This window comes from Malaciobacter mytili LMG 24559 (genome assembly GCF_003346775.1).
Classification (GTDB): domain Bacteria; phylum Campylobacterota; class Campylobacteria; order Campylobacterales; family Arcobacteraceae; genus Malaciobacter; species Malaciobacter mytili.
Genome location: NZ_CP031219.1, coordinates 692,058 through 922,743 on the forward strand (window position 1 = coordinate 692,058; position 230,686 = coordinate 922,743).

The window sequence follows — 230,686 nt, forward strand, 5'->3', positions numbered from 1 at the left end:
CTAATAAAAGAAAATGTTGGTAGTCAAGATCAAACTTTTGCAGCTTATGGAGGATTTAATTTAATTAATTTTTTACAAAATGGAGAAATTAGTGTAAATCCTATTATTTTAAATAAACAAAGAGTTGCAACTTTTCAAAACAATATAATGTTATTTTTTAGTGGATTATCAAGAACTGCATCTGAAGTTGTAGAAGAACAAATAAAAAATACACAAATAAATGTTCCAAATTTAAATAAAATTAAAACTCTTGTAGATGATGCTTATAGAATTTTAATTGATGAAAAAAGAGATTTAAGAGAATTTGGTGAGTTACTAAATTATACTTGGCAACTTAAAAAAAAGCTTTCTAGTAAAATATCAAATGATGAAATTGATAATATGTATGATAAAGCTTTAAAAGCTGGTGCGATTGGTGGAAAACTACTTGGTGCTGGAGGTGGCGGTTTTATGGTTTTTTACGTGGAACAAAAAAATCAGCAAAAAGTGTTAAATGCATTAAATGGTTATTTGCATATACCATTTAATTTTGATTTTGATGGATCAAAAATCATAGTATATGAGCCAAATTATAAGGAAAAATAAAATGAATTATGAATTAGCGTATTCAACATTTGATGAAAAAGAAAGAAATGCTATGTACAAGATAATCCAAAGTGATATGTTTACAATGGGTAAAAATGTAAAAGCTTTTGAAGAAGAATTTGCATTATTTTTTGGTAAAAAATATGCAGTAATGGTAAATTCAGGTAGTTCTGCAAATTTAGTAGGTGTAGCTTCTTTATTTTATAAAAAAGAAAATCCTTTAAATAGAGGTGATGAGGTGATTGTTCCTTGTATTTCATGGGCCACTACATATCACCCTTTACAGCAATATGGATTAAAGTTAAAATTTGTAGATATTGATTTAGAAACACTAAATTATGATATAGAGGAATTAAAAAAAGCAATTACTCCTAATACAAAGATGATAGTTACTGTTTCTATATTAGGAAATCCAAATTATTATGATGAAATAGAAAAAGTTTGCGAAGAAAATAATATTATACTATTTGATGATAATTGTGAAGCAATGGGTGCTAAATATAATGGAAAATTTACTGGTACAAGTGGATTAATTAATACTTATTCTACTTTCTTTTCACATCATATTTCTACTATGGAAGGTGGATTGATTTTAACAGATGATTATGAAATATATTGTTTATGTAAATCTTTAAGAAATCATGGATGGACAAGAGATCAAGAACCTGATAGTCCTATTTACGAAAAAAAAGGCGATGATTTTTTTGAAGCATACAGATTTATATTACCTGGATATAATGTAAGACCAGGTGAGCTTCAAGGAGCCATAGGCTTGGAGCAAATAAAAAAGTTACCAGATATGCTTATACAAAGAAGAAAAAATGCCCAATATTTTGTATCTAAGTTTAAAGATGATAAAAGATTTATTATTCAAAAAGAAGTTGGAGAAAGTAGTTGGTTTGCATTTACTCTAATTATTAGTCCAAATAGTAATCTAAAGAGAGATAGTGTTTTTATGGCTCTTAAAAAAGCTGAAATTGGTTATAGAATAATTACAGGTGGAAATTTCTTAGAGCATGATGTTATAAAATATTTTGATTATGAAGTTACAAAATCAGAAAATGCAAGTTATGCACATAATTATGGATTTTTTGTAGGAAATTCACCACAAGATATGACAAAAGAAATAGATTTACTATACAAAACATTGAAGGATTTATAAAATGAATTATAATATTTTAGTTACAGGAGGAGCTGGATATTTAGGTTCAATACTAGTTCCTGAATTATTAAAACTTGGTCATAAAGTTACAGTATTAGATACATTTATATTTGGTCAAAACTCTTTGGCAGATGTTTGTTTTATGGATAATTTTAATGTTGTAAGAGGAGATGCTAGAGATGTTAATCTTTTAAAAAAGCTTACAAAAGATATTGATATTGTAATACCTTTAGCAGCATTAGTTGGAGCTCCATTATGTAATAGAGATGAAATTGGAACAATAACAATTAACAGAGATGCTATTGAAACATTATGTAAAGTATTATCAAAAGAGCAAAGAATACTTATGCCTGTAACAAATAGTGGATATGGTATAGGACAAGATGGCGTGTATTGTACAGAAGAGACACCTTTAAATCCTATTTCAACTTATGGAAAGACAAAAGTTGAAGCTGAAGAAATAATTTTGCAAAGAGAAAATTCTATTAGTTTTAGATTAGCAACTGTATTTGGTATGAGTCCAAGAATGAGATTAGATTTACTTGTAAATGATTTTACTTATAGAGCGGTAAAAGATGGGTTTATAGTTATATTTGAAGGTCACTTTAAAAGAAATTATATACATATTAGAGATGTAGCAAGAGCTTTTATTCATGGTATTGATAATTTTGATAAAATGAAAGGAGAGGCTTATAATGTTGGTCTTTCTGATGCAAATCTTTCAAAATTAGAACTTTGTGCAAAAATAAAAGAACATATTCCAAACTTTACAATTATGGAAGCTGAAATTGGAAAAGATCCTGACCAAAGAAATTACATTGTTTCAAATGACAAAATAGAAGCAACAGGATTTTACCCACAATTTAGTCTTGATATGGGTATAAAAGAACTTATTAAAGGCTATACGATTATTAATAATAGTAAATTTAGTAATGTTTAATACTGAAAGTAACATATATGTAGCAGGACATACGGGTCTTTTAGGTTCTGCAATAGTTAAAAAATTAAAAGAAAATGGATATAAAAATATTATTACTAAAACACATAAAGAATTAGAATTAACAGATAAATTAGCTGTTAATCACTTCTTTAGTGAAAATAAAATTGAATATATTTTTTTATGTGCAGGAAAAGTAGGTGGTATAATAGGTAATAAAACCAATCCTGCTTTATATTTACATCAAAACCTTATTATACAAGATACTATATTTGAAATGGCAGTAAAATATAATGTTAAGAATGTAGTTTTTTATGGTTCTTCTTGTACTTATCCTAAAATTTGTCCTCAGCCTATAAAAGAAGAATATTGGCTTACCGGAGCTATTGAAGAGACAAGTATGGGATATGCAGCAGCAAAAATCGCTGGAATAATTGCTTGTAAATCATACAATATACAATATAATACAAATAGATTTATTTGTGTTATCCCAAATTCAATGTATGGACCAAATGATAATTTTGATTTAGAAAATTCTCATGTTTTTTCAGCACTTATTCGAAAATTCCATGAAGCTAAACAAAGAGATGATAAATCAATTACACTATGGGGAAGTGGTACTCCAAAACGTGAGTTTATTTTTAGTGAAGATGTTGCTGATGCTTCTATTTTTTTAGTAAAAAATTCTAATAATTTAGAAAATAATTTTTATAATCTTGGAACAGGTGTAGATTATTCTATAAAAGAACTTGCAAAGAATATTGCAAAAATTGTTGAATTTGATGGTGAAATACTTTGGGATACAACTAAACCAGATGGAACACCTAGAAAACTTTTGGATAGTTCAAGATTTTTATCTTTAGGATGGAAGCCTAAAATAAATTTTGAAGAAGGTTTAAAAATTACTTACAATTGGTACAAGGATACTTATGCAAATACTTGAAACTTTAAAAGAAAAATCTAAATTTATAAGAATTGAAACTTTAAAAATTCATAAATTAGCTCCTGAAACAAGAGTCTCTTCTTCTTTATCTCCTATTGAAATCTTTGTTTGTTTATATTATGGAAATATTATAAACTTTAATGCAAAAAATCCTGAAGATGAAAATAGAGATAGATTTATTATTTCAAAAGGTCATGGCTCAATTTCAATGTATCCTTTACTTGCTGATTTAGGTTTTTTTGATAAAGATGAGTTAAAAAATGTTTGTAAAGACAATACTTTTTTAGGAGCTATTCCTGATCCTATAATACCAGGTTATGAAACAATAAATGGTTCTTTAGGACATGGTTTGGGAGTTGGTTGTGGTATGGCTTTGGGTTTAAAATTAAAACAAAAAGAAAAAAATGTAATAGTTTTAACAGGTGATGGAGAACTTAATGAAGGTTCTAATTGGGAAGCCATAATGTTTGCACCACAACATAATTTAGATAATCTTACTTTAATCATAGATTATAATAAAGTTTCAATGTTAGATTTTAGTAAAAATATTATTGATTTGAACTCTTTAAATAAAAAATTTGAAGCTTTTAATTGGGATGTATATGAAATAGAAGATGGTCATAATGTAAAAGAAGTATATACTACTTTAAATAGTGCCATAAAAAAAAGAAATGCTAAACCAAAAGTAGTAATAGTAAATACTATAAAAGGTAAAGGTGTGCCTTTTCTTGAAACTCACTCTTTAAGTCATATATTATCTATAAAACCTGAAGATATTGATAATCTTATTATGGAGATAGAAAATGCAAAATAAAGCAATGAGAGATGTTTTTTTAGAAACTTTATATAAAGAAATGAAAACTAATAAAAAGATTTTTTTTGTAGCTGCAGATTTTGGCTCTCCTGTATTAGATAAAATACGAGAAGATTATCCTAATAGATTTATAAATGTTGGAATTGCAGAACAAAATTTAGTAAATGTATCTACAGGTCTAGCTTTAGAAGGATTTATTGTTTATGCATATGCAATTGCACCTTTTATTACAATGAGATGTTTTGAACAAATAAGAGTTAATATTGCTATTCTTTCTCAATTAAAACCAATGAATATAAATTTTATAGGTGTTGGTGCAGGAGTGAGTTATACTATGAGTGGACCAACTCATCATTGTTTAGAAGATTTATCAATTATGAATACTTTACCTAATATGGAAGTTTTTTCTCCTGCTGATTATATAACTGCTGAAGCTTATGTAAAAAGGTCTTTAAATATTAAAAAACCCAAATATATAAGATTAGATGCTAAACCAATGATAGCAATAGAGAAAAAAATAAATAATTTTGATAAAGGTTTTAGAGTTTTAAAAGAGGGTAATCATATAGCTATTATCTCCACTGGATATATGACTCAAAAAGTTATTGAAATTGTAGAAAAATATAATATAAAAGTTATTGATTTATATATAATTAATAATTATGATAAAGTATCTCTTAAAAAAGAGTTAGAAGAAGTAGCAACAATTATAACTATTGAAGAAGGTTTTAAAAATAGTGGTGGAGTTGATGCTGAAATAAATTTTAACTTTAAAGATGATAAAAAGATTATAAATTTAGGTTTTGAAAAAAAATATACTTTTGAAATAGGGGATAGAGAATTTGTACACTCTAAAAATGGGATTGGAAAAGAAGATTTAATTAATATAATTAATAAAATTGTAGAATGAAAAAATCAATAGTTAAAATAACATTTGTACAATTATTATTACTATTAATACCAATAACAGTAAATATATATTTATTAAGAATAATATCTTTAGATGTATATGGGCAATTTATATTTTATCAATCTGTATTTAATTTTTTATCAATTTTAATTAATTCAGGGTTAGCAAATGACTCTTTAAGAGATTTGTCGTTTCATTATGGTAAAGAGAAATTTATAATAAAATTAAATGAATATATTAGTGCAAAACTCTTTTATTTAGGACTTTCTATAATATTTTGTCTAATAGTGTCTTTAAATAATAATTTTAATAATATTTTATTTTACGTATCCTTTACTTATCTTTTTTATTTTTTCTTTGACTTTATGATTTTATATCAAGTAATGGATAAAATAGGTACGAATTTAAATATAAATTTAGTATCTTTTTTATTTACAGTTTGTGGTTTATTTCTTTTTGTACAAAATGATAGTGATATTATATATGTTCCTTTAATTGCAACTATTCCTTTTATAATAATTAATTTTCTAGTATTAAGTCTTATTTTAAAAAAGAATTCTTTTTTCTTTAAATTTAATATTTCTTTATTAATTTGTAAAATAAAAAACAATTTAAAAATTATGGTATCAAATATAATTAGTGCTATTGTAACAAAAGGTATTTTTATATTTATTGGGATATTTTTAGATATGAGAGCTGTGGCTGTCTATTCTGTATTAGACCAAATAGTAAGAGCTCCTTTGATATTTATAAATAGGTATAGTTCATTATTTACGCCAAAAATTACATCTAAGATATTATTAAATGATTTAGTTGGGGTTAAACTTTTATTTTCTAAGATATTTATGAGTGTTTTATTATTATCAATATCTACAATAATAATATTAATGCAATTATCTGATTTTATATTACCTTTCTTTTTAAAAGAAAACTATAATGAAACTATTAAAACACTTTTTTTTATAATGCTTTTATGCATACCTTTAATATCTCTAAGTTCATTGTGTTCAGTGCAATATCATATTAATTTACACAATGAATATTTAATTTTTAGATATTCATTATTTTTATTGTTTTTAGGTTTTCCTTTAATTTTACTATTTATGTATCTATTTCAAATTTATGGTTTAATTATATGTTATATAACTATCGAATTTTTAGTAACATTGTATTTTTTTATAAAATTAGAATTTAATCCAATAAGAGTATTTTATGAGTATATCCATGTTAAATAAAAAATATAATATTCTTCTTCTTTTTTTTATGTTTTCAAGTATATTTATACAAATTCCTATAATTGTATTAGCAAATGGTATTTCTAGTATAAAGTCATATCATATTGTTATACCTATTTTATTTTTAATTATTTTAATTAGATTAAAAATAGTATTTTTTAAAAATGATGTTTTTTTATTTTTTTTATTTTCTTTAATGTCAGCTATTATCAATGGTTTTATCTTTGGTTTTAATATGCTAGCTGCTCAAGCTTTATTTTGTATATTGACATATTATATGGCTATAAATATAGCCTATTATATAAAATTAACTGATTATTATAAAATTTTAAAAATTATTACAATAGTTTTTGTTTTAGCTGTTATTATAAAAAGTTTTTATTATTATGAAGCTTTATCTATGGTATATGATACTAGGCAAGCTACACTTTCTATTCCCTTTTGGTTAGTTGGAGGGGGACATAATTTAGAAGTAACATATATTGCTTTTTTAGCAATATTTTTTATAAAAAGAAAAGCTATATTTTATATATTACTTACTATTGTTGCATTTTTTTCTATAATATATTTATCAAGAATTGGTATGATAGAAGCAGTTATGCTACTATTTTTTAGATTAACTCTTAATATGTCTAAAAAAAAGATATTTATAGTTATTTGTTGTATTTTTCTTGTTTTTTTACTTTTAATACTTAATATTAATTTTGAAAATTCAAGCTTATTAGATAGATTTATTAATATATCTAAGGAATTACAAAATACAAAAGAAGGTAGAGGAATGTTATGGTTTGCTGCTTTTGAATTATTACAATCTAATTTAAATGGATATGGAATTGGTAATTCTATTTTAATGGCAGAAGATATTCTAAATAGAAATTTTATAGAAAATAACTTTCATAATTTATATTTACAATACCTTTTGGATTTAGGTATATTACCACTTTTAGTCTATTTATACCTAATATTAAAAAGAGCTATTTCTTCTAAAATAAAAGAATTTAAAATATTTTTTATACTATTTATTATGATATCTTTTGTTCAATTTACAGGTTATGATGTAGTCTTTTGGTTTTTCTTAGGATTACATGATGCAATAAATAGAAAACTTTATTTACAAAAAAACCAAAAGGAGGTTTTAACTTGAAAACTATACCTGTTAGTGTTATTATATCAACATACAAAGGAAATAAGGCATTATATTTAAAAGAATCATTAGATAGTTTAAATAATCAAAGTGTAATTGCAAGTGAGATTATATTAATTATAGATGGACCAATAGATAGTGAACAGATGAATATAATAAAAGATTTTAAGTATGCTGGAAACTTTCGATATTATCAACTAGAAGAAAATAAAGGATTAGCCTATTGTATGAATTTAGCCTTAACTTATAGTACAAATGAAATAGTAGCTAGGATGGATGCTGATGATATATGTTTTTTTAATAGATTTGAAAAAGAGTATAATAAATTAAAAGGTAATAAGAATTTGGTTTGTTGTTCTTGGCATGCAGAGTTCACAACTAGTATAAATAATATTACAGCTTTAAAAAAAACACCAGAATTTGATAAAGATATTAGGAAATCTATAAAAATTAGAAATATTATATCTCATCCTACTATTATGTTATATAAAGATATTTTTATAAAAAATGGTGGCTATAATGAAAAAGTAGGTATGCTAGAAGATTATGAGTTACATTTAAGATTACTTAACAATGAAGTAAACTATTATTGTATTCAAGAGCCTTTAGTATATGTAAGAACAGATGAAAATCAATACTCAAGACGAGGTGGCCTAAAATACTTAATAAATGAGTATAAATTTAGATATATGTGTTATAAAGAAAAATATATTTCATTGAAAAATCTTTTTATAACTATAATAATATATACCTTTCTTAGGATGTTTCCAGCTAAGCATAAACATCTTCTTTATAGATTTGTTAGAACTAATAAATAAAAATAATAAAATTTTGTATTATGACACTTTTATACACAGAAGAAAAGAGATAATAAATGCTACAAATCAGCTAATAGAAATTTCTTCTTCTATTTCTATATTAAAAAGCTTAAGACCCTGTACATTAAGCTTTTTTAATACTCCATATAACTTGTACTAAGATTTTTATATTCATAAGATTGAGCCGGTATAAGTTTTTGCATATGTATAGTTTCCCAAATACCTTTTTCTTCATAAGTGATTTCAAATCCCATCTTTTTCCAAAAACTAAAACCTCCATCTAAAAAATAATGAGTATGTAAATAAAGCTTTTGGTAGTTCTTTTTTAAAGCAAATAGAGTTGCTAAATTAAAAAGTTTTGAAGCAATTTTGTATCTTCTATATTTTTTTAAAATATAACATCTTCCAATTTCTGCAAGATTTTCATTTTTATAATACTTTTTTAAAACTTCTATTCTATTATCATATGCAGATATACTAATGGAACCAACTATTTCATCTTTTTCATTTAATGCTACAAAAAAAGCATTATTTTTATCTTTTATCAGTTTATCTAGTTTTAAAGCTAAAACTTTATATTGTTTAGTTGTAATACGGGTAGAATAATTACTATAGCACTCTTGCATAATAAAAGTTTTTGCTTTTAATGTTAAAGCCTTATCAACTTGTTTAAAAGTTATATTTTCTATCATTTTTTTCCTTTATATGTGAATAACAGCTTGTATCAAAGCTTTTGTATAAAAATGTTTTGCATTTTTAAGATTATTTATATTTAAAGTCTCAACAATATTTCCTTTATATAAAACTGCAATTTCTTCACATAAAGCACTTGCACTCTCTAAATCATGGGTAATAAAAAAGTATGTAAGATTTTTTTCTTTTTGTAATTTTTTAAGAAGTTTTATAATTTGAGTTTGAGTATAAATATCTAAAGCATTTAATGCTTCATCTAAAATCAAGATTTGAGGGTTTGAAAGTAAAGCTCTTGCTATACATACTCTTTGCACTTGACCTCCACTTAATTCATGTATATAGGAGTTAAGTACCCAACTAGGTAGCTCGACTTGTGTTAAAAGTTCTTCTATTTGTTTTAAAGTTATTTGCTGTTTTTTTTGCCAATAAGGCTCTTGTAAAGCTTCTATTATTTTAAAGTTAGGATTTATTGAGCTTCTATAGTCTTGAAAAACTATACTAATTGCACTTTTATTCTCTTTTAGCCAACTTTTTAGTTTTTTATTTTCTATATAAATTTCTCCAAAACTAGCTTCTTCAAGGGCCAAAATAAGCCTACCTAAAGTACTTTTCCCACTACCACTTTCTCCTACAAGTGCTAATGCTATACCTTTTTTTACTTCCAAATTAATATTTTTCAAAACCTCTTTTTGCTTATAATTTTTAGAAAGATTAGTTATTTTAAGCATGATAAAAACCTTTGTGAAAGTTCTTTTCTTGTTTTTATTAGATGTTTTGTGTATTCGCTTTGGGGATTATTGAAAATAGTCTCACATTGATTGTATTCTATACTTTTTCCTTTCTTTATTACTAAAATTTTATTTGCAAGTTTTGAAACTAAAGCTAAATCATGTGAAATAAAAATAAGAGTTTTATTTTTTAGATTTTTAAAGATTTCAAGGAGTTTTCTTTGCGTAATTACATCTAAAGAAGAAGTGGGTTCATCTGCAATTATTAAAGGAGTGTCTTGTGCCAAAGCTATGGCTATCATTACTCTTTGCAATTGTCCTCCACTTAACTCATTTGGATAACTTTCAAATACTTTTTTACTATCTTTTATATCCATTTTTTCTAACCAACTAAGAGCAATTTCTTTAGCTTTTTTTTTATTTTTTTCTTCTAGGCTTTCTAATATTTGTGCACCTATTTTATACATAGGATCAAAGGCATTTATTGCTTCTTGTAATATAACAGCTATTTTTTTACCTCTTATATTGCAAGAGCTATTTAAAATCTCTTGCTTTTCTAGAAGAATATTTCCTTTTGCATTTAAATTTGAAGGTGTTAAATTTAAAATAGTTTTACAAAGTAAAGATTTTCCACTTCCACTTTCTCCTATTATTCCTAAAACTTCTCCTTTTTTTAATTCGAAATTTATATTTTCTAATAATAAGAGTTTTTTATTTGTGATATTTAGATTTTTTATTACTAAAAAACTCATACTCGTTCCTTTTTGTAAAATTTAGGGTCTAAAGTATCTCTTATACTATCTCCTAAAAAATTAAATATTACAACAATTATAAGAATAGTAAGACCTGGAGCTACCATTTGTAAAGGGGCAATACTCATTACATTTTTAGCTTCATTTAGCATCATTCCCCATTCCGGTGTTGGAGCTTGAATACCAAGCCCTAAAAAAGATAAAGCTGAAATACTTAAAATTACTCCACCTATATTTAGTGTTGCAAGAAGTGCAATATCACATAAAATTAAAGGTAAAAGATGGTTTTTTAGTATTAAATAAGATGGTGTTCCCAAAACTTTTGAATATAAAATAAAATTTTCATTTTTATATTTTAAACAAAAAGTATAAATCATACGAGTATGCCAAGGAACTTTTGAAATAATATTAGCAATAATAATATTTTCTATTCCTGCTCCTAGTATTCCTACAATAGCTAACATCATAAGCTCACTTGGAAAAGAAAGCATTAGGTCGCATAGCCTCAAAATAGGTGTTTCTAATCTTTTAAAAAAGCTTGCTAGAAGTCCACAAACTAAACCTAATAATATAGTAATAAACATAGCAAAAATAGCTAGAAAAAAAGTTGTTCTTATAGCAAAAATGAGTCTTGAAGCAATACATCTTCCCAGATGGTCACTACCTAAAGGATAATTAGTACTCCAAGGTGCAAATTTCTCATTTAAATTTGGTAAAAGTGGGTCATGTGGTGCAAAATAGGGTGCAAAAAGTCCCAAAATAATGATAAATAATATTATAAAAATACATACTAAAGAGATAGGGTCTTTAATTATTTTATAAAAAAAATTTCTCATCTAACTTCTTTTAATCTTGGATCTGTTAGTTTTATATATGCATCTGTAATAAAGTTAAAAAATATAAATAAAACAGCCATAAAAAGTACATAAGCTTGAATTATTGGGTAATCCCTATTAAAAATAGCTTCAATACAAAGCCTTCCTAAGCCAGGTAACCCAAAAATATTTTCAACAATTACTGTTCCTGCTAAAAGTTTAGGAATACTCATTGCTAAAGCCACCAAAAAAGTAGGTAAAGCATTTTTAATTTGATGTTTTAAAATAAGAACTTTTTTTAAACCTCTTGCTTTTGCATAGTAAATAAACATAGTTTCTCTATTTTCTATTAAACTATTTCTTATCAATCGAACAAAAGTAGCTGTATTATGAAAAGCTAAAGTAATAGAGGGCAAGATAATGCTACTAAATGATTCAAAACCTCCTGTTGGAAATAAATTAAAATGCAAAGCAAAAATCCATATAAGTAGTAGTCCCAACCAAAAACTTGGAGTTGCCATAGAAACAAAAGTTATTGCTCTTAAGATTTTATCAAATAAACTTCCTTCAAATATAGCACATAAGATACCAAAGCTTAAACCTAAACTAATTATTAAAAAAAGTGAAAATAAACTTAAATAAAAAGTAGTAGGAAGAGCTTTTAGAAGCTCTTCATTTACAGAAGTTTTAGTAATATAACTTATTCCAAAATCTGCTTTTGATATATCTTTTAACCAATCAAAATATCTAATAAAAAGAGGTTTATCTAGTCCTAACTCTTCTCTCATTTGCTTTATTGCTTCATTTGTTGGTACTACATCATTTACTCTTAAAGCAACTTCAGCAGGATCATTTGGACTTAAATTTACCAAAATAAAACAAACTAATGAAATGGCAATTAAAAATATAAAAAAAAGAAAAAGTTGTTTTAAAAAGCTCATTTAACTACTTTTTAAAATACATTTTTTCAAAAGCTATTTCATATTGAGAAGGATTAAATGTTACACCTTCTAATGTAGTTTTATGTACTGCTTTTGTTCTTGAGTAACTTAAAGGAATATATACACTTTGATTATGAATATACTCTAAAATTTCTTTATATTTTTTTTGTCTTACTTGTTTATTTTCTTCTATTAAAATAGCTTTTATTTCTTTATCTAACCAAGCTTTTTTTTCTAAACCATATTGTGCTTGATAGTCTCCATGTGTTGGAAGCCTCCATGATGAAACAAAAGATTGTGGGTCATAAGGTAATCCCCAAGATAAAGAATATTGTAAATCAAAATCACCACTTTTTTGTCTATTTAAAAAAGCTTGTTTCTCTTCTCCAATTATTTTTAAATCAACCCCAAGAGTTTTTAAATTACTTTGTATATATTCACTAATCATTTTTTCTTGTGCATTGCTTATATTATAATAAAGTTTTAAACTTAGTGTTTTTCCATCTTTTTGTAAAAAATTTGTTTTTTCATTTAATTGCCAACCGATATTCTTTAATATCTCTTTTGCTTTAGTTATATTAAATTCTTTATTTTCTAAGTTTATATTACAATATGGAATAGAAGTAGAAAAAAGTCTAGTTGCAACAGTTTCTGTATTATTTAAAATACCTGATACAATAGCTTGCTTATCTATTGCATATTGAAGTGCTTCTCGAATTTTTAAATCTTTTGTAAACTCTTTATTTGTATTTAATAATATTGCCCTTGAAGCTATTGGATTACTTAATTTTGTAGCAAATTTATTTTGCTTTTCAAGCATTGAAAAAGCATTTATATCTATCATATCTCCATCAGCACCAAAAATTAGGTCTATTTCTCCTTTTTGAAGGGCTAGTAATATTGCTTGATGGTCGGGCATAACTCTCCATTTAACTGATGAAATTTTAGTTTTCTCATTCCAATATTTTAGATTTCTTTCAAATCTTGCAAAAGCATTTTTCTTATGTTCTTTAAGTACCCAAGGTCCTGTTCCCACATAGCAAGAAATAGAGTTTTTTGTTTCATTATTTATAAAACATTGAGGTGCAAGAAATCTAAAAGGTCTAGTCATAGAAAGTTCTGTTAAAGTTGGATAATAAGCATTTTTAAGATTTAATTTAAAAGTAAAAGTATCTATAACTTCTGTTGAGTCTATAACATTTATAAGTTCTAACCAAGCATGTCTAGTTTTATTTCTTAAAATTGCATCAATATTTTCTTTAACTACTTGTGCATTAAAAACTTCTCCATTACTAAAAAGTACATCTTCTCTTAGATAAAAAGTGTAAGTTTTACCATTATTGCTTATTTGCCACTCTTTTGCCAACCAAGGCTGTATTCCTTTATTTGTATTTAAAACTAAAGGTTCAAATACCATATTTTGTGCTGCCATTTCTCCACTATATAAGTGAGGGTTTATATTTCTTATATCTTTAGTACTTGCATATACTAATTCATCTTTTTTTATATCTTGATTTGTACAACCACTAAAAAATAAAATAGATATTATTAAAACTATGATATTTATAAAAAATATACTTTTTTTCATTTGTTTCCTTTTTATAAGTGCTTATTTTTTGTATTATAATTTCATTAGTTTTATACAAGTATTAGTTTTTTAGCTTCTTATGTATTTTTAGAACAAATAAAAAATTTTAGCTTTTTAAATTTACTTGTCTTGACAAGTAAATTTAAAAAGAGTATAGTTTTACTTTAAGGAGGAAAGATGAACTTTGATATGAATAGTTCTTTAGGTTTTATTTTAAATAAAACAGCATTAGCTTCAAAAATGCAGTTTAATGAAAGAATAAAAGAGTTTAATATTTCACCCGAACAATGGTCTTTAATTTTTCGTGTAGTGGAAAATGAAGGCCTAACACAAAAAATGTTGTCTGATTCTACATATAAAGATCAAGCAAATATTACAAGAAGTATTGATAGGTTGGAAAAAAAAGGTTTTTTATTAAGAGTTTCAAATGATGAAGATAGAAGAGTAATAAATATTTTTCCAACACAAAAATCAAAAGAGTTAGTTAAAAAAGTAGTACCTATTTCTACTGAATATAATAAATTTTTATCAAAAGGTTTAACAGATAGTGAATATAACTTGCTACTTGAATTATTAAATAAAGTATATTTAAATATACAAAGGAGATAAGTATGAAATTAGAAGATAAAGTTGCCTTTATTACTGGTGCAAATGGTGGTTTAGGAAGAGCATTTGTAAAAGAGTTATTAAATCAAAATGTAAAAAAAATATATTGTGCTGTAAGAGATACAAAAAGCTTAGATGAGATAAATAAGCTTTCTTCAAAAATAGAAGTAATTGCTTTGGATATTACAAATAAACAAGAAGTTCAAAAAGTAGCTTCAACAGTTGAAAATATAGATATTTTAATAAATAATGCAGGAGTAAATAGTGGTAAAAGAGTCTTTGATGAGACTAAAATAGATTTTGAAGTAAATTTATTTGGTACTTTAAACTCTTGCCAAATTTTAGGTAATAAAGTAAATACTTTAGGAGCAATTGTAAATATTAGTTCAATTTTAGCTTTAATAAACTTACCTGTGATGGGACTTTATTGTGCTTCAAAAAGTGCTTTACATTCACTTACACAAGCCCTAAGAGTAGAATTTAATAAAAAACAAGTTGAGGTATATGAAGTTTTACCTGGGCCTATTGATACAAATATGACAAAAGGACAAGATTTACCTAAAACACAACCAAGTGATATTGTAAATGAAGTAATAAACGCCCTTGAAAATTCTCAATATGAAATATATCCTGATGGTTTTTCTAAAATGGTAAAAGAGAGATTAATTAGTGATAAAGAGCTATTAGAAAAAGAGTTTGCTCAATCAATAAATTATTAATTGTAACTAAACTTCATATCTAAACTTAAATTATACAAAAATTTTAATATTAAAATCCCTATATAATAAAAGATTGGTTATTATTTATACTTATTAACGTTTAGTCTTTTATTTGAGGGATTATTTTTTGTTTAAAAATTCACTTTTTGTAAAAATATTGCTAATTTTCACACTTCCAGCATTAGGTATTTTATATTTTAGTACACTATTAGTTTATGATAAAATTAATACTTTAAGTGATATAACTAATATTCAAAAAGATATTAGATATATACTTTATACAGAAAGACTAATTAACTCTCTTCAAAAAGAAAGAGGCTTAGCAGTAATTTATCTTACATCAAAAAAAGATAAAGAAAAATATATATTGCAAAAGAAAAAAACTGATAGTTATTATAAAGAGTTTTTAGAAGAGATAGAAAATATCAATAAAAATATAAAACAACTAACTTTTAGTGTACCAAAAATACAAAAGATTTTCTCAAATTTTTCATTTTTAAGACAGCAAATTGATACTCAACAATTAGATGCTTATAGTGTAATTTTAGAGTATAGTTATATAAATGAATCTTTACTAGATACTATTTATGCAATAAAACCTATTAATAGTGCAACAAAATTTAATACAAAATTTTCATATATAGTAAATATTTTATTAGCAAAGGAGAGTGCAGGTGTTGAAAGGGCATTAACTTCAATAAATATAGTTTTAAAATCAATACCAGAAGATAATTATAAAAAGTTACTTCATACATATTCTACGCAAAAGATAAATTTAAAAGAATTTTTATTAAAAGCAGATATAGAAGAAATAGAGTTTTATAATAAATTACAAAATACTTTGTACACAAAAAAAGTTTATGAAATTCGAAATAACTTAAAAGAATTAATTTTAAATAATAAGTTAGATATTCAAACTTGGTGGGAAATATCTACTTTAAGAATAGAAGATTTAGGTAAACTTCATAAGTTTGTAAGTTCTGATATTTTAAAACTTTCGCAAAAAATACAAAAAGAGGCTACAACTTCGCAAATCTTAAGTTTATCTTTTCTTTTTATCTGTTTTGCAACACTAATTAGTCTTTTATTTGTTTTAAAAGCTATTGTTTTTAATCAACAAAAAAATTTTAATAAGTTAGAAAAACAACAAAATATATATAAAATTTTAAGCAGAGTAAATAAACTGATTTTAAAAGTAAAAAATAGAAAAAAACTTTTTATAAAAGTTTTAAATAGTATAGATAATATTGAGCCCGATATTAAACTAAGTATGATTTACAAAGTTAAGAAAACTCAAAAAAGATTACTTATAGCAAAAGGTGAAAACTCTTTAAAACTTGAATTTGTAGAAGATGAAAATACAAAAAACTGTGTAGTTAAAAGGGCTATTGTTTCAGGAAAAAATATTATATTAAACTCAAAAATAGAAAAAGTATGTACTTTAACACCTAAATTTATCAATGAAAATCACTTAGAATCAGTAGCTGTATTTCCTATAAAGAAGTTTGATAAAATTGTAGCTTTATTAGTTCTTTTTTCAAATAATAAAAACTTTTTTGATAATGAAGTACAAATACTTTTTAATAAGATGATTATTGATATTGAGTATGCACTAGAAAAAATTGATTATGAAAAAAATAAAGCAAAACAAGAAGAAGAGCTAAGAATAGCTTCATATGCTTTTGAATCAAATGAACCAATGATTATTACAAATCATGAAGCAAAAATAATCAATGCAAATCAAGCCTTTTGCAAAGTTATGGGATATGAAAAAAATGAAATAAAAGGTAATAATCCAAAGATTTTCAAATCAGAGGAACATTCTGATGAGTTTTATCATAATATGTGGAATTCTATTTTGACAAAAGGAACTTGGAGTGGGGAAGTATATAATAAGAAGAAAAATGGTGAGAATATTATTTTAAAAGCAACAATTACTGCAATAAAAGATAAACAAGGAAATATAAAACATTATTTATCACAATATAATGATATAAGTGAACAAAAACTAAAACAACAATATTTAGAATATCAAGCAACCCATGATAGCTTAACTGCACTTCCTAATAGATTGCTTTTATTTGATAGAATTAAGCACTCAATCAATAAAATAACTAGACACAAAACTTATGGAGGGATAATTTTTATTGACTTGGATAATTTTAAAACTATAAATGATACTATGGGGCATGAAACAGGTGATATATTATTAAAAGAAGTTTCAAAAAAACTTCAAGAAACAGTTAGAAAAGAAGATACTATTGCAAGAATTGGTGGTGATGAATTTATTGTTTTAGCTGATTTTATAGGCACTGACAAGGCAAGTGCAAGAAATAATATGCAAATTTTAGCTTCAAAAATAAAAGGTGCTTTAAATAATATTCACACTATTAATGGCTATGCAAATATCTCTACTCCTAGTATAGGAATAACACTATTTAATAATGATTCTTTTAATGAAAATGAATTAATTAAGCAAGCTGATACAGCAATGTATCTAGCAAAAAGAGCAGGAAAAAATACAATTAAGTTCTTCGAATAATTTTCTTAAATTTACATAAAAAAATAAAAATAATTTAAAAAACTAAGGAAAAGTCACTTTTAAGTCTCTTTAGGTAGTTAGCATTTATCATGAAAAAATGTTGAACAAAAGGATAACAAATGGGGACATATAGTTTAAAAACAAAATTATTAGTTTTGATTTTTATTAGTGTGGGTATCTCTTTTGGGATATTAGGGTATCAAAATGCATCAAATTCTTATGAATCAAAATCTACTTTAGTAAAAAACAAAGAGATTAATACTTCTAGGAATATTGCTGAATATCTAGATATTTATTTTAACTCAAAAATTACTATAGTTAATACTATTGCAAAAGAGTTAGAAAAAGAAGAGATGAGTGTTCACAATAAAGGTATTTTCAAAATATTAGAACTTGGAAATAGTGCAGGCGAGTTTGGTCTGTTTTTTCTTGGTTTTTCAAATAATGGAAATGAAGTTGAATCAGGTGGAAAAACTTTAACATTGGAAAAAGACAATTTTGATGCTAGAAAAAGACCATGGTTTAAGCAAGCAGTAGAAAAAAAAGCTTTAGGAGTTACAAAACCTTATTGGGGTAAAACTTTAAATACTTATGTTGTAACTTTATATAAGCCTATTTTTAAAAATAATGAAATTGTTGCAGTATTAGGTGCAGATATTGCTTTAGATGTTTTAATAAATAAACTATCTTCTTCTGATATTACTGATGGTGGATATGCTTATGTAGTTGATAATGATGGAGAAATTTTAATACATAAAAATAAAGAGTTTATGGGAAAAACTACTAAATTTTTAGAAAAGATTAAAACAAATGAAGAGGGATATATTGTTGAAGATGAAGATGGCGTAGAACAACATATTTTCTTTGAAAAAATAAAAAGTTTAAATTGGTATATTTTTATTAAAGTTGCAGAAGAACATATCTTTGGTCAAATAAATAAAGAAATTCAAAAAACAGTTATTTTATTTGTTATTTTACTATCAATAATTCTTTCTATTTTATATTTATTTTTAAATAAAGCCTTAAGTGCTTTAGGTAAATTTGAAAGTGGACTTTATTCATTTTTTAGCTATTTAAAAGGTGAAAAAGATAATGTGGAGAGATTAAATATTACTTCAAATGATGAATTTGGAAAAATGGGAAAAATCATTGATGAACAGATGATATTAGTTGAAAAATCAAAGCAAGAAGAAGAAAAACTAATTCAAAATGTTAAAGAAATAGTTACTTTAATAAAAGAAGGAAACCTTTCAAAAGATGTAACTAGAAGTAGTTCAAATAAATCTTTAAATGAGTTAAAAGATATTTTAAATGAGATGATTTTAACAATTAGAAGAGATGTAAACTCTAATATAAATGAAATAAGAGATATTTTAGAAAACTATTCAAAACTTGATTTTACTAAACATATAGAAAATCCAACTGGATCAATTGCAATAAAAGTAAATCAACTTTGTAATATTATTACTAAAATGTTACAAGTAAATAAACAAAATGGAGAGTTTTTAAATGAAAATTCACAAAATTTACTTGAAAATGTAAGAATATTAAATAAATCATCAAATGATACAGCAGTATCTTTAGAAGAGAGTGCTTCTGCTTTAGAAGAAGTAACAAATACTGTAAAAGCAAATACTCAAGATATTCAAGCAATGACAGAGTTCTCAAATGAATTAACATTTGCAATTTCAACAGGTGAAGATTTAGCAAATAAAACAGTTAGTGCTATGGATGAGATTAATGAAGAGACAAAATTAATTGAAGAAGCAATATTAGTAATAGATCAAATAGCTTTTCAAACAAATATTTTATCACTTAATGCCGCAGTTGAAGCAGCCACAGCAGGTGAATCTGGAAAAGGTTTTGCAGTAGTTGCACAAGAAGTGCGAAATCTTGCAAATAGAAGTGCTGAAGCTGCTAAACAAATAAAAGAGCTTGTAGAAAAAGCTTCTACAAAAACTAATAATGGAAAAATCATCGCTGATAATATGATAGATGGATATAGAAAATTAAGTATAAATGCAGAAAAAGTTACAAAAATTATTGCTAGTATTTCAACAGCTTCAAAAGAGCAAAAGATAAGTATAGAACAGGTAAATGATATGATAAATAGAATTGACCAACAAACTCAACAAAATGCTTCAGTAGCAAGTGAGGCTCAAAATATAGCAATTGCAACTTCTCAAATGGCTCAAGAGATTTTAAATGCTGCCAATGAGAAAAAATTTCATGAACAATAAGATACAAGTTTAAAACTTGTATCTTAACTTACTCTCTAAACTTCTTTTGATTAACTGTATCTAAAATTTGTTGAGCAATATTTGAAGTGCTTATTGCAATTTCATGTGTTTGAGCTGCAACAGAAGCATTGTTTTGTGTTTGTTGATCTAGTTTTGTAATAACATCATTGATTTGTTCGATGCTAATTTTTTGCTCTTTAGAAGCTTCAGAAATATCTTTTATTACCTGAGTTGTTTTTATAATATTCTCATTTAATTTAGTATATCCTTGAATCATACTATCTGCTATTTGTTTACCGTTATCTGTTTTAAGTGTAGCACTCTCAACCAACTCTTTTATCTCTTTAGCAGCTTCAGCACTTCTACTTGCAAGATTTCGCACTTCTTGTGCAACTACTGCAAAACCTTTTCCAGCCTCTCCTGCTGTGGCTGCTTCAACTGCGGCATTAAGTGATAAAATATTTGTTTGAAATGCTATTTGATCTATTACAGTAATTGCTTCAGCAATTGCCTGTGTTTGTTCATTTATTTCATCCATAGATTTAACAGTTGATGTTGCAAGCTTATGCCCTTGTGTAATTGAAGAAGATAACTCTTTTGAATGCTCAGACATATCAGTAATTCTATTTGTATTATTGATAATTGTACTAGTGATTTCTTCTACTGCTGCAGCTGTTTCTTCAAGTGAAACAGCAGTTTGATTTGAAGCTTTATTTAAAATATTAACATTATGTAATAAAGTTTTAGAGTTTTTATCTAAATTTAAACCATTTATTTTATTTTCTCTTAACATAGCATTTATAATATTACATAAGTTATTTAATCCTTCTGACACTTTTCCATCTGGATTATCTATTAAATTTACAAAGTTTAGTTTTGCATACTCTTCTAATACTTTTAAAATAGGATTAATATCACTATTAACATTTGCATTAATAGTTGTAATCATCTCATTTAAAATATTTTTTAAATCATTTAAAGCTTTATTTGAAGTAGAAGCTTTTACTAAAATATCTAATTTTCCATTATTGATATGATTTACAACATTTTTAACTTCTTCAATTAGTTGTCTATCTTCATCAAAACTTTTTGCAATAAGTTTCATCTCCTTATCAATAACAGCAGACATATTTCCAAACTCATCTTTTGTTTTAATATTTAATTCTTTTATCTCTTTTTCTTCGCCTTTTAAATATTTAAAGAAAAAGTTAAGCCCTTCTTCAACCTCTTTTAATGGAGAAAGAAGTTTTACCATTGTATAAAATAAAATTGCTAAAATAATAACTAATAGTACAATATATAAAATCACTTCTTTAATTATATTGCTATTTATTTCATCAAAAATCTCTTTTTTATCAAGTTGAACTTGTAAATACCAACCTGTAATAGGTATTTGCTTATAAGCAACTAATAGTTCTTTACCTTCATATTGTGCTTCACCAAAACCTGATTTTTCATCATTTTTTACTTGTTTAAAGATACTGTTTTCTTTTTCAAGAAGTTCTTTTTCTTTATGAATTAAAGTATTACCTTTTTCATCAAGTAAGTAAGCAAATCCTGTAGTTTTTAATTGTACATTTAATACAGTATCAACAATTGTATCAATAAAAATATCAGAAGCAACAACTCCTAGTAATTTACCATCTTTTTTTAGTGGACTAAATACAGTTACAACTAATTTTTTAGTTGAATAATCCACATAAGGTGCAGTAATTCCAGATGAATTCATTTGTACTGCTTGTTTATACCAAGGTCTTTTTCTTGGGTCATAATCAGTTGTTGAAGTTGTTCTTATTGTTCCATCAGACATTAAATAATCTCCATTGCTTTCAAAACCTATATATAAATCAACAAACTTACCTGATAATGACCCCAATAGTAGTTTTTGAAGAATATTTTGATTATTTACATTTAATTCACTCTCTTCTGCTGGCATTTGATTTGTAACTGCTTCAACAATATCTATTTTTGATTGTAAATAGCTATTAATAAATTTCGCACTATCAAATGCTAAATCTAACTCTTTTTGTTTTATTGCATTATATTGAGATTTATATTCTCCTTGAGCATTATAAAATCCCAAAACAATAAAAGACAAAGAAATACTTATAAATATAAGTAATAGAACCTTTGATTTAATACTATTAGTTTTCATACTAATCCTTTACTATTTCCTTTGATATTGTAATATACATTAATTACATTTTAGTGTCATAAAGTGTATAAAAAGTAGTATAGTATAAAAAATTGATTTTTTGTAGAGTTTAATTTTAATTTTGCATAAAAAAAGGCCGGAAGCCTAAACTTCCGACCTTTTAGAGTTTATAAAATCTGTAATTTTATAAATTACCCTAAGAATGGGTTTGCATATAATGCGATCATCGCAATAACTAATGCATAAATAACTTGAGCTTCGATCATCGCTAATGCAATGAACATAGTAGTCATTAATTTTGAACCTAAACCTGGGTTTCTAGCAGTACCAGCAATAGTTGCAGCAGCAGTGTTACCCATACCAATAGCACCACCTAATGCAGCAAGACCAAGACCAATACCTGCAGCAACTACAGAGTAAGCTTTTAAAGTTTCATTTGCAACTGCACCATCAGCAGCGAATGCAAAACCAGCAATAGCTAGCATTAAAAGAACGATTTTTTTCATTCTATATTCCTTATTTAAATTTTTACTTTCAAAGTCTGTTCGGCTTGCGTATCCCTACTTATCACTTTGATTGGGCAGATTATACAAAACTTAAATTTAAAATTACTTTATAAAAAGAAAAAAAATAGTTTAAAATTACATTTTGTAACATTATTTTTTCTCTAATTTTATTTTTGATAAAAGTTTTGTATAATCAAATAAAGTTTCAAACAAAAGGATCCAAATGAAAAAAGTTTTTCTTTTTTTTATTGCTTCAATATTTATATTTTTAGGTTTATTATATGCACTATTATTTACGCCTATTGGGAATTCAACTGTTGCTTCATTAATTCAAAATAGTGTAAATAGCAAAATAGATGGTAAATTTGAAGTAAAAGAGTTTTTACTTACAACTTCTAATATAAAATTTATAGCTACTATTGATGATAATTCACAAATAGATATTATTGGCAAGTTAGCATTACTTAAAAAAAGAGTTGATTTAAATTATGAAGTAAATATTAAAGATTTAGCAAAACTTGAAAAGTATACAAAACAAAAGTTAAATGGTAAATTTTTTACAAAAGGTACTGTTTTGGGAGATGAAAAACTAACTATTGTTAAAGGTATAAGTGATATTTTTGGAAGTAAAACTACATATGATGTTAAACTTGTAGATTTTAAACCTTCAAATATTGATTTTTTTGTTGATAATGCAAAAATACAAACACTATTATATACTTTAAACCAGCCTGTTTTTGCCAATGGTGATTTATCTATTAATGGTAAAATAAAAAATGCAAATATCTTAACATTAGATGGGATAATTGCAACAGTAATTACAAATGGTAAAGTAAATAATGCAATTGTAAATCAAGCATTTAATCAAAATTTAAAAGCACCTTTAGAATTTAAAGGGGATATTGTTACAACTTTACAGCCAAGTAAAGCAGTTACAAAAGTTGATTTTTTTACAACAATGGCTAATCTTATAGTAAAAGAAGCAACTGTAAATCTTTCTAATATGAATATTAATAGTGATTATTTACTAAGTATTGCAGATTTATCAAAGCTTTATGATGTAACTCAAACTAAAATGAGAGGTATTTTAAATATTGCGGGTAACCTTGAAAAAACTCCAACTTCTACAAAAGTTACAGGTAATTCAAAACTTCTTGATGGAACTTTAGATTTTGAGTTATTAAATGATAATTTTAAAGCAAATATCAAACAAATTGATATTAAAAAACTTACATATATGATGTATTATCCAGAGTTTTTCACTTCAAAAGCTGATGTAAATCTTGCATATGATTTAAAAGAGCAAAAAGGTGAAGTATTAGGGAATCTAACAAATGGACAGTTCTTACCAAATGAATATTCAAAACTAATTAATACTTTTGCAAAATTTGATATTACAAAAGAGATTTATGAAAAAATAGATCTAAAAAGTAATATTGATAAAAAAGTTATCTCTTCAACTATAAATATGAAAAGTAATTTAACTTCTATTGATGTAACAAAAAGTATAGTAAATTTAGATAAATCAACTATTGATGCACTTATTAAAACAGAATTAAAAGGTATAAAATTTGATACTGCGGTTACAGGAAATTTAAATTCTCCAAAAGTTTCTGTTGATACTACTGAGTTATTAAAAATGAAACTAAAAGAAGAGAGTGAAAGAGCTATTAAAAAACATTCTAAAAAATTAGAAGAAAAACTAAAAGAGAAGCTAGGTGAGGAAGCAGGTTCTCAAACTACACAAGATATTATTAAAGGATTTAGAGAATTCTTTGGTAATGGAGAGAGATAAAATTCTCTCTTTGTCTTTAAATTTCAATCCATTTTGATAATCATTGTCATTTTTAAGTTATATTTAATTATATTTTTGTTTTAATTTCATATTGATAATAAATATTAAAATTAAAAAAGGAAATATAAATGGCATTTTCTAAATCGAAAATCTTTGTAGCATCTTTATCTATTGCTGCGACTATCGCACTTACAGGTTGTACAGCTTCTCAAGTGCATACAAATGAAGCTAATAAAGTTACAGCAAGTCAATTATTAAACTCTTATGCAAATATTGCTTATGCAAATTATAATGATGCATTAAAAGATGCAAAACAATTAGATAAAGCAATTAATAACTTTGCAAATAATCCAACTTCTAGAAATTTAGAATTAGCAAAAGCTGCTTGGTTAAAATCAAGAGAGTCTTATGGTCAAACAGAAATTTTTAGATTATCAAATGGACCAATTGATGCTGAAGAAGGATGGGTAGCTGAAGCTTATGGTTCTTTAGAAGGTCAAATCAATGCTTGGCCACTTGATGAAAATATGATTGATTATACAATTGATGCAAATGGTAAAAAAACATCTGGTAATATTATTGATACTAAAGGTAATTTTAACCCAGGGGGAGAAGAAAGTACAGTTGTTGATGTAACAAATATTTCAGTTGATGCTTTAACTGCTTTAAATGAAAATGGTGGAGAAGCAAATGTTAGTACAGGTTACCATGCAATTGAATTCTTATTATGGGGACAAGACCAAGATTATTCAAACTTTATTAAAGATTCGATAACTAAAGGAGCTTTAGTTGCTGGACAAAGACCACTTAGTGATTTTACATCTGATGTAGATGCACCTAGAAGATTAACTTATTTAAAAGCTGCAAGTTCAAAAATTGTTTCTGATTTACAAACTGTAAAATCTGCTTGGGAAAAAGAAGTAAATGGAAATAATGGATTATATAGAGCTGCATTATTAAATACTTTAACAGGAAAAGATTCTTCTAAAAATATCTCTGAAAAAGATGCCTTAAGACAAATTTTTGCGGGAATGGGTGTATTTATTAAATCTGAACTTGCAAATGAAAGAATTGCAGTTGCTGTATTAACTCCAAGTGAAGAAGATGAACACTCTTGCTTCTCTGATAATACTCATAGAGATATTGTTACAAATTACCAAGGTTTTAAAAATGTTTTAATGGGAACTTATAATGGTAGAGTTTTTGGTAAAGCTGCAATTGATATGCTTGATGCACAGTCAAAAGAAAGAATTTTAAATTTAATGGCATCTATTGAAGATAAAATTTCAGATATTGATGTAATTGCAAAAACATCAAGACACTTTGACTATCAAATTCAACCAAATGACCCTCAGTCAAAAGTTATTGTTAAGCTTAAAAATGAGCTAAGAAAACTTGGAGATGAAATGGTAAATGTTGCAAAAGCAAATGGAATTGAGTTATCAACAGATGATGTTACAGATCCAGAAGAAACAAAAATCTAATTTATTGTTAAAACGAATACTATTTTTTAAAAGTCTTGTAGCAGTTTTTGCTACAGGACTTTTTGCCGTTAATAGTAATAAAGAAGTTTTTACAAATAAAATAGAAAAAAACAGTATATTTAAATCAATAAAAGGTTTAAATAATGAGCAAATAGATAGATTTATATTAGGTAAAAGTTTTTTTAGAATTCCTTGGGTTGAATCTCCAAGTGCTACAACTGCAAGGGATGGTTTAGGTCCTTTATTTAATGCAAATACCTGTATTTCCTGTCATCCCGCAAATGGAAGAGGAGTTTTATATTCAAAAAATAATGAACTTTCAAGAGATTTAGTTGTTAGACTTTCAATTCCTTCTAATAATTCAAAAATGCATCAAGAAGAATTATATAAAAATGGATTTGTAAAAGAGCCAATATATGGGGCACAATTATCTATAAATGGTGTTCATGGGGTAAAATATGAGGGAAAACCTACTTTAGAATTTAGTGAAGTAAAAGTAACTTTTCCAGATAAAGAAGTAGTAACACTTTTAAAACCTAAATACTCTTTAAAAGAGTTAAATTATGGAAAAATGCAAGATGATGTTATTGTCTCTTATCGAATAGCTCCAACTCTTATGGGGATGGGTTTAATTGAATTAATTTCTAATGAAGCAATTTTAGCAAATGAAGATATTGAAGATAAAAATAATGATGGAATATCAGGAAAAGCAAATAGAGTTTATTCTGTATTAACAAAAAAAATTGAACTTGGACGATATACTTGGAAAGCAAGTACAGCAACTGTTTTAGAGCAAATTGCAGGAGCAATGCACAATGATATGGGACTTACAACACCTTTACATCCTTATGAAAATTGTACTAAGGCACAAAAAGAGTGTAATGAAGCAATAATAGCTGACAAATATGAATTTGATGTTACAGAAGATAGATTAAAATCTATTGAATATTATCTTACTCATTTGCAAGTTTATAAACCCAAAGAAGATGAAAATTTTAAAAAAGGTTTAAATTTATTTAAAAATATTGGTTGTGCTTCTTGCCATATAACTAGCTTTGAGACAAAAATTGGAGAAATTAGACCATATTCTGATTTTTTATTGCATGATATGGGTGAAGAGTTAGCAGATGGAAGAGTAGAATTTAAAGCAACAGGTAGTGAATTTAGAACTGCACCTTTATGGGGTTTAGCTTTACATGAAAAAATAAATAATGAAAAACCAAGACTTTTACATGATGGAAGAGCAAGAAACTTTCAAGAGGCAATTTTATGGCATGGTGGTGAGGCAACTAATGCCAAACTTAACTATATGAATCTATCAAAAGAAAAAAGAGAAGAGTTAATTAAATTTTTAGGAACACTATAATGAAAAAGATTTTTATAATATTAGCTTTAGCTTTTGGTTTTAGTTATGCAAATACATTTTCAAATATTTTAACTAATGTATCACTTCCAAATGTTAATAAAGCAATAAAAAATGCACAAGATTTAAAAAGCAATTTTAAAAAAGAAGATTTTGAAAAATTTGTAATTTCTTGGAAAAAAGTTCAGGCTTTGTATCTTGCAGGTGATATAAATGAAGATTATATTGATACTCCAAGATATGTGGATATTTTCCATCATGGAAATGAAGATATTACCAAACAATTAAATAGAGCAATAGCTTCAAATGAAGAAGCAAGTCTTGCTTTATTTAAAAATTCAAATAAAAGTATTAATGCAGTTGAGTATATTTTATATAAAGATGAAACTTTAACAAAAAGAGAAAAAGAGCTATTAACTGTAATGCTTGATGCAATTATTTCTCATTTAAATGATATTAAAACAGTTTATACTACATATTTACAAGGTAAACAAAAAGATGAAAAATGGGGAAATGCAGTAATTATTAATGCTTTAATTGATGGAACATATAAACTAAAAGAGTGGAGAGTAGGAGACCCTGCTGGACTTTCAAGAAAATATAGAAATAACCCTGATAATAGTAGAGGTGAGTATTATTTATCAAAGCAAAGTTTTGCTGCAATAAGAGCTATTTTAGATGTACATGAAGAAGTAATGGGTGAAAAAAATTTCCCAAATTTTGCTAGTATGGCAATAGATGGTGGAGCTAAAAAACAAGTTGAAGAAGTTAGAATTGCTTTAAAAAATTCTATATATGAACTTAATAAACTACAAAAAGAGGATTTTTCAAAAGCTCAAAAACTATTTGAAGCTTTAAGTATTTTTCACAATACTTATTATTTATCATTAGTTGAACAATTATCAGTAACTGCAAAAATTTTAGATGCGGATGGTGACTAGTGGATTTTTTTGCACTTGAGTATTTTGTAAACCCTAATAAAAGAGTATATTGGGGATTTTTATTAAGTTCATTATTTATTGCAATAATCTATTTTTATTTTTCAAAAGATAAAAATTCAAAACTTTTATACTCAAAAAAATATTGGTTTCACCCAAGTGCAAAACTTGATTATAGTTATTTTATTCTTTCTTATTTTATTAAGTTATTTATGATTTATCCAATAGTTGTAAGTGCAAAAACTGTTGCACTTGCAATTAATAAACTACTTATGAATGAGTTTGGATTTTTTTATACAAACTTATTTTCTTATGAAACTATTATAGTTTTATATACGATTTGTCTATTTTTAGTAAGTGATTTTACTAGATATTGGACACATAGATTTTTACATACTATTCCTTTTTTATGGCATTTTCATAAGGTACATCATAGTGCAAAAGTTTTAAACCCTCTTACTTTTTACAGAGTTCATCCAATTGAAAATATACTTTTTGGATTTAGATACTCTTTAAGTATAGGCTTTGTAACGGGAATTTTTATTTATTTTTTTGGTGCAAAACTTGATATTTATTCTATTTTTGGAGTAAATATTTTTGTTTTTATTTTTTCATTTTTAGGCTCAAATCTTAGACACTCTCATGTGAAATTAAGATATTTTGCCTTTTTAGAAAAATGGTTAATCTCTCCTTATATGCACCAAATACATCATAGTAAAAAACATTTTGATAGGAATTATGGTGGCTATTTAGCTATTTGGGATAGGATGTTTAATACTTTAACCCTTTCAAATGAGGTTAAAACATTGAAATTTGGATTAAGAAAGGAGCAAATGAGTCAATATACATCTATATTTAAATTACTTATTACTCCTTTTATTACTTTTACTCAAAGGAACAAAATATGAAATATATAAAATTAATAAGTGCACTATGTATAAGTGTATTTATTTTAACTGGTTGTAAAGAGCAAATACAACCTTCAAAAGAAGAACTTGCTAAGCTTCAAGCAAAAAAAGAAGTTTTAGGAAAAGTTCTATATTTTGACAAAAACCTATCAAAAAATAGAACACAAAGCTGTGCGACTTGTCATAATCCAGAAGTTGGATTTGTTGATAATAGAGATAATACAGTAAATTCTATGGCTTCACTTGGAGATGATGGGAAATCTCTTGGGGATAGACAAGCTCCAACTGCCTCTTATGCAAAGTTTTCTCCAAAATTTCATTATGATAAAAATAAGAAAAAATATATTGGTGGACAGTTTTGGGATGGTAGAGAGGCAACTTTAGCTGGACAAGCAGGTGGACCACCATTAAATCCACTTGAAATGGGAATGCCAAATAAAAAAGCAGTAGTTGAAAGATTAAAAGAAAATGAGTTTTATAAAGAGCAATTTAAAGAGATTTTTGGTTTAGAGATATTTAATTCAAATGATGAAGCTTATAGTGCTATGACTCAAGCTATTGAAGCTTTTGAGATGACAAAAGAGTTTGCTCCTTTTGACTCTAAATATGATAGGTATTTAAAAGGTGAGTATGATTTAACACCTTTAGAAGATTTAGGAAAATCAATCTTTTTTTCAAATAATAATAACTCTTGTGCAAATTGTCATGTTTTAAAAGGTGAAGATAAAGAGGGAGAAACTTTTACAAATTATGAGTATCATAATATAGGAACACCAATAAATCACCAATTAAGAGCTAAAAATGGTGTAACTGCAATAGATAATGGTTTATTAAATAATCCAGCTGTAAAAGATGAATCACATAAAGGAAAATATAAAGTTCCAACTTTAAGAAATGTGGCAATTACTGCACCTTATATGCATAATGGAGTATTTAAAGATTTAAAAACTGTTGTTGAGTTTTATGATAAATATAACAATAAAAATAGAAATATTAATCCAGAAACAAATAAAGCTTGGGATAAAGCAGAAGTTGAAGAGACAATTTCACTTGAAGAGTTAAAAGCTAAAAAACTAAGTGATAGAAAAGTAGAAGCTTTAGTTGCTTTTATGAAATTACTTACTGATAAAAGATATGAACATCTACTAGAAGAGAATAAATAAAAAGCGAAATTTTTCGCTTTTTATAATATAAATATAAAATCTAAAATATATTATTTTTTTAAGAATTTTAAAACCATCTGCCATATATACTTTAAATATATAAAAAATGGAGAAGATTATGAGTAAAAAAAGAGTGCTAATAACAGGAGGAAATAAAGGAATAGGTCTTGCAGTTTCACGAGCAATGTTAGAACTAGGACATGAGATTATTGTTATTGCAAGAGATTTTTCTGATTTTCCTCTTGGTGGTTTACCAGATGTTACAGAAATTGAGTGTGATTTATCAAAATTAGAGACTTTACCAGCACTTGTAAAAGAGGTTGGAGAAGTTGATATTTTAATTAATAATGCAGGATATATGCAACCAAAATATACATATGACAACTATCCTGTGGAAGCTAGGGAACATATTATGAATGTGGACTTATATGCTCCTGTTGAGCTTATAAATCTATTTAGTGAAGCAATGAAAAGAAAGAAATATGGAAGAATAGTAAATACAGCTTCTATTGCTGGACAAATAGGTCATCCTGATGTTTGGTATGGAATAGCTAAAGCTGGACTTATAAATGCCACTAAAATTTATGCAAAATTATTGGGAGCAGATGGAATAACTGTAAATTGTGTTGCTCCAAGTCCAACTGAAACAGATATGCAAAAAGATAACTCGGAAGAAAGAAAAAAAGAGTTTAAAAAGACAGTAGTAAGCGGTAGATTTGCCCAAGCAGAAGAGGTTGCTAAAGCTATTGTTTGGTTAGCTACTGATTGTCCAGAATATATAACAGGTATATGTTTAGATATTAATAATTGCTCTTATCCAAGATAAGTTATTTTTATTGAAAAGAAGTTTTTTGCTTATGTACTATTTGTACATTTTGCAAAAAATCTTTTCATCTTAAATTTGTAAAAACTATTTTTAAATCTTACCTATCTTAAAAAAGTTAGAAAACTAAAAATAATTCTTAGTTGATTTTCTCAAATTTAGCATTTACACCAATTACTTTATATTTAAAACCATATCCATAATCAACATCTGTATTTACTGTTCCAATTACTTTTACTTTATCACCAATAGCAACTTTTTCATCTTCATTAGGTGATCTAAAAATAACTGCATCTTTCCCATTACTAATTTTTATCCAAGTATTTCCAAGAACTTTATTTGAAACTTGTAATACTTCACCTTCAATTTCCACATTTTTATTTTTAAATTCATCTTTTTTTGTATATAGTTCAGCAATATTTGTTTTTAAAGCTTCCCCTTTTGCAATAATAATATCATCAAATTTTGGAGTAGGTTTTTCTTTTATCATTTGCCCATGAATTCCATGTACATTTGAAGGTTTTTGATTTGGCAATTCAGCAAACATTATTTTATCAAAAGTTTTATCTAAAGATTTACTTTTAAAATTTTCCATCCACATTTGTTCTCTAATTGAAATTTTATCACCTACTTTTAATTGTGTTTGTGGAATAGCAGCCCAATAGCTGTCTTTTTCATCTTTAATTTTTACATATGTATATCCACCGCTATTTTCAAATTCTAAAACTTCGCCATTTCTTACTTTTGAATCTGCTAGAGCACTATTTAGTGATAATAAAACTCCAATACAACCAACTGTTATTTTTTTTAGCATTCTTTTCATCCTTAAATAATATTTGTTAAAAAAATTAGGTTAAATATTTTATATTAATTTAACTTTATGCAAACTTTTTATTGTAACTTTATAATATTTGTCTTATAATATTAGAGTAATAAAAGCACATAAAATAAGACATTTTGGGACTATTTTACCACTAAAAAGGCTATTTGTGAAAAATTTTGTAATATTTTTTTTAATTTTTTCTTTTTTTTCAAATCTTTATGCCCAAAAAGTTTTAACAATTGAAGATTTATATAATAATATAATAAAAACAAAGCATAATATAAAAATTTTAGATGATTACTTAAATGTGGATAATAAAAACTATAAAATAGAAAAAGCTTATTCTTCAAATCTAAATGGTCTTTATTCACAAAACAATTATAACTTCTCAATAGTAATAAGACAACTTTTAAATACAAATCAAGTTTTATCACCAAAACAGACTTCAAAACTTTTAGAAGAAGAAGAAAAGTTTATACAAGAGGATTTAAATGAAGCTTTGTTTTATCATAGTTCAATATTATATTTTAAAATATTAACTTTACAAAAAAGCCTAAATATTGCAAAATCAAGAAAAAATCTAATTTTAGAAGTACATAAATTAATTTCAAAAAGGGAAAAGTTAGGTATTTCTATTGAAAAAGATTTAGATAAACTAGAAAATGAACTAACAGGAGTAAATCTTGATATGCTTAGGTATCAAGAAGAGATTAATTTAAAAATAAATGAATTAAAAACTATTTTAAAAATAGAAGAAGAGATTACTTTAAGAGATTATGCTTTTGATGAAGAGTTTTTTAAAATAGATGAAAAATTAGTTTCTTCTTATTTATTAACAAATACTTCTTTTAATAAATTTTCAAATTTTTTAGCAAAGAATTTTATTGATAACTCCACACAATTAGAGATCTTAATTGAACTTATAAAAGCAAAAGAAGAAATAGTATCTAAAAAAATCACAAACCAAAGCTCTTTATTGAAGAGTTCTACTTCTTTTGATAGTTCTAAAAAAGAGTATAAACCTTGGGAAGATAATGAGTTTGAAAAAATAGTTAATGAAAAGCTTTCTTTATATAAAGATGCAAAAGTTACTATAAAAAGTGAACAAAATAAAGCAGAATTACAAAATCTTATTTTTACTTCAAATAATACAAAAACTAAAATACTTAAAAATATTAGATTAACATTAGAAAAGGTTTTATCTTATTATAAAACAATTCAATATACAAATATCTCAAATCAAAATGCCACAAATAATTATTATAAAATAAGAGCTTTATATGAAAATGGAACTACTAATATACAAGCTGTTTTAAATGCCCAAAATAGTATGTTAATTGCTTTAATAAATAAATATAGTGCAAACTATGATTATTTACTTTATATAATTACTACTTTTTATGATAGTAAAAATATAGAGCTTTTAATAGATAAAAAGAAAAAAGAGATATTTGTTTCAAATTTAAAAGCTACTTTTTAAAAACTTTTATATTATTTAAAATTTTAACTGCATAAATAGTCATAACTGTTCCTAAAATTATCGATAAACTAATATGCTCTTTTAAAAAAATTACACTAAATAAAATTGCAAAAAATGGAACTAAAAATACAAAAGAACTAACTTCATTTGCTCCAAGTTTTTCAATTCCTACAAAATATACTGTTGTTGCAAAAGTAGTAGAAATAACTGATAATATCAAGATATTTACCCAAAAAATCCAATCAAAACTTTGGTAATTTATTGCTTTAAAATCTAAGAAAAAAATCACTACTAAAATAGTAGTTATCACATACATATAAAAAGTAAAAACCATTGGTGAAGTTTTTGTACTTCTTGAACTAATTATAGTTAATATTGCCCAAAGTAGTGAACCTGCTAAAAAATAAGCATTGTAAATTGTAAATATTTGTTCAAAATTAAAGCTCCAAACTTGAAGAATAGTTAAAACTCCAATAGCTCCCACACCTAAAGCTAAAAAATCTTTTTTTTGAATTTTTTTATTAAAAAAAATCGCCATAATTAAAAAAGTATTTATTGGTATTAGTGTAGTTACCAATGCTCCACCTAAACTTGCAGTTCCAAATTTTGTTCCTAAAAAATAACATTTCATATATGCTATCATAACAAGTGAGGCTAAAAAAGCCAAAAATAGACTTTTTTTATTTATATAAAAATATTTTTTTGCAAAAATTAAAATAGGTGTTAAAGTAAGTAAAGTAAAAATATTTCTAAAAAATATTAATTCATATTCATTTATATAAGAACTTAGCACTTTTGCATTTACCCAAGAAGCTCCCCATCCTGCCATAGCAAAAATCATCATAATGTAAAATATATTTTTATTTGTTTGTGTCATTTATTTACTTTTTATTTTTATCTTATAAAAAAAGAAAAATTATTTATAGAACAATATTGCTATTTTTTACAAAAGCAGGAGTATATCCATAAAGCTTTTTAAAGTTTCTTGTAAAGTGAGATTGATCACTAAAACCAGCTTGCATACTAGCTTGAGAAAGACTAACTCCATTTTTGATAAGTTTTATAGCCTTATTAACTCTTTCATTTATTATAAAATTATGTGGAGTTATACCAAGTTCATTTTTAAATACTCTTAAAAAGTGAAATTTACTCATATTTGCATTTGATGCTAAAATATCTAAATCAAATTCATAGTCAATACAATCTTGGATAAATTCATAGCTTCTTTTTACAACTTTTTTATTATCAAAAATATGAAAATCTTTTTTTGTTTGAGAAGTATAATTTATAATTAAATATGATAAGGCATCTATTAAAAGAGTTTGTGTTTGTAAAAAATCTTCATTTTTATAAAAACTAAGAAAAAATTTATGCAATTTAAAAAATAGAAATTTATCATTTATTATATGTTTTTCAAAAAGTGGAACTTTTTTTTCAAAATATATATCTTCATATAAAGAACTTAACATTTCCACGCTAGGATAAAAGTTAGCATGAGACCACGAAGTTGCAACTCCTCCATGGACTTCTCCTGGATTATTTACCCTTGAAGTAAACTCATATGAATCATAAGTTTGATTTGAGTTAAAAGTTTTTAGCATTCCTTCATAAGTTATACCAATAGTATAAGTATCATGAAAGTGCTTGCTAAAGTTATCATTTGATAATCTAACACTTTCAAAAGTAGTATTTAAAAGTAATTTTTTCATCTTTTAATTTTATCATTTAATATGGGAAAATATAGAATAATATTGCTATTTTTCTAGACATAAAGGACAGATTCCTTTAATTATAATATTATCAATTTCATGTTTTGGAAGTTTTAATTCAAGTTCTTGTGGAATACACTCAATACTTGAGCATTTTGAACAAATAAAGTGAGCATGAGGATTATTTTGTATTTCATAATATCTTTTTTTATCATTTGATTCAAAGCTACTAATAATATGCTCTTCTTCAAATTTTGTGATATTTCTATAAAAAGTAGCTTTATCCATTGATAAACTATTTTTTACTTCTTCATAGCATAAAGGTCTATTTGAATTTATAAATATTTCTAATATTGCTTTTCTAGCAGTCGTAAGTTTTAAATTTTTTTTGTTTATTAATTTTTCTGCATTCATAAAAAAGATTATATCAACTTTTATTTAAAATAGGGTTATAAATTTGCGACTAAGTTGCGTTAAAGTTTTTATATATTAATATTCGCTAAATGCAACTCGATTGCAAAAAGGAGAATTGATGAAAAAATTATTTTTACTTTTTCTAGCTTTAAATTTTTCACTATTTGCTAAAGAAGTAACAGTTAGTATACTTCCTCAAAAATATTTTGTTGAAAAAATTGCTAAAGATAAAATATCTGTAAATGTTATGGTGCAACCAGGTTTTTCCCCTGCTACTTATGAACCAAAAACTTCTCAAATGAGAAAACTTGCAAATTCAAAAGTATATTTTTCTATTGGTGTACCTTTTGAAAAAGCTTGGCTTGAAAAGTTTAAAAATGCAAATAAAAATTTATTAGTAGTTGATACAACTGAAGGTATTGAAAAACTTCCTATGGCTAAACACTCACATGAAGAAGAACACGATGAGCATAAACACGATGAACACAATCATAATAGTGACCATAAGCATGAGCAAGACCATGAAGATGAACATGAACATGAAGGCTTAGACCCACATGTATGGTTAGACCCTATATTAGTAAAAATTCAAGCTAAAAATATCTATAAAACTTTAGTAAAAATAGATGAAGCAAATAGTGAGTTTTATCAAACAAATTATGAAAATTTTATTAAAGAATTAGATAGTTTATATTTACAATTAAAAGAGATTTTAACACCTGTAAAAGATAGAGCTTTTATGGTATTTCATCCTTCTTGGGGATATTTTGCTAAAAGATTTACTTTAGAACAAATTGCAGTTGAGGTTCAAGGAAAAGAGCCTAAGCCAAATCAATTAGTAGAATTAATAAATGAAGCAAAAGAGCATAATATAAAAATAGTTTTTGTAGCACCTCAATTTTCACAAAAAAGTGCAAAAGTTATTGCAAATAGTATAAAAGGTGATGCAGTTATTATGGATCCCTTAGTAGAAAACTGGAAAGAAGGACTTATAAAGACTTCAAAACAAATAGTAGATTCTTATAAATAATGTTAAGATATTTATATATTCTTTTTATAACACAAAGCATAGTTTTTTCTTGTGCTTTGTGTACAATTTATTCTCCTGAAACAAAAGTTTCATTAAAAGTTAATTCAACAGATACAAAAATTACTTCAATGGATGTAACTTGGATATTAACTCCTGAATTTACCAATCAACTAAAAGAGATATATGATACAAATCTAGATAATACTCTAAATAAAAATGAATTAGAACTTATTCAAAAAGCATTTGTAGATTATGCAACCTTAAAAAACTTTATGACACATATTTCTTATGGTCAAACTATCAATAAAGAAGTTTCTGATAAAGTCGAAGTTTATAAATATGAAACAAAGATTATTAATGGAATTTTACATTTTTTTTATTCTATAAAACTTGATTATAATATACAAAATGATTATAGTTTTTATGTAAGTATAAATGATGATGAAAACTATTTTGTTTTACTTTTACAAAAAGATTATTTAGTATTTAAAAATAAAGCAAAAATCGCAAAAATTGTAGATAATCAAAGTGTAGTTTTCTTAATCTCAAATGCTAATATAACAAAAAATGAAGAAAAAAAAGAGATAAAAAGTGAACAAAAACTAAAAGAAAAAAAAGAACCAACTCTTTTAGATAAATTTATTTTAGAAGTAAAAAAATATCTTTTAGAGGTTCAAAAGGGAAATACATTAGCTTTATTTACTTTATTATTTGTTTCTTTTATCTATGGAATTATTCATGCTTTAGGTCCAGGTCATGGAAAGACTTTAGCTTTTTCTTATTTTACTTCAAATAAAAGTAGTTATAAAAAGGCTTTTATTATCTCTTTATCTTCAGCTTTTATACATATTTTAACAGCTTTGATTTTAGTTTTTATTTCTGTTTTTATTTTAGAAAGCCTTTTAAGTAATTTTGTAAATGATAGTATAAAAGCTCTTACTCAAATTTCAGCAGTTTTAATAATGCTATTGGCCTTTTATATTCTATTACAAAAGTTAAATAATAAAGGTTGTTCTTGTAGTAGTTGTTCAAATAAAGGTATTTCTTGGAGTATTAAGCCTTCAAATAACCTAAAAGCAAATAATAATATTAGCTTTCAAAAATCAAATAAAAAAAGTGATTTATATTTTATTTTAACAGCAGGTCTTATCCCTTGTCCTGGTACAGTGATTTTATTTATTTATGCTTTTGTACTAAAAACATATTTTGCTGTAATTCTAGCTTCTTTTTCAATTAGTTTAGGTATGGGCTTGGTAATTTTTGCAAGTTCTTTTTTGGGAGTGAGTTTACATAAACTAAGTGATAAATCCCATAAACTAACAAATCTTTTAGAATTAATCTCTCCTATAATTATGTTTATTTTAGGACTTTTATTACTATTTTCTGCAAAATAGATTAGAAGAAAATCTTCTTCTAATCTATATAAAACCAATAAAAAAGTTTATATATTTTAAATATTTAAAAATCTATAAAGTAAATCTTTATCTTTTTTTTAATAATATTAAAAATTATTTATATATAATTGGAGTTTAAATTGATTAAAAAAGAAAATATTGCTAATGTAAAAAAAAAGAATTTAAATGAAATAAAAAGTAAAATTCATAGTTTAAATCTTTGTTTAAAAGAGTTAGTAAAAGATATTAAAACTTGTGAAGAAGATTTAAAAAATATTGATACTAAAGAATTGAAGAATATACTATTTTATAAATCAAAACGACAATTGCAAAAAGAATATATTAAAAAATGTTTGGAAGAAAAACTAATAAAAAATAAAGAAATAAAAGAAAAGAGAGTAAATTTTAATGATATATTTTTATTTACTTCCCTTCTTTTACCTATTTTGATATTTTTAATATTATTTTTAAGTTGAAAAATATTTTTCAACTCTTTTAAACTCATTTATAATCTCATCTAAGTTCTCAATTCCAACAGAGATTCTAAGTAGGTCTATTGGTAAACCAATTTGTTTTAGAAATTCTCTTCCTTTTGTTGTTTGAATATAATCATAATGAGCTAAATATACATAAGGCATAAGTAGTGTAAATTCTGTACCTAAACTAGGACCTTTTGCAAAATTTAAATTATCATATATAGTTTTAAAATCTTTATTAAAAGTAACAGAAATAAGCCCTGAATATGACTCCTCATCTATCATAGCTACTTTATAATTTTTTTCATTTTCACTGCTTAAGCAGTAGTAAATTTTATCAATATAAGAACAAGTTTTAAAAAACTCTACAAGTTTTTTAGTATTTGCACTTATTTTTTTTACTCTACTTTTATAGTCTTTAATCTCATAAGCTAGTCTTTGAATATCTTTTATATAAACCATTTCTAGGTGCTTAAAAAACTCCCCTTGCATATGAGAAATTTTAAAGTTTTCATTTAATATAACTGCTCCCATTAAAACATCAGCATTTCCACAGGCAAATTTTGTAAGTGATTCTACAAAAATATCCCCATAAGGTTTAAGGTTTAAATTATAAGGAGTTGCCAATGTGGCATCTATTACAAGTGGAATATTATATTTATCACATAAGCTTCTAAGTTTTACTAAATCTACACTTTGAAGTAGGGGATTAGTTGGTATTTCAGTAATTATGGCTGAAACATTTAATCCATACTCTTCTAAATAGTTTTCAAGTTTATCCAAATTAGAAATATCCAAAAACTTTTTTGTTCTATTATAGTGATGTTCCACTATATTCATAGTATCAAGATATAACCAACCAAGTTGAACTAAAATAGTTCTATTGTTTTTTTCTTGTATTTTTTTTAGCCCTCTAATCACTGAATAAATAGCATTCATTCCAGAAGGGGCAAGTCCTACATTTGATATAGGTTGATTATAAGCTTGTGCTAAAGTCTTTTTTATAATCTCTAAGGATATTTCTTCTTTTTCTAGTTCTTCTTGATGTTTATGTTTTAAAACTCCTACTTCAAATAGATAGTCTTGAGCAAATCTTGAAGAGAGATTGCAACCCACATGTTGAATAAAAGTAAGAACTTTTTGAAGTTGTGTAGTACCTCTTAAAACTAAAATTACTCCAAACGGTTCTTCAATATCTATTTTATTATGAATAAAATATTTACTACTAACTATTTTTACAGCTTCTTGTGAAGAAAGCAATACTACTTCATAATTATTGCTTACTTTGTACTTTTCTTTTATATAATTTGCTAGTAGTTTTAAATATGGATGAAGTACAAATCTAGGATAAGCACTTTTTATCTTTTCTAAAATTTCAGGAGTTTGTTCTTCATAATCAATAACATCTTGCAAGCTTGGCATACTAACTGAAACTGCATGGATATTATTTATAGGAAGAGTCTCCCCACAAGGAATATGTGTAAAAACCGAATCTTTCATTTTTCTACTTTTGTACTGCTTGTTTTATATCTTCAATTAAATCTTGAACATTTTCTAAACCAATAGAAAATCTAACTGTACTATCACTAATACCAATTGCAGCTAATTCCTCTTTTGAAAAGCTTGCATGAGAGATTTTTGCTGGAATTTCAACTCTTGAATCAGAACTTCCAAAAGAGCATTTTTCACCAAAAATTTTACTATTTTCTATAAACTTTTCAGCAAGTTCAACACTTGTAAAATCTACACAAAATACTCCTGGAATATAGCTCATTTGTTTCTTTGCCAATTCATATTGTGGATGCTCTTTTAATGCAGGGAAAGTTACACTTTTTATATAATCTTGAGTTTTTAAAAATTCTGCAATTTCTAAAGCATTTTTTTCATGTTCTTGCATTCTTATTTTTAAAGTTGGAATACCAAGTGAAATTAAAAATACATCCATTGGATTTTGGCTTCTTCCATGTGCGTTTGCATAGTAATGAATTTGTTCACTTAACTCTTTTGTTTTAGCTACTATTGCACCTGCTACTACACTTCCATGCCCAGAAATATATTTAGTAGTTGAAAATAAAGAAAAATCAGCACCAAATTCAAGTGGTCTTTGAGAAATAAATGTAGCAAGTGAGTTATCAACTGCAAAAAGTGCATTGTATTTATGGCTAAGTGTTGATACTTTTTCTAAATCTATTATTTTAAGACCTGGATTTGTAGGACTTTCACATAAAACCAATTCTATTTTATTGTTTTTTAATATCTCTTCTAATTGTTCAAAATCTAAAAAATTTGCAAAGTGAACTGTAATATTATATTTTTCTTTAAATACTTTTAATAATCTAAATGTTCCCCCATAGCAATCAGCTTCTACTAAGATATGAGAGTTTGCTTTTAAAACTGTTTCAAATAAAAGTGCAATAGTTGCTATTCCTGTATGTGTACATACACATCCAGCTGCACCTTCCACATGTGTAAAAAGGTTTTCTAGCATCTCTCTTGTTGGATTATCACTTCTTGTATAATCGTAAATTTTATCACCATTTTGTTTTTTTAAATCAAAGGTTGCGGTATTATATATTGGAAAGTGTGAAGCACCACTTTTATCTTCAATTGGTGCAAATTTTGCTATATGACTTAAGGCTGTTTCTATATTCTTGTACATTTATTCCCCATCTTTGTTACTTTAATAATCTATAATATTTTACAATAAAAATAATTATATTTCATTATATATTTTAAACTCATTTTTTATTTAAGGTTTTTAATTATTTAAAATCTGTTTTTCTCTATATACTAAATAAGGGTCTTTGTAAACATCTTCTTTATATAGTTTTTCTCCATGTTTTACTATTAAAGCTTTTATATCTGTTTTTTCTATAAAAAACTCTTCATATGTAAACTTTGCTAAACAAAAAGCAGCTTTTACTTTATGATAGGTATTTGTACAGATTATTATGCCTTCCTTTTCTAATAGATTTTTTAATAAACATATAAAATCAATACTTAATAAAGAGGGGTTAAGATTGTGTAAAAAAGCATCTAAAAATATAATATCAAACTTTTTATTTAGGCTTTTAATTGTATGCCTTGCATCTCCTAAAATTAGATTTAATTCGTTTTTTTCATCTTTATAAAAAGAGGTTTTGTAAATAGTATTTAAGATATTTTTTTCATCTTCATTTTCATTTAAATTTGCACTAGCTTTAATAATTTGTCTATTTAAATCCAAAGCAGTGATTTTTAAGAAGTTCTCTTTTTTCTGTTTTATACATAAAAGTGAGTTATATCCCATACCAAAGCCAATATCTAATAACTCAACATCTTTTTTTTCAAGTTTTTGTATTAATTTTGATTGTTTAATAAAAAGTTCTTTTGCTTGAACATATGCTCCACTTTTAGGATGATAATAATCTTTATAAATTTTATCCCAAATTGTTTTGCTTTTATCTTCTAAAGAAAAGATATTTTGTTTTGGTAAAACTAAATTTTGTTTATTGATAAATTCGCCTTGATAATAGTCTCTATATAACATACTTTGAGTTACATATTCTACAAATTGTCCTTTTTGCATATGCCAAAGGGGAGCTATAAGTTCTTCTTTTAAAGTATCAGTTGAAATTCTAATTATTGGTATATGGTTTGGTATATGTCTAATTAGATTTATAAGTTCTTCTGCATATTCATATTCATTTAAAGTTTTAAAAGGCTTTTTAATATATTCTTGATGTAATTGAGTATTTTTTATAATATGTAAATTGTGTATTTTTATACCGTCAATATCCATTTTTACCAGTTGTTTTATACAACTTTCCCAATCTTGTCTTGTTTCATTTGGAAGACCTATTATAATATGTGCAAAAACTTTTAATCCCGCTTTTTTAATATTTTTAATTGCATCAAGACTACATTTACTATCGTGTCCTCTATTTATTCTTTTTAAAGTATTATCATTTAAAGTTTGAATTCCTAAATCAATATATACATCAATTTCTTGATTTAATTCTTCTAAATACTCAAGAGTTTTTTTACTTAAACAATCAGGTCTTGTCCCTATACTAATTGCACTAAAGTTTTCTTTTGATAAAAGTTGAGAATAGGTTTTTTTTTGATTTATTACAGAAGTAAAAGTTCCTGTATATGCTTGAATATATAGCATAAATTTTTTAGCTTTATATCTTTGTTTTGCAAAAGAAATCCCATAAGTTATCTGTTCTTGAATATTTTGTGCATTTAAAGTTTGCACAGCTCTTGCTGCATTTGAGGGACAAAAAGTACAGCCACCTTTCCCTTCTTCATCTCTATTTGGGCAACCTAACTCTAAGTCTATTGGAATAGAGTGTAAAGTTGTACCATATTTTTTACTCATATATGTTTTAAAACTATAATAAGGTAGGTTTTGACTCATAGTTATCCTTTGAAAAAAGGATTATATAAAAATAGTATTGAAATTTTTAAAATTATTTATGAATTAAAAAAAATATATAATAGAAATAATATAAGATAAATTTTGTCTTGTTTTGTTATTTTACAAATAAAAAGAGTTTTTATGAAGTTAGATGAATTAGTATTACAAACAAATTATTTAAATAGTGTAGATGAAGATTTATACCAACTACTTAAACCAACTCCTTTAAATAAAGCTTTTTTAATCTCATACAATAAAAAAATGTGTGATGAAATAGGTCTTGATTATAGTGAGTGTGAAAGTAAAGATTTTGTAGATTTTATTAATGGAAAAAAAGTTTTAAAAGGTTCTATTCCATACTCTATGGTATATGCTGGGCATCAATTTGGCTATTTTGTTCCACAATTAGGAGATGGAAGAGCTATAAATCTTGGAAGCATAAACTCTTGGCATTTGCAAACTAAAGGTTCAGGTTTAACTAAATATTCAAGACAAGGAGATGGAAGAGCAGTTTTAAGGTCTTCTATTAGAGAATATATTATAAGTGAAGCTATGTATGCACTTGATATTCCCACAACAAGAGCTTTAGCTTTAATTGGCTCACAACATGATGTATATAGAAATATGTGGGAAGCAGAAAAAGGTGCAATTGTATTAAGAGTATCTCCTTCTTGGATAAGAATTGGAACTTTTGAATTTTTCGCAAGAACTAAAAATTCTAAAGAAAATTTATTAAATTTAGCAGATTTTGTAATAAAAGAAAATTATGCTCATTTATTAAATGAAGAAAATAAATATCAAAAAATGTTTTATGAACTAGTTGATAAGACAGCAGTTTTATTGGCAAAATGGCAAGTATATGGGTTTATGCATGGGGTTATGAATACAGATAATATGAGTATTGCTGGAGTTACTATTGATTATGGTCCTTTTAGTTTTATGGACTATTTTGAAAAACATTGTATTTGTAATCATACAGATGTGGAGGGAAGATATTCTTATAATAATCAACCTTTTATTGCAAAATGGAATTTAAAAGTATTAGCCTATGCTTTAAAACAAATAGCTAATTTAGATGAAATGTTAGAATATTTAGAAAGCTTTTTTTCTCAGCATGAAAAGGCATATTTGGAGTTAATTTGCGAAAGATTGGGGCTTGATTCAACTTTAAGTGGTGATAGATACCTTGATTTAATATTAAAACTTTTAGATACTTTAGAAAAAACAAAAATTGATTATAATGTGTTTTTTTACTTGCTAACTCAATTAAAAGATTATGAAGATATTAGTTTAATTTTAGATAATTGTATTTATCCTGCTTTTATGAAAGAGTGGTTTAATGAATATAAAAAAGCGATTTTAATAGACCCAAGAAGTTATAATCAAAGAGTTGAAGCTATGAAAAAAGTAAATCCTAAATATATTATTAAAAATTATATGCTTCAAGAGGCAATACAAAAGGCACAAGAAGGAGATTTTACTTTAGTAAATGAGTTATTAAATATTGCTCAAAACCCTTTTGATGAACATCCAGCTTTTGAACGATATTCAAAACCTACACCTATAAATTTAGCAAATATTAGACTTTCTTGTTCTTCGTAGGATTAAAAATTAATCCTACTTTTGTCTAATTCTAATATGACAACTTACACATTCATTAAGTAAAAAGAAGTAAGTATTTGTGTCATTATATATTTAACTAGTGTGTTATAATAAATAATAAATTATTGATATAAATTTAACCACAATTTAGTTATATTTTCAAAAATTAATTTAAGAGGTTATTTTGATAAATAAAAAATATAGAAGATTGCTATTTTCTTTTTTGATGGCACTTTTTATGACATTTATTATGAGTTTTGCTATTACTTTTTTAAATCTAGGATTTATTGATACTTTTATATATATGTGGATTACTGCATTTTACAAAGCATTTTTTATTGCTTTTCCAATTGTATTTTTTGTGGCACCCTTTGTAACTAAACTTGTTGATTTTTTAATAAAAAAAGATTAAAATAATAGTTATTTAAAGAATTTTTATGAATCCAAAGTCACAAAATTTAGAGCCAATAATTTTTGAAAAACTCACAACAAATCCAATTTTTACTCTTGCTTCAAAAATATATCAGATAAATGACATCTTAAAAAAAGAAATTGAAAAAATTTTAAAAAAACATCAATTAACTTTTTATGAATTGGAGATTTTAGTTGTTTTACATGAAAATGAAAATGATTTTTTAAAGCCAAGTGATTTATATAAAAAGTTGCTTTTTTCAACAGGTGGAATTACAAAGCTTATTCAAAGATTGGAAAAAAAGAACTATATAACAAAAGAGATATTTTTAGATGATTTAAGAACAAAGCCTATTAGTATTACTACTAAAGGTGAACAAGTAGTTTTAGAAGTCTTTCCTAAAATATTAAAAATTGAAAAAGATGTTTTTTCTAAATTAAATAAAGAAGAAATTAGTAATATAAGTAATAGTTTGGAAAAGTTGATTACTCTTTCAAAGTAAAAGAATTCTTCTTTTACTTTGAATCAAATGCTATTTTACCTGGCCCTAAAAATAGGATAGCAATACAACTAAATATGTAAAAATAGATAGTTTCTAAAACAGGTGCACCAAACTTATTTAAAAGGAAAATATCATTTGGATGTACTAAATAAATTGCTGTTAGCATTGTGCAAAGTATAGTAAAGGCACTTAATCTTGTCATATATCCAAAGATTAAAAATATAGGGGCTAAAACTTCACCAATATAAACTCCATATGCTAAAATTTCGGGTAAATTTTTTTCAACTAACATATTTTCAACAAAACTAACCCCATGGATAATTTTTGCATAACCATGAAAAAGCATTAAAATAGCTACTGTTAGCCTTAGTATTAGTTTCCCAATATCAGAATCAGTTGTTCTATTCATAATATATACCTTTATAAATCATCAATTTTAAATTATGCACTAGATGAACTTAAAACTTTCTAATAATCATTCTTAAAAACAAGTAATATTCATAATTATTCAGAAAAATTTAATATTTACTAAATAAATATTTATTTTTATTACTATAATTTGTAGACTTACTAAATATTGATACTTCACTATTAATGTAAGGTAGTGTATAAAAAGTAAGTGCCATTCCAAAGGCAATTTTTTAACAAACCTACCATTTTATAGGAGTTGTAGCATTTTTTACTTTATGTTGTAAAAAAGTAAGTGTTCAAAAACAACTATATATTGTTCAATAAGTGTTCAAAAAATTAATCTATCTTTTAAGCTTCGATTATATCAATTATCTTTCGAATATTATGTATGAATATTAAAAAGTGTTTTAAGTTGTAAAATCGTGGTAATGTAATGTAGTAATGTAACTAATGTAACTAGTACATATTTGCTTTTAAAAAGTGTTAAGTGTTACATTATCAAAATATAATAAGTAACTCTATCCACTTTTTAAATGCAAATATTATTTAGATTATATTATTCATAATTGAAAGCGTTTAGATGAAGTGTGTGATCATAACCAGCTGCTAATGAGTTAGCTGCACTAAAAAAATGTTGTTCTAAAGTAGAGTAAGGGTCATCAAAATCATAAACAGCTTTTGAAACACCTAGTCTATTATAGCTTTTTAGTTGACAATCCAGAGTAAAGTCTTGGCCTCTCTTGATTACTTTAATGGTGTAATTGTGAATATATTTTTCAGATATTCTTGGCAATCCACATAGTTGAAGTATATCTTCATACTCAAGGATTTGTGAAATTACATATTCTTCATCTTTGTCTACATGAATAATTAAGTTGCAAATACCGTAGTTTGACATAATGAGTTTCCTAAAATGGTCTTATTTTTGCTCTTACTATACCTATAATAGAAAGTGCATCCATCTCTTCTTGGTTCTCTAACAGTATATCTCCTGAAAATTCATTTTCACTTTTTAATTTAATCCATTTAAAGAAGGGATCTGCTTCATATCTTTTTATATATACTTGTCCATTTATATTTGCAACTACTACATCATTGTTCTGAGCTTCGTTTTTTCTTTCAAGTATTACCATCTCACCATTTTGAATAAATGGTTCCATTGAGTCACCAGTTACTTTTATCATATCAAGGTTTTTAAACTGTTTTAATCCTAATGATTCTAAGAAGCCTTTATCGAATAACATTGGCACTACATTTGAGTGTCCATTTATTGCACCACCTCCAGCAGCTGCATATACATTTGGATAATAGTTAACGGTAATAGCTTCAGTTGATACTTCTTTTACAGATGTATTGTTGAACATTTCTCCATTTCCTGTTAATAACCAATTGATATTTATATTTTCACCATCACATATTTCTGCAAATTTTTCTGTCATAGTTTTTTGTGATGTCATAAAATTGTTTACATTTTGTCTTGATACTGAATATTTTTTTACAATATCAGCATTTTTAATACCAATAAATTCTATCGCGTCACTAAATCGTTTACTTAATTTTGTCATTTAAAGCCCTTAAAATAGGTATTTGAATAATTATGGAAATAAATTATTTACAAAATGCTTGACAAATGTAAATAATTTGTTTATAATTTCGATATGATTTCTTACACATACGAAAGAAATTATATCACAAATTAAAGCAAATTTATAAATATATATTATAAATTCGATGTTCTTTAACATTTCAACCAGTAGCAACGCAAACGATGACTGGCTAAAAATTCTAACTAATGTGAGGTAGGACTGTTGTGTAACATTAGGAGTAAGTGTATTTATATTTGAGTCACTATTTGGTGGTTCAATAGTGAATATAAAGGAGTTGATATGAAAAAATTTAATAAGTTAACTGAGTTGTGTAAAAGTAGATGTTTTAATCTTAGTTTAACTTGGCAAAAAATGACAGATTGGTCTGTTGAGATTTATGTAGGTTACAGTAGTGGAAGTTATGAAAAAAAGTTTTATACTGATGGACATTCAAAGAAAAAAGATGCAATAAAAGAAGCAATAAAATATATGAACGAACTTGATAAAAAAGGAGCTATTACTATAGCTCCTCAGTTTTAGTCTTGTTTTATGTAATAGCCTAAAGGAAACTCTCCTGGACTAATGTTTCTTTTTAAAAACTCATCTGATAAGGCATTGTCATACTCTTGCCAAATACTTGGATGAGTTTTTTCTAAAACTTTTAGAAGAGCTGCTATTTTTGCATCGGTAATGCACTCTTCACTTTTAAGATATTCTTCTGAGCTGTTCATATTTAAGTCCTTTTTGTTGTGTTTTGTTGCGAATTTATCATAGCAAACAAGGGCTTAACTGTGAATATTGATAAGAGATAATAGTTTGTTATAAATGTTTTAAAGTAAGTTAAAGGAAAATAATGAAAAAAAGTTTAAAAGATATGAATTTACGTGAACGATTTGATTCACGTGGTTTTTCTCCCATGGCCTATGCAAAAGCTTTTGGAGTAGATAGAAGTACTTTATATGATGTATTTAAAGGTAATTCAACTGGAACAAAGCAAAGCAATAAAAAAAGTGGTGATGTACGTAAGATTATTGCACAGCTTAAAAAAGATAAGGTTTGGATAGGACCACTTCCATGGGAGAAAAAAGAGGAGCAATAAAATGGAATTTACAAGTAAAAAGTTACAAGACTTATTAGAATTATCTCATGTAGCTTTAGTTAATGCATTGAAAAATATTCCTTGCAAATCTAAAAAAATTGAAAGTTCTACAAGACCTGTCAAACATTATCAGTTTGAGGATTTACCTAAGCGTTATCAAAAGAAGCTTGAGAAACATGGATATAAACTAGAGACAAAAGAAGAGACTATTAATATTGGCTTTACAAGTGTTTATTTGACTGCAAGTAAACACAAAAGAGAAAAGGCAATTTTAAAATGTCAGTTTATTGAAAAGTATTTTAAACGTGATGACAATATGAACCAAGAGCAGTGGTTGAGACATATACTAAGAGTAAGTATTGATTTTGATGTGCTTGGAAAGGTATCAACTAAACAGCTGAATGATTGGATAGCCAAATATAAAGCTGCTAAACAAGCTGGTACAAATGTTGTTGAAGCTTTTATTGATAGACGAGGTGCAAAAGCTGGAGCTGGTGTTAAGAGTTTAAGTGAAGAGATGAAAAAGGTTGCAGAAGCTTACTTTATCAAAGATACATTTATTCAGATAACTGATGTGCATTTGAATATGCTTGATAAGTTTGGTGAAACATTACCATCATATGATGTTTTATTGAATTATTACAAAGAGTGGAAGCGAGATAATCCATTACTTTATGCATTTGCACAATCACCTGATGGTGCAAAGAATAAGTTTAAACCAGCAGTTGGAAATATGAGTGCGAAAGCCAAGCATAAAAACCATTATTGGGAACTTGACTCGACACCTGCAGATATTATATGTGAAGATGGAAAGCGTTATGCTATTATGGCTGCAATGGATGTTTATTCAAGAAGAGTGGTTTTTCATGTAGCTGAAACATCTAACTCTTATAGTATTGCACAGCTTTTAAGAAAAGCCATACTTACACTTGGTATTCCACAAAATGTTATTATTGATAATGGTAAGGATTATACATCAAATCACTTTATGAGTGTTTGTTATAACTTAAAAATTAATCCTATCATTGTACCACCATTTAGTGGAGAGAAAAAGCCACATATTGAGAGAGTTTTTGGAACATTATCAAGACAGCTTTTTATGCAAGTAGCTGGATTTGTAGGAAGTAATGTATCTCAAAGAGAAAAGATACAAGCAAGACAATCTTTTGCACAAAAGGTTAACTCTATTGAGGCATGGAGAGCTTTACAGAGTAAAAAGACACCTGATGAGAGAAAGCAAATAAGAGATGCTTGGAAGATTAAAAAAGAGAACTTAGGTTTAGAGCTGAATGTTTTAAAAACAGCAAACGAACTGCAAGATATGTGTGATAAATGGGTTCATAGAATTTATGAGCGAAAAGTTCATAAAAGTATTGAGATGACACCTGTTGCAAAGTGGCAACAATGTGTGATTCCTGCTGAGAGTATTTCCGATCCAAATATGTTGAATTTATTACTTGGTGAAAGTGTTATTAGAAAAGTAGGAAAAAAGGGAATTAGTTTTGATAAGTGCAATTATGCACATGAGAAACTAATTGAGCATTTAGGAAAAAGTGTTTTTATCTTGGCTCCTGATGATATGGGATATATCTTTGTTCATGATATGAATATGAATTTCATTTGTATAGCTGAAGATTTAGAACATACTGGACAAAGTAGAGCAGTGTCTAAAAAAATTGAGAGTAAATGGAATGCACTTACACGGCATCTTGACAAAATGTTAAAAGAAGCTAAGAACTTAGCTGATGTAACAATTGAAACAAGAATAGAAAATATCAAAGATGAAGTTGATACTTATACAATAACAGTTCCAAAGCAAAGTGAGATGATTGATGCATTGAAAAGAAATGCACTAATTATTGAAACTGAAGATTTGAAAGCTTTAGAAAAATCAAACAAATTTGACTTTAAAAATAAAGATGAAAGTGGAAAGCCAACTAAAGTATTGCCAAGCGGAAGACCACCTTTTAAATCTAAAGTTGAAAGATTTGTTTGGGTTCTTGAACACCAAGACAAAATGAATGATAGAGACAAAGTATTGATGGATAAACATCCTGATTTAGTAGAGATTGCAAAACAACAATTAAAAATATCATAAGGAGATATATATGCAGCATAAATTTATTACAACAGATAATTATATTATGTGCTTAGAAGCACTTAAAGAGTTAAAAGATTTACCAAGAGATATGGAAAAAATGGGCTTATTTTTTGGAAATGCGGGAAGAGGTAAAAGTTTAATTATTGAAAGATTATCAGCAGAACTAGATGCTGCTTTAGTTAGAACTCTTGGTGGATGGACAGCTAAAAGTATGCTTATAGATATATGTTTTGAGTTAGGTTTGGATGATAAAGGATCGACTGCAACTTTACAAAATAGAGTAATTGATGAATTAACTGAGCATCCAAGAATTTTGATAATTGATGAAATAGATACTTTATTTGAAAACAATAAAAGGATTTTACTTGTAATGCTAAGAGATATACATGATGTTGCAAAGACACCTATTGTTTTTACAGGAATGGAACAATGTGAAAAGAAGTTTAAAAAAGATGCACATTATTATGATCGATTTGCAAGAAAAATTAAGATGATTCCTACTACTTTAAATGATATACGAAGATTATGTGATAGTTCAACAATTAAAATTGAAAATGATTTAGTTGAATATTTACATAATAAGTATAGAAATTTTAGACCAATAAAAGTTCTAATTACTGCCCTTGAAAACTATTGTGAACTTAATGATTATGATAGTGTTGATTTAAAAACTTTTAAAGCAAGTGAAGTGGAGAAAATAAATGAACATTGAAAAAATAGAGGTAAAAATTTGGAAGTATATAAGACGAAAAAAGTTTTTTGTATTTTCTGATGCAATGCTTGTTACAGGTGCAACTATTGAGTACTTATTAAATGTATTAGCACAGTATGAATCAAAAGGCTTTATTCGACTTGATAATAATCCTAAAACTATTACAAATAGAATGTATAGTGTATTAAAAAGACTAGATTTAAATATAGGGAATATTACTAAAACTTCAAAAAGTGGAAGTAAATCATTAACTCCTTTTCTTAAAGTTTTTTCATTACTTGATATATCACAAGAAGAGGTTTCTTATACTTTTTTATTTTCAAAGAGTAAGTTATTAGGTAGTACTTTTAAACAGGCAATTAAAAAGCTTGAAAAAATTGAATTATTAATAAAAAAAGAGAAAGAGGGATATGTTCCTAGAAACTATAAAGGTTCTTTTGAAATAAATAAAAATATTTATATTCAAATTAAAAACTTAATAGCAAAAAAAGAGTATCAACAAATAAATTCTTTAATAGAAAAGGGAGTGGTTTTAAAGGTTATAAAACCCAAAAAAGAAGAGTTTGAAAATGATAAATATAAAAGAGCTTCTAAAAAATTTGAATATACATTGAAAAATAAAGGAGAAACAGAAAAAAGTAAGCTAGAAGATACTTATAAAAAATCAAGTGATTATAAAAATAAAATGTCAGTTATAAAAGAAACTGATAAGAACTTGGGACGAGCAGAATTAGTTAAATTAGTAAATGTTTCAAAAGCTACTATTAGTTTAATTATAAGAGAAAAATACCCTAATCCAAAAAAAATGATTGATAATATTTATAGAAAAATTAATAGTACAAAAATTATTGGTGTTGAAGCTAAAACAACAAATTTAAAAGAACTTGCAAAGGAGATTGAAGAACTATGAATACAGGAATAATATTAGTGATAAGTATATTATGCTTTATTGTTGGTTTTATATTAAATGAGGTGCTACGAAGTAGAAAAGAAGATAAAGAAAAAATACCATTCAAGGAGTAATTATATGAATGATACAAAAGTATATACAAGTGAAGATGGAAGTATTGCTATCCAAAGTGAAGGGCAAGAGATAAATGTATCCTATGAAGCTAGTAAGGATATACTAATAAGACTTTGCAGCCTTCATGGATGGAAAATAAAAACTGATTGTAATTTCAGATATGGTTATTTGGGTATTGCAAATAGTAACTTAGAAGATGGATTGATACCTACTAAATAAAATCAAAAAAGAAATTTAAATGTTAAAAATTCATAGAGGGCTTAACTGCCTTAGATAAAGCATTGTCTAAAAAAGCCCTTTATTGAGTTTTACTCACATTTTAAAAGCAAAAAAGAAAGGAAAAAAAATGAATAGAGAAAAGTTTGAAAGAGCAAAAAAAATTGATGATGAGTTAAAAAAGATAAAGAAGTTGTATGAACTACTTTATAAGTATAAAAGCTTTAAAGATAATCACTCTTGTCATGGTGTACAGCTAGTTTCAGCAAGTGAAAATAGAGGTATAGGGTTTGAAGCAGAAGGAAATATTTTTTCAAAAGAAGATATAGACAAAATTGTAAATACAGTTGACCACATTTTAATAGCAAAAAAAGTAAAGCTAGAAAAAGAATTTAAAGAAATTTAAGGAGTAAAAATGGCAGTAATTGTGAATGGGAAATGGCAAGACAAGGAGGGGAACTTTAAACACCCTGATATGGTTAGAGTTGACAAGCAAATAGAAGATGAGCTTGTTGAAGGGTTAGTAGAGTCTGCATTGGTTCTGCACAAACAAATGAAAGATTTTAAAATTAAAGCTTTTGCTGAGTGCTATGCATTTGTTGACTTACTTAGAAAAGAATATGAGATGGAACGAATTACTAGCACTGTAGGAGCTGTAACTTTAAAAAGTTTCAATGGAATAAAAGAGGTGCAAATCCAAGTTGCAAAGTTGATTACTTTTGATCAAAAGCTAACTCTTGCAAAAGAAAAGATAGATGAGTACTTAACTCATAAAACAGAGAACTTAGACTCAGAAATCCAAACACTAATTACAAGAGCTTTTGATGTGAAGAATGGAAAGGTTGATGCAAAGCAGATTATAGGTCTTAAGTCATATAACATCACTCATCCAAAATGGAAAGAAGCAATGAGTATGATTGATGAAGCTACAGAGATTGCAGGAACTAAATCATACATTAGATTTAAGCAAAGAGCAGGACTTAAAATAGATGGTGGAATGGAAACTATTGTTTTAGATTTAGCAGCACTTCCAGTTGAAGAAAGTGAAATTCAAACAGTTAAAAAAGAGCTTGTAAAAGAAAAGCAAGGAGATAATCAATGAAAGTAGCAGTAATAATTGGACATAGTGAAACATCAAAAGGAGCTAGAAATAGCTCTTATGATGTAAGTGAGTTTGATTTTAATCAGAAGTTAGCTCATGATATAGAGCATAATTTTTGGAAGTTAAATCCTGAAGATGAGATTATCGTTGTATATAGAGAAAATGGCTATAAAAATCTTCCACAAGAGATAAATGAATTAAATCCTGATTTGATTGTAAGTTTACATTGTAATGCATTTGATACTGAAGCTTTTGGTTGTGAGATGCTTTATTACTATAAGAGTGAAAAAAGTAAAGAAGTTGCAAGACTTTTTCAAAATCATTTAGTCCAAAGATTAGACAATAGAGATAGAGGTATTAAATCAAGAACAGTAGAAGATAGAGGAGGATATTTACTTAGATATACAAAAGCTCCTTGCATTATATGTGAACCTTTTTTTATAGATAATGATGATGATTTTTTAAGAGCAGACGAGTGCTTCTTAAATGGTGATTTAACTAGATGGTTTTGTGAAGCAATTGACTTGAGTTTGAAGTATTTAAAAGGTCATAGAATGATAACTATTAACTTTAATGTAAGGAAAGAAAATGAGTAAAAAAATAGAAGTGACAGTTACTTATATAGATGTTGTAGATATAAAAATTGTTTTTGATGATACTCCAGAAACGCAAAAAAAATGTCATGAAATTAATAACTTTTGGGGTGGTAGTAAAAATAGATTAGAGGATGTTGATAATTGTATTTATAAGTGTGTATCAAGATTAATAGGAAATGAAATTATTAGGTTACATATGAAGAGTTCATTTTATTGTGGTGTGAATGCAGCAATAAAAGCTTTTAATGAAGGAATTGAAGGTTTTCCATCAATTGATGGACAATATGGAATTAAGCTTGAATATTGTGATGATTTTGAGCTTAGTGATTTAGATGTTGATTTTAGTGTTAAAGAAAAATAGTTTTCAAGAAATGGAGTTTTAGCATTATTTGAAGATTTAAATCAACACTCAAAAGAGGACAATGTTGATATATATAATCAAACATTGGAACAAATTAAAAAAGGCATAGACCAAATGGAGTACTTATAAAATGACAGTTAAAGAGTTAAAAGAGTTACTAAAAAATGCAAAAGATGAAGATATTGTAAGAGTAAGAGAAACTGATGATAAATGGGAACATCCTGTTACTGAAGTACAGGAAGAGATAGGAGATTTTATCCTTGTTTATGAGGATAATGAATAATAGTAATTTTTGAGAGCTTACTTTTTGAAGTAGGCTCTATTGAGATTATATAAAGGAGAAAATATGGATTTTGATGATCAACTTCAAATATTAAATGGAATAATTGAAGAATGCCAAATGACTATAAAAAAAAATAAAGAAGTTATTGAAAAAGCAAATAATGTTATAAAAAAAATCCAATCAAAATGTAAACATGACTATGAAATCATTGGTTCTTATTCTGTAATAGTTGTAGAGTGTAAAAAATGTGGCTTTATAGGAGGTGCTTAATGTTTACTCCAAATACAGGAAATGATAAGTTAGATAGAGCTTACAATAATTTAAGTATGCATATTAGTGCTTATAATAACTTTGAAGAGTTTTATAACTACTTTCAAAGGATAGTAAAAACAGATGATAAAGATGTATTAAATAAGTGGCTATTAAAAGTTTTATTTGTGCAGATGAAATATAACAAGCATCCATTTGATGAGTTGACAGAACTGGTCAACAATGAGAATGCAGCCAAGTTAAAAGATTGGCTTGATAATGAATTAAAGAAAGTGAGGCAAACAAAATGATTGATTTCTTAGATGGCATTGCTCTAACTTCTGACAGATTGTATAGAGAAACAGAGTTTTTAATACCTGATTTTCTACCCAAAAGAATGATTACAATGTATTATGCAGATGGTGGTAATGCTAAGACATGGTTAAGTTATGGAGTCGCTGCATATATTTGTCAACACAACTTGGCAAAGAGAGTTTACTATATCGACTTAGATAATCCACTTGATACTCTTAAAGATAGAGGTGTATCAGAATTACTTATGAATAGATTTGCAAATTTTAAATATATCCATAGAAGTGATTTAGAAGAGTCACCTATTGAATTACTTGAAAAATTAGCTCATAAAGATAACTCAAAACATCATGCTTATGAAGATATGGTTTTAATCATTGATAGCTGGAGAAATGTAACTAATATTAAGAACGATGAAAAAGCTATGTATATGATGAACTTACTTATGGATATAAGGGAAGCTGGTATGACTGTTGTAGGTATTGCACACTCAAATAAAGATGGTAAGAACTATGAAGGAAGTAACAATATCAAGAACTCACTTGATGTTATGTTTAAACAAACACTTCTTAAATCTGTAATGGGTGAGTATATTGTTGTAAACTTAGACCCTAAAAAAGAGAGGTCTGGAGTAAGAGCGTGTGATTGGAAAATCAATACTAATACTTTAGAGATGACCAAAGCTGATGCAGTGACTTCAAGAATGGATTCACAAGAGACGGAGTTTGTAAATAATGTAAAAGCACTGTTGGCTAAGCATCCAAAAGGTTTAAATAAAACAGATGTTTTAGAGGGTATTGGAACACGTAAAGATAATAAGACTGCTATTAACTTACTTAAGAAGTTTGAGGGTGAGTTTTACAAGATGGAACAAGATGGTAAGAAGCATATTTATTCTTTACTATAAAAACAAACAACATAAACAACAACTACAACATACCGTAAAATCGCTATGTTGTAGTTGTTGTAATAGTTGTAAAACAAAGGGAAGTAATGACTGGGAAACAACAACAATATAAAAAGTCACTCATTCAAAAGATACAAATCAATAAAAAGAATGTGTTTCCAGACGATGAGTCAAGGCGAGATTTTATGAAAAGTAGATTTAATTGTGTTAGTACAAAACACATGAGTATTGACCAGCTAAATCAAATGCTTAACTTTTGCCTTAGAAAAGTAAGTGATATACCTTTGGTAGCTCCTATCACATCAGCACAAAAACAGAAGATTAAAACTACTTGGGAAGATAAAGCTAAGAAGAAAAGTACAAGTGCTATGAATGCATTTATTGAAAGAATCACTCAAAGAAGTAGTATTGAAGTTCTTACTAAGGCTGAGGCTACAAAGGTAATTATTGCTATTGATAAAATGCAATAGGAGGGATTATGTGGTGTCCTAAGTGTTGTGGTAAGACAAAGGTTGTAGGAACTACGACTGGAACACAAAATGAGAGGTTTAGAACTTGTTTAGTGTGTAACTATTCATTTTCTACAATTGAAGCAATAAAGTTTGATGATTACTGGAGAGATTATGCAAAAGAAACTTTTGAAAGCCCTTTTGAAAGCCAAGAGCCAAGAGCAAAAGAAAATAAGTGAGATAATAGATGAGTTTGTAAAGACTCAATCTATTAATGCTAAAGAGCAGCTGGAAGAGTTCTTGTCTGATATGGTAGTTTATATTAATAGAAACTATAGCAATACAGACAAAGATGCACTTCTTACAATAGTAGGAGGTAAGTTAAAAGACCTAAACATATCTTTTGATACAAAAGGGCTAGATGATATTTATAAGAAACTATCTGTTGTAAATGGTCCTAGTACAAAATTTGAGTTTGACGAGATAGATTTAAAAGCAATAAAGGTTATGAGAGATAGTTTTTATTGGTCAGCAGATAAATATAATATTGAAACACAAAACATTCTAAAAGATACTATATCAGATACTTTTAAAGGTGAGATTACTAGAGCAGAAGTTAGCTCTGTTTTAAAAGAGAAATTTGATGGTGTTATAAATAAAAGTGAATCATATTTTGAATTAGTAGCTGATAGTAATATATCACAAGCACAAGCAATAAGTAGAGTTAATCAAGGCTTGAAATATGGTGTTAAGCATTTTAAAGTAAGTGCAAAGATAGACAATAAAACAAGTGATTTTTGTAGATGGTTAAATGGAAAGATAATAACAGCTAATCATCTAAAAACACAAATAGATAAACTTTTGTCTTCAAGTAGTATAGATGATAAAAAACAAGCTGCTCCTTGGCAAAATAAACCAATTTATGGAAAGCTCCCTCCTAATGTTGGATTAGCTCCCTATCATGGACATTGTAGAACTGAAAACCTTCCTGTATGGATAAATGAAGATGATAGGCTAGATACTAAAACAGGAAAGCTGTATAAGGTTAAGAGTACAAAAAATGATAAGAAGTATAAGTTAAGGCATATTGATAAAACTGGAATTGAAACAAAGGTTAAACCTCATATCTATGAAAAGATAGTTGGTGGTAAACATGGCTTAACAGAGAAGCAGTTAGTTGGTGCTTTGAATGACATAAAATATAAGTCTCCTCACAAAGTAAGTGGAGTACATCCTAATGAGCATGTAAAAGCAGTAGCTTTAACAAATAGTGGTTATACTTTGATTTATGAATCTGATGAACTTATAAGTTGTTTTGTTCCCACAAGGAATGCAAACAAGTATTTTAATGATAATGCAATAGAAAATAAAATAATAAATATAGATACTGGGCAAACTATGCAAAGGGTAAAAAAATGGTACGAACATTTAATATAGAAATAAATAAAAGTTATGGCTGGGAAATCGATATAACTGATTTTAAAGGAAGTTATGAAGATTATCAAGATGTAGCAGATGCACCATCTTCTATAGGAATATGTAAAGAAGAAAATGGAAAGTTAATAGCTTTGTATGATCCTTTTGTACCTAAAGATGAAGCTATAAAAGATGCTAATGAAATAGAGATATTTACAGAAGAATGCAAGTTCGTTCACAAAGATAATAGCTTTAAAGGTTCTTTTGTTGATGCTTTAATATATATTCAAAATTGGTATAAAGAGGAGTTTGCAGATGAATGATATGAAAGCTGTTAAAAACTTACTTTATAGAATAGGTGCTGAAGCAGTAAATGAAGTAAAAGAGTTAGCACCTATTGGTAAAGGTGATGGAAAATCTTATCGAGGTGGAAACCTTAAAAAAGATATTCAAGTATTTGATGACAATATAGATAATTTAGAAGTATCCATAGGAAACTCAAAACTAGCTCCCTATGCTAAGTTTGTTCATTGTGGTACAAAACCACATAAGATTCAAGCTAAAAATAAAAGAGCTTTAAAAACTCCTTTTGGAGTTAGAAAAAGTGTAAAACACCCAGGAACAAAAGCACAACCTTACTTAGAAGATGGGCTTAAAAAATATATGTCAAGTGGTGGACTTGATAGAGCCTTGAATGACACAGCTCATGAAATAAAAGATGAGTTTATTGATGCTTTAAAAAAGTCTTTAAAAAATGCCACTATAAAATAATAGCTCCACCTTTACTCTCTCCACTCTCTCCTCTGTCTAAGAAGTCTAACTTCTTAGCAGCTAATGCTAAAGACCAGAATCTATCTGCGTGTCCATTTTTATTTTCATTTGAATAATAGATCATCTTTTGTGCTCCAGCTTTCTTTTTAATACTATGTATATCAGCAATAAGATATGGATCATTTGGAATAACTATCATCTTATCTTCAAACATCTTTTTTAAGTTTAAAGCCATAAATTCTTTAGAACTTGCAGTAAATGATATACCTTCTACTCTACTTGGATATTTTCTTTCCATACCCTCTGCTAAATCCATACCAATACCAGTTTTATCTATTCTCATATTAGCTTTAAGATATAAGTTTAAATGTTCTCTTAATACAGTCTTTTGAGCTTCAAAAGAAGCATTTTTAAACATATCTTGAATAGCAAGAACATATTTCCCTTCTAGTTTATCAAGAGCTGATAAGACAGATAAGTGTTTTACTCTACCTACATCATAACCAGACCATAATACGTTTTGGTAAGGTGGTGTGTAATACATATAATCTTTAACACAAGACTTAATAAGTTTGATTGGGAATAAACTACTATCATCATCTGCAAATACACACTCATACATCATAGCCCAAGAATCTGCATCAAATAAATCTTTTAATACAGCTACATCAACATCAAGACCATCTTTTACAGCATCGTAGATTGTTGTATGATGTCTTGAGAACATATAATATTTTTCTGTGTCAACACAAAGCTTATGGAATAAACTATCTTGCTCAAACGGAGTTGATAAAATAGTAATTCTTGCTTTTGTTTCTCCAGCTTTAACTGATGTAATAGATGGAATAAATGCTTCCCATATTCTTTTAGGATTTAAATACCATGCGAACTCATCCATCCAAACAGAACCAGAGAACCCTTGAATAGTTCTAAAGTTATTAGCAAAGATATAAATAGTAGCTCCACTTGGAACTTTTATTTCACTTTTAGAACCATCAAGTAATATACCGAGCTTCTCTGCATGTTTGTGTATTTCTTCATACCATTTTAAAGCTTGAGTTTCTGAAGCTGAAAGGATAAGCTGATCCATACCAGACATCGCATCTACTAAACACTCTCCAGAACATCCATAAGTTGCACCAATTTGTCTTGACTTTAGCCATACTCTAAATCTACTGTTATCCTCAATGAACTTTCTTTGATACTCATATAGTCCATAATCTGGATGTAGCATTTTGTCTCTAAATACTTTTACATCTTCAGAATAGATAATCTCCTGATTAGCTTTTTTCTTTCTATCAATCTTCTTAGATTGCTTTTCTAATCTCTCAAGAGATTTTGTAAGCATTGCAAGTTTTCTTGAGTTAGCTTCTGTTGGTGCTCTTTTTGAGATAGTCTCAATTTGCTTTTTAATATTCTCAATAGAGCTATCATTTGTCTGTTTATCTTTAGACTTTTTAATCCAGTTGTTAAGTGTTCCTCTGTTGATATTTAAATCTCGTGATACTTCTATGATAGGAACACCAGCTTTGATAAGATTTAATGCTTTTTCTTTATCTTCTTTAGAATACGCCATATTTTGATTTTATTCCTTTTTCGAGTATTTATATGAATAAATCGTTTCTTTGATTTTTAAACGGGTTTTAAACGCTTTTAAACACACATTTACTTATTTGTTAAAACCTAAAATCTCTTTAGCTTCAAGAGTTGTCAAAATTTGTCTATCAACTAAGTTTGAAACCAAGTCACTATCATCTTTAAAATTTGTTACATCTATAAGCTCTGGCTCATGTGTAATTCCAATGTGAGCAAATGAATCTTTAATAACTTTTGTTTTAGGTTTGATAGTTACTTCATTAAATGCATGAAGTTGATCTATTAACTCTCTTCCTCCACCTAATCCACCAGCACTCATAACACCTACTAATCTTGGAGGTACTCCATGAGCTGCAATAATCTCATCTCTTGTTACATTTTTAAGCTTCTCAAAACTCATATCTTCTACACCACTTAATTTCTCAAGTCTTACTTTTGCTGGGTTTGCTCCATCTGATGTTTTACCAGTATGTAGAACTAAACTCTTATGAGCATTACTGTAGCCTTTGAAGTTAGAGCCAAAGAACTGTTTAAAAGAGTTTACTTGCTCTTGATTTGGTGAGCTGTTCTCAAATACAATACCGAAGCCCGGTCTAGCTCCATTTTTAAAAAATGAGCTGTTATATTGGTCTGCTTGTTTTGTGGTGTTGATTTGTTCTAGTGTTGTAAGATAATCTGGCTCTCCATAATATTTAGATGATGGGGAGTGATATTTAAAATGAAAACCATCTAATTTAACTGGCTCTTCATTATTCTCTGGAATTTGATATATCTCTTTGTTCTTATTAACTCTACCTTGAAAGCCTAAGACATGATATAAGTAAAAATCACTTTTAGTTCCAGCTTGTTCTAAAAAAGCATTTCCATATATTTCCATATCCATAGTAAGAGCATATAAGAAATAGTTTGCAATCTCATTATCTGGAATAAACTTCTCTAAGTCACTATTAGTATATTGAGATAGTAGTGCTGCTTTTAATCTAATACTTCTTTGATGATATACATTGAAGTAATAAAACTTTAATAATAAATCAAAGTTTATATGTGGATCAATAGTTCCATTTGAATTTTGACTATCTTTCCCAACTGTTTGCCTAGATTCTTTTGCACCTTTTAAAATTAAATCACTCATTAAAACCCTTTTTTCTTACAACTATTACAACATAAACAAAATAGCCTATCTATAGGCTTTCTATGTTGTCGTATCAATAACCAGCCATATTAATATAAAAAAAAATATAAATCATTCCAGATGTATGTATATGGAGTGTTTTTCATTTTGAAAGCTATTAAAATTGCTGCATCGAAACTTTAATCAGTTACCAAATCCAAAAAAGGAGATAGAGTGCCAAAGTTATCAAATATTGCTATTACTCATATTTCACTTGTAAAAGCTGGAGCAAACAAGAAGTCGATTATTTATAAATCTTCTGATGGTGAGCCACCTTATGCAAGAAATATTGAGATTAAGAAAAGTGATGATGAGCAAGGGATTATTTATGGGATTGTATATGCACCAAATGAAGTTGATACAGACGGTGATTATACAGATGTAGATGAAATTTTAAAAGCTTCATATGCATTTATGAAATCAAGGTTTACAAATAATGTTGATAAAGACCATTCATTTGAAGTTGAGAAAGCTTTTGTAGCAGAGAGTTGGATTGTAAAAGAGAATGACTCTATTTTCCCAGATGAGCCAGTAGGTTCTTGGGCTGTTGGAATCAAGCTTGAAGATGAAGAGTTAAAAAAAGGTGTAAAAGATGGAGATATTGCTGGTATCTCTATGGCTGGAACTGCAACTAAAACAGAGGAAGAAAATCCAACTGTAAAAAAAGCAGATGAGAAAAGCTTTTCTTTAAATGATGTTTTAACAATGTTTAAAAAAATGTTCTCTTCTACATCTTTTGAAGTTAGAGGCCATCATTACAACGATAATGTTGATAAATCTCAAAAACAACAAGGAGAAAATAACGAAATGCAAAAAGAAGATTTTGAAGATGCTTTAAATAAAGCAATGGAACCAATGACTAAGACTATCAAAGATTTAAAGTCTAAGGTTGAATCTTTAGAAAAGAGTGACAAAGAGACAAAAGAAGCTCTTAAAAAGAGTAGACAAAATGGTGATGTAGAAATCAAAAAAGAAGAAAAAGAAGATCCATCGAAAGGAATTTTATAATGGAAGAAAATGCATTAAGTGAAATTTTAAAGACAGGTGGATTAACACCTCAAGAAGCCACTTTAAATGGAGAACTAACTCCAAAGCAGGGTAGAGTTTTTGTAAGCACTATTGTTGCATCTGATGCTTTACTTGGAAAAGTTACTACTGATATTACAGGAAAACTTACTAAAGAGAGAAGTGGTTTAGATGTTGCAAAAGGAATGCTAACAAGACACGTGTCTGGTGAAACTCCTCCAGATGAGAATATGAAAAAGCTTGGAAAGATTGGTTGTACTCTTGATATGACTAAAGGTGTTGAGTTAAATGCAAAAATTAACGATGATACTTTAGAAGATGCAAAAGATAATCCAAACTTTGACAAAGAGCAATTTAATGCATTTGGTCAAATTTTCTCAAATGACTTACTATATTTAGGAGTTGTTGGAAAAGCTGATAATCCAGCAGTAGATGCTCCTTTTGATGAACTTGCAAAAGGTTGGATTACTGTAGCAAAAGAGAGTGATACAACTAATAAACCAACATCTTCAAATGAATCTATTCTTTATAGATTAAAGCATTTAGTTAAAAATGCTCATGATGATGTTAAAGGTTCTGCTGCAATTTTAATGAGTGCAAGTGACTATATGGATTATCAGTTTGAAATTGCTGAGAAGTTTAAAAGTCTTGCAACGCTATTAAAAGCAAAAGAAAAAGAGTTTATGGGGTTTGAAATTGAGACTAGACCAGATGTTCCAAATGGTACTTATCTTTTAACACCTCTTAAAAACATGGTCTTTGGTATATCATCAAAAGTTAAGAGAAAAAGATGGTACGACAATGAAAAAGATTGTCTTAGATATAAGTTTGTAGTTTATCCAGACTATGAGTTTGATATTCATAAGTATGTAACTTACATGACAATTGTTTCTTTAACTGTTACTTCTTATGAAGTATCTGTTGCAGTTGGTGCATCGAGTCAAAGAACTGTATCAAGTGCAGCTGGAAATGGACTTGCTGGTGTTACTGCAATCTCTAGAGATGAAACAGTTGCAACTGCTACTTATGATAGCTCAAATGGAAAAATTACTGTAACTGGTGTAGCTGAAGGGTCAACAACTGTTGTAGTTGATGATGGTACTTCGTACAAAGAAATTAAAGTAACAGTAACAGCAGCTTAAGAAGTAGAAAATGGAAGCAGTTAATATTGAAGATTTAAAGGGATTATTCCCTTTAAGTTTAGAAGCTAAAGCAATTACTCCTCACTTAAATAGAGCAATTTGGGATTATAACCATGTTGAGTTCGAAGATGAGATTCAACAGGTAGAAGTTATTGGATCAAAAGCTTTTTATTATCTTGCTCCATTACTTTGGGTTGATATGCAAGATAGAGTTAATGAGTATGAGGAGTCACTAGAGACATTCAAGGATGTTAAGACTTTTCAATCTTATTGGTTAGATCGTTCAAACTCTGCTTTGAATAAAACTAATAATGATGAAACGGACGAGGTATCGTATTTATGCATTTAAATGAAACTGAAGCAAAAACAGCAATTGAAACTCTAATAAAAGAACATGCTGGAACTGACTTTGAAGTAGTAATTTTAAGAAGAAAGCCTAAAGACCTAATTTCTAAATACGTGTTTTTTGGTTTAAAAGTTGCTTCTAAAAATAGTGAAGTTTTTTTTAATGATTTAATGATAGCTACTGCTAGTACCGATTCATTGGAAGTTATTGAAAGTGAAATTGTAGAAGAGAACAAAAAGATAAAAGACATCTTTTTGATTAGAGCTGAAGTAGAAGTTGTAAAAATTGAAGAACAAGACAAAAAGGTATTGTAATGGAAAAGTTACCTTTTTATGCCCCAAAACAATGGTGGGAAAATAGAGACAAAGCAATTAAAGAAGATTGTAATGGCTGTGGAAGTGAACTTGATCTAAGTGGAAAGCTAGTGCCTAATACTCTATATGGTTTAGATATTAGCAAAGAGTGTTGTTGCCCGCATGATTGGGGTTATAAGTATGGAAAAACATGGTTGGACAAAATGTTTACTGATGTGATGTTTTTATACAACATGACAGCAAAGATTATTAATACTGGTGGATGGCTAGTTATTCCAAGGCTTTTAAGAGCTACGAAGTATTTTATTGCTGTTGTAAAGTATGGTGATAAATCTTTTGCTGATGGTAAAGAGTTTATTTCAAGGGAAAAAGAAATTACTTTTAAAGGAGAATTTCGATGAAAAGATTATTAATCTTATTTGCTGGTTTATTGGCTATTGGTTTGTTTGCTGGATGTGAGAGTATTAAAAACCTTACTCCTGAACAAAAACAAAAGATTGTTGAAACTGGATACAAAGTGGGTAAAAAAGGTGTGCAAACTTTTGTCTCTGAAGAAAAAAGAGAGAAGTATCATACTAAAGAATTTGATAATGCAGTGACAACTGGCTATGACATCTATAAAGATGTAAAGAATAAAGAAAAAAAGTAAATTGTTCTATAAGTGTACGAAACAAGATGTTTTCATGCACTTATAGGTTTTAGGAGTTTTTATGGGTGAAATAAGTAGTTTATGGGGTATTGCTTGGGGTGTTGGAACTATCATCGCAATAATTGCAATTACAGTTTATATGACTCGAAGAAACACCTCTGTTATTGACTCTTTAAAACAGAATGAAATTGCAGAATTGTATAACATAGTTAATAGAAAAATGGATGAAGATAAAGCTCGTAATACTTTTGTAACTAAAGAAGTAAATACAGAGCAAATGAAACATATTGATACTTCTATTAGTGAGATAAAAGAGTATCAAAAAGAGATATTAGGATATTTAAGAAAATGATTTCCTTGTCAGAACTAAAAAGGCGATTAGAAAATATTGTTCAAATTGGTAGTGTACATGAAGCTAAGATTATAGAGGGACATCATTTAGCCAGAGTTGTTTTAGATGACGATGGAATTAATAAAAGAGTAAGTCCATTCTTACCTATTAAGAGTTTAGCTAATTCTTTTGGAAAAGCTTTCTTTCCAGTTCGTTCAGGAGAACAGGTCATAGTAATAAGTCCATTTGGCAATATTAATGGTGGATTTATTATTAGATCTATTTTTCATAATAAGTGTAAGGTTCCAACTGGAGCTAATGAGCACACAACAGTGATTGAGTTTGAAGATGGAACTAAAATGTTTTATGATTCAAAGGCTTCAAAATTAGAAGTAGATGCAGTAAAAACTATTAATATTTATTGTGTTGATGTAAATGTAGAAGCTTCAAAACAAGCTTATGTAAAAGCACCTAATACGATTATTGAAAGTAAAACTTTAGTTAAAGGTACTTTAACTGTTGAGGGATTAACTTCTTTGCTTGGAGGAATGAAAGTAATTCCATCTGAAGGAGTAACAATTGGTGCAGAGTTTGATTGTGATATTAAAACTACAAAAAATATTAGTGCAGATGGAGAGATAAGTGATAAAAAGGGTTCACTTACAAACCATACAAATAATGGATACTTAAGGGATTAAATGAAAACAGTAAAAGTTATTTCAAGTATTACAACATCTGTTTTTTGTGTATCTATGCAAAAGAGTTTTACTCGAATGACTACAACTCCATTAAAGAGTAGAACTTTAAGGCCTAATTTTGGAAGTAGAATGCATGAACTTATTGATAAGGTTATGGATGAGAGGTGGAAATTGTTATTTAAAAAATACTTATTTGAGTGTTTTTTTGATGAAAATAATGAGCCATGGGATAAAAGGTTTAAAGTAAGAAGTGTTGATATAGTGAGTATTGACATATTAACTGGAAGTGTTAGAGCACGTATTAATTTTGAAGGTTTTGAAATTGAAACTCAAATGGGAGGATTTTGATGAGCAGTTTAAAAGAGAAGATTAATAAATTACCTAATCTTAAAATTTTTGTGGAACAAAGTGCAGAATTAATCTTAAGTGAACTTAAAGAGGAGTTCTCAATCAGACATCCTGAAGTGAACTTGATTGAATCTGATTCTATTTTAATGCAGCTTGAAAATATTGCATATAGAAAGGCTTTTCATAATGTGGCTTTAAATAATAAGATTAAGCTTATGCTCCCTCACTATTGTCAAGATGAGGATTTAGACAATTTTATTTTTGGTTTTTATGGAGGTGAGCTAAGACACCTTGGTGAAGAACCAATATGTAATTACGAGTTTAAATTAGATGAAGCATTGAGCAATAATATAACAGTTCCTAAAGGATTTATTCTAGGAGACAAAGGAACCGTACAATCATATTTAATGGAAAATGTTGTAATTGTAGCTGGTGAGATAAGTGCTCAAGGAAAAGTAAAACTTGATATGAAAACTAAGGATAGTGATATTAAAACAGAAACACCTATTTCTACTTTCCCTCATGTGATTACTGTTAAGGCTCTTGGTAAGTTTACAGGTGGAAGTAATCCTGAAACTGATGAAGAGTTTTTTGAAAGGGCTATTTTAAGTTTAAATAAATACTCAACTGCTGGAGGGAAAAAAGCGTATGAGTATTTTTGTAAGTTAGCTGATGAGAGAGTATTTGATGTGAAAGTTATTTCTCCTTCTCCATTACTTATAGATTTATATATTTTAAGCTCTGATGAGAATGTAATTGATGATGTAATTACAAATGTTGAAGCTGTACAAGGTAATGATAGAGTGCAAGCTTTTTGTGATGTAGTAACAGTAAAAAAAGCTATTAAAAAAGAGGTAATATTAACTCCCACAGTACACTTACTTGATCTATTACAAACTAATCAAGTAAATGAAGATATTCAAGAGAATTTTAATAGCAAATTTAAAATAGGTCAAACATTACCTTACTCAAAAGCTATTAAAGCTTTAGAAGTAGCAAATGTATATGAAGTAGAGCTTGAGAATATTGACTTAAGTGTACACTCAAATGAATACCTGAGCATTACAGTTAATCCAACTTTTGTGGAGGCATCTTATGAATGATTTTAAATCAATCTTACCTTCGAATGAAAATTTGATTGAAAGAACCATTGAAGAGTTAGGTGCAAGAATATTTAACTTTGAAGAACTTGATTATATTACACTTGATCCAATGAAGTGTGATGCATCACTACTCCCTCATTTAGCTTTTGATTTAGATGTAAGTATTTTAGGACTAGATGAAGATGAGGCTAGGGTATATTTAGTGAATGCTAGAGAAATTAAAAGACTTACGGGGAGTGTATGGGCTGTTAATAAAGCTGCATTTTCTGTTTTTGGAGAAAATATTAAGGTTCAACCATGGAACAAAGTTGGAACAGTTCCTGGTACTTTTAAAATTGAAGTAGATGTTACACCTCAAAAGAGTGTAACAGATGAAAACCTAAATAAAACAATTAGATTAATTGATACAGCTAAACCTGAGAGTAGACACTTATCAGGAATAACTATAAATATGAAAAATAATGGTGCATATAAAACAAATGCAGTTACTACATCAAGTGAGGTTGGTTATGTATTTCCAAAAACAATTGAAGATATAGAAACAAGTATAAATCATAAAAGTGCAATTAGTGTTTATATGATAGAAAAAATAGTAATAAAACCCTAGGAGTTTAGAAATATGGAATATTTTACATTATTAACAAAAAAAGGAAAAGAAAAGATAGCTGCTGCAACTGTAGCAAATTCAACAATAGCATTAACTCATATAGCACTTGGAGATGGGAATGGAACAGTTCCTATGCCAGATGCATCTAAAACAGCTTTAGCAAATGAAAAGTTTAGAGCACCTCTTAATGATTTAAGAGTAGATGAAAAAAATTCAAGTTGGTTTATTGCAGAAGGATATATCCCTTCAAATCAAGGTAATTTTTGGGTTAGAGAAGTTGGAGTATTTGATACGGATGGAGATTTAATAGCTATTGGAAATTACCCAGAAACTTTTAAGCCAATAATAACAGCTGGAGTTGCAAAAGATTTATATATAAAAGTAATCTTTGAAGTCTCTAGCTCTGATACAGTTACTTTACAAGTAGATCCATCTATTGTAATGGCTAGTCAAGAGTATGTAAATTCTAGGCTTATTAAAAAAGCAGATATTAGTTATGTTGATGCAAAACCTACTGGCTTCAAGAATTTTATTATAAATGGAGGGTTTGATATTTGGGATAAAGGTCTTTCTTTTCAAACTTCAAATAAATATACAGCAAATAGAGCACATACTCTTGTAGGTATTGTAGAAGCTGTTCCTTCTGAAATAAATAGAACGTATGATTATCAAGTAACTTTAAATGATGGAGTATCAGGAAATGGAATTTATGCACAAGCAATTTTAAAAGAAGATATACAGCACTTACAGAATAAACAGATTACTTTTTCTATGAAGAGAAAAGGTTTAATAGGTTCTTTTGATGTGTATTTTATTTGGAGAGATAGTTTATTAGCTGAAATAAATCAAGTTGCTAAATCTATTACTTTTATAAAAACAAATACTGATTGGGAAAAATTTGAAGGAACCTTGACATTACCTGAAGCAAATCCAACAAATAAATATTTAGTTGTAATTATAACTGCAGGTGCAGATTTTAATTCGACTTTTAGATTAAATGAACTTCAACTTGAAGAGGGTGAAAAAGCTACTAATTTTGAAAACCGTCCTTTATGGCTAGAAAAAGAGTTGTGTTCATATTTTTATGAGAAAAGAACTCTAAATATAATTGGACAAACAGATAGTGGAACTGGAGTAAGAGGTTTAATTGAATATAAAAATAAAAGAATTGAACCACAAATTTTTGCTTCAAATCTTGGTTCTTTTAATGACAATATTATTTCAGTAGATATTTCAAGTGTTGCTTTTTCAGAGATTAAAAAAAATCAATGTAGATTTGATGCAACAGTTGTTTCTAATTCTTTATTAAATTTTTATCCTTGTTATGGGCAGTTAGATATTTCAATAGATGCAGAGGTATATTAAATGAAAACAATACAAAAAGTTAAATATATAGATGATAAAAATGATGGTGTGATTATAACTTTTGATGATGGTTCTAAAGTACAAATTCCAACGCAAAAGTATAGATATGAATATACGGATTTATTAAAGAATTGGTTAGATGAGAATAGCAATAAAATTGAACCTTGGAAAACTTTAAAAGAATTAGAAGATGAAGCTTATCAAAACGAAAAGCAACAGGCAAAAAGAGACAAAGAAAAAGAGCTCAATTCTCTTGTGATTGACTATAACACGGTTTTATATGATGCAAATGGAGAAGCTTTAGGAAATATGTCAACAGTTATATCAATTGCAAATGCTACTTTCAATAAGGCTATTTCAATAGGTATTGATGGGACTGTTATGAGTTTAGAAAATGCATATAACTATGTGTATAAAGAGCAAACTGTAAATTGGAAAGGTGCTGACAATAAAGCACATACAGTTCAGATTGAAAGTTTAGTTGAAGCTAGTCAAAAAGCAATGATTAAAAAAGCAGAAATTTTATTTAAATATTAAATCTTAAAAAGGAGAAAAGAATGGCAAATAATAGAGGAATCGTAACAGAGCGTTCAAGTGATAGTGCAAGGCCTATAAAAGTTAATTCTACACTTCCAATTGCATTAGTAGTAACATCAAATATTGCAGCTGGTATTTATGGTTTTGATAGTCCCGAAGATGCAATTAATGATGATGTAATCAAAACTCATACTACTGGAAATATGATGAAATATCTACAATTAGGAGTTGATGAATTTCCTGTAATAGTGCCAACTATTATAGTTGTATGTAATGAAGGTGTAGATGATACAGAAACAAAGTCCAATATTATTACTGGAGTTAATTCTATTAAGAAAGCAGCTTCAACAGTAAATCTTGCAAGTTCTAAAGGAAGTATTATTGGATATAACCCTGACATTATAGCTGTTGCAGATTATGCGATTGGTGATATGGATGTTGCTAATGCAATGATTAGTGTATGTACTGCAATTAAAGCTCGTACATTTATTGATTTAGATGCAGATTCGAATGGTGATGCTATTTCACAAAGAGATTTATTTGGAAGCGATAGAGTTACGCTTTCTAAGACTTCACTTGGTAAGTGGAATACTAAAACTAATAGTACAGATTACTATGATAGTGGTATTGTGTTAGCTTGGCTTAGAGCTTATGTAGATGGTATTGATGAAATTGGTTGGTCAAAATCTATTTCTAATCAGGTTTTACCTTTCAGTTCAATCAAAGAACCTTCAGATTTTGTAGCTGGTGTATTAGATGAAACTGATCCATTAACAGAAGCTCAAATTATGAGTTATATTACTTATATGGGTATTAGAACATGGAACTACCAAACAACAGATGCAGACCCAATTTGGCAAGATGCAAGAAGGGTAAGAATAGTTGACTTAGCATCGGCTGCTGTTTTAAAAGGTATTTTCTTTGCAGTTGATGAGCCTATTGTTAAATTAAGAGAAGCAAAAAAATCTCTTAGAGAGTTTATGAATACTCTTGTTGGTAAAAATATAATGTTGGCTCATGAAGTTAAACTTGATATGAAAAGAACTACACCTTCAGAGATTACTGCTGGTAGATTCTATTTTATTATTGATTTCCAAGAGATGCCAGTAGCAGTTAGAATTTGTGTAACGTTTAATCAAACAGATAGATTTGCACCACTTGTATATGAAATGCTAAATGTAGCATAATAAATTATAAAGGATAAAGTGATGAAACATAGAAGTACTATTACAGGTGTAAATGTAATTGTTGATGGTATTGGAAATATTGGTTCTTGTGAGTTTAAACAAGCTGATGTTTCTTTCTTGGAACTAGATCAAGAAACTGGTATTGGAAAGAGAACTGTAACTACACCTCTATTTGAAAGCTTGGACGTAGAGTATAAGTTTCAATCTATACCAGCAAATATCTATAAAGAGATGGCTAAATTAGATGAAGCAAAAGTTACAGTTAAAAGAACTATGAAAACTGGAGTTAGCAATGATGTAGAGGAGTGGCAATGTAGAGGTGGTATGTCAATTAAATATGGCAATTCTAAACCTGGAGAGTTTTTAGATGTAACTGTTACTCAAAAAGGTTTAAGCACATATTATCATGAGTTAAATGATGAAGTTATTACTAATATTGATCATGACAAAGGTATTGGTGAGCATGGAGGAGTTGATCATGCTAAACATATGAGACAATCATTACAATAAGGAAAAATAGATGAGCAACACAGTTAAATTAAAAGCAAAATTAGATGATGTAATTATTGAGCTTGAGGGTGAGCTTAAAGTTGGTGGTAAGCCAGTATCAAAAATCATTATGAGACAACCATTAATCAAAGATATTAAATTGGTTAATCATATTGAAGATGAGATTGAAAATAATGCTACATTAATTGCAAATCTTACAGGTCATACAGTTGAAGAAATCGAATCTTTACCAACTCATATTTTTGAGGCGTTAATTGAGGGTTTGCAAAGTTTCCAATCTTCGAAAGAAGTGATGTCTTAGAACATATGGCCTTTTTAGGTCATGTGTGTCATTTTTCCATAGAAGATATGGAAAATTTAAAGGTTTCTGAGTTTGAGTTTCTTGTAGAACAAGCCAATGATCTATTTAAAAGATTGAATACACAATAGTAAAGGAGGATATTTTGAAAACAATCGGCTTAGGAATCGTTATTCAAGGTGCAATATCTTCCTCTTTTAGTTCCTCAATTAAAAAAACAAACTTTAGTTTAGTAGGTATTGATAAAAGTATCAAGCGCATGAGTAAAACTAAGTTTGAAATGAAAGAGTTTAACAAGTTATCCAAAGATGCAACCAAGAATAAAGATAAATTAAATGGTTTATCAAAATCTCTTAAAAGAGCTGGTATTGATACACGTAATTTAGAGCAAGATAGTAGGCTTTTACGTCTTAGTTTAGTGAACTTAAAAAAGGCTTCTAAGATTGATATTAAAATCAAAGGAGCAAAAGAGCAGTTCTCTCAACAAAAAGCACATATCCTTGGAATTGGTGCTGCTATTTATGGATTAAAAAAGACTTCAGATGTAGCAAGTGATGTTTTAAAAGCACAAGGTGAGATTAGATCACTTGATATTAGTAAAAGAGGTATTGATGATATAACTAAAGCTGGTCATAGGATGAGTTTACAATTTGGACAAATAACTGCTCCTCAATTTATTCGAGCCAGTTATGATATTAAAAGTGGTATTGCATCATTAAGTGAAAGAGGTGTAAGAGACTTTACTAAAATGGCAGCAACTACAGCTGTTGCAACAAAAGCTCAAATTGCAGATATGACAAAGCTTTATGCTTTAGGTTACGGAATCTTTAGAAAAGATTTTAGCTCTGATATGAACTTTGGTAAAAGTTTCAGTGGTGCAATAGCAGCTTCAGTTCAAGCCTTTAGAACTGATGGAGCAGATTTAGCAGCTGGTATTTCAAATGTTGGGGCTAGTGCAAAAGCTATGGGAGTATCACTAGAAGAAGAGTTAGCCATTATTGGACTTTCTAAAAGTGCTTTTGATAGTGCAAGTGAAGCTGGTAGTGGATATAGAGGTTTTTTAAGTGGTGTAGGTAAAGCTCAAAAGAAATTAGGACTAGAGTTTACCGATAGCCATGGAAAAATGCTACCAATGGTTGAAATTCTTGGAAAAATTAAAGATAAGTATGGTGATTTAGATTTAGCTGAGAATGATGAGTTAAAAGAAGCATTTGGAAGTGAAGAGGCTATTAAAACTATCTCTGCGTTATTGCCTAAAATGAATGAACTTGAAGCAGCTCAAAAAAATATCTCAAAAGCTATGGAAGGTGGACTAGAAAAGTCTGAGAAAATGGCTTTAGCTATGGATAGTGGTTATGGCTGGGAGAAAATGGGTAATGCTGTGTCATATGCAAGTTTTACTTTTGGAAAAGTTTTAACTCCAGTAGTAAATTTTGCAGCAACTACTTTAGGTGGATTCGCAAAAAGCATAGCTTGGGTAGATGAAAGAGTATCTTGGTTTATACCTCTTATAAGTGGAGTGACTTTTGGAATTATTGGGTTATATACAGTAATAAAAGTGGCCACTTTAACTAAGCTTGGATTTGCATTAGCAACCAATACTGTAAGAAAAGCAATGTTTTTAGGAATGGCTCAAAACTATATGAGTGCAACTTCTTTAAATGCATTGAATTTAAGAATGAAAGCTTACTCTTTGTGGACAACAGTAGTTACTGCTAAACAGTGGCTTTTTAATGTTGCACTTAATGCTAATCCTATTGGGTTAATGATTACTGGTGTTAGTGCATTAATTGGTCTTGGAGTTATTTTATATAAAAAATTTGAACCTGTAAGAAATCTGTTTAATGGCTTATATGAAGGTGGAAAGAAACTACTTAGTTTTATAGGTTTTGGTGGAGAGGATGAAGAGAGTAATCCAACTAAGAAAAGTGATACTACTAAAAAGTTAGCAGCAACAGCAATTACTACAACTGCATTAGCTACTAATCCAATTAAAACTGGAGAAGTAAAACCTCAAGCAGCTGTAACTCAACATAATGCATATACTTTAAAAGTAGATGCATCAAATGCAAGTAGTAATGTCGATGTAACAAGAGCTATTGAAGAGGCTATTGAAAATGCAGAGCGAAGAAAAAGAAATAGAAGTTTTGAGGATTAATGATGTTAGGAATGATAGATGAATATGAATTTAGAATGACAAAAACTCAGTTAGATTCTATTACTGAAGAAATTGACTTTGGTATTGTAAGCTCATTTAGAATAGGTAATTATCCTAAACATCAAGCCTCTTCAAAGGGTAAAGAGAGTTTTACTTTATCAGGTACTTTACTTATGCAAAGTATTAAAGAACTTGAAGTTTTAAAAGAACTTGGAAGAAAACAAGAACCAGTGGTTCTATCTCTTCCAAGTTTACCAACTATTCAAGTTAAGATGATGAATTTATCAATATCTAAATCTAATTTCTTAAATACAGGGGAACAATTGGAACAAGGATTTACATTAAAGCTTGAGAGGTATGAAAAATGATTGTATTAATCAAACAAGAAAATCAAACTCTTAATGATGTGGTTTTAGAACATTATGGAGACTTAACTCATTTAGATAATGTAATTGCTTTGAATCCTAAACTTCTTTCAAAGGTGGTTTTGGATTTAGGTGATACGGTTGAGCTTCCACAGTTTGAAGAAACAATTATAGAGAAAACAGTAAAAGCACTTTGGAGTTAAAATGCAACCAATCTATAAAATAGAAGCTAATGGTGTTGATGTAACAAAACAGCTAAATAGTGAAACTTCAGAGATTACTTTTAATGATGAAGCTGGAATTGTTTCTGATGAGATTACTTTAAGAGTGGAAGGACTACATAAAAGACCTAAAAGAGATGATGAACTAAAGTTGTGGTTAGGAACTAAAAAGACAAGTCTTTTTTATTGTGGATTATTTAAGGTTTCAAGAACACCAGTAAGTTATGGAGAAGAGAATTTTTTACATATTACTGCAACTGCGGTTGATTTTTCTAAAAATTTAAAGGTTAAAAGAAGTCAAACTTTTGAAAAATGTTCAATTAAGCAAGTATGTCAAATTATAGCTACTAGGCATGGACTTACTTTAAAAAGTGATTTTGATGAGATATTTATTTTACATCTCGAGCAGACTATGGAAAGTGATTTACATTTTTTAAAAAGAATATCACAAGAATATAATGCACTATTCTCTATAAAAAATAATACACTTATATTCGTTAAAAGAGTGAAAGAAGGTCAAAAGTCTAATGACTTACCAAGATTTTATTTAAGTAAAACAGATATAAATAATATAAGAATAGAACCAACTAATAAAACCTCATATAATAGTTGTAAAGCTGTATGGCGTGATATTAAATCTAATAGTCAAAAGAGTCTTATTGTTGGAGATGGTGAGCCTATTTATATGTTAAGAGATGCATTTGAAAGTGAATCAGATGCAAGAGCAAAAGCTGAAGCTGCTTTACAAAAGGCAAACTCAGGAACTAAAGAAGGATCTATTAAATGTGATGGATTTGAAATTTATGCTGGAGCTATTTTAGTATTAAATGGAACCTTAGAAGATGATGATGAATATCATATCAAAAGAGTAGATCATATAGTCAATAAAAGTGGATGGCATATTACCATCAAAATAGAAAATTAACTACAAACCACAGCCATCTTCCCCAAGCTGACTGCATACGAATATTAACGAAAAAAGTTGCGAGCATTTAAATATGTGACTTTTTGGAACGGAGAAAAAAGAATGCAGACTACAAAACTAAAAGCACCCTTTGCATGGGTAGGTGGTAAATCAAAACTAGCCAAAGATATTGTTGAGAAAATACCAGAGAAACATACTACTTATATTGAAGTTTTTGGAGGAGCTTTAAGCGTTCTATATGCTAAAGAAAAATCAAGACTTGAAGTTGTTAATGATATAAATGGTGAGCTTATCAATTTACATAGATCTATAAGAACTAATCCTGAGACATTAAACTTTTATTTAAATCAACTGTTGTGTTCAAGAGAGCTATTTTTTGCTATTAGAGATGGACATATGAAACCACGTAATAAAATAGAATCTGCGGCTTTTTATTTATATAAATTAAATCAATCATTTGGAGCTAAAGGTGATAGCTTTGCAATGAATGCTAAAAGTGGTCGTAAACCAAAAGATATATATAAATCATATCAAAAGTGGAGTAAACGTCTAAAAGGTGTTACTATTGAGAATATGAGCTTTAATAAGTTAATACCTTTATATGATAAAGAAGAGGTATTCTTTTATGTAGATCCTCCTTATGTATCAACAGAGAGCTATTACAAAAATACTGGTAGATTTGGAAGAAAAGAGCATGAGGAATTAGCAACACTATTATCTCAAGTAAAAGGTAAGTTTTTACTATCTTATAATGATTGTGAACTTGTAAGAGAGCTGTACAAAGACTTTAATATAATAACCACAAAAGAGATTAATTATACACTTGGAGCGAATATGCACAAAAAGAAAAAGAGTGTTAGGGAAGTTTTTATTATGAATTATTGATATAATACTCCAAGTTTAATACTTGGAGATATTATGAATGAACAAAGATATGATATAGTGGATATGGCTGAAAATGCTAGTGCATTTGGTTTTTCTTTAGGGAAAGGTGCATTAAAGTATATTTATAAAGTCAGTTCATTAGAAGCTTTAAAAGATAGCTTTAATGCTTTTGATTTTGAACGTTTACTTCAGCGTTGTGAATACTTTGTATATGAGCACGATAAGATAAGTGAAAATACAAAGAAAGAATTTTATGCAGACTTAAAGCATAATACACAAAACCAAAACTTTATATATGAATTTGTTGAGAAACTAAGAACTACACCTTTTGATTTAAATGCTCGTATAGTTGCTAGATTATCTTCTGAACTAGTAAAAAATAAATCTTTAAACTATTATGAAAGTATTATTTTAACAAATATACATATGTTTAATAATATTGACTGGCATAAAATCTACAATCATTTAAAGGATATATATAGTGGTTCTTTGCAATCACATAGTATTTCTTTAAAGACTCAAGCTAAAACTTTTCCAGTGAATGACTATAAAGACCATGTAATATTTAATAAACTAACTTTACTGGGGGTTATTCTTCCATCAACTGTTGTTCAGCAACCAGCTCAAGTAATGGAACCTAAAAATACGTTTCAATTTGAAAGTCCAACATATTATATTACTGATTGCACGGATGCTTTTTATAAAATTCTTGGGGATGTTATAGAATATGATACAAAGCTTCAATGATATTATAGAGAGACTCAAGGATATTTTATCAAATGAGATAAAGAATAAAAAGATGTATGATAAAGATGTTGCACAAGCTCTTGGAATAGAAGCTTCAAACTTCAGAAAACTAAAACATAGAAATAGTGTGCCATATTTTGAGATTATGACTTTTTTAGCCAAAAGAAATATATCTATCAACTGGTTTTTCTTTCTTCAGCTTCCTGAGTCTTTAATTGAACCTACATCTAACTATATAATATTAAAGTATCAAAGAACAGTTACAGCTTCAGCTGGAGGTGGTGCAATTAACTATGAAGTAAATCCATCTCCTTTAATAATTGATAAGCAGCTATTAGATTATATAAATAGTAACTATAAATATACTGAAGTCTTACAGGCATTAGGAGAGTCCATGGAGCCTGATATAAAAGATGGTAGTTTATTGTTTATAGATAAGAGTCAAAGAGATATTAATAGTAAAGGTGTCTATCTTATAAATACTAATGATGGCTTATATATTAAGCGTATAGAGATTAAAGATAATAAAGTAGTATTAATGTCTACCAATAAATCATATGAAGATATTACATTAAATATAGATGATGTTAGTATCATTGGAAAAGTAAGTGGAGTATTAATAAAAATATAGTTTAAAACATTTGCTTTTAAAATGTTAGTAAATGTTTGATATAGAAAAAGATAAAAGATATATATTTGGTTATAAAAAGTAAGTAAGAGTTATGTAAACAAAAGCGTAATTTAAGGGTTAAATCTTAACTTATTAATATGTACACACATTTCATAAGCAAATAATTCACATTTCATAAGCCGTTTTACAATTAAGAATAATAAAATAATATAACAACTAATTTAGTTATTTATGAAAAAATAATGAGTTTTAAATTAAAAAATATTTTTTTGACTAATAGTCAATAAAAAGTTTTATTTAAGAAAAAAGTTCTATAATTTCATCTTGACCGACAGTCAGTCATAAAAGATTTAAGATTTCACTATGGAGAATTGATGCCAAAAATAGTAAATAAAGAAGAAAAAAGAAGAGAGATTGCTTTAGCTTGTAGTGACCTTATCCATGATGTAGGAATTAAAAAAATAACTGTTTCACAAGTTGCAAAAACTGCAGGGATTGGAAAGGGAACAATATATGAATATTTTGAAAATAAAGAAGATATTATTTTTCAAATAATAAATATTCATATAGAAGAGTATCATAAAGAATTTTCAGAAAAAATCAAAAAAGAAAAAACGACAAGAGATAAAGTATTACATTTTTTTAAGTTTGTTATTGATAATTCTGAAGAAAATATGAAACATTTTAATAGGTTTAAAGAGTATCTTTCAATTGTACTAAGCGAAGAAAATGATGAGATGCTTAAATTCAATTGTAGCTGTAGTACATTTTTTTATTCTCAGTTGGAGAACATTTTACAAGAAGGTATTAATAAAGGTGAATTAAAATCATGTGCAGTTGATTTAGTTGATATTATTTTGACTTATGAAAGAGGAGTTGCTATTACTAAAATGACTCAAGATAATGTTGATATAGAAATGTTGTGCAAAAAATTTGTAGATAACTTATTTGAATTAGTAGAGATTAAGTAAAGCTTTTAAGGAGTAATAGTGATAAAAAAAGTGTTATTTGTTGCAATTGTTGCAACATCTTTATTCGCACAAGGTGAAGCTTTAGTAAATACTGAGAGCTTAAAAAAAGGGAAAATTAATCCTTTAACAGAATTTATTGGGAGTGTTAAATTTGAAAATAGTTCAAATTTAGCAAGTGAGAGTAATGGTTTAGTAAAAAAAATATTTTTTGAAGTTGGAGATAAAGTTAAAAAAGGACAAACTTTAATAAGTATTGATTCTTCAATTTTAGATGCACAAATAAAAGCGGCAGTTGCAGCAGTTAAAATTGCCCAGGTAGAGCTTAAAAATGCTACTAATGATTATAATAGATATAGTGCTTTATTAAAAAAAGATTCAATTGCTCAAAAAAGTTTTGATGATGTATATTTAGCTTATGAAATGGCAAAACAAAAAGTTGAGTCATCAAATGCAAATTTAAAAGAATTACAAATTCAAAAAGATAAAAAGAGTTTAAAAGCACCATATGATGGAATAATCGTTGAAAAAAGTGTAAATTTAAATGAGTGGGTAAGTAATGGAACTAAAATTGCAAAGATTGTAAATACAACTGATTTGGAGATGACATTTAATCTTCCATTAGAGTATGTATATCAACTTGATAAAACAAAAAAATATGAAATTTCATTAGCTGATACAACTATTCAAGCAAAATTATACGCAGCAATTCCAAGTGGAGATACTTTAACTAGAACTTTTCCAGTTAGATTTAAAGCAAGTATAAAAGATAAGTTTATTTTTGATGGAGCACAAGCAAAAGTAAAACTTGCTAAAAAAGTAAAAGAAGATGCTTTTGTAATTAATAGAGATGCTGTTATTAAAAGATTTAATCAAGATTTAATTTTTGTAATTGATGATAAATCTATGGCAAATATGATACCTGTACAAATTATAGGTTTTGATGGATTAAATGCGGGTATTCAAGCACAAGGTTTACAAGAAGGAATGAAAGTAGTTGTAAAAGGAAATGAAAGAGTTTTCCCAAATCAACCAGTAAAAGTTTTAAATAAATAGGAATTTTAATGGATTTAATTAAATTTTCAATCAAAAACCCAGTTACTATTATAGTATCTGTTTTGATTGTTGTAATGTTTGGTTTACTATCACTAAATAGTTTACCCTATCAATTAACTCCCAATGTAACAAAGCCGGAGATAAAGATTACAACATCATGGCCTGGGGCAACTCCTTATGAAGTTGAAAGAGAGATAATAGAAGAGCAAGAAGATGCTTTAAAAAGTTTAAATAATCTAATAGAATATGAATCTTCTTCTCAAGATAATTATGGAGAAATAACTTTAACATTTAAATTAGGAACAGATTTAAGAGCAGCTTTACAAGATGTTTCAAATAAATTAAATGAAGTTAGTTCATATCCTGATAATGTTGATGAACCAATAATTGAAACTGCAACAGCAAGCCCAGTTATTTGGATGATGTTACAAACATTAGAGGGAAATACAAGACATATTGATGAATATAAAACATATTTTGAAGATGAAATAAAACCACTTATTAAAAGAGTTAATGGAGTTGCCGGAACTATGGGTGGTGGTGGACGAGAGCAGGAGATGCAAGTTAATCTTGATGTAAATAAGTTAGCTTCTTATAATCTAACTATTAATCAAGTAATTGATATTTTACAAAAAGAAAATGTTGATATTTCTGCTGGTGTTCAAAATATGGGAAGAAGAGCTTATAGAATTAGAACAGTTCATAAGTTTACTTCAACACAAGATATTAAAAATATAGTGCTTATTTCAAATAGAGAACAAAGAGTAACAGTTGGTGATGTGGCAACAGTTGATTTTGGTTATGAAACAGCTAGTGGTGTTGCTATGTTTATGGGGAAAGATGGTATTTTCCTAGGAGTTCAACCAAACTCAGATGTAAATACTGTACAACTTACAAATGATGTAGAAAAAGTAGTAAATGAATTAAATGAGACTGTATTAAAAGATAGAGGTTTGAAAATCAAATGGATTTATGACCAAAGACCTTATATTGTTGGTTCAGTTGATTTAGTACAACAAAATATTATTATTGGTGGTATTCTTGCAGTATTTATCTTAATTTTATTTTTAAGAGCGGTATCTCCAACAGCAGTAGTTTCTATTGCAATTCCAATTTCAGTAATTGGTACATTTATTGTGCTTGATTTATTGGGAAGAAGTTTAAATACTATTTCACTTGCAGGTATTTCCTTTGCAGTTGGTATGTTAGTAGATAGTGCTATTGTAGTTTTAGAAAATATTGATAGACATAGAAAAGAGGGTATGAGTGTTTCTGAGGCTGCTTATGTGGGAGCTAAAGAGGTATGGGGAGCATTAATTGCAAGTGCTTCAACTACTATGGCTGTATTTTTACCTATTATTTTTCTTGAAGATGAAGCAGGGCAGTTATTTAAAGATATTGCTATTGCAGTAACAGCTGCAGTGTCTTTTTCTTTATTTGTGTCTATTGCTGTTATTCCAATGCTTTGGAAAAAGTTTGCAAGTATAAGTGGAAAAGAACCAAGGGGAAAAAGTTCTCTTACAAAATTTGGTGATAATATTGTTAAAAAATTTATGAGTATTGTTCACTTATCACTTAAAAGTACTTTTACAAAAATTGTAACAATTTTAGTTTTAGCAGTTTGATCTATTAGTATAATTTTAGTTTTATTTCCAAAGATGGACTATTTACCACAAGGTAATAAAAACTTAATTTTTAATATTTTAATTCCACCTCCAGGATTATCATACCAAGAAAGATATGATATGGGTGCATATTTAATGAAACAAGTAGAACCACATTATAATAAAGATGTGGGGGAATACCCTGGAATTAACAGAGCTTTTTATGTATCTTTCGGAGATTTTACTTTATTTGGTGGAACTTCAATGCATGAAAGTAGGGCAAAAGATTTAATACCTTTATTTAGACCAATTGTAAATTCACTTCCTTCAACTTTTGGAGTAACAATTCAAAGTGGAGTTTTTGAAAGTGGAGTTGGAGAAGGTAATAATGTAAATATTGATATTAGTGGTGAAAAAATTGAAGAGATTGCAGCTGTGGGAACTCAACTTTTTATGGCAGCAAACCAAATAATACCAGGAGCACAAGTAAGACCTGTGCCTTCAATTGAGTTACTATATCCAGAAATAAGAATTAAACCAAATCAAGATGCACTAAAAGCTTTAAGTATGAGTTCTCGGGATTTAGGAATAGTTGCAGATGTTTTTATGGATGGAAGACAAATAGGTGATTTTGAACAAGATGGTAAGAAAAAGATTGATTTAGTTGTAAGGGCAAAAGATGAGCAAATAAAAACACCTGAAGATATTTTAAACTCACAAGTTGTATTGCCAAATGGTTCTTTAGTTCCTTTTAGTTCTTTAGCATCTTATGAAAGTACAACAGGTATTAGTGAAATTAGACACTTGGATGGAAAAAGAACTATTACTCTTCAAATTACACCACCTCCTGGTATGACTATTGAAGAGACAATGACTCATTTAGAAAGTGCAATTTCAAAAATTAAAAATGAAGGTCAAATTACAAAAGGTATTGATGTAAAAATTAGTGGTACGGCTGATAAATTATCAGAAACTATTGGTATGTTAAGTATAAACTTTATTTTAGCCTTAGTAATTATATATTTATTAATGGCAGCATTATTTGGAAATTTCTTATATCCAATAGTTATTATGTTTACAGTTCCTTTAGCAACAGCAGGTGGATTTATAGGGTTGGCTTTAACAAATGCCTTTATTGCCCCTCAACCCCTTGATGTTCTTACAATGCTAGGATTTATTATCCTTGTGGGTATTGTTGTAAATAATGCTATTTTAATTGTTCATCAAAGTTTAAATCTAATAAGAGAGCAAGGCTATGAGCATAAAAATGCAGTAATTGAAGCAACAAGAACAAGAATTAGACCAATATATATGAGTTCATTAACTTCTGTATTTGGTATGTTACCTTTAGTTTTAGTTCCAGGACCTGGAAGTGAATTTTATAGAGGTTTAGGTTCGGTTATTACTGGTGGATTGGCTTTATCAACAGTATTTACTATTTTTATTACTCCTGCTTTACTAATGTTCTTTATTAAATTGGAACAAAGAGTAAAAACAAGAAGTAATTCAGTTGATTTAAGTAAAGCATAAAGGAAAAGCATGATAAAAAAAAGTATATTTTTATTAAGTGCATTTGTTGCTATTAATGCTAATGCTTTAAATATAGATAGTGCAATAAATCTTGCACTACAAAATAATAATGAACTTAAACAAAAAGTTTATGAATATGATGAAGCAAAAGAGAATATAGAGTTAAATAAATCAAGTTTTAAACCAAAACTTGATTTAGCTTATACATATACAGATAGAAGTAAAGTAGCAAGTGGCTTAAAAAGAGATTCAAGTGCAAGTGCAGTTGTATCATATAATTTATTTAATGGATTTTCAGATTATAACTTAGTTCAAAGTGCGAAATATAGTGCTAATGCAACAAATTTAAATCTTTATGCTTTTAAGCAAGATTTAGTTTATAATGCAAAAGTTGCATATATTAACTTTTTGGATAAAAGAAAAAATCAAAAAACTTATGAAGTTGCTTATAGCTTATTTTCAAAACAATATGAAGATTCAAAAAATAGATATGAACAAGGCTTAATTGCAAAAAATGAGCTTTTAGATGTTCAAGTTAAAATGTTAGATGCAAAACAAAATTTAACAAGAGCAAATAGTGATTTACAAATTGCAAAATATGAACTAAGTAATATTCTTGGTGGAATAGATTTAGAAAAAGAAAGTATTGAAGAGTTAAATGAAAAAAAGATTACTTTTCAAGAATATAAATTGGAATTTTTAGAAAATAGAAGTGAAATAAAAGCTTTAAAAATGAGTATTGATAGTTTAAATTCTCAACTAAATTCTACAAAAGGAGAATTTTTACCTTCTATTGATGCAAGTTTATCATATAATAAATATGGTGATGGTCCAACTGCAAAAGATGTAGAGCCAGATGATCAAAAAGTAGCACAAGTTTCATTAAAATGGAATTTGTATAATGGTGGTTCTAAATATTCCAAAATGGACATTAATAGACTAAAAGTTAGGCAAGTAAAAGAACAACTTGAAAAAACAAAACTTGATATAAAACTTCAATATCAAATTGCAAAAACAGATTTTGAAGTATCAACTGAAAACTTTGAGAGTGCTAAACTTGCTTTAGAACAAGCTAAAGAAAACTATAAAATAGTAAGTGATAAATTTGATGAAGGTTTAGTAAAATCTACTGATTTAACAGATGCAAACTATTTGCTTACAAATGCAAAACAAAAATATTATAAAGCATATTATGATAAGTTTTTATCTTTAGCAAAACTTGATAGGGTTTTTGAAAAAGGAATATAATGTCTGCATGGACTTATTTAATATTAGCAGGAATTTTTGAAGTGGGATTTGCTTCCACTTTAAAACTTACTGAGGGATTTTCAAAACTTGTACCAACAGCAATATTTTTAGTTTGTGCAAGTTTGAGTTTTTATTTTCTTACAAAAGCTGCACAAACTTTACCAATAGGAACAGCATATGCTGTTTGGACAGGTATAGGTGCAGTTGGTACAATAATTATTGGAATATTCTTTTATAATGAACCAATTGGAGCTTTAAGATTATTTTTCTTATTTACTTTAGTTGCTTCCCTTGTTGGATTAAAATTAGTTTCAAACTAAGGATAAATTTTGCAAATTTTACAAAAAGAATTTTCTTTAAAAGCAAAAAAAAGAGGATTTCATCTAATTACAGATGAGGTTCTTTTTAACTTAAAAGAGATACAAAGTTTTAATATAGGAACTTTAAATTTATTACTTAAGCATACAAGTGCAAGTTTAAGTTTAAATGAAAACTGTGATAGTAGTGTACGAAGTGATATGGAAAATTTTGTAAATGATGTTATTTGCAATAAAAACTATTTTATACACACTTATGAAGGAGAAGATGATATGCCAGCACATATTAAATCTTCACTTTTTGGTGTAAGTTTAACTATTCCTATAACTAATGGAAAATTAAATCTTGGAACTTGGCAAGGGATATATCTTGGAGAACATCGAGATAATGCTCAACAAAGAAAAATAGTTGCTACAATTATAGCAAATTAGGAAAAAAGATGAGAAGTTTAGTTTTTGATTTTAAACTTCTTAGTTTTATTATACTTTCATTGATATTTTTAGCTGCAAATTCTATTTTGTGTAGAATGGCACTTATAACTTCAAATATAGATGCTTATACCTTTACTTTTATTAGAGTCTTTTCTGGGGCTTTAACTCTTTTATTTTTATACTTTATTAAATATAAAAAATTTGAAGTTAAACTAAAAACTAATTGGCTAAGTTCTTTAATGCTTTTTTTATATGCAATTTGTTTTTCTTATTCGTATTTAAATATGCAAGCTGGAATTGGTACATTAATTTTATTTGCAATTGTTCAACTAAGTATGATAATTATTGCTTTATTTTATAAAGAAAAATTAACATTAAATAAACTTCTAGGAATTTTTATAGCTTTTAGTGGTTTAGCTTATTTATTATATCCCAAAGAAGATTTTTCTTTATCTTTTGAACATACCTTGCTTATGGTATTTTCTGGAATTGCTTGGGGTATTTATACAGTTTTAGGTAAAAAATCAAAAGATGCTTTTTTTAATACAAGTGATAATTTTATTAAAGCTAGTTTTTTTGCAATTTTATTTTTTATATTTTTTATTGATTTTATAAAAGTTGATAGTTTTACTTTTTTATTAGCTTTTATTTCTGGGGCTTTAACTTCTGCAATAGGGTATCTTTTATGGTATGAGGTTTTACCTAAAATGCAAATTATAACTGCAAGTATTTTACAACTTTTAGTTCCTATTTTAGCTATAGTTTTAAGTATAATATTTTTAGATGAAAAGCTAAGTTTGACTTTAGTTATTGCAACTTTTGTTATTTTATTTGGAATATTAATAACTTTAAAAAAAAGAAAATAATATGCAATATCTTATTTTAGATGAAAATAATATTGAAAATGAGCATATTTGTTGTGGCTTTTCAGATAAAAAGTGTAGTGAGGGATATAAAGCAAAAAAAACTTGGCTAAAACTTCAATTTAAAAATAACTTTATTTTCCAAAAGTTAGATAAAAGAGCAAAGGTTTTTATGGAAACTATACCTTTAAAAGATGCTTGGGTACCACTAGAAAATAGTAATTATCTTTTTATTGGCTGTTTTTGGGTTAGTGGTAAATATAAAAATCAAGGACATGGAAAAAAACTTTTACAAGAGGCTATAAAAAGAGCAAAAAAAGACTCTTTTGATGGTTTAGTAACAATTGTAGGTAAAAAAAAGTTTCATTTTATGAGTGATACAAAGTGGCTATTAAAAAATGGCTTTGAAGTTGTAGAAGAAACAACTGATGGTTTTGTTATTTTAGGTTTGAAAATAAATAAAAAACCTTTTAATATAAAAATTAAAGAGTGCGTAAAAAATAGAGAAATTACTAAAAAAGGAGTTGTAGTATATTATTCAAATAGATGCGTATATTCAGAAGTATATATTTTAACTTCTTTAAAAGAAGTTTGTAAAAAAAATAATATACCCTTAGAAATAAATAAGCTTGATACACTACAAAAAGCTCAAAACTCTCCAACTTTAGCAACTATATTTTCACTTTTTTATAATGCAGAGTTTATTACAACTGATATAAGTGTTTGCCTTGAAAGTAAATTTACAAAACTTTTAAAACTTTAATCAAAGTATTTAAAATCTTTATCTTCACTTCCATCTTTTTTTCTATTTTTAAATTTATACATAGTTTTTGTAAATTGATATGTTTTATAACTTAGTATTATTGCCAATAAAAAGATTATAATTGAAAAAAGAGTATATATAAATTCCATAATAAACCTTTTAAAAAGAATTATTTATTATCTTTAAAGGAATCTTTCCAATTGAGTTTTTGAGGTGTATGTTCATTTATTATAATTCCTTTTTCTTTTTTACCTGAAAAAATCCCTTCTCCAAGACTACTATTATTTTCATAAAAGAAAATAAAATAAATAAAAAAGCAAGTTAATACAATAATCAATCCTATTATAAAAGTAGGATTATTTTTTTTATTAGTTTCCATTTTTTTCTTTTTATAGATATTTTATCTATATAAAGAGTCAAAGTTATTTATTTTTATTTTTTTGACTCTCATATTGTAGAAAGTTTTGGCTTGATGACTCTTTTGAATCATCACTTCCACCTGTGTCAAATCTAAAAGCTTTTTCCCATCTAAGTTTTGCAGGTATATGCTCATTTACAGAGCCACTTCCTTTTATATCTGGAGAAAAAATGCTTGTTCCAAAACCACTATTATTTTTAAAAAATATAAAAGAGAAAACCCCTATAATTACAACTGTTATAATTAGAAATAATGGACTGCTTTTTTTCTTATTATTTTTCATAAACTCTCTTTTTTTTAGTGATGTGACTGATTATTTTATTATCACATAAACTTAATTAAGAGATTATTATTTAAATTAATGTTCCATTCATCATAAGATAATCTCTTCCTTCTTCAGAAATCATATTTTTATCCCAAGGTGGATCAAATACCAAATGAACAAAAGCTTCATCTACTAAATCAACAGCAAGTGTTACATATTTTACTTGTTCTAATAAATTCTCTGCAACAGGGCAAGCTGGACTTGTAAGAGTCATTGTAACTATTGCGTGTAAATAAGGTTCTTTTTCTTCAAATTCTATTTTATATACTAATCCTAAATCATAAATATTTACAGGTATTTCAGGGTCATATACTTGTTTTAAATTAAATATTATTTTTTTCTCTATATCTTCTAATTGTTCTTTTGTAAAATTATTCATATTTTCTCCTTATGCAAAAGCTTTTGCATACTCTTTTATTCTTTTTATCATTCCTTGTACACCACTTTGTCTATTTGGTGTAATTATCTCTTGAAGATTTAGTTTTTGCAGTATTTGTGTATCAAAATCTAAAATCTCTTTTGCTGATAGATTATTAAAAATTGTTAGTATTATTTTTACTAAACCTTTTACTATTGCTGCATTTGAATCTGCTTTAAAAACTAAAATATCATCTTTTTTTTCACAAATTAGCCAAACTTTTGAAGTACATCCTTGTACTAAATTTTCATCTTTTTTATGTTCTTCTTCTAAGTTTGGTAAACTTTTACCTAAATCTATAATATATTCATACTTTTGTAAATCATCATCAAAAAGTTCTAAATCATCTTTAATAGAATCTATTCTACTTTCTATCATTTTAATCCTTTAGCATTGTTATTGCTTTTTTTAAGGCCTTTATAAATATATCAATATCCTCTTTTGTATTATAAAAAGCAATACTTACTCTTATTGTACCATCAATATTTAATTTTTTCATTATTGGTTGGGCACAATGATGTCCTGCTCTTACAGCTATATGCATTTTATCAAGTAAAATACCAATATCTTCACTATTTATATCTTTTATATTAAAGCTTTTACTAACTATTGAGTTTTCCACATTATTGTATAAAATTATATTTTCTATTTTTTTTAGTTCATTATGTAAGTAGCTATAAATCTCTTCTTCTATTGTATGAATAGTTTTGTACCCTATATTTTTTATATATTTTAAAGCTTCTTTAAACGCTATCACATCAGCAATATTTTGTGTTCCAGCTTCAAATTTATAAGGTGAACTTAACATAAGGCTTCTTTGAAAATTTACATCATTTATTGTAGCACCACCTGTTTGGTAAGTTTTTAATTTTTCTAATAACTCTTGCTTTACATATAATGCTCCAACTCCTGTTGGTCCATAAGTTTTATGGGAAGAAATTGCATAAAAGTCCACATCTAAATCTTGTACATCAATTTCAAAATGTGCTAAGCTTTGAGCACCATCCACCATAAGATAGCTATTATATTTATGTGTAAGTTTTGCTATTTTTTTTATATTGTGTTTTACTCCAAAAGCATTTGAAACATGAGTAATACTAACAAATGAGTTTGGATTAGCTTTAAGTAATTCTTCAAAATGCTCAAAATCAAACTCTAAATTTTCTTTTATATTAACAACTTCCAAACCTTGATGTAAAGTTCTATTTTGCATATGCCAAGGAGTAATATTTGAATGATGTTCAATAGAAGAGATAATTATAGTTTTAAACTCTTTTGCAAAAATAGAAGCAACCATATTTAAGCTTTCTGTTACTCCTTTAGTAAAGATAATTTCACTTTCATCTTTCGCATTTATAAACTCTTTTAGTATAGTTCTTGTCTCTTCAAATTCTTTAGTTGCTTTGTTTGCATCCCCATGATTACTTCTATGTGTATTTGAACAGTAGTTTGTATAATACTCTAAAATTTTATTTAAAACAGCTTGTGGTTTTTGAGTAGTTGCTGCATTATCAAGGTATGTAACACTACTATTTTTAAAAAAAGGGAAGTCATTTTTATACATGATTTATCCTTTTTATATCTTTTATATATCTTCTAATAGCTTTAATGTCTATTTTTCTAATAACTTTTAATTCAATTGATTCTATAATCATCTGCTTTGCTTTATTTTTACTAATACCTCTTGAGCAAAGATAATATAACTCATCTTCATTTAGTGTTCCACAACTTGCCCCATGACTTGCTTCAAGTTCATCAACATAGATTTGTAACCTTGGGTTTGCATTAATTTTTGCTTCATCACTTAAAAGTATAGTTTGACTATTTTGAAAAGCTTTTGCAAATTTAGCACTATTTTGTACTGTTGAACTTATATCGAATAAAGCTTGAGCTTTTTTATCTAAAAGATGTTTGATTTTAATATCACTTATTGTACTTTCTTCAAGATGTTCAATAAAAGCAATATTTGCACTTTTCTCTTCATTAAAGTTTTTTACAATTGCATCTATATTTAAACTAGAGTTTTTACTTTCTAATTTACTATCAAAAATATTTAATGCTAATGTTGCTTTATAATCTAAACTTACAAAATTTAAAGTTGAGTTTTCTTTTAAAACTGTTTTAATATTTGTAATAATTGAAGCATTATTTAGTGTTTGAATTCTACTAATATTAGCAGTTATATTCTCTTTTAATTCGTATTTTCTATTAAGATTTAATACACTTTGTTTTAAATCTTGATTTTCAAAAGTTTCAATAATATAGTTATTTGCAAATATTTCTATATTTAAACTTTGTGCTATAAAAGAGTTTTCTGCTTTAAAAATATTAATAATATTTAAAGGTTTATCTAAAGGTTTTAAAAGCTTTAAAGTTAAAGTTTTATGACTAAAATAGCTATTTAATTTATACAGTTTATTAAAACTTTCTTCAAAATCCTCTTCTTGTATATTTATAGCTTCTTTTAAAGTTTCATCTTCTATTAAAAGTTTATTATTTACAAAATAGATATTATAAAAGTAGTCATTTTTTAAATATTCAAACTCTTTAATATCTATATTTTCTTTTATTTTAAAATCTAAATCTTTTTCAAATATACTATAAATATCAAAATGTCTAAACTCTTCTACTTTTTTAGTTGGCAAGATAGTTTTATCTAAATTATTTATTTCTACTATTTTCATAATTTAGCTCCCAACGGCTTCAAAACCATTTTTTTGAACTTCTAATGCAAGATTATAATCTCCTGATTTAATAATTTTTCCATCTTTTAAAATATGAACAAAATCTGGTCTAATTAACTCTAATAATCTATCATAATGAGTAATCATTAAAACTGATCTTTTACCATCAAGCATAGAATTAACAGCCTTTGCTACAAGTTTAATTGCATCTATATCAAGTCCTGAGTCTATCTCATCTAACATAATTAAATCAGGTTTTAAAACAAGTAGTTGAAGCATCTCATTTTTTTTCTTTTCTCCTCCACTAAAACCTTCATTTACATTTCTTTTTATAATTTCATCACTTAAATTATACTCTTTAATAATATCTTTAACTTCTTTTAAAAATTGTGCTGAGTTTACTTCTTCTTGATTTTGATATGCTCTTTTTTCATTTACTGCTGTTTTTAAAAAATACATATTATTAACTCCATGAACTTCCACAGGATTTTGAAAACTCATAAAGATACCTTCATTTGCCCTTTGGCTTGCATCAAGTTCTAGTAAATCTTTTCCTTTAAACTCTATTTGTCCACTATGCACTTCACAGTCATAATGATCACTTAAAGTTTTTACTAAAGTAGATTTTCCTACACCATTTGTTCCCATAATTACATGTATTTCACCTTCATTTATCTCTAAATTAAAATCTTTTAATATTTGTTTATTTGAAATACTTACATTTAAATCTTTTATTTTTAACATTTTTCACCTCTTTTTGGAAAGTTATCCAACACTTCCTTCTAATGATATATCTAATAAAGCTTTTGCTTCAACTGCAAATTCCATAGGTAATTCTTGTAAAACTTCTTTACAAAATCCATGAACAATTAATGATACCGCATTTTCTTCACTAATTCCTCTTTGTTTCACATAAAATAGTTGTTCATCTGAGATTTTTGAAGTTGTTGCTTCATGTTCTATTTTAGCACTTGAATTTTTTATATCTTGATATGGATATGTATGTGCAGAACAATTTGAACCAATAAGTAAAGAATCACAAGAAGAGATATTTCTTGCATTTTTGGCACTTTTTGCAACTTTTACTAAACCTCTATATGCATTTGAACCATTTAGTGCTGAAATACCTTTTGAAATAATAGTTGATTTAGTGTTCTCTCCTATATGTATCATTTTTGTACCTGTATCTGCTTGTTGAGATAAAGAAGTAAGAGCAACAGAGTAAAACTCTCCTACACTATTATTTCCTTTTAAAATACAAGAAGGATATTTCCAAGTAATAAGAGAACCAGTTTCTACTTGCGTCCAAGAGATTTTTGAATTATCTCCTTTACAAATTCCTCTTTTTGTAACAAAGTTTAAAATTCCACCATTTCCATCTTTATCCCCTGGATACCAGTTTTGAATGGTTGAGTATTTAATATGTGCATCTTTTAAAGCAACAAGTTCAACCACTGCTGCGTGAAGTTGGCTATTATCTCTTATTGGTGCAGAACATCCTTCATTGTATGAAACATAACTTCCTTCATCAGCAATAATTAGTGTTCTTTCAAATTGTCCTGTATTTAATGCATTTATTCTAAAATATGTTGATAATTCCATTGGACACTTTGTATTTTTTGGGATATATACAAAACTTCCATCTGTAAATACTGCACTATTTAATGTTGCAAAATAGTTATCACTATATGGAACTACTGAAGCTAAATATTTTTTTAAAAGCTCTGGGTATTTATTTGCAGCTTCTGAAATTGAACAAAAAATTATTCCTAACTCTTCAAGCTCTTTTTGAAAAGTTGTTTTTACTGATACTGAATCAAAAACAGCATCAACTGCAACTCCAGCTAATTTTTTTTGCTCTTCAAGTGGAATTCCTAATTTTTCATAAGTTTTTAAAATCTCTGGGTCCACTTCATCTAAAGAATCTATAGGCTTCTTTGGTGCTGAAAAGTATGAAATATCTTGATAATCAATCTTTTCATAACCTAATTTTGCCCATTTGGGTTCCTTCATAGTAAGCCACTTTCTATAAGCTTTTAATCTAAAATCTAAAAGCCATTGTGGTTCTTCTTTTTTTGTTGAAATTGCTTTTATAACATCTTCATTTAAACCCTTTGGAAAAGTTTCACTATTTACAATAGTTTCAAATCCAAGGCTATATTCATTGGCAATTACACTATTTATTTTTTCGTTTTTCATATAAACTCCTAAATAGGACATAATTTGTCTTATTTAAGAAATTGTAACATATTTAACTTTAGTTGTAAAGGGCTAGTTTAATTATTTTATGTTTTTTTCTAAGCTTTTCGTATAATATGAAATAGGATAGGTCAATATTAAATATCCAATAGCTAAAGGTATATAGCTTTCCAAAGTTGAGTAAGTATAAGCATTTACTTCTTGGGCATTCATAGTAAATTCTGAAATAGAAATAATAGATAATAAAGAAGAGTCTTTTATAATAGATGCAAATTGTCCTGTAAGTGAGGGAAGCATTCTTTTAAAGGCTTGAGGGAAAATTATATATTTATACATTTGATAATTGCTCATTCCTAAACTTAAACTTGTTTCATATTGTTCAAGCTCAATAGATTCAATTGCTGCACGAATTATTTCACATACATATGCCCCTGAAAAAATAGCAAGAATTACAACTCCAACTATATATCTATTTTCAAAACCTAAGTTGTTTGCAAAAACATAAAAGAAAATCAAAATTTGCACTAGTAGGGGAGTTCCTCTAATAATTTCAATATAAAATCTTGCAAAAAATCTTAAAAAAATTAATTTACTATTTTGAGCATATGCAAAAAATAGTCCTATAATAAAACTTAAAATAAGTGCAAAAAAAGAGATAATAATAGTCATAAAAAAGCCATCTATAAACTTCTGTTTATATTCATAAACACTATGCCAATTAAAATCATAAGTTAAATTTGAAAACATTATATAAAAGATAAAAAAAATAAAAGTAATAAGAAGAAAAGCATTAAAAAGATAAACCTTTTTTTCTATTGGTTTATCTTTTTTTATTGAAAGTTCATTTATAAAAAATTTTTTTAGTTTGATGTTTATCTCCTAAAAAAAGAACTCAATATTTAGTGAATCAAAAGTCTGTTTTGCATCTTTTAAGTATTTATATGCAAAATCATCAAAAGTTCCATCTTCTTTTGCTTTAGTAATAAACTGATCAATTTGATTTTTTAATTCAGTATTATCTTTTTTTAAAGCAACTCCCCAATATTCAAAATCTTTTTGAAAAGGCTTTAAAAGAGCTACTGTTGTATCTTTATGATTTTGATGATTTCTATATATAGTTAATTGGTCATATAAAAATCCATCTGCTTTCCCTTGAACTACTTCAAGGACACAAGCACTCTCTTTATCAAATACTAAGATATTCCCATTTGGAAAGTTTTCTTTTGCATAAATATGTCCTGTTGAACCTTTTTTTACTGCAATAGTTTTTTCTTTTAAATCTTCAATTGAATTTATATTTGAATTTTTATTTGCTAAAATAGCAAGTGCAGATTTTGCATAAGGAATTGAAAAATCTATTGATTTTTTTCTCTCATCTGTTATTGTCATAGAAGAAATTATTATATCAATTTTTCCTGTTTTAAGTGAGGGGATTAGTCCATCCCAAGCTATATTTTCTATTATTAATTCTTTATTCATAGATCTTGCTAACATTTTTGCAAAATCCACTGAAACACCCGTAGGATTACCTTCTTTATCACTCATTTCAAAAGGAGGATAAGCTAATTCCATTCCAACTTTTAAAACCTTTGACTCATTATTATTAGCTTTTTCATCATTACAGCCAATAAATAAAAAAGTCAAAAGTAATATTAACATCCCTTTTATTACTTTTTTCATAATCTTTCCTTGTGTGTGTATGAATTGTTATATTATTACAAAGTAAACTTAACTTTTAATTATATTTAAAATCTTATCAAAGTGAATATAAAACTTATAAAAGATAAAATACACAATAAGTTTGGCATAAATAATTTTTTAATAATGTTAATTTTAGTAAAAAAAATATTTTTTTATTGTTACTTTTTGTAAATAAAAAATTACTAAAATGATTAATTAAGACAAAATTTATCCTATTTGGAATAAAATACGAAAAATTTTTATGGTAATGAAGAAATATTATCGAACTAGGAATAAAAATATGATGGAAGTTTATTTAGATAATAATGCTACAACAATAGTTGATCCAATTGTATATGAAGAGATGAGACCATTTTTCTGTGAAAAGTATGGAAATCCAAACTCTTTACATAGATTTGGAGCAGGAACTCATCCAAAGATGATGGAAGCATTAGATTATTTATATAGTGGAATAAATGCAAGTGATGATGATGATATTATTATCGTATCAAATGCAACAGAAAGTATTAATACTGTAATAAAAGGTGTTTGGATTGATCAAATTTTAAATGGAAATAAAAACCATATTATTACTTCAGAAGTAGAACATCCAGCAGTAACTGCAACATGTAAATTTTTAGAATCACAAGGTGTAAGTGTAACTTACTTACCAGTGAATGAAAATGGAGTTTTAGAAGCTCATACAGTAAAAGATTTTATTAGAGATGATACAGCTTTAGTATCAATTATGTGGGCAAATAATGAAACAGGAAAGCTTTTTCCTATTAAAGAAATAGGTGAAATTTGTAAAGAAGCTGGAGTATTATTCCACTCTGATGCAACTCAAGCTATTGGAAAAGTTCCAGTTGATGTTCAAGAAGCAAATATAGATTTTATGTCATTTTCAGCACATAAATTCCATGGACCAAAAGGTGTTGGTGCTTTATATATTAAAAAAGGTATTAAAATAACTCCATTATTACACGGTGGAGAACAAATGGGTGGAAAAAGAGCTGGTACTGTTGATGTTGCATCAATGGTAGGAATGGGATTTGCTATGAAACTTGCAGTTGAAAACTTAGAGTTTGAAGCAACTGAAGTTAAAAGATTAAGAGATAAATTAGAAGCTGCAATTTTAGAAATTCCTGAAACTGTTGTTATTGGTGGAAAAGAAAATAGAACACCTAATACTACTCTTATTTCTATTAGAGGTGTTGAAGGTGAATCAATGCTTTGGGATTTAAATCAAAATGGTGTTGGAGCAAGTACAGGAAGTGCTTGTGCCTCTGAAGATTTAGAAGCAAACCCAGTTATGAATGCTTTTGGAAGTGATAGTGAATTGGCTCATACAGGAGTTAGATTTTCTTTAAGTAGATTTAATACAGAAGAACAAATAGATTATGCAATTGATGTGATTAAAAAAGCAGTTACAAGATTAAGAAATATTTCAAGTTCATATGCTTATGCACCATCATCACACAAATGTGGATTATAATAAGAAGTTAGCAAAGGAAAACAAAAATGGCAAAAAATGATTTAGTAAGCGGTTCAATTTGGGATGAATATTCAAATCAAGTTATCAATAGAATGAATAATCCTCAACATCAAGGGGAGATTACAGAAGAAAGAGCAAAAGAGTTAAATGCAAAACTTATTGTTGCAGATTTTGGAGCTGAATCTTGTGGTGATGCTGTTAGACTTTATTGGGCAGTTGATGAAGCTACAGATAAAATTTTAGAATCAAAATTCAAATCTTTTGGTTGTGGTACTGCAATTGCATCTTCTGATGTTATGGCTGAGTTATGTGTTGGAAAAACTGTTGATGAAGCTGTAAAAATTACAAATATTGATGTTGAAAGAGCATTAAGAGATAACCCAGATACACCAGCTGTTCCTCCTCAAAAAATGCACTGTTCTGTTATGGCTTATGATGTAATTAAAAAAGCAGCAGCAGAGTATAAAGGTGTTGATATGGAATCTTTTGAAGAAGAACAAATTGTATGTGAATGTGCAAGGGTTTCATTAGCAACATTAAAAGAAGTTATTAGATTAAATGATTTAAAAACTGTTGAAGAAATTACAGATTACACAAAAGCAGGGGCATTTTGTAAATCATGTATTAAGCCTGGTGGGCATGAAGAAAAAGAGATATATTTAGTAGATATTTTAGCAGATACAAGAGCTGAAATGGATCAAGAAAAACTAAAAGTTGCTGCTGATGCAAGTGCTAGCGGAACTCTATCTTTTGATAAAATGACTTTAGTTCAAAGAATCAAAGCAATTGATACTGTATTAGATGAAGATATTAGACCAATGCTAGTTATGGATGGTGGAAATATGGAAATTATTGATATTAAAGAAAATATTCCTCACTATGACTTATATATTAGATACTTAGGTGCATGTTCTGGATGTGCATCAGGAAGCACTGGTACACTTTATGCAATTGAGTCAGTATTAAGACAAAAAGTTGATGAAAACATTAGAGTTTTACCTATATAATTTTTTAAAATAAAAGAGGAAACACCTCTTTTATTGATTATAATCAATCATTATCTATCTTTTTTTATGTACAATTCCTAGAAATATAATAATAAGGATACATAATGAGTGACACTATTAAATCTTTTCTAACACAAGACCATAGAGATTGTGATGAAGAGTTTGCAAATATGGAAAATGCAGTAGCAAGTGGAAATTGGGAAAAAGCAAAAGAGACTTTTGATAAATTTGTAGCTGATTTACAAATGCATTTTGATATGGAAGAAAAAGTAATGTTTCCAGCTTTTGAAGAAAAAACTGGAATGTGTGGTGGGCCAACACAAGTAATGAGAATGGAACATGCACAAATGAATAGTGTAGTTACACAAATGAGAGAAGATATAATCTCTAAAAATAGTTCACACTTTTTTGGATTAAGTGAGAGCTTAATGATGTTAATGCAACAACATAATATGAAAGAAGAACAGATGCTTTATGCTATGGCAGATGCACATTTACAAGATGAGTCTTCTTTTATTATTCAACAAATGAAAGATTTAAAAAGAGTATAAATAGATGTTTAATCAAGGGTTATCATTAGACCAAGCGCCGCCTATATCAGTGCCATTTAGGTTTTTTTTAACTGCACCAATTTTTGCTATATTAATTGGAGTATTGTTTTTAGTTTATCCAGCAGAAGTTATTACAAATAGATTTTCAAATGAAACTATTGCAATCGTGCATTTATTTACTTTAGGTGTTTTATCAATGATAATTTTTGGTGCAATGCAACAAATGATGCCTGTTCTTGCCGGTGCACCTATAAAAAGGGCTAGACTTTTTGCAACAATAGTTCATAGCTCTTTAACTATAGGAACTTTATGTTTTGCTTTAAAGTTTTTATTTAATTTAGATAAATTTTTTATAGTTGCAATTATATGCTTAGCTATTTCTTTTTTAACTTTTTTTAGTGTGGCAATATTTTTACTATTTAAAGTTAAGTATTTAACTTCTACTGTTAATGTAATGCGTCTTTTTGCAATAGCAGGTATCTTAACTGCTTTATTGGGTTTACACCTTGCAGGTGCACATTTATCTGGAAATATTGCCTCAAATCACTATACATTTGTAAATATTCATATACTTTTAGGTATTTTTGGATTTGCTGCATTGCTTATAATTGGAGTATCATTTCAAGTGATACCTATGTTTTATGTGGCTTTAGATTTTCCTAAATCTGTTCAAAATAGATTACCTATTTCTATTTTTATACTTTTAATTTCTTATATAGCTTTTGCATTTTTAGAACTTGATTTTTATATTTATAAGATTTTATTTACTATATTTTTTATTATTTTTGCTTTTCATGGTTTAAATTCATTAAGCAATAGAAGAAGACCTGTTGATGATGTTACTCTTTGGTATTGGAAAGTTTCTTTATATTCTTTAATTGTAGCAATGTTAAATTGGCTTTTTGTACCACAAGACTCTTCATACTTTTTAACTATTCTTTTTGCTTTTGGATTTTTATTTTCATTACTTCAAGGAATGATTTATAAAATAATACCTTTTTTATGTTGGTTTCATTTAAGTTCAAAGGGATATTTCCAAATACCAACTATAAAAGAGATAATAAATGAAGATTTAATAAAAATACAGTTTTATATTTATATAACTTCTTTAGTTTTTTTTATTTTATATGGATTTTTTACTGAAATTTTTATAGATATTGCAGCAACTTTATTTATACTTTCAAATATCTTATTTTTTATTAATTGCTTTTTAGGGATGAAAAAATATGAAACTATCTCTAAAAATGACCCAATGCAAACTTTCATAAAATCATAGTTATGTTATAATATCCCAAATTAAAAAAGGGGATATTATGACTGCTCAAGATAAAGAATTAGCACAATTACACGATACTATTGTTTCTGATGTAAACTCTTTAGTTAATAAATATATGGCTATTGTTGGATGGGATGTTCCAGAAAATGATGAAGAAGAAGCAAAAAGAAAAATCTTAGCAATTATAAAAGATACACTAGAAAAAATTGAGGAAGAGAATTAATGTCAAATCAAAATAATCAAATTTTAAAAAATACAAATGCACAAATCTTAGATGAATTTAATGCTTCTGTAATGTTTGATAAAGAACTATATTCACAAGATATTAAAGGTTCAATGGCACATAGTCAAATGCTATATGAACAAGGGATTTTATGCTTAGAAGATAAAGAGGCAATTCATAAAGGGCTTTTACAAGTAAAAGAAGAGATAGAAAGTGGTAAATTTGAATTTAAAATTGAGCATGAAGATATTCATATGGCTGTTGAAAGTAGATTAACACAAATTATAGGTGATGCAGGAAAAAGACTTCATACAGCAAGAAGTAGAAATGATCAAGTGGCGACTGATTTTAGATTATATGTTCAAGAAAAATCTTTAAGTATAAAAGAGCAACTAAAAGAGCTAATCTCTACATTTGTAGAAGTTGCTTCAAAACATACTTCAACTTTAATTCCTGGAATGACACACTTACAACATGCACAGCCAGTTAATTTTGCATATCATATGCTAGCATATGCAAATATGTTTAAAAGAGATTATGAAAGATTTGAAAGTTCATATGAAAGAAATAACTACTCTCCTTTAGGAAGTGCTGCCTTAGCAGGAACTCCACATAATATTAATAGAGAAACAACTACAAAACTTTTAGGCTTTAAAGCTCCAACTGCAAATGCTATGGATACTGTAAGTGATAGGGATTTTGCATTAGAGATTTTATTTAATATTAGTACAGCAATGATGCATATTAGTAGAATCTCTGAAGAGCTTATTTTATGGTCTTCTTATGAGTTCCAATTTGTAAGAATGAGTGATGAATATGCTACAACTTCTTCAATTATGCCACAAAAGAAAAATCCAGATGTACCTGAACTATTAAGAGGTAAAACAGGAAGAACATATGGAAATTTAATCTCTTTATTTACAGTAATGAAAGGTTTACCTCTTGCATATAATAAAGATACACAAGAGGATAAAGAGGGAGTATTTGACTCTGTTAAAACAATAGAAATTTCATTAAAGATTTTAAATGAAGTAATAAAAACTATGATTGTAAATGTTGATAAAATGCAAAAAGCTTGTAAAATTGGGCATTTAAGTGCTACGGATTTAGCTGATTATTTAGTTCAAAAACAAAATTTACCTTTTAGAACTGCATATTATATTACAAAAGATGTGGTTGCACTTGCAAATAGTTTAAATAAAGATATTAGTGAATTAAATATTGATGAAATTAGAAGTGCAAATGAAGAGATTAAAAATATTGATGAAGAGATAGTAATGTATCTTGACTTAAAAGCTTCAATGAATGCTAGAACATCATTTGGTGGAACTTCTACAAAACAAACAGAAAATCAAATTGAAGTATTTAAAACTTGGCTAACTAGAAATTAATTTCTAGTTACTAAGTATTTTAGTTACTAGGTACTAGTTTTAGAACCTAGCAACTAATAGCTTATTTTAATAAAAACCTTTTTGTTGCTTCATATAAAGCTTGAACATCAGTTTTTCCAATAAATCCATCAACTCCAATAGCATGCATTTTATTTTTAACAGCATCAGTTGTCATAGATGAATTTACAATAACAGGAATATGATTATAAGTGTTATTTTCTTTTATAAATGTTGCCACTTGGAAACCATCTGCTTCTGGCATTTCAATATCAGTAATAATAAGTCCAATTTTATCAGGATTTATCTCTTTAACTCTTTGCAATAATAATGCACCATTATTATAAATTTCAAAATTTATTTTTGCTTTTTTAAAGAATTTACTTAATACTTCCCTTGCTACTCCTGAATCTTCAGCAGCAAGAACTAATTTTTCTGAAATTAGAGGAGAATCAACATATTTATTTACAGCATCTTCACCATCATCTGTCCATCCAATATCTTTTAGAAGTTGTTCTGCATTAAATACTGTACATAATTCATTTTTATCATGAACTTTTACATATGTTGTATAAGTGATTTTTGAATTTGTCTCTTCTGTATGTCTTAATTCATCAGTAGTTTTTTCAACAATATCAAGCATATCTTTGATTAGAAAACCTACTTTTTTATGGTTAAATTCACAATATATAATAAGCTTATATTGATCCATCTCCATCTTTTGTTGACCAAGCCATGCATCAAGATTTACTAAAGTTACAGGTTCCCCTCTAATTGTAGCAATCCCTGCAATAATCTTTGAGTCACTTGGCGTGTCATTAATTGTTACTTCATCTTTAATAACAAAGGCTTTTACTTTTGCGATATTAATTGCATAAATATTATTATGACTAGTATAAAATACAGCTAACTGCTGAACATTTCTTCTATGTCCTTGAGTCATTTGTTCAACGCTACTACTAATGCCACTCATATTATTCCTTTTTCTGTGATGTATAAATTATATATATTTTTTTCTTATAATCAACTTTTTACAAATGTTGTTTTATTTCTTCTTTAGCAATTTCTGAACTGTAACAGAAGCCATCATAAGTCCAAAAGAGCCTGTAACTCCTTCAAAACTTCCTTTTTCAAGGCATTTTGGTTCTTCTGATGAAAAAATAACTTTAAACTTCTTTTTAAACCCTTGAGCTTTTAACTCTGTTCTAATTTTTCTAATAAAAGGATCATTATATGTATCCCAAATTGATTTATATTCAATTTTACTAGGATCTATTCTTTTTGCTCCACCACTTGTACTAATTACTTTTGTAAAGTACTTTTTAATTAGGTGAACCTTTGGTGTTACATCATCAATTGCATCTAAGATATAATCATAAGAACTAAAATCAAAGTTATCAATCCACTCTTTTGTTATTTTAACATGAATTGGTGTCACTTTTGGATATTTTTCTTTTAAAGCTTCAACTTTTACTCTTCCTATGTTACCTTCACTACCCATTTGCCTATTTAAGTTAGACTCTTCATACGTATCAAAATCAACTATTGTAATATCTGTAATTCCTGTTCTATACAAAGCATCAAGGGCAAAGCTTCCAACCCCACCAACTCCTAAAAGAATAAGTTTTGCCTTTGTAAATTTTTCAAAATTTTCTTCACCAAATAGTTTTTTTGTTCTGTCATATCTCATATAATCTACTCTTTTAAAAATTTTAGGTATTATACCATAAAATAATTAATGGAGTTGTTGATGGAAAAAGAACCAATGACAAGAGCTGGATATGAAAAAATCACTGGCAATTTAGACTTCTTAAAAAGTAAAGAAAGACCAGAAACGGTTATTGCTTTAGATGAAGCAAGACAATTAGGAGATTTAAAAGAAAATGCAGAATATCATGCTGCAAAAGATAAATTAAAACTTATTGATTCTCAAATTGCAGAACTTAACAACATTATAAGTAAGGCAGTAATTATTGATCCTTCAACACTACCACATGATAAAGTAAGCTTTGGCTCAACTGTAAATTTAGTTGATGTTGATACGGATGAAGAGTTTACATATACAATAGTTGGTGGAATTGAATCAAATGCTGAAAATGGAATGATTTCATTTAATTCACCTTTAGCAAAACAGCTAATGGGAAAAGAAGAAGGAGATGAAGTTCAAGCAACACTTCCTGGGGGAGTTAGAACTTTTGAAATATTAGAGGTTTATTATAAGGAGATTGAACTATAATGAATATAGCAATTATTGGAGCTAGTGGATATACTGGTTTAGAATTAATTAAAATTTTAATTAATCATCCAAAATTTAATATTACATATATTGCAAATTCAACAGGTGAAATAAATGTGCAAGAGTTACATCCTTGTTTAAAAGATGTGATTAATATAACTGTTGAAAATGCAGATGCAAAGGAAGTATCAAAAGTTGCTGATTTAGCATTTTTGGCTCTACCTCATAAAACTTCTATGGCTTTTGCTAAAGAGTTATTAAAAGAGGGGGTAAAAGTAGTTGATTTAAGTGCAGATTATAGACTTGAACTTGACACTTATGAAAAACACTATTGTGCACATGAAGATAAAGAAAATATAAATGATGCTGTATATGGATTGCCTGAATATTATAAACAGAATTTAAAAGAAGCAATTTTAGTTGCAAATCCAGGATGTTATCCAACTGCTTCACTTTTAGCACTATTACCTTTTGTAGATTTTATACAAGAAGAAACACCTATTTTTATTGATGCAAAATCAGGAGTTAGTGGGGCAGGTAAAAAATTGGCAGAGACAACACATTTTTGCCATATAAATGAAAATATTCATGCTTATAATCCTTTAGCTCATAGACATATGCCTGAGATTGAAGAAAAAGTAAGATTAGTTAAAAATAAAGAATTTTCTATAAACTTTGTACCTCACTTAATTCCTGTTACAAGAGGAATGTTAGTTTCAGTTTATGCAACTTTAAAAGAAGAAATTGATGTGGAGAGTATTTTAGAAGAGGCATATAAAAATAGTGAGTTTGTAAGAATTAGAAAAACTCCTGTTGATATAAAATCAACAGCAGGAACAAACTTTTGTGATATTTTTGTAAAAAGAAATGGTAAAGCTTTATTTATTAACTCTTCAATTGATAACTTATTAAGAGGTGCTTCTTCTCAAGCAGTTGTTAATGCAAACTTAATGTGTGGATATGAAGAGGGTCTTGGGATCCCAAAAATTGCTTATGTTCCTTAATATTAAAGAAAATGCGATTTTTGTAGCTGATTCTCACTATAATGAGAGAAATCAAGAGTTTTTAATCTTTTTAGAGAAAGTAAAATCTAAAGAGATTAAAGCAGAGCAACTTTTTTTTATGGGTGATATGTTTGATTTTATTTCAGAAGAGAGTAAATATTTTGTAAAAAGAAATCAAAAACTACTAAACCTTATAAACGAACTTTCAAAAACTATACAAATAGTATATTTAGAAGGAAATCATGACTATAATCTTAGTTCACTTTTTCCAAATGTATTAGTAGTAAAAAGAGAAAACCAACCTTTAATTGCTCTATATAAACATAAAAAAGTAGCTCTTTCTCATGGGGATAACTTTACTCCGAAATCTTATGATATTTATTGTAAAGTTATAAGAAATAAACCCCTTTTAAATTTTTTAAATTTTATAGATTTTAATAATTTTATTTCAAAAAAAATATATTATACTTTAATAAAAAAGACTATTTGCTCTGATTTTAAAGGTTTTGAAACTTTAGCAAAAAGAAGAGTAGGGTATTTTAATAGTGATATTGTAATTGAAGGACATTTTCATCAAGGAAAAGAGTTTTTATTTGATAATAAAAGATATGTAAATATTCCTTCTTTATGTTGTAGTAAAGAGTATACAAAGCTAGAAAATGAAAAGTTTATAAAAGTAAAATTATGAATTATACTTTTTTATTTTTTATTGCAATTATAGTTTTATTTATCCCTATTTTCTTTTATAGAAAAAAAAGAAATAAACAAAAAATGCAAATAAAAAAACATAAAATAAAACAACATATATATATAGAAGCTATCTCTTTACCTTCAAAAATTGAAGATATGCATATTAGTAAAGTTTTGGAAATTACAAAAAAAATATTTCATACTTTTTATATTTTAGATTTAAAACACTTAAGTGAAAAAGAGTTTGATAAAAAAGAGTGGCATACTTGGCAAATCTCTATTTTATTTAAATTATATAAATTAAAAAAAGAATTTTTTATTGTAAATAAAAAAGAGATTTTTCATCCAATTATTTTACAATTGGATAAAGAATCTTTACATAGTTTGGTTCAAACTATATTATTAAAATATAAAAACTATGTAAATATTAATAAAACAAAAGATTTTTTATCAAAAGAAGTAATTTGGTCAAATAAAGAGATTTCAATTTTATTTTATTTTTTAAGTTCAAAGGATATGTTATCGCAAAGTTTAAAGTAGTAAGTGAATATGAACCATCAGGGGACCAGCCACAAGCAATAGAAGCATTAAGTAGTTCTATTCTTGAAGGAAATAAGTATCAAACACTTTTAGGTGTTACAGGAAGTGGTAAAACATATACAATGGCTAAAGTGATAGAAAAAGTACAAAAGCCAACACTTATAATGACACATAATAAGACTTTAGCTGCACAGTTATATAGTGAATTTAAAGCATTTTTCCCAAATAACCATGTGGAGTACTTTATCTCTTATTATGATTATTATCAACCTGAAGCATATATTCCAAGAAGTGATTTATTTATTGAAAAAGACTCTTCAATTAATGAAGAATTAGAAAGATTAAGACTTAGTGCAACTGCTTCACTTTTATCTTTTGATGATGTAATAGTAATTGCTTCAGTTTCAGCTAATTATGGATTGGGAAATCCAGAAGAATATAAAGCAATGGTTCAAAGAATTGAAGTTGGTTTTGATTACTCTCAAAAAGAGTTTTTACTAAAATTAGTAGAAATGGGATATAAAAGAAATGATAAATTTTTTGATAGGGCAGATTTTAGAGTAAATGGTGATGTAATTGATATTTTCCCTGCTTATTATGAAGATGAGTTTATTAGAGTGGAATTTTTTGGTGATGAGGTTGAATCAATTACTAAACATGAATATCTAACAAATACAAAAGTAAAAGAGTTAAATGAAGTAATAATTTATTCAGTTAATCCTTTTGTTGTTTCAAATGATAAATTAGCAATTGCAGTTAAGCAAATCGAAGAAGAACTTCAACAAAGATTAGAGTTTTTTAAAGCTGAAGATAAATTAGTCGAGTATCAAAGACTAAAACAAAGAGTTGAGTTTGATTTGGAGATGATAGAAAGTACAGGTATGTGTAAGGGAATTGAGAATTATGCTCGACATTTAACTGGACAAAAAGCTGGTGAAACACCTTATTCTTTAATGAACTATTTTGAGCAAATGCAAGAAGAATTTTTACTAATTGTTGATGAGTCTCATGTTTCACTACCACAATTTAGAGGAATGCATGCAGCTGATAGAAGTAGAAAAGAGGTTTTAGTAGAGTATGGATTTAGGCTTCCTAGTGCACTTGATAATAGACCTTTAAAATTTGATGAATTTATAAATAAAGCACCACATTTTCTCTTTGTAAGTGCAACTCCAAATGAACTTGAACTTGAAAAAAGTTCAGTTGTAGCTGAACAAATAATAAGACCCACAGGTTTACTTGACCCAGTTATTGAGATAATGGATAGTGAATATCAAGTAGAAAAACTTTTTGATGAAATAAAAAGAGTAGTTGCAAAAAATCAAAGAGTTTTAGTTACTGTTTTAACTAAAAAAATGGCTGAGGAATTAACTTCTTATTACAGTGATTTAGGACTTAAAATAAAATATATGCATAGTGAAATTGATGCAATTGAAAGAAACCAAATTATTAGAGAGTTAAGACTTGGGCAATTTGATATTCTTGTGGGAATTAACTTGCTAAGAGAAGGTCTTGATATTCCTGAGACTTCTTTAGTTGCTATTTTAGATGCAGATAAAGAAGGATTTTTAAGAAGTAAAACCTCTTTAATTCAAACTATAGGAAGAGCTGCACGGAATGAAAATGGAAAAGTTATTTTATTTGCTAAAAGAATAACTGATTCTATGCAATTTGCAATAGATGAAACAAATAGAAGAAGAGAAATACAAGAAAACTATAATAAAAAACATAATATTACTCCAAAATCAACAAAGAGAAAACTAGATGAAAATCTAAAAGTTGAAGAGTATGATGATTTAGCTTGGAAAAAACAAAAACTAGAAAAAATGCCTGCAAGTGAAAAGAAAAAGTTACTTGTGGAATTAAATAAAAAGATGAAAAAAGCTGCAAGTGATTTAAACTTTGAAGAGGCTATTAGACTAAGAGATGAAATAGAAAAGATAAAAAAACTATAAGTTTTTTATCTTTTTAATTTGAAATTAGTTTTTTATTTATATGAGAAATAGAACTAAATTTTTCACCATTTAAAACTTTTGTAATTCTATGAATATATATTTTACTAATATATGGATTGAACTTTGAGTTTGTATCTAAACTTTTAAAAAGTTCTAAAGCTTTATCAAGTTGTCTTTCTTGGTATAAATTTACAGCTTTTTCAAAAAGTTCAATTTCTTGTTTTTCTTCAGGTTTTGGTAAACCTTCTTTAAAAACTTCATAAATTTTAAAAGCTTCTTTTGTTCCATCAATTAAGATAGTATCAATATATCTTAATGTGTAATCTTTTTTTAAATTTTCTTTTACACTTTGAGAGATAATGCAAGAGGCTTTATAAAATTTACAAACTTGTTCTAAAATAGCAGCTTTATTTACTTCTTTTCCTATTGCTGTATAATCATTTCTATCATCAGCACCCATTTCTCCCACATATGAAATACCACTATTAATTCCAATTCTAATTTGAATTAAAGGTAAAGCATTTTTTAAATATTCTTGATTTAGGTTTTTTAAATATTCCAACTGCTTTAAAGCAGAACTTAATGCTAAGTCTTGATGATTTTTAACATTATTTGGAGCATTCCAATAAGCCATTATTGAATCTCCTATAAATTTATCAACTGTTCCTTTATTTTGCATTATTATTTTTGTCATAGGATTCATATATAAATTTAAATAGTTAGTAAGTTTATCTGGGTTGTCAATTTTATTGGTAATTTTAGTAAAACCTATAATATCAGAAAAAAATATAGTAATCTCTTTTTTCTTAGTAGTAAAATGTAAAGAACTATCACTTTTTAATAAATCATTCATTACATCTTTTGAAACTTTTGCAGCAAATTTATTTTTAATAGTTTTTAACTCTTTTCTCTCTTTTAAAAATATTAAAACTGAAGTTATAAAATATATAAAGATTAAAGTTATAAATACATATCCAGCATCTATTATTAATCCTTTTTTATAAAATAAATACCATAAAGTTAAAGTAAAAGTTAAAAATGAAATAAAAGCAAAAAGAGTAGTAATTAAAAAATTGCTAAAAAATATAGAACTTAAAACTACTGCAATAGTAAAAAATAAAAAAGCAATAATAAGATTTTTTTCCCAAATTGGTTCATAAACAAACTTTTTAGTTAAGATATTTTCTAAAATTGTTGCTTGAATTTGTGTACTTGTTAGATATTGATTTAAAGGAGTTTTATTTAAATTTACTATTCCTGAAGCTGAACTTCCTATTAACACTATTTTATTATTTAAAATCTCATTTAAATCTTTTTTATTTTCAAATATATCAATAAAAGAGATACTATTAAAAAATTCAAGATTATAGTAGTTTATATTTATTAAGGCATTATTATCAATGGGAATTGAGAAATCATTAAAAACGATTTTATTTATTCCTACTGTACAATCTTCAATTCTTACTTCTTTTAACTTATAAAAAGTTCTAGCAATTTCTAAAGCTAAAGAAGGATATAACTGATTGTTATAAGAGATAAGTAAGGGCATTTTTCTAATTGTTCCAAAAATATCAGGTGTTGAGTTTAAAAAACCACTAGAATTTCCACTATCTTGAATAATAGGAATATTTAAATTTATATCCTTTGCCTCTAAAAGTTCTAATTGTACTTCTTTTACTGGATGGTATATTGCTGGAATATATGGAGTTTCAAAATTTACAATTTCTAGTTCTTTATTTAAAAATTGGTATCCTAAAACAATTGGAAATTTTGATTGTTCAATACTTGAAGCAAAAATTTTATCATAATTGGGAATATCTTGCATATCTAAATCTAGTTTTTCTAAAAGTTTAGAAGGAGAGCTTCTATCCTCTTCTGAAAAAACTATATCTATTCCTAATGTTTTAATATTATATTGTTGTAGATTATTTATAAGTTTTGCAACTATATCTCTTGACCAAGGCCATTGACCTAATTTATTTATACTTTTATCATCAATATCAATAATAACTACATTTTTACTTTTTTCACTACTATTTTTAAAAATATATAATAAATCTTCAATTTGATTATCTACTATTTTTAATAAATTAGGTTGTTTAATATAGATAAAAACAATACTACTAAAGATTAAAACTAACATAAATAGATATTTAATAATATTTTTCATAGGACAAATGTTAGCTAAAAAATGTTAATATAAATTTAAATAACTACAGGGAGTTTTTCTTTGAAAATAATATTTTTATCTCTTTTTCTATTATTTAATATATTTGCAAAAGAAGTAGGAAAAGTTGAAAAAGTTATAGTAGATGAAGAAGAAAAACTTGTTGCTTTAGTTCAAAGGGATAATGAAGTTCTAAACTTAAAAGATGTGGGCTTTGTTGTTCATCAAAATGATATTATTAAAACTTACAAAAAATCAAAATTAAAAATTAGATTTTTAGATGATACTATTATTTATATAGGTCCTAAAACTACTTTAGAAATTGCAAAATATTATTATGATAAAGAAAATAAAGAAAATAATGCAACAAACTTAAAAATTTTAAATGGTTCTTTTAGATTAAAAACTGGGAAAATTGGAGAATTGGCTCCTGAACAATTTAAAATTGATACAAAATTCTCTGTGATAGGAATAAGAGGATGAAAAAATCTTTTTTATTAATTACAATATTGATAAATTTTTTACAAGCGGCAGTTATTGTAGGTGATCAAAATAAAATTTCTACATTAGATGGTCAAATAAGTGTAACTTCAAATGGTGCAACAAGAGATTTAAATACTGGACAAGTTGTAGATATAGCAGAAGATAAAGAACCAAGTGAAGTTAGAAATTTACAAAAAAATGAATTGAATAATATTTTAAAAGATACTACAACTAAAGATTTAAGTAAAAAAATAAATATTAGAGTTGGGCTTTTTACAAAAGATGAAGCTTTATTCAGATACAAAGAGTTAAAAAAATATTTTGATCCTAAAAGTATAGTTATAAAAAGAAATGGGGAAAACTATCTTATGACTATTGAAGATGTAAGATATAATTATGCTCAAAAAGTATTCCCTCAAATAAAAAAGTATTTAAGGAAATAGATGAAAAAAGCTACAAAAGCTGATATTGAAATAATTAAAAAAGCCTTTGTTGAAACCTATTCAGGTGCAGTTACAGAGTTAAATTATACAAATGATTATGAATTATTAATTGCAATTATTTTAAGTGCTCAATGTACTGATAAAAGAGTAAATATAATAACTCCTGCACTTTTTGAAAAATATCCAGATGTTTTTGCTTTAGCTGATGCAAACTTAGAAGATGTAAAAGAGCTTCTAAAAACTTGTTCTTTTTTTAATAATAAAGCAAAAAATATTATAAAAATGGCACAAAGTGTAATTGCAAATTATGATGGAAATATTCCACATAATCAAAAAGAGCTTGTAAAACTTGCAGGAGTAGGAAATAAAACAGCAAATGTATTTATGATTGAGTTTGAGGGTGCAAATTTGATGGCTGTTGATACTCATGTTTTTAGAGTTTCTCATAGACTTGGACTTTCATATGAAAAAACTGTTGAAAAAACAGAAGCTGAACTTGTAAAAAAACTAAAAGATGATTTACATATTTTTCATCAAGCTATGGTACTTTTTGGAAGATATACTTGTAAAGCTTTAAATCCTGATTGTGATAATTGTCTTTTCCCTCATATTTGTAAAACTAAACAATCTTTTAAACCTGCATAAAAAATAAAAGTGGTTGAATATAAACTACTTTTATTATTTAAAGAAAAATTAACAATTAATTAACAGCTTAATAATAAAATTTCCAAAAATTATAAAGGGAAATAATGAAAAAAATAGTAACACTATCTTTAGTTACGGTTGCATTATTAAGTGCAAATGAGCAAGTTACTTTAGACTCTATTATTATAAAAGAAAATTTACAATCAAAAATTGTAAATGATGTAAGTAATGAAAATCTAAAATCTGCTGATTTAGCTGAAGCATTAACAAAAAATATTCCATCTGTTTCATTAGTTAGAAGAAGTGGTATTGCAAATGATATTATCTTAAGGGGACAAAAAAAAGATAATATAAATATCTTAATTGATAATGCTAAAATTTATGGTGCATGTCCAAATAGAATGGATCCAGCTACTTCTCATGTCTTATCAAATAATATACAAAGTGTTGAAGTAAAAGAAGGTCCTTTTGATGTGGAAAATTTTGGAACATTAAGTGGAGTTGTAAAGGTTAATACTAAAAAACCTAAAGAGGGAATAAATGGGGATATTAATATAAACTATGGAAGTTTTGGTTATAGTAAATACTCTGCAACTGTAAGTGGTGGAACAAAAAATATAAAAGCATTAATCTCAGCTTCAACTGAAAGTAGTGATCAATATGAAGATGGGAATGGAAATACATTAGCCCAACAATTAGATAATAAAGCAAAAAGCAATGATCAAAAATATGCAAATGATTATAAAGATATGGATGCATATAAAAAGAAAACTTTTATGACAAAGTTATATTTTAATTTAACTGATAATCAAGAGATAAACTTTTCATATACAGCAAATAGAAGTGATAATATTTTATATCCAAATAGTGGGATGGATGCTATATATGATGATTCTGATATTTATACATTAAACTATATTGCAAATGATTTATCAAGCTTTTCTAAAAGATTAGAATTTAATACATACTATTCAAAAGTAGATCATCCTATGGCAACAACATATAGAAATAACGGTGCTTTAAAAATGACAAATCATATGAAATCAAAAATTAAAGGTGCTAAGCTTCAAAATGATACTGAGATTTTACAAGGAATTTTAACTTTAGGCTTAGATACAAGTAAAAGAACTTGGGAAGGTGAATATAGTAATAAAATAAAACCTTATATAAGAGATAGTATTAGTAAAACAGATACTAAAAATAAAGCTTTTTTTGCAAAATACAATAAAGATATAGGAAACTTAAATTTAGAACTTGCAACTAGATATGATAGAACAGATATTACTACTCAAGCAAATGCAAAAAATAATGATTATAATTCATTAAATGGTTATTTATTAGGAACTTATAAAATTGATGAGAGCCTTAATATTTTTGCTGCACTTGGTAAATCAAGTAGAGTACCAGATGCAAGGGAATTATATTTTGTAAGTAGTACAGGTTCTGTTGTAGGAACTGAAGATTTAAAACAAACAAAAAATTATGAGTTTGATTTAGGTTTTGAAAAAATTATAGGTGATTTTAAAGTTAAAACAAAATTTTTCTATTCTGATTTAAAAGATTATATTGCTTTTAATAATTCAAAAACAACAAATAAATTTGAAAATGTTGATGCAAAAATTTATGGATTTGAAGTAAGTGGAGAATACCTAGCAAGTGAAGAACTTACTTTTGATTATGGTTTAGCTTATCAAAAAGGTAAAAAAGATAAAGCATTAAGCGGTCAAACAGATAAAGACTTAGCAGAAATCCCACCATTAAAAGCAAATCTTGGTGTAAATTATGAAAAAGGTATAAATAGAATTAGAGGTGAAGTTGTTGCTGCTAAGGCTTGGAGTAGTATAGATAGTGATAATGGTGAACAAGATATTGGTGGATATGCGGTTGCAAATTTAAAATATGAAAATAGATATATTAAAAATACTGTATTAACAATTGGAGTTGATAATATCTTTGATAAAACATATGCTACAAGTAATACTTATAAAGATTTAACATTAGTTACAGCAAATAGTGATGAGGTGATGTTATTAAATGAACCTGGAAGATATGTATATTTTAACTTAAAATATAGTTTTTAATAAACTAAAAGAGGAACTCCTCTTTTAGTCAAAATCCATAATTACTTGAGTTTGTCCTGTACTTCCAAACTCAATATCTATTAATCTTGCTAATTCTTTAAAATCAATTCCTTCAACAGTTTTTAGTGTTTTTAAAATCTGTTTTTTACCTGTTTGAAGCTCTTTTGACTTTATTCCATGGGAAATTGAAAGACTAGCTTCTATAAAAGCTGAAAGCTTATCACACTGCTTTAAAGCTTCCCCATCTATTGCATTATATTTATCAAGATTATATTTACTTACTTCTTCAACAATTTGTATTTTTTCATTATTATATACTTTATTTAAAAATTCATCTTTTTTATTATTATCATAAAGTCCAAGTAAATATGAAAACTCCTCTTTTATATCTTCTGGAATAAAAGGTAAAATTTCATCTTCAATTTTTATAATTTCATACTCTGCAATAATATCTGATAACTCATCAACACTATATTTTACAGGGGAGATTATATCTCTTGTTAAAGCTTCTGGCAAATCATGAAAAAGTGCTGTAAAAAAATTGTTTTGAAGTCTTTTTTCACAAGCATTTACTTCAATAGAATAAAAATATCCAAAAATTGCAACAGTTAGCATATGTCCTAATACAGAAGTTTCAGGAATTCTTGGTGTTTGAGCCCATCTTTTTTGAAATCTTAATCTTCCACTTAAATCAATAATTCTTGAAAGTTTTTTATTTAAAGCTATTTTTCTAACACCTATTAACTCATAATAGTCTTCTATTTCATCTTCAACACTTCTTTTAACATTTTCAATATCTGTTAAAAATTTTGAAGTTTGATAAACAATAGAAAATTCCCATTTAGTTGCTAAATATGAAGCAGCTTTTAGTATAAATCTCTCTTTTTTATACATAGATGTATCATTTAAATACTCTTCAAATTTTCTTAAAAACTTACCATTTTCTATTGGTTCAAGGGAGTCTTTTAATTTTTCAATAACCCAAGAGTTTATCTCTTTTGATTTTTTTTGAATAGCTTTTCTAAATACATCAGGCCTAATATCTGTTACAACTATTCTTCTTAAAAATTCAAAAATACCTGCTTCTATTAGGTGTGTATAGTTTATATCTTTTTCTAGTTTTGCTATAAAGTATGCAATTATAAATTTATGTGCTTGCTTATCTAGTTCTACTAGTTCTACCATTCGTGGATAATCATTCCATCTTTGAATAGATGCAGATGAAAAAATATAATCAATAATCTTTGGATTTATCATTATTTATCCTTTTTTTCTTCATCATTGGAAAAGAACATCATTTTTTTTCCTAGCATCATTAAAGATACAATTACAAACATCATTAAATATACTTGCCAGTCTTGCATTTTTTTCCTTTTTAGCAGTTTTTAAATTATCCCATAACATTGATAAATTGGTGCTTAGAACTAAATTTTTTAATTTTTGATGCAAAATGAAAAAATAGGAGTATAATTCCGCAAATTTTATTAAGGATAAAGAAAAAAATGTCAACATTGACAGTAAATAATTACACATTAAAACACTTTGATTTAAAAGCAAAAGAGGTAATGACACATTACTTAAAACAGATTAATGTAGATGTAAGTGATTATACTTTTGCAGGTAATTATATTTGGTTATCAACTGCAACTGGATTTTATACAATTGTAAATGATACTTTTTGTCTATTTATATTAAGTTCAGGAGAACTTTCTATGCTATTGCCTCCAATTGGAACAAAACAGAATACATATGAGGCAATATTAAAATGTTTTGAAATTATGAACTCACATAATAGTAATAGAAATTATTCTAAAATAGAGTATGTGCATGAAAATATACTTGAAGAGTTTGTTGATTATTTAGAAGAGGGTACTTTAATATATGAGATGTTAAAGGATTTTATTATTGAGAAAAAACTTGTAGATTATATTTATAAAGCTGAGGATTTAATAGAATTAAAAGGTGATTCATATAAATCAAAAAGAAATGAAATAAATAAGTTTAAAAAAATCTATCCAGATTTTAGAATAGAGATTTTAGATAAACAAAAACATTCAAGTGATGTTATGAACTTATTTAATAAATGGGTAAAAGATAGAACAACTTATATGCCAAAAGAAGAAGTTGAAATTTTCTTAGATGGTATTTATTTTGAAAGATTTGCCATTAAAAGATTAATAAATGACTATGAAAATTTAGATGTTATAGGTTTAGTTATTTATATAAATGATGAAATAAAAGGCTTTACAGTTGGTGAAAAAATAAATGAACAAACTGCAAGTGTAATTATAGAAAAAACAGATTTTGAGATTTTAGGATGTGCTCAATATATATTTAGAGAATTTACAAAAATTTTAAAAGATAAATATAATGTTGAATATATAAATGTTGGTGATGATATGGGATTTGAAAATCTTAAAAAAGTTAAAATGTCATATAGACCTTATAAATTAGTTCCAAAATATACAATTTATCAAAAATGATACAAGTAGCCACAATAAAAGATATTAAACCTCTTTTTAGCATAGAACAAGAGGTTTTTAAACAAGAGGTATTTGCTTTAAGTCTAAACTCTTTTCGATACCATTTAAAAAGAAATACTATTTTTAAATTGGAAATTGATAAAAAAATAGTTGGATATTGTTTATGGCTTAAAAGAAAAGAGTATTATAGACTTTATTCTTTTGCAATTTTGCAAGAGTTTCAAGGAAGAGGTTTTGCTTCGCAACTTTTAGAGTTTTCAATTAATAATTTAAATAAAAGTAAATTTGAATTGGAAGTTAGAGTATCTAATAAAAATGCTATAAAACTTTATGAAAAATTTGGATTTAAAATAGTTAAAACTTTAGAAAATTATTATGAAAATGAAGATGGTTATAAGATGGTAAGAGTATAGGAGTTTCCTATACTCTACAGCTTCCCATTTTACCTAAGGCATTTATTTTTTCTACTCTTCCTTCATGTCTTCCACCTTCAAAAGAGGCTTTGTCCCAAGTATCAATTATAGCTTCAATCATTCCATATCCACTAACTCTCTCACCTAGACAAATTACATTTGCATCATTATGTTCTCTTGCCATTTTAGCTGAATATTCATTGTGGCATAAAGCTGCTCTAATTCCATCAAATTTATTTGCAGCCATTGACATCCCAATACCTGAACCACAAATTAAAATACCTTTGCTTCCTTTATTTGCAAGAACCTCTGTACAAACTTTTGCTGCAAAATCTGGATAATCAACTCTATCTTTACTATTTGGACCTAAGTCAATTACTTCATGACCTTTTGCTTCAAATAGCTCTTTTACATATTTTTTAATATCTATACCTGCATGATCTGCTGCTATAAAATATTTCATTAATAAATCCCCTCTTTATGATTAATATCAATCTCTTTACCTATTAAATCTTCTTCAATAGACTCAACAGTGCTAAATACTCTGTCCCATCTAATTTTTTTATTTTCATCCCAAGAAAAGTAAATAAACCAAGGAGTACCTACTATATGTTTATATTCAACAGTTCCCCAAAATCTTGAGTCATTAGAGTGGTCTCTATTATCACCCATCATAAAATATTCACCCTCAGGAATTTTTATTGGTAACATATTAAATAGTTCACTAGGATATAATCCATTATTTATAACATTAGGGTCATTATGAATACCAGGGTGATTTTTTGCATAAGGGTTTATAACCCAAAGTTTATCATCAGATTCAATAATTTGCTCTTTTGAATAATTTTTTCTTACATATTCATTACCCTCTTTAGGGTGTAAAATAAGATTTTTATTTTGAATTAAAATTAAATCTCCACCAGTTGCTACTAATCTTTTTACATAATGAATTGAATCATCTTTTGGGTATCTAAATACTACAATATCCCCACGCTTTGGTTTTTCACCTTCTATTAGATGTCCATTATTATTAAAATCAGGTAAAATAGGTATTTCTAGCCAAGGAATTCTAGGAGTTGGGATTCCATATGAAAATTTTTTTACAAAAAGCATATCTCCAATTAGTAGAGTATTTTTCATACTTCCACTAGGAATAACAAAAGCTTGTGCAACAAAAAATATAATCCCTAATACAATAATAATTGTACCAGTCCAAGAACTAGCCCAATTGTATGCTTTTTTAATCATTTAGTTTACTTTCTTCTCTTAATTTTGCAGCTTTAATAGTATTTTTTAATAGCATTGCAATAGTCATTGGACCAACTCCACCTGGAACTGGAGTGATATATGAACACTTAGGTGCTACTTTTTCATAATCCACATCACCAACAAGTTTACCACTATCTAGCCTATTAATGCCTATATCTACTACAATAGCCCCATCTTTTACCATATCTTCAGTTATTAAATTTACTTTTCCTACACCAACACAAATAATATCAGCTTTTAAAGTATGCTCTTTTAAATTTTTAGTATAAATATGGCAAGTTGTAACTGTTGCATTTGCATTTAATAAAAGTGTACTCATAGGTTTTCCTACAATATTACTTGCACCAACTACACATACATCTTTACCTTGTGGGTCAATATTATACTCTTTTAGTAATTCCATTACTCCATATGGTGTTGCTGGAATAAATGAATCTAAGCCTAAGTTCATTCTTCCTGTATTGTAAGCATGGAAACCATCAACATCTTTTTTAGGAGCAATAGCTTCTAAAATTGCAGTTGTATCAACATGTTTTGGTAATGGTAATTGAACTAAAATACCATCAATATTAGGATTTTTATTCATCATTGCTAAAATTTCTAAGATTTTATCTTGAGAAATTGTATCTGGCATTTCATGAACAATTGAATATATACCTGCTTCTTTACAAGCTTTACTTTTCATATTAACGTATGCTGCACTAGCTGGGTCAGAACCTACTAATACAACCGCAAGACCTGGAGTTACACCTTTTTCTTTTTGAAGTTTTACAACATCAGCTTTTACTTCTTCTTTTATTTTATTAGATAATGCTTTTCCATCAAGTATAGTCATGGGAATTAAACCTTATATATGTTTTAATTTTAGGTTGATATAATATCAAAAATACTTTTACACAAAGGTTAAGTTTGAAAATAGGGCTTTTGCTGCTTTTTTTTATAAATACACTCTTTTCATTTGAAGATGATAACTCTTTTATTACTAAATATGAATATGGTGCAATGTTATATAATAACCCCCGTGGAATAGGGTGCAATAAATGCCATGGAAATGGCAAAAAAAGTGTAACAATTGCAAAATATAGGGATAAAAAAGGTGCTTTAAAAACAATTGTTGCACCACCAATTAATAAAGTAAAATTTGAAGATTTTAAATCAAAACTTAAATCTGATAAAACTGAATCTTTAATAATGCCCACATATTTTTTAACTGATGAAGAATTAACTTCACTTTACTATTATATAACTAAAGTAAAATAGCTATTTTACTTAAAGCAAATATTAATATTGACTTAAGTATAATGCGCAACTTATTTTAAAACAAAGGAAATGCTTATGTTAGAGGGTATCGTTAGAGATAGTATGACAAAACAAGCAACTAAATCTTTAAGAAGAGATGGTTTCTTAATTGCAAATATCTATGGAAAAGGTTTAGAAAACGTTCACGCTGCGTTTAAAACAAATGAATTTATTAAATTCTTAAAAAATAAAACTACAGTTGCATTTGATGTAAATGTTGGTGGAAATGTTTTAAAAGTTGTAGTACAAGAATATCAAAAATGTCCAATCACTTCTGATTTATTACATGTTGATTTAATGGTTGCACAACCAGGTGTTAAAGCAACTTATTATGTTCCAGTAAATGGTATTGGTACTCCAAAAGGTTTAAAAAACAAAGGTCTTTTTGTTTACCATAAAAAAAGAGTTCCAGTTAAAACTACTATTGAGAACTTACCAGAGTCTTTTGAATTAACTATTGATCATTTAGATACAGGTGATAATATTTTAGTAAGAGATTTAGTATTACCAGAAGGTGTACAATGTTTCTTAGACCCAAGAGTACCTGTTGTTGGTGTAATTAAAGCTAAGTAATTTTAATATGCTAATAGTAGGTCTTGGTAATATTGGGGATAAATACGTATTAACAAGACACAATATAGGGTTTATGATCATCGATGAGATGATCAAAAACCTTAAAACTTCTTCTATAAACAAATCAAACTTTAAAGCTGACGTTTATAAATCTTCTTATGACTTATTTGTTAAGCCTAAAACTTATATGAATCTTTCAGGTGAAGCAGTAATTGCAATTAAAAATTATTATAAAATAGAAAATGAAGAAATTATTGTTATTCATGATGATTTAGATTTACCTTTTGGAACTGTAAAGTTTAAAATTGGTGGAGGACATGGAGGTCATAATGGTCTTAAATCATTGGATTGTCACATTGGAAAGGATTATATAAGAGTTAGAGTTGGTATTGGAAAACCAGAAAACAAAGAAGATGTTGCAAATTATGTTTTAAGTAACTTTTCAAAAGAGGAATTAAATAGATTAAAGGATATAATACCTCATACTATCAAAGCAATAGAAGCACTTAAAGTTGAATCTATTAATGAAGTAAAATCTAAATTCACATTGAAGTAATAATGAGCATTTTAACAAAATACATTTTGCAAAAATATTTAAAAAGTTTTTTAATTGTTTTAGTATCTTTACAACTATTTTTTGTGGGAATTGATTTCTTTCAAAATGCAAAAAATCTACCAGATTCTGCAAACTTACAATTACTATATCTTTTTTATAATAGTTTTTTTACCCTAACATTAACATTGCCATTATCATTGGTTTTTGGGTGGATTTTAACTTTAGTTATACTAATTAAAGGCAATGAATTAGTTGCCTTAGTCTCTTTAGGTGTTAGCAAAAATAAAATATATTCTCCTGTTTTTAAAATCTCTTTTTTATTAATTGTAGTTTTAATAGGACTACAATCTACACCTTTGGCATACTCATATGAAGAAAAAAGTAGAATTTTGGATAATGAATATTTTATTAGTTCAAAATCTGATATTTTTTTAAAGTACAATAATTATTATATTTATTTTCAAAAGCTTTATCCATTAGAGCAAAGAGCTGAAAATATACATATTTATAATGTTTCAAATGAAGATATTGTAGAAAGTATAGTTGCAAAGAAAGCATATTTTCAAAATAATAAGTGGTATATTATAGATGCAAAAATTCTTCAAAAACCACAAGAAATTGATTTTAATTCTTCAAAAATTGAAATAAGATATGAAAAATTTCTAAATACTTTAGAAGGTTTTAAACCTAAGATTTTAAATAATGTTTATGAATCAAGATCAACTTTTTCAATTATTGATGCAGTATCTGCTTTATTACTTTTAAAAGAGCAAAATATAAATACTGATAAGATTAGAGCAGCTTTATATTATGAATTAATCGTATCATTTTTTATTTTACCTTTGATGATGTTAATTTTTATATATTCTTCATTAAATAGTAGATTTTTCAATGTTGGAAAGTTTGTATCTTTGTCAATCTTTTTTACTTTAATAATTTGGGGACTTTTCTTTTTATTGCATAAATTCTCAAATAGTGGAATAATTATTCCTGAGATATCATTATTGTTACCAATGTTTTTATGGTTTATGATATCATATATTATTTATAGAAAAAAAATATCATATTAAGGTAGGCAAATTTAATGAAAAAAAAATCTGATAAAGCTTATGGGGTTGCTTTATATAAGATTGAAAATAAAAAGATAAAAATCCTACTGTGTAAATCTGTGAAAAGTAAAGATAGATGGGGATTTTTAAAAGGTGTAATGCAAACTGGTGAAACTCCTGCACAATGTGCAAAAAGAGAGTTTTTTGAAGAGTCAAGTATAAGTGTAGATATCTCTTTATTTGAAGAGTATTTTGAACAAAAAAATAGTGAGAAAGATATTGGTGTTTGGCTTGCAAATGCTAAAAATATCAAAGGTTTAGATAAATATTTTACAGAGGATAGATTACTTGATAAGTATTTATCTTGGGAAAACTCAAAAGTTAAATTTTTTACTTTAAATGAGCTTCCAGAAATTAAGAAAAAGCAAAAAATTCTTATTTATAAAATCAAGGATTTTTTAAAAAATAAGAATCAATTCCATTAGCAATACCTTTTGCTAATAATTCTTGATAATATCTATTATATAATCTTTTACTCTCTTTTGGATGTGAAATATATCCAACTTCTATTAAAATTGAGGGCATTTGAGCCCCTACAAGTACCCAAAATGGTCCTTCTCTAACTCCACCATCAACAACATCTTTATATTTTTTTTGTAAAGAATAAAGCATATTTTGTTGTACATCAATAGCTAGTTTATTTGAAGCAGTGATTTTACTTTGATTTAATACCATTAAAAAAGACTCTTGTGTAGCATCACTCATAGTTCGAATATCACTTTGATTCTCTTTTGCCGCAACTCTTTTTGCTCTTTCACTTCTTGCAGGGCTTAAGAAAAATGTCTCAATTCCATGTATTGTATGAGCTTTACTTTTTGGTACTGAGTTTGCATGAATAGAAAGGAAAATATCAGCATTTTTATTATTTGCTAATACAGTTCTATTTCTTACTTTTATAAATCTATCATTGTTTCTTGTAATATATACTTCATAACCTTTTTGTTTTAAAATATTATATAAATATTTTCCTATTGATAGAACAACTGTTTTTTCATATTTATCTCCAGGTCCAACTGCACCTGCATCTTTTCCACCATGCCCTGCATCAATTACAACAATTTTCTTTTTATATTTATTAATACTTAAGGCTATATCTTTTGGTACATTTTTACTTGTAGTTTTTGAAGTAGTAGTTGTTGTTTTATTTACTATATTATTAGTTGTATTTTGTATTGTTGGAAATTTGATAATTATTCTTTTATTATTTATAATATATATTGGTTTTAAACTATTTTTATTTTTTACTTTAATTTGTAAAAGATTTGTCTGCTTTTGTAGTACATATATTCTATTTATATTTGTTAATTCTAATTTTGTAGGTTCAGCATCTTTAAAAGAGCCTTTTAAATTAAATAAGTAGTAGTTTGCATATTTTGTTTTTTCTATTTCATAATTAATATGATTTTTACTTACTTGATGATAAAAATCAATAATTATCATATTATCTTTTGTATAGACTTTTTCAATAGTATATTTTGAAGATTCTATGGAAGTAATTTGAGGTTTTGGCTCTTGTTTTTTTGGTTTAATTTCAGGAAGAGTTTTTTTATCTTGCTGTTTTTTAGTTAGTTTTAAAAGTTCATTTTCATATTTTGAAGTATTGATATTTAATTGTTTACCCAATGAGATAATTTTTTTTAGATGACTAATCTCTAAAGCAGTATCATTTTTTAATACTGCCCTTAGATAACTCATTCTAAGAGAGTTATATTCTTCTTGTAAGTTTTTATTTGAAGCATTTAAAAAGCTTATACAAAGTAATAAAACTAAGAATATATTTTTTAAAATAACTATTCTCCCTTAGTAAGTTTTTCTATTAACTCATGTACAGAAATGATTTTATCAATTTTATAACCATTTGATCCTGTAAAAAACAGTCCTGTGTCAATATCTCCTTGATATGCTGCACCTAATCTATCTGCAATACAATATCCTACAATTTTAGCTTCTGTTCCTCTATTACAAGGAGCAACGCAATTTGAAATACAAGTAACTTTTGGTGCAGTTTTATCTTCTATTGAAGTTTGAAGTTTTGTCATAACTGCTCGTGCAGGAAGACCAACTGGTGATTTCATAAGTTTTATATCTTCTTCTTTAGCTTCAAGTAAAACTTTTTTCATGTTCATATCAGCATCACATTCAAAAGTTCCAATAAATCTTGTAGCCATTTGAACTCCAGCACATCCCATTGCTAAAAATTTATCAATATCATTTTTATCCCAAATTCCTCCAGCAGCAATAATAGGAATATCTTCTCCCCATTTTTTTGCTTCTTCAATTACAGGAGCAATAATATTTTCTAATTGATACTCTTCTTGGAAACATTGTTCATAAGTAAAGCCTTGATGACCTCCTGATTTAGGACCTTCTACAATAATAGCATCAGGTAACTTATTATATCTTTGCCATTTTTTACAAATTAGTTTTAAAGCTCTTGCACTAGAAACAATTGGTACAAGTGCAACATCAGGAAAATCTTTTGTAAATTCAGGCATATTTGTAGGAAGTCCAGCCCCAGTAATAATTATATTAATTCCTGCTTCACAGGCATCTTTTACAATTCTTCCATAATCATTGCAAGCATATAAAATATTACAAGCTAGTGGGGCATCTCCACAAATTTTTCTTGCATTATTAATAATAGCAGTTAATGCTTCTTTTGAGTAAAAATTCATTACATCAACAGGTTTATCTTTTTTAGTTCTAATATTAAAATCTTCACTTTTATAATAACCTGTTCCAACTCCTGAAATAACTCCTAAGGCTCCCTCTTTACTAACACTTCCAGCTAGTTTATCCCAACTTATTCCAACACCCATTCCTCCTTGGATTATTGGATGCTTTATTTCATATTTTCCTATTCTCAATACTAGCCCTTTATTTTATTATTATTCTTGCAAAATTCTTTTTACCTTTTTGTAAAATAAATTCTCCAGATTTTAAATTAAGTTTATCATCAGTTACTTTTTCTTGATTGATTTTAACTGCACCAGCAACTATATCTCTTCTTGCTTGTGAAGTAGAAGCAACTAGTTTTGCATCAACCAAAGCTTGACATAGCCAAATTCCATTTTCCATTTCAAATTCAGGCATCTCTGATGGTATATCTTTTTTAGCAAAAACTTTTTCAAACTCTTCTTTTGCTTTTATTCCCATTCCAAGACCATGGTATCTATCAACTATTTCCATAGCTAATTCTTCTTTTACCTTTTTAGGATGTAAAGTACCATTTTCAACACCAGTTTTTAACTCTTGAATTTCTTGTAGTGATTTTGAAGATAATAATTCATAATATCTCCACATTAATTCATCAGAAATTGAAAGTGTTTTACCAAACATATCATTTGGTTCATCTGTTACACCAATATAGTTTCCTAATGATTTAGACATTTTTTGTACACCATCTAAACCTTCTAATAAAGGCATCATTAATACTGCTTGTTGTTTTTTACAATTATAAGCTTTTTGTAATGTTCTTCCCATTAATAGGTTGAATTTTTGATCAGTTCCACCCATTTCTATATCAGTATTCATAGCTACTGAATCATACCCTTGAAGTAATGGATAGATAAATTCACTTACTGCTATTGGAGTATTTGAAGCATATCTTTTTGAAAAATCATCTCTTTCAAGCATTCTTGCAACAGTTAAGTTTGATGCAAGAGCAATAAGCCCCCCAGTTCCAAGTTGGCTTAACCATTGGCTATTAAACATTACTTTTGTTTTTTCTGGGTCTAAGATTTTAAATACTTGTTCTTTATATGTTTCTGCATTTTTTAAAACTTGTTCACTACTTAAAACTTTTCTTGTTTCACTTTTCCCTGTAGGATCACCTATTGTTGCTGTAAAATCTCCAATTAAAAACTGTACAATAGCACCATATTTTTGAAAAGTTGCCATTTTCTGAATAAGTACAGTATGTCCTAAATGCAAATCAGGTGCTGTTGGGTCAAACCCAGCTTTAACATAGAAGTTTTCACCTTTTTCAAAGAAATTTTTAATAAGTTTTTCAATTGCTTCTATATCAATAATTTCAGCGCATCCTCTTTGTATTTCAGCCAATGCGTTTTTAATTTTTTCTTCCATAATTCCTCTTTACTTCTTATTTAGTGTATGCATCTTTTTTTGAAAAAAACTCAATTACTTTTGCTTGTTTTTCTATAATTTTTCTTACTTCTTCCACATTTGAGATATTTATTTCAAATTCAATATCACAATATTGCCTATAAGAGTGTTTTTCTCTTCCATAATCAACACTTAAAATATAACCTTCATATTTAGACATATATATTAAAAGTCTTGCTAATTCTCCTCTTGTGTTTGGTAAAGATACTACCATTTTATATGGATATAGGGTATCTTTTGTCCATTTAGTAAAGAGCATACTTTGTTTTGATTTAATTTTTTTATATGCTTTATCACACATTTTATGGTGAATTATAGCTTTATTTCCATCTTTAAAAGCTACTATATCATCTCCAAATTTTGGATGACAACAGTGGTCAAATGATACAGAATTTATACTAAAATTTGAATATATTAAAATATTATCAAATTTATATTTCTTTAAATTGCTAGCTAAAATCTTAAATCTAGTAACAAATCCATGTTCTCTTATCATATTTGTTTCAATTTGTTTTTTAATATTTCTTAAAAAATCTAAGTTATTTACTACTTTATGTAGTGAATCAAAATGATAAGTTTTTGTTATTTCTTGAGTATATCTACTAAAAATACTATCAATAATATTTTTACCACTTAGTTCATTTAACTCTTTTTGTCTATGTGAGCATAAAAGTTTTATTTGTTTTTTTGCTCTATTTGTTTTTACCATATCCATCCAAGAACATCTTGGAATTGCCTCTTTGGATGTTTTAATAGAGACAATATCTGAACTTTTAAGTTCTGTTAAAAGTGGTTTTTTAATTTTATTTATATAACATTCATAAGCATTTTTACCAACATCTGTATGAACAGCATATGCAAAGTCATAAGCTGTTGAGCCCCTTGGAAGATTAAATGTATCTCCGTGAGGGGAATAAACAACTATTTCATCTGAATATAAATCATCTTTTGTATCTGCATAAAACTCTTCAATATTTTCATTTGAAAACTCTAAAGATTTTAACCAGTTTAAATTAGGACCATTTTTTGCACCACTTTTATATTTCCAATGGGCTGCAATACCATATTCAGCAATTTTATGCATTTCAAAAGTTCTAATTTGAACTTCATAAATTTTAGAATTATAAAAAACAGTTGTATGAATAGTTCTATAACCATTCTCTTTAGGTGTTGAAACATAATCTTTAAATCTTGAAATTAAAGGTTTATAAGCAAGATGTAAATGTCCTAAAACTTTATAACAATCTATTTCTTCAGGAACTAAAACCCTAATAGCAAGCAAATCAAGAACTTCATCAATATTAACACCTTTTCTTTGCATTTTTAAATAGATAGAATAGTGGTGTTTTATCCTACTTAAGATTTTAATTTTAGAAGAGTCATAACCATTTTTTTCTAAAATATTTTTTGTATTTGTAATAAAGTTATTAAAAGTTAATTGTATTGCATGTTGATGTTCTTGAATAAAATCATCAATTTTCTTGTATTCTTGTGGATAAATATAAAAAAAAGCCAAATCCTCAAGATGATTTTTAAGTGTAGAAATTCCAAGTCGATGTGCTATTGGAACATAAACAACAAGTGTTTCTTCAGAAATTCTTTTTTGTTTATTTGCAGGTAGTGCACTTAAAGTTAGCATATTATGTAATCTATCACATAGTTTTACTAATAATACTCTTACATCATCAATAGAAGCAATTAACATTTTTCTAAAAGTCATTGCTGCACTTATTGTTTTTGTATCTGTAGTTGTTGAAGCTGAAGAAAATTCGTGTTCTCTTATCTCTACAATTTTAGTAAGACCATCTACCATATGGGCAATATCTTCACCCCAATTATCTTTTACAAAATTTAAATCATATGCTGTATCTTCTACTACATCATGTAAAAGTGAAGTTGCAATAACTGCTTCATCTGGACTAAAATAAGCAGTGATAGTGGCAACTAATAAGGGATGTACGCAGTAAGGTTCTCCACTTTTTCTAAATTGATTTTCATGTGCTTTAATAGTAAAATCAATTATTTCTTGAAGTTTAGGAGTAATCTTTGTATGTTTTTTAAGTTCATTAATAGCATCTTCAATAGTATTGATGCTTTGTATTCTTTGTATAAATGGATCCATGGGCTCTACAAATTAATTATAAAAGCAAAAAGCTTTTATAATTAGTCGTCTTTTTCTACTAAACCTTCAATAACTAATAGTCCATTTGCAATTTCATCAATTGCAATATCAGTATATTTCATGTTTTGAGTATTTTGTTCTAATAATGGCTTTGCACCTTTGCTTAATTCATCTGCTCTTTGTCCAACAGCTACTGATAAAATATATCTATCATTATTTACTTTTTCTAAAGCTTTTGCCATTCTTTCTTCTAATCTTAACATTCAAATTCCTTTTTATTTTACAATTGAACATTTACTTAAATCACCATTTATGATTTTAAGTAAATTACCTTTTTCACTCATATCAGCAACAACAATTGGAAGTTTATTATCTTTCGCTAATGCAATAGCTGTATCATCCATAACTTTAATATGGTCTTCTAATGCTTTATCATAAGAGATAGTATCAAGTTTAACTGCATCAGGATATTTCATAGGATCTTTATCATAAATACCATCTACTTTTGTAGCTTTAATTAGCATACATGCGTTGATTTCTGTTGCTCTTAATGTAGCAGCTGTATCAGTTGTAAAATATGGATTTCCTGTCCCTGCACTAAAAATTACAACTCTATTTTTTTCAAAGTGTCTCATTGCTTTTCTTACAATATATGGTTCTGCAATTTGTTCCATTTTAATTGCAGTTTGTAATCTAGCATTTAACCCTTTATGCTCAAGTGCTTCTTGCATAGCAACACCATTAATTACTGTTGCTAACATTCCCATATAATCTGCACTTGTTCTTTTAATAATACCATCAGCAGCAGCCGTAACACCTCTAATAATATTACCCCCACCAATAACGATACCAACTTCTATACCATTATCCACTAATTCTTTTATTTCTTCTGCGATATAGTCCAAAATTTGAGTATCTATACCGTAACCTTCTTCACCAGCTAATGCTTCACCAGAAAATTTAACAAGTACTCTTTTATTCATCGATTTCCTTTTAGAATTTCGTGATTATATCTAAAAAAAAATTAAGAGATATTTAATAAAATAGATTTAACTAACTGCCCATTCAAAAAATGGAGAAACTTCTATATCAATATTTGCTAGTTTAAACTTTTCATTGTAACCAACAGTAACAATATCTACCTTTTCTATTTGCAATTCATGTATAACTTTTTGCAATTTTTTAGAAATTGATGTTTTTAATAAGGGATTAAAAAAAGGAATAGATAAAACTAAATAATTTTCTTCTTTTATATAAAAGTCAATAGTGTCTAAATAATAAATTTCTTGATAATTAACTTCAAGTTGTAAAAATACCATATTTGTAAACTCATTTTTAAACTTCTTTGAGTGAGTTATTGCATTTAAAAAGGCATGGTTATATGAATAGATTTTTTTTACTGCTTTTTCTTGATTATATTTTGGTAAAAAATATACTAATCCAGAATTTTCAAAAATTTTACATACTTCATAAAATTTATCTTTTGAAATTTTAATTCTACTTTTCAAAGTATTAAATAACTGAAAAAGTGATTTTTTTTCATCAATATTTAAAAATAGGATTTTTATAATTTGTTCATAAGTTGAGTCTTTTGCATAAAGTCTTAAAATCTCTTGCAGTCTTCTTTCTTTATTATGTTCTTCTAAATTAACAACTCCAGGCATATTTCCATATTTTAGAAAAGTATTAAAAGCCTGAGTTGCTGTGTGAAACTTATTTTCATGCAATAAATACTCTTCAAAATCTAAAGCTTTAACTTGCAATTTTTCAAAGCCATCAATTTCAATATAATTATGAGTAGAGATTATTATACTTTCACAATTTGGAATTTCAAAAGAAAAATCAAAGTTTTCCAAAACTAAAACTTTGATATTTTTTTGTTTTATAAAGCTATTTAGATTTTGTTTTATCTCTTCTAAATCATTTCTAAAGTCATTAAAATCAATATATATATAGTCTTTTGTATCAAAAGCAGCTAAATAATCATATATAAGGTAAGTCTTTCCACATTTAGGAGCTCCATAAACTAATGTTTTACTCTCTTGTATTTTAACTTTTCTTTCAATAAAATTGATTTTTGAAAAGTCTAATTCATAACAAACTTCTAAGGTTTTCATTTTCTTGCATTTATAAGTTCAATTGCTTCTTTTACTGCATTTATATAGCTTTTTTTATTTACATTTGCACTTTTATAAGCTATATCAAAAGCAGTTCCATGATCAACTGAAGTTCTAATAATTGGAAGATTTAAACTTACATTTATACTTTCATCAAAATATAAAGCTTTTAAAGGAGCTAAACCTTGGTCATGGTACATACACACAAAATATTTACAAGTTTTTCTATTTGCTTTTGAAAAAGCAGTATCAGGAACAACAGGCCCTTTAAAAATCTCTTTATCTAAAAGTTTATTTGCACTTTTAATAGCTTTAAAAATTTCTACTTCCTCATCTCCTAAAACTCCATTATCACTTGCATGGGGATTTAAACCTAAAACTTGAATATAAGAGGCTTTTACACTTTTATAAAAATCACATAAAAATTCAGTTAAGTCTTTTTCATTGATTTTTTTAGGAACTTTTTTTAAAGCACAATGTTCTGTAAAAAGAGCAACAAACATCTTTTTGCATCCTAGCATCATAATTGCATTTTTAGCAAAATAGTCCCTTAGAACTTCTGTATGACCTTTATATAGGATATTTGCTTTATTCCATGATTCTTTATTTATAGGAAGTGTAACAACAGCTTGTGCTTCATTATTTTTTGTAAGATTTATTGCATCAATAAAAGATTCATATGCAAATTTACCACTTTTTTTAGAAACTTGACCTGGCTTTATTTCAAAATCACCTTTTGTTTTAAAAGTTTCAAAATCTTTTGGTACTTCCATATCTAAAAGTTTTGAAGCCTTTTTTAACATTTTATTATTTATACAATAAATAGGATTGCAAAGTTTTTTTATCTTATCATGGCTTTGTAATGCTATTTGAATACCAATACCATTTAAATCCCCAATTGAAATAGCAATAGTTGGTTTCATTTAATTAACTCTTTCATATCTAAAATTGCTTGGTAAAGTCCTGTATATACTGATCTTGCAATAATGCTTTGTCCTATATTTAACTCTTGTATAGTTTTTATAGAACTAATCATTGTTACATTTTGATAATTAAGTCCATGTCCTGCTGCAACTTTTAAATTTAATTCATTTGCATATTTTGAAGCTTTTTTTATCTCTTTTTTTGAATTATCTAATAGAGTTTTTAATTGTGTTCTTGGTAGTTCTAACTCTTTAATACTATGATGAGTATTACTTAAGTTTCCATATAACATTGCATAAATATTTGCAAAAGTTCCTGTATGAAGTTCTATCCATTGTACTTTTAAATTTGAACTAAGTTCAATCATCTCTTTATTTGGGTCAATAAAAAGAGAAACTTCAATCTCATTTTTATGAAGTTTTTCAACAGCTTTTTTAATTTGTTCATAATTTGATTTTACATCAAGTCCACCTTCTGTTGTAACTTCTTGTCTATTTTCAGGAACAAGTGTAGCTCTTTGTGGCTTTAAATTACAAACTATATCAATAATCTCATCATTAATTGAACACTCTAAGTTTACAGGTAAAGTTGAGTTTTTTATAATCTTTTCTGCATCTTCATCATGAATATGTCTTCTATCTTCTCTTAAATGAATAGTAATTTGATCTGCATTTGCAAGTTTACAAATACCTAATGCATCTAAAGGGTTTGGGTCATTTATTTTTCTAGCTTCTCTTAATACGGCAATATGGTCAATATTTACGCCAAGTAACATGATAAATCCTTTTAATGTCTTTTTGTAATATTATCTAAAACTTATTAAATTAATACTAGTAAGTTCGTATTTTTAAGTTAAGAAAAGATAGTCTTATGATAATAGTAATTATTTTTATAAATATAAAAGGTTTAAATAAAAATAAAATAATTATCAATATTATGTATATGCTAAAAGAAATATTTATATTGTTAGAAGTATTTTTTAATAAAAAATCTCTTTAATCTATTTTTGTTTATAATATGGAAAAGTTATTAAGTTGGAATAATAATGAAATCTTTTTATAAACTAAAAAAATATCTTATTTATTTTGCTATTTTAATAGGTTCAATTATTTTCTTAACATCTGTATATTTATTTTTCCCAAAATCTTTAGAAAGTATTGATAATCGTTTACGAGATTTTATGTTTATTATAAGAGGTGAAATTCCAACTTCAAATAATATTGTAATTGTAGATATTGATGAGAAGTCTTTAAAACAATTAGGTCAATGGCCTTGGAGTAGGGATATTCTTGCAAAACTTTTGCAGACTCTTACTTTAAATGAAGTTGCAGCAATAGGTTTTGATATTGTTTTTGCTGAAGAGGATAGAACAAGTCCAAAAAAACTTTTTGAAAAGTATAATATTAAAACTGATAATAATATAGATTTTGATGAAATTTTTGCAAATGCTATAAGCTCCTCTCCTGTTATTCTAGGCTATCAATTTCAATTATTAAATAGTGCTTTTTTACAAAAAGATAATACTCCAAGTTTACCTGCAATTTTTATAGAAAAAAATAGAAATTTAGAAATGGATTATGTATTTAATGCAAAAGGTGTTATTTTAAATATACCTATTATTCAAAATAGTGCTTATTCTAGTGGCTTTTTTAACTCAATTCCTGATGATACAGGTGTAATTAGGTCTGTTCCTTTGATTTTAAGATATGAAGAACAGATTTATTCTTCATTAGCTTTAGAACTTTTAAGAGCTTTATACCAAGAACAAAAAGTACTTATAAATTATGATAATTTAGGTGTACAAAATATCTCTTTTTCACAACTTTCTATTCCTACAGATAGATATGGAAGATTAATGGTAAATTTTAGAGGAGATAGGGGAACTTTCCCTTATCTTTCAGTTATTGATATTTTAAATAATAATTTTAAAAAAGAAGAGTTAAAAGATAAAATAATTTTAATAGGGACAAGTGCTGCTGGATTATTAGACTTAAGAGCTACTCCCTATGGGGCTGCCTATCCAGGGGTAGAAGTTCATGCAAATGTAATAGATAATATAATAACTCAAGATTTTTTACAAAAGCCTTATTGGATAGAGGGGGCTGATACTTTACATATGATTTTATTGCTTATATTAGTTTTTATAGTTTTAATTAGCAGTAATATCTACTTAATACCTTTTTTTATTTTAGGTTTTTTTCTACTTGATTTTTGGTTTTTATATGAAATGCTTTTTTCAAAAGGATATATTTTAAATATATTCTTTCCTTTATTCTCAATTGCAATAGGAAGTACAATTGCTGTTTTAATAAACTACTTTTTTGAAATAAAACAAGCAAATTTGATAAAAAATAAATTTTCTTCAAAGGTTTCAAGCAAAGTAATGGAAGATTTATTGAAAAATGAATCTAAAACTTTACAATCTCAAGCAAAAGAAATAACTGTATTTTTCTCTGATATTAGAAGTTTTACTACTATTTCAGAAGAGATGGATAGTGCAAATAGTTTAGTTACTTACTTAAATAATTATATGGAGCCAATGAGTGAGATAATTATGAAAAATGAGGGCACTATTGATAAGTTTATTGGTGATGCAATTATGGCTTATTGGAATGCTCCAAGTGAGGTTAAAAATCATGCAGATAAAGCAGTAAAAGCATCCCTTGAACAGCTTAAATATTTAAAAATATTAAATGAAAGGCTAAAAGAAAATAATTTACCTTTAATTGAAATTGGAATAGGGTTAAATACTGGTATTGCAGTAGTGGGAGAAATGGGAAGTAAAGGAAGAAGTGATTATACAGTAATAGGTGATCCAATTAATCTAGGTTCAAGATTAGAATCTTTATGTAAATATTATGATTCAAAATTAAATATTTCTAATTTTACAAAAGAAAAATTAAAAGAAGAGTATATTTTTAGATTTTTGGATTTGGTAAAAGTAAAAGGAAAATCAAAACCCGTAGAGATATGGCAAGTAATTGATTTTGGAAAAGCAAATAAAACTTTACAAAAAGAGTTAGAAACTTATAATCTTGCAATAAAATTATATAAAGAAGAAAAATTTACTGAGGCTTTAAAAATATTTGAAAGTTTAGATAATAATGAAAATAAAACAAATAAAAATATCTATAAGATTTATATACAAAGGTGTGAATATTATATAAAAACTCCACCAAAAAACTTTGATGGAGTATTTACTCATAATGAAAAATAGGAGTTATTTAGAAGCTTTAAATACTCCTGCATAATCATATCCTGCTTCATTAAAATTAAACTTTCCTCCAACAGATTTTGCATTTTCTCCATAAAACTTACCTTCTCCACCACCTGTTGCTGTACCAGTTGCATTAAAATTAAAGCCACTTGTTGATAAATTACCTGCAACATTAATTGTTGTTCCTGCTAAGTCAAAAGAACCACTTAATGATTTTGCACCAAAATTCATATTTAAAGAAACTGTTGAAGTTGTTGCATCAAAATTGTTTGAGCCATATCCTAAAGCATAGCCATTATAAGTTGCCAAAGCACTGCTATTAATTAAATTTTGTATTTCAGATAGTTTTGTTTGTGTCCCTAATATCCAATATCCACCAAAATAATAATAGTCATTTCCCATTGCCATAGCATTCCACTCACCCCATTGTACATCATCATCAGTATTATATGTTCCATCTGCTTTATCTGGTTTAGATGAATAAGAACTACTAGTTAAAAAAAAGTTTGTATCTGAATTATATTTTGAACCACTTAATAAAGTTAAAGTTCCACTATAAACTCCATCATTTTCAAAATTTGATAAAAGATTTTCCATTTGAAGATTTAAATTTACATCTCCATTTGTGTCTGTTATTGTTGTTTTATTATCTTCAAGAACTCCAGAAGAAATATTTGTTGTAAAGACATTATATCCTGTGATTTTAGTAGTTTCATTTGTTGTTTTTGGTAAAGAGTTCAATTCATCATAATTCTCTTTTTCATTTACTTCTTGTGTTGTTACTTCTTGTGTTTGTTCATTTTGCTCAATATTTGTAGTAGGAGTTTCTTTTAAATCAAAACCAAACTCTGATAATAGTTTTTCAGTCTCTTCAGTTGATAAGAATTTTGTGTTTTCATCAGTTTCTAAGATAGAAGTAGTATCAAACTTTTTGATTTGTATAGGTTCATTTGCTTTTAGTTCAATATACTCTCCTGCATTGATTATTATTACTTCATTAGTTAATAAAGAAACTATTTCAATAGTTCCTTCTGTACAAAAAATAATTTCTCTATTTTCTTGAATATTACTTAAAATTTGAGTTCCTCTAATACCAATTGAAGAGTTTTTTGATTTAAGCTTAAATTTTTCTGGGGCAAGTTTTCCTATTTTTCCAGTTATTGTTCTAAAAGTTCCTTGTATTAGACCAAATTGTGCTTTATATTCTTTATTTTTTTCATCAAAAATATAATCATTGATTTTAAATGTAGAATTTTTACCAATAGTGATTATTGTATTATCTTTAAAAATAAGTTGAACTTTAGTATTTTGTTTAGTTTCAATTTCATCATTTTTAAAAATATCTGAATCTTTTTCTAGTTTTAGTTTTACAGTATCTCTAATAATTAAAGCTTCCCCTGTAATTGCCACAACTTTTGCCACATTTGCAAATAAAAAAGTTGTAAAAAATAAGCATATAATCAATATTTTTTTCATAGTCTAAATCTCCAAATATAGTTTAGATAAACAGCATCTCTTTTATACTCATAAGCTTCTTGATTTGAGTTATTTTTAGTTTTTGTATATGATAAAGTTAAAAAGTCTTTTTTATCTATTATTTTTGTAAGTCCAATATAAAATTGGTTATTATAATCTTTTCTTACATTATTAAAAAATAAGTCTTTTTCTTTATACTCGATTTGTTTATGTTGGAATTTTAGATTTAAAACTAAAGTTGATTGTATATCATATGAATAATAAAATAAATGTGTATAACTATTTTTATCTATATCACTTCTTTGTCCTAAATCTTTATGGTCCTTATCTATTATATATTCATAAGTAAAATCTTTATATTTTATATTTGCACCAATTAGTTTTTTTGAATAGTTTTTTTCTCTATCTATTTTATGTTTATAATGAAATTCTTGAAAAGAAGAATAAATAGAAAATATTGTATCTTTATTGATAAGTTTTTTATATTTTGGAGTAATTAAGTAAGTATCAAAATCAGCTTTATCTCCTGTTAAAATCTTATCAAATCCAAATTCCAAAGAGTATTCACTATTTGTTTTATTATCATTATAAAATAAAGTTGGTCTATAAGAAAAATAAGTAAAATTATATTTATCATCTTCAACTTGATTTTTATAAAAAAATGTTCCACTATGCTTTAAAGTAAAAGGTAAATCTTTTGAAATTGAATGTAGATGATTTATCTGAAAAAGAGAAGTATAAGAAAGACTTGATTTTGCTTTATCCATATTAACTTCAAGATTATTAAATCCTGGTAAATTAAAGGTATCTTGAATTACTCCACTATTTATATTGCTATCATATAAAAATCCAAACCCTAAAGTAATAAAAGTAGAATTAAGCTCTTTATTATTTTGAGCTAATTTTATATATTCTTGTATATTTTTTCTTACATTTTGTGGAATAGGGTACTTAAGTACTTCTAAAAACTCTTTTTTAGCCTCTTCTTTAAAACCTAAAATTAATAGAACTCTTGCATATTCCAATCTTGCTCGATGAAAATCAGGTTTTTTTATAAGAACTCTTTCAAAAGCTGCACTAGCATCATCATAAAGTTTTAACTTTAAAGCACTCATTCCTAGATAAAAGTTAATATCAACATTATCACTATATTTTAAAAATAACTTATTAAACTTTTCATAAGCACTTATATAATTACCTAACTTATATTGGGAAGAAGCAAAAATAAACTCATTTGAAGTAGTTATATATTCATTATTTTTTAACTCTTTAGCATATATATTAAAAAATATAATAAATACAAAAAAGATATATTTTCTCATAGATGTGTCCCTATGGTGGTTTAAAATATTATTTTTGCAAATTTTTTATAAGTTTAAGTTTAAAATAAGTTTAAATAATAAATTATTTGAAAATATAATTTTTTATCGCAACATTAAAATGTTACGATAAATCTTTTAGTGTTGCAATATTTGCAGCAAGTTTATTATGAACTTCTAAGTATTCAAGTTCATCAATAGAGTCAGCAACTACTCCAGCACCAGCTTGGAATACTACTTTATCTTTAGTAAGAAGAGTTGTTCTAATAGTAATTGCACTATCCATATTACCATCAAAACCAAAATAAGCTATACTTCCACTATAAAAGCTTCTTTTAATTCCCTCAAATTGTGCAATTAATTCCATAGCTCTAATTTTAGGAGCACCTGTCATCGTTCCAGCTGTAAAAGTGGCTGCAAATAAATCAAACATATCATATTTGTCATCAATAATTGCTTCCACATCTGATACTATATGCATAACATGTGAATATCTTTCTATTCTCATTAAATCAGTAACTTTAACTGTTCCTGCAAGGGCAACTCTTCCCACATCATTTCTTCCTAAATCTACAAGCATAATATGTTCTGCTCTCTCTTTAGGATCATTTAGTAACTCTTTTTCTAGTTCTAAATCCCTATCTAAAGTTTTACCTCTTTTTCTTGTACCTGCAATTGGTCTTAGTAGTAAATGTCCATCTACTAGTTTTATCATAACTTCAGGAGAACTTCCTGCAATTGAAAAGTTTTCAAACTCTAAAAAATATAAATATGGACTTGGATTTTTACTTCTTAAAGCCCTATAAAAGCTTAAATGATCAACTTTTGCTTTTTGAATAAATCTATTAGACATAAGAATTTGAAAAATATCTCCACTTCTTATCATCTCTTTTGATTTTTTAACCATTTCAAAAAATTGTTCTTTTGTATAGTTAAATTTACCTTCATCTAAAAGTTCTGCTTTTTTTAATGGTGTAAAAGTATAAGGAGTATAAAGTTCTTGCTCAATTCTTTCACACTCCTTTTCACACTCTTTTAAAGAAGTCACCATAACTAATTTAGAAGTCTTATGTGAAAAACCTAAGATTATTTTAGGTCTTATTAAATCAACATCAGCAATATTTAACTGATCTTCTAAATTATTCATTGATTTTTTAAGTGTTGGTTCAAACTCTTTTCCTATATCATAACCAACATTTCCAATAAATCCATCAATTAAGCCAATACCAAGCTCTCTTGATTTATTTTTATAAACTTCTTTATCAAAGTTTTTATAATATTTTTGTAAAAATTTTAAAGGGTTTGAATCAACTTCAGTTACTTCTCCCGCTTCATTTTTATAAAATGATTTATTATCTTTATACCAAACTCTTTCCCTCGCTCCTATAATTATATAAGAGTAGTTCCCATCACTTGAGTTAATTGTACTTTCAAATAAAAAAGTAATCTCATCTTTATAAAGATTTTTTACTTTTTCATAAATAGAAACAGGTGTAAACTGATCTAAAAAAAGCTCTTTTGAAAAAAAATTCATTATTAAATTACCTTAAAATCTTAAAATAAAGGCACTAGAAATATTTAGTTTTCTTTTAATAATTTCCATATTTTTTTCAGCTTCTGCTCTATTTTTATATGGTCCAATTAAAACTTTATTATAAATTTTACCATTGATATTTACTTTATAAATAGTAAAAGCAAATCCATTATTTACAATTTTATCTAAATATTTTTGTGCTGGTTGTTTAGAAAAAGCTCCAACTTGTACAAAAGTTCCCTCTGGTTTAGTTGTAGTTTTAACTACAGGTTTTTTTTCTACTTTTGGTTCTGTTACCACAGGTTTTTTCTTTGGTAAAGTAGTTTGCTCTTTTGCTACTTCTTCTTTTACAGGTTCTACTTTTTTCTCTTCAACAGCTACTTCTTCTTTTATACCAAAAACATCAGGTTTTGCAACAGTTTCTTCTTCAATCTTTTTTTCTTTTTCTTCAATAGATTGAATATTTAACTCTTCTTCTTTTTGCTCCACTTGATTATTTTGTTCTTTTATATTTTTTAATTTTTCATCAATGATTTTTTGATATTGTTCTTCAATATTATCATTTTCTAAAATTTTTTCTTCTTTAGATTTGTTTGTTTCAAATCCACTATCTTCACTTGGAGAATTTAAAAGACGAATAATTACTATTGTTAATAAAAAAAGTATAATTAATACAAGCCCTAAAATAAGGTATTTTTTCTTATTTATTTCATTAGAGTCATTTGAAGTTCCAAGCATAATATCCCCTAATTCTTGATCGGCAATATCAACTTTTACTGCATCCTCTTCAATATTATTTCTTATACTATTTTGAGGTTGAGGATTAAAAGATATTTCCTCTTCCTTTTTTAGTTGAGATAATCTTTGTTCTAATTCTTCAGTCTCTTGTTTTATTTGTACTTTCTTTAAAAAATCTTCGCCTTTGATTTCCATTATTAATCCTTATTTTTAGTAAGTAGATTGAGTATAAATAACAAACTTAGAAGCAAGCTCTTCAAGTTCTTTATTTACTTTTTCTTGAAGTTGCGTATTTTCAATGTCATCTAATACATCACATATTTTATTTGCTATATATTCAAACTCTTTTTCTTTCATCCCTCTTGCTGTTAATGCTGGGCTTCCTATTCTTATACCACTTGTTACAAATGGACTTCTTGTCTCTCCTGGTACTGTATTTTTATTTACTGTTATCCCTGCTTTCCCTAATGCTGCATCTGCATCTTTCCCTGAAAATGGTTTATTTAAAAATGATACTAATACTAAGTGATTATCTGTTCCATTACTTACTAAATCATATCCTCTTTTTACTAGTACTTCTGCTAATACTTTTGCATTTGCTTTTACTTGTTTTGCATACTCTTTCCATTGTGGTTTTAAAACTTCTCCAAATGCTACTGCTTTTGCTGCTATTACATGTACTAATGGTCCACCTTGTAATCCTGGGAAAATTGCACTATTGATTTTTTTTGCTATTTCCTCATCATTTGTCATTATCATCCCACCTCTTGGACCTCTTAATGTCTTATGAGTTGTTGTTGTTACTATATCTGCGTATGGGAATGGGCTTTGGTGCTCTCCTGCTGCTACTAGTCCTGCTACATGTGCTATATCTGCAAATAAAATTGCTCCTACTTCATCTGCTATTTCTTTAAATCTTTTAAAATCTATCTCTCTTGCGTATGCACTTGCTCCACATACTATAATTTTTGGTTGAACTATTTTTGCTATATCTAATACTTTATCATAGTTAATTCTTCCATCAAGTTCTACTCCATAATAGAATGCTTGATAGTTCTTACCTGAAAAAGATGGTTTTGAACCATGTGTTAAGTGTCCTCCATGTGATAAATCCATTCCTAGGATTTTATCTCCTGCACTTAATAATGCTGCATATACTGCACCATTTGCTTGGCTTCCTGAATGTGGTTGTACATTTGCATATTTACATCCAAAGATTTCGCATGCTCTATTGATTGCTAATTGTTCTACTTCATCAGCAAATTCACATCCTCCATAATATCTTTTATATGGATAACCCTCTGCATATTTATTTGTAAAAATAGAACCCATTGCTTGCATTACTGCTGGGCTTGTAAAGTTTTCACTTGCTATCATCTCTAAATGATTTGTTTGTCTTTTTAATTCATTCTCTATGATGGAAAATACTTTTTCATCTGCTTGTGCTAAGTTCTCATTTGATAAAAAACTCATATTATTCTCCTTTTATTCTTCGTCTGCTAATAAATCAATTTCATGTTTAATTGGTTTCATTGCTGGAAATAATAATACATCTCTAATAGAATGCTCATTTGTAAGCATCATTACTAGTCTGTCAATTCCTATTCCTTGACCAGCTGTTGGAGCCATACCATATGATAAAGCATTTACAAAATCTTCATCCATTTCATGTGCTTCATCATCACCTTTATCTTTTGCAGCCATTTGTGCTTCAAATCTTTCTAATTGGTCTAGTGGGTCATTTAACTCACTAAAAGCATTTGCTATTTCTTTTCCAGCAATAAATAGCTCAAATCTATCTGTTAAATGAGGTTTTTCATCATTTCTTCTAGCAAGAGGTGAAATTTCAACTGGATATTCAGTAATAAATGTAGGGTTAATTAATTTATCCTCTACAAAAGCATCAAATAATTCACCTTGTAATTGTCCAAGATTTAGATTCTCATTTGCTTCTAAATTATTTTGTTTTAAATAAGCTAAAATTTTATCTTTATCTTGAGTGATTTCAGCTGGAACACCACCAATAGTTGTAAGCGATTCAATTAATGGAACTTCAGTAAATTTACTAAAATCAATCTCAAATTCACCATAAGGTAAAATATTTGGTAAATCTAAATGCTCAAATAAATACTCAAAATACTCTTTTGTAATAGCAATTAAATCTTTATAAGTTTTATATGCCCAATAAAACTCAATAGAAGTAAATTCAGGATTGTGTGTTGCATCCATACCTTCATTTCTAAAGTTTCTATTGATTTCAAATACAGCTTCAAATCCACCAACAATTAATCTTTTTAAATATAACTCTGGTGCAATTCTTAAGTATCTATCAACCCCTAAAGCATTATGATGAGTAACAAATGGTTTTGCATTTGCTCCACCAGGAATTGGGTGCATCATTGGAGTTTCAACTTCTAAGAAACCTTTATTTTCAAAGAATCTTCTAGTTAATGAGATAACTTTAGATCTAATGTGGAAAGTCTTTCTTACTTGTGAGTTCATAATAAGGTCTAAGTATCTTTGTCTATATCTTAACTCTTTATCTTGAATTCCATGGTATTTCTCTGGAAGTGGAGAGATAGCCTTTGTTAAAATTGAAAGAGAATGAACATGAAGTGATAACTCTCCTTTATTTGTAACAAAAGGGTATCCTGATACTTCAATAATATCTCCAACTTCTACATTCTTCTTAAATACATCATTATAAAAACCTTCTGGAAGGTTATCTCTTGCTACATAAACTTGTAAAATACCACTTTCATCTTCAATTTTTAAAAAGCTTGCTTTTCCCATAAGCCTAAAAAACTTAATTCTTCCAGCAACAGTATAATGTCTATTTTCTTCTCTTTTTTCTTCTTTTTGATAAATATCAGAGTTTACATTTAAATATTTTGAAATTGTTGTATTTCTTTTACTCTCATTTGAATATGGATTTACACCTAACTCTCTTAAATTATTTGCTTTTTCAATTCTTTGTTGTATATATTTATTCTCAAACAAAATTTAAATTCCTTTATCTATTTCTCTTGTGTTGTAGGTTCTACAGGTTTTTCATCTGTAGGAGTATTTGTTACATTATCTAATACTTCTTTAGTTGCTTCTTGCACTTCTTGTGTAACTTTTTCTTCAATAGCTTTATTTAATGTTTCTTTTGTAGTATTTACCACAGAATCAACACTTTTTTCAATATTTTTTGTAACCTCAGTTGTATCTAGTTTTATAATATATCCACCAACATCAACTAAGTAAGGAAAAGTCATTGAAGTTCCAATTTTTTCATCGATTACAGATTTAAATGATTGTACTTGATATAAAGCATATATAATAACAGAGAAGATTAAAAAGATTTTTGCACTACCAAATAAGAATCCTAAGATTCTATTTATTACACCTAAGCCACTTAAATCAGAGATTTTATTTAAGATAAGTCCAATAAAATAGACAATAACCCAAAATCCAACAAGTGTAACAATAAAACCAATAAGTTTTATAGTAGCTTCATTTTCTAGTGCTAAAATAGGCTTAACTAAATTACCAATATCAAGTGAATATCTAGAAGCAATAAAGATTCCACCAATAATCCCAATAATCCCAAAAACCTCTTTAATAAACCCTCTAAAAAGACCCTTTAGACCTAATATCAGGGTAATACCAATTACAGCCATATCAAAATATGTAAACTCTTGCAACTTAGTTCCTTTATAAATAATGAGTATTATAACTAAGTTTTTCCAAATAGAAGTTTAAAAAGAAGAAGACTAAAGGCTTTGCACTTTTTCTAAAGATATTTAAAAAGGCAAAATTTAGTTAAAATCTATAATTATATTTGCACCTTTATACTCTTTATTATTATGTATAAAAGTACAATTTTTTACATCAATTTTAAAATTCATATGTTTTATTAATAATTCTTGCACCATATAAAGTCCTAAACCTATACCAAAAGCTTGATGTTTTGTTGTAAAATAAGGCTCTAAAACTTTTGAAAGATGCTCTTGTTCTATGCCATTTGCTGAGTCTTTAATACTTAAAACTTTATTATTTAATTCTATAAAAATATATCTATCTTTTAGCTCTTTTTTTTCTATTAAAGCATAAATGGCATTGTCTAAAATATTTATTATAGCTTGCTGAAATTCAACTTTATACCCATCTATTTCAAAATCAAAATCATAAGTGAAATCTACTTTTATATTTGTTTCTTCAAAAGTGGCACTTAAAAATTTTAAAGAGTTTTGAATAGCTTTTACAAGGGAGAAAATTGTATGATTTTTTTCTTCAATAAAAAAGTTTGTAAAATTATCTATTGTTTTTGAAAGTTTTTTTGTGTTATTTAGTATTGTTTTGCAAGAAATATCAAAGTCTTCATCACTTAAAATTCCCATTTCTTTTTGGATTTGAATACCACTTGTTGCTGTACTAATTGTACTTAAAGGTTGTCTCCATTGATGGGCAATATTTTTTAAAGTATCTGCAATTGCTGTAATTTTTGCTTGTTGGAAAAGAAGTCTATCTTTTTCTTTACTTTTTTCTATTTCTTCATTTATTCTAAGTTCTAAAGTCTCATTTAATTTTTTTAGCTCTATTGTTTTTTTATTTACTAAAAGTTCTAAATTGTTATTTAAAAATTCTAATTCTTCTTTTTGTTTAATCTCTAATGTAATATCAGTTAAAGTTACAATTATAAAATTATCAACTTCTCCTTTAGAGACTTTAAGTGAAAAATGTTTGATATTATTTTTATGATTATACATAGCAACTTTAAAACTTTTTTGTGGCTTTGAAAGTACATGTTGAGCCCAATTTTTTCCATTGTAATCTTTATCTATAATATAATCTTTTGTATGCATATCAACAAAAGCTGTACAAACACAAGTATATTTTCTTCTAAACTCACTTAGTGTTTTTGTATCCTTGAAAAATTTAAGAAGTTGTTTATTTGCATTTATAATTCTTTCACCATTTGTTATTACAATAATATTTGATTGAGAATCTAAAATTGATTGTTTTTTATTCTCTTGTATTTTTAATTGCAAGATATGTTTTTTTAATCTAACATTTAATCTTGAAATATTTTTTGAATCAATATTATAAACATAAAAAGTAAAGATAAAAATCAAAATAATTAAAGCAATAATTATTAGCATAATCATTTGCTTTTTGTATGCTTGAATAGCTTCTGTATCAATATCTGATTCTTTTATAAAAGTTACAATACTTCCTAAGTTTTCATCTTCGTTATTTTTTAGAATATATGAATTTATTAAATAGTCATTTTCTAAAATATAATTTTTAATATTTAAATATCTAAGAATATTATTATTTTTTAAATATGTTATTAAAGTTTTATTTGCATCTAAATTTGCAATATAATAATCATCTATAAAAGTATTTGTTAAGGAGTGTTGTAATCTAGTTTTATATTTTTTATTTGCAATAATTAAGGCTTCAATTTTATTTTCTTTTAGCTTTTTTGAAATAGAATTAAAGTGTGTAATTACTTCTAATAGACCTAAAAAATCACCATTTGTATCAAAAATTGGAGTTTTTGCTTTTATACTAAGGTCATATTTACCTACACTAATAGAAGTTGTAATTGCTTGTTTTTTTATCATTTTAGACAAATCATTTCTAAAAAGAAGGTTGTCATTTTTCTCTTTACTCCATGATCTATAAATGGAGTTTCCATATTTATCAATTATTTGAATCCAAACATTTTTAAACTCTGTATATTCTTTCATTTGTAAAGAGATTTTTGAATATTCTAAATTTTCATAAGTTTTATTTTTTAAATATGAGTAAAGTCTATCATCTTTTGCTAAAGATAGGGCTATGGTTAAAGTAGCATTTTGTTTATCTTCAATTAAACTTTTTATAAATTTATGAATATTATTTGAGGTATTTAAGTATTTTGAATTTAAAAGATTTTTCTCTTTATTATGAATATATAAGGTCGTAATAATTATTATACTAAGAGCTAGTATAATAAATAATGTAAAAAATTTGTAAAGGTTTTGCTTATATATCATAAAATAATCTTCTATTTCACCTATTAGTTTTTATTATTATATTGAATGTTCACTTTTTATACAATAAAAATATGACACAATAGCAACATAATTAATAAAAATATCAATTGAAAAATTTCACTTAAAATTAATATTTCTGTGATACAATTTCGGCATGATAAAAAGATACCCAACAAAAAAGATTTATGTAGGCAATGTTCCTATTGGTGGAGATGCACCAATTTCCGTTCAGTCTATGACTTATTCTAAGACATCAGATGTACAAGCAACAGTTGAGCAAATAAGAAGATTGCATTTTGCTGGAGCTGATATTGTAAGAGTTGCAGTTCCTGATAAAGAAGCAGCAAATGCTTTAAAGGAGATAAAAAAACAAGTAACTTTACCAATTGTTGCAGATATTCATTTTAACTATAGATTAGCTTTAATTGCAGCAGAGGTTGTTGATTGTATTAGAATAAACCCTGGAAATATCGGAGATAAAAAAAGAGTTGAAGAGGTAGTAAAAGCTTGTAAACAAAGAAATCTACCTATTAGAATTGGAGTTAATTGTGGCTCACTTGAAAAAGAGTTTGAAGATAAATATGGTCAAACTGCCCAAGGGATGATAGCAAGTGCTGATTATAATATAAAATTTTTAGAAGATTTAGATTTTACAGATATTAAAGTATCATTAAAAGCAAGTGATGTTCAAAGAACAGTTGAGGCATATAGAGGATTAAGACCTAAAAACAATTATCCTTTTCATTTAGGAGTTACTGAAGCTGGTACTCAATTTCACTCAACTATAAAATCTTCAATTGCTTTAGGAAGTTTACTTTTAGATGGAATAGGGGATACTTTAAGAGTATCTATGACTGGGGAACTTGAAAAAGAGATTGAAGTGGGTCGTGCTATTTTAAAAGATGCAGGTCTTGTAAAAGAGGGACTTAATATTATTTCTTGCCCAACTTGTGGAAGAATTGAAGCTGATTTAGTAAGTGCAGTTGCTTTAGTAGAAGAAAAAACTAAGCATATAAAAACTCCTTTAAATGTATCTGTAATGGGATGTGTTGTAAATGCCTTAGGTGAAGCTAAAAGTGCCGATGTGGCTATTGCTTATGGTAAAGGAAGTGGACTTATTATAAAAAAAGGTGAAACTATAGCAAAACTTCCTACTGATAAATTACTTGATAGATTTTTACAAGAAGTAGAAGAAGAAGCAAAGAAGAAATAACTCTTCTTCTTTGTTATTAGCAACTATTAGATATAATAAAATCTTTAATTGATTTTGGAGATTTTATGGATAGCGTTTATAGCATAAACATTGAAAGAGCTGTACTAAGCTCAATACTTTTTAACCCTGACGAAATAGAAGAAATTATCTCAATACTTAAACCAAAAGATTTTTACCTTCCTGCACATCAAAAGATTTTTGAAGTTATGATGAATCTTTATAAAGATGATATGCCAATAGATGAAGAGTTTATTAGAAGAAAAGTAAGCTCAAAAGATGTGGATGATTCTATTATAATAGAGATACTTTCAGCAAATCCTATTACAAATACTATGGCTTATGTAAGAGAGATAAAAGATGGAAGTATTAAAAGAGAACTTGCTTCTTTAGCAACTACTATAAAAAAAGTTTCAATAGAAGAAGATATTCCTGCAAATGAAGCTTTAGATACTATTCAAGGTGAACTATATAAAATCTCAACTGATAGTGCCACATCTGAATTAAAAGATATGAATATTATTACTACTGATACTTTAAGTTATATTAAGAAAATGAAAGAGATGGGTAATAAACACCTAATTGGTGAAACAACTGGATTTTTTGATTTAGATAAAAGAACAACTGGATTTAATGCGGGAGATTTAGTAATTATTGCTGCAAGACCTGCTATGGGAAAATGTTTAGGACGTGGAACAAAAGTTTTAATGTATGATGGAACTTTAAAAAATGTTGAAGATATAAAAGTTGGAGATCAACTTATGGGTGATGATTCAACACCTAGAAATGTATTATCTCTTGCAAGAGGTAAAGAACAAATGTATTGGATAAGACAAAATAAAGCAATTGATTATAGAGTAAATGAATCACATATTTTATCTTTAAAAAGAAGTAGAAGTGAAGGCTCACATAAAAATGGAGAAATTTTAAATATTGGTTTAAAAGAGTATTTAGAAAAAAGTGATAAATTTAAAAGTAATTATAAAGGGTACAAAGTTGCAGTTGAGTTTAAAAGTAATGATACCTTAATTGAACCATATTTCTTAGGTTTATGGTTAGGTGATGGTTCAAGTTCAAAAGTTTCCATATATACAAAAGATAGAGAAATTATTGAATATTTAAAAGAATATAGCAATAGATTGAATTTAGATTTAAGAGAATATATAGCTGAAAATAAATGTCCAGAATACTCAATAACTAATAAAAAATCAGTTGATGGAAAAACAGCATTTTCTTTACAAAAACTTTTAAGAGATGAAAAAGTTTTAGAAGATAAACATATTCCTCAAAATTATTTAATAAACTCAAAAGAAAAAAGATTAGAATTACTTGCAGGATTGATTGATAGTGATGGATATTATGATGAGAACTGCAATGGATATGAAATAACTCAAAAAGATAAAAATTTAGCAAAACAGATAAAATATTTGTGCGATACATTAGGCTTTAGAACCTCTTTAACTAAGAAAAAAGCATCTATAAAAGAAATAGATTTTAAATGTTATGTATATAGAGTTAGAATATTTGGAAATATAGATATTATTCCTGTAAAAATTCAAAGAAAAAAAGCAAAAGCATGGGATTGCAATAGAACATGGAATCAAACAGGAATAACAATAGAAAAAGATATTGTAGATGACTATTTTGGTTTTGAAATAGATGGAAATAAGTTATTCTTACTTGAAGATATGACAGTAACTCATAATACTGCTCTTGTATTAAATATGGCTTTAGCAAATGTTGAAGCAAATAAAGGTGTGATTTTCTTCTCTTTAGAGATGCCAGCAGAACAATTAATGTTAAGGATGCTTGCTGCTAAAACTTCAATACCTCTTCAAAATTTAAGAAAAGGTGATATGGATGATGAACAGTGGAGTAATCTTTCAAAAGCAATAGAGGATTTAAATAAAAAAAGACTTTTTGTGGATGATGGGGGAAGTGTAAATATCAACCAATTAAGAGCAAGAGTTAGAAAATTAGCTCAAAATGATGATAATAATATCTCACTAGTAGTAATTGACTACTTACAACTTATGCAAGGTATTGGAAATAAAGATAGACACCAAGAGGTTTCTGATATTTCAAGGGGTCTTAAAATGCTTGCAAGGGAGATGAAAATACCTATTATTGCCCTTTCTCAGTTAAATAGGGGACTTGAAAATAGACCTGATAAAAGACCAATGCTAAGTGATTTAAGAGAGTCTGGAGCTATTGAGCAAGATGCCGATATTATTATGTTTGTATATAGAGATGATGTTTATAAAGAAAGAGAAGAGGCTAGAAAAGAAAAAGAGGCAAAAGATAAGGGTGAAGAGTATAAATCTACTTTTGTTAATAAGCCAGTTGAAGAAGCAGAGATTATTATAGGAAAACAAAGAAATGGACCAATAGGTACAGTAAAACTTGACTTTCATAAACAATATACTAGATTTGTGGATAAGCCAAATAGTAATGAAACACCTATTGAAGTTGTATTTGAAGCTGTTGCTGATGCAAATAAAGAGACAAATATTGATGTACCTATGATACTTTGATTTTATTGAAGTTTAGTTATAATATTAAGTTAAAAAATTGGATAAATTAGGATTTTTATGATAAAAAAATGTTTATTTCCCGCAGCAGGCTATGGAACTAGATTTTTACCTGCTACAAAAGCTACTCCAAAAGAGATGTTACCAGTCCTTACAAAACCACTTATTCAGTATGGAGTAGAAGAAGCAATTGAAGCTGGATGTAATACTATGGCAATAGTAACAGGACGAGGAAAAAGAGCAATAGAAGATCATTTTGATATTTCTTATGAATTAGAACATCAAATAAAAGGTACAAGTAAAGAACACTATTTAACTGAAATTAGAGATGTTATAGAAAAGTGTACTTTTTCTTATACAAGACAAACAGAGATGAAAGGTCTTGGTCATGCAATTTTAACAGGTGAAACACTAATTGGAAATGAACCTTTTGCAGTTATTTTAGCTGATGATTTATGTGATAATACAAGTAGTGGAGTATTGTCTCAAATGGTAAAGTTATATGAAAAATATCAGTGTTGTATTGTAGCTATTGAAGAAGTTCCTAAAGAAGAGACAAATAAATATGGTGTTATTTCAGGAAGAGAGATAGAAGATGGTATTTTTATGATAGATAATATGGTTGAAAAACCAGAACCCCAAGATGCCCCTTCAAATTTAGCGATTATTGGAAGATATATTTTAACTCCTGATATTTTTGAAATTATAAAAGAGACAAAACCTGGAAAAGGTGGAGAGATACAAATTACAGATGCTCTTTTAACACAAGCAAAAAAAGGTATGGTTTTAGGTTTTAAATTTAAAGGCATTAGATTTGATTGTGGAAGTATTGATGGCTTTGTAAAAGCAACAAATTATTTTTATGAAAAAAGTAAATAAATATGCAATATACAAAAAGTTTTTATCAAATAAAATCTAGTGAAACTATATTTGAGTATGTAAAAAAAGAGATAGATACCATAGGATATTACTCTTTACCTCTACAAGATACAAAAGAGATAAAAGAGTATGCCAAAAGTGTTAAATACTCAAATATTGCCATTATTGGTATAGGTGGAAGCACTTTAGGAACTTATGCTATTTATCAATTTTTAAAGCCAACTCATGAGTATAGTAAAGAGTTACATTTTTTTGAATCAACTGATCCAACTGATATAAAACTTAGACTTAAAAAACTTGATTTAAATAATACTTTATTTTTAGTTATTAGTAAATCAGGAACTACAATTGAGACAATTTCTATTTTTAAATATATTGCTTCATTGGTAAAAATTGATAAAAATAATTGTGTAATTATTAGTGAAAATGATAGTAAATTAACGCAGTTTGCACTTAAAAATGGTATGAAAACTTTTGAAATACCTAAAAATGTAGGTGGAAGATTTTCTGTTTTTTCAACAGTTGGATTAGTTCCTCTTGCAATTTTGGGTGTAGATATAGATAGTTTATTAGCTGGTGCAAGAGAGGTTAAAAATAGCTTTTTTGAAAAAAAAGGTTATTATGAAACAATTATGGAAAAAGCTAGATTTATGGTTGAAAATAAAAATAGGTTTAATATAAATGTAGTTTTTTCTTATTCCGCTAGCCTTGAAGGGTTTAATAAGTGGTATATTCAACTTTGGGGAGAGAGCTTAGGCAAGATAAATATAAATGGAACAAAACAAGCTTTAACTCCTATTGGATTAATTGGTCCTGTTGATCAACACTCATTTTTACAGCTTATTGCTGAGGGTAAAAGAGATAAAACGGTAACTTTTATAAAAGTTGCTGATTTTCAAGATAATACAAAGATACCTTCAAATACTTTAGATGGCTTTGAAGGTTTAGAATATATTGATAATTTAGAGTTTTCAAAACTAATAGATGAACAAGCAAATGCAACAATTGAGTCTATTAAACAGTTAGCTGATATACCTTATGATGTTATTACTATTAATAGAGTAGATGAGTATAATATTGCAAAATTAATGTTTAGTTATCAACTTCTAACTTCTGTTGTTGGAAGGTTTGTTCAAATAAATACTTATAATCAACCAGGGGTTGAAGCTGGTAAAATTATTTTAAAAGAAAAACTTCAAAAAAATTAAAGGAGATTAATTGAAAATAGCAATAGCTGGCACAGGATATGTGGGATTATCAAATGGAGTTTTATTAGCTCAACATAATGAAGTTGTAGCTTTAGATATAGTTGAGAAAAAAGTTGAAATGTTAAATAATAAAATATCTCCAATTGAAGACAAAGAAATAGAAGATTTTTTAAAAAATCAAAAATTAAATTTTAGAGCGACTTTAGATAAAAAAGAGGCTTATAAAGATGCAGATTTTGTTATTATTTCAACTCCAACTGATTATGATCCTGAAACAAACTACTTTAATACAAAAAGTGTAGAAGCTGTAATAAGTGATGTGTTAGAAGTAAATAGCGAAGCTATAATGGTTATAAAATCAACTATTCCAGTGGGTTATACAAATAGTGTAAAAGAAAAATTTAATTGTAAAAATATTATTTTTAGTCCTGAATTTCTAAGAGAAGGAAAAGCCTTATATGATAATTTATATCCAAGTAGGATTATCGTTGGTGAAAAAAGTAAAAGAGCTGAGGTTTTTGCAAAGCTTTTAGCTCAAGGTGCTATTAAAAAAGATATTCCTATGTTATTTACAAACTCAACTGAAGCAGAAGCTGTAAAACTGTTTTCAAATACTTATTTAGCAATGAGAGTTGCTTATTTTAATGAATTGGACTCTTATGCACAAACTCATAATCTTGATACAAAAGAGATAATACAAGGAGTAGGATTAGACCCTAGAATTGGAAGTCATTATAATAATCCTAGTTTTGGTTATGGAGGGTATTGTTTACCAAAAGATACAAAACAATTAAGAGCAAATTATCAAGATGTTCCAAATAATCTAATAAGTGCTATTGTAGAAGCAAATAGTACAAGAAAAGATTTTATAGCTGATAGTATTATTGCAAAAAAACCTAAAATTGTAGGTGTTTATAGACTTGTGATGAAAGAGGGAAGTGATAACTTTAGAGCAAGTGCTATTCAAGGAATTATGAAAAGAATAAAAGCAAAAGGTATAGAAGTAGTAGTTTATGAACCAGTGCTTAAAGAAGATGACTTTTTTAATTCTAAGGTAATAAAAGATATAAAAGAATTTAAAGCTATAAGTGATGTAATTGTAGCAAATAGAATCTCAGATGAAATAAAAGATGTTGAAGAAAAAATCTATACAAGAGATATTTTTAATTCTGACAGTTAAAATCTAGTTAAACATTTTAACTAGATTTTTTAAGAAAAAACCCTTAAAATATATGATAGATATTAACTTCTTCTAAAAATGAAGTTCTAAAATGGTCACTTAATTTAACTAAATTTAAAACAAACTTTTAATATAATATTGTTTATTTTATAGAAGGAAAGTTTTGAAAATACTTATTACGGGAACAGCTGGATTTATAGGTAGCCATTTAGCTATAAAACTTCTTGAAAGAGGAGATGAAGTAGTAGGTCTTGATAATATAAATGACTATTATGATGTAAACCTAAAATATGCTAGATTAAATGAACTTGGCATAAAAAAAGAAGAGATTGATTACAATAAACAAATAATAAGTAGTAAGTATAAAAAACATAAATTTATAAAACTTAATTTGGAAGATAAAGAAAATTTATTTAAACTTTTTGAAACTGAGAAATTTGATGCTGTTTGTAATTTAGCAGCACAAGCTGGAGTTAGGTACTCTTTAACAAATCCTGATGCATATATTCAATCAAATATTGTTGGATTTTTAAATATTTTAGAGGCTTGTAGAACTTTTAATGTTAAGAATTTATCTTATGCTTCAAGTTCATCTGTATATGGACTAAATAAATCACAACCTTTTAAAACTACAGATAATGTATCTCATCCAATTTCACTTTATGCATCAACTAAAAAATCAAATGAACTTATGGCACATACTTATAGTCATCTTTTTGGTATTTCTACAACAGGTTTAAGATTTTTTACAGTTTATGGACCTTGGGGAAGACCAGATATGGCACCTATGCTTTTTACAGATGCAATTACAAAAAATAGACCTATAAAAGTATTTAACCATGGAAATATGAGTAGAGATTTTACTTATATTGATGATATAGTTGAAGGTATTGTAAAAGTTATTGCTAATCCTGCAAAAGCATCAGAAAAGTTTGATGCAAATAATCCTAATACCTCTATATCAACTGCACCATATAGAATTTATAATATAGGTAATAATTCGCCTATTAAACTTATGGATTTTATAAGTACTTTAGAAAAAGAAATAGGAAAAGATGCCACAAAAGAGTTTTTACCTATGCAAGATGGAGATGTGGAAAGTACATATGCAGATGTTAATGAGTTAATAGAAGATTTTAATTATAAACCAAATACTACTTTAGATAAAGGTATTAAAGAATTTATTAAGTGGTATAAAGAATTTTATAAAAAGGAAATATAATGAAAGGTATTATTTTAGCTGGAGGTAGTGGTACTAGACTTTATCCTATAACACGAAGTATAAGTAAGCAACTTCTTCCAATATATGATAAGCCAATGATATATTATCCATTGTCTGTTCTTATGTTAGCGGGTATTAATGAAATATTGATTATTTCAACTCCTCAAGATATAGATAAATTTAAAGAACTTTTGGGAGATGGAAGCGATTGGGGTATAACATTGGAATATAAAATACAACCAAGCCCAGATGGTCTTGCACAAGCATTTATCTTAGGTGAAGAGTTTATAGGTAAAGATAATGTTTGTTTAATTTTAGGAGATAATATTTTTTATGGGCAAGGCTTTACTCCAATGCTTAAAAATGCAGCTTCTTTAAAAAATGGTGCGGTTGTATTTGGTTATCAAGTAAAAGATCCTGAAAGATTTGGTGTAGTTGAATTTGATCAAAATAAAAATGCAATAAGTATAGAAGAAAAACCAATTAATCCAAAATCAAATTTTGCAGTAACTGGTTTATATTTTTATGATAATGAAGTAATTGAAATTGCTAAAAAAGTAAAGCCTAGCCATAGAGGAGAATTGGAAATTACAAGTGTAAATCAAGAGTATTTAAAAAAAGGAAAATTAAAAGTAGAACTTCTTGGCCGTGGTTTTGCTTGGTTAGATACTGGAACTCATGATAGCTTAATAGAAGCTGGACAATTTGTACAAACAATAGAACACAGGCAGGGTTATAAAATTGCTTGTCTTGAAGAAATAGCATATAGAAATAGTTGGATTAGTAAAGAAAAAATTTTACAAATAGCAAAACCATTATCTAAAAATGGTTATGGACAATATCTTTATGATTTAATCAAGGAAGAAAATGTTTAATAATAAGAATCAAACTATATTAGTTACAGGATGTGCTGGATTTATAGGTAGTAATTTTGTACCATATTTTTTAGAAAAATATTCAAACTATAATCTTGTAAATTTAGACCTTTTAACTTATGCAGGTGATTTAAACAATTTAGTAGAGTGTGAAAATAATCCAAGATACAAATTTATAAAAGGTGATATTTGTAATAGAGAATTATTAGAATTTATATTTAGTGAATATGATATAAAAGGGGTTATTCACTTTGCAGCAGAATCTCATGTAGATAACTCTATAAAAAATCCAGGAGTATTTATACAAACAAATGTAAATGGGACATATAATCTTGTTGATGTAGCTTATAAATATTGGATGGAAAAACCATTTTTATATAAAGAAGAGTATATAAATTGTAGATTTCATCATATTTCTACTGATGAAGTATATGGTACACTTGGAGAAACTGGATTATTTACAGAAAAAACTCCATATGCTCCAAATTCTCCTTATAGTGCTAGTAAAGCATCTAGTGATATGATAATTAGAAGTTATGTTGAAACTTTTGGTATGAATTGTGTGATAACAAATTGTTCAAATAACTATGGTCCTAAACAACATAATGAAAAGTTAATACCAACTATCATAAGAAATGCTTTAAATGAAAATCCAATTCCAATTTATGGTGATGGCAAAAATATAAGAGATTGGTTGTATGTACTAGATCATTGTAAAGGTATAGATTTAGTTTATCATAATGGTAATAAAGGTGAAACATATAATATTGGTGGAAGAAATGAAAGAACAAATTTACAAATAGTAAATACTATTTGTGAGATTTTAGATAAAGAATTTCCATCAAAGAATAAATCTTCATATAAAGAGTTAATCACTTTTGTTGAAGATAGAGCAGGACATGATAGAAGATATGCTATTGATGCAACTAAGTTAGAAAGTGAACTTGGATGGAAAGCTGATGAAAACTTTGATACAGGTATAGTTAAAACAATAGAATGGTATTTGAGCAAATATGGAGTTTGTAAATGACGAGTTATAAACTAATAGATTTTAAAACTTTAGGAGATGAAAGAGGATCTTTAATAGCAATAGAAGAAGGTTATAACGCTCCTTTCCAAATAAAAAGGGTTTATTATATTTTTGATACAAAAAAGGGTATTGAAAGAGGTTTTCATGCTCATATCAATCTTAAACAAATAGCTATAGCTGTAAAAGGTAGTTGTACTTTTGTTCTTGATGATGGAAGTTCTAGAGAAGAGATAAAATTAAGCAATCCAAATCAAGGTCTTTTTATTGAAGGTCTTATTTGGAGAGAAATGAAAGATTTTAGTTCAGATTGTGTTTTAGTGGTATTAGCAAGTGAAAAATATGATGAGCATGACTATATAAGAGATTATGATAGATTTTTAAAAGTAGTAAATAATGATTCATAAATTATCTGATGTACAATCTTTAAATATTGGAGATAATACTAATATTTGGCAATTTTGTGTAATTTTAAAAAATGCAACTATTGGTCAAAATTGTAATATTAATTCGCAAGTTTTTATAGAAAATGATGTTTTTATAGGTAACAATGTAACAATTAAAAGTGGTGTTCAAATTTGGGATGGCATTATATTAGAAGATAATGTATTTATTGGTCCAAATGTAACTTTTACAAATGATTTCTTACCTAGAAGTAAGCAATATCCAAAAGAGTTTTTAAAAACTATTATAAAAAAATTTGCTTCAATAGGTGCAAATAGCACTATAGTTGGTGGTGTAACAATAGGTGAATATGCAATGATTGGTGCAGGAAGTGTAGTTACAAAAAATGTGGGAGCTCAGGAACTTTGGTATGGTAATCCAGCTAAACACAAAGGTTATGTTTGCAAATGTGGACAAAAATCTGATCAAACACTGATTTGTACTCAATGTAAAGGAAAATAGAAAATGATTCCATTTTTAGATTTAAAAGGTTTAAATTCTCAATACAAAGAAGAATTAATAGAGGCTTGTATAAAAGTAATAGATAGTGGCTGGTATATTCAAGGTAATGAGTGTAAAGAATTTGAAACAGAGTTTGCCAAATATTGTGGAACAAAATATGCAATAGGTGTAGCAAATGGACTTGATGCACTTATTTTAATTTTAAGAGCATATAAACAATTAGGTATTATAAATGATGGTGATGAAGTAATAGTTCCATCAAATACATATATAGCTTCTATCTTAGCAATTTCACAAAATAATTTAGTTCCTGTTTTAGTTGAGCCAGATATAAATACATATTTAATTGACCCCTCAAAAATAGAAGAAAAAGTTACTTCAAAAACAAAAGCAATTTTGCCTGTACACCTTTATGGACAAACTTGTGAAATGGATAAAATAAATAAAATTGCAAAAAAATATAATCTAAAAGTAATAGAAGATTCAGCACAATCACATGGTGCATATTTCAAAGATAAAAGAAGTGGAAATCTAGGTGATGCAAGTGGATTTAGCTTTTATCCAGGTAAAAATCTAGGAGCTTTAGGTGATGGTGGAGCAGTTACGACAAATGATGAAGAGTTAGCAAATACTATAAAAGCACTAGGAAACTATGGAAGTCATAAAAAATATGAAAATCTTTACAAAGGTGTAAATAGCAGACTTGATGAAATACAAGCCTCAATGCTTAGGGTAAAACTAAAATATCTTGATAATGAAATAGAAAAAAGAAGAGAAATAGCAAACTATTATTTACAAAATATTGAAAATAGCAATTTGATTTTACCAACTGTTAGAGCTAAAGATAACCATGTTTGGCATTTATTTGTAATAAGAACAAATAAAAGAGATGAATTACAAAATTATTTAGCTGAAAATGATATTCAAACATTGATTCATTATCCAATACCTCCTCACAAACAAGAAGCTTACAAAGAGTGGAATATAAAAAGTTATGAAATAAGTGAACAAATACATAATGAAGTATTAAGTTTACCTATTAGTAGTGTACAGCCATTAGAAGATACTAAAAGAATTATTCAAATAATAAATAATTTTAACTAAAGTATTTAGAGATATGAGTTTACCAAAAAAGAACATATTAGCTAATTATATTGGTCAAATATATGTAATGGGTCTTAGTATCTTAGTAATGCCTTTATATTTGCAATATATGGGTGCAGAAGCATATGGGCTAGTAGGTTTTTTTATTTTAATGCAAGTTTTTCTTAATCTACTTGATAGTGGTCTTTCTCCAACTTTAGCTAGGCAAGTTGCTGAAGCTAGAGGTAATTATAAAAAATTTAGAGATTTTTTTAAACTTTTAAGAAGTGTAGAAATTATATTTTTCATATTATCTATTTTCGTGATATTTTTAGTTTATTTTACAAGTTATTGGATATCAAAAGAATGGATAAATACAAATTCATTAGAAACTAATACCGTTCAACATTGTATTATCTTAATGGGAATAATTCTTTCAGTAAGATGGTTTACAACAGTTTATAAAAGTGGAATTAATGGTTTTGAAGACCAAGTATGGTTAAATAAGGTAAATATCTTTATTGCAACATTAAAATACTTAGGTGCATTAATTCTTTTAATTTTTATATCTCAAGATATTAAAATATTTTTTTATTATCAATTAATAGTTGGAATTATAGAAGTAATAATTTTAAATTTGAGAATATATAAATTATTACCTATAAATGAAATCAAAAATAATATTTTTAGTTTAAAAATAGATATTCCAACTATAAAAAATATTTTGCCATTTGCTATGTCTATTGGTTATACGACATTAATATGGACTTTATTAATGCAATTTGATAAACTTATTTTATCAAGTATTTTAGCTCTTGATAAATTTGGATATTTTACTATTATTATACTTATTGCTAGTTCTTTAATAACTATTGCAACACCCATATTTCTAGCAATTTCTCCAAAGATGACAATGTTATTGAGTAGTGATGATAATATTAAAATGCAAGATATATATATAAAGATGACACAATTAGTTACTTGGATAATCTTATCTAGTAGTTTAATAATATGTATATTTTCAGAGCAAATACTTTATATACTTACTGGAAATATTGAAGCATCAGAATGGGGTAAAAATATTTTAATATTGTATACATTAGGATATACTTTTTTCGTATTTGGGAGTTTTCAATATTATTTACAAAATTCATTTGGAAATTTAAAGTATTATGTTCGTGGAGCTTCTATGATGGTGATTTTTCAGATTCCTATCATATATTATTCTATAATTAAATATGGAGCAATAGGTTCTGGATTTATATGGTTGATTTTTAATTTTTTGTGGTTTGTATGTTTTACATGGTACATTCATAATAAATTTATGCCAAATTTTCATTTTAAATGGTTATTAAAAGATATTTTACCTATTTTATTAAGTGTGATATTTTTAGCTTTTTTAGTTTACCAATTAATTGATTTTAAAATAGATGTATTAACTAATAGATGGATATTAATATTTAAAATTATAACAGTTGGAATATTTTTTTTAATAATAAGTTCTTTAAGTATGGGTATAGTAAGAGATAAAATAAGAGATTTAAGTAAAATAAAGGAATAAATATAATATGAGTAAATGTACAATTGTAATAAATACTTGCGATGCTTACAATGATGTGTGGGAATTGTTTTTTAAGGCATTTGAAGAATATTGGCCAGATTGTGAATATAATATAGTTTTAAATACAGAAAAAATCAAGTGCAATTTATCGAATGTAACAACACATACTTTTAATGAAACATCTACATTAGATAATTGGGGAAAAAGATTTAAACAAACTTTACAGGATATAGATAGTGATTTTGTAATAATGTTATATGATGACTTTATTTTAGAAGGAAATGTTAATAAAAATAAAATAAAACAATGTATAAAGTGGTTAGAGGATGAAAAAAATAAAGATATTTGTGCATTTTATTTTATTCATAGTCAAAATAAGAATATTGATGATGGCAAATTTGAAGGCTTTGAACGTTTACCCCTTAAAGCTGATTATAAACTTAATTCTGCTCCTGCCATTTGGAAAAAAGATAAGTTAATAAGTTTTATTGAAGATAATGATTCCCCTTGGGCATGGGAGTATTTTGGTAGTTATCGTACTTATAATAAACAAAGTATTTTTTATAGTATAAAAAAAGAGAATGAAGATATATATCCTTACAATTATTCTATGGGAGGGGCGATTTATAGAAGCAAATGGGTGTCTAGTGTTGTTTTGCCTTTAGTTGACAAATATAAATTAGATTTAGATTTATCAAAAAGAGGATTGACTGATAAAGTAGGAGGAAGTAATAAAAGAACACTTAAATGGAAAATTGATTTTTTTATAACTGGATATAAAATGATTGGATTAGGTGTTTTTTTATTTGCATATAGAATTATTATTAAGAAAATAGGGGTATTTTTTGGATAAGTTTTCATTTATTGTAATTTCATATAATCATGAAAAATATATTTTAGAGCATTTGGAAAGTATAAAATATCAAATAATTAATTTTGGGAAAGATATTTCTTGCAATCTTATTATTGCAGATGATGGCTCAAAAGATAAAACAGTGGAATTATCTAAATTTTGGTTAGATAAAAATGCTAATTTATTTAATAAGATAAATGTAATTGCTGATGGAGTAAATAGAGGTACTTGTAAAAATCTATCTTTAGCATTAAAATATTTAGAAACAGATAAGTGTAAACTTACTGCAGGTGATGATGTTTATTCATGTGAAAATTTATTTGTTGAATTTGAAAAAATAAATGATGTTGATATTTTATCGGGATTACCTATTAATTTTATAGATGGCAAGATGATTGATTCAACGTTTGATATTTTTAATTTATATGCAACTAATATTATTTATAAAAATTCAAATTATAATGATAGGTTAAAAAGAATTAATTTTTTCAATGCTCCTAGTATTGTTTATAATGTTAATGCTTTGAGGAATAATGAAGTAATAAATTTTATGGAAAAATTTTTGGTAACAGAAGATTATCCATTACATATAAAAATGTCAGAAACATATTCTCCATTAAAATTTAAACAAATTGATAAGATTTTTATTTATTATAGAAGAACTAATAATTCAACATATATTATAAAAAATGATGTTTTTTCAAATGATAAAATAGCAATATTTAAATATTTAATTAATAATGAAAAAAGATTTTTAAATAAAATTTTTTTAAAAAATAGATTATTTTGTTTTAATCTTTCAAATAAATATTTAAAAAGATTACTAAATTTAAATATCTATATTTACGGAGTTCAAATATTATTCAATTTCTATTCTATTTATAAAAAATTTAAAAGTATAGATATAGATTATGATAAATATCAAAAACATTATGATTTACTTTCTTCTAATGCAAGTTTATATTATGAAAAATTTTTAGAAAAATAGAGCTAACTTATGTTTTTATTGCCATTAATCTTAATTGAATTTTATCTTTTAATCACTTTGTTAATATTTGCGTTTGGACCAGTAGTATGGGATATAGAAAGTCCTTATAAATTTTGGTTTTTAATGATTTGTTATCATATTGCCTTTTTAATTGGCTATTTAATGAGCATACAAAAAAATAAAAAATCAGTTCTAATAACTAATGAATTATGTTATTCTAATAAATTGAATAATTTTATGCAGAAGTATTTTTGGATTTATTTATTTATAGCTTTTGTTGGTACATTAATTTCTTATAAAAATGCTTGTCATACAAATAGTTATATTCCATATAATCTTTTCTTAGATTTTTATTATGGAATTATAAGTCCTGATGCTGTAAGAGATAAATTTTTAAATTCTTTTGATTCTTATCAGTCTAATAAAGTTGTTACCATATTTTATTCTTCTATTGCTTTTATTAAATTTAGTTTGATACCTATATTAGTTTTTTTATGGAATAGGTTAAATACTATTCAAAAAGCTATTGGTCTGTTTATTTCTTTAATACCATTTATGGGTACAGTATCTATTGGTACAAATAAATTAATTTTAGATACACTTGTTATATTTTCTTTATCATTATTTATTCATTTATTATCTATAAAAAAAGGAAATAGATTTAAAGAATTAAGTCAAAGAAAGACGATACTTATATTAATAATTTCTTTTACATTATTTTTTCCTTTTTATTTTAATAAATCAATGTCAGAAAGAAATAGTAATTTTCAGTATATGGAAACTGTAAGTAAAGAAAATGCGATTAAAATTCCTTTTTATTCTTCTTCTAATAAGTCTGATATAGTATCACCCAAAATAATGGAATTTTATATAAAAGTATCAACCTATTTAACACAAGGATATTACGGAATGTCCTTAGCTTTAGATGAAAAGTTTGATTCTACTTATGGAATAGGACATTCATATTTTTTATTAGATCAATTTAAATATTTTTTTAACATTGATTTAATAGAACGAACTTATCAATTTAAAGTTCATGATGAATGGGATAGATTAGTTCAATGGCATTCTTTTTATAGTCAAGTTGCAAATGATGTTGGTTTTTATGGATTAATATTTATAATGTTTATTTTAGGGTATTTATTAAGTTCAATATATATTTCAGCTATAAGAGATAATAACATAATAGCAAAAACTCTTTTACCTTTATTTGCTATTATGTTTATATATATGCCCGCAAATAACCAAATTTTTAATTTTATGGAAACAATGTTTTCATTTTGGGTATTACTATTTTTATGGTTATTATCTAAAAGGTTTGAAAAAAGAGAAGTTTGCTAATTCAAGCATCTCTTTATCCCCTTTACTATCTCCATATGCATAAATATGATTATAATCATTTAGATTATATTGATTTTTAATTCTATTTACTTTTTCTTGACCATAACAATTTTTTGTTAGTAATTTACCACTAATTTTATTATTTTTAATTTCAAGTTTAGTTGCAATAAGTTCTAAACCATTTTTTTCACACCAAGGTCTAATCCAGCAATCAATTGAAGCTGAAACTACAACAATTTTATCTCCTTGGTTTTTATGCCAAAGTAATCTTTCTTTTGCTTTTTGTCTTACTATTGAGTCAATATAGTTCATAGAATATTCATATGAAACCTTAAAAAATTCCTCTTTCTGCATACCTTTAAAATACCAAGAAAGCATATATTGTTTTGCTTTATAGTTTGGAATTATTTTAATTTTGTATAAAATAAGAATTGGTGATAAAATAAAAAGACCCACTAAAAATTTTTTATCACCTACTACAAATCTTATAAATTTTAATAAAGTATCGTCTATAGTAATAGTTCCATCAAAATCAAAAAAAGCTATATTATTTTGTTTCATTATTTATCTCACTAACTTCTTGTTTTTTAGGTAAAATTAAAAGTAAAAATAAAAATGTAAATAATAACCAATTAAAAATTTCATCAATAAATACATTTATGCTAAAGAATAAATTTATTTTAAGATACCACATAGTATGAACTATTAAGAAAATACTTATCGCAGATAATATTCTAATATATATATTTATATCTTTTGAATTAAACCAAGTATATAATTGAGGTATAGAAAAAATTAAAAATACCAATCTATAATCCCAGTTATTATTTAATAAAAAAGTTGTTATGTATATAATTGCACCAACTTTAAAACTTATAAAAGTAGTTTCATTAGTACAAGTAATTTTTAATGAATTGATATTTCTAATTTTATAAAAAATAAATATTAAAATAACTACATATATGTAACTAAAATATTTAAAAAATAAATATATTTCATTATTGAATTTTTCTTTTATAATCATCCAAATAATATTAATTCCATACGCAAAACCTGTTGGTTGAGGTGTTCCTTCTTTCATTAGTTTAATATCTTGAATATGAGCAAAAATATAAATTGAAAATATAAATAGAGTTATAAATATACTAATCCAGTTTTTCTTTGAGTTTATATTTGAAAAAATTGAAAAAATTGGAAAAACTTTTACAAATGCAGCTAATAATATTAAAGTATTAAATATATGGATATTACTAGATAATATACCAATCGAAATTAAAAAAAATACAATCATATCAATATTTCCTCTTTCCATTAATAGTAATGTTGATGGAGAAAAGAAACATATAATTAATAAAATACTAATACCTATTTTATTATTTATTTTAAATGACCAAAAAAGAAATCCAATATATAACAATATAATATTAAAAAAACCAAAAAAAATTGCATTTGAATGAGATATATTTGTAAGTTTCGCAAAATAAGCCCAAAAAGGTGGATAATTCATTACTCTATTATAAGGATCTGCAATATTATTTAAATATGGATTTTCTCCTAATGCTATTGTTTCATTATATGCAGTAATTGTTCTAATATCTGAAAATTGAGGCTTTATTAAAGAAACATTCCATATTGTGTTTAATATTGTAGTGTCTTTTTGTATATGTATAATTGTTAATATAATAAATGAAAAAGTAATGATTATTCCAGCAAGAAATAAATTATTTCTTAAATTTGTATACATTAAATATATCTCCTTTTTGTATAATTTCCCAATTTGAATAAATATAATTAGTAACTTCTGAACCAAATTTTCCATCAGGATTTAAATTACTCTTTTTTAATATAACAGCAATATTATTTTCTTCTAATTTTTTAATGATATTATTTTTTTCTGTATTTATTTCTGCATTCATTACCCAATCTACACCTATAGGATTATTCGTATTTGTTACAAAATGTATTAGTGTAGATGCAGGAAAAACTACAAAATTATCTTTATACTGATTTGTTAATTTTTTTAATTCTTTATATTCTTTATAAGTCTTTTTATCAACATAGATATATTTAAATTTTGTAAATATATCTTCTAATTTATAAGTCATTTCTTTTTTATTATTAGGGTGATCTAAATTATATGGATGTTGATATCCTACATAATAAGTAATAAACGCAAGAATTATTGTTAAATTCATTTTTGCTATTGATGATGATTTCTCAAAATCATTTAAAATCGGTATAGCTAAAATAAAAAGTATTGGTGCCATAAAGAAAATAGTTAAATTATATCCCCAACTAATACTCGAAGCCCATGAAATTATTATAAATAATAGTAATAATGTATACTTATTTTCTTTAAAAATTATTAGTTTAATTAATGTATATATGATAGAAACGATAAACAATAAATGAGAAAAGTTATGAGCAACAGAATAAAAGCTATTTGCATTTAAATAAGTATTTAGCATAAATATTAATATCCAAAAAATTATCAAATAAAAAAATTCTATTTTTATTTTTGGTAAAATAATTTTTAATATTAAATAAACTGATATCGGAGGTAAAAATACAAAGAAAAAATCTTTGAAACTTTTTATATAAGAAATAAATCCTGACTGTAACAAATCTTTTAATTTTGTTTGCCCAGTTATTTGTATAATAAATTGTAAAAAAGCATCATTTTTATGTAAATATAAAAAAAATAAAAATAGAAATAAACTAAAAGAACTTACATAAATAATAAGTTTTTTGAAATCTTTTTGAATAAATAAAAAACAAAAGGTTATAATAGGTACAATATAGTATGGTTGCTTAGTTAGTACACCCAATAGTAATATTAAACTTCCAAGTATTACTAAAAGTATATTTTGAAAATTAAAAATTAAAAATATACCAATAATAGAAAAAAATATCCCATCAATAGTATGCCATGCCATTGGTGGAAAAGTATGTGCTGAAATCATAAACGAAATAATAGATAAAAAATAAATAAATGTAGGATTTTTATAGTTAAATGCTTTGGAAATCATAAATATTGTTAAAAAAGAATAAGTTGCTATTTGTATATATACAAATAATCGATTTATAATAATACTGTAATCTCCTAAATATAAAAAGATAGAGTGAAACATATATGATATAGGAGGTCTTACATAAATAATATCTTTATATGGTACATAATCATTGAAAAATTGCCAAGATAATCCTAAAATAAATCCATTGTCATAGCCATCATATCCATATGGTGCATATAAAATTGCATAAATAAAAGGTATAAAAATAAAAAAAAATTTAATAAATATATGATTATATTTATAAATCATATACTCATCTTTTTAAAAATAAATTCTGGAATATGTTTAATTATTAGCATAATTAATCTCCAAATTCCTTTTGTATAAAGAATATCTTTACCTTTTTGTTGTGCATTATAAATATCAAGTGCAATATCTTCTGGTTCAATTGTTAATTTCGCAGGTAAATCTAAGTCTTTAGTCATTTTAGTATTTACAAAACCTGGTTTAACAGTAAGAACTTGAACTTTACTTTCATAAAGTCTATTTCTTAGTCCAGAAAGATAAGCACTAAATGCTGCTTTACTTGAACCATAAATATAATTTGCTTTTCTTCCTCTATCTCCTGCTACTGAACTAACACCTATGATAAATCCATTTTTATTTTTTTCCATATCATTTGAAACAATATTTAAAATACTTATAATTCCTAAATAATTTACATTTATTGTATTTAGAGTTTTATTCCATTCTTTTTCACATTCTTTTTGCTCAGCCATATACCCCGCAGTAACAATAACGCCTAAAGGTTTTGTTTCTAGTGAATCATAAAAATTTTGATGTGTCTCAAATTTTACTATATCAAACTCTTTTATTTGAACATCAACATTTGAACGAATTTTTATATCATTTACTAAATCATTTAAACTATCGCTATTCCTTGCTGCTAAATAAAGGTTATATCCATTTTTTGCATAAACTCTTGCAAGTTCTTTTGCAATATCACTTTTAGCCCCAATTATTAATACATAACTCATATTATATTCCTACTCTTAATGATTGTAATGATTGAAATTTTTTATCCATACCATATTCTTTTCTCAAATTTCTAAACTTTTCAATATTTGGATAACCTTTTTCAAAAGTCTCTTTAGAAACTCTTACATCTTTTGTAAGATAAATTTTTCCATTATATTTTAAAACTATTTGATCAAGTTTATCTAAAAGTTCAAAAAGACCTTTTTCAATTTTGAAATCAAGTGCTAAACTATATCCCTCAATTGGAAAAGACAAATAATTATCATTTTCTTTTCCATAAAGTTTTAAAACTGCTAAAAAAGAACCTTTCCCACTATTTGATATTTCTTTAAGAATTTCTGTTAATCCTTCAAAACTAGTTTTTTTAGGTAAAATAAATTGATATTGAGTAAATCCTGCTTTTCCATAAATTCTATTCCAATTATTTATTGCATCTAATGGATAGAAAAAAGAATCGATATCTACTTTTTGCTTAGATACTCCATTTGGAGCTTTTCTGTAATATAGCCAATTAAATGCTTTTACACTTAATTTATTTAAAGCAAAAGAAGGAAAATTAAAGGGTATATTTAACTTTTTTTTACTTTTGAAATTTAAGTTACCATCATTTTCAAAATCTCCTACCATAAGTAGACATTTACCTATTTCATTATCTTTAGCTAAACAATCTATCCAAGCTACAGAATATGGTTTATTACTATATTTTTCAAATGCATCAAAAGTTTCTTTTAAATTTTTTGTTTTAATTGTAATTTGTTCTATATATTGTGAATTAATCTTTTTCAAACTTATTTTGGCATCTAATATTATTCCTGTAAGTCCCATCCCTCCACAAGTTGCTTTAAATAATTCTGCATTATTTGTTTTTGAACATTTTTTTATTTCACCATTTGCAAGCATAAGACTAAATTCTTCTACACACTCGCTAAAACATCCCTCAATATGGTGATTTTTCCCATGAACGTCTGAAGCAATAGCTCCTCCTATTGTTATAAGTTTTGTGCCTGGTGTTATTTTTAAAAACCAACCTTTTGGAACAAAAATTTCAATAATTTCACTTAACATAATTCCTGCTTGACAATGTAAAAGTCCAGTTGATTCATCAAAATTTAACAAATAGTTATATGGTTTACAATAAATAATGTTTTTATTTAATGCACTATCTCCGTAACTTCTACCATTTCCAAAAGGAATATAAATATTGCTTTCTTGTAGTTTATTTTTTAAGTCTTCTTTTTTTTGAAACATTATTTTTTTATTTTTTATAAGCGGATACATTCCCCAACTATTTAAACTCACATTAATCCTTAAAAACAAATTTTTTATCTAAAAAATATTTTATTATATATCCTATACTAAGACCAAAAACAGCACCTATATATTTAGCCATTTCTGTTTTAAATATCAAATCAAATCCTATTTCAAAACCCCAAAATATGAAAGTAGTAAAAACTCCCATTAAAGAATATAATAAAAATTTTTTGCCATCATCTTTTTTATTTTTTGGTTTATGGTAGAAAATATACTTTTTATCAAGTATATATTTAAGAATTAATCCAGCAATAGTTCCACAAAACATTGCTATATATAAAGATAAAAATCCATTGTAAATATAAAAACTAATATATTGGAATAATAAATTTACTATTAAAGAAGTAATAGCAAAAAATATATATCTAATAGCTATATTCATTTAAATATTTACTACTAAAAAGAAGCTTAATAGCCATAGTAAAATAGTTATTTGTAGAAATCTATCTTTTAAAACTATTTTTGTTGGGCTTCCACTATTTTCTTCCACAAAAGTTATTTGCATATATCTCATAATCCCTAATATTACAAAAGAAGATGTAAGGTAAAGATTTTCTGTGTGAAGTCTTTTTATAACATCATCTGATACTGTGTATAAAATATATGATACAACTATAACCCCTGACATAAATACCATTACTGCATTAACAAATTCTAAATTATATCCATCTATATTTTTTCTAGTTTCTTTACCTTTGTTAGATAAAATCACATCATCTCTTCTTTTTGCAATTGCTAAAAATAGTGCAAGAAGAAAAGTCATAATAATAATCCACATAGATAATGAAGTATTAATAATACTTGCACCTGCAAAAAGCCTAAGAACAAACCCTATGGCAATAATAAATATATCTAAAATACTAATATGTTTTAATTTTAAAGAATAACAAATATTTAGTAGAAAGTAAAAAATAAAAACAAAGAATAGTTCATGGTTTAGAAAATAAGCACAACCTAAAGATAAAAGAGATAAAGAAATTAATAAAAAAATAGCTGTATTTATTTTTAATTTTCCACTAGCTAAAGGTCTATACTTTTTGACTGGATGTTTTCTATCTTCTTTTATATCCATTAAGTCATTAAAAATATATATACTACTTGCTAATATACAAAACAAAATAAATACAAAAGTAGTATTTATTATATCAATTGTAGAAAAATGAAATGAAAATAATAAAGGTGCAAAAATAAAAAAATTTTTTATATATTGATGAATACGTAATATTTGAACTATAATAATAAGACTACCTTCAAAAGAAAATAAGAGGAATTATAATACAATTTCTGTAAAAAAAATATTAATCAGGTGTTGAAATGTTTAAAGATAAAATTTTATGTATAACAGGTGGGACGGGTTCATTTGGGAATGCAGTCCTAAGAAGATTTCTTAATACAGATATAAAAGAGATAAGAATATTTTCAAGAGATGAACTAAAACAAGATGAGATGCGAAAGAGATATAATAATGATAAATTGAAGTTTTATCTAGGTGATGTAAGAGATAAGAATTCGTTAGAAGATGCGATAAGAGGGGTAGATTATATATTTCATGCAGCAGCATTAAAACAAGTACCATCATGTGAGTTTTATCCAATGCAAGCAGTACAAACAAATGTAGTAGGAACAGAGAATGTACTAAATGTAGCAATAAAAAATAAAGTAAGAAATATAGTAGTATTAAGTACAGATAAAGCAGTGTATCCAATAAATGCAATGGGAATAAGTAAAGCAATGATGGAAAAAGTAGCAGTAGCAAAAAGTAGAAACCTTGATGATAGTGAGACAGTAATATCATGTACAAGATATGGGAATGTAATGGCAAGTAGAGGGTCAGTAATACCACTTTTTATAAACCAAATAAGAACAGGGAAAGAAATAACAATAACAGATCCAAATATGACAAGATTTATGATGAGTTTAGATGATGCAGTAGATTTAGTGATGTTTGCATTTAAGAACGCAAGAAATGGGGATATATTTGTACAAAAAGCACCAGCATGCACAGTAGAGCTACTAGCAAAAACAATAAAAGATATGTTAGGTAAGCCAGAGCATAAAATAAATATAATAGGGACAAGACATGGGGAGAAGTTGTATGAGACACTCTTAACAAGAGAAGAGATGGTACAAGCAATAGATATGGAAGGATATTATAGAATCCCAGCAGATACAAGAGATTTAAATTATAATAAATTTGTAGAGAGTGGAGAAGAAGTGATAACAGAATCAGGGGAATATCATTCACATAATACAAAACAATTAAAAGAAGAAGAATTAAAAGAGATGTTAATGAGATTAAAAGAGATAGAAGAAGATTTAAGAGAGTTTGGAGTAAAAAAATAAAGAATTTAATAAAAATACTTTAGAAATATATAAAAGGCTATTGTGTCCAAATAAAAATATTAAGAAAATAGATATTACTTAGAGGTAGAAAATGAAAAATAGAGGAATAAAAAGATTAAAAGTGATGACAATAGTAGGTACAAGACCAGAGATAATAAGATTGTCATCAGTAATACAAAAATTAGAAGAGACAGAAGCAATAGAGCATATATTAGTACATACAGGGCAAAATTATGATTATGAATTAAATGAAGTATTTTTTAAAGATTTTAATTTAAAGAAGCCAGATTATTTTCTAAATGCAGCAGGCGGAGGAGCCATAGAGACAATAGGGAAAATATTTATAGCAATAGAGCCAATATTAGAGAAAGAAGAACCAGAAGCAGTTTTAATCTTAGGAGATACAAATAGCTGTCTATGTGCAATTCCAGCCAAAAAGAGGAAAATACCAATATTTCATATGGAAGCAGGGAATAGATGCTTTGATGCAAGAGTACCAGAAGAGACAAATAGAAAAATAGTAGATCATACAGCAGATATAAACCTAACATATAGTGATATAGCAAGAGAATATCTATTAAGAGAAGGGTTACCAGCAGATAGAATAATAAAAACAGGTTCCCCAATGTATGAAGTATTAAATAAAAAGCTAAAAGATATAAATAATTCAAAAATATTAGAAGAATTAAAATTAAGAGAAGGAGAATACTTTGTAGTATCAGCACATAGAGAGGAGAATATCAGTTCAGATAAGAACTTTCTAGATTTAGTAGATAGCTTAAATACAATAGCAAAGAGATATAAAAGACCAATAATAGTATCAACACATCCAAGAACAAGAAATAGAATAAAAGAATTAAATATAAGGTTTGAAGCAGAGATACAATTACAAAAACCTTTAGGATTTGATGATTATGTAAAACTACAAAAAGAGGCAAAAGTAGTATTAAGTGATAGTGGAACAATAAGTGAGGAGTCATCAATATTAGGTTTTCGAGCGTTAAATATAAGAGAGGCCCATGAACGACCAGAAGCGATGGAAGAGACAAGTGTAATGATGGTAGGATTAGAGAAGAGCAGAATAATACAAGGGATAGATATTTTAGAGAGACAAAAAGAGGATACATTAAAAAGAGTAGAAGATTATAGTAAGCCAAATGTATCAGAGAAAGTATTAAGAATAATATTATCATATACAGATTATGTTAATAAAACAGTTTGGAAAAAAAGTTAATAATAATATGAAAATACTTTTTTTATTTATTTCATATCCTGAAAATCCCAATGATTCAAATTTAACTAAAGATTTATCTGATAAGTTCAATATAAATGGGGAAGAGGTTTATATTGCAACAATTAGAGAGAAAAAGTTTGGAAAACCTACTGAATATTCTAAAGAAAATGGAGTAAATGTATTACGAATAAAAAGTGGTAATATGTTTAATAATATTTCAAAATTTGAAAAACTTTTTACCATGATGACTATGAATAATAATATATTAAAACAAATAAAAAAATATTGGGGTGATGTAAAGTTTGACATAGTAGTTGGTACAACACCATATATGGCAAATTATAAATTAATCAATGGATTAAAAACTTATTATAAATGTTCATCTTTTTTAATACTTTGGGATTTGTTTCCTCAAAATGCTAAAGATTTAGAATTATTAAAAAACAAACTTGTATTTAATTTTTTTAAAAATAAAGAACATAAAAATCTAAAAAGTTTTGATTATATTGGTTGTATGTCTAAAGGAAATATTAATTATGTTAAAAAGAATTATAGTTTTTTAGATGAAAAACAATTATTTTTATTTCCTTTGTGGGGTAATAAAAAAGAACATTGTGATATAAATAAAGAATCAATTAGAAAAAAATACAATTTTAAAAATGATGATTTTATACTTGTTTTTGGTGGGAATATGGGAAAACCACAAAACTTAGGAAATGTTTTAAAGTTGGCATTTGAAGTACGAAATATACAGCAAATAAAGTTTTTATTTGTTGGAAGAGGTACTGAAACTGAGAAATTGAAGAAGTTAAAAGAAGAAATGAAGTTGGAAAATGTGTCTTTTAAAGATTTTGTACCTAGAAATGACTATGAAAATTTAATATCTTCTTGTAATTTAGGTATTGTTAGTTTAGATCCAAGATTTACTGTTCCTAATTTTCCATCAAAAACAATTGATTACTTAAAACTTGGGTTACCTATATTAGCCTGTGTAGACAAGTGTGCTTTTGATGATTATGGTAAGCTATTGGAAAATGAAATTAAAGCAGGTATTTGTTGTCTTGCAACAGATATGCAACAATATAAAGAAAATTTAATTAAACTTTATAGTGATAAACAATTGTATTTAGAACTATCAAAAAATGCAAAAGAGTATTATGATAAGTTTTTCAATGTAGAAAATAATTATTTATTAATAAAAAAGATTATGGGAGATAAAAATGATGAAAGAAATATTTGATAAAACATTAGCCTTAATTTTAATAATACTTTTTTTACCTATTTATATAATTGTAAGCTTATTTATTTTATGGAAAATGGGCAGACCTATTTTATTTAATCAAAGAAGACCTGGATATAAAGAAAAAATATTTAATTTATATAAATTTAGAACTATGTCTAATGAAACTGATAAAAATGGAAATCTTTTATCTGATAAAGAAAGACTTAATAATATTGGAAAATTTATAAGAAGTACAAGTTTAGATGAGCTTCCTCAACTTTTTAATGTATTAAAAGGTGAAATGAGTTTTGTAGGACCTAGACCTTTACTTGTAGAATATTTACCTTATTATAATGAAAATGAAAAAAGAAGACATAATGTTAAGCCAGGTATTACAGGCTGGGCTCAAGTAAATGGTAGAAATACAGTTTCTTGGGAAAAAAGATTTGAATATGATTTATGGTATGTCGATAATCAATCTTTTTGGTTAGATATGAAAATATTATTTCTTACATTTTTAAAAGTTGTAAAAAGAAGTGATGTTTCACCCAATAATCAAGTTACAATGGAAAGACTAGATACATATAAAGAATCTAAAAAGGTAAAAAGTGAATAAAAAAATTGCTATTATCTCAGATATTCACTCAAATTTTACTTCTTTAAGCCTTTCTATTGCACAAATAAAAGAACAAAAAATTGATTTATGTATTATTTTAGGAGATCTTTTAACATATGGTACAATGCCAAATGAGGTAATAGATTTATTATTAGAATTTCAAAAAAATTATGAATGTATTTTTATAAAAGGAAATCATGATCAGTTTTATTTTGATTTACAAGATAAAAAAGATTATAAAAAGTATAAAATAGCAAGTTTTGTGGAAGAATCAATACTATGGACAAATGAAAAACTAAAATTTAATTTATTTGAAAGTTTTCCTTGGCAAAATGATTTTTCAATTAGTAATATTTATTTTTCACATGCAAATCCTTTTGAATATGGTAATTGGGAATATCTAAATGATGAAGAGAATATTCAAAAAGCAGCTAAAACTTTATATGATAAAAATATGAAAATAGGCATTTTTGGGCATACTCATAGAAGTAAACAAAGTATTGTTATAAATGAGTTAAAAGTTTGTAATAATTTTTTATATAATAGTTTTAAAAATAGTGATGAAGGTATATTGATATTAAATTCTGGATCAATAGGTCAGCCAAGAGGAACAGAACCTAGTATTCTTATTTTGTCTGTTTTTGATGATTTTATTGAGTTTGATTATGTAAAAGTTAAAGTTGATTCAAAAATAATGATAAATAAAATAAATAATAGTAGTTTAAGCGAAGATACAAAAAATAAATTAAATTCATTTTGGGAGATGAAAAATGATTAATGTTTTAGTTACAGGAGTAGGTGGCGGAGTAGGTCAAGGAATTATAAAATCTTTAAAAATGATTAATGATTTAGAAATTAATATTATTACAGCAGATATGAGTCCTTTAGCTGCAGGTATATATGCTGGTGATAAATCTTACTTAGTTCCTGCATGTACATCAAATGAATATATAAAAAGATTAGAAGAAATTTTTTTACTTGAAAAAATTGATCATTATTTCCCTGGTCTTGATTTGGAACTTGAATTTTGTGCTAAGAATAAAGAATATTTTAAAAAAAACTTTAATGTTAATGTAATAATTTCTAATTTAAATACTGTTCAAATAGCAAATAATAAATATCTAACTTTTAAATTTTTAGAAGAACATAATTTTTTTCATCCTAAAACTTTTTTGCCAAATGAAGTTGAATTTGAAAAATTAAATTATCCTGTAATAGTTAAACCAGCTATAGGTTCAAGGTCTGTTGGTGTTAGTGTTGCAAATAATCAATTAGAATTAACTTCAAGATTAAATAATGAAAATGGACTAATTATACAAGAATTAATTGGAACAAATGAAGAAGAATATACTTGTACAGTAGTTGTTGTTAATAAAAAAGTTTCAGACGTAATGATATTAAAAAGAGTTTTACGTGCAGGAGATACTTTTAGAGCAGAACCTATAAAATCGGAGATAATATCAAAGTATATAACTGATTTATCTTTAGCCCTAGAAATTAATGGGTCTTGTAATTTTCAATTAAGAATTGATGAAAAAGGAATTCCAAAAGTCTTTGAAATTAATAGTAGATTCTCAGGTACTACTCCTTTTTGTTCTCAATTAGGATTAAATCCTGTAGAATTTTATCTTAAAAACTTTATGAATTTAGAGTATGAGTATTCTATTGATTATGAAAGTGTAGTATTAAGACATTGGTCTGAGGTTTTAGTTAAAAAAGATGATATTGATGAATTAAATAATATGAAGAATATTATTCCTAGCATAAAAGCTACATCTCAATTATTTTAATAGGATTATTAAAGATGTCAAAAATAGCTATTCTTGGTTCAACTGGAATGATAGGTTCCCATTTTAAAGCTTTGTGTTTATCTAATAATATTGAGTTTCTTGATATTGATAGAAAAATTTGGGATCTTTCTGTATGGAAAGAAGATGAAGAACTTGATGAATTATTTAATAATGTGGATTGTATTTTTCATTTTGCTGCTGTTCTTCCTAAAAACCTTGATAGAGAGCTTGAAAAAATTTTTGAAGTAAATGTTAAATCATGTTTAAATATTTCTAAATGGGCTTTAAAAAACAATGTGAAAATAGTTTTTTTATCAGGTTCTACTGTTTATGCTGACACTAATGCTTTAAATATAAAAGAAGATGCTTCTAAAGTAGTTTATGGATTAGGTGGTTTTTATGGATATAGTAAATTACTTGCAGAAAATATTTTTAATCATTATATTCATCAAGGTTTAAAAGTTACTATATTAAGACCTAGTTCTGTTTATGGTTTAGGATTGGGAAAAGATAAGATAATAAATCAATTTATAAATAAAATAGAAAATGATATTCCCATAAAAATTAATCAGCCCGAAAATAAAATCAATTTTATTCACTCAATGGATGTATCAATTGCTGCATTACAAGTCTATTTAAATAATCTTCAAGGTACTTTTAATATAGCTGCTAAAGAAACTACTTCTATATATGAATTAGCCAAAGTTTGTACAGATGTTATGGGAAAAGGAAAAATAGAAATTATAAAAGAGGATTATATTCCTTTTGAACGATTTAACTTAAACTGTGATAAAGCTAAAAATGAATTTAATTTTAAATCCAGAATAAATATTAAAGATGGAATAGCTTCAATGTATAATAACAAGATGTTAGAAGGTTATTTTTTTAGTTAAATAAATTATAGTAGAAACATAAATTTTTAAATTATATAAAAATACAGCAACTCACTTTAAGCTTTGTGTCTGTATAATAATTTCTTTTAAAAAGAATTTGATAAATACTAGTAAAATTTAAACTAGCAATTAAATCATATTTTGAAAGAGTTAAAAAAAATATTTTTAAAATTTGTATTTGTAAAAGATAAAATAATAATAAAACAGTTAATAAAAAAATCTTTCAATAAAATAAATCAAATCTTTTTTTTCACAAGTCAATTTCTTTAAATTAAGGCAATAAATAAGTGAATTTAATTTTAAATATCAATAGTAAAACTTTTTTCTTATCATATTATAGACATATACTAAAAAGTTCTCTAGTGCAGGATAATTAAATATGAAAAGTTTAAATGTTTTGTGTATTGGATTTAATCAAGAAACTTTAATTTCATTAAAAAAACTTATAAATAATAATATAAAAATTTCAGGGCTTATTTCTACAAAAAAGAAAAAAGAAAAAAAAGGTTCTGATTATGTTGATTTAGAGCCTTTTGCAAAAAAACATAAAATTGCATATTTTGAAACAGATGATATAAATTGTATAGAAGCTAAAAACTGGATAAAGAATATCAATGTGGATGTTATTTTTATCTTAGCTTGGAGCCAACTATTTGATAGTGAATTACTCTCTTTACCTAAATATTTTACAATTGGAAGTCACCCTAGTAAATTACCATATGGTGCAGGTAGAGCGCCAGTTGTTTGGACAATATTAGAGGAGTTGAAATCTACAGCAGTTAGTTTATTTAAAGTAAATGATGGTGTAGATTCAGGAGCTCTTTTATTACAAAAAGAATTTGATATACCTCCTAATAGTAATAGTAGAAAATTATATGATTTAATAAGTGAAAATTTATCTGATGCTTTTGTAGAAGTCTATACAAAAATAATTAATAATGAACTAAAAGAAGTAAATCAAGATTTGCAAAAAAGAACAATAAGAGCAAAAAGACAACCTAAAGATGGTTACATTGATTTTAAAATAATGACTAATAAAGAAGTAGATCTTTTAATTAGAGCAACTACTGATCCTTATCCTGGAGCATTTTCATATTATAAAAATAAAAAAGTGATATTTTGGGATAGTGAAATAGAAGAAAATTGTAAATATAAAGGAACCTTTGGACAAATCTTAAAAAAAGAAAATAATTCTTTATTAGTGCAGTGTAAAGATTTTCCTATATGGCTAAAAGATATATGGGTTGAAGAAAAAAATGATATTAATTTTTTTAAGTTAGGCGATTGTTTTGGAATAGACTTTATATCTGAAATTGAGGTTTTAAATAAAAAAATAAAAGAATTGGAAGAAATGGTAAAAAAATGAGTTTATTTAAAAATAAAAAAATATTAGTTTTAGGAGCTCATTGTGATGATGAAGTTTTAGGAGTGGGTGGAACAATCTTAAAAGCAAAAGAAGATGGTGCGAAAGTAGATGTTTTAATTTTAACTGATAGTTCTTCATCTCAACATTTAAATGATTTAGAAAAACAAAAAAATAGAAATACTTATTTTTATGAATGTTGCAATATTTTAAATGTTGATAATGCTTATAAATGGAATTTACCAGATATGAAGCTTGATACATTATCACATATTGAAATAAATAAAAAATTAGAAGAATTTTTATGTGAAAAAAAATATGATATTGTTTTTGTACATCATCCAAATGATATTAATAAAGATCATCAAATAGTTTTTGATTCATTAATGGTTGTTGCAAGACCAGTTCCAAACCAATCTATAAAAAAAATATTTACTTACTATACTCCAAGTTCAACAGAATGGGGAGGATATAGTTCTTCTACTCAATTTTTACCTAATTGTTATATTGATATTACAAAATTTTTAGAAAAAAAGAAACTAGCATTATTAAAATATAAAGATGAATTAAAAGAGTTTCCCCATCCAAGAAGTATAGAAAATATAGAACATATGGCAAAATTTTTTGGATCTCAAGTTGGTTTATTGGCAGCAGAGCCCTTTAATTTAATAAGAATAATTGAAAGATAATAAAAAAATGAAAAATAGAATCTTCTTAAACTCGCCTCATATGAGTGGAAATGAAATAAAATATATTGAAAAGGTATTTGAAAGTAATTATATAGCACCTCTTGGTGAATATGTAAATAAATTTGAAGAAAGCATTAAAAATTATATAAAAAGTGAAAATGCTCTTGCTGTTAATAGTGGAACAGCTGCAATTCATCTGGCTCTTCGAGTTTTAGGAATAGGAAATGGAGATGATGTTTTAGCTTCAACTTTTACCTTTATTGGTTCTGTAAATGCAATTCTTTATCAAAATGCAAATCCAGTATTTATAGATAGTGATAATAAATCATGGAATTTATCACCAGAACTTTTAGAAGAGTATTTAAAAGTTTGTGAAAAGAAACCTAAGGCATTGATATTAACTCATCTTTATGGAATGTGCGCAGATATAGAAAAAATAGCAGAAATTTGTAAAATTCATAATATATATCTTATTGAAGATGCAGCAGAAAGCTTAGGTGCAACTTTCAATGGTAAGCATACAGGAACTTTTGGTGATTTTGGAATATATAGTTTTAATGGGAATAAAATCATTACTACAAGTGGTGGAGGAATGCTAGTAAGTCCTAATAAAAATTGGATTGAAAAGGCAAAATACTATTCTACACAAGCAAAAGAACCTTTTCTTTATTATGAACATGAAGAATATGGATATAATTATCGTATGTCAAATGTTTTAGCTGCAATTGGTGTAGGTCAAATGGAAATTATTGAAGAAAGAGTAAGTAAGAAAAGAGAAATTTTTAATTGGTATAATGAAAATTTAAAAGATATTGAAGAGATAAATTTTATGCCGGAACTTAAAAATAGTAGAGGTAATAGATGGCTAACAGCAGTAACTTTTGAAAATACTTCTTATGAAAAGATAATTAAAGTATTAGATGAAATTAATGTAGAATCAAGACCATTATGGAAACCAATGCATATGCAGCCATTATTTAAAAATTCAAAATCATTTGTCGATGGAACTAGTGAAAACTTATTTAAAAAAGGACTTTGTTTAGCAAGTAGTACAACACAGACAAAAAATGATGTTGAATTTATATGTAATACTATAAAAAAGAACTGTAATTAATTTTATTTTGTAGTTTTTACTTGATTAAAAAAGGTAAAAATAGTTGTTATTAAGTGGAAATGAATCATCAACATATATTGCTTATAAATTAAATGATATATTATTTTATTATCCAATAACTCCTTCTTCTCCTATGAGTGAAGATTTTGAAAAAAAAGCTTTAAATGGAGAAAAAAATATCTGGGGGAGAATCCCCTTATATGAACAAATGCAAAGTGAGATAGGTGTAGCTGGGGCTATACATGGATCTTTACAAACAGGTGTTCCAACTACAACTTTTACTTCTTCTCAGGGACTTTTATTAATGAATTCAGCTATGAATAGAATTGCTGGAGAATTACTGCCTACTGTTATTCATGTTGCTTCAAGAAGTTTAGGTTACCAAGGTGGAAATATATATGGTGATCATTCTGATGTAATGTCTTTAAGACATAGTGGATTTGCTATGTTGTGTTCAAATAATAATCAAGAAATTATGGATTTTTCATTAATAGCAAATACTTTAACTTATTTATTAAGAGTTCCTTTTATACACTTTTTTGATGGTTTTAGAAGTAGTCATGAGATAGTTGATGTTAAATTAATAAGTGATGAACAAATAGTTAAGTTTTTTAAAGCATCAAATTTTAATAATTTTTACTATAATATGCCAAATAATCAATTCCCCGCAATAAGAGGTGCAATATATAGTAGTGATATAGGTTTTCAAGTAAGAGAAACCATAAATAAGAATTATGATAGATTGCCTATAATTTTACAAAAATTAATGAACAAATTTGAAAAACTTACAGGTAGAAGTTACAAAATATTTGAGTATTATGGAGAAAAAGAAGCTACTAAATTAATCATTATAATGGGATCTGCTTCAGAGTGTGTTAAAGAAGCAGTAGATATTAGAAATAGCAAATATAAAGATTGTGGTGTATTAAAAGTTAGATTATTTAGACCCTTTTGTGTTGATTTTTTTATTAAAGAAATACCTAAAACTATTACTCATATTGCTGTATTAGATAGAACAAAAGAAATTGGAGCAGTGGGAGAACCTTTATATCAAGAAGTCTGTAGTGCATTTATAAAAATATATTCAAATAAAAAATTAAATAGTAATTTTCCTTTAATTATACATGGAAGATATGGTTTATCTTCAAAAGATTTTACTCCAAATATGGCCTTATCAGTATTTAATGAACTTGATAAAAAAAATCCTAAAAATACTTTTACCATAGGAATAGAAGATGATAAATTAGGACTTAAATATACTAATATTGAATTTAAAAATGATTTAATCGAAGTTCTTTTTTATGGATTGGGTTCAGATAGAACAATATCCACTGTAAAATTAATTATAAATAATATTTTTAAAAAAAAGTTATATACTCAAACTTTCTTTGAATATGATGCAAGAAAATCAGGTGGTATAACAATTAGTCACTTAAGAATAGGTGAAAAAACTTTTTCAAAGCCATATAAAATAAAAATTGCAGATATATTGGTTTGTAATCAATTTTATTTTTTAGAAAAATATTCTTTAGTTGATAATTTAAAAAAGAAAGGAATACTTTTAATAAATAGTTCTTTTTTAGAAAATAAATTTAATAAAGTTATTTCTCCTTTAACTAAAAAAAAGATTAGAGATAAAGAAATTAAGATTTATGTTTTTGATGCAGATTTTATAAGTAAAAAGTATAAACAAAAAATATCTTTTATTATACAAATAGCTTTTTTTTATATTATGGAAAAGTTAGAAAAAAGGATATTTAATAACTCAAAAGATAGTCTAATTCAAGATACAATAATAGCTGATATTAAAAAGTCTATTTATCTTTATAATATTATAAAAACAAATGAACCAATTAAACAATTTAAGCAATCTAAAAATTTAAAAGAATTAATGAGTGAAAATTTAGGAGATTTAATTCCTGTTCATAAGTTTAGGAAAGATGCAATCTGGGAAATTGAACCAACATATGAATTTGAAAAAAGAGAGTATGTAGATAAAATCCCTATGTGGAATCCTAATAGCTGTATCCAATGTAATAAATGTGTATTTGTTTGTCCTCATGGTGCAATTAGAAGTAAGATTATTACAAAAAAAGAAAAGAAAAATATATTTTATGATTTTAATTCTGCAATTGCACTTGATGATAATTTTCAATTTACACAAAATGAATTTATTATTCAAATTTCACCTAATGGGTGTGTTGGTTGTGAATTATGTATAGAAGTATGTCCAACTTCGAATGAAGATGAATATTCAATTGATTCTTTAATTCAAATAGAAAAAAAACAAATCTTAGAAAAAGAAGAAGGAAAATGGAATACTTTCAATAATACAATTGTTGAATCACAAAAAAATAAATATATTGATAAAATTAAAAATACTCAGTTTATTGATCCTCTTTTTGCCTTTTCTTCTGCTTGTGCAGGATGTGGTGAAACAGCTTATTTAAAACTTTTGACACAATTATTTGGAAGTAGATTATATATTGCTAATGCTTCAGGTTGCTCAACAGTGTATTGTGCAAATTTACCTTCTATCCCTTGGAATAAAGATACTAATGGAAAAAGTGTTGTCTGGTCACATTCATTATTTGAAAACAATGCGGAATTTGGTTTTGGATTAAAACTTGGAATTCAATCACATAAAAAACAAGCTTATGAGTTACTTTCAACTCTTAAATATGATAATATTAAAAAAGAAATTTTAAATTGTATTGATTTTGAAAAGCAAGAACAAATTGTTAATAAACTAAATAAAACTCTTTTAAAAAAAGAAAATTGTTTAAATTCAAAAAAACTATTAAAAATAAGTGATTATTTAATAGAAAAATCTTTGTGGATTATTGGCGGAGATGGATGGGCATATGATATTGGATATGGTGGAATAGATCATATTCTTAATAAAAAAGAAGATATAAATATTTTAGTTTTAGACAATGAAGGCTATGCAAATACAGGAGGGCATACTTCTAATTCAACACCATTGGGTGCAAAAATGAAATATTCTCTTGAAGGTAAAAATATATCAAAAAAAAATTTAGGCTTATTAGCTTTAAATTATTCCCATGTATATGTTGCTTCAATTGCAATGGGTGCAGATGCAGAACATACTTTAAAAGTTTTTAAAGAAGCTGAAAAATTTAAGGGACCTTCAATAATTATAGCTTATTGTCCTTGTATTACTCATGGATATAATTTAAAATATGGAATAGAACAACAAGAAATGGCAGTAAAAAGTGGTATTTGGCCACTTTATTCTTTTAATCCTGATAATTTAATTATAAATAAAAATCCTATGAATATTTATTATGAACCAGATTTATCATTTTTAAATAAATATTTAGAAAAAGAAAAAAGATTTACAAATAGTATTTATTTAATAGAATTATATAAAGATTTTATAGAAAAACAATATAAAAAAATAAAAAATATTCAAGATTTTTATAATTTAAAATAGCTATCATTTTTTAATTTAATAATTTTTATTTAAAGGATAAAATGCCGTATTTAAATTATTAAATAATCTTTTATAATATATTAGATATTATATTAAAATATAAAAAATAGGATAAGTACATTGCAAAAAACACATATTTTTGAACAGGGAATTGATTTAAAAGAAATATTTACTAAAATTTGGCAAAAAAAAATATTTCTATTCATTTTTACAAGTATTGTGACTATTATGGGAATAATTTATGTATCTAAGAAACCTACTATTTATGAAGTTAAATCTGTGGCAAGAATAGGTTATATTAACCATACTTTAGTGGAAGATAGTAATATTTTAGAAAAAAAGTTAAGACTTATCTATAATGTTGATAATAAAAATAATAAAGTTGCAGAAAATAAAGCTATTGTATCAAATATTAAAACTGTAAGAAATATAAATAATTTTATTGAAATTTCAACACAATCATATTCAAAAAAACTTGCTTTAGAAAAAAATAAAGAGGTTGTATTATTTATTCAAAATGAATATAAATATAAAATAGATGAATTTATTTTAAAAACAAAATTTAATATAGAAAATCTAAAAGAAAATATAACTCATATTGAAAATGTAGAAAAATTGGAGATTGAGAAAAATATAGAAAAAATAAAACAACAAGCAATTCCTAAAATTGATGAAGAAATAAATTTAATTAAAAATGTACAACTTAAAACTATTGAAAATAAATTAAATTTTTATGAGAAAAAACTTAATGACTACGAAAATATTTTGATAAAAGTTGCAAAACAAAAATCTTCAAATGATACTCAAAATATGTTAATGTCAATGCAAATGTTAAATACTCAAAATTTAATACTAGAAATTCAAAATAAAATTCAAAATCTTTTTATTGAAAAAGAAAAATTAAAATCAATTACATTAAAAGATTTAAAAATAAAAAAAGAAAATTTACTTAATGAAAATATTAGACAATTAGAAACAAAATTATCTATTGATATTGAAAGTAGATTAAAAAACTTGAAAAAAAATATAGAATTTGAAGAATTAAAACTTAAAAATGGTAATATCAGTAATACAGAAGTTATAGGTGAAATTTTAGTTGATTTTCAACCTACAAATATTAAAAAAGTTATAATTATTTTTACTTTATTTTTATTTGGACTTATTTTGTCAATTTTCTTAATCTTTTTTATTAATTTTTTAAATAATTTTAAATCAAATAGTAACTAGATATGTCAAAAATTTTAGATTTAATTGGCCGAACAAAAGAACTTTTTGTTGAAGATATAAATAGTTATAATAAACAATTAGAAAAAATAGTATCTTCTTCAACTTTTTTAGTAATAGGTGGAGCAGGGAGCATAGGTCAAGCTGTAACAAAAGAAATATTTAAAAGAAACCCTAAAAAACTCCATGTAGTTGATATATCTGAAAACAATATGGTTGAATTAGTACGAGATATAAGAAGTAGTTTTGGATATATAAATGGAGAATTTGCAACATTTGCACTTGATATAGGAAGTAGTGAATATGATGCTTTTATAAAAGCTGATGGAAAATATGATTATGTATTAAATCTTTCAGCCCTTAAGCATGTAAGAAGTGAAAAAGACCCTTTTACTCTTATGCGAATGATTGAAACAAATATTTTTAATACTGATAAAACACTTCAACAATCAATTGAAAATAAAACAAAAAAATATTTTTGCGTAAGTACGGATAAAGCAGCAAATCCTGTGAATATGATGGGTGCAAGTAAAAGAATTATGGAAATGTTTGTAATGAGAAAATCAAAGCAAATAAATGTTTCAATGGCAAGATTTGCAAATGTAGCTTTTAGTGATGGAAGTTTACTTCATGGCTTTAATCAAAGAATTGAAAAAAATCAACCAATTGTTGCACCAAATGATATAAAAAGATACTTTGTTACACCACAGGAAAGCGGTGAATTATGTCTTATGTCTTGTATTTTTGGAGAAAATAGAGATATCTTTTTCCCAAAACTTAGTGAAACTTTGCATCTTATAACTTTTGCAGAAATAGCAGTGAAATATCTTAAAGGTTTAGGATATGAGCCATATTTATGTAAAGATGAAGATGAGGCAAGAGAATTATCAAAAATACTGCCATTAAAAGGTAAATGGCCATGTTTATTCACATCAAGTGATACAACTGGAGAAAAAGATTTTGAAGAGTTTTTTACTGATAAAGAAGTTTTAGATATGAATAGATTTGAAAATCTAGGGATTATAAAAAATGAAGCTTTATTTGATGAAAATAAACTTAATCATTTTGAAAATAAAATTAAAGATTTTAAATTAAATTTATCATGGACAAAAGAAGATATAGTAAAAGAATTTTTTACAATGATACCAGACTTTGGACATAAAGAAACAGGAAAATACTTAGATGGCAAAATGTAAAATTTCTAAAGTAAATAATAATTTTATTTTTGCAGATTTAAAATCATTTGAGAAAAGTTTTATTATTGCTGGAGATAGTTTATGCAAAAAATAGTAGATTTTATAAAACAAACTTTTAATACAAATGAATTTATACCTTTACATGAACCAAAATTTATTGGAAATGAAAAAAAATATTTAAATGATTGTATTGATTCTTCATTTGTATCAAGTGTTGGTAAATATGTAGATGAATTTGAAAAAAAGATTGCTACGTATATTGGAAGTAAATATGCAGTTGCAACCGTAAATGGAACAGCTGCACTTCATATTTCCCTAATACTTGCAGATGTAAAAAAAAATGATGAAGTAATTACACAACCATTGACTTTTATAGCTACTTGTAATGCTATTAGTTATTGTAATGCTAATCCTATATTTGTGGATGTTGATTTAGATACAATGGGAATGTGTCCAAATTCACTTAAGAGTTTTTTAGAAACAAATTGTGAAATTAAAGAAAATAAGTGCATAAATAAAACAACAGGAAAAACAATAAAAGCTTGTGTTCCTATGCATACTTTTGGGCATCCTTGTAAAATAGATAAAATAAAAGAAATTTGCGATAATTGGAATATCTCACTTGTTGAAGATGCAGCAGAGAGTTTAGGAAGTTACTATAAAGGTAAGCATACAGGAACTTTTGGAAAAATTGCAGCTTTTAGTTTTAATGGCAATAAAATTATCACTTCTGGTGGTGGAGGTGTAATTGTTACTGATGATGAAGCTATTGCAAAAAGAGCAAAACATATTACAACAACAGCAAAAATTGCACATCCTTATGAGTATGTACATGATGAGATAGGATACAACTATAGATTACCAAATATAAATGCTGCACTTTTAGTTGCCCAACTAGAACAACTAGAAAAATTTTTAGCTTCAAAAAGAGATTTGGCTATAAAATATAAGGAATTTTTCTTAGCAAATAACATAACTTTTGTAATGGAGCAAAAAGATTCAAAATCAAACTATTGGCTTCAAGCTATTTTATTAGATAATATAAATCATAGAAACAACTTTTTAGAGTTTACAAATAAAAATGGTGTAATGACAAGACCTATTTGGCGACTTATGAATGAACTTAAAATGTTTGAAAATTGCCAATGTACAGATTTGAAAAATGCAAAGTATCTTGAAGAAAGAGTTGTAAATATCCCAAGTTCGGTGATTTTATAATGAAAGATATTTATATTATTGGTTCTAGTGGATTTGCTAGTGAAGTTACTGAATATATTTTAGATAATGAAGATTACAATATTAAAGGTTACTTTGATATTAATGAAATAGAATATAAAAAATATGGATATAAAGCTCCTTTTTTAGGAAATGAAAGAGATTTTAATTTTGCTTTAAATGATAATGTAGTTATTGCTATTGCTGATTCTAATCTTAGAAATAAAATATATTTGTATTTAAAAGATAAAGGGGTTAATTTCCCAAATATTTTTCATAAAAGCTCATTTATTTCTAAATCATCAATTATTGATGAAGGCTGTGTCCTTTGTCCTTTTGTAACAATAACTTCAAATATAAAAATAGGTAGAAATTTTCAAGCTAATATTTATAGCTATATTGCTCATGATTGTGTTATAGGAAATAATGTAACTTTTGCTCCTTCTGTTAAATGCAATGGCAATGTAATTATAGAAGATGATGTTTATATTGGTACAGGGGTTATTATCCATCAAGGAAAGTCAAATAAACCTCTAAAAATTGGAAAAGGTTCTGTAATTTCTGCTGGTTCGGTTGTAACTAAAAGTGTGCCAGCAGGTAAGGTTATGTTTGGAAATCCAGCTATTGAATTAACAAAAGAAAACCTAAAACGAAGAAAATAATTTATAAGTAAAATAAGGAGTAATTAATGAAATGTATTGTGTGTGAATCTTCAATGAACTACTATTTTTCAAAAACATACAATAAAGAGCCTTTTAAAACAATGATGAAAGATATAGGCGAAGTAAAATATTATAAATGTGAAAATTGTTCATTAACTATTTCTAAAACTCATAAAGAATTAGAACAAAATAAATGGGAAAAATTAAATTTTGATTTTCACCATTATTTAGAAAATAATAGTACAGATATAAATCAACCTCCATACTTAGAACAAGCATTATTAATAAAAATACTTTCAGAAAATGGTATTATAAATAGTGAAAATATGTTAGATTATGCAGGAGGATATGGAAGTTTAAGTAAATTATTAAAAAAATATTTTAATATAAATTTACCAGTATATGATCCATATGTTCAAAATAATAGTTTTGTTGAATATATAAATAAAGAAAATTTAACAAAATATTCCACTGTAATAAATAGTGCTTTATTTGAACATTTAGTTTATAGAAAACAATTTGATGAAATTAATTCATTAGTTATTCCTAATAATGGAGCAATGATAATTCATACAAGAATTAGTGAAGATATTCAAAATGATCCCAATTGGTTCTATTTAGAACCTCCTGTACATACAACTTTTCATACTAATAAAAGTATGGAAATCTTAATGGAACAGTGGGGATATAAATCAAGTATTTATTGTATGTCTGCAAGATGTTGGATTTTATTGAAAAGTGATGATTCAATAATTGAGCAAAAAGTAAATGAAATAAATAAAGAGATGCAAACTGAATATTTAGTATATAAAAAATCTTTTGTAGATTATTGGAAAGGTTTTTAAAAATCATTTATAATATCTAAATAATAAGGAAATAAAATGGGCGAAAATCTAGTTTTTAATAAAATTCCATTTGAAAATATTGAAATTGGAATGAGTGTGAGTTATTCTCAGACTATTACAGATTCTGATATTAAAAGTTTTTCTGGAATATCTGGAGATAGAAATCCTATACATTTAGATGAAGTTTATGCAGAGAATTCTAAATATAAAAAAAGAATTGCACATGGTCTACTTACTGCATCATTTTTTTCTGCATTATTTGGTACAAAAATACCAGGTGAAGGTTGTGTTTATGTTTCTCAATCATTAAATTTCAAAAGACCTGTTTATATAAATGATACAGTAACGGCAATTGTGGAAGTTATAAAAATTGATAAAATAAAAAGAAGAGTTTTCTTTAAAACAGTATGTAAAGTTAGAAATAAAATTGTTACTGATGGGGAAGCAGAATTATATGTGCCAAATGTTGATAGGGATTAAATGAATAAAAAAATTGCATTATTAACAACAATATTTCCTATGAATGAGTCATATCTTATACAATTTTTTGATTCTTTAGAAAAGCAAACTTTTAAAGATTTTGATATTATTGTTGTAAATGATGGTTATAAAGATTTTAATAAAATTAAAGATAAATATGCAACTTTAAAAATTATAGAATTAAATTATTCAAATACACATGCGAAAAATAGAGAATATGGAATTAACTATGTAATTAGTAATAGCTATGATATTCTAATTTTTGGAGATAGTGATGATTATTTTAAAAATAATAGAGTTGAAGTAAGTATTGAAAAACTAAAAAAATATGACATAGTAATAAACGACTTATCACTTTTTTATAATAAAAATTATTACAATAAAATGTATTTTTCAAATAGAATTAATAATAATTCAGAAATTAAATTAGAATTAATATTAGATAAAAATATTTTTGGGATGTCAAATAGTGCAATTAAATTAGAAAAAGTTGATTTAATAGAGTTTGATAAAAGTTTAATAGCTATTGATTGGTATTTATTTTCATATTTATTAATAAAAGGTTTAAAAGCTGTATTTACAAATGAAACTGAGACATTTTATCGACAACATAGTGATAATATAATAGGTATAGGAAAATTAACAGAAGATAAAATTTTAAAAGGAATTGATTTAAAAATCAAACAATATAAACTACTTATTAAAGAAAATATAATTTATGCTGATTTATTAAAACAGATGTTGGAATTAAAAGATAAAATTAAATGTATAAAAACTTTAGAATTAATAAATAATCAAAATATTAAATTTCCACTTTGGTGGGAAGAAATAAAACTTATAGAGGAAAAATAATGAAAAAAATAAAACTGACTGCAGAAAAAGAGATTTATAATTTTTGTAAACCCTATATTATTGCTGAGTTAGGAGCTAATCATAATGGGGATATGGAATTAGCAAAACAACTTATAATACAAGCAAAAGAAGCTGGTGCAGATTGTGTTAAATTTCAAAGTTGGAGCAAAGATTCAGTTTTATCTAGAAAAAAATATGAAGATAACTATTTTTTAACAGATGATTATAGAGATAGAACAGATTATACATTAGAAGAAATAGTTGATAAGTATTCAATATCAGAAGAAGAACTTTTAGAAATGAAAAAATTTGCAGATGAAGTTGGAATTGATTGTACATCAACACCTTTTTGTAAAAAAGAAGTAGATTTTTTAATTGATAAATTAGATGCTCCTTTTATAAAAGTTGCTTCAATGGATTTAAATAATTATCCTTTTTTAGAATATATTGCAAAAAAAGGTAAACCTGTTGTAATTTCTACTGGATTAAGTGAGTTATATGAAATTGATAAAGCAGTTAAAACTATTGAAAGTACTGGAAATAAAGATATTATTATTTTACATTGTGTATCTACATATCCACCAATTGATAGTGATGTTCATTTAAATAATATCAAAACTCTTATGACAACTTATCCTGAATATCCTATTGGATTTTCTGATCATACTTTAGGTATAGCTATACCTCTAGCTTCTGTTGCTTTAGGTTCTTGTATCATTGAAAAACATTTTACATTAGATAAAAATATGGAAGGTTGGGATCATAAAGTATCTGCAACTAAAGATGAAATGATAAATATAGTAGAAGGTTCTAAAAGAATTTCTGATGCTTTAGGCTCATATAGAATAATTGTAAGTGAAACTGAAGAAAAAAAGAAAGAGTTTAGAAGAAGTATAGTAATAACAAGAGATATGAAAAAAGGTGAAGTAATAAAATACGAAGATATTGATTATAAGAGGCCAGGTGAAGGATTTCTTCCTGAAATGACAGAGTTCTTAGTTGGTAGAACAATAAATAAAGATTTAAAATTTGATCATATTTTATTAAAAGAGGATATAGTTTAATAATGATAGCAATTGTTCCTGCTAGAGGTGGTTCTAAGGGATTGCCTGGCAAAAATATAAAAGATCTTTGTGGTAAACCAATGATTGCATATACTATTGAAGAAGCATTAAAATCTAAGTATATCACTGAAGTTATTATCTCAACTGATTGCAAGGAAATAGAAGAAATCGCAATTAAATATGGAGCAAAAAGTCCTTTTCTAAGGCCATCTTTTCTAGCTTCAGATACTGCCCTTGCAATAGATAATTATATTTATACAATTGATAGGCTAAATAAAGATTTCAATTATAATATAAAAGATTTTGTTGTTCTTCAACCTACTTCTCCTTTAAGAAAAAAGGAAGATATTGATGGTGCTATTGAATTATTTAAAAATAAAAAAGCACATAGTGTAATAAGCTATACAGAAGAACATCATCCTTTACAATGGCATAAATATATCAATGAAGATGGAACATTTGAAAATATATTTAAAGATACTATTCAAAATAGACAAGAAATAAAAAAAAGCTATTATCCAAATGGTGCAGTTTTTGTTTTTAATTATGATTTAATAAAAGCAGGAAAATATTTTAGTGATAATTCATACGCATATATAATGCCTAGAAATCGTTCTATTGATGTTGATACAATTGAAGATTTTATGTATATTGAATATTTATTAAAAGGAAATAATATTAATGTATGAAAAAAATATTGATTATTTTAGAGGTTTTTTTGCTTCTATAATTGTACTAATTCATACATATCAGATTTTATTACTTCCTTTAATTTATGATCCAGATAGTTTACTTTTAAAAGTTGTACAATCTGCTGGAGTAGATATTGTAGCTTGCTTTTTTTTAATATCTGGATATTCTATAGCAAATAATTTACACTCAAATTATTTAAAAAATAATAAAAATATAAATATAAAAATTTTTATAAAAAGTAGGTTTAATCGTATACTTCCACCTTTTGTGTATTCTATTATTCTACTTATTATAATTGTATTTATAATTCAATATTTTCAGTTAAATGGCAGTGAATTATATAGACTGGCTGAAGATAAATATGTTCCAAGAGAAAAAGCCATATATGATTGGGAAGCAATACTTTATAATTTATTGTTTTTGCCTAGTGTTGTTTATAATATTTCTACTCCAAGTATGAATGGTCCATTGTGGTCAATAAATTTTGAAATTTATAATTATATGCTTACTGCTTGTGTATTTATTCTTTTTTTTAATAAATACTACTCTTTAAAATTTATTATTTCTTTATTAATTATAATTTCTTTTTTTATATTTCAATTTACTTATAATAATTATATAAATTATAGTTTTTTATATTTTTTATTATATTATTTTATAGGACTAATAACTTATTTTATTAAGCTTAAACAATTACTAAGTATTAAAAGAATAAAACAATTATTTATAGTTTTTTTATTTTTGATTTTGGCTTTAATGGTGTATGATATTAATTATTTTAGGGCATACCAAGGAATTGCAAGTTTTAATACATTGACAATACTTTCAATTTTTTTAATTCTTTTTTATTGTATATATTTAAGTGAGAAAAAACTTTATTTTTCTAATTTATTTTTTAGTGTAACAAAATACTCATATACTATATATATAATTCATTTTCCATTGCTATTATTGTCTTTGTCACTTTTTCATAAAAATATTTTTAAAATGAATATATTTGAATTAACTATTTTAATTTCTTGTATACTTTTTTTTATTTTTAAATTTAGTAAATATTCTAGCTATATAGTTGAGAGGAAGAATTATAGAAAATGAGTAAAATAATATTAACAAAACAAACAACATTTAGAGATGCTTTAGAAAAACTAGATAAAAATGGGAATGGTGTTTTAGCTGTTGTTGATAAAAGCAATAAATTAATAGGAATAATTACAGATGGTGATGTAAGAAGAGCAATTTTAAATAATAATTTAAATTTAGAACAAGTTATTAATAAAAATCCTTTTAGTTTGCATATTAACTCTTCAAAAATACAAATAATTAATTTTCTTAAAAAAATACATAGAAGACATATCCCTCTTGTAGATGATGAAAATAAATTTATTAAGATGTTTACTCTTGATGAAATAGATTTTAATTTAAAACCTAATTGGGTAGTTATAATGGCAGGTGGATTAGGTACAAGATTAGGTGATTTAACAAAAAATACACCAAAACCAATGTTAAAAGTTGGAAGTAAACCCATGCTTGAACATATAATTGATACTTTTGTAGGATATGGCTTTACAAAATTTATCTTAAGTGTTAATTATAAAGCAGAAGTAATAAAAGATTATTTTAAAGATGGTTCATCTTTAGGAATAAAAATTATTTATCTTGAAGAAAAGACTAGACTAGGTACAGGTGGGTCACTTAGTTTAATTGATTTTGAAATTGATGAACCTTTTTTTGTTACAAATGGAGATGTTTTATCTCCTTTTAACTATGAAGATTTATTGGAATTTCATAAAAATAATAAATCTAATGCAACAATGTGTATAAGAAAACATAGTTACCAAATACCATATGGGGTAATAGAAGTTGATAAAGATAAAAACATAATTGAAATGAAAGAAAAACCAATAAATGAATTTTTTATTAATACTGGAATTTATGTGCTAAATTCATCTGTTATTAAATATATACCTAAAAATACTTTTTATGATTTACCTTCTTTATTTGATGAATTAAGAAAAAGAAAAAAAATAATTAAAAGTTTTGAAATTAGTGATTATTGGATTGATATGGGAAAACCTAGTGATTATAATGAAATAAATGAAAAACTAGAAGGAAAACTATGAAAATAATGTATCATGTAGGACCTTGGTGCGTTCAACAATATAAAACAATAGTAAAAGGTATTGATGAAAATGCACAAACACTTCAAATAAGTGGATTTAAAAAACTTGACAAATCAAATTTATCAAATAGATATTATGAATTACTAAAAGAGAATAAGAGTAAACATTTTACCTTAACTGAACTTGATAATGATATTATTAAAAGATGTAGGCTTTTACGTTCTTTAGAAGAAAAAGAAGCCCTTTTACATTTATACTCAATGAGACAATCAGTAAAAGAGACTTTTGATAGTTTTAATCCAGAATTAGTTGTAAGTGAAACAATAGACCAATATTTAATGGATTTAATCTTTCATGAATGTAATGAAAGAAATATTCCTTTTGTAGGTTTATTAGTAACTTTTATAAATGGTTATTATAGAATTTCTGCAAAGGGAGAAAATACTTATTGCCGTGAATCTACTAAAGATGAAATAAATCAAGTTATTCAAATGCTAACTAATAAAGATTATAAACCTAGATTTGTAATTAATTCATCAAAAAATATTTATAAATCTTTATTAAAAAAACATATACGAAATTTAATTAAAATACCATATTTTTCCATTAAAAGATTAATTAGTTCAGAAAAATATAATTATCACTATTGGGCTACACAAAAATCATCAATTGATAGTTTTCAATTATTTCCTAAAATAGATATTGGAGATAAAGATTTTTTAAATAAAATACAACAAAGCAATAAAAAAAAGATATTTATTCCTTTACAGTTTTTCCCTGAAGCTACTATAGATTATTGGTGCGAAGAACTTGATGTAATTGAATATGAAATAAAACTTATAGAATATTTAAAAAAATTATCAAAAGATTTTCTAGTTGTAGTTAAAGAACATCCAAATGTTACAGGATTAAGAAAAAATAGTTTTTATAAAAAATTATTAGAAGTTGAAAATCTAATACTTTGTCCTACTAATGAAAACTCTAATTTTTTAATTAATATATCTGATGCTGTATTAGTATGGACAGGTAGTGTAGGCTTTGAAGCAGCACTAAGAGGAAAACCTGTTTTAACAGTTACAAAACCATATTATATGTATGGAAAACAGTTTATGCATATAAATATAAATACTGATGCAAATGAAATACTTGATTTTATAAAAGAAAGAACAAATGTTATTACAAAAGAAGAACAAGAGAAATTAGTTGCATATGTGTTAAATTCATTTATACCAGGTAAATATATAAATGATGCTTCATGGAAATTAAGTAATGAAAAGGATGTAATTGATTCACTTAATATAGGTAGAGATATAAGAAATATATATGTTCAGCAAAAATAAAATAATATATATAGTTTTAATGGGCTTATCTGCCTTACTTAGTATTGTAAAATTAACACTATTTTCTTCAATTTTAGGTCCTGAGGAGTATGGTTTATATAGTTTAGTTCTTAGTACTTATATTTTTATTGTCTATTTAGGTGGATTGGGTTTAAATGAAGCAATTATAAAATTAGGCTCAAAAGCATATGGTAAACAAGAATTTAAATATATATTGAAACTTAGAGATATTTCAATTTTTTATAGTATTTTATTAGCTGTTTTTTTTAGTATAGTTTTCTTTATAGTAATTAATTTTATACAAATAGATAATAAAGTTTATAACTCTTTATTATTATCTATTTTTTTGGCTATTTCTGCTTTAGAATTTAATTTAATGGATGCTTTTTTAAGAGTTCAACATAGATTTGTCTCTTATTCTTTAATGTTATTCTCAAAATCTTTTTTAGTAGTATTAACTGGTTATTTTATTGCTCCTATATATAAAGCAAATGGTGTAATATGGGTTGAAATTGTATCTTTTTTTATTATATTTATAGTAGTGTTATTTTATAACAAAAATGAAAGATTTTGTTTTTCTCATTTAAAAAATAGTTTAGATTTTGTCACTGATGCAATTAAAAATGGAATAGCTATCCTTTCATCAAATATAATTAGAAATTTAACTTTAAATATTGATAAATGGGCGATTACTTCGTCTTTAGGATTAGTCTCTTTAGGAAAATACTCTTTTTCAATGATTATATATATGATGGCTATATTTTCTTTAGGTTTAATTACAACCGTATTGGGACCAAAATGGTTATCTGAATTTAGTTCCTTTAATAATTCTAAGATACTATTAGATAAAATCAATAAAGTAATTATACTTGTGGTTATTTCAGGAATATTAGTTTTTTTATTATTTATTTTTTATTTACAGTCGTTTTTAAACACTTTTTATCCAGATTACAGTGATATTACAATTTATAAAACGATATTAATTATTTTCTTAGGTTTGTTATTTCAAATACCAGTTTTTTTATATGATTGGTTTTTTATAGCAGTTTCTAATGAAAAGTTTGTTTTAAAAATGACATTTAATATGTTTATGATTACATTTATAATGATTTTATTATGTTGGTATTTTAAGACTAGTATAATTTATTTCGCATTAGTATTTACAATAGTTAGAATTTATATATTAACCCATTATTTAGTATATATTTATAAAAAATTTGCAGTTAAGGATTATAATTAATGAAGAGAGAATATCAAATTTGTAAGAGTTGCATTATGGATACTTCTGATCCAAATATAACATTTGATGAAGATGGTGTTTGTGAATATTGTAATAATTTCAAAAATAGTATTTTGCCAGAATGGAATTTTGGAGTTGGTAGAGAAAAAGAGTTACTTGAACTTGCTAAAAAAATTAAAAATAATGCTAAAGATACAGAATTTGATTGTATTATAGGACTTAGTGGAGGATTAGATAGTTCTTATACTGCGTATGTAGCAACAAAAATAATGGGGCTTAAACCCCTTCTTTTACATGTTGATGCAGGGTGGAATACAGAACAAGCTGTTGAAAATATAGAAAAGCTTGTTGATGGATTAGGATTAGATTTATATACAGAAGTAATTAACTGGGAAGAAATGAAAGATTTACAAAAATCATTTTTTAAATCTCAAATTGCAGATCAGGATTTACCTCAAGATACTGCTTTCTTTTCTGCATTATACAAATTTGCAAGAAAAAATAAAATAAAGTATGTTTTAACTGGAGGAAATTATTCTACAGAATGTTGTAGAGAACCTGAAGAATGGGGAGCTTACCCTGGACTTGATAAAAGATTAATTACAGATATTCATACTAAATTTAGTAAAAATAAATTGAAAACTTTCCCTATTATTGATATTTTTGTATATAAAATTATATATAAATATTTATTTGGAATGCAGGTTATTAAACCACTAAACTATCTTCCTTATAAAAAAACAGAAGCAGAGGCAAAACTTTTTGAATTATTTGGTTGGAAACCTTTTCAACATAAACATCATGAATCTAGATTTACAAGATTTTATGAAGATTATTGGATGCCTAAAAAGTTTGGATATGAAAAAAGAAGAGCACATTTTTCAAGTTTAATAATGACAAAGCAAATGAGTAGAGAAGAAGCTATAAAAAGAATTTCTAAACCAGAATTAAGTGATGATTTTTTAAATAAAGAGTTTGAATATGTTGCTAGTAAGTTAGACTTAACTACAAATGAACTTAAAGATATTTTTGAAGGAGAAAATAAAACATTTTACGACTATAAAAATAAAAGATATCTAATAGGACTTGGTGCAAGAATAATGACCTTTTTAGGATTAGAAAAAAGGCTATTTAGATGATAGGTATTATTGACTATGGGGTGGGAAATATAAAAGCATTCTCTAATATCTATAAGAATTTAAATTTAGATTTTAGTATTGTTAAAACTAAAGAAGAACTTAAAAATGTTAATAAAATTATTTTACCAGGAGTTGGTTCTTTTGATCATGCTATGCAAAGTTTAAATAAGTCTGGAATGAGAGAACTTTTAGATGAATTAGTATTAGAAAAAAAAATACCAGTTTTAGGAATATGTGTAGGATTACAAATGCTTGCAAATTCTAGTGAAGAAGGAAGCTTATCAGGTCTTGGATGGATTGATGCAACTGTAAAAAAAATAAAAATAAGTGAAGAATTAAGAAATAAATTTCCTTTACCTCATATGGGTTGGAATACAATGTTAGATATAAAAGAAAATAGATTATTTAAAGGAATTGACAATCATTCAAGTTTTTATTTTTTACATTCTTACTTTATTGAATGCTTAGATGAAAATAATGTTATAGGATATTCTGATTATATTCAAAAATTTGCTTGTGCAATAAATAAAGAAAATATATTTGGAATACAGCAACATCCTGAAAAAAGTCATAATAATGGGATTACTATATTGAAAAATTTTGGAGAAATGTAATGTTAAAACCAAGAATTATACCTTGCTTATTGATTCATAATAAAGGTTTAGTTAAAACTGTAAAATTCAATGATCCAAAATATGTAGGGGATCCTATTAATGTTGTTAGAATATTTAATGAAAAAGAAGTTGATGAATTAATTGTTTTAGATATTGATGCTTCAGTAAAAAATGAAGAACCTAATTATACTTTAATAGAAAAACTTGCAACAGAATGTAGAATGCCATTATGTTATGGTGGTGGTATAAAAAATGCAAGTCAAGCACAAAAAATATTTAATTTAGGTGTTGAAAAAATAGCAATAAGTTCATCAGCTATATTAGATATAAACTTAATAAAAGAAATTTCAAAAGAAGTTGGCGCTCAAAGTGTTGTTGTAATTATTGATGTAAAAAAGAAACTTTTTGGTGGATATGATATTTATATTTATAATGGTAAAAAGAAAGTAAAAAAAGATTTAAAAAACTTTATTCTTGAAATTCAAGAGTTAGGAGTTGGTGAAATAGTGCTAAATTCTATAGATAATGATGGAGTAATGAAAGGTTATGATATAGATTTAATTAGTAGTATCAAATCTTTAATTAATGTTCCAATGACTATTTTAGGTGGAGCAGGAACAATTGATGATATAAAAGAAGTTGTAAATAAATTTGGAATTATAGGTGTTTCAGCTGGAAGTTTATTTGTTTTTAAAGGTAAATATAAAGCTGTTTTAATTAATTATATTAGTAAATTAGATAAGGTTAAAATTTTTGATAGTATTTCCAAATAATTTTTATTTTATTACAAATATTTTAATTATATCTTGGAGTTCGTTCCTCTTATTATTTTTTTTTGGACCTATTCAATATCCTTATAGTTCAGAAATTTTTTATTTAAATCTTATATTTTTTATAGGATTTTACTTTGGATACTTTTTTTATAGTTTATTGCCTAAAAAAATTATTGTCAAAAATAAAAATGAGAATAATGAAAATAGTTTAATTATAAAAGCTACTTTATTATTTAGCTTATTGTATTTAATTTTAGTAATATATGACTCTTTAATAGCTGGAAATGTTTTAGAATATGGTATTACAGTAGCAAGAGAAATGATGTATTATGAAGGTAGAAGAGGTTCTGTTATTGGTATGCTTAATATATTATTAGGTGGAATGCCTATTATAGGTATAACAATATTAATAGTTTTAAAAAAAGAAGAAATAGGTAATTATTTTTATTTACTATTAGGTAGTTCTATATTAGGAATATTTAGTTATTTTTTAAGTGGAGGAAGAAATTTCTTTGTAATTTCTTTATTTGTACTTTTTTTTGTATATTTACTTCAAAATAAAAATAGACAAAAGACTAATCTTTTAAAAAAGATAAAAACTAAATATAAAATTTTAATTGCTATTTTAATATTGTTAAGTATATCCTATGTTCTTTATTTATTTATAGAAAGAGCAGAATTAAGAGGAATAACAGTTTATGACACTGCAATGAATTTAGAAAGAGATTTTGGAGTAAAAGTTACTTTATCTCCTTTTCAAAATGAATTTTTGAGTTTAATATATTATATCTTTGTAATGTTAGTTTTTTATATTACTCACTCATTAAGTTTATTATCTGAGTATTTTTATATAAATTATGAACAACTATTAGGGGGAGTAAATACTTTTCCTCTTTTTACAATGTTTATTGATAAAATATTTGAAACAAGTTTTTATCAAGAGGCAATGAATAAATTGTTATTAAATGGTATTTATTTATCGTTATTAGGTAGAGTATATTTAGATTTCTCATTTTTTGGAGTTTTTATGGTTTCCTTCTTTTTAGGAATTATTTTAAATTATACTCTATCTCGTGCTAGATATAGTGATGGTATTTTAATAAAATTGGTCTCTGCGACAATGTGTGCAACTATTCTTTTAATGCCAATGTATAATATATTAGCTGGAACAGCAATATCTATTATTTTATCAATATTTATAATTTATTTTACAAAAGTATTTTTTTTAAGGAAAAATGATGTTCAAAGATAAAATTTTATGTATAACAGGTGGGACGGGTTCATTTGGGAATGCAGTCCTAAGAAATTTTTTAAATACAGATATAAAAGAGATAAGAATATTTTCAAGAGATGAACTAAAACAAGATGAGATGCGAAAGAGATATAATAATGATAAATTGAAGTTTTATCTAGGTGATGTAAGAGATAAGAATTCGTTAGAAGATGCGATAAGAGGGGTAGATTATATATTTCATGCAGCAGCATTAAAACAAGTACCATCATGTGAGTTTTATCCAATGCAAGCAGTACAAACAAATGTAGTAGGAACAGAGAATGTACTAAATGTAGCAATAAAAAATAAAGTAAGAAATATAGTAGTATTAAGTACAGATAAAGCAGTGTATCCAATAAATGCAATGGGAATAAGTAAAGCAATGATGGAAAAAGTAGCAGTAGCAAAAAGTAGAAACCTTGATGATAATGAGACAGTAATATCATGTACAAGATATGGGAATGTAATGGCAAGTAGAGGGTCAGTAATACCACTTTTTATAAACCAAATAAGAACAGGGAAAGAAATAACAATAACAGATCCAAAAATGACAAGATTTATGATGAGTTTAGATGATGCAGTAGATTTAGTGATGTTTGCATTTAAGAACGCAAGAAATGGGGATATATTTGTACAAAAAGCACCAGCATGCACAGTAGAGCTACTAGCAAAAACAATAAAAGATATGTTAGGTAAGCCAGAGCATAAAATAAATATAATAGGGACAAGACATGGGGAGAAGTTGTATGAGACACTCTTAACAAGAGAAGAGATGGTACAAGCAATAGATATGGAAGGATATTATAGAATCCCAGCAGATACAAGAGATTTAAATTATAATAAATTTGTAGAGAGTGGAGAAGAAGTGATAACAGAATCAGGGGAATATCATTCACATAATACAAAACAATTAAAAGAAGAAGAATTAAAAGAGATGTTAATGAGATTAAAAGAGATAGAAGAAGATTTAAGAGAGTTTGGAGTAAAAAAATGAAAATTTTAATAACAGGTTCAAATGGTTTTATAGCGAAAAATTTAATAGAACATTTAAAAACAAATGAAAATTTACATCTTTATTTATTTGATAAAAAAGACTCTTTAAATATTTTAGAAACTTATGTTAAAGAAGTTGATTTTATATTTCATCTTGCAGGTGTAAATAGACCAAAAGATATTACTGAATTTTATGAAGGAAATAGTAATTTAACAAAAAATATTGTAAATATTTTAAAAGAAAATAAAAAAAATACACCTATTTTATTTTCTTCTTCTATTCAATCAAATTTAGATAATGATTATGGAAAAAGTAAATTAGAAGCAGAAAAAATTCTTCTAGAATATTCTAAATCTACACAAGCAAAAGTATTTATATATAAATTACCAAATGTATTTGGTAAATGGTCTAAACCAAATTATAATAGCGTAATTTCTACTTGGTGTTATAATATTGCAAATAATTTAGATATACAAATAAATGATGAAAAAGTAGAACTAAACTTAGTTTATATAGATGATGTTATTAAATCTTTTATAAAACAATTAGAAATAAAAGAAATAAAAGATTATTATGTAGAAATAGAAACAATTTATAAAAAAACTTTAGCAGAAATTAGAGATTTACTTTTTGCTTTTAAAGAAAATAGAACTACTTTACTTATCCCAAATGTTGCTTCTGGATTTGAAAGAGCCTTATATGCAACATATTTAAGTTATTTACCTACTGATGATTTCTCATATACTTTAAATGGACATAAAGATGAAAGAGGAACTTTTTACGAAATATTAAAAACTTTAAATAGTGGTCAATTTTCTTTATCAACTACAGCTCCTGGTATTACAAGAGGAAATCATTATCATCATACAAAAAATGAAAAATTTTTAGTTGTACGTGGTGAAGCATTAATTGAATTTAGGCATATTGTAACAAATGAGATTATTTCATATAAAGTAAGTGATAAAAAAATGCAAATAGTTGAAATGATTCCTGGGTATACTCATAATATTAAAAATACAGGTACAGAAGAGATGATTTTAATCTTATGGGCAAATGAAACTTTTGATCAAAAAAATCCAGATACATATTTTTTAAAGGTACGAGATGAAAAATAGAGGAATAAAAAGATTAAAAGTGATGACAATAGTAGGGACAAGACCAGAGATAATAAGATTGTCATCAGTAATACAAAAATTAGAAGAGACAGAAGCAATAGAGCATATATTAGTACATACAGGGCAAAATTATGATTATGAATTAAATGAAGTATTTTTTAAAGATTTTAATTTAAAAAAGCCAGATTATTTTCTAAATGCAGCAGGCGGAGGAGCCATAGAGACAATAGGGAAAATATTTATAGCAATAGAACCAATATTAGAGAAAGAAGAACCAGAAGCAGTTTTAATCTTAGGAGATACAAATAGCTGTCTATGTGCAATTCCAGCCAAAAAGAGGAAAATACCAATATTTCATATGGAAGCAGGGAATAGATGCTTTGATGCAAGAGTACCAGAAGAGACAAATAGAAAAATAGTAGATCATACAGCAGATATAAACCTAACATATAGTGATATAGCAAGAGAATATCTATTAAGAGAAGGGTTACCAGCAGATAGAATAATAAAAACAGGTTCCCCAATGTATGAAGTATTAAATAAAAAGCTAAAAGATATAAATAATTCAAAAATATTAGAAGAATTAAAATTAAGAGAAGGAGAATACTTTGTAGTATCAGCACATAGAGAGGAGAATATCAGTTCAGATAAGAACTTTCTAGATTTAGTAGATAGCTTAAATACAATAGCAAAGAGATATAAAAGACCAATAATAGTATCAACACATCCAAGAACAAGAAATAGAATAAAAGAATTAAATATAAGGTTTGAAGCAGAGATACAATTACAAAAACCTTTAGGATTTGATGATTATGTAAAACTACAAAAAGAGGCAAAAGTAGTATTAAGTGATAGTGGAACAATAAGTGAGGAGTCATCAATATTAGGTTTTCGAGCGTTAAATATAAGAGAGGCCCATGAACGACCAGAAGCGATGGAAGAGACAAGTGTAATGATGGTAGGATTAGAGAAGAGCAGAATAATACAAGGGATAGATATTTTAGAGAGTCAAAAAGAGGATACATTAAAAAGAGTAGAAGATTATAGTAAGCCAAATGTATCAGAGAAAGTAATAAGAATAATATTATCATATACAGATTATGTTAATAAAACAGTTTGGAAAAAAAGTTGAAAGAAAGAATTATTGTAGTTACTGAATACTTTTATCCAGAAGAAAGAAATGATGCAATTTTAATAACTAAAATTGTTAAAGCTTTAAATAATACTTCAAATAATGTTGAAGTAATTTGTACTTCTAATCTTGGAAATGAAAAAGAATTAGATTTTATTAATGGCAAAGTTCATAGATTAAAAAGTATAGATTTTAAAAGTAAAAATATAATTTTTAGAGTGTTTAAACTATTGTTTTTAACTTTTCAATTAATATTAAAATCAATATTTTTTTTAAAGAAAGAAGATAAAGTATTTATTGTTACTAATCCAGTTTTTTTATTACCTTTTATGGCATTTTTAAAGAAAATAAAAAAATTTGAAATAACTTTACTTGTATATGATGTGTTTCCTGAAAATCTAATAGCAACTAATATTTTAAACCCTAAAAATATATTTTATAAATTTTTAAAAAAAGTTTATGATTGGTCATATAAAAATATGGATAAGTTAATTGTTATTGGTCGTGATATGCAAGAGTTTATCCAAAAGAAAGTTGATTATAAAAAAGATATTTTTTTAATTGAAAATTGGTGTGATCATAAGAAAATAATTCCAATGAAAAAAGAAGATAATCCAATTATAAAAAAATTTAAATTAGAAAATAAAATTGTATTTTCTTTTGTTGGAAATTTTGGTTTAGTTCAAGGTATTGAAAATTTATTAGAAGCAGCATCTTTAGTAAAAAATAAAAAGTTTGTATTGCTTTTTATTGGTGATGGGGCAGAGAAAACTAAAATAGAAAAATTTATAAAAAATAATACAAAAAATAATATTATATATGCTGGTAAATATCCATCAAAAGAAGAAAATATATTTTTAAATGCTTGTGATATTTCAATAGTATCATTAAATAATTCAATGTATGGTTTAGGTGTCCCAAGTAAATCTTATTATAATATGGCTGCGCAAAAGCCTTTATTATATGTTGGAGATAAAAATACTGAGATAGGAAAAGTTATTAATGATAATAAAATAGGTTGGACTTGTACTCCTTCAAATCCTAGTTTATTAGCAAATCTAATAGATGAAATTTGTGAAAATGAAGATAGTCTCATTCAATTAGGAAAAAAATCAAGAGAGACTTTAATAAAATATTATTCTGAAGAAATTATTCTTAATAAATATATTAGAATATACAATAAGGATTAAAGTTATGTTTTATTTTATTTTGTTTATTTTATCATTTTTTCTTACATATTTTATAAAAAATTATGCAATTAAAAAATCACTTGTGGCACAAGTAAATGAAAGAAGTTCACATACTGTTCCAACTCCCCATGGCGGAGGAATTGCAATTGCTATTACTTGGTTTATAGGTTTAGTTTATTTATATTTTAATTCACAAATAGAAACTAATCTTTTTTATGCATTATTAGTAGGTTTTTTTATAAGTATTGTAAGTTTTTTTGATGATTTATATGAATTAAGTCCTAAATTAAGATTATTAGTACAAGCTTTAGTTGCAATGCTAGGTCTTTATTTTTTAGGTGGTTTTGAAACTTTAACTTTTGGTTTATTTGATATTTCAAACTTTATTATTACAAATATTTTTGCTTTTTTTATGATAATTTGGTTTATAAACCTTACAAATTTTATAGATGGGATAAATGGGTATGTGGGAAGTGAATTTATCTTTTTATCTATTGCAGGTTTTTTACTTTTTGGTGATTCTCTTTTTCTTGTATTAGCTATGGCTATTCTTGGGTTTTTATACTGGAATTTTAATAAAGCTAAAATCTTTATGGGAGATGTAGGAAGTACTCTTTTAGGATACAATATAGCTATTATTTCTATTTCTTATGCTAATAATGAGCCTTCAAATTTATGGATTTGGATTATTTTGTTTTCTCTTTTTTGGTTTGATGCAACTTTAACACTAATAAGAAGAAAGATTAATAAAGAAAAACTATCTCAAGCTCATAAAAAACATGCTTATCAAAGGCTTACACAAGCAGGATGGAGTCACTTTAAAGTTACAAATTATTCAATACTTATAAATATTATACTATTTTTAATAGTATATTTTATTTCAAATATTTTTATAGCTTTTTGCCTTTGTTTAATCTTATTAGTTTTTATAATGAAATATATTGATAAAAAAAAGGCTTTTTTATAATATGATATTTTTATGACAAATTAAGTATTATACAGCACTATTATATTAAGGAAAATAACAAAAATGATAAACTATCTTGATAAAAGAATATTAAATTTTATAGTAATAATAGCTCTTACTATTATTACTTTTTCTTGGACTTTTTTTATATTTAAAATTCCTTTTGAACTAGATGTAGTTTTTGCAGTAATTTTTGTAAGAGTTTTATGCTCTTTTTTAATCTTTAAGGATTATTCATTATCTTGGAGTAAATCTACACAAAAAACTTTTCTTATTAAAAGTATAGTTTATATAATTGCTTTTTGTGTCTATATGCCTTTTTATTATGGAAAAATTAGAATAGCATTTATGGTATCTGAACTTGCATTTTATCTTTTTGCAATAAATTTTTCTATGTATGCATACTACTATTTATTAAATAGAGGAAAAATACAAAAAACAAAAAATGTTGTAATTTATGGTGCAGGAAAAGCTGGTATAAAGCTTGAAGAAGAGTTTGAACAAAGTAGTTATAAAGTAAAATATTTTGTAGATGATGATAAGATTTTACAAAAAAGAACAATTGATGCAGTATATATTTTATCAAAAGAAGAACTAATTAAAAAAATAGGAAAAGATAAGCTTGATTTACTTGTAATTGCAATGCCAAGTGTTCCAAAAGATAGAATAAAAGAGATTTATGAAGAGTTAAGCTTATATTTTAATGCAATTAAAATTCTACCATCACTGCAAGAAATTCTAAATGAAAAAAGTTTTTCAGATCAATTAAAAGATATAAGTGTAGAAGATTTACTTGCAAGGCATCCAAAAGACTTAGATAAAAAGCAAATAGAAAAATTTATTAAAAACAAAGTAGTTTTAATAACAGGTGCTGGTGGAAGTATAGGAAGTGAGATAAGTAGACAATGTAAAAAATTTGGTGCTAAAAAACTTATCTTAGTTGATCATAGTGAATATAATTTATATAAAATAACAGAAGAGTTAAACTCTTCAAATGTAGTATCTGTTATGCAAACTGTTAGAAACTTTGGTTTTATAGAAAATACTTTTAAAAAGTATGAACCTCAAATAGTTATCCACGCAGCTGCTTACAAGCATGTCCCTTTAGTGGAAGAAAATATTTTAGAAGGTATTTCAAATAATATAATAGGAACTAAAAACTGTATAGATTTAGCTATTAAATATAAGGCTGAAAAGTTTGTATTAATTTCAACTGATAAAGCAGTTCGTCCTACAAATGTAATGGGAACTACAAAAAGAATTTGTGAATTATATGCTCAAAATGTAAACTCTTTTGATACTGAAATTGTATCTGTAAGATTTGGAAATGTTTTAGGAAGTAGTGGAAGTGTAATTCCAAAATTTAAAGAGCAAATAAAAAATGGTGGTCCAATTACTGTAACACATCCAGAAATTACAAGATATTTTATGCTAATTCCAGAAGCGTGTGAGCTAGTTTTACAAGCAGCTTCAATTGGAAAAGGTAATGAACTATTTATTTTAGATATGGGTGAACCAGTTAAGATATATGATTTAGCTAAAAAGATGTGTCAATTAAGTGGTAGAGAAGATATTAAAATAGAGTTTTGTGGTTTAAGACAAGGAGAAAAACTTTATGAAGAACTTCTTATTAATGATACAGATAAAAAAACAGAATATGACTCTATTATGGTAGCAAGTGCTACAAAATACGATATAGCTAAGTTAAATAAAGATATAGAGGAACTTTTAGTTTGTGAAGATAAACTTGCAAAATTAAAAGAGATAGTTCCTGAGTTTAATCATAATACAAGTAACTAATTTTTATTAATAACTAACTATCAATAATAATTAATATTATTTTTATTTAAAACCTTTTATAATTTAAAAAATTATGAAAGGCTTTACTATGAAACAAGCATTCTCTTTATTAGAACTAGTATTTGTTCTTGTAATTTTGGCTATTATTGGAAGTTTTGCTGTTCCAAAATATATGAATACAAGGGATGTTGCAGTTGTAACAACTGTTAAAAGAGATATTACTACAATTGTAAATGCTTTGCAAACTCAATATTTAGCAAGTGGAAGAATAGACGATATTTCAAAATTTGTTACAATCAATAATAAAAATTGGAATGTAAATAAAAATAAGATGTGGTATAGTGTTGGTGAAAAAGAGTGTGTCTCTATAACTTTAAATGAAAGCCAAGCCACAATAGAAGTTAAGATTAATAAAGATATTGATAAGATTTGTAAAAAATTAAGAGAAGCTGGAGTGAAAGATAGCTTATTTGATTTATACTAAGGAAGATTATGCAAAAAGCTTTTTTTATAGATAGAGATGGAGTTATTAATATTGATAAAAACTATGTTTATAAAATAGATGATTTTGAGTTTATTGAAGGTGTTTTTGATAGTTTTAAATATCTTCAAGAAAAAGGATATAAACTATTTATTATTACAAATCAATCAGGAATTGGAAGAGGGTATTATAAAGAAGAAGAGTTTTTAGAACTTACTTCTTGGATGAAACAACAGTTCGATAAAAAGGGCATACAAATAGAAGAAGTAAAATATTGCCCTCATTCTCCTGAGTCTAATTGTAACTGCCGAAAACCAAAAACTGGTATGATAGATGAGATTTTAAAAAGTTATGATATTGATTTGGAAAACTCATGGCTTATTGGGGATAAAGACTCAGATATTAATTGTGCAATAAATGCAGGAATAAAAAACTCTATTCAGGTAAAATCAGGACAAGAATTTGATGAGAAAAAATCACAAGCTACTTTTATAATAAATAGTATAAAAGAGATTAAAAAAGTAGTAACAATTTAATCTCTTTTCCACTAATAGTACAGCTAAATCTTCCTATTTATTACCTTTTTATTACCTTTACATAATGCTTTTTTGGCTAAAATATTCTACTTTACAAATATGAGTGAGAAATAAAATGAAATATATTGATATAGACTTTAATAATAAAACGATTTTAATAACTGGTGCTGCTGGATTTATAGGTTCAAATTTATGTTTTTATTTTCAAGAAAATTTTCCAGAAGCTAAAATTATAGCTTTAGATTGTTTTAGATCAGGAGAAACTTTTTCAAATGGAAACCTAAAAAGTTTTGGGCATTTTAAAAATCTTATTGGATTTAAAGGTACTGTAATAAGCGGTGATATAAATGATAAAGAGATATTATTAAATTTAGAAAATGAGTATAAATTTGATTATATTTTTCATCAAGCTGCTATTTCAGATACAACTGTTAGTGAACAAGATTTAATGGTAAAAACAAATGTAAATGCTTATGAAGATTTACTAAAATTGGCAATTAAACATAAAGCAAATATGATTTATGCAAGTTCAGCTGCAACATATGGAGATGCTTCAAGTCCACAAACTGTTGGTAATGAATCACCAAATAATGTATATGGTTTTAGTAAATTAATGATGGATAATATCACATACTCATATCTTAAAAAAGGTTTAGATATTTCTATTGTGGGACTTAGATATTTTAATGTATATGGACCAAAAGAGTTTTTTAAAAATAAAACAGCTTCAACAGTAGTTCAATTTGCTCATCAATTATTAAAAGGGAATGCTCCAAAATTATTTGAAGGAAGTGATAAAATTTTAAGAGATTTTATCTATATTGAAGATGTCATTCAAGCTAATATTAAAGCTTGTTCTCCTAAAAAAAGTGGAATTTATAATGTGGGAACAGGAAAAGCTAGATCTTTTCAAGATATTGCAGATATTTTACAAAAAGAGTTAGGAACTTCTTTTCAAACTGAATATATCCCAAATCCTTACATAGGACAATATCAATTTCATACAGAAGCAAATGTACAAGCTTCAAAAGAAGAGTTAGGTTTTGAAGCTAGATTTGAGCTTGAAGATGGAATTAAAGCTTATATTCCTGAAATAAAAAGGCTATTTGAACAAGAGGTAAAATAGTATGATAACAATAAATAAAAAACCAAATATTTTAGTAATAGGTGATCTTATGATAGATCACTATTTATGGGGAAGTAGTGATAGAATATCTCCTGAAGCACCAGTTCCTGTTGTGGATATAAAAAAAGAGACAACTGTTTTAGGTGGTGCTGGAAATGTAATAAATAATCTTTTATCTTTAGGCTCACAAGTGGGAGTTATCTCAGTAGTTGGAGATGATGAAGTAGCAAAAGAGTTGAAATCTATGCTTGATAAAGCAGGGGCAAAGTCTTTTTTAATAGAGCAAAAAGGAAGAAAAACTTCTAAAAAATCAAGAATTATGGCTTCTCACTCTCAAGTTGTAAGATATGATCATGAAAGTAAAAACTCTATTTCCTTTGAAAGTGAAAAGAAAATCTTTGAAAAATTCCAAGAGCTAATCAATAGATATGATATGATACTTTTTTCAGATTATGGAAAAGGTGTCCTAACAAAAGAGTTATCTAAAAAAATAATAGCTTATGCAAAAAATAATAATAAAAAAGTAATAGTTGATCCAAAAGGGGAAGATTATTCAAAATATGAGGGTGCATATTTTTTAACTCCAAATAAAAAAGAGGCACAAATTGCTTCAAAAGTTCAAATAGAAAATCCAGATACATTAAAAAAAGCTTTAGTTGCTTTAAAAACTTGTGCAAATTTACAATACTCTATTATTACTTTAAGTGAGCAAGGAATTGCACTTTTAAAAGATGATGAGGTAATTATTAGACCAACTGTGGCAAGAGAGGTTTTTGATGTAACAGGTGCAGGAGATACAGTTTTAGCTTCATTAGGATTTGCTTTAAGTTTAGGAAATGATTTAGTAAGTTCAATAGAGTTTGCAAACTTAGCTGCTGGTGTGGTTGTGGGAAAAATTGGAAGTGCAACAGTAACTTTAGATGAAATTGAAGAATATAAATCAAGCTTAAATAAAAGCTCAATTGAGCTTCATATAAAAACTTTTGATGAAATAGAAAAAATAGCAAATAGATTAAGAACTCAAGATAAAAAAATAGTTTTTACAAATGGATGTTTTGATATTTTACATAAAGGTCATGTAAGTTATTTAAATGTGGCAAAATCTTTTGGTGATGTGCTAATTTTAGGTTTAAACTCTGATGAGAGTGTAAAAAGACTAAAAGGAGAAGACAGACCCATAAATACTCAAGAGGATAGAGCTTATATTCTTAGTGCTTTAGAGTGTGTAGATTATGTGGTAATTTTCAATGAAGATACTCCTTACGAACTAATTTCTAAAGTTAAACCTGATGTACTTGTAAAAGGTGCTGATTATGAAGGTAAAGAAGTCGTAGGTAGCAATATAGCAAAAGAGACTAAACTTGTAGAGTTTGTAGATGGTAAAAGTACAACAAAAACAATTGAAAAAATTAAAAGTGTAGGAAAATAATGAAAGAATTAACTGCTAAAGATAAAGAGTTTTTATTAAATTCTATTAGAAATATATATGATTTTCCAAAAGAGGGTATCGTTTTTAAAGATATTACAACTTTATTAAATAATAAAGAAGCTTTTAATCTTCTAATGACGCATTTAGAAGATAGATATAAAGAGTATAATTTAGATTATGTAGCTGGTATTGATAGTAGAGGATTTATTTTTGGTGCTGCACTTGCGGATAGACTAAATGTAGGTTTTGTACCTGTTAGAAAAAAAGGAAAACTTCCAGGAACTACGGTTTGTGAAAAGTATGAGTTAGAGTATGGTTTTGATGAAGTTGAGATACATCTAGATGCTTTTAATGAAAAAAAAGATGCAAGAGTTTTATTAATAGATGATTTAATAGCAACAGGTGGAACAGCAAACGCAGCAGCTAAACTTATAAAAAATGTAAAAGCTAATCTTGTAGAAGTGTGTTTTTTACTAAATCTTACATTTTTAGATGGTAAAAAAAGAGTAGAAGAACATGCTAATGTTTACACTATTTTAGATATATAAAAAAGAGAAAATAAATGAGTGATTATATCCCAAAGATAAGTAAATTTGATCCTGATGAAAATGGACATTTTGGTATATTTGGTGGTAGATATGTTCCTGAAACATTGATGCCAATTTTACAGGAACTTGAAACTGAATATAAAAAATATAGATTTGATAAAGAGTTCTGGAATGAAGTTAATGCTTTATTAAAAGATTATGTTGGAAGAGAAAATCCATTATATTTTGCAAAAAGCATTTCAGAAGAAATAGGTGCAAAAGTATATTTAAAAAGAGAAGATTTAAATCATACAGGTGCTCACAAAGTAAATAATGTAATAGCTCAAGGTTTACTTGCAAAGAAATTAGGAAAAACTAAGGTTATTGCAGAAACAGGAGCAGGGCAACATGGAGTTGCAACAGCTACGATTGCTGCACTATTAGGATTAGAATGTACTATTTTTATGGGTGCAAAAGATGTGGCAAGACAAGAGTTAAATGTATTTAGAATGAAACTTCTTGGAGCAAAAGTAATTGCAGTTGAAAGTGGAAGTAAAACTTTAAAAGATGCAATGAATGATGCCATTAGATACTGGGTTACAAATGCAAGGGATACTTTTTATATAATTGGAACTGTTGCAGGTCCTCATCCATATCCTATGATGGTAAGAGATTTTCAAGCTATTATTGGTTATGAAGCTAGAAAACAAATTTTAGAAAAAGAGAATAAATTACCTGATTATGTGGTTGCATGTATTGGTGGTGGTTCAAATGCTATAGGAATGTTTTCTCACTTTTTAGAAGATGAAGAGGTAACTTGTATTGGTATTGAAGCTGGAGGTTTAGGGCTAGATACAAATATGCATGGTTGTAGTTTAGAAAAAGGAACTCCTGGTGTTTTACATGGGCAATGTTCATATTTACTTCAAGATGAAGATGGACAAGTTTTAGAAGCTCATTCTATTAGTGCAGGGCTTGATTATCCTGGAATTGGACCAGAACACTCTTTTCATAAAGATAATAAAACTGTAAAGTATGATTCAATAACTGATGAAGAAGCACTAGAGGCTTTTGTATGGCTAAGTAGAAGTGAGGGAATTATTCCAGCTTTTGAAAGTGCGCATGCAATAGCTTATTTAAAAAAAGCAAAAGAGAAATTAAAAGATAAGATAGTAATAGTAAATCTTTCAGGACGTGGTGATAAAGATATGATACAAGCAAAAAGCTTATTAGACTTTGAATAGGGTGTTTTTATGGAAAAGTTTTTTAAGACAATACAACCTCATTCTGGAAAAATTTTAGCTTTTGTAGTAATAATATTTTTTTCATATCTGGGATATAACCTTTATCATGCACCTGTTGATGGGTTTGAAAATAAATTTGTATATTTATTAAAAGAGTATGGTTATATTATTCTTTTTGCGTGGGGGATGTTAGAAGGAGAAGCAGGGCTAATTATGGCAGGGCTTCTTTCTCATACAGGAGATATGAGCCTTTATATTGCTATTTTTGTAGCTGGTCTTGGTGGGTTTGCAGGAGATCAGGTATATTTTTATATTGGAAGATTTAATAAATCATATGTTCATAGAAAATTTAGAGGACAAAGAAGAAAATTTGCCCTTGCTCACTTATTACTAAAAAAGCATGGTTGGCCTATTATTTTTATACAAAGATATATGTATGGGATGAGAACAATTATTCCAATTTCAATAGGACTTACAAGATATAGTGCAAAAATGTTTGCTTTTATTAATCTTATTTCTGCTTGGTTATGGGCGGCTATTACTATAGTTCCTGTTTGGTATTTTGGAGAAGAGATTTTAAAAGTATTACATTGGGTAAAAGAACATTGGTATTTTGCTTTACCATTTGCACTTGTTTTTGGTGGAAGTATAATATATTATTTTAATAAAGCTACTCAAAAAAAGGATAAATATGAAAATTAATTTAGTAGATAAAAATAAAAAACTAAAATCTGGTTTAGAGATAATTATATTAAATGATTTAGAAAAAGCAAAAGATAAAAAAGCCTTAAAAAGCTTAAACTTTGAGCCAAAAGATGAAGCTTGTACTCTTTTAGTAGAGAGTGAAAGAATTTATGTTGGGTGTGAAGGAAGTGATTATGATAGTATTGCTATTGCAATAGCAACTGCGATTAAAAAGTTTAGTTCAACAACTTTTAAAAGTGCTAAAGTTTATATAGAAGATACAACTTTATTAAAAGCAGTAGTTGAAGGGGCACTTTTAGGTAATTATAAATTTGAAAACTATAAATCAAATGCTAAAAAAAGTAAAAAACAAGAGTTAAATATTATTGTAGATGAGGTTTCTTCAAAACTTGAAAAAGTTTTAGAAGATTCAACTACTATTTGTAAGGCTGTAAATAAAGTAAGAACTATGGTAAACACTGCACCAGCAGATTTTTATCCAGAAGTTATGGCAGAAATTGCAAATAATATTGCTTTAGAAAATGAGTTAGAGTGTAGTATCTTTGATGAAAAGTATTTAGAAAAAAACTCTATGAATGCAATGCTTAGTGTGGGAAGAGCATCAGTTCATGAATCAAAACTTATTCACTTAGCTTATAAACCAAAAAATGCTTCTAAAAAAATAGTACTTGTTGGTAAAGGTTTAACTTATGATTCAGGTGGGTTATCTTTAAAGCCTGCTGATTATATGACAACAATGAAATCTGATAAATCAGGTGGATGTGCTGTTTTAGGTATTTTATATGCAGTTGCAAAGCTAAAATTACCAATTGAAGTTCATGGAATAGTTGGAGCTGTTGAAAATATGATTGGTGGAAATGCTTATAAGCCAGATGATATTTTAACTGCAAAAAATGGTACAACTATTGAAGTTAAAAATACAGATGCAGAAGGAAGATTGGTTCTTGCTGATTGTTTATGTTATGCTCAAGATGAGATTAAAGATATAGATTATATTTTTGATTTTGCTACATTAACGGGAGCTTGTGTAGTTGGAGTTGGAGAATATACTACAGGTATTATGGGAAATAATGATATTTTAAAAAGAAATGCAGTTTTAAGTGCTTTAAGAGCAGGAGAATATGCTACAACTTTAGACTTTAATAGATTTTTAAGAAAAACAATAAAATCAGAAGTTGCTGATATAAGTAATATTGCAAATACTAGATATGGTGGAGCAATTACTGCTGGAATTTTCTTAGATAATTTTATTTATGAAGAAAATAAAGACAAATGGATACATTTTGATATAGCAGGACCAGCATATGTTGAAAAAGCTTGGGGATATAACCCTTTTGGAGCAAGTGGTGCTGGGGTTAGAATGACTTTAGAGTTTTTAAAAAGCTTATAAGAAGAAGTGTTTAACACTTTTTCTTATATTGGAATATTTGCTAAATCATTAAATTTTATTTGTTTTTTCAAAATAGTATAAATACCTTTAGATAATAAAGAGTTTTTAAGTCCTGCTCCTATTTCATTTACTAAAAAGAAGTTTACACGCTGTTGCACTAAAAGCTTTGGTAAAATCATTCCTGGCTTTTGATTTTCAAAAAATACAGGATTTTCTATACATTTTAAAAGAGTATATTTTTTATCTTGAATTTCAAAAATTAAAATATATTTTCCTCTTGCATTGCAGTTGATTAATTCCTCTTCCTCATCACTACAAATAGCAATTAAGTAACTATCTTTTTGGTCATGTATATGCAGTTTTGCTCCACTAATTAGACAATTTGCTACTTTATGTCTTGCATTTCTAATAATTCTAGAGAATGTAGGTCTTGATACATTCATTCTTTTTGCTGCATCCTCTTGGTAAAGTCCTAATAAATCCATAAGATAAATTGCTTCAATCTCTTCATGAAGTAGGGCTATTTCATTTTTATTTTCAATTTGTGTTTGCCCAAATTTTTTAAAAAGTGGTTTGAAGTTTAATTCTCTTTGATTTTTATCTCTAGCCATTTAATTCCTTATAATAAAAAAGATATTTTATCATATTTTCAATAATTTGTCATTTTATTTCTTGACATATGTTCATAAAAGTTGTAAAATTATGAACATATGTTCAAAAAGGAGAGCATAATGAACTTTTTAAAATCAGTTTTTAATCTTTATTATGATGGATTTAGAAACTTAACAATAGGAAAAAGTTTATGGAAAATAGTAATTATTAAATTGATTACTATTTTAGTGGTATTAAATATTTTTGTTTATGACAAAAATTTTAAAAGTGAATATAAAACAAAAGAAGAAAAACAAGATTTTGTTTATAAAAATATGATAAAAGGGAATTAGCATGGAAGAGAGTTTAGTTGACTGGTCCAGGGCTCAGTTTGCATTAACAGCAATTTATCACTTTTTATTTGTTCCTTTAACATTGGGATTATCTTTTATAATTGCAATTATGGAAACAATTTATGTAAAAACAGGACAAGAAAAGTATAAAAAGATGACTAAGTTTTGGATGACTTTATTTGCAATTAATTTTGCAATTGGAGTTGCAACTGGTATTATCATGGAGTTTGAATTTGGTACAAATTGGGCAAATTATAGTTGGTTTGTAGGGGATATTTTTGGTGCACCATTAGCTATTGAGGGAATTTTGGCTTTTTTTATGGAATCAACTTTTTTTGCAGTAATGTTTTTTGGATGGGACAAAGTATCTAAAGGTTTTCATCTTTTATCTACTTGGTTAGTTGCAATAGGTTCAAATTTAAGTGCTTTTTGGATTTTAGTTGCTAATGGATGGATGCAATATCCAGTGGGAATGAAATTTAATATAGATACAGTTAGAAATGAGATGGTAAATTTTTGGGATGTGGCTTTATCTCCAGTTGCAATTAGTAAATTTTTACATACTGTTGGCAGTGGTTATGTAATAGGTGCACTTTTTGTTGTTGGAATTAGTGCTTGGTATTTACTTAAAAAAAGAGAAGTTGCTTTTGCAAAAAGTTCTATGTTAGTAGGAGCTACATTTGGATTAATTGTGTCTATTTTTTTGGCTTTAAGTGGAGATGAATCAGCTCATCAAGTTGCTTTAAAACAGCCAGTTAAACTTGCAGCTATGGAAGGACTTTATGAAGGTAAAGAAGCAGCCTCAATTGTAGCTATTGGAGTTTTAAATAGTAAAAAAACTATAGACAATAATGAAAAAACTTTTCATTTTGAATTAGAAATACCTTATGCACTTTCACTTTTAAGTTACCATAATTCTAATGCTTTTGTTCCTGGATTAAAAGATTTGGTTTATGGAAATGAAAAATATAATATTGAAAGTGCAAAAGAGAAAATTCTAAAAGGGAAAATTGCTCTTGAAGCTTTTAAACAGTATAAAAAATATATAAAAGAAGGAAATACTAAAAAAGCAAATGATGCAAAATTTGTTTTAGAAAGTTATATAAACTATTTTGGGTATGGTTATTTAACTGAACCAAAAGATATTATTCCTCCTATTTCACTTACTTTTTATTCCTTTCATCTAATGGTTACACTTGGTGGATGGTTTATTTTACTTTTTGCAGTTGTTTTATTTTTACTTCTTAAAAAAGATATTACTAAACAAAGATTTTGGTTATATGCAAGTATGTATTCTATTCCTTTAGGTTATATTGCTGCTGAAGCTGGTTGGATTGTAGCTGAAGTGGGAAGACAACCTTGGGCGATACAAGATTTAATGCCAGTTGGAATTGCTGCAACAAATATTGCTACTGCAAATGTTCAAATTACTTTTTGGTTATTTGCAATTTTATTTACAGCATTATTAATTGCAGAACTAAAAATTATGGCAAAACAGATAAAAATTGGTCCAAATGGAGGTCATTAATGTTTGAAAATTTAACATATTTACAACTTCAACAATATTGGTGGATAATTATTTCACTTCTTGGTGGGCTTTTTGCTTTTATGATGTTTATTCAAGGAGGACAAACTTTACTTGGTAAAATATCTCAAGGTGATGAGACTTTAAAAACAATGTTAATTAACTCTTTGGGTAGAAAGTGGGAGTTAGGCTTTACCACTTTGGTTTTATTTGGTGGAGCATTATTTGCAGCTTTTCCTTTATTTTATTCTACAAGTTTTGGTGGAGCTTATTGGGTTTGGATGGGAATACTTTTTTGTTTTATTCTACAAGCAGTAAGTTATGAGTTTAGAACAAAACCAAATAACTTTTTTGGTCAAAAAACTTATGAAATATTTTTATATATAAATGGAAGTTTGGGAGTATTTTTACTTGGGGTTGCAATTGCTACTTTTTTTAGTGGTTCGGAGTTTTATATTGATGAAAGAAATTTTTCATATTGGCAAAATAGTTTAAGAGGATTGGAGGCTTTAAGTAACCCTTTTAATGTACTTTTAGGAATATCACTTTTATTTTTAGTTCGAATTAGTGCAGCTATGTATTTTATAAATAATATTGACAATATACTAATTAAAAAACGAAGTATAAACTCTATAAAAATTGATATGATAGTTTTTTTAGTATTTTTCTTAAACTTTTTATATATGCTTTTTACAAGAAGTGGTTTTTCTTATGATAAAAATGCTCATATTTTTATAGAAAAATATAAATATTTAAATAACTTTATAGATATGCCTTTTGTTGGATTACTTTTTATTTTAGGAATTATACTTGTAATAATTTCTGTTTTTAATACAGTTGAAAAACAAAAAAGTTGTTGTATTAAAACTGGTGGAGTAGGTATAGTTTTAACAGTAATGGCACTTTTTTTAAATGTGGGATTTAATGGTACTTCATACTATCCCTCACTTTATAATTTACAAAGTTCTTTAACAATTGAAAATAGTTCAGGTAGTGAATATACCTTAGTTGTGATGAGTTATGTTTCCTTAATGGTTCCTTTTGTTATTGCATATATTGCATATGCTTGGTTTCAAATGGATAAGGTAAAAATCACCAAAGAAGAAATTATGTCAAAAGATGCACATAATTATTAGGAGAAAAATATGGATTATACAAGTTCATTAATTTGGTTAAGTGTTTGGCCTTTTGTAATATATATGGCTTATAGATTTTGTTTTAAAAACGCACAAAAATTTGACGAGGAGTTTTAAAATGTATGCATTTCCAGTAAAAACATCAAAAGAAAATAGTGCAATAGCACCATCATTTTGTAAAGCAAAATATTTTGCTTTTTATGATGGAACTAACCTTAGTATTAAAAAAAATGAGAGTAGTTGTGGAAGAAGTGTAATGAAATGGCTTTTAGAAAATAATGTAAAAAAACTAATTATTAAAGATATTGGAAGAAACCCTTATAATCTTGCAAAACAGAATAATTTTGAGTTTTTTTATGCGGGAGATGAGAGGATTGAAACTTTTGAGATTTTAGAAAAAATAAAAACTTCAAAATTAGAAAAATTAACTCAAGAAAAACTTCAAGTAATTTTAGATAATCACAACGATAGTTTTCACAATCATTCACACTCTCATACCCACACAAATAAAAAATCTTTAATTTTTATTTAAAAGGTCTCATTTTTATGAGACCTTTTTTATTATAGACTTTGAAGAATTTTTGGTTTTGTAAAGGCATTTATTGGTTTTATTACACCTTTATATTTTTCAATTTCTACTAATGCTGTATGAGCAATATTACTTTGAGCAATTTTTGAAGTTCCTTTATCTATACTAAGAACATTTACATTTCCATGTTGGCATAAAGATTTCTCTCCTGGTACTTCAGGAGAATACCAAGCTCCTTCGCACATTACAGCAACTCCTTCAATTACATCATTTGTAATATGTAATCCTGCTAAAATTTCTCCTCTATCATTAAATACTCTAATAATATCCCCTTGTTTTAAACCTCTTTTTTGTGCTTCTTTAGGATTTAATAATAGTGGTTCTCTTCCACTTATTTCATAAAGTCCTCTAATATAAGTATTATTAAGTTGAGAGTGTAATCTATATTTAGAGTGTGGACTTACTATATGAATAGGATATTTCTCTGCTTTTTTATTTCCAAGCCATTCAATTGGCTCTATCCAAGATGGGTATCCTTTACAATCGTCATATTTAAATTTTTCAATAACAGGAGAAAAAATTTCAATTTTCCCTGATGGTGTACCTAATCTATGTTTATAAGGGTTATTTCTAAATTCTTCATATCTTGTATAATTTTCAGTTGATTTATCATCTTCTTCAAATTTAACATAACCTTTTTCCCAAAACTCTTCAAATGATGACATTTTAATATTTAAAGAGTTTGCTTTTTCTACTGCATTTTTATAAATATATTTAACCCACTCAAATTCTGTATTTTTCTCTTCTGTAAATACCTCTTCATATCCCCATCTTTTACATAACTCTCTACAAATCCAAAAGTCACTTTGACTCTCTCCCGCTGGTTTTATATGAGCCTTTCTTGCAATAATATATTCTTTAGTACTTCCTGTTTGGTCAATATCAACTCTTTCAAGTTCAGTTGCAACTGGAAATACAATATCTGACATTTTTGCAGTTGATGTCCAATAAGGCTCTGCTGTAATAACAGTATCAACTTTTTTCCATTGTTCAAGCATATTATTTACATTTTGATGCCTAGTTAAAGGAGAACCAGAAGCATTATACATAAGTCTAATATGAGGTAATTTTATTTTTTTACCATTTTGTTCTATTATTTTTCCTGGATTTTCTAAGGCTTCAATTGATCTTGAAGAAGGAATAATTACATCATGATTTTTTAACCAAGGTGCATTAGGATATTTTTGATTATACTTTTCAGGAATTGATTGGCTAATACCAGCAATTGTTGGAGCGATTTTATCTGTTGCACCACTTGAGTTATACCCTAAAGAAAACTCAATTCCTCCACCAGGTAATCCAATATATCCCAACATAGCAGAAAGTACAGTACACATCCAGTGTGGTTGCTCTCCATGGTCTTGTCTTTGTAGTGCTCTACCACATAAAATCACAGTTCTTTCTTTTGCTAAAGTAGTTGCAAATTGTGCAATTTCTTCTTCTTTTACACCTGTAATTTTTGAAGCCCATTTTATATCTTTTACTTCATTATCTATTTCACCAAGAAAATATTTTTTAAATTTATTAAAACCTACAGTATATTTTTTTATAAACTCGGCATCATATAGTTTTTTAGTATATAAATAATGTGCCATTCCTATCATTAAAGCAACATCTGTTCCTGGTCTAAGGGCTATATGTTTTGAATTTAAAAATCTTGCAGTATCATTTACTCTTGGATCAACACTAAAAGTTTTAATTTTTCCACTAATAGAAGCTTGCTGAAGTTTTTCAAAGTCTTTAAAACATCTATGTAAAGGTATTGCCCAATTTATTTGGTTTGTAACTATTGGGTCTTGTCCCCATATTACAACATTTTTTGCATTTTCTATAATAGCTTTCCATTTAGTTGGTGTATCATAAACCGCAGAACCACCTAAAACATGAGGCATAATAACTAATCCTGCCCCAGTAGAATAATCTCCTGATTCAGTTACAAATCCTCCTAAGATTTTCATCATTCTTCTAGAAACTGTTCTTCCCCAGCTAACTCTACCAGAACCTCCCCACCAATAGCACTCTCCATATATACTTTCAGGTCCATATTTATCAAAAGTAGTTCTCATTTGTTTTGCAGCTAAATCTAGTGCCACATCCCAAGAAACTCTAACAAACTCCTCTTTACCTCTTAAATGAGGATTTGAAGGTCCTTTTGCTTTTAAATAAGATTTTCTAACCATTGGGTATTCAACCCTTGTTGTATTTTGTAATCTATCAGCAATTGCTCTTATCATTGGACTTGGAAAATAATCCCCCTCAAAGGGTTTTGTTTCAATTACTTCTCCACTTTGAATTGTTGCATAAAACATACCAAATCTATTTGCACTAAGGACTTTTTTTCTATCAAAATTTGTTAAATCTATCCATCCATCTAAACCACTTGCTTGAATAGTTGTTGATGCACCTACCACTGAACTTAATTTAATAAAATCTCTACGTTTCATTTTATACTCCTTTATTTTGCATCAGCAGCATTTTGCTGAAGATATTTGATAATTAAATTTTTTGTTGTATCATCAAGTGCCACTTGCTCCATCATACTTTCAATTTGTTGAGGCCATTGATTAACTGTATAAGCAGTTGAAAGAGGAAGATGATGACACATAGAACAAGTTCTTTCATATGTTTTTTTTGCATTTAGATATAAGTTATCTTTATCTTTTGTAAGAGTATTTGTACTTACTGTAAATTCTCCTTCAACTTCATGCCAAACTTCTCCATACTCATCTTCATAAGTTTTAAGAATTTTAAAAGAGTTATTTGCAATAGTTTCATCTTTAAACTCTGCATATAACTCTTTTCTTTTTATATCTCTTACTATCATTTGAGGATAGTTTTCAAGTCTAAACCCTTTTATTTTAATAACACTGTTTTCTTTATTTGATTTTATAATCTCAACTGGTGTTAATATTTGTACAAAACCAATGGTTTTGCCATTTTGTATTAAGTCAGACTTTTTTTCTAATATAGAATTAGAAGCTATAGCTAAAGTTCCACTTAAAAATAAGCATAAACCTATCTTTGAAATGTAAGTCATATTTGTCTCCTATAGTTTTTTAGTTTCTATAGAAATTTTATGGCAAGAGTATAAAATAAGTATAAACTTTTTATTTAATTTTAGAAAAATATTTTAAGTTTTATTTTAGTGAGAGCTTATATCCAATTCCTTGAATATTTTGAATTAATTCTGGGTATATTTTTTTTCTAAGTTTATTTATAAACATACGTATAGTATCTGCAGTTGCTCCATTTTCAATCCAAACAAAGTTTTCTATTAAACTAAAAGGAACTATATGTTCTTGATTTTTAAGTAGTAATTCTAAAAGTCTTTGTTCTTTTTTAGTTAAATTTATAAGTGCTTTATTAAAAAATAACTCTTTAGTATTTAAATTATAAGTATATCCTTTTAAAAGATCAAAGTTATTAGAGTCTTCTATTGTTGAAGAAAGAGCTAGCATCATTGAAATTACAAGTTGTTTTTTATCAAAAGGTTTTTTTAAAATACTTTTACTTCTTATTTCTACTGCTTGTAACATATTTTCATCCGTATCATAGGCAGTTAAAAAAATAATAGGAACATTACAGTCATATTTTCTTATTTCATAACTCATTCTTAAACCACTCATTTTAGGCATATGAATATCTGATATAATTAAATCTATTTCTTCTTTTTGAAAATAGTTTAATCCCTCTAAACCATTTGAAGCTATAAATACTTTTTTTACATACTCTTGAATTGAATCAACTATTATCTCTCTTAAACTCTCTTCATCTTCAACAATTAATATATTTTTATCTTTTAAAAGTTTTTTAGCTTTTTCATACATCATTTGTTCCTATTTGAATTATAAATTTAGTTGGATTTTTTAAATTATCAAGAAAAAGTTTTCCATTAATTTTATTTTCTATTAATAATTTACATAAATATAAACCAGTTCCAGTACCTTGATCTTTTTTTGTTGTAAAAAAAGGTTTAAAGATTTTTTCTTTATGTTCAGCTAAGATACCTCTTCCATTATCTTCAATACTAATTAGAAAATTATTTTCTTCTTTAGATAAAAAAATCTTTATTTTGCCTTCATATAAAGGCTCATCTTTTAAAATAATTGAAAGTTCATCTTTTGCATTTGAAATTAGATTAATAAGTACTTGTTTTATATATGAGGGATAACTTTCTAAAGTATAATTATGCTTTTCATTATATTTAAACTCTAATTCAAGGGCATTCATTTTCATTTGAGGAGAGCTTATTAAGATTACTTCATTTATTATATCTATTAGATTAAAGTTACTTTTTTCAAAGTCTTCTTTATAAAAATTTCTAAAAGCATTTACTGTTTCATTCATATATTTAATAGTATCTTTAGATCTACATAGATAATTTATGGCTTTTGGATTTTCCTTACTAATAAACTCTTCTACATTACTAAGTAACATTAAAAGAGTGCTTAAAGGTTGTCTCCATTGATGTGCAATTGCACTAACCATTTCTCCTAATGCAGCCATTTTACTATTTTGAATTAAGATTTGTTCATGTTCACTCTCTTTTTTTTCAAGATATTTTTCATGGCTAATATCATTAACTGTAATAATTGTACCTTCAAGTTTTTTTTGATAATTATTTACTAAAGGAGTAATTTGAATACGATAATATTTCCCTTTATGTTCTAAAGGATAACTTTTCATAGAATAGATATTATCTTCAATATCTTTAAAGCATAATATTTGATTATTGTTTTTTTGATTAATTTTTAATTTTAAAAGAATATTATTTATGGATTTATTATATAAAGCTTTGCTTTTTAAAGAAAAAAGTTTTTCAAAAACTTTATTTATAAATATAATATTGCCATTTTTATCTGTAAGTAAAATACCCCAAGTTGGGCTTTTTGCAAAGTGTCCTAATAAAAGATGCTTTTCATATAGCTTTTTTTGAATAAATGAAATAAATATTATAGTTGCAAATCCTAATAAAAACAGAAAAACTGAAGCTAAAAGGTTCATAAATAATTGATAATTTAAATCTTTGTAAATCTCTTTTTCATCTAATACTGATACAAATAACCAGTCACTTTTTTCTAAAGTTTCATAAGTAAAAATATAGTGCTTATTAGCAATTTTGTAAGTACTATATCCAACTTTGTTTTTTGAAAAAGAAGATAAAAACTCTTTTAGATTTTTATTACTAAAATCAATTCCTAGTTTATTTGACTGGGCTATTACTTGGGCATTATTTGTCATTAGAAAAGCAAAACCATTTTTTAAAGGAAATAGTTTAGTTAATTCTTTTTGCACAGATTCCAATTCCAAATCACTAGCCATAACGGCAACTAATTTATTTTGTTTATAAATAGGAGATACAATACTTATATATAATTTATCTTCAAAACCAGCAGAGCCTATATAAGGCTTAGAAATAATAGTTTTATTTGCTTTTATAGCTTCTATATACCAAGGTCTTTTAGTTGCCACATAATCTTTTGTATAATACCAGTCAGGTCTTCCTGAAATAGTAAAATTATCAGGATAAGAGATATAAACACTTGTAAATCCATTACCAGAAATCATTGCATTTGTTAAAGTCTCTTTTATATTTTTAAACTCTTTGTTCCTATCTTTATCTATTAAACTTTTACCTAAAGTCTCTACAATTCTTTTTAAAGCAGCTAATCTTTCATCAAATTTTTCTTTATATGCATATACTAATTTAAGCTGATTATTTTTTGTATTTTCTAAAAGATATTTTTTATTTTCAGTGTATGTAAAATATATAATAAATATATATAAAAGAAAAAATATTGTTAGTAATAAAATATAGATTTTATTATGTTTCATTGTATCACTTTATGTTTTTACTTTTATAATAATACTAAAAAATAAAAAAAGTATAAATATAAGGATAATATAAAAAGATTTTTTCTTTAAAATTATTTTCAGCCTTCAAAAAGTCAAATTTAGATATAATCAATACTTATTGCACAAATTAAAAGCTAAAAATATTAAAAAGTATTTTTAGCTTTTAGTTAATTATAAAAAAGGAAATTAATGGGATTAGGTGTAGGAATAGTAGGACTTCCAAATGTAGGTAAATCAACAACTTTTAATGCTTTAACAAAAGCTCAAAATGCAGAGGCACAAAACTATCCATTTTGTACAATTGAACCAAATAAAGCAATAGTTCCGGTACCAGATAGAAGATTAGAAGCATTAGCTAAAATTGTAAATCCTGATAAAATTCAATACTCAACAATTGACTTTGTTGATATTGCAGGACTTGTAAGAGGTGCTAGTAAAGGTGAAGGTTTAGGTAATCAATTCTTATCAAATATTAGAGAAGTTGAAGTTATTTTACATATGGTAAGATGTTTTGAAGATGGAAATATTACTCACGTTGAGGGTGATGTAAATCCTTTAAGAGATATTGAAATTATTGAAACAGAACTAATCTATGCTGATATAACACAATGTGAAAAGAAAATAGATAAATTAAAAAAACAATCAAAAGGTTCTAAAGATGCAGCTGCTCAATTGGAAGTTGCTTTAAAACTTATGGAACATTTAGGTGAATTACAACCTGTTAAAACTTTTGAAGATTTAGATAATGAACATTTTAAAGCATTAGATAAAGAGTTAAGATTTTTATCTAATAAAGATGTAATTTATGGAGCTAATGTTGATGAAGATTCATTAGCAGATGGTGGAAATAAATATGTTGATGAGTTAAAACAACATGCACAAGAAGTTGGTGCTGATGTTATTATGCTTTGTGCTAAAATTGAAGAAGAATTAGTAGGTTTAGAAGAAGATGAAGCTAAAGAGTTTTTAACTGATTTAGGTGTTGAAGAATCAGGACTAGAGCAAATTATTAGAACAGCTTTTGATAAATTAGGTTTACAATCATATTTTACAGCAGGTAAAATTGAAGTTAGAGCTTGGACAATTAGAAAAAATACAAAAGCACCACAAGCTGCTGCTGTAATTCATAATGATTTTGAAAAAGGTTTTATAAAAGCTGAGGTTATCTCTTATGAAGATTTTGTAAATTATGGTGGTGAAGCTAAATGCAAAGAAGCAGGAAAGTTAAGACTTGAAGGAAAAGATTACATTGTTCAGGATGGAGATGTAATGCATTTTAGGTTTAATGTTTAATTAAAGATTAGTTATAATCAAACAATTTTGACTTTATTAGGAGTTTTAAGTGTCAGAAAATATTTTAGAAAGAATTGAATCTTTACCACCATTACCAAAAACAATTGCTGAAATTGAAGAGTTTAGACAAAAAAGGGATAAAGAAGCCTTTGAATTATTAAAAATAATAGAAAAAGATGCTTTAATAATCTCAACACTTTTAAAAGTTTCAAACTCTGCAATGTTTGGATTTAGAAGTAAAGTAGAAACACCAAGTAGAGCTATTAATCTTCTTGGGATTAACTTTACAATTTCTATTGCAATTGGTGGAACAGTTCAAAATCTATTAAAAGCAAATTTATCTCCTTATGGAATTAATAGCGATGATTTTATGAGAGTTTCAAATATGGCTACAACTCTTACTAATTTGTGGCTTTCTAAAGTATCATATGATTTAAAAGAAGAACTTATTTTACCTGCATTATTACAAGAAGCAGGTAAATTTGTAATTGCTGATATTTTAGAATTAGAAGGCAAAACTTCTGAATTTCAAGCTCTTTTATCACAAGGTTATTCAACTGCACAAGCAGAAAAAGAACTTCTAGGTCTTACAACTTCTGAAATAACAGCAAGAATATTTAGGCACTGGAAATTAAGTGATACTTTAATAAACTCAATTGAATTTGTTGATGATTTATCAAATGTTGATGAAGCATTTAGACAAAGAGCAGAGATTTTAAATGTAGTAAAAACAGCTTGTGAAGTAAACTGTGCTTTAAGTGATGAAAGTATCCAAAATGCTATTGAAAAAGCAAAAGAATTTAATTTAGATGTAAAAGCTTTAGAAATTGCTATTGAAAAACTTCAAGATAGATTATTAGATGAAGAGTAATAGTTAAGGTTAAACCTTAACTATTTTAATTCTAAACTTTTTTTACCATCTTTTCTAGCAAGTGCTATACAACAAGCAGATTTCTCTAAAATATTATTTTTATTTCCCCATGTTATTGCATATGTATTTTCAAATTTGATTTCTTCTTCATAACTTAATACTACGATTTTTTCAATATTCATAATTAACTCTTTATAGTTAAAATCTGAAGGTAAAACTATTCCAAGTTTTGGACCAGATAATCTATATAAGTCTGTTATTTGTTCTATCTTACTTATATACTCTTTAAAAATCTCATTTGTTTTTGCATAACCAAATTTAGTATTTAGTTCTTCTATTGAATGAAGATAAAACTCTATAAAGATAAACTCATTTGGAAGTTCTTTAAAATCTTTTTGAAGTCTATTTACATTTCTTAATCCTGTAACTTTATCAAAAAACATAGGAATTGTTTTTTGATAAGTAATTATTATGTTTGAGACATTTTTTTCTATATACTCTTTAGTATTTAAATAGATATTTTGAAATACATCTTTATAAACTGTTGAGTAGGCAATTTTTAAAGTAAATTGTTTAAATAATGGAATTTGTATTATCTCATACCCTAAGTCTAAAACTTCACATTTGTTTTTACATAAACCATCAACTGCACAAAATACTAAGCCATAAAAAATATCTTTTGAGATAAATTCTTCAATATAACTATTGATTTTTTCATCATCTAAGTTTTGTTCATTTAAAATCTTAGTTAGTAAATCAGAAAGCTTTTGATTCATATAAAACTTTTTATTTATTTTATTTTGTGTTATATGCTTTATTACACTTTTTTCACCTAAAGTATAAAATTTATCATTTTTAACACCATTTACTTCTATTCCCAATTCTTCTATTAAGTTTTTACCATAATTTACAAGAATTTTTCTATTTATAGAAGAATACTCATTATTTAGAAGATTATATCCATTGATATTAATATAAATAGCATAATAGTTTTTAGAAAGCTCTATTGATTTAAAATCATTAAAATTTGAATAATATAAACTTAAAGATAAAAATACCTTTGTATATATAGAAATAAGATGTGAAGCAACGCTATTTTCATTTATGTAATCAACTAAAATTTTAGAAAGTTCTTCATCTAAAACAAAATTATTGTGTCTTATTAATTTATTGATTATCACATCACAAATATTTAGTTTATAAAACTCTAAATAGTCATTGTGAAACTTCTCCATACTAAGGAATTTTCTTAGAATCTCAATTAAAGTATCATTTTTAATATCACTATACAAAGTAATTGCATAGATGATTTGAATAGTAGAATTATCAAATTGTTTATTACTAAAAAAATCATTAATAATAATATCAACGCTATCTTCACAATTTCCACTATAAATAAAAATATAATTATTAATTAGATGTTTTTTTAACTCAAAAATAGTTTTAATTTTTGGTATATTTGTATGAACTATTACTTCTTCATATAAATCTAAAATATTTTTAAATAATGCCAAATCTTTATATTCATTATATTCATACTCACTTTCTAATTTATAAATCATATTTGATAAAAGAGTAGAAATAGTATTTAAAAATAGTTTATATTCTTTTAATTCATTTGAATTTCCAAAAGAAGTATTCTTTGAAAGTTGATACCCTGCAATTGATTTTTCAAAGTTAAAATAAAACTCATCAATTACATCAAAAAGTTTTCTATTTGTAATATCAATATAAGGAATATGGGCATAATAAAATAGTAATTTCCCTAAGATATTATTTAAAATATTTACTTTTTCTTCATTTAGTGAAATTTTAAATTTTAAGATATTTATAGTTTCAGTTAAAATCTCAATAATAGGATTTATTGTTTTTTTTCTTTGTACATCACTTGAGTTTATTTTACATAAAACATTAATAATTTCTATTAGTAAAGTATAGTGAGCAAAAAGTAGTTCAAATTCTTCTTTTATATTTTGGTTTTTTTCTAATTTTTCTTCATATTCTCTAAAAAGTGAAGAAAGATTATCTAAATTGTAAGATATATAATTTTCAAAAATATTAAAATTTTTTCCAAAAGATAGTAAATTAATTATAGTTACAATTTCTTTAAAAACTATAGTTTTCTTATCAAAAAAGATATTATCGATTTTTATTATTATATTTTTTATTAAAAAACTTCTAAAATTGATGTTATGTAGAAGTTGATTTTTTATATCATCAGGAAGAGTTTGATTTTTTATAAATAGTTCTCCAATGTAGTTAATCAATGATTTATAATCATCCTCTACATCAAATAAAAACGAGTTGTTTTTTGATGAAATTTTATATTTTGTGATAATATTAGTTACTGCTATATCTTCTTCTTCTAAATCCAAATAAGCTGTAGCATTATAGTCATCTAGCATCAACTCTTCTCCCAATTAAATTAAAACATTATATGATTTTTTTACTTACTAATCTTTAAAAACAAAAATTAACCAATATTAAATCTTTTTATCTAAAAATTATTATAATTAAATATTATTTAATAATTTATTATATTATAAGCCTTGAAGTAAAATATTCCATAAGTAATCAATTTCTTCATCTGTAAAATTAATTAGTGAGTTTTCTTCAAACATCTCTTTTACTTTATCTATAGAAAAAATCTTTGAAAAAGTGCATTGTGGATGAGCAGGTAAAAAGCTTCTAACTAAAGAGATTTTATCTTCAATTTCAATATCACATAAAAAACAAGTATAATCAGTATGTAGTCTTCCTTCATATTCAAGAAGTTTTAAATAAGCTTGAAGTATTGCTCTTTTTTCATTTTGTTTTATCATCATATGAACTAATTCATTTAATAAATTAAAATAAAATTCATCTATTTCTTCAATATCTCTAAAGTGTGAATTAAAAAGCTTTATAAATCTTTGCCAAGCATACATTTTTTGTGAATTTAATATCCACTGATAATTTAATTGCATAACATCCCTAAGCCTTGAAATATCACTTTTTAAGCTACCTTCTAGTTCAAAGTCTATTTTATAGCCTATATTTATAGTTGAATGTCTTGCTCCATAGAATCTATATGTAGTATAAATTCTATTTTCTGTTAGTATTATTACTATTAAATCATCATCTTTAACGGGTTTTATATCTAAGATATAGCCTTGCATCTATTAAAATACCTATATGTTTGTTTATTTGTAATACAATTTTTCTAAAAAATTATAACAAATCTAAAATAGATATATGCTTCATACGAATTTTATGGTATGATATTTGATAAATATAGGAAAGGAAATTTAATGGCAGAATTTAAAAATGTTACTGTTTCAAAAGCAGCTAATATCTTTTTTGAAGGAAGAATTACAAGTAGATCTATTATATTTGAAGATGGTAGTAGAAAAACACTTGGTATTATGCTTCCAGGAGAGTATGAACTAAATACTGTTCATAAAGAAGTTATGGATATTCAAACAGGTGTTTTAGAAGTAATGTTACCTGCGGAGGATTGGATGGAAGTTAAAGGACCTGCTTCTTTTGAAATCCCATCAAACTCAAAATTTAAATTAAGAGTAAAAAGTTTAGTTGACTATTGCTGCTCTTTTATTAAATAAGCTGTTATTAACAATGCGATTAAATCGCATTGTCATATGGCTTAGTAAAATAAGCTTTCTTTTACCTCTTCAAATTTTAAAACTTTTTTCCCATAATGTGACTCTTTAAAGCTTTTTGCAGATTTTTCATCTTTAAAAGGAATTAACTCTTCTCCCATTGGGCCATACACATTTGAACCAATAACATAATAGGCTTTTTTCCCATCTATTTCTTCTAAAGTATAATAGTCTGTTACTTTTATCTCTTGTATTTGTTCTTTTTTGTGATTATGTGCATATTTAGAAGGATTAAAGTAGAACTTAAACATATCTTTTGTTCCATCAAAATAATGAGTATGTTCATTTACACTCATTTTTGCAGCCCATTTTGGAAACTTAGCTACAAACATACCACAAACTGGACATTTCACATCTGTTGGAATTTGCATTTTTTTATTATCATCTGTTGCATAAGCTGGGTTAAAAGTATAAATTGCAACTGCTTGTAGCATATCAGGTTTTAGGTTTTTGCAAACTTTATTATCAATTAAATATTGTTTAGCTTCTCCCACTGAATTAAAAGAAGGAAGTTCTTTTTTATTGCACATTGTTTCAAAAATTTTTTTACCTTTTTTTGCAACTTTTTCTCTTTTTTTATCTACCATCATCTCATCTTTTGGTAAAGCTTTTGTTGCAATTTCTAAAGCTTCATTAAATGTTTTTAGTTCACCACCATTTTTAGAGATAAATTCAAGTGCTGCTTCTTTTTGTAAAAAAGCATATTTACTTACCATACTCATAGTTCCTTTTATTGAACTTCCAACTACATAATAAGCTTTTGTTGCATCTATTAATTTTAAAGATTTTGTATCTACAACCTCTACTTTTTTTATCTTATTGCCAAAATTTTCATTTATTTTTGCAAAACAATGAAGTGAACAATATTGTTCTTTATGTCCATTTTTAAACTCCACTGCATGAGAAGTTTTATAAAATTTTGTAAGATTCATTCCACATACATTACAAAACTCTTTACTACTATCTATTTTTACTAAAGTTGCATCTTTTTTATTAACAGTTTGAAACATTTGATTATTTTGTGATGCAAAAACACTAAATGTTAAAAATAGCATTATTATTGAGATTTTTTTAAGCATTTAACTCTCCTACTTTTTTCTATGATTTTAGTAAAAAAGAGTTAATTATTTGTTAAAAAATAATATATTAAAAATTTATTTTTTTAAAATATCTTTAGGTCTTATTTTGAACTCTTTATAAAAGGCATTTGTGAAATTATTTGCAAATTTATAACCTATTTGTAAAGCTACTTCATTAATATTATATTCTCCACTTTGAAGCATATTTTTTGCAAGTTTCATTTTGTGAGTTAGTAATAACTGATAAGGAGTAGTTTTATATAACTGTTTAAATCCTTTTTTTAGTTTTACTTCACTTAAATGAACCCTTTTAGCAAGAGTAACTATTGAAGGTGGATTTTGTAAATTCTCTAATAAAATTTCTTTTGCTTTTAAAATAGCATTTTTATCATATTCATCAAGAGTTATTTCTTCTTTATTTTTTTGAAGCTTGGAAATTTCTAAAGATAATAACTCAAAAACTTTCCCTTGTATATACATATTTCTTAATTCCCCAATTAATTTGCAATTTAATATATCATTTAATAAAAATTGAGATTCTAAACTAGTTAAACTAAAATCTAATAATTGCAAATTTTCTTTATTATAAAAAAATTTTTCAACTAGAGATTTTTGGAAATTTCTTTTTAGAAAATTTTCATTTAAAATTAATCTAATTTGGCTTATTTGTTTATCTTTAAACTCTCTAAAACCTTCTGTATTTTTAAATAAAGATATTGTTGTAAATCCTTCTTTGAAGGGTAAAGTTTTTTTATCATAATTATTTGTGTAAGTTGAATTACCTTTAGTACATATTGTTATAACAAATTTTCTTTCATTTTGTTTTTTTGCTTCTAAAAATATAGGATTTTTAATATTATAATCTGTTTTTAAAAATAAAAGACCCTCTTGCAAATATATTTTCTCCATATAATCTACTCCTATTTCAGAAGGAAAACTATTTTTTATAATATTATTTTCACAATTAAAATTGGAATTTATTAAATCTTTTAAATACAATCTTGACATTTTAACCTTCTATAATAGAAATAAAACCTTTTATAATATTATTGATATTGACTATCAATATTTAAGAATTATATACTATAAATATTAAATTTTTATAAAAGGTAAAAATAAATG

General features: G+C 26.3%; 236 protein-coding genes and 1 pseudogene (2 of these 237 only partly in view). 165 read left to right on the forward strand and 72 right to left on the reverse strand.

What is annotated here, in order from left to right:
• The 9 genes in view from AMYT_RS03520 to AMYT_RS03560 are tightly spaced (at most 1 nt apart) and all read left to right on the forward strand, a layout consistent with a single transcriptional unit that may run on beyond the window.
• Window positions 1–585, forward strand: partial view of a GHMP family kinase ATP-binding protein gene (locus AMYT_RS03520; RefSeq protein ID WP_114841174.1) — the 3' portion only. Its footprint begins 417 nt before the window's first position; only the last 585 of its 1,002 coding nucleotides appear in the window; the start codon falls outside the window, past its left edge; it ends in the stop codon at window positions 583–585.
• 1 nt (window position 586) lies between these two features.
• Complete coding sequence (locus AMYT_RS03525; RefSeq protein ID WP_114841175.1) at window positions 587–1,747, forward strand: DegT/DnrJ/EryC1/StrS family aminotransferase; 1,161 nt, start codon at window positions 587–589, stop codon at window positions 1,745–1,747.
• Window position 1,748: 1 nt separating this feature from the next.
• Window positions 1,749–2,687: an NAD-dependent epimerase/dehydratase family protein gene (locus AMYT_RS03530; RefSeq protein ID WP_114841176.1), complete on the forward strand. Its 939-nt coding sequence runs from the start codon at window positions 1,749–1,751 to the stop codon at window positions 2,685–2,687.
• Complete coding sequence (locus AMYT_RS03535; protein WP_114841177.1) at window positions 2,680–3,627, forward strand: GDP-L-fucose synthase family protein; 948 nt, start codon at window positions 2,680–2,682, stop codon at window positions 3,625–3,627. Before AMYT_RS03530 ends, AMYT_RS03535 begins: the two co-directional genes overlap by 8 nt.
• A complete protein-coding gene (locus AMYT_RS03540) occupies window positions 3,614–4,441 on the forward strand; it encodes a transketolase (RefSeq protein WP_114841178.1) in 828 nt (275 codons plus the stop codon). The genes AMYT_RS03535 and AMYT_RS03540 overlap by 14 nt, the downstream gene beginning before the upstream one ends.
• On the forward strand, window positions 4,431–5,351 hold the full coding sequence (locus tag AMYT_RS03545; RefSeq protein WP_114841179.1) for a transketolase family protein: 921 nt from the start codon (window positions 4,431–4,433) through the stop codon (window positions 5,349–5,351). Before AMYT_RS03540 ends, AMYT_RS03545 begins: the two co-directional genes overlap by 11 nt.
• A complete protein-coding gene (locus tag AMYT_RS03550) occupies window positions 5,348–6,586 on the forward strand; it encodes an oligosaccharide flippase family protein (RefSeq protein WP_114841180.1) in 1,239 nt (412 codons plus the stop codon). The genes AMYT_RS03545 and AMYT_RS03550 overlap by 4 nt, the downstream gene beginning before the upstream one ends.
• A complete protein-coding gene (locus AMYT_RS03555) occupies window positions 6,564–7,730 on the forward strand; it encodes an O-antigen ligase family protein (RefSeq protein ID WP_114841181.1) in 1,167 nt (388 codons plus the stop codon). The genes AMYT_RS03550 and AMYT_RS03555 overlap by 23 nt, the downstream gene beginning before the upstream one ends.
• A complete protein-coding gene (locus AMYT_RS03560; RefSeq protein WP_114841182.1) occupies window positions 7,727–8,548 on the forward strand; it encodes a glycosyltransferase in 822 nt (273 codons plus the stop codon). Before AMYT_RS03555 ends, AMYT_RS03560 begins: the two co-directional genes overlap by 4 nt.
• A 134-nt stretch (window positions 8,549–8,682) precedes the next feature.
• Here the strand turns inward: AMYT_RS03560 and AMYT_RS03565 are convergent, their stop codons facing one another.
• From AMYT_RS03565 to nikA, 6 genes are read right to left on the reverse strand one after another with little or no spacing between them, the layout of a single operon-like run.
• Window positions 8,683–9,240 (reverse strand): GNAT family N-acetyltransferase, encoded by a 558-nt coding sequence (locus AMYT_RS03565; RefSeq protein ID WP_114841183.1) that lies wholly within the window; start codon window positions 9,238–9,240, stop codon window positions 8,683–8,685.
• Between the two features lie 9 nt (window positions 9,241–9,249).
• Window positions 9,250–9,969, reverse strand: coding sequence for an ABC transporter ATP-binding protein (locus AMYT_RS03570; RefSeq protein ID WP_114841184.1), 720 nt, complete (start codon window positions 9,967–9,969; stop codon window positions 9,250–9,252).
• Complete coding sequence (locus AMYT_RS03575; RefSeq protein WP_114841185.1) at window positions 9,957–10,721, reverse strand: ATP-binding cassette domain-containing protein; 765 nt, start codon at window positions 10,719–10,721, stop codon at window positions 9,957–9,959. The genes AMYT_RS03570 and AMYT_RS03575 overlap by 13 nt, the downstream gene beginning before the upstream one ends.
• Window positions 10,718–11,557, reverse strand: coding sequence for a nickel/cobalt ABC transporter permease (opp1C, locus tag AMYT_RS03580; RefSeq protein ID WP_114841186.1), 840 nt, complete (start codon window positions 11,555–11,557; stop codon window positions 10,718–10,720). The genes AMYT_RS03575 and opp1C overlap by 4 nt, the downstream gene beginning before the upstream one ends.
• On the reverse strand, window positions 11,554–12,477 hold the full coding sequence (opp1B, locus tag AMYT_RS03585; protein WP_114841187.1) for a nickel/cobalt ABC transporter permease: 924 nt from the start codon (window positions 12,475–12,477) through the stop codon (window positions 11,554–11,556). Before opp1B ends, opp1C begins: the two co-directional genes overlap by 4 nt.
• A 4-nt stretch (window positions 12,478–12,481) precedes the next feature.
• Window positions 12,482–14,065, reverse strand: a complete 1,584-nt coding sequence (gene nikA, locus AMYT_RS03590) for a nickel ABC transporter substrate-binding protein (protein WP_114841188.1) — start codon at window positions 14,063–14,065, stop codon at window positions 12,482–12,484.
• Between the two features lie 177 nt (window positions 14,066–14,242).
• Here nikA and AMYT_RS03595 point away from each other — a divergent pair, with 177 nt between their 5' ends.
• From AMYT_RS03595 to AMYT_RS03610, 4 genes are all read left to right on the forward strand, one after another.
• Window positions 14,243–14,674 (forward strand): MarR family winged helix-turn-helix transcriptional regulator, encoded by a 432-nt coding sequence (locus tag AMYT_RS03595; RefSeq protein WP_114841189.1) that lies wholly within the window; start codon window positions 14,243–14,245, stop codon window positions 14,672–14,674.
• A 2-nt stretch (window positions 14,675–14,676) separates the two neighbouring features.
• Window positions 14,677–15,390 (forward strand): SDR family NAD(P)-dependent oxidoreductase, encoded by a 714-nt coding sequence (locus AMYT_RS03600; protein ID WP_114841190.1) that lies wholly within the window; start codon window positions 14,677–14,679, stop codon window positions 15,388–15,390.
• Between the two features lie 127 nt (window positions 15,391–15,517).
• Window positions 15,518–17,932: a diguanylate cyclase gene (locus AMYT_RS03605; protein ID WP_162919461.1), complete on the forward strand. Its 2,415-nt coding sequence runs from the start codon at window positions 15,518–15,520 to the stop codon at window positions 17,930–17,932.
• Between the two features lie 119 nt (window positions 17,933–18,051).
• A complete protein-coding gene (locus tag AMYT_RS03610) occupies window positions 18,052–20,172 on the forward strand; it encodes a methyl-accepting chemotaxis protein (protein ID WP_114841192.1) in 2,121 nt (706 codons plus the stop codon).
• A gap of 28 nt (window positions 20,173–20,200) precedes the next feature.
• Here the strand turns inward: AMYT_RS03610 and AMYT_RS03615 are convergent, their stop codons facing one another.
• Complete coding sequence (locus AMYT_RS03615) at window positions 20,201–22,327, reverse strand: methyl-accepting chemotaxis protein (RefSeq protein ID WP_114841193.1); 2,127 nt, start codon at window positions 22,325–22,327, stop codon at window positions 20,201–20,203.
• 191 nt (window positions 22,328–22,518) lie between these two features.
• On the reverse strand, window positions 22,519–22,833 hold the full coding sequence (locus AMYT_RS03620) for a F0F1 ATP synthase subunit C (RefSeq protein ID WP_114841194.1): 315 nt from the start codon (window positions 22,831–22,833) through the stop codon (window positions 22,519–22,521).
• Window positions 22,834–23,056: 223 nt separating this feature from the next.
• On the opposite strand from AMYT_RS03620, the gene AMYT_RS03625 reads away from it, so the two are divergent.
• The 7 genes from AMYT_RS03625 (at window position 23,057) to AMYT_RS03655 (ending at window position 31,310) form a co-directional block, all read left to right on the forward strand.
• The gene (locus tag AMYT_RS03625; RefSeq protein ID WP_114841195.1) at window positions 23,057–24,628 is read left to right on the forward strand and encodes a hypothetical protein; all 1,572 of its coding nucleotides are present in this window, start codon (window positions 23,057–23,059) and stop codon (window positions 24,626–24,628) included.
• A gap of 128 nt (window positions 24,629–24,756) precedes the next feature.
• The gene (locus tag AMYT_RS03630) at window positions 24,757–26,112 is read left to right on the forward strand and encodes an imelysin family protein (RefSeq protein ID WP_114841196.1); all 1,356 of its coding nucleotides are present in this window, start codon (window positions 24,757–24,759) and stop codon (window positions 26,110–26,112) included.
• 4 nt (window positions 26,113–26,116) lie between these two features.
• Window positions 26,117–27,478: a di-heme oxidoreductase family protein gene (locus AMYT_RS03635; RefSeq protein ID WP_228197889.1), complete on the forward strand. Its 1,362-nt coding sequence runs from the start codon at window positions 26,117–26,119 to the stop codon at window positions 27,476–27,478.
• Complete coding sequence (locus AMYT_RS03640; RefSeq protein WP_114841198.1) at window positions 27,478–28,416, forward strand: imelysin family protein; 939 nt, start codon at window positions 27,478–27,480, stop codon at window positions 28,414–28,416. The genes AMYT_RS03635 and AMYT_RS03640 overlap by 1 nt, the downstream gene beginning before the upstream one ends.
• On the forward strand, window positions 28,416–29,321 hold the full coding sequence (locus tag AMYT_RS03645) for a sterol desaturase family protein (RefSeq protein WP_114841199.1): 906 nt from the start codon (window positions 28,416–28,418) through the stop codon (window positions 29,319–29,321). The genes AMYT_RS03640 and AMYT_RS03645 overlap by 1 nt, the downstream gene beginning before the upstream one ends.
• Entirely contained in the window at window positions 29,318–30,484 is a 1,167-nt protein-coding gene (locus tag AMYT_RS03650) for a cytochrome-c peroxidase (RefSeq protein WP_114841200.1), read from the forward strand. The genes AMYT_RS03645 and AMYT_RS03650 overlap by 4 nt, the downstream gene beginning before the upstream one ends.
• A 118-nt stretch (window positions 30,485–30,602) precedes the next feature.
• Window positions 30,603–31,310: an SDR family NAD(P)-dependent oxidoreductase gene (locus AMYT_RS03655; RefSeq protein WP_228197890.1), complete on the forward strand. Its 708-nt coding sequence runs from the start codon at window positions 30,603–30,605 to the stop codon at window positions 31,308–31,310.
• Between the two features lie 136 nt (window positions 31,311–31,446).
• Here AMYT_RS03655 and AMYT_RS03660 read toward each other — a convergent pair whose 3' ends face one another.
• Window positions 31,447–32,121, reverse strand: coding sequence for a hypothetical protein (locus AMYT_RS03660; RefSeq protein WP_114841202.1), 675 nt, complete (start codon window positions 32,119–32,121; stop codon window positions 31,447–31,449).
• Between the two features lie 175 nt (window positions 32,122–32,296).
• Here AMYT_RS03660 and AMYT_RS03665 point away from each other — a divergent pair, with 175 nt between their 5' ends.
• Window positions 32,297–33,610 (forward strand): TolC family protein, encoded by a 1,314-nt coding sequence (locus tag AMYT_RS03665; protein WP_114841203.1) that lies wholly within the window; start codon window positions 32,297–32,299, stop codon window positions 33,608–33,610.
• On the opposite strand, the gene AMYT_RS03670 is transcribed toward AMYT_RS03665, so the two are convergent.
• From AMYT_RS03670 to AMYT_RS03680, 3 genes are read right to left on the reverse strand one after another with little or no spacing between them, the layout of a single operon-like run.
• Window positions 33,600–34,487 carry a DMT family transporter gene (locus AMYT_RS03670; protein ID WP_114841204.1) on the reverse strand — a complete coding sequence of 296 codons (888 nt, stop codon included), beginning with the start codon at window positions 34,485–34,487 and terminating at the stop codon, window positions 33,600–33,602. The genes AMYT_RS03665 and AMYT_RS03670 overlap by 11 nt on opposite strands.
• A 43-nt stretch (window positions 34,488–34,530) precedes the next feature.
• Window positions 34,531–35,319 carry an AraC family transcriptional regulator gene (locus AMYT_RS03675; RefSeq protein WP_114841205.1) on the reverse strand — a complete coding sequence of 263 codons (789 nt, stop codon included), beginning with the start codon at window positions 35,317–35,319 and terminating at the stop codon, window positions 34,531–34,533.
• Window positions 35,320–35,364: 45 nt separating this feature from the next.
• Window positions 35,365–35,733 carry a Fur family transcriptional regulator gene (locus tag AMYT_RS03680; protein ID WP_114841206.1) on the reverse strand — a complete coding sequence of 123 codons (369 nt, stop codon included), beginning with the start codon at window positions 35,731–35,733 and terminating at the stop codon, window positions 35,365–35,367.
• A 118-nt stretch (window positions 35,734–35,851) separates the two neighbouring features.
• Between AMYT_RS03680 and AMYT_RS03685 the strand changes: the two genes are divergently transcribed.
• The 3 genes from AMYT_RS03685 (at window position 35,852) to AMYT_RS03695 (ending at window position 38,633) form a co-directional block, all read left to right on the forward strand.
• Window positions 35,852–36,763 (forward strand): metal ABC transporter solute-binding protein, Zn/Mn family, encoded by a 912-nt coding sequence (locus tag AMYT_RS03685; protein ID WP_114841207.1) that lies wholly within the window; start codon window positions 35,852–35,854, stop codon window positions 36,761–36,763.
• Window positions 36,763–38,157: a nickel/cobalt transporter gene (locus AMYT_RS03690; protein WP_114841208.1), complete on the forward strand. Its 1,395-nt coding sequence runs from the start codon at window positions 36,763–36,765 to the stop codon at window positions 38,155–38,157. The genes AMYT_RS03685 and AMYT_RS03690 overlap by 1 nt, the downstream gene beginning before the upstream one ends.
• A 140-nt stretch (window positions 38,158–38,297) precedes the next feature.
• Complete coding sequence (locus tag AMYT_RS03695) at window positions 38,298–38,633, forward strand: hypothetical protein (protein WP_114841209.1); 336 nt, start codon at window positions 38,298–38,300, stop codon at window positions 38,631–38,633.
• Here AMYT_RS03695 and AMYT_RS03700 read toward each other — a convergent pair.
• The 3 genes from AMYT_RS03700 to AMYT_RS03710 all read right to left on the reverse strand — a co-directional run bounded on the left by AMYT_RS03700 (window position 38,625) and on the right by AMYT_RS03710 (window position 43,035).
• Entirely contained in the window at window positions 38,625–40,133 is a 1,509-nt protein-coding gene (locus AMYT_RS03700; RefSeq protein ID WP_114841210.1) for a PLP-dependent transferase, read from the reverse strand. The two genes, AMYT_RS03695 and AMYT_RS03700, sit on opposite strands and share 9 nt — an antisense overlap.
• A gap of 4 nt (window positions 40,134–40,137) precedes the next feature.
• Entirely contained in the window at window positions 40,138–41,292 is a 1,155-nt protein-coding gene (locus AMYT_RS03705) for a trans-sulfuration enzyme family protein (RefSeq protein WP_114841211.1), read from the reverse strand.
• Between the two features lie 99 nt (window positions 41,293–41,391).
• Window positions 41,392–43,035 carry a TIGR01212 family radical SAM protein gene (locus tag AMYT_RS03710; RefSeq protein WP_114841212.1) on the reverse strand — a complete coding sequence of 548 codons (1,644 nt, stop codon included), beginning with the start codon at window positions 43,033–43,035 and terminating at the stop codon, window positions 41,392–41,394.
• A gap of 141 nt (window positions 43,036–43,176) precedes the next feature.
• Here AMYT_RS03710 and AMYT_RS03715 point away from each other — a divergent pair, with 141 nt between their 5' ends.
• The 3 genes from AMYT_RS03715 to AMYT_RS03725 all read left to right on the forward strand — a co-directional run bounded on the left by AMYT_RS03715 (window position 43,177) and on the right by AMYT_RS03725 (window position 45,551).
• Entirely contained in the window at window positions 43,177–44,637 is a 1,461-nt protein-coding gene (locus AMYT_RS03715) for a protein adenylyltransferase SelO (protein WP_114841213.1), read from the forward strand.
• A 184-nt stretch (window positions 44,638–44,821) separates the two neighbouring features.
• Window positions 44,822–45,049, forward strand: coding sequence for a DUF2798 domain-containing protein (locus AMYT_RS03720; protein WP_114841214.1), 228 nt, complete (start codon window positions 44,822–44,824; stop codon window positions 45,047–45,049).
• 25 nt (window positions 45,050–45,074) lie between these two features.
• On the forward strand, window positions 45,075–45,551 hold the full coding sequence (locus tag AMYT_RS03725; protein ID WP_114841215.1) for a MarR family winged helix-turn-helix transcriptional regulator: 477 nt from the start codon (window positions 45,075–45,077) through the stop codon (window positions 45,549–45,551).
• A 13-nt stretch (window positions 45,552–45,564) separates the two neighbouring features.
• Here the strand turns inward: AMYT_RS03725 and AMYT_RS03730 are convergent, their stop codons facing one another.
• The 3 genes from AMYT_RS03730 to AMYT_RS03740 form a co-directional block, all read right to left on the reverse strand.
• A complete protein-coding gene (locus AMYT_RS03730; RefSeq protein ID WP_114841216.1) occupies window positions 45,565–45,960 on the reverse strand; it encodes a DoxX family protein in 396 nt (131 codons plus the stop codon).
• 558 nt (window positions 45,961–46,518) lie between these two features.
• The gene (locus AMYT_RS03735) at window positions 46,519–46,860 is read right to left on the reverse strand and encodes a hypothetical protein (protein WP_114841217.1); all 342 of its coding nucleotides are present in this window, start codon (window positions 46,858–46,860) and stop codon (window positions 46,519–46,521) included.
• A gap of 10 nt (window positions 46,861–46,870) precedes the next feature.
• Window positions 46,871–47,527 carry a S24 family peptidase gene (locus AMYT_RS03740; RefSeq protein WP_114841218.1) on the reverse strand — a complete coding sequence of 219 codons (657 nt, stop codon included), beginning with the start codon at window positions 47,525–47,527 and terminating at the stop codon, window positions 46,871–46,873.
• 321 nt (window positions 47,528–47,848) lie between these two features.
• Here AMYT_RS03740 and AMYT_RS03745 point away from each other — a divergent pair, with 321 nt between their 5' ends.
• Window positions 47,849–48,088 (forward strand): hypothetical protein, encoded by a 240-nt coding sequence (locus AMYT_RS03745; RefSeq protein ID WP_114841219.1) that lies wholly within the window; start codon window positions 47,849–47,851, stop codon window positions 48,086–48,088.
• Here AMYT_RS03745 and AMYT_RS03750 read toward each other — a convergent pair.
• On the reverse strand, window positions 48,085–48,279 hold the full coding sequence (locus tag AMYT_RS03750; RefSeq protein WP_114841220.1) for a hypothetical protein: 195 nt from the start codon (window positions 48,277–48,279) through the stop codon (window positions 48,085–48,087). The two genes, AMYT_RS03745 and AMYT_RS03750, sit on opposite strands and share 4 nt — an antisense overlap.
• A gap of 122 nt (window positions 48,280–48,401) precedes the next feature.
• On the opposite strand from AMYT_RS03750, the gene AMYT_RS03755 reads away from it, so the two are divergent.
• The 18 genes from AMYT_RS03755 to AMYT_RS03835 all read left to right on the forward strand — a co-directional run bounded on the left by AMYT_RS03755 (window position 48,402) and on the right by AMYT_RS03835 (window position 59,146).
• Window positions 48,402–48,647: a hypothetical protein gene (locus tag AMYT_RS03755; protein WP_191287682.1), complete on the forward strand. Its 246-nt coding sequence runs from the start codon at window positions 48,402–48,404 to the stop codon at window positions 48,645–48,647.
• A 235-nt stretch (window positions 48,648–48,882) separates the two neighbouring features.
• Window positions 48,883–50,745 (forward strand): Mu transposase C-terminal domain-containing protein, encoded by a 1,863-nt coding sequence (locus tag AMYT_RS03760; protein ID WP_228197891.1) that lies wholly within the window; start codon window positions 48,883–48,885, stop codon window positions 50,743–50,745.
• A gap of 10 nt (window positions 50,746–50,755) precedes the next feature.
• Window positions 50,756–51,460: an AAA family ATPase gene (locus tag AMYT_RS03765; RefSeq protein WP_114841223.1), complete on the forward strand. Its 705-nt coding sequence runs from the start codon at window positions 50,756–50,758 to the stop codon at window positions 51,458–51,460.
• Window positions 51,450–52,370, forward strand: coding sequence for a hypothetical protein (locus AMYT_RS03770; protein ID WP_114841224.1), 921 nt, complete (start codon window positions 51,450–51,452; stop codon window positions 52,368–52,370). The genes AMYT_RS03765 and AMYT_RS03770 overlap by 11 nt, the downstream gene beginning before the upstream one ends.
• Window positions 52,371–52,487: 117 nt before the next feature.
• Window positions 52,488–52,703, forward strand: a complete 216-nt coding sequence (locus tag AMYT_RS03775) for a hypothetical protein (RefSeq protein WP_114841225.1) — start codon at window positions 52,488–52,490, stop codon at window positions 52,701–52,703.
• Between the two features lie 127 nt (window positions 52,704–52,830).
• Entirely contained in the window at window positions 52,831–53,106 is a 276-nt protein-coding gene (locus tag AMYT_RS03780) for a hypothetical protein (protein WP_114841226.1), read from the forward strand.
• 9 nt (window positions 53,107–53,115) lie between these two features.
• Entirely contained in the window at window positions 53,116–53,802 is a 687-nt protein-coding gene (locus AMYT_RS03785) for a DUF3164 family protein (protein ID WP_114841227.1), read from the forward strand.
• Window positions 53,799–54,398, forward strand: coding sequence for an N-acetylmuramoyl-L-alanine amidase (locus AMYT_RS03790; protein WP_114841228.1), 600 nt, complete (start codon window positions 53,799–53,801; stop codon window positions 54,396–54,398). The genes AMYT_RS03785 and AMYT_RS03790 overlap by 4 nt, the downstream gene beginning before the upstream one ends.
• Window positions 54,391–54,759, forward strand: coding sequence for a DUF2528 family protein (locus AMYT_RS03795; RefSeq protein ID WP_114841229.1), 369 nt, complete (start codon window positions 54,391–54,393; stop codon window positions 54,757–54,759). The genes AMYT_RS03790 and AMYT_RS03795 overlap by 8 nt, the downstream gene beginning before the upstream one ends.
• A 130-nt stretch (window positions 54,760–54,889) precedes the next feature.
• Entirely contained in the window at window positions 54,890–55,042 is a 153-nt protein-coding gene (locus AMYT_RS14920) for a hypothetical protein (protein ID WP_162919462.1), read from the forward strand.
• A gap of 63 nt (window positions 55,043–55,105) precedes the next feature.
• A complete protein-coding gene (locus AMYT_RS03800) occupies window positions 55,106–55,312 on the forward strand; it encodes a hypothetical protein (protein ID WP_114841230.1) in 207 nt (68 codons plus the stop codon).
• Window positions 55,312–55,602, forward strand: coding sequence for a hypothetical protein (locus AMYT_RS03805; RefSeq protein WP_114841231.1), 291 nt, complete (start codon window positions 55,312–55,314; stop codon window positions 55,600–55,602). Before AMYT_RS03800 ends, AMYT_RS03805 begins: the two co-directional genes overlap by 1 nt.
• Window positions 55,599–56,510, forward strand: a complete 912-nt coding sequence (locus AMYT_RS03810) for an AAA family ATPase (protein ID WP_114841232.1) — start codon at window positions 55,599–55,601, stop codon at window positions 56,508–56,510. Before AMYT_RS03805 ends, AMYT_RS03810 begins: the two co-directional genes overlap by 4 nt.
• A gap of 86 nt (window positions 56,511–56,596) precedes the next feature.
• A complete protein-coding gene (locus AMYT_RS03815) occupies window positions 56,597–56,980 on the forward strand; it encodes a phage protein GemA/Gp16 family protein (protein ID WP_114841233.1) in 384 nt (127 codons plus the stop codon).
• An 8-nt stretch (window positions 56,981–56,988) separates the two neighbouring features.
• On the forward strand, window positions 56,989–57,198 hold the full coding sequence (locus AMYT_RS03820; RefSeq protein WP_114841234.1) for a hypothetical protein: 210 nt from the start codon (window positions 56,989–56,991) through the stop codon (window positions 57,196–57,198).
• Window positions 57,161–58,396 (forward strand): hypothetical protein, encoded by a 1,236-nt coding sequence (locus AMYT_RS03825; RefSeq protein ID WP_129085763.1) that lies wholly within the window; start codon window positions 57,161–57,163, stop codon window positions 58,394–58,396. The genes AMYT_RS03820 and AMYT_RS03825 overlap by 38 nt, the downstream gene beginning before the upstream one ends.
• On the forward strand, window positions 58,375–58,698 hold the full coding sequence (locus AMYT_RS03830; RefSeq protein ID WP_114841236.1) for a hypothetical protein: 324 nt from the start codon (window positions 58,375–58,377) through the stop codon (window positions 58,696–58,698). The genes AMYT_RS03825 and AMYT_RS03830 overlap by 22 nt, the downstream gene beginning before the upstream one ends.
• Window positions 58,691–59,146 (forward strand): HK97 gp10 family phage protein, encoded by a 456-nt coding sequence (locus AMYT_RS03835; protein WP_114841237.1) that lies wholly within the window; start codon window positions 58,691–58,693, stop codon window positions 59,144–59,146. The genes AMYT_RS03830 and AMYT_RS03835 overlap by 8 nt, the downstream gene beginning before the upstream one ends.
• Here AMYT_RS03835 and AMYT_RS03840 read toward each other — a convergent pair.
• Together AMYT_RS03840 and AMYT_RS03845 are read right to left on the reverse strand one after the other, a co-directional pair.
• Window positions 59,136–60,722: a terminase large subunit domain-containing protein gene (locus AMYT_RS03840; RefSeq protein ID WP_114841238.1), complete on the reverse strand. Its 1,587-nt coding sequence runs from the start codon at window positions 60,720–60,722 to the stop codon at window positions 59,136–59,138. The genes AMYT_RS03835 and AMYT_RS03840 overlap by 11 nt on opposite strands.
• Before the next feature lie 93 nt (window positions 60,723–60,815).
• A complete protein-coding gene (locus tag AMYT_RS03845; RefSeq protein ID WP_114841239.1) occupies window positions 60,816–61,874 on the reverse strand; it encodes a phage portal protein in 1,059 nt (352 codons plus the stop codon).
• A 213-nt stretch (window positions 61,875–62,087) separates the two neighbouring features.
• Between AMYT_RS03845 and AMYT_RS03850 the strand changes: the two genes are divergently transcribed.
• The 31 genes and pseudogenes from AMYT_RS03850 to AMYT_RS04000 all read left to right on the forward strand — a co-directional run bounded on the left by AMYT_RS03850 (window position 62,088) and on the right by AMYT_RS04000 (window position 87,087).
• Window positions 62,088–62,921 (forward strand): XkdF-like putative serine protease domain-containing protein, encoded by an 834-nt coding sequence (locus AMYT_RS03850; protein ID WP_114841240.1) that lies wholly within the window; start codon window positions 62,088–62,090, stop codon window positions 62,919–62,921.
• Entirely contained in the window at window positions 62,921–64,081 is a 1,161-nt protein-coding gene (locus tag AMYT_RS03855) for an Ig-like domain-containing protein (protein ID WP_114841241.1), read from the forward strand. The genes AMYT_RS03850 and AMYT_RS03855 overlap by 1 nt, the downstream gene beginning before the upstream one ends.
• Before the next feature lie 10 nt (window positions 64,082–64,091).
• Complete coding sequence (locus AMYT_RS03860) at window positions 64,092–64,430, forward strand: hypothetical protein (protein ID WP_114841242.1); 339 nt, start codon at window positions 64,092–64,094, stop codon at window positions 64,428–64,430.
• Window positions 64,421–64,741, forward strand: coding sequence for a hypothetical protein (locus AMYT_RS03865; RefSeq protein WP_114841243.1), 321 nt, complete (start codon window positions 64,421–64,423; stop codon window positions 64,739–64,741). Before AMYT_RS03860 ends, AMYT_RS03865 begins: the two co-directional genes overlap by 10 nt.
• Window positions 64,741–65,142, forward strand: a complete 402-nt coding sequence (locus AMYT_RS03870; RefSeq protein WP_114841244.1) for a hypothetical protein — start codon at window positions 64,741–64,743, stop codon at window positions 65,140–65,142. The genes AMYT_RS03865 and AMYT_RS03870 overlap by 1 nt, the downstream gene beginning before the upstream one ends.
• Window positions 65,139–65,390, forward strand: coding sequence for a hypothetical protein (locus tag AMYT_RS03875; RefSeq protein ID WP_114841245.1), 252 nt, complete (start codon window positions 65,139–65,141; stop codon window positions 65,388–65,390). The genes AMYT_RS03870 and AMYT_RS03875 overlap by 4 nt, the downstream gene beginning before the upstream one ends.
• A gap of 61 nt (window positions 65,391–65,451) precedes the next feature.
• Window positions 65,452–65,742: a hypothetical protein gene (locus AMYT_RS03880; protein ID WP_114841246.1), complete on the forward strand. Its 291-nt coding sequence runs from the start codon at window positions 65,452–65,454 to the stop codon at window positions 65,740–65,742.
• Entirely contained in the window at window positions 65,739–66,419 is a 681-nt protein-coding gene (locus AMYT_RS03885) for a phage baseplate assembly protein V (RefSeq protein WP_114841247.1), read from the forward strand. Before AMYT_RS03880 ends, AMYT_RS03885 begins: the two co-directional genes overlap by 4 nt.
• A complete protein-coding gene (locus AMYT_RS03890) occupies window positions 66,420–66,767 on the forward strand; it encodes a baseplate assembly protein (protein ID WP_114841248.1) in 348 nt (115 codons plus the stop codon).
• A complete protein-coding gene (locus tag AMYT_RS03895; RefSeq protein ID WP_114841249.1) occupies window positions 66,767–67,870 on the forward strand; it encodes a baseplate J/gp47 family protein in 1,104 nt (367 codons plus the stop codon). Before AMYT_RS03890 ends, AMYT_RS03895 begins: the two co-directional genes overlap by 1 nt.
• Window positions 67,863–68,477, forward strand: a complete 615-nt coding sequence (locus tag AMYT_RS03900) for a phage tail protein I (protein WP_114841250.1) — start codon at window positions 67,863–67,865, stop codon at window positions 68,475–68,477. Before AMYT_RS03895 ends, AMYT_RS03900 begins: the two co-directional genes overlap by 8 nt.
• Before the next feature lie 12 nt (window positions 68,478–68,489).
• Window positions 68,490–69,842, forward strand: a complete 1,353-nt coding sequence (locus AMYT_RS03905; protein ID WP_114841251.1) for a phage tail protein — start codon at window positions 68,490–68,492, stop codon at window positions 69,840–69,842.
• Complete coding sequence (locus tag AMYT_RS03910) at window positions 69,843–70,379, forward strand: hypothetical protein (RefSeq protein ID WP_114841252.1); 537 nt, start codon at window positions 69,843–69,845, stop codon at window positions 70,377–70,379.
• Window positions 70,380–70,399: 20 nt separating this feature from the next.
• Entirely contained in the window at window positions 70,400–71,566 is a 1,167-nt protein-coding gene (locus AMYT_RS03915) for a phage tail sheath protein (protein WP_114841253.1), read from the forward strand.
• Between the two features lie 21 nt (window positions 71,567–71,587).
• Window positions 71,588–72,076, forward strand: a complete 489-nt coding sequence (locus tag AMYT_RS03920) for a phage major tail tube protein (protein ID WP_114841254.1) — start codon at window positions 71,588–71,590, stop codon at window positions 72,074–72,076.
• Between the two features lie 10 nt (window positions 72,077–72,086).
• A complete protein-coding gene (locus AMYT_RS03925) occupies window positions 72,087–72,377 on the forward strand; it encodes a phage tail assembly protein (RefSeq protein WP_114841255.1) in 291 nt (96 codons plus the stop codon).
• 142 nt (window positions 72,378–72,519) lie between these two features.
• Entirely contained in the window at window positions 72,520–74,532 is a 2,013-nt protein-coding gene (locus AMYT_RS03930) for a phage tail tape measure protein (RefSeq protein ID WP_114841256.1), read from the forward strand.
• A 2-nt stretch (window positions 74,533–74,534) separates the two neighbouring features.
• A complete protein-coding gene (locus AMYT_RS03935; protein WP_162919463.1) occupies window positions 74,535–74,900 on the forward strand; it encodes a phage tail protein in 366 nt (121 codons plus the stop codon).
• Window positions 74,897–75,100 carry a tail protein X gene (locus AMYT_RS03940; protein ID WP_114841258.1) on the forward strand — a complete coding sequence of 68 codons (204 nt, stop codon included), beginning with the start codon at window positions 74,897–74,899 and terminating at the stop codon, window positions 75,098–75,100. Before AMYT_RS03935 ends, AMYT_RS03940 begins: the two co-directional genes overlap by 4 nt.
• Before the next feature lies 1 nt (window position 75,101).
• Window positions 75,102–76,043, forward strand: coding sequence for a phage late control D family protein (locus tag AMYT_RS03945; protein WP_114841259.1), 942 nt, complete (start codon window positions 75,102–75,104; stop codon window positions 76,041–76,043).
• 102 nt (window positions 76,044–76,145) lie between these two features.
• Window positions 76,146–76,928, forward strand: coding sequence for a DNA adenine methylase (locus tag AMYT_RS03950; protein ID WP_114841260.1), 783 nt, complete (start codon window positions 76,146–76,148; stop codon window positions 76,926–76,928).
• 33 nt (window positions 76,929–76,961) lie between these two features.
• Window positions 76,962–77,675: a hypothetical protein gene (locus tag AMYT_RS03955; protein WP_114841261.1), complete on the forward strand. Its 714-nt coding sequence runs from the start codon at window positions 76,962–76,964 to the stop codon at window positions 77,673–77,675.
• Window positions 77,656–78,306: a LexA family transcriptional regulator gene (locus AMYT_RS03960; RefSeq protein WP_228197892.1), complete on the forward strand. Its 651-nt coding sequence runs from the start codon at window positions 77,656–77,658 to the stop codon at window positions 78,304–78,306. The genes AMYT_RS03955 and AMYT_RS03960 overlap by 20 nt, the downstream gene beginning before the upstream one ends.
• Before the next feature lie 374 nt (window positions 78,307–78,680).
• Window positions 78,681–79,277, forward strand: coding sequence for a TetR/AcrR family transcriptional regulator (locus AMYT_RS03965; RefSeq protein WP_114841262.1), 597 nt, complete (start codon window positions 78,681–78,683; stop codon window positions 79,275–79,277).
• An 18-nt stretch (window positions 79,278–79,295) separates the two neighbouring features.
• The gene (locus AMYT_RS03970) at window positions 79,296–80,330 is read left to right on the forward strand and encodes an efflux RND transporter periplasmic adaptor subunit (protein WP_162919464.1); all 1,035 of its coding nucleotides are present in this window, start codon (window positions 79,296–79,298) and stop codon (window positions 80,328–80,330) included.
• 8 nt (window positions 80,331–80,338) lie between these two features.
• Window positions 80,339–83,464, forward strand: a pseudogene (locus tag AMYT_RS03975) (efflux RND transporter permease subunit).
• A gap of 9 nt (window positions 83,465–83,473) precedes the next feature.
• Complete coding sequence (locus AMYT_RS03980; RefSeq protein ID WP_114841264.1) at window positions 83,474–84,712, forward strand: TolC family protein; 1,239 nt, start codon at window positions 83,474–83,476, stop codon at window positions 84,710–84,712.
• Window positions 84,712–85,032, forward strand: a complete 321-nt coding sequence (locus AMYT_RS03985) for a DMT family transporter (protein ID WP_114841265.1) — start codon at window positions 84,712–84,714, stop codon at window positions 85,030–85,032. Before AMYT_RS03980 ends, AMYT_RS03985 begins: the two co-directional genes overlap by 1 nt.
• Window positions 85,033–85,041: 9 nt before the next feature.
• On the forward strand, window positions 85,042–85,461 hold the full coding sequence (locus AMYT_RS03990) for a secondary thiamine-phosphate synthase enzyme YjbQ (RefSeq protein WP_114841266.1): 420 nt from the start codon (window positions 85,042–85,044) through the stop codon (window positions 85,459–85,461).
• Window positions 85,462–85,469: 8 nt separating this feature from the next.
• Window positions 85,470–86,327, forward strand: coding sequence for a DMT family transporter (locus tag AMYT_RS03995; protein ID WP_114841267.1), 858 nt, complete (start codon window positions 85,470–85,472; stop codon window positions 86,325–86,327).
• 1 nt (window position 86,328) lies between these two features.
• Window positions 86,329–87,087, forward strand: a complete 759-nt coding sequence (locus AMYT_RS04000) for a GNAT family N-acetyltransferase (protein ID WP_114841268.1) — start codon at window positions 86,329–86,331, stop codon at window positions 87,085–87,087.
• Here AMYT_RS04000 and AMYT_RS14925 read toward each other — a convergent pair.
• The 11 genes from AMYT_RS14925 to AMYT_RS04050 form a co-directional block, all read right to left on the reverse strand.
• Window positions 87,084–87,236 (reverse strand): hypothetical protein, encoded by a 153-nt coding sequence (locus tag AMYT_RS14925; protein WP_162919465.1) that lies wholly within the window; start codon window positions 87,234–87,236, stop codon window positions 87,084–87,086. The two genes, AMYT_RS04000 and AMYT_RS14925, sit on opposite strands and share 4 nt — an antisense overlap.
• 20 nt (window positions 87,237–87,256) lie before the next feature.
• On the reverse strand, window positions 87,257–87,466 hold the full coding sequence (locus AMYT_RS04005; RefSeq protein ID WP_114841269.1) for a hypothetical protein: 210 nt from the start codon (window positions 87,464–87,466) through the stop codon (window positions 87,257–87,259).
• Between the two features lie 43 nt (window positions 87,467–87,509).
• Entirely contained in the window at window positions 87,510–87,788 is a 279-nt protein-coding gene (locus AMYT_RS04010) for a hypothetical protein (protein ID WP_114841270.1), read from the reverse strand.
• Window positions 87,789–87,858: 70 nt separating this feature from the next.
• Window positions 87,859–88,209 (reverse strand): metal-sulfur cluster assembly factor, encoded by a 351-nt coding sequence (locus tag AMYT_RS04015; protein WP_114841271.1) that lies wholly within the window; start codon window positions 88,207–88,209, stop codon window positions 87,859–87,861.
• Between the two features lie 9 nt (window positions 88,210–88,218).
• Window positions 88,219–88,626: a SufE family protein gene (locus tag AMYT_RS04020; RefSeq protein WP_228197893.1), complete on the reverse strand. Its 408-nt coding sequence runs from the start codon at window positions 88,624–88,626 to the stop codon at window positions 88,219–88,221.
• A gap of 1 nt (window position 88,627) precedes the next feature.
• Window positions 88,628–89,812 carry an aminotransferase class V-fold PLP-dependent enzyme gene (locus AMYT_RS04025; protein ID WP_114841273.1) on the reverse strand — a complete coding sequence of 395 codons (1,185 nt, stop codon included), beginning with the start codon at window positions 89,810–89,812 and terminating at the stop codon, window positions 88,628–88,630.
• The gene (locus tag AMYT_RS04030; protein WP_114841274.1) at window positions 89,805–90,932 is read right to left on the reverse strand and encodes a SufD family Fe-S cluster assembly protein; all 1,128 of its coding nucleotides are present in this window, start codon (window positions 90,930–90,932) and stop codon (window positions 89,805–89,807) included. Before AMYT_RS04030 ends, AMYT_RS04025 begins: the two co-directional genes overlap by 8 nt.
• 3 nt (window positions 90,933–90,935) lie before the next feature.
• Window positions 90,936–91,676 carry a Fe-S cluster assembly ATPase SufC gene (gene sufC / locus AMYT_RS04035; RefSeq protein ID WP_114841275.1) on the reverse strand — a complete coding sequence of 247 codons (741 nt, stop codon included), beginning with the start codon at window positions 91,674–91,676 and terminating at the stop codon, window positions 90,936–90,938.
• 21 nt (window positions 91,677–91,697) lie between these two features.
• A complete protein-coding gene (gene sufB / locus AMYT_RS04040; protein ID WP_114841276.1) occupies window positions 91,698–93,131 on the reverse strand; it encodes a Fe-S cluster assembly protein SufB in 1,434 nt (477 codons plus the stop codon).
• 81 nt (window positions 93,132–93,212) lie between these two features.
• Window positions 93,213–93,878 carry an amino acid ABC transporter permease gene (locus tag AMYT_RS04045; RefSeq protein ID WP_114841277.1) on the reverse strand — a complete coding sequence of 222 codons (666 nt, stop codon included), beginning with the start codon at window positions 93,876–93,878 and terminating at the stop codon, window positions 93,213–93,215.
• Between the two features lie 132 nt (window positions 93,879–94,010).
• The gene (locus AMYT_RS04050; protein ID WP_407657357.1) at window positions 94,011–94,799 is read right to left on the reverse strand and encodes a transporter substrate-binding domain-containing protein; all 789 of its coding nucleotides are present in this window, start codon (window positions 94,797–94,799) and stop codon (window positions 94,011–94,013) included.
• Between the two features lie 316 nt (window positions 94,800–95,115).
• On the opposite strand from AMYT_RS04050, the gene AMYT_RS04055 reads away from it, so the two are divergent.
• The 6 genes from AMYT_RS04055 to argH all read left to right on the forward strand — a co-directional run bounded on the left by AMYT_RS04055 (window position 95,116) and on the right by argH (window position 100,754).
• Window positions 95,116–96,306 (forward strand): NifS family cysteine desulfurase, encoded by a 1,191-nt coding sequence (locus AMYT_RS04055; protein ID WP_114843141.1) that lies wholly within the window; start codon window positions 95,116–95,118, stop codon window positions 96,304–96,306.
• 26 nt (window positions 96,307–96,332) lie between these two features.
• On the forward strand, window positions 96,333–97,313 hold the full coding sequence (locus AMYT_RS04060; RefSeq protein WP_114841279.1) for an iron-sulfur cluster assembly scaffold protein: 981 nt from the start codon (window positions 96,333–96,335) through the stop codon (window positions 97,311–97,313).
• A 104-nt stretch (window positions 97,314–97,417) separates the two neighbouring features.
• Window positions 97,418–97,864, forward strand: a complete 447-nt coding sequence (locus AMYT_RS04065) for a hemerythrin domain-containing protein (protein ID WP_114841280.1) — start codon at window positions 97,418–97,420, stop codon at window positions 97,862–97,864.
• A 4-nt stretch (window positions 97,865–97,868) separates the two neighbouring features.
• Window positions 97,869–99,140 (forward strand): hypothetical protein, encoded by a 1,272-nt coding sequence (locus AMYT_RS04070; RefSeq protein ID WP_114841281.1) that lies wholly within the window; start codon window positions 97,869–97,871, stop codon window positions 99,138–99,140.
• A gap of 37 nt (window positions 99,141–99,177) precedes the next feature.
• Window positions 99,178–99,363, forward strand: coding sequence for a hypothetical protein (locus AMYT_RS04075; protein ID WP_114841282.1), 186 nt, complete (start codon window positions 99,178–99,180; stop codon window positions 99,361–99,363).
• The gene (gene argH, locus AMYT_RS04080) at window positions 99,363–100,754 is read left to right on the forward strand and encodes an argininosuccinate lyase (protein ID WP_114841283.1); all 1,392 of its coding nucleotides are present in this window, start codon (window positions 99,363–99,365) and stop codon (window positions 100,752–100,754) included. The genes AMYT_RS04075 and argH overlap by 1 nt, the downstream gene beginning before the upstream one ends.
• A 61-nt stretch (window positions 100,755–100,815) precedes the next feature.
• Here the strand turns inward: argH and AMYT_RS04085 are convergent, their stop codons facing one another.
• Window positions 100,816–101,724, reverse strand: a complete 909-nt coding sequence (locus AMYT_RS04085) for a chemotaxis protein CheV (RefSeq protein WP_114841284.1) — start codon at window positions 101,722–101,724, stop codon at window positions 100,816–100,818.
• Between the two features lie 72 nt (window positions 101,725–101,796).
• Window positions 101,797–102,441, reverse strand: a complete 645-nt coding sequence (locus AMYT_RS04090; RefSeq protein ID WP_114841285.1) for a tRNA threonylcarbamoyladenosine dehydratase — start codon at window positions 102,439–102,441, stop codon at window positions 101,797–101,799.
• A gap of 60 nt (window positions 102,442–102,501) precedes the next feature.
• Between AMYT_RS04090 and greA the strand changes: the two genes are divergently transcribed.
• From greA to uvrB, 5 genes are read left to right on the forward strand one after another with little or no spacing between them, the layout of a single operon-like run.
• Window positions 102,502–102,987, forward strand: coding sequence for a transcription elongation factor GreA (gene greA / locus AMYT_RS04095; RefSeq protein WP_114841286.1), 486 nt, complete (start codon window positions 102,502–102,504; stop codon window positions 102,985–102,987).
• Window positions 102,987–103,991 carry an N-acetyl-gamma-glutamyl-phosphate reductase gene (gene argC, locus AMYT_RS04100; protein ID WP_114841287.1) on the forward strand — a complete coding sequence of 335 codons (1,005 nt, stop codon included), beginning with the start codon at window positions 102,987–102,989 and terminating at the stop codon, window positions 103,989–103,991. Before greA ends, argC begins: the two co-directional genes overlap by 1 nt.
• A complete protein-coding gene (locus AMYT_RS04105) occupies window positions 103,981–104,679 on the forward strand; it encodes a UDP-2,3-diacylglucosamine diphosphatase (RefSeq protein WP_114841288.1) in 699 nt (232 codons plus the stop codon). The genes argC and AMYT_RS04105 overlap by 11 nt, the downstream gene beginning before the upstream one ends.
• Window positions 104,676–105,221 carry a hypothetical protein gene (locus tag AMYT_RS04110; protein ID WP_114841289.1) on the forward strand — a complete coding sequence of 182 codons (546 nt, stop codon included), beginning with the start codon at window positions 104,676–104,678 and terminating at the stop codon, window positions 105,219–105,221. The genes AMYT_RS04105 and AMYT_RS04110 overlap by 4 nt, the downstream gene beginning before the upstream one ends.
• Window positions 105,203–107,176 carry an excinuclease ABC subunit UvrB gene (gene uvrB / locus AMYT_RS04115; RefSeq protein WP_114841290.1) on the forward strand — a complete coding sequence of 658 codons (1,974 nt, stop codon included), beginning with the start codon at window positions 105,203–105,205 and terminating at the stop codon, window positions 107,174–107,176. The genes AMYT_RS04110 and uvrB overlap by 19 nt, the downstream gene beginning before the upstream one ends.
• Window positions 107,177–107,189: 13 nt before the next feature.
• On the opposite strand, the gene AMYT_RS04120 is transcribed toward uvrB, so the two are convergent.
• Window positions 107,190–109,346 carry a CHASE2 domain-containing protein gene (locus tag AMYT_RS04120; RefSeq protein ID WP_114841291.1) on the reverse strand — a complete coding sequence of 719 codons (2,157 nt, stop codon included), beginning with the start codon at window positions 109,344–109,346 and terminating at the stop codon, window positions 107,190–107,192.
• Window positions 109,347–109,406: 60 nt separating this feature from the next.
• Here AMYT_RS04120 and AMYT_RS04125 point away from each other — a divergent pair, with 60 nt between their 5' ends.
• The 4 genes from AMYT_RS04125 (at window position 109,407) to AMYT_RS04140 (ending at window position 112,995) form a co-directional block, all read left to right on the forward strand.
• Complete coding sequence (locus AMYT_RS04125) at window positions 109,407–109,826, forward strand: FecR family protein (protein ID WP_162919466.1); 420 nt, start codon at window positions 109,407–109,409, stop codon at window positions 109,824–109,826.
• The gene (locus AMYT_RS04130) at window positions 109,823–110,269 is read left to right on the forward strand and encodes a hypothetical protein (RefSeq protein ID WP_114841293.1); all 447 of its coding nucleotides are present in this window, start codon (window positions 109,823–109,825) and stop codon (window positions 110,267–110,269) included. Before AMYT_RS04125 ends, AMYT_RS04130 begins: the two co-directional genes overlap by 4 nt.
• Entirely contained in the window at window positions 110,270–110,914 is a 645-nt protein-coding gene (gene nth, locus AMYT_RS04135; RefSeq protein WP_114841294.1) for an endonuclease III, read from the forward strand.
• Window positions 110,915–111,018: 104 nt separating this feature from the next.
• Window positions 111,019–112,995, forward strand: coding sequence for a TonB-dependent receptor (locus AMYT_RS04140; protein ID WP_114841295.1), 1,977 nt, complete (start codon window positions 111,019–111,021; stop codon window positions 112,993–112,995).
• A gap of 24 nt (window positions 112,996–113,019) precedes the next feature.
• Here AMYT_RS04140 and AMYT_RS04145 read toward each other — a convergent pair whose 3' ends face one another.
• Window positions 113,020–114,252 carry an HD domain-containing protein gene (locus AMYT_RS04145; protein WP_114841296.1) on the reverse strand — a complete coding sequence of 411 codons (1,233 nt, stop codon included), beginning with the start codon at window positions 114,250–114,252 and terminating at the stop codon, window positions 113,020–113,022.
• A 245-nt stretch (window positions 114,253–114,497) separates the two neighbouring features.
• Here AMYT_RS04145 and AMYT_RS04150 point away from each other — a divergent pair, with 245 nt between their 5' ends.
• Both AMYT_RS04150 and AMYT_RS04155 read left to right on the forward strand, forming a co-directional pair.
• Window positions 114,498–115,478, forward strand: a complete 981-nt coding sequence (locus tag AMYT_RS04150) for a DUF2156 domain-containing protein (RefSeq protein ID WP_114841297.1) — start codon at window positions 114,498–114,500, stop codon at window positions 115,476–115,478.
• On the forward strand, window positions 115,475–115,891 hold the full coding sequence (locus AMYT_RS04155; protein ID WP_114841298.1) for a GNAT family N-acetyltransferase: 417 nt from the start codon (window positions 115,475–115,477) through the stop codon (window positions 115,889–115,891). Before AMYT_RS04150 ends, AMYT_RS04155 begins: the two co-directional genes overlap by 4 nt.
• Before the next feature lie 7 nt (window positions 115,892–115,898).
• On the opposite strand, the gene rpiB is transcribed toward AMYT_RS04155, so the two are convergent.
• Genes rpiB through folD form a run of 3 tightly spaced genes read right to left on the reverse strand, consistent with a single transcriptional unit; the run spans window position 115,899 to window position 117,995 of the window.
• Window positions 115,899–116,354, reverse strand: a complete 456-nt coding sequence (rpiB, locus tag AMYT_RS04160; RefSeq protein ID WP_114841299.1) for a ribose 5-phosphate isomerase B — start codon at window positions 116,352–116,354, stop codon at window positions 115,899–115,901.
• On the reverse strand, window positions 116,354–117,139 hold the full coding sequence (gene lepB / locus AMYT_RS04165) for a signal peptidase I (protein ID WP_114841300.1): 786 nt from the start codon (window positions 117,137–117,139) through the stop codon (window positions 116,354–116,356). The genes rpiB and lepB overlap by 1 nt, the downstream gene beginning before the upstream one ends.
• Window positions 117,132–117,995, reverse strand: coding sequence for a bifunctional methylenetetrahydrofolate dehydrogenase/methenyltetrahydrofolate cyclohydrolase FolD (folD, locus tag AMYT_RS04170; protein WP_114841301.1), 864 nt, complete (start codon window positions 117,993–117,995; stop codon window positions 117,132–117,134). Before folD ends, lepB begins: the two co-directional genes overlap by 8 nt.
• 74 nt (window positions 117,996–118,069) lie before the next feature.
• Here folD and AMYT_RS04175 point away from each other — a divergent pair, with 74 nt between their 5' ends.
• The 5 genes from AMYT_RS04175 to AMYT_RS04195 all read left to right on the forward strand — a co-directional run bounded on the left by AMYT_RS04175 (window position 118,070) and on the right by AMYT_RS04195 (window position 121,122).
• The gene (locus AMYT_RS04175; protein WP_228197894.1) at window positions 118,070–118,420 is read left to right on the forward strand and encodes a hypothetical protein; all 351 of its coding nucleotides are present in this window, start codon (window positions 118,070–118,072) and stop codon (window positions 118,418–118,420) included.
• Between the two features lie 75 nt (window positions 118,421–118,495).
• Window positions 118,496–119,032: a 50S ribosomal protein L25/general stress protein Ctc gene (locus tag AMYT_RS04180; RefSeq protein ID WP_114841302.1), complete on the forward strand. Its 537-nt coding sequence runs from the start codon at window positions 118,496–118,498 to the stop codon at window positions 119,030–119,032.
• 7 nt (window positions 119,033–119,039) lie between these two features.
• Complete coding sequence (gene pth / locus AMYT_RS04185; protein ID WP_114841303.1) at window positions 119,040–119,588, forward strand: aminoacyl-tRNA hydrolase; 549 nt, start codon at window positions 119,040–119,042, stop codon at window positions 119,586–119,588.
• 2 nt (window positions 119,589–119,590) lie between these two features.
• Entirely contained in the window at window positions 119,591–120,658 is a 1,068-nt protein-coding gene (locus AMYT_RS04190; protein WP_114841304.1) for an LptF/LptG family permease, read from the forward strand.
• Window positions 120,659–120,672: 14 nt separating this feature from the next.
• Window positions 120,673–121,122, forward strand: a complete 450-nt coding sequence (locus AMYT_RS04195; protein ID WP_114841305.1) for an NUDIX domain-containing protein — start codon at window positions 120,673–120,675, stop codon at window positions 121,120–121,122.
• Here AMYT_RS04195 and AMYT_RS04200 read toward each other — a convergent pair.
• The 9 genes from AMYT_RS04200 to AMYT_RS04240 all read right to left on the reverse strand — a co-directional run bounded on the left by AMYT_RS04200 (window position 121,085) and on the right by AMYT_RS04240 (window position 130,760).
• Window positions 121,085–122,392 carry an N-acetylmuramoyl-L-alanine amidase family protein gene (locus AMYT_RS04200; RefSeq protein ID WP_114841306.1) on the reverse strand — a complete coding sequence of 436 codons (1,308 nt, stop codon included), beginning with the start codon at window positions 122,390–122,392 and terminating at the stop codon, window positions 121,085–121,087. The genes AMYT_RS04195 and AMYT_RS04200 overlap by 38 nt on opposite strands.
• 95 nt (window positions 122,393–122,487) lie before the next feature.
• Window positions 122,488–123,564 (reverse strand): nitronate monooxygenase, encoded by a 1,077-nt coding sequence (locus tag AMYT_RS04205; protein ID WP_114841307.1) that lies wholly within the window; start codon window positions 123,562–123,564, stop codon window positions 122,488–122,490.
• Between the two features lie 10 nt (window positions 123,565–123,574).
• The gene (tyrS, locus tag AMYT_RS04210; RefSeq protein ID WP_114841308.1) at window positions 123,575–124,783 is read right to left on the reverse strand and encodes a tyrosine--tRNA ligase; all 1,209 of its coding nucleotides are present in this window, start codon (window positions 124,781–124,783) and stop codon (window positions 123,575–123,577) included.
• 16 nt (window positions 124,784–124,799) lie between these two features.
• The gene (locus AMYT_RS04215; protein ID WP_114841309.1) at window positions 124,800–126,944 is read right to left on the reverse strand and encodes a RelA/SpoT family protein; all 2,145 of its coding nucleotides are present in this window, start codon (window positions 126,942–126,944) and stop codon (window positions 124,800–124,802) included.
• A 41-nt stretch (window positions 126,945–126,985) separates the two neighbouring features.
• On the reverse strand, window positions 126,986–127,207 hold the full coding sequence (locus tag AMYT_RS04220; RefSeq protein ID WP_114841310.1) for a DNA-directed RNA polymerase subunit omega: 222 nt from the start codon (window positions 127,205–127,207) through the stop codon (window positions 126,986–126,988).
• Between the two features lie 12 nt (window positions 127,208–127,219).
• Window positions 127,220–127,927 (reverse strand): UMP kinase, encoded by a 708-nt coding sequence (pyrH, locus tag AMYT_RS04225; protein WP_114841311.1) that lies wholly within the window; start codon window positions 127,925–127,927, stop codon window positions 127,220–127,222.
• Between the two features lie 66 nt (window positions 127,928–127,993).
• Window positions 127,994–129,061: an ATP-binding protein gene (locus AMYT_RS04230; protein ID WP_114841312.1), complete on the reverse strand. Its 1,068-nt coding sequence runs from the start codon at window positions 129,059–129,061 to the stop codon at window positions 127,994–127,996.
• Entirely contained in the window at window positions 129,058–129,984 is a 927-nt protein-coding gene (gene pdxA / locus AMYT_RS04235; protein ID WP_114841313.1) for a 4-hydroxythreonine-4-phosphate dehydrogenase, read from the reverse strand. Before pdxA ends, AMYT_RS04230 begins: the two co-directional genes overlap by 4 nt.
• The gene (locus tag AMYT_RS04240; RefSeq protein ID WP_114841314.1) at window positions 129,981–130,760 is read right to left on the reverse strand and encodes a pyridoxine 5'-phosphate synthase; all 780 of its coding nucleotides are present in this window, start codon (window positions 130,758–130,760) and stop codon (window positions 129,981–129,983) included. The genes pdxA and AMYT_RS04240 overlap by 4 nt, the downstream gene beginning before the upstream one ends.
• Window positions 130,761–131,030: 270 nt before the next feature.
• Here AMYT_RS04240 and AMYT_RS04245 point away from each other — a divergent pair, with 270 nt between their 5' ends.
• Window positions 131,031–133,202: a CHASE2 domain-containing protein gene (locus AMYT_RS04245; protein ID WP_114841315.1), complete on the forward strand. Its 2,172-nt coding sequence runs from the start codon at window positions 131,031–131,033 to the stop codon at window positions 133,200–133,202.
• A gap of 3 nt (window positions 133,203–133,205) precedes the next feature.
• On the opposite strand, the gene AMYT_RS04250 is transcribed toward AMYT_RS04245, so the two are convergent.
• From AMYT_RS04250 to AMYT_RS04285, 8 genes are all read right to left on the reverse strand, one after another.
• On the reverse strand, window positions 133,206–134,678 hold the full coding sequence (locus tag AMYT_RS04250; RefSeq protein WP_114841316.1) for a FecR domain-containing protein: 1,473 nt from the start codon (window positions 134,676–134,678) through the stop codon (window positions 133,206–133,208).
• Complete coding sequence (locus AMYT_RS04255) at window positions 134,675–136,000, reverse strand: tetratricopeptide repeat protein (RefSeq protein WP_114841317.1); 1,326 nt, start codon at window positions 135,998–136,000, stop codon at window positions 134,675–134,677. Before AMYT_RS04255 ends, AMYT_RS04250 begins: the two co-directional genes overlap by 4 nt.
• 121 nt (window positions 136,001–136,121) lie before the next feature.
• Window positions 136,122–137,531: an anthranilate synthase component I family protein gene (locus AMYT_RS04260; RefSeq protein ID WP_114841318.1), complete on the reverse strand. Its 1,410-nt coding sequence runs from the start codon at window positions 137,529–137,531 to the stop codon at window positions 136,122–136,124.
• A 12-nt stretch (window positions 137,532–137,543) separates the two neighbouring features.
• The gene (locus AMYT_RS04265) at window positions 137,544–138,464 is read right to left on the reverse strand and encodes an SPOR domain-containing protein (RefSeq protein ID WP_114841319.1); all 921 of its coding nucleotides are present in this window, start codon (window positions 138,462–138,464) and stop codon (window positions 137,544–137,546) included.
• 15 nt (window positions 138,465–138,479) lie between these two features.
• On the reverse strand, window positions 138,480–139,742 hold the full coding sequence (locus AMYT_RS04270; RefSeq protein ID WP_114841320.1) for a serine hydroxymethyltransferase: 1,263 nt from the start codon (window positions 139,740–139,742) through the stop codon (window positions 138,480–138,482).
• A 12-nt stretch (window positions 139,743–139,754) separates the two neighbouring features.
• Entirely contained in the window at window positions 139,755–141,272 is a 1,518-nt protein-coding gene (gene lysS / locus AMYT_RS04275) for a lysine--tRNA ligase (protein ID WP_114841321.1), read from the reverse strand.
• Between the two features lie 14 nt (window positions 141,273–141,286).
• Window positions 141,287–141,958, reverse strand: coding sequence for a CvpA family protein (locus AMYT_RS04280; RefSeq protein ID WP_191287684.1), 672 nt, complete (start codon window positions 141,956–141,958; stop codon window positions 141,287–141,289).
• Between the two features lie 114 nt (window positions 141,959–142,072).
• Window positions 142,073–144,298, reverse strand: coding sequence for a sensor histidine kinase (locus tag AMYT_RS04285; RefSeq protein WP_114841322.1), 2,226 nt, complete (start codon window positions 144,296–144,298; stop codon window positions 142,073–142,075).
• A 154-nt stretch (window positions 144,299–144,452) separates the two neighbouring features.
• On the opposite strand from AMYT_RS04285, the gene ispG reads away from it, so the two are divergent.
• The 15 genes from ispG to AMYT_RS04360 all read left to right on the forward strand — a co-directional run bounded on the left by ispG (window position 144,453) and on the right by AMYT_RS04360 (window position 161,162).
• Window positions 144,453–145,511, forward strand: a complete 1,059-nt coding sequence (gene ispG / locus AMYT_RS04290) for a flavodoxin-dependent (E)-4-hydroxy-3-methylbut-2-enyl-diphosphate synthase (protein ID WP_114841323.1) — start codon at window positions 144,453–144,455, stop codon at window positions 145,509–145,511.
• A 65-nt stretch (window positions 145,512–145,576) separates the two neighbouring features.
• Window positions 145,577–148,042, forward strand: coding sequence for a replicative DNA helicase (dnaB, locus tag AMYT_RS04295; protein ID WP_114841324.1), 2,466 nt, complete (start codon window positions 145,577–145,579; stop codon window positions 148,040–148,042).
• A 57-nt stretch (window positions 148,043–148,099) separates the two neighbouring features.
• On the forward strand, window positions 148,100–148,918 hold the full coding sequence (gene galU, locus AMYT_RS04300; RefSeq protein ID WP_114841325.1) for a UTP--glucose-1-phosphate uridylyltransferase GalU: 819 nt from the start codon (window positions 148,100–148,102) through the stop codon (window positions 148,916–148,918).
• A 2-nt stretch (window positions 148,919–148,920) separates the two neighbouring features.
• Window positions 148,921–150,126 (forward strand): glucose-6-phosphate isomerase, encoded by a 1,206-nt coding sequence (locus tag AMYT_RS04305; protein ID WP_114841326.1) that lies wholly within the window; start codon window positions 148,921–148,923, stop codon window positions 150,124–150,126.
• A gap of 10 nt (window positions 150,127–150,136) precedes the next feature.
• Window positions 150,137–151,306 (forward strand): nucleotide sugar dehydrogenase, encoded by a 1,170-nt coding sequence (locus AMYT_RS04310; RefSeq protein ID WP_114841327.1) that lies wholly within the window; start codon window positions 150,137–150,139, stop codon window positions 151,304–151,306.
• Between the two features lie 163 nt (window positions 151,307–151,469).
• Window positions 151,470–152,528, forward strand: coding sequence for an NAD-dependent epimerase (locus AMYT_RS04315; protein WP_114841328.1), 1,059 nt, complete (start codon window positions 151,470–151,472; stop codon window positions 152,526–152,528).
• A complete protein-coding gene (gene rfbA, locus AMYT_RS04320) occupies window positions 152,528–153,403 on the forward strand; it encodes a glucose-1-phosphate thymidylyltransferase RfbA (protein ID WP_114841329.1) in 876 nt (291 codons plus the stop codon). Before AMYT_RS04315 ends, rfbA begins: the two co-directional genes overlap by 1 nt.
• Window positions 153,396–154,433 (forward strand): dTDP-glucose 4,6-dehydratase, encoded by a 1,038-nt coding sequence (gene rfbB / locus AMYT_RS04325; RefSeq protein WP_114841330.1) that lies wholly within the window; start codon window positions 153,396–153,398, stop codon window positions 154,431–154,433. Before rfbA ends, rfbB begins: the two co-directional genes overlap by 8 nt.
• A complete protein-coding gene (locus AMYT_RS04330) occupies window positions 154,430–154,837 on the forward strand; it encodes a sugar 3,4-ketoisomerase (protein ID WP_114841331.1) in 408 nt (135 codons plus the stop codon). Before rfbB ends, AMYT_RS04330 begins: the two co-directional genes overlap by 4 nt.
• Entirely contained in the window at window positions 154,827–155,336 is a 510-nt protein-coding gene (locus tag AMYT_RS04335; RefSeq protein WP_114841332.1) for an acyltransferase, read from the forward strand. Before AMYT_RS04330 ends, AMYT_RS04335 begins: the two co-directional genes overlap by 11 nt.
• 3 nt (window positions 155,337–155,339) lie before the next feature.
• Window positions 155,340–156,440 carry a DegT/DnrJ/EryC1/StrS family aminotransferase gene (locus AMYT_RS04340; RefSeq protein ID WP_114841333.1) on the forward strand — a complete coding sequence of 367 codons (1,101 nt, stop codon included), beginning with the start codon at window positions 155,340–155,342 and terminating at the stop codon, window positions 156,438–156,440.
• A 13-nt stretch (window positions 156,441–156,453) separates the two neighbouring features.
• Window positions 156,454–157,980, forward strand: coding sequence for an oligosaccharide flippase family protein (locus AMYT_RS04345; protein ID WP_114841334.1), 1,527 nt, complete (start codon window positions 156,454–156,456; stop codon window positions 157,978–157,980).
• A gap of 7 nt (window positions 157,981–157,987) precedes the next feature.
• Entirely contained in the window at window positions 157,988–158,833 is an 846-nt protein-coding gene (locus AMYT_RS04350) for a hypothetical protein (RefSeq protein WP_114841335.1), read from the forward strand.
• A complete protein-coding gene (locus AMYT_RS04355; RefSeq protein WP_114841336.1) occupies window positions 158,826–159,821 on the forward strand; it encodes a glycosyltransferase family A protein in 996 nt (331 codons plus the stop codon). The genes AMYT_RS04350 and AMYT_RS04355 overlap by 8 nt, the downstream gene beginning before the upstream one ends.
• A gap of 237 nt (window positions 159,822–160,058) precedes the next feature.
• Window positions 160,059–161,162 (forward strand): hypothetical protein, encoded by a 1,104-nt coding sequence (locus AMYT_RS04360; protein WP_162919467.1) that lies wholly within the window; start codon window positions 160,059–160,061, stop codon window positions 161,160–161,162.
• Here AMYT_RS04360 and AMYT_RS04365 read toward each other — a convergent pair.
• Genes AMYT_RS04365 through AMYT_RS04395 form a run of 7 tightly spaced genes read right to left on the reverse strand, consistent with a single transcriptional unit; the run spans window position 161,127 to window position 167,765 of the window.
• On the reverse strand, window positions 161,127–161,723 hold the full coding sequence (locus AMYT_RS04365) for an HAD-IB family hydrolase (protein WP_114841338.1): 597 nt from the start codon (window positions 161,721–161,723) through the stop codon (window positions 161,127–161,129). The two genes, AMYT_RS04360 and AMYT_RS04365, sit on opposite strands and share 36 nt — an antisense overlap.
• Window positions 161,710–162,906, reverse strand: a complete 1,197-nt coding sequence (locus AMYT_RS04370) for a hypothetical protein (protein WP_114841339.1) — start codon at window positions 162,904–162,906, stop codon at window positions 161,710–161,712. Before AMYT_RS04370 ends, AMYT_RS04365 begins: the two co-directional genes overlap by 14 nt.
• On the reverse strand, window positions 162,884–164,485 hold the full coding sequence (locus AMYT_RS04375; RefSeq protein WP_114841340.1) for a hypothetical protein: 1,602 nt from the start codon (window positions 164,483–164,485) through the stop codon (window positions 162,884–162,886). Before AMYT_RS04375 ends, AMYT_RS04370 begins: the two co-directional genes overlap by 23 nt.
• Window positions 164,482–165,213 (reverse strand): SDR family oxidoreductase, encoded by a 732-nt coding sequence (locus tag AMYT_RS04380; RefSeq protein ID WP_114841341.1) that lies wholly within the window; start codon window positions 165,211–165,213, stop codon window positions 164,482–164,484. Before AMYT_RS04380 ends, AMYT_RS04375 begins: the two co-directional genes overlap by 4 nt.
• A 1-nt stretch (window position 165,214) precedes the next feature.
• Window positions 165,215–166,513, reverse strand: a complete 1,299-nt coding sequence (locus tag AMYT_RS04385) for an FAD-binding oxidoreductase (RefSeq protein ID WP_228197895.1) — start codon at window positions 166,511–166,513, stop codon at window positions 165,215–165,217.
• Between the two features lies 1 nt (window position 166,514).
• Window positions 166,515–166,907, reverse strand: a complete 393-nt coding sequence (locus AMYT_RS04390) for a GtrA family protein (RefSeq protein ID WP_114841342.1) — start codon at window positions 166,905–166,907, stop codon at window positions 166,515–166,517.
• On the reverse strand, window positions 166,908–167,765 hold the full coding sequence (locus AMYT_RS04395; protein WP_114841343.1) for a UbiA prenyltransferase family protein: 858 nt from the start codon (window positions 167,763–167,765) through the stop codon (window positions 166,908–166,910). It abuts the gene before it with no gap.
• 74 nt (window positions 167,766–167,839) lie between these two features.
• Here AMYT_RS04395 and AMYT_RS04400 point away from each other — a divergent pair, with 74 nt between their 5' ends.
• From AMYT_RS04400 to AMYT_RS04605, 42 genes are all read left to right on the forward strand, one after another.
• Window positions 167,840–168,868, forward strand: a complete 1,029-nt coding sequence (locus tag AMYT_RS04400) for a polysaccharide biosynthesis protein (protein ID WP_114841344.1) — start codon at window positions 167,840–167,842, stop codon at window positions 168,866–168,868.
• 91 nt (window positions 168,869–168,959) lie between these two features.
• Window positions 168,960–170,102 (forward strand): non-hydrolyzing UDP-N-acetylglucosamine 2-epimerase, encoded by a 1,143-nt coding sequence (gene wecB, locus AMYT_RS04405; protein ID WP_228197896.1) that lies wholly within the window; start codon window positions 168,960–168,962, stop codon window positions 170,100–170,102.
• Window positions 170,103–170,109: 7 nt separating this feature from the next.
• Complete coding sequence (locus AMYT_RS04410; protein WP_114843146.1) at window positions 170,110–171,342, forward strand: glycosyltransferase family 4 protein; 1,233 nt, start codon at window positions 170,110–170,112, stop codon at window positions 171,340–171,342.
• Window positions 171,323–171,940: a sugar transferase gene (locus AMYT_RS04415; RefSeq protein WP_114841345.1), complete on the forward strand. Its 618-nt coding sequence runs from the start codon at window positions 171,323–171,325 to the stop codon at window positions 171,938–171,940. Before AMYT_RS04410 ends, AMYT_RS04415 begins: the two co-directional genes overlap by 20 nt.
• On the forward strand, window positions 171,933–172,718 hold the full coding sequence (locus tag AMYT_RS04420) for a metallophosphoesterase family protein (RefSeq protein ID WP_114841346.1): 786 nt from the start codon (window positions 171,933–171,935) through the stop codon (window positions 172,716–172,718). The genes AMYT_RS04415 and AMYT_RS04420 overlap by 8 nt, the downstream gene beginning before the upstream one ends.
• Window positions 172,711–173,730: an ATP-grasp domain-containing protein gene (locus AMYT_RS04425; protein ID WP_114841347.1), complete on the forward strand. Its 1,020-nt coding sequence runs from the start codon at window positions 172,711–172,713 to the stop codon at window positions 173,728–173,730. Before AMYT_RS04420 ends, AMYT_RS04425 begins: the two co-directional genes overlap by 8 nt.
• A 14-nt stretch (window positions 173,731–173,744) precedes the next feature.
• On the forward strand, window positions 173,745–174,623 hold the full coding sequence (locus AMYT_RS04430) for an NAD-dependent epimerase/dehydratase family protein (protein WP_114841348.1): 879 nt from the start codon (window positions 173,745–173,747) through the stop codon (window positions 174,621–174,623).
• A gap of 379 nt (window positions 174,624–175,002) precedes the next feature.
• Window positions 175,003–175,989 (forward strand): methionyl-tRNA formyltransferase, encoded by a 987-nt coding sequence (locus tag AMYT_RS04435; protein ID WP_114841349.1) that lies wholly within the window; start codon window positions 175,003–175,005, stop codon window positions 175,987–175,989.
• On the forward strand, window positions 175,986–176,675 hold the full coding sequence (locus AMYT_RS04440) for a PIG-L deacetylase family protein (protein WP_114841350.1): 690 nt from the start codon (window positions 175,986–175,988) through the stop codon (window positions 176,673–176,675). The genes AMYT_RS04435 and AMYT_RS04440 overlap by 4 nt, the downstream gene beginning before the upstream one ends.
• Before the next feature lie 7 nt (window positions 176,676–176,682).
• The gene (locus AMYT_RS04445) at window positions 176,683–177,789 is read left to right on the forward strand and encodes an aminotransferase class V-fold PLP-dependent enzyme (protein WP_114843147.1); all 1,107 of its coding nucleotides are present in this window, start codon (window positions 176,683–176,685) and stop codon (window positions 177,787–177,789) included.
• A gap of 43 nt (window positions 177,790–177,832) precedes the next feature.
• Window positions 177,833–181,246 (forward strand): pyruvate:ferredoxin (flavodoxin) oxidoreductase, encoded by a 3,414-nt coding sequence (gene nifJ, locus AMYT_RS04450; protein WP_114841351.1) that lies wholly within the window; start codon window positions 177,833–177,835, stop codon window positions 181,244–181,246.
• Window positions 181,247–181,366: 120 nt separating this feature from the next.
• Entirely contained in the window at window positions 181,367–182,473 is a 1,107-nt protein-coding gene (locus AMYT_RS04455; RefSeq protein WP_114841352.1) for a Wzz/FepE/Etk N-terminal domain-containing protein, read from the forward strand.
• Window positions 182,474–182,475: 2 nt separating this feature from the next.
• On the forward strand, window positions 182,476–183,666 hold the full coding sequence (locus AMYT_RS04460; protein WP_114841353.1) for a UDP-N-acetylglucosamine 4,6-dehydratase: 1,191 nt from the start codon (window positions 182,476–182,478) through the stop codon (window positions 183,664–183,666).
• 81 nt (window positions 183,667–183,747) lie between these two features.
• Window positions 183,748–184,884: a LegC family aminotransferase gene (locus tag AMYT_RS04465; protein ID WP_114841354.1), complete on the forward strand. Its 1,137-nt coding sequence runs from the start codon at window positions 183,748–183,750 to the stop codon at window positions 184,882–184,884.
• Window positions 184,884–185,543, forward strand: coding sequence for an acetyltransferase (locus tag AMYT_RS04470; RefSeq protein ID WP_114841355.1), 660 nt, complete (start codon window positions 184,884–184,886; stop codon window positions 185,541–185,543). The genes AMYT_RS04465 and AMYT_RS04470 overlap by 1 nt, the downstream gene beginning before the upstream one ends.
• 26 nt (window positions 185,544–185,569) lie before the next feature.
• Window positions 185,570–186,388, forward strand: a complete 819-nt coding sequence (locus AMYT_RS04475; RefSeq protein WP_114841356.1) for a methyltransferase domain-containing protein — start codon at window positions 185,570–185,572, stop codon at window positions 186,386–186,388.
• A 36-nt stretch (window positions 186,389–186,424) separates the two neighbouring features.
• Window positions 186,425–186,868, forward strand: a complete 444-nt coding sequence (locus tag AMYT_RS04480; RefSeq protein WP_114841357.1) for a MaoC family dehydratase — start codon at window positions 186,425–186,427, stop codon at window positions 186,866–186,868.
• Entirely contained in the window at window positions 186,869–187,720 is an 852-nt protein-coding gene (locus AMYT_RS04485; protein WP_114841358.1) for a glycosyltransferase, read from the forward strand.
• Window positions 187,720–188,784 carry an N-acetylneuraminate synthase family protein gene (locus AMYT_RS04490; RefSeq protein WP_196779646.1) on the forward strand — a complete coding sequence of 355 codons (1,065 nt, stop codon included), beginning with the start codon at window positions 187,720–187,722 and terminating at the stop codon, window positions 188,782–188,784. The genes AMYT_RS04485 and AMYT_RS04490 overlap by 1 nt, the downstream gene beginning before the upstream one ends.
• Window positions 188,785–188,786: 2 nt before the next feature.
• Window positions 188,787–189,473: an acylneuraminate cytidylyltransferase family protein gene (locus AMYT_RS04495; protein WP_114841359.1), complete on the forward strand. Its 687-nt coding sequence runs from the start codon at window positions 188,787–188,789 to the stop codon at window positions 189,471–189,473.
• Entirely contained in the window at window positions 189,466–190,572 is a 1,107-nt protein-coding gene (locus tag AMYT_RS04500; protein WP_114841360.1) for an acyltransferase family protein, read from the forward strand. Before AMYT_RS04495 ends, AMYT_RS04500 begins: the two co-directional genes overlap by 8 nt.
• The gene (locus tag AMYT_RS04505) at window positions 190,569–191,597 is read left to right on the forward strand and encodes a nucleotidyltransferase family protein (RefSeq protein ID WP_114841361.1); all 1,029 of its coding nucleotides are present in this window, start codon (window positions 190,569–190,571) and stop codon (window positions 191,595–191,597) included. Before AMYT_RS04500 ends, AMYT_RS04505 begins: the two co-directional genes overlap by 4 nt.
• Complete coding sequence (locus AMYT_RS04510; protein WP_114841362.1) at window positions 191,594–192,937, forward strand: capsular polysaccharide export protein, LipB/KpsS family; 1,344 nt, start codon at window positions 191,594–191,596, stop codon at window positions 192,935–192,937. The genes AMYT_RS04505 and AMYT_RS04510 overlap by 4 nt, the downstream gene beginning before the upstream one ends.
• 19 nt (window positions 192,938–192,956) lie before the next feature.
• Entirely contained in the window at window positions 192,957–194,177 is a 1,221-nt protein-coding gene (locus AMYT_RS04515; RefSeq protein WP_162919468.1) for an oligosaccharide flippase family protein, read from the forward strand.
• Window positions 194,177–195,316, forward strand: a complete 1,140-nt coding sequence (locus tag AMYT_RS04520; RefSeq protein ID WP_114841364.1) for an N-acetyl sugar amidotransferase — start codon at window positions 194,177–194,179, stop codon at window positions 195,314–195,316. The genes AMYT_RS04515 and AMYT_RS04520 overlap by 1 nt, the downstream gene beginning before the upstream one ends.
• Entirely contained in the window at window positions 195,313–195,930 is a 618-nt protein-coding gene (gene hisH, locus AMYT_RS04525) for an imidazole glycerol phosphate synthase subunit HisH (protein WP_114841365.1), read from the forward strand. The genes AMYT_RS04520 and hisH overlap by 4 nt, the downstream gene beginning before the upstream one ends.
• Complete coding sequence (locus tag AMYT_RS04530) at window positions 195,930–196,703, forward strand: AglZ/HisF2 family acetamidino modification protein (RefSeq protein ID WP_114841366.1); 774 nt, start codon at window positions 195,930–195,932, stop codon at window positions 196,701–196,703. Before hisH ends, AMYT_RS04530 begins: the two co-directional genes overlap by 1 nt.
• Window positions 196,684–197,955: an oligosaccharide repeat unit polymerase gene (locus AMYT_RS04535; protein ID WP_162919469.1), complete on the forward strand. Its 1,272-nt coding sequence runs from the start codon at window positions 196,684–196,686 to the stop codon at window positions 197,953–197,955. Before AMYT_RS04530 ends, AMYT_RS04535 begins: the two co-directional genes overlap by 20 nt.
• Window positions 197,942–198,970: a polysaccharide biosynthesis protein gene (locus AMYT_RS04540; RefSeq protein WP_114841368.1), complete on the forward strand. Its 1,029-nt coding sequence runs from the start codon at window positions 197,942–197,944 to the stop codon at window positions 198,968–198,970. Before AMYT_RS04535 ends, AMYT_RS04540 begins: the two co-directional genes overlap by 14 nt.
• A complete protein-coding gene (locus tag AMYT_RS04545) occupies window positions 198,967–200,085 on the forward strand; it encodes a polysaccharide biosynthesis C-terminal domain-containing protein (RefSeq protein ID WP_114841369.1) in 1,119 nt (372 codons plus the stop codon). The genes AMYT_RS04540 and AMYT_RS04545 overlap by 4 nt, the downstream gene beginning before the upstream one ends.
• Window positions 200,075–201,217 carry a non-hydrolyzing UDP-N-acetylglucosamine 2-epimerase gene (wecB, locus tag AMYT_RS04550; RefSeq protein WP_228197897.1) on the forward strand — a complete coding sequence of 381 codons (1,143 nt, stop codon included), beginning with the start codon at window positions 200,075–200,077 and terminating at the stop codon, window positions 201,215–201,217. Before AMYT_RS04545 ends, wecB (AMYT_RS04550) begins: the two co-directional genes overlap by 11 nt.
• Window positions 201,214–202,407: a glycosyltransferase family 4 protein gene (locus AMYT_RS04555; RefSeq protein WP_114841370.1), complete on the forward strand. Its 1,194-nt coding sequence runs from the start codon at window positions 201,214–201,216 to the stop codon at window positions 202,405–202,407. Before wecB (AMYT_RS04550) ends, AMYT_RS04555 begins: the two co-directional genes overlap by 4 nt.
• 4 nt (window positions 202,408–202,411) lie before the next feature.
• Window positions 202,412–203,374 carry an MraY family glycosyltransferase gene (locus AMYT_RS04560; protein WP_114841371.1) on the forward strand — a complete coding sequence of 321 codons (963 nt, stop codon included), beginning with the start codon at window positions 202,412–202,414 and terminating at the stop codon, window positions 203,372–203,374.
• A 63-nt stretch (window positions 203,375–203,437) separates the two neighbouring features.
• Complete coding sequence (pglF, locus tag AMYT_RS04565) at window positions 203,438–205,174, forward strand: UDP-N-acetylglucosamine 4,6-dehydratase (configuration-retaining) (protein ID WP_114841372.1); 1,737 nt, start codon at window positions 203,438–203,440, stop codon at window positions 205,172–205,174.
• An 88-nt stretch (window positions 205,175–205,262) separates the two neighbouring features.
• Window positions 205,263–205,658 (forward strand): type II secretion system protein, encoded by a 396-nt coding sequence (locus AMYT_RS04570; protein WP_162919470.1) that lies wholly within the window; start codon window positions 205,263–205,265, stop codon window positions 205,656–205,658.
• A gap of 8 nt (window positions 205,659–205,666) precedes the next feature.
• Window positions 205,667–206,191, forward strand: a complete 525-nt coding sequence (gmhB, locus tag AMYT_RS04575) for a D-glycero-beta-D-manno-heptose 1,7-bisphosphate 7-phosphatase (RefSeq protein ID WP_114841374.1) — start codon at window positions 205,667–205,669, stop codon at window positions 206,189–206,191.
• A gap of 115 nt (window positions 206,192–206,306) precedes the next feature.
• Complete coding sequence (rfaD, locus tag AMYT_RS04580) at window positions 206,307–207,317, forward strand: ADP-glyceromanno-heptose 6-epimerase (protein WP_114841375.1); 1,011 nt, start codon at window positions 206,307–206,309, stop codon at window positions 207,315–207,317.
• A 1-nt stretch (window position 207,318) separates the two neighbouring features.
• On the forward strand, window positions 207,319–208,746 hold the full coding sequence (gene rfaE1 / locus AMYT_RS04585) for a D-glycero-beta-D-manno-heptose-7-phosphate kinase (protein WP_114841376.1): 1,428 nt from the start codon (window positions 207,319–207,321) through the stop codon (window positions 208,744–208,746).
• Complete coding sequence (locus tag AMYT_RS04590) at window positions 208,746–209,294, forward strand: adenine phosphoribosyltransferase (protein WP_114841377.1); 549 nt, start codon at window positions 208,746–208,748, stop codon at window positions 209,292–209,294. The genes rfaE1 and AMYT_RS04590 overlap by 1 nt, the downstream gene beginning before the upstream one ends.
• Before the next feature lie 14 nt (window positions 209,295–209,308).
• Window positions 209,309–210,517: a tryptophan synthase subunit beta gene (gene trpB / locus AMYT_RS04595; RefSeq protein WP_114841378.1), complete on the forward strand. Its 1,209-nt coding sequence runs from the start codon at window positions 209,309–209,311 to the stop codon at window positions 210,515–210,517.
• Window positions 210,518–210,526: 9 nt separating this feature from the next.
• On the forward strand, window positions 210,527–211,219 hold the full coding sequence (locus tag AMYT_RS04600; RefSeq protein ID WP_114841379.1) for a DedA family protein: 693 nt from the start codon (window positions 210,527–210,529) through the stop codon (window positions 211,217–211,219).
• Window positions 211,209–212,612 carry a leucyl aminopeptidase gene (locus tag AMYT_RS04605; RefSeq protein WP_114841380.1) on the forward strand — a complete coding sequence of 468 codons (1,404 nt, stop codon included), beginning with the start codon at window positions 211,209–211,211 and terminating at the stop codon, window positions 212,610–212,612. The genes AMYT_RS04600 and AMYT_RS04605 overlap by 11 nt, the downstream gene beginning before the upstream one ends.
• A gap of 23 nt (window positions 212,613–212,635) precedes the next feature.
• Here the strand turns inward: AMYT_RS04605 and AMYT_RS04610 are convergent, their stop codons facing one another.
• A complete protein-coding gene (locus AMYT_RS04610) occupies window positions 212,636–213,223 on the reverse strand; it encodes a DUF134 domain-containing protein (protein WP_114841381.1) in 588 nt (195 codons plus the stop codon).
• A gap of 120 nt (window positions 213,224–213,343) precedes the next feature.
• On the opposite strand from AMYT_RS04610, the gene AMYT_RS04615 reads away from it, so the two are divergent.
• From AMYT_RS04615 to AMYT_RS04630, 4 genes are all read left to right on the forward strand, one after another.
• Window positions 213,344–213,556 carry a DUF4492 domain-containing protein gene (locus AMYT_RS04615; RefSeq protein WP_114841382.1) on the forward strand — a complete coding sequence of 71 codons (213 nt, stop codon included), beginning with the start codon at window positions 213,344–213,346 and terminating at the stop codon, window positions 213,554–213,556.
• A 1-nt stretch (window position 213,557) separates the two neighbouring features.
• Window positions 213,558–215,084: a cytochrome ubiquinol oxidase subunit I gene (locus AMYT_RS04620; RefSeq protein ID WP_114841383.1), complete on the forward strand. Its 1,527-nt coding sequence runs from the start codon at window positions 213,558–213,560 to the stop codon at window positions 215,082–215,084.
• Entirely contained in the window at window positions 215,084–216,217 is a 1,134-nt protein-coding gene (gene cydB, locus AMYT_RS04625; protein ID WP_114841384.1) for a cytochrome d ubiquinol oxidase subunit II, read from the forward strand. The genes AMYT_RS04620 and cydB overlap by 1 nt, the downstream gene beginning before the upstream one ends.
• A 118-nt stretch (window positions 216,218–216,335) precedes the next feature.
• Window positions 216,336–216,749, forward strand: a complete 414-nt coding sequence (locus tag AMYT_RS04630) for a NifB/NifX family molybdenum-iron cluster-binding protein (RefSeq protein ID WP_114841385.1) — start codon at window positions 216,336–216,338, stop codon at window positions 216,747–216,749.
• A 29-nt stretch (window positions 216,750–216,778) separates the two neighbouring features.
• Here AMYT_RS04630 and AMYT_RS04635 read toward each other — a convergent pair whose 3' ends face one another.
• The 4 genes from AMYT_RS04635 to AMYT_RS04650 all read right to left on the reverse strand — a co-directional run bounded on the left by AMYT_RS04635 (window position 216,779) and on the right by AMYT_RS04650 (window position 222,641).
• Window positions 216,779–219,250 (reverse strand): molybdopterin-dependent oxidoreductase, encoded by a 2,472-nt coding sequence (locus AMYT_RS04635; RefSeq protein WP_114841386.1) that lies wholly within the window; start codon window positions 219,248–219,250, stop codon window positions 216,779–216,781.
• An 11-nt stretch (window positions 219,251–219,261) separates the two neighbouring features.
• Window positions 219,262–219,843, reverse strand: coding sequence for a hypothetical protein (locus AMYT_RS04640; RefSeq protein WP_114841387.1), 582 nt, complete (start codon window positions 219,841–219,843; stop codon window positions 219,262–219,264).
• 100 nt (window positions 219,844–219,943) lie between these two features.
• Entirely contained in the window at window positions 219,944–220,633 is a 690-nt protein-coding gene (locus AMYT_RS04645) for a response regulator transcription factor (RefSeq protein WP_114841388.1), read from the reverse strand.
• Window positions 220,626–222,641 carry a cache domain-containing protein gene (locus AMYT_RS04650; protein WP_114841389.1) on the reverse strand — a complete coding sequence of 672 codons (2,016 nt, stop codon included), beginning with the start codon at window positions 222,639–222,641 and terminating at the stop codon, window positions 220,626–220,628. Before AMYT_RS04650 ends, AMYT_RS04645 begins: the two co-directional genes overlap by 8 nt.
• A gap of 210 nt (window positions 222,642–222,851) precedes the next feature.
• Between AMYT_RS04650 and ychF the strand changes: the two genes are divergently transcribed.
• On the forward strand, window positions 222,852–223,955 hold the full coding sequence (ychF, locus tag AMYT_RS04655) for a redox-regulated ATPase YchF (protein ID WP_114841390.1): 1,104 nt from the start codon (window positions 222,852–222,854) through the stop codon (window positions 223,953–223,955).
• A gap of 49 nt (window positions 223,956–224,004) precedes the next feature.
• A complete protein-coding gene (locus tag AMYT_RS04660) occupies window positions 224,005–224,826 on the forward strand; it encodes an HDOD domain-containing protein (RefSeq protein WP_114841391.1) in 822 nt (273 codons plus the stop codon).
• 20 nt (window positions 224,827–224,846) lie between these two features.
• Here the strand turns inward: AMYT_RS04660 and AMYT_RS04665 are convergent, their stop codons facing one another.
• Window positions 224,847–227,231, reverse strand: coding sequence for a hypothetical protein (locus AMYT_RS04665; RefSeq protein WP_114841392.1), 2,385 nt, complete (start codon window positions 227,229–227,231; stop codon window positions 224,847–224,849).
• A gap of 135 nt (window positions 227,232–227,366) precedes the next feature.
• Window positions 227,367–227,984, reverse strand: coding sequence for a recombination protein RecO (recO, locus tag AMYT_RS04670; RefSeq protein ID WP_114841393.1), 618 nt, complete (start codon window positions 227,982–227,984; stop codon window positions 227,367–227,369).
• A gap of 132 nt (window positions 227,985–228,116) precedes the next feature.
• On the opposite strand from recO, the gene ppnP reads away from it, so the two are divergent.
• Window positions 228,117–228,428: a pyrimidine/purine nucleoside phosphorylase gene (gene ppnP, locus AMYT_RS04675; protein WP_114841394.1), complete on the forward strand. Its 312-nt coding sequence runs from the start codon at window positions 228,117–228,119 to the stop codon at window positions 228,426–228,428.
• Window positions 228,429–228,469: 41 nt separating this feature from the next.
• On the opposite strand, the gene AMYT_RS04680 is transcribed toward ppnP, so the two are convergent.
• Window positions 228,470–229,564, reverse strand: coding sequence for a nitrous oxide reductase accessory protein NosL (locus AMYT_RS04680; RefSeq protein WP_114841395.1), 1,095 nt, complete (start codon window positions 229,562–229,564; stop codon window positions 228,470–228,472).
• 75 nt (window positions 229,565–229,639) lie between these two features.
• Window positions 229,640–230,572, reverse strand: a complete 933-nt coding sequence (locus tag AMYT_RS04685) for a helix-turn-helix domain-containing protein (protein ID WP_114841396.1) — start codon at window positions 230,570–230,572, stop codon at window positions 229,640–229,642.
• 111 nt (window positions 230,573–230,683) lie between these two features.
• On the opposite strand from AMYT_RS04685, the gene AMYT_RS04690 reads away from it, so the two are divergent.
• Window positions 230,684–230,686 carry the 5' end (the start) of a TonB-dependent receptor gene (locus AMYT_RS04690; RefSeq protein ID WP_114841397.1) on the forward strand. It continues 1,983 nt past the right edge of the window, so 3 of the gene's 1,986 nt are visible here — the first part of the coding sequence; the start codon lies at window positions 230,684–230,686; its stop codon lies beyond the right edge, outside the window.

Coding starts and splice junctions, on each gene's coding strand:
- AMYT_RS04240 (WP_114841314.1), bottom strand. CDS start 130,760: ATGTTACTTGGCGTAAATATTGACCATATTGCCGTATTAAGAGAAGCT.
- AMYT_RS04430 (WP_114841348.1), top strand. CDS start 173,745: ATGTCAAAAATAGCTATTCTTGGTTCAACTGGAATGATAGGTTCCCAT.
- AMYT_RS04105 (WP_114841288.1), top strand. CDS start 103,981: ATGTTCCTTAATATTAAAGAAAATGCGATTTTTGTAGCTGATTCTCAC.
- AMYT_RS04390 (WP_114841342.1), bottom strand. CDS start 166,907: ATGAATATAGCTATTAGATATATATTTTTTGCTATTACTTCTTTAATA.
- AMYT_RS03945 (WP_114841259.1), top strand. CDS start 75,102: ATGCAACCAATCTATAAAATAGAAGCTAATGGTGTTGATGTAACAAAA.
- AMYT_RS04415 (WP_114841345.1), top strand. CDS start 171,323: ATGATGAAAGAAATATTTGATAAAACATTAGCCTTAATTTTAATAATA.
- AMYT_RS03845 (WP_114841239.1), bottom strand. CDS start 61,874: ATGAGTGATTTAATTTTAAAAGGTGCAAAAGAATCTAGGCAAACAGTT.
- AMYT_RS03920 (WP_114841254.1), top strand. CDS start 71,588: ATGAAACATAGAAGTACTATTACAGGTGTAAATGTAATTGTTGATGGT.
- galU (WP_114841325.1), top strand. CDS start 148,100: ATGATAAAAAAATGTTTATTTCCCGCAGCAGGCTATGGAACTAGATTT.
- recO (WP_114841393.1), bottom strand. CDS start 227,984: ATGCAAGGCTATATCTTAGATATAAAACCCGTTAAAGATGATGATTTA.
- AMYT_RS04075 (WP_114841282.1), top strand. CDS start 99,178: ATGACTGCTCAAGATAAAGAATTAGCACAATTACACGATACTATTGTT.
- AMYT_RS04615 (WP_114841382.1), top strand. CDS start 213,344: ATGAACTTTTTAAAATCAGTTTTTAATCTTTATTATGATGGATTTAGA.
- rfaE1 (WP_114841376.1), top strand. CDS start 207,319: ATGATAACAATAAATAAAAAACCAAATATTTTAGTAATAGGTGATCTT.
- AMYT_RS04000 (WP_114841268.1), top strand. CDS start 86,329: ATGCAATATCTTATTTTAGATGAAAATAATATTGAAAATGAGCATATT.
- AMYT_RS03565 (WP_114841183.1), bottom strand. CDS start 9,240: ATGATAGAAAATATAACTTTTAAACAAGTTGATAAGGCTTTAACATTA.
- pyrH (WP_114841311.1), bottom strand. CDS start 127,927: ATGAATAAAAGAGTACTTGTTAAATTTTCTGGTGAAGCATTAGCTGGT.
- AMYT_RS04460 (WP_114841353.1), top strand. CDS start 182,476: ATGTCAAAAATTTTAGATTTAATTGGCCGAACAAAAGAACTTTTTGTT.
- AMYT_RS03750 (WP_114841220.1), bottom strand. CDS start 48,279: ATGAACAGCTCAGAAGAATATCTTAAAAGTGAAGAGTGCATTACCGAT.
- AMYT_RS03725 (WP_114841215.1), top strand. CDS start 45,075: ATGAATCCAAAGTCACAAAATTTAGAGCCAATAATTTTTGAAAAACTC.
- AMYT_RS03775 (WP_114841225.1), top strand. CDS start 52,488: ATGAATGATACAAAAGTATATACAAGTGAAGATGGAAGTATTGCTATC.
- rfbA (WP_114841329.1), top strand. CDS start 152,528: ATGAAAGGTATTATTTTAGCTGGAGGTAGTGGTACTAGACTTTATCCT.
- AMYT_RS04085 (WP_114841284.1), bottom strand. CDS start 101,724: ATGAGTGGCATTAGTAGTAGCGTTGAACAAATGACTCAAGGACATAGA.
- AMYT_RS03765 (WP_114841223.1), top strand. CDS start 50,756: ATGCAGCATAAATTTATTACAACAGATAATTATATTATGTGCTTAGAA.
- AMYT_RS04255 (WP_114841317.1), bottom strand. CDS start 136,000: ATGAGAAAATATATCTTTTTTGTATTTATTATATTTTTTAATATATAT.
- AMYT_RS04470 (WP_114841355.1), top strand. CDS start 184,884: ATGAAAGATATTTATATTATTGGTTCTAGTGGATTTGCTAGTGAAGTT.
- AMYT_RS03955 (WP_114841261.1), top strand. CDS start 76,962: ATGAATGAACAAAGATATGATATAGTGGATATGGCTGAAAATGCTAGT.
- AMYT_RS03640 (WP_114841198.1), top strand. CDS start 27,478: ATGAAAAAGATTTTTATAATATTAGCTTTAGCTTTTGGTTTTAGTTAT.
- ispG (WP_114841323.1), top strand. CDS start 144,453: ATGATAAAAAGATACCCAACAAAAAAGATTTATGTAGGCAATGTTCCT.
- AMYT_RS04490 (WP_196779646.1), top strand. CDS start 187,720: ATGAAAAAAATAAAACTGACTGCAGAAAAAGAGATTTATAATTTTTGT.
- AMYT_RS03740 (WP_114841218.1), bottom strand. CDS start 47,527: ATGACAAAATTAAGTAAACGATTTAGTGACGCGATAGAATTTATTGGT.
- AMYT_RS04465 (WP_114841354.1), top strand. CDS start 183,748: ATGCAAAAAATAGTAGATTTTATAAAACAAACTTTTAATACAAATGAA.
- AMYT_RS04360 (WP_162919467.1), top strand. CDS start 160,059: ATGCAGAAGTATTTTTGGATTTATTTATTTATAGCTTTTGTTGGTACA.
- AMYT_RS03555 (WP_114841181.1), top strand. CDS start 6,564: ATGAGTATATCCATGTTAAATAAAAAATATAATATTCTTCTTCTTTTT.
- AMYT_RS03815 (WP_114841233.1), top strand. CDS start 56,597: ATGACTGGGAAACAACAACAATATAAAAAGTCACTCATTCAAAAGATA.
- AMYT_RS03785 (WP_114841227.1), top strand. CDS start 53,116: ATGGCAGTAATTGTGAATGGGAAATGGCAAGACAAGGAGGGGAACTTT.
- AMYT_RS04520 (WP_114841364.1), top strand. CDS start 194,177: ATGAAGAGAGAATATCAAATTTGTAAGAGTTGCATTATGGATACTTCT.
- AMYT_RS03940 (WP_114841258.1), top strand. CDS start 74,897: ATGATTGTATTAATCAAACAAGAAAATCAAACTCTTAATGATGTGGTT.
- AMYT_RS03710 (WP_114841212.1), bottom strand. CDS start 43,035: ATGAGTCAAAACCTACCTTATTATAGTTTTAAAACATATATGAGTAAA.
- AMYT_RS03890 (WP_114841248.1), top strand. CDS start 66,420: ATGAAAACAGTAAAAGTTATTTCAAGTATTACAACATCTGTTTTTTGT.
- AMYT_RS04145 (WP_114841296.1), bottom strand. CDS start 114,252: ATGATAAATCCAAAGATTATTGATTATATTTTTTCATCTGCATCTATT.
- AMYT_RS04055 (WP_114843141.1), top strand. CDS start 95,116: ATGGAAGTTTATTTAGATAATAATGCTACAACAATAGTTGATCCAATT.
- pglF (WP_114841372.1), top strand. CDS start 203,438: ATGATAAACTATCTTGATAAAAGAATATTAAATTTTATAGTAATAATA.
- AMYT_RS03985 (WP_114841265.1), top strand. CDS start 84,712: ATGTCTGCATGGACTTATTTAATATTAGCAGGAATTTTTGAAGTGGGA.
- AMYT_RS03855 (WP_114841241.1), top strand. CDS start 62,921: ATGGAAGAAAATGCATTAAGTGAAATTTTAAAGACAGGTGGATTAACA.
- AMYT_RS03885 (WP_114841247.1), top strand. CDS start 65,739: ATGATTTCCTTGTCAGAACTAAAAAGGCGATTAGAAAATATTGTTCAA.
- rfbB (WP_114841330.1), top strand. CDS start 153,396: ATGTTTAATAATAAGAATCAAACTATATTAGTTACAGGATGTGCTGGA.
- AMYT_RS04620 (WP_114841383.1), top strand. CDS start 213,558: ATGGAAGAGAGTTTAGTTGACTGGTCCAGGGCTCAGTTTGCATTAACA.
- AMYT_RS04570 (WP_162919470.1), top strand. CDS start 205,263: ATGAAACAAGCATTCTCTTTATTAGAACTAGTATTTGTTCTTGTAATT.
- trpB (WP_114841378.1), top strand. CDS start 209,309: ATGAGTGATTATATCCCAAAGATAAGTAAATTTGATCCTGATGAAAAT.
- AMYT_RS03715 (WP_114841213.1), top strand. CDS start 43,177: ATGAAGTTAGATGAATTAGTATTACAAACAAATTATTTAAATAGTGTA.
- AMYT_RS04680 (WP_114841395.1), bottom strand. CDS start 229,564: ATGCTTAAAAAAATCTCAATAATAATGCTATTTTTAACATTTAGTGTT.
- argH (WP_114841283.1), top strand. CDS start 99,363: ATGTCAAATCAAAATAATCAAATTTTAAAAAATACAAATGCACAAATC.
- AMYT_RS03730 (WP_114841216.1), bottom strand. CDS start 45,960: ATGAATAGAACAACTGATTCTGATATTGGGAAACTAATACTAAGGCTA.
- AMYT_RS04380 (WP_114841341.1), bottom strand. CDS start 165,213: ATGAGTTATGTATTAATAATTGGGGCTAAAAGTGATATTGCAAAAGAA.
- wecB (WP_228197896.1), top strand. CDS start 168,960: ATGAAAAATAGAGGAATAAAAAGATTAAAAGTGATGACAATAGTAGGT.
- AMYT_RS03805 (WP_114841231.1), top strand. CDS start 55,312: ATGTTTACTCCAAATACAGGAAATGATAAGTTAGATAGAGCTTACAAT.
- AMYT_RS04335 (WP_114841332.1), top strand. CDS start 154,827: ATGATTCATAAATTATCTGATGTACAATCTTTAAATATTGGAGATAAT.
- AMYT_RS04600 (WP_114841379.1), top strand. CDS start 210,527: ATGGAAAAGTTTTTTAAGACAATACAACCTCATTCTGGAAAAATTTTA.
- AMYT_RS03675 (WP_114841205.1), bottom strand. CDS start 35,319: ATGAAAAAATTACTTTTAAATACTACTTTTGAAAGTGTTAGATTATCA.
- AMYT_RS03950 (WP_114841260.1), top strand. CDS start 76,146: ATGCAGACTACAAAACTAAAAGCACCCTTTGCATGGGTAGGTGGTAAA.
- pth (WP_114841303.1), top strand. CDS start 119,040: ATGCTAATAGTAGGTCTTGGTAATATTGGGGATAAATACGTATTAACA.
- AMYT_RS04610 (WP_114841381.1), bottom strand. CDS start 213,223: ATGGCTAGAGATAAAAATCAAAGAGAATTAAACTTCAAACCACTTTTT.
- AMYT_RS03880 (WP_114841246.1), top strand. CDS start 65,452: ATGGGTGAAATAAGTAGTTTATGGGGTATTGCTTGGGGTGTTGGAACT.
- AMYT_RS03830 (WP_114841236.1), top strand. CDS start 58,375: ATGGTACGAACATTTAATATAGAAATAAATAAAAGTTATGGCTGGGAA.
- AMYT_RS03870 (WP_114841244.1), top strand. CDS start 64,741: ATGGAAAAGTTACCTTTTTATGCCCCAAAACAATGGTGGGAAAATAGA.
- AMYT_RS03835 (WP_114841237.1), top strand. CDS start 58,691: ATGAATGATATGAAAGCTGTTAAAAACTTACTTTATAGAATAGGTGCT.
- ychF (WP_114841390.1), top strand. CDS start 222,852: ATGGGATTAGGTGTAGGAATAGTAGGACTTCCAAATGTAGGTAAATCA.
- AMYT_RS04645 (WP_114841388.1), bottom strand. CDS start 220,633: ATGTATGAAAAAGCTAAAAAACTTTTAAAAGATAAAAATATATTAATT.
- AMYT_RS03575 (WP_114841185.1), bottom strand. CDS start 10,721: ATGAGTTTTTTAGTAATAAAAAATCTAAATATCACAAATAAAAAACTC.
- AMYT_RS03700 (WP_114841210.1), bottom strand. CDS start 40,133: ATGAAAGATTCGGTTTTTACACATATTCCTTGTGGGGAGACTCTTCCT.
- pdxA (WP_114841313.1), bottom strand. CDS start 129,984: ATGAAACCAACTATTGCTATTTCAATTGGGGATTTAAATGGTATTGGT.
- AMYT_RS04025 (WP_114841273.1), bottom strand. CDS start 89,812: ATGTATAAAAATGACTTCCCTTTTTTTAAAAATAGTAGTGTTACATAC.
- AMYT_RS04270 (WP_114841320.1), bottom strand. CDS start 139,742: ATGAGTTTTTTATCAAATGAGAACTTAGCACAAGCAGATGAAAAAGTA.
- AMYT_RS03865 (WP_114841243.1), top strand. CDS start 64,421: ATGCATTTAAATGAAACTGAAGCAAAAACAGCAATTGAAACTCTAATA.
- AMYT_RS04110 (WP_114841289.1), top strand. CDS start 104,676: ATGAATTATACTTTTTTATTTTTTATTGCAATTATAGTTTTATTTATC.
- AMYT_RS04545 (WP_114841369.1), top strand. CDS start 198,967: ATGAAAATTTTAATAACAGGTTCAAATGGTTTTATAGCGAAAAATTTA.
- AMYT_RS03965 (WP_114841262.1), top strand. CDS start 78,681: ATGCCAAAAATAGTAAATAAAGAAGAAAAAAGAAGAGAGATTGCTTTA.
- wecB (WP_228197897.1), top strand. CDS start 200,075: ATGAAAAATAGAGGAATAAAAAGATTAAAAGTGATGACAATAGTAGGG.
- AMYT_RS04350 (WP_114841335.1), top strand. CDS start 157,988: ATGAGTAAATGTACAATTGTAATAAATACTTGCGATGCTTACAATGAT.
- AMYT_RS03745 (WP_114841219.1), top strand. CDS start 47,849: ATGAAAAAATTTAATAAGTTAACTGAGTTGTGTAAAAGTAGATGTTTT.
- AMYT_RS03540 (WP_114841178.1), top strand. CDS start 3,614: ATGCAAATACTTGAAACTTTAAAAGAAAAATCTAAATTTATAAGAATT.
- AMYT_RS04090 (WP_114841285.1), bottom strand. CDS start 102,441: ATGAGATATGACAGAACAAAAAAACTATTTGGTGAAGAAAATTTTGAA.
- AMYT_RS03655 (WP_228197890.1), top strand. CDS start 30,603: ATGAGTAAAAAAAGAGTGCTAATAACAGGAGGAAATAAAGGAATAGGT.
- AMYT_RS04265 (WP_114841319.1), bottom strand. CDS start 138,464: ATGGAAATCAAAGGCGAAGATTTTTTAAAGAAAGTACAAATAAAACAA.
- AMYT_RS03595 (WP_114841189.1), top strand. CDS start 14,243: ATGAACTTTGATATGAATAGTTCTTTAGGTTTTATTTTAAATAAAACA.
- AMYT_RS03935 (WP_162919463.1), top strand. CDS start 74,535: ATGTTAGGAATGATAGATGAATATGAATTTAGAATGACAAAAACTCAG.
- AMYT_RS03895 (WP_114841249.1), top strand. CDS start 66,767: ATGAGCAGTTTAAAAGAGAAGATTAATAAATTACCTAATCTTAAAATT.
- AMYT_RS04605 (WP_114841380.1), top strand. CDS start 211,209: ATGAAAATTAATTTAGTAGATAAAAATAAAAAACTAAAATCTGGTTTA.
- AMYT_RS03525 (WP_114841175.1), top strand. CDS start 587: ATGAATTATGAATTAGCGTATTCAACATTTGATGAAAAAGAAAGAAAT.
- AMYT_RS03670 (WP_114841204.1), bottom strand. CDS start 34,487: ATGACACAAACAAATAAAAATATATTTTACATTATGATGATTTTTGCT.
- AMYT_RS04640 (WP_114841387.1), bottom strand. CDS start 219,843: ATGACTTACATTTCAAAGATAGGTTTATGCTTATTTTTAAGTGGAACT.
- AMYT_RS04345 (WP_114841334.1), top strand. CDS start 156,454: ATGAGTTTACCAAAAAAGAACATATTAGCTAATTATATTGGTCAAATA.
- AMYT_RS03600 (WP_114841190.1), top strand. CDS start 14,677: ATGAAATTAGAAGATAAAGTTGCCTTTATTACTGGTGCAAATGGTGGT.
- AMYT_RS04250 (WP_114841316.1), bottom strand. CDS start 134,678: ATGAAAAAAATATTGATTATATGCTTATTTTTTACAACTTTTTTATTT.
- AMYT_RS03680 (WP_114841206.1), bottom strand. CDS start 35,733: ATGAATGCAGAAAAATTAATAAACAAAAAAAATTTAAAACTTACGACT.
- AMYT_RS03550 (WP_114841180.1), top strand. CDS start 5,348: ATGAAAAAATCAATAGTTAAAATAACATTTGTACAATTATTATTACTA.
- AMYT_RS03625 (WP_114841195.1), top strand. CDS start 23,057: ATGAAAAAAGTTTTTCTTTTTTTTATTGCTTCAATATTTATATTTTTA.
- AMYT_RS04340 (WP_114841333.1), top strand. CDS start 155,340: ATGATTCCATTTTTAGATTTAAAAGGTTTAAATTCTCAATACAAAGAA.
- AMYT_RS03570 (WP_114841184.1), bottom strand. CDS start 9,969: ATGCTTAAAATAACTAATCTTTCTAAAAATTATAAGCAAAAAGAGGTT.
- AMYT_RS04630 (WP_114841385.1), top strand. CDS start 216,336: ATGTATGCATTTCCAGTAAAAACATCAAAAGAAAATAGTGCAATAGCA.
- AMYT_RS03900 (WP_114841250.1), top strand. CDS start 67,863: ATGAATGATTTTAAATCAATCTTACCTTCGAATGAAAATTTGATTGAA.
- AMYT_RS04650 (WP_114841389.1), bottom strand. CDS start 222,641: ATGAAACATAATAAAATCTATATTTTATTACTAACAATATTTTTTCTT.
- AMYT_RS03615 (WP_114841193.1), bottom strand. CDS start 22,327: ATGAAAACTAATAGTATTAAATCAAAGGTTCTATTACTTATATTTATA.
- AMYT_RS03925 (WP_114841255.1), top strand. CDS start 72,087: ATGAGCAACACAGTTAAATTAAAAGCAAAATTAGATGATGTAATTATT.
- AMYT_RS04215 (WP_114841309.1), bottom strand. CDS start 126,944: ATGGATCCATTTATACAAAGAATACAAAGCATCAATACTATTGAAGAT.
- opp1B (WP_114841187.1), bottom strand. CDS start 12,477: ATGAGCTTTTTAAAACAACTTTTTCTTTTTTTTATATTTTTAATTGCC.
- AMYT_RS14920 (WP_162919462.1), top strand. CDS start 54,890: ATGACAGTTAAAGAGTTAAAAGAGTTACTAAAAAATGCAAAAGATGAA.
- gmhB (WP_114841374.1), top strand. CDS start 205,667: ATGCAAAAAGCTTTTTTTATAGATAGAGATGGAGTTATTAATATTGAT.
- AMYT_RS03690 (WP_114841208.1), top strand. CDS start 36,763: ATGTTAAGATATTTATATATTCTTTTTATAACACAAAGCATAGTTTTT.
- AMYT_RS03620 (WP_114841194.1), bottom strand. CDS start 22,833: ATGAAAAAAATCGTTCTTTTAATGCTAGCTATTGCTGGTTTTGCATTC.
- opp1C (WP_114841186.1), bottom strand. CDS start 11,557: ATGAGAAATTTTTTTTATAAAATAATTAAAGACCCTATCTCTTTAGTA.
- tyrS (WP_114841308.1), bottom strand. CDS start 124,783: ATGGAAGAAAAAATTAAAAACGCATTGGCTGAAATACAAAGAGGATGC.
- AMYT_RS03530 (WP_114841176.1), top strand. CDS start 1,749: ATGAATTATAATATTTTAGTTACAGGAGGAGCTGGATATTTAGGTTCA.
- AMYT_RS04045 (WP_114841277.1), bottom strand. CDS start 93,878: ATGTTTTCAAATTTAACTTATGATTTTAATTGGCATAGTGTTTATGAA.
- AMYT_RS03735 (WP_114841217.1), bottom strand. CDS start 46,860: ATGTCAAACTACGGTATTTGCAACTTAATTATTCATGTAGACAAAGAT.
- AMYT_RS04400 (WP_114841344.1), top strand. CDS start 167,840: ATGTTTAAAGATAAAATTTTATGTATAACAGGTGGGACGGGTTCATTT.
- sufB (WP_114841276.1), bottom strand. CDS start 93,131: ATGAAAAACGAAAAAATAAATAGTGTAATTGCCAATGAATATAGCCTT.
- ppnP (WP_114841394.1), top strand. CDS start 228,117: ATGGCAGAATTTAAAAATGTTACTGTTTCAAAAGCAGCTAATATCTTT.
- AMYT_RS04155 (WP_114841298.1), top strand. CDS start 115,475: ATGATACAAGTAGCCACAATAAAAGATATTAAACCTCTTTTTAGCATA.
- AMYT_RS04495 (WP_114841359.1), top strand. CDS start 188,787: ATGATAGCAATTGTTCCTGCTAGAGGTGGTTCTAAGGGATTGCCTGGC.
- AMYT_RS03630 (WP_114841196.1), top strand. CDS start 24,757: ATGGCATTTTCTAAATCGAAAATCTTTGTAGCATCTTTATCTATTGCT.
- nth (WP_114841294.1), top strand. CDS start 110,270: ATGAAAAAAGCTACAAAAGCTGATATTGAAATAATTAAAAAAGCCTTT.
- cydB (WP_114841384.1), top strand. CDS start 215,084: ATGTTTGAAAATTTAACATATTTACAACTTCAACAATATTGGTGGATA.
- AMYT_RS04120 (WP_114841291.1), bottom strand. CDS start 109,346: ATGAAAAATATTATTAAATATCTATTTATGTTAGTTTTAATCTTTAGT.
- AMYT_RS04060 (WP_114841279.1), top strand. CDS start 96,333: ATGGCAAAAAATGATTTAGTAAGCGGTTCAATTTGGGATGAATATTCA.
- AMYT_RS04445 (WP_114843147.1), top strand. CDS start 176,683: ATGAAAAATAGAATCTTCTTAAACTCGCCTCATATGAGTGGAAATGAA.
- AMYT_RS03915 (WP_114841253.1), top strand. CDS start 70,400: ATGGCAAATAATAGAGGAATCGTAACAGAGCGTTCAAGTGATAGTGCA.
- AMYT_RS03790 (WP_114841228.1), top strand. CDS start 53,799: ATGAAAGTAGCAGTAATAATTGGACATAGTGAAACATCAAAAGGAGCT.
- AMYT_RS04015 (WP_114841271.1), bottom strand. CDS start 88,209: ATGAATAATTTTACAAAAGAACAATTAGAAGATATAGAGAAAAAAATA.
- AMYT_RS04540 (WP_114841368.1), top strand. CDS start 197,942: ATGTTCAAAGATAAAATTTTATGTATAACAGGTGGGACGGGTTCATTT.
- AMYT_RS04375 (WP_114841340.1), bottom strand. CDS start 164,485: ATGATTTATAAATATAATCATATATTTATTAAATTTTTTTTTATTTTT.
- AMYT_RS04505 (WP_114841361.1), top strand. CDS start 190,569: ATGAGTAAAATAATATTAACAAAACAAACAACATTTAGAGATGCTTTA.
- AMYT_RS04010 (WP_114841270.1), bottom strand. CDS start 87,788: ATGAAAAATAATAAGAAAAAAAGCAGTCCATTATTTCTAATTATAACA.
- AMYT_RS04070 (WP_114841281.1), top strand. CDS start 97,869: ATGTTTAATCAAGGGTTATCATTAGACCAAGCGCCGCCTATATCAGTG.
- greA (WP_114841286.1), top strand. CDS start 102,502: ATGGAAAAAGAACCAATGACAAGAGCTGGATATGAAAAAATCACTGGC.
- AMYT_RS04485 (WP_114841358.1), top strand. CDS start 186,869: ATGAATAAAAAAATTGCATTATTAACAACAATATTTCCTATGAATGAG.
- argC (WP_114841287.1), top strand. CDS start 102,987: ATGAATATAGCAATTATTGGAGCTAGTGGATATACTGGTTTAGAATTA.
- AMYT_RS04410 (WP_114843146.1), top strand. CDS start 170,110: ATGAAAATACTTTTTTTATTTATTTCATATCCTGAAAATCCCAATGAT.
- AMYT_RS04510 (WP_114841362.1), top strand. CDS start 191,594: ATGAAAATAATGTATCATGTAGGACCTTGGTGCGTTCAACAATATAAA.
- AMYT_RS03705 (WP_114841211.1), bottom strand. CDS start 41,292: ATGTACAAGAATATAGAAACAGCCTTAAGTCATATAGCAAAATTTGCA.
- AMYT_RS04195 (WP_114841305.1), top strand. CDS start 120,673: ATGAAAAAAAAATCTGATAAAGCTTATGGGGTTGCTTTATATAAGATT.
- AMYT_RS04515 (WP_162919468.1), top strand. CDS start 192,957: ATGGGCTTATCTGCCTTACTTAGTATTGTAAAATTAACACTATTTTCT.
- AMYT_RS04245 (WP_114841315.1), top strand. CDS start 131,031: ATGAAATCTTTTTATAAACTAAAAAAATATCTTATTTATTTTGCTATT.
- AMYT_RS03875 (WP_114841245.1), top strand. CDS start 65,139: ATGAAAAGATTATTAATCTTATTTGCTGGTTTATTGGCTATTGGTTTG.
- AMYT_RS04230 (WP_114841312.1), bottom strand. CDS start 129,061: ATGAAAACCTTAGAAGTTTGTTATGAATTAGACTTTTCAAAAATCAAT.
- AMYT_RS03905 (WP_114841251.1), top strand. CDS start 68,490: ATGGAATATTTTACATTATTAACAAAAAAAGGAAAAGAAAAGATAGCT.
- AMYT_RS03545 (WP_114841179.1), top strand. CDS start 4,431: ATGCAAAATAAAGCAATGAGAGATGTTTTTTTAGAAACTTTATATAAA.
- AMYT_RS04435 (WP_114841349.1), top strand. CDS start 175,003: ATGAAAAGTTTAAATGTTTTGTGTATTGGATTTAATCAAGAAACTTTA.
- AMYT_RS03820 (WP_114841234.1), top strand. CDS start 56,989: ATGTGGTGTCCTAAGTGTTGTGGTAAGACAAAGGTTGTAGGAACTACG.
- AMYT_RS14925 (WP_162919465.1), bottom strand. CDS start 87,236: ATGGAATTTATATATACTCTTTTTTCAATTATAATCTTTTTATTGGCA.
- AMYT_RS04685 (WP_114841396.1), bottom strand. CDS start 230,572: ATGTCAAGATTGTATTTAAAAGATTTAATAAATTCCAATTTTAATTGT.
- AMYT_RS04285 (WP_114841322.1), bottom strand. CDS start 144,298: ATGATATATAAGCAAAACCTTTACAAATTTTTTACATTATTTATTATA.
- AMYT_RS04440 (WP_114841350.1), top strand. CDS start 175,986: ATGAGTTTATTTAAAAATAAAAAAATATTAGTTTTAGGAGCTCATTGT.
- AMYT_RS04530 (WP_114841366.1), top strand. CDS start 195,930: ATGTTAAAACCAAGAATTATACCTTGCTTATTGATTCATAATAAAGGT.
- AMYT_RS04220 (WP_114841310.1), bottom strand. CDS start 127,207: ATGTTAAGATTAGAAGAAAGAATGGCAAAAGCTTTAGAAAAAGTAAAT.
- AMYT_RS04020 (WP_228197893.1), bottom strand. CDS start 88,626: ATGATAGAAAGTAGAATAGATTCTATTAAAGATGATTTAGAACTTTTT.
- AMYT_RS04200 (WP_114841306.1), bottom strand. CDS start 122,392: ATGAGTTATCTAAGGGCAGTATTAAAAAATGATACTGCTTTAGAGATT.
- AMYT_RS04475 (WP_114841356.1), top strand. CDS start 185,570: ATGAAATGTATTGTGTGTGAATCTTCAATGAACTACTATTTTTCAAAA.
- AMYT_RS04130 (WP_114841293.1), top strand. CDS start 109,823: ATGAAAAAATCTTTTTTATTAATTACAATATTGATAAATTTTTTACAA.
- AMYT_RS03960 (WP_228197892.1), top strand. CDS start 77,656: ATGATACAAAGCTTCAATGATATTATAGAGAGACTCAAGGATATTTTA.
- AMYT_RS04005 (WP_114841269.1), bottom strand. CDS start 87,466: ATGGAAACTAATAAAAAAAATAATCCTACTTTTATAATAGGATTGATT.
- AMYT_RS03795 (WP_114841229.1), top strand. CDS start 54,391: ATGAGTAAAAAAATAGAAGTGACAGTTACTTATATAGATGTTGTAGAT.
- AMYT_RS03810 (WP_114841232.1), top strand. CDS start 55,599: ATGATTGATTTCTTAGATGGCATTGCTCTAACTTCTGACAGATTGTAT.
- AMYT_RS03650 (WP_114841200.1), top strand. CDS start 29,318: ATGAAATATATAAAATTAATAAGTGCACTATGTATAAGTGTATTTATT.
- AMYT_RS04190 (WP_114841304.1), top strand. CDS start 119,591: ATGAGCATTTTAACAAAATACATTTTGCAAAAATATTTAAAAAGTTTT.
- AMYT_RS04665 (WP_114841392.1), bottom strand. CDS start 227,231: ATGCTAGATGACTATAATGCTACAGCTTATTTGGATTTAGAAGAAGAA.
- AMYT_RS04590 (WP_114841377.1), top strand. CDS start 208,746: ATGAAAGAATTAACTGCTAAAGATAAAGAGTTTTTATTAAATTCTATT.
- AMYT_RS03800 (WP_114841230.1), top strand. CDS start 55,106: ATGGATTTTGATGATCAACTTCAAATATTAAATGGAATAATTGAAGAA.
- AMYT_RS04365 (WP_114841338.1), bottom strand. CDS start 161,723: ATGAAACAAAATAATATAGCTTTTTTTGATTTTGATGGAACTATTACT.
- rpiB (WP_114841299.1), bottom strand. CDS start 116,354: ATGAAATATTTTATAGCAGCAGATCATGCAGGTATAGATATTAAAAAA.
- AMYT_RS04500 (WP_114841360.1), top strand. CDS start 189,466: ATGTATGAAAAAAATATTGATTATTTTAGAGGTTTTTTTGCTTCTATA.
- sufC (WP_114841275.1), bottom strand. CDS start 91,676: ATGTTAAAAATAAAAGATTTAAATGTAAGTATTTCAAATAAACAAATA.
- AMYT_RS04065 (WP_114841280.1), top strand. CDS start 97,418: ATGAGTGACACTATTAAATCTTTTCTAACACAAGACCATAGAGATTGT.
- AMYT_RS04305 (WP_114841326.1), top strand. CDS start 148,921: ATGCAATATACAAAAAGTTTTTATCAAATAAAATCTAGTGAAACTATA.
- AMYT_RS03770 (WP_114841224.1), top strand. CDS start 51,450: ATGAACATTGAAAAAATAGAGGTAAAAATTTGGAAGTATATAAGACGA.
- AMYT_RS04180 (WP_114841302.1), top strand. CDS start 118,496: ATGTTAGAGGGTATCGTTAGAGATAGTATGACAAAACAAGCAACTAAA.
- nikA (WP_114841188.1), bottom strand. CDS start 14,065: ATGAAAAAAAGTATATTTTTTATAAATATCATAGTTTTAATAATATCT.
- AMYT_RS04635 (WP_114841386.1), bottom strand. CDS start 219,250: ATGAAACGTAGAGATTTTATTAAATTAAGTTCAGTGGTAGGTGCATCA.
- hisH (WP_114841365.1), top strand. CDS start 195,313: ATGATAGGTATTATTGACTATGGGGTGGGAAATATAAAAGCATTCTCT.
- AMYT_RS03980 (WP_114841264.1), top strand. CDS start 83,474: ATGATAAAAAAAAGTATATTTTTATTAAGTGCATTTGTTGCTATTAAT.
- AMYT_RS04150 (WP_114841297.1), top strand. CDS start 114,498: ATGTCAACATTGACAGTAAATAATTACACATTAAAACACTTTGATTTA.
- AMYT_RS03535 (WP_114841177.1), top strand. CDS start 2,680: ATGTTTAATACTGAAAGTAACATATATGTAGCAGGACATACGGGTCTT.
- AMYT_RS04260 (WP_114841318.1), bottom strand. CDS start 137,531: ATGAATTTTTTTTCAAAAGAGCTTTTTTTAGATCAGTTTACACCTGTT.
- lepB (WP_114841300.1), bottom strand. CDS start 117,139: ATGATTAAAAAAGCATACAATTGGGCTAGTTCTTGGACTGGTACAATT.
- AMYT_RS04370 (WP_114841339.1), bottom strand. CDS start 162,906: ATGTATACAAATTTAAGAAATAATTTATTTCTTGCTGGAATAATCATT.
- AMYT_RS03610 (WP_114841192.1), top strand. CDS start 18,052: ATGGGGACATATAGTTTAAAAACAAAATTATTAGTTTTGATTTTTATT.
- folD (WP_114841301.1), bottom strand. CDS start 117,995: ATGACTATACTTGATGGAAAAGCATTATCTAATAAAATAAAAGAAGAA.
- AMYT_RS03660 (WP_114841202.1), bottom strand. CDS start 32,121: ATGCTAAAAAAAATAACAGTTGGTTGTATTGGAGTTTTATTATCACTA.
- AMYT_RS03780 (WP_114841226.1), top strand. CDS start 52,831: ATGAATAGAGAAAAGTTTGAAAGAGCAAAAAAAATTGATGATGAGTTA.
- AMYT_RS04030 (WP_114841274.1), bottom strand. CDS start 90,932: ATGAAAATAGTAGAAATAAATAATTTAGATAAAACTATCTTGCCAACT.
- AMYT_RS03840 (WP_114841238.1), bottom strand. CDS start 60,722: ATGGCGTATTCTAAAGAAGATAAAGAAAAAGCATTAAATCTTATCAAA.
- AMYT_RS03910 (WP_114841252.1), top strand. CDS start 69,843: ATGAAAACAATACAAAAAGTTAAATATATAGATGATAAAAATGATGGT.
- rfaD (WP_114841375.1), top strand. CDS start 206,307: ATGAAATATATTGATATAGACTTTAATAATAAAACGATTTTAATAACT.
- dnaB (WP_114841324.1), top strand. CDS start 145,577: ATGGATAGCGTTTATAGCATAAACATTGAAAGAGCTGTACTAAGCTCA.
- AMYT_RS03860 (WP_114841242.1), top strand. CDS start 64,092: ATGGAAGCAGTTAATATTGAAGATTTAAAGGGATTATTCCCTTTAAGT.
- AMYT_RS04560 (WP_114841371.1), top strand. CDS start 202,412: ATGTTTTATTTTATTTTGTTTATTTTATCATTTTTTCTTACATATTTT.
- AMYT_RS04140 (WP_114841295.1), top strand. CDS start 111,019: ATGAAAAAAATAGTAACACTATCTTTAGTTACGGTTGCATTATTAAGT.
- AMYT_RS03755 (WP_191287682.1), top strand. CDS start 48,402: ATGAAAAAAAGTTTAAAAGATATGAATTTACGTGAACGATTTGATTCA.
- AMYT_RS04330 (WP_114841331.1), top strand. CDS start 154,430: ATGACGAGTTATAAACTAATAGATTTTAAAACTTTAGGAGATGAAAGA.
- AMYT_RS04425 (WP_114841347.1), top strand. CDS start 172,711: ATGATTAATGTTTTAGTTACAGGAGTAGGTGGCGGAGTAGGTCAAGGA.
- AMYT_RS03685 (WP_114841207.1), top strand. CDS start 35,852: ATGAAAAAATTATTTTTACTTTTTCTAGCTTTAAATTTTTCACTATTT.
- AMYT_RS04480 (WP_114841357.1), top strand. CDS start 186,425: ATGGGCGAAAATCTAGTTTTTAATAAAATTCCATTTGAAAATATTGAA.
- AMYT_RS03995 (WP_114841267.1), top strand. CDS start 85,470: ATGAGAAGTTTAGTTTTTGATTTTAAACTTCTTAGTTTTATTATACTT.